The following is a 222,363-nucleotide window of genomic DNA, read 5'->3' as shown; positions in this document are numbered from 1 at the left end:
CAGTTTGCCGTAGCTGATGGCGGTGAACAGCACGCCGGCCAGCGCCAGCAGGTAGGAGGTCGGCACATGGCCGTCGGTGAGGCCGGAGACGATGCCGAAGGTGTCGAACACCGTCATCGGCGTCAGATAGGCCAGGCCCATCATCACCACCTGCCACAGCTTGAGGGATTTGCGCAGCTGCGGTTTGCCCGCCAGGCCGCCGTCGATGGCTTTAGTCGTCATGGCATTTCCCCTTTTGGTCCTCTGCTGTCAACCGTGCAACGTCATTCAGAGAGGCCGCGGGGAAACTGCTGCTCAGGCGGCGGGAAAAACGGGTTGGGATCGCTGTCGGGCGGCCGACGACCGGCCCGTCGGCACTGCGGCACAGGCAAACGTCTGCGCAGGGGGATGACTGAGTCATGGTTATTTCCTCGTCGGCGTCCTGTACGCCGTGATAGAAGAAATTCTGTACCGCAGCGCGCAGCCTCACCGGCCACAGGAGAGCCGATGAAATGCGCCGGACGCGCGCGGTCATGGTTGGGCGAGCGGGATCAGGCGTTTTTCAGCATCCACTCGATCTCGGTTTCGGTGATCAGGCGCTCGAACTGCACCAGCTCATCGGTTTTGCAGGCCAGGTAGACATGGCTGAAGCGTTCGCCCAGCAGCGCATTGAGCACCGGCTGGTGTTCGAACTCGTACAGGGCGTCGCTCTGGCGGATCGGGAACGGCAGCCCGTCCTGCTCCAGCCCGTTGCCGGTCACCGGCTCAGGCAGCGGCAAGGCGGTTTCCAGGCCGTAGACGATGCCGGCCAGAATGGTCGCCATCACCAGATACGGGTTGGCGTCGGCGCCCGCCACGCGATACTCCACCCGGTGGTTATCGCGATCGCCGCAGGGAATGCGCAGCGCCACGGTGCGGTTGTTATGTCCCCAGGAGGCCTGGGTCGGCACATACATGCCGGGCTGGAAGCGGCGGTAGGCGTTGACGTTCGGCGCCAGCAGCGCCATCGAGGACGGCATCAGGGCGATCATGCCCGCCAGCGCCTGTTTCAGCAGCGCCGAATCTTCGCCGTCGTCATCGGCGAACACGTTGTCGCCTTGCGCATTCAGCATGCTGATGTGCACATGCATGCCGCTGCCGGCGTGCTCTTCATACGGCTTGGCCATAAAGGTCGCCTGCATATTGTGGTTCTCGGCCACCATGCGCACCAAGCGCTTCAGTGCCAACGCATGGTCGCAGGCCTGCAGCACATCATCGGTATGGTGCAGGTTGACCTCGAACTGCCCCGGCGACGCCTCCGCCACCGCGCCGTCCGCCGGAATGCCCTGCAAGCGCGCCAGTTCGTCGATCTCGCTCAGCACGTCGGCGAAATGGTTCAGGTTATCGACGGAGTACACCTGGCTTTGGGTGTTGCGCTCCTGGGTGCCCGGCGCGCACGGCGGCTGCAGATAGCCTTCCGCATCGCGTTGACGATCGATGAGATAGAACTCCAACTCTACCGCTACCACGGGGGAGAGCCCGCGCTGACGCAAACGCTGCCACACTCGGTTCAGCACATTGCGCGGTTCAACGTCAAAGGGAGTGCCATCTTCATCCAACATGGTGAGCAGCACCTGCGCGATATATTGCGGATCCGCCGCCGACGGCGTCAGCGTGCCCGGTACCGGCACGCACACGTGATCCGGCTCGCCCAGCTCCTGCCCCAACCCGGCTTCTTCCACCACGTTGCCGAGAATATCCATCGCAAATACCGACGCCGGGAAGTAACAGCCTTTTTCCAGCTTATTCAGACCGCCGACCGGGATGCGTTTACCGCGGAAGCTGCCGTTCAGATCGGTCAACAGGACGTCGACATGTTGGGTTAACGGATAACGTTCCAGGTACTTCTTCACTTCGCGCTGGAACGCGCTACTTCGTCTCTCTTCACTGTGCTGAACAAAGTTTTCCACTTCTACGATGTTGGTCTGCATGGTTCACCCGCCGTTTGTGTTTTGCTGTCGTCGATGTTTATTGACCGTATTGTTCAATATAATGCCCACAATTGAAACGTAGATGAAACAAATTTGTTTTGCAAGTGTTACTTTTGGTTTGAATATTGGCCAATCGACTGCTAGATTTATAGAATATTGAACGAAATCGGCGGTGGAGAAGCTTATCGTTCATAATTTCGAACGTACCAAGGGGATAGCATGGACAATATATTTAACAGACCAGTCATCGGCGTCGTCATGTGCAGGTATAGGTTAAACGGGCACCTCACACAGACCTTGCAAGAAAAGTACCTGAATGCCGTTATCACCGCCGGCGGCTTGCCGATCGCCCTGCCGCACGCGCTGGCGGAGCCGGAAATGCTGGCGGAACTGTTGCCGCGCCTCGACGGCATTCTGTTGCCCGGCAGCCCCAGTAATGTGCAGCCGCACCTTTATGGTGAAAACGGCGATGAGCCTGACGCCGATCCTGGCCGAGACGCGTTGAGCCAGGCGCTGATCCGCCAGGCATTCGACAGGCGCATTCCCCTTTTCGCCATTTGCCGCGGCATGCAGGAAATGGTGGTCGCCACCCAAGGCACCCTGCATCGCCGCCTGTATGAACTGCCCGAGCTGCTGGAGCATCGTGAAGATCACGACCTGCCGCTGGAACAGCAATACGCCCCCGCCCACGAGGTCACCGTTCAGGAAGGGGGGCTGCTTTCGCAACTGATACCGGATTGCAACAGATTCTGGGTGAACTCGCTGCACGGCCAGGGCGCCAAAACCCTGGGCGCGAGCGTTCGCATCGAGGCGCACGCCGCCGACGGGCTGGTGGAGGCGATCAGCGTGCGCGATCAGCCCTTCGCGCTCGGCGTGCAGTGGCACCCGGAGTGGAACAGCGACGAGTACGCCCTGTCGCACCTGTTGTTTGATGGTTTCATTACCGCCTGTCGGAACTATCAAAAGGAAAAACGCCCATGAGCGACGTCAGCTTGGCACCGGGAAAACGTCTGTCGCAGATCCGTCAACAATTGGGGTTGTCGCAGCGCCGGGTCGCCGAACTGTCTGGGTTAACCCACAGCGCCATCAGTACTATCGAGCAGGACAAGGTCAGCCCGGCCATCAGCACGCTGCAAAAGCTGCTGACGGTATACGGTCTGTCGCTGTCGGCGTTTTTCGCCGAACCGGAAAAACCGACGGAGCCGCAGATCGTTATAGACAACGACGACCTGATCGAGATCGGCAGCCAGGGCGTATCGATGAAGCTGATCCATAACGGCGATCCGAATCGCACGCTGGCAATGATGATCGAGACCTACGAACCGGGCACCACCACCGGCGAGCGCATCAAACACCAGGGGGAAGAGATCGGCACGCTGCTGGAAGGCGAAGTGGTGCTGCAGGTCAACGGCCAGAGCTATCACCTGCAGGCCGGGCAGAGCTACGCCATCAATACCGGCATCCCCCACAGTTTCAGCAACACGTCGGCGCGCATTTGCCGGATTATCAGCGCCCATACGCCGACGACATTCTGATCAACGGAGCCAGGCATGAACTTTCACCATTTGCAGTATTGGCAACAACGGGCGCAGGCCCTGAAGATTGAGCACCAGCTGTTTATCGACGGCCGCTACCAGCCGGCCGCCGCGGGGAAACGTTTCGCCGTCGAAGATCCCGCCGGTCGCCGTGAGCTGGCGCAGGTCGCGCGCGGCGAAGCCGCCGACATCGATCGGGCGGTCAGCGCGGCGCGCACCGCCTTTGAACGCGGCGACTGGGCCCAGGCCGCGCCGGCGCAGCGCAAAGCCACGCTGCTGCGCTTCGCCGAGCTGATGGAACAGCATCACGAAGAGCTGGCGCTGCTGGAAACGCTGGACACCGGCAAACCGATTCGTCACAGCCTGCGCGACGACGTGCCGGGCGCTATCCGCTGCATCCGCTGGTACGCCGAAGCGATCGATAAGGTGTACGGCGAAATCGCCCCTACCGGTCGCGACGCGCTGGCGCTGATCGAACGCGAGCCGATCGGCGTGGTCGGCGCCATCGTGCCCTGGAACTTCCCGTTGCTGCTGGCCTGCTGGAAGCTCGGCCCGGCGCTGGCCGCCGGCAACAGCGTGGTGCTCAAACCCTCCGAAAAATCGCCGCTGAGCGCCATCCTGCTCGGCAAACTGGCGCAACAGGCCGGGCTGCCGGACGGCGTGCTGAACGTGGTGCCCGGCTACGGCCACGATGCCGGCAAGGCGCTGGCGCTGCACCGCGACGTCGACGCCCTCACCTTTACCGGCTCTACGCTGGTGGCGAAACAGCTAATGATTTACGCCGGCGAATCGAACATGAAACGCGTCTGGCTGGAGGCCGGCGGCAAAAGCGCCAACATCGTCTTCGCCGACTGCCCGGATCTGGATCAGGCCGCCCGCAGCGCCGCCGCCGGCATCTTCTACAATCAGGGGCAGGTGTGCATCGCCGGCACTCGCCTTTTGGTCGAAGCGAGCATTGAGCAAGCGTTCCTGCAGGCGCTGCGCAAACACGCGGCGGCCTTCGTGCCCGGCGACCCGCTCGATCCCGCCACGGTGATGGGCACGCTGATCGACAGCGGCCACTGCGAGAAAGTGGCCGGCTATATCGATCGGGGGCTGAGCCAGGGCGCCGCGCTGTTCCTCGACGGGCGCGACCATCCGCAGGGCGACCACGCCGGCTATCTGGGGCCGACCATCCTCACCCAGGTGGACAATGCCATGAGCGTAGCGCGCGATGAAATCTTCGGCCCGGTGCTGGCGGTGACGGCGTTCGACGACGAGCAACAGGCGCTGCAGCTGGCCAACGACAGCGACTACGGCCTCGGTGCCGCGGTCTGGACCCGCGATCTGGCGCGCGCGCACCGCATGGCGCGCCAACTGAAGGCCGGTACGGTGTTCGTCAACAACTACAACGACGGCGACATGACCGTGCCGTTCGGCGGTTACAAGCAAAGCGGCAACGGCCGCGACAAATCGCTGCATGCGCTGGACAAATTCACCGAATTGAAAACCACCTGGATCTCGCTGGAATAAGGGCTTACATCATGACTGAACACGTAAAAAGCTATTATGCGGCCACGGCCAACGCACATCAGCCCTATCCGCAACTGAATGAATCGATCGAATGCGACGTCTGCGTGATCGGCGGCGGCTATACCGGCCTCTCCTCCGCGCTGTTCCTGGTGGAAGCCGGTTACGACGTGGTGGTGTTGGAAGCGGCGCGCATCGGTTTCGGCGCCAGCGGCCGCAACGGCGGCCAGTTGGTCAACTCTTACAGCCGCGACATCGATGTGATTGAAGAGCGTTACGGCGCGGAAAGCGCCCGCCTGCTCGGCAGCATGATGTTCGAAGGCGCGGAGATCATTCGCAGCCGCATCAGCCGCTACGCCATCGACTGCGACTACCGCCCCGGCGGCATCTTCGCCGCCCTGAACAACAAGCAGTTCCATGCGCTGATCGAGCAAAAACGCAACTGGGAGCGCTACGGCAATACCCAGCTTGAGCTGCTCGACGCGGACCGGGTGCGCCAGGAGATCGCCAGCGATCGATACGTCGGCGCGCTGCTCGATCACAGCGGCGGCCACATCCATCCGCTCAATCTGGCGCTGGGCGAGGCCGAGGCGATTCGCCTGCAGGGCGGGCGCATCTTCGAGCAATCGGCGGTGACGAACATTCGCCACGGCGAACCGGCGCTCATCAGCACCGCCAATGGCCAGGTGAAGGCGCGCTTCGTCATCGTCGCCGGCAATGCCTATCTGGGCGATAAGCTGGAGCCGCGGCTGGCCAAGCGCAGCATGCCGTGCGGTACCCAGGTGGTGGCCACCGAACCGCTGGCGCCGGAGATAGCGCAGGCGCTGATCCCGCAGAACTACTGCGTGGAGGACTGCAACTACCTGCTGGATTACTACCGCATCACCGCCGATCATCGTCTGCTGTACGGCGGCGGCGTGGTGTACGGCGCGCGCGATCCGGATGACATCGATAACCTGATCCGGCCGAAGCTGCTGAAGACCTTCCCGCAATTGAAAGGCGTGCGTATCGACTATCGCTGGACCGGCAACTTCCTGCTGACGCTGTCGCGCATGCCGCAGTTCGGCCGGCTGGAGAATAACGTGTACTACATGCAGGGATACAGCGGCCACGGCGTGACCTGTACCCATCTGGCGGGCAAGCTGATCGCCGAGCTGATGCGCGGCGACGCCGAACGCTTCGACGCCTTCGCCAAGCTGCCGCACCTGCCGTTCTTCGGCGGACGCAATCTGCAGATCCCGTTCACCGCCATCGGCGCGGCCTACTACACGCTGCGCGATCGCATCGGCGTCTAAAACAACAGGCCCGGTCATAATGGCCGGGCCTGCGCATTAACGCTTAGACGATCTTCGGTTGGCCGTCCGAGGCGGTCGCCCCGCCATCGACCGGAATGTTGGCGCCATTGATAAAGCTGGCGTCGTCGCTGGCCAGAAACGCCATCACCGCCGCCACTTCTTCCGGCTCCGCCGCACGCCCCAGCGCGATGCGCTCATTGAACTTGTCGCGGATCTCCTGCGGCCAGCCGTTGGTCATGTTGGTTTTAACCAGGCTCGGGCAGACCGAGTTGATGCGCACGCCGTCACCGCCGTGATCCAGCGCCATGGCGCGCGTCAGGTTAACCACCGCGCCTTTCGCCGCGCAGTAATAGGCCGCGCCCCAGTCACCGCCCAGGCCGGACACCGATGCGGTATTGACGATGCAGCCTTTAGTTTTCAGCAAGTGCGGCAAGGCGAATTTGGAACAGAACACCACGCCGTCGATATCGACCCCGGCGATGCGACGCCAGTCGTCGATGCTGGTTTCCAGCACGCTGCCCGCCACGTGTACGCCGGCGTTGTTCAACAGGACGTCGATGCGGCCAAGTTTTTCCGCCACCTCGTTCATCATTTTTTCAACCGCCACGTGATCGGAAACGTCGATATGCACCGCCATCGCGCGGCCCTTCGGCAGCGAAGCGGCAACCTTGTCTACCGCTTCCTTGGCCCAGTCGGCCAGCACCACAATGGCGCCCTCGGCGGAGAAACGGCGCGCCGCCGCTTCCCCCATGCCATTGCCCGCACCGGTGATAACCACGACTTTATTGTCAAAACGCATGAGACCTCCTCCATGTAAACGCATTTATATAAGTCATACAAATCTCATTGCCCCGAGGATAAGACGCAGGCTCCCTGAGAGCCAGTCAAAACGTGCGGTTTATTAACCAAAAGGAGGTATGCGAGTCATTTCAATGCGCTGGGTTAATCTTTATCGGATTTTGTCCAACATATTGATGGAGATAATAAAATTGCGGCCAGTCACTATTTTCCTGGCGGATTGTCAGCCAGCGGGATTATTGCAGATAGACAGTTATGGCCGCTCAGAGATAAGCGATGCGAATGAAATAGCAGCCGCCCGCCGGCGGCCGCGACTATTTTTTCTCGATGGGGACAACCAGCAGATCGACGTTCAACTCATTGATCGCCTGACGCGCCGAAGAAACCAGCCGGCTCCAGACATCGTGGTGATGGCCGAAGATCACCAGATCGAACCCTTTTTCCTTCGCCACCCGATTCAGCTCTTCCGTCAACGCGCCACGGCTGACGATCACCTCTTCCACCGGATAGGAAGACTGCCCTTTGATTGCATTGAGCATATTCTTCACCCGCTCCGAAAACGTGCGATCGGTGTAGTTGTAATCTCCCACGCCCAGATCGACATAATAACCGGCGCGGTGAATATCGATATAAATCAGTGAAAGTTTGGCCTGGAGCGCGGCGGCCAACCTGGCGCCCTTGCCCAACAGGAGCTCGGCGTCTTCGCTGAGATCCGTGGCGACAACGATATGCTGATAAGCCATGACGGCGGCCCTCCGCGTCAAACCCATGAACAGGATGGCGTTCCTTGCCGCATGTTTCTCATGCACCTTAAGTTTAGCCCAGCGCCGGCCCCCGCGCCTGCTGCAGTGTCGTTCTATTAATGGAACGATGCATCCCGGCTTTAGGCTCTACCGGATTTCTCTCCTCTCCCTACACTGTAGGCAAGTGCTGATTTTCAGCCTTATCAATCAAAGAAGATACCCTCTGACCTCACGACGAAAAAAGGAAGACACCATGAGCACTCCAGCCAACTTCAACGGCCAGCGTCCTGTTATTGATGCTAATGACGCGGTCATGCTCCTGATCGACCACCAAAGCGGTCTGTTTCAGACCGTCGCCGATATGCCGATGACCGAACTGCGCGCTCGCGCCGCCGCCCTCGCCAGCATCGCCACCCTCAGCAAACTGCCGGTGATCACCACCCTATCAGCTGCTGATCGAGAGCTACCTCAAGGCGCAGGACGTGGTGAAAAATAACGAACTGCTGGACTCGCAGCGTTAAGATCGCGGGCATAAAAAACCCCGGCCAAGGCCGGGGCTATTAATCGTGTGCCGGTGACTTTCCCGGCTGTCATGTTATGGCGTAAGCGTCCATCCCACACTCCAACATTACGCAGCCTAAGCGCGACTTTTTCACAACAGAAAAATAGACTGAAACGCAGCGTTATTAATTCTGCGGCAATCTGTTTTTCTGTTGCCAATAATCATTAATTATTGGAACGTCATCGAGGAATCGAACCCCAGTCCGCCAACAAATAATTTCGCTGCCGCTCTTCCTGCTGAGCTAATGACGTATCGAGAAAGACTCCGGGCGAACCCGGAGTTTATTCAGGCTGAGGATTTCATTGCTTAACTGCTCCGGCTTAAACCCTCATCGCTGTCGTAAGAAATTGCACCTCGGCCAAAAATTATAACGCGACCACGTTGCCGGCAGAAGGCCCCTTCATGCCATTTTCGATAGTGAACTCAACCTGTTGGCCTTCGTCCAGCGTTTTGAAATCGTTGCTCTGGATAGCGGAGAAGTGTACGAACACGTCTTTGCCGCCGTCTGCCGGGGTGATAAAGCCAAAGCCTTTACCTGCATCAAACCATTTTACCAAACCAGTCATTTTATTGGACATAGAGATATTTCCTTTATATTTTTGCGACGCCACATGGCGATAGAGGTCTGTTTTTATTGGAAACTTATGGGGCACTAGAGAAGAGAATTCGCGGAAGAAGAGGTATCTGAGGGATATCGCTAATACTGAGAACTGCTTTACTAAAACTGCTTTCATAAGGTCTGTACTACAAACCGATGACGCTATTTACACACAGCTAAATTATTTAATCAAGATATATTTTAAATTATATTCATCTGCCTCATAAATTTATTACCGCAAAGTACCGCCTGCATCTGCCGCCAGCTCAGGGTTATCTGCGCGGCGTTCGGGGTGAAAAATAACGAACGCTTGGACTCGCCGCGCCGGGGCCGATCATGAACGCGCAAACAGCCGCCGATTCCGCGTTCTGCTCTTCCCTTCACGCGAAACCACTCCCTGCTATAACACTGAAGAAAACCGCTTAATCGTCATGAAAGAGAAATAAAAGCTTAATAAATCAATCTGTTCTCGACACTGGCGCATTATCGTTGTTAGGATAATTATTTTACTTTACAGGAAATGACCTCAAGGATGGCTATGATGGGCAAAAGAACACTGATGCTGACGGCGCTGACGCTCAGTTTGGCGGGCTGCCAGCCGGCACCGCCAAGCTATGTGGAAAACGCGAACGCCTTGATAGCCAAACAAATCAGCGCGATTGGCCCTCAAGCGGTGCAGTGCAAATTTGCCCAAGACGGCGATTATTGGATTTCGGCTTGCTCATTGGGCAACGCGCGTCACGCGCCGGTATTCGCCCTGTTCGAGCAGGAAGGCGTCATGCAGGCTAACGACAATCTGGCGATCGCCGTCGTGCCGCTCAACGAGCAAGCTCGGCACTTTGTGCGCGATCCGCGTTTCACTATCCCGGTAATGCAACGCCGCATTCCCGTGGACGCGGATCAAGCGTTCAATCGCTTATTTGCCCAACCATCGCGTTAACCCTCCCCTTCAGCCGATGATTGCGATCCCCAGCCGTTCCAGCAGTTGAGCGGCCTGGTGACTGTCCATTTTAACGCCCTGCAGATCGGTGGTGCGCAAATCCAACTCGCCCAGTTCCGCGTTGCTCAGATCGCACTGGGTGACATCGGCGGCGCGCCAGTCAAAACCGGAGAATTCGCCGCCGGACAGATCGGAGCCGCTGAAGCTGGCGCCGAGCACCTGCGCGCCGTGCCAACGGTTTTCCCACAGCTCGCATTTCTCCAACACCACTTTGGCAAAATTGGCGTAGCTCAGGTTGCTCTTGGTGATATAGGCGCTGCAAAACCAGGTGCGGCTGGTGATCATATTCATAAAGCTGGCGCCGCGAAAATCTGCTCCCTGCGCGCGACATTCGCGGATCTCCAACCCCAATGCGTCAACGTGGCGGAAATCGGCCATCGATAAATCGCAGCTTCTAAAACTCGCGTCTTTCAGGATCGCGCGGCTGAAGTTACCACCCTGTCGACTGTCGCGATCGTAAAATTGACAGCCGATGAATTCGGTGCCGGTCAGATCGGCGCCCGAAAAATCGCACAGCATAAAGTTGCCGTTTTCAATTTTTTCGCCGGTAAAGCGGTTACGGTCAATCTTTTCACCCTTCAATATCAGACTCATCGCAGCAAACCTGTTTATTTATACAGTTATCATGACATTTAACCCTATTCCGCCAGGGTTGGCAACCGGCGTCGTTCGGTCGGGAGTTCGCTGTAATAACCGCAAAAAAAACCGCCCGGGACGGGCGGTTTAGCTGACGACAAGCCGTTACTTCAGGGCTTCCTGAATAGCGTCGGCCATCGGGCCGATGTGCTTCTCCGCCGCCTTCAGCTGGAAATCAACGCCGTTGCCGTCGTTGGTGTCTGACAGCGTAGCCTTGATAAGCTCCAGCGCCGCCTGCACCGCCACCAGCCGCTTGTGCTGTTCGTCCGTGACCGGTTCGGCGCCCATGTTTGCCGGATAGTAATGCTCTAACATCGCGATCTCCTTTTGATGACGTTAAACCTTAACCTACCAGAAAACCGCGCATTTATTAAGGAAACCGCGCCCGGCACGGCCAAATGGCGATAAATTGCACTATACTGGGCAAACTGGGCAAACCCGCCCTCCTGCCACAGGATCACCGTCATGTCATTCCAGGGAAGCTGCCACTGCGGCGCCGTTACCTTCTCCGTAGACGCCGAACTGCCGACCGAAGCCCTCAGCTGCAACTGCTCAATCTGCCGCCGCAAGGGGCTGTTGCTGTCGTTCTTTCCCCTCACAGCCTTCACGCTGCACAGCGGTGAAGATCAACTCAGCGCCTATACCTTCAATCGGCACCGGATCCGCCATCAGTTCTGCCGAGTCTGCGGCGCTCAGCCCTTCGCCTACGGCACCGCGCCGGACGACGCCGCGATGTGCGCCGTTAACCTGCGCTGCGTGCCTGACGTCACGCTGGATGCGTTACAGATCCACAGCTACGACGGGGCCAGCGTCTGAGCGAATCGCGCGCTCAGTCGAAGGCGACCCAGCCGGCATCGGCTTCGGCGGATTGCACGCAGCGCGCCACCCACTTCACGCCCAGCGCGCCGGCCTGCACGTCCGGATACCAGAAGTCGGCCAGGAAGGCTGCGTCGCGCCGATCGGTGGCGTCCATCGCCAGCGCGAAGCGGCGGTAGAGATTCGACCAGGCTTCAAACAGCCCCTCCGCATGGCCGCCGCCGATGCGATCGTCCGCCAGCGCCGACGCGGCGAGATACGGCATGCCGCGCTCCAGGATCCGCACCGGCTCGCCCTGCACTTCGAAGCGCAACTGATTGGGTTGTTCATCCCACCACTCCAGGCTGGCCTTTTCACCGACAATGCGCACCTTTTGGCCGTGCATCGAACCGCAGTTGACCGCCGAAGCCCACACGGAGCCGATGGCGCCGTTGTGATACTCCATCAGCACATAGGCGTTGTCCTCCAACGGCGCGCGCGACGGCACAAAACTTTGCCGGCTGCAGAGTAGCCGCCGGATCTTCAGCTGCGGCGCCATGGTTTCCGCCAGGAACAGCGTGTGGGTCGCCAGATCGCCCAGCACATAGCTGGGGCCGACAAAGCGCGGATCGACCCGCCAGCGAGTGCTGGGATTATCCTGCTCCACCGGCGCGGCGTGAAAGCCGTGGGCGAACTGCATATTCACCAGCCGAATTTCCCCCAGCCGGCCATCGGCAATCATCTGCCGCGCCTGCAAAATCATCTGGTGCCCGGCATAGCCGTAGGTCACGCCGATGACTTTGCGCTGCCGCTCGCACAGCGCCGCCAGCGCCTGTGCCTCTTCGACGCTGAAACACAGCGGCTTCTCGCATACCACGTGCAATCCCGCCTCCAGCGCCGCCCGGCAAATGGCGTAATGGGTGTTGTTCGGCGTGGCGATCGAGACCGCTTCGATGCCGTCCGCCCGCGCGGCTTCGGCGCGGAACATTTCGGCATAATCCGCATAACAGCGCTCCGCCGCCACGCCCAGACTCCGGCCAAAATCACGCCCGCGTTCGGCGTCAATGTCGAACGCGCCGGCCAACAGAGTAAACGCGCCGTCGCGCAAGGCCGCCGAACGATGGATGTAACCGATCTGGCTGGTGCCGCCGCCGCCGACCATGCCCCAGCGCAACGATCTCGCCAAAGGTTTGCTGCCGTTGATCATCGTGTTTCTCCTGATTAAAAGCCGAGGCCGCGCAAGTAGCGCAAGCTGGCGGTGACGTCCTGCAGGCTGCCCTGCACATTGCGCGGATCGCGCTCCTGCTCGATAGTGATCCAGCCCCGGTATCCGCGCTCGGCCAACAGCGCGCGCAGCTGCGGATAATCGATCGCCCCGCTGCCTAACGGGCACATGACGCCCTCGGCGCAGGCGGTGAAAAAATCGACGCCGCGCGCCAGCACCTCTCGGAACACCTGCGGATCGACGTCTTTGAAGTGCAGATAATCGATACGTTCAAAGTGCTTGCTCAGCCAGGCAGCCGGGTCCAGCCCGGCGTAATACAGATGGCCGGTATCCAGGCACAATCCGGCGGTGTGATGCGGAATGTCCGCCGCCAACCGGTCGATTTCGTCGGCGAACTCGATGCAGCCGCCGGCGTGCGGATGCACCACCGGCCGCACACCATATTCCCGCCAGGCCAGTTCGCTGATGCGCGTAATGTGCCCGATCATCCTCTGCCACTCCCCCTGCGACAAACGCGGCGCTAAATCTGAACGCCCGGCGAACCTGGCGCGTTGCGGATTGCCGAAATCGATAATCACCAAGAATGGCGGCGCGGCGCGATCGCCCTCGGTCGGCTCCGCCCTGGGCGCCCGCGAGAGGTTGCGGCATATCCGATGCGTCAGGGCCAGCAGGCGCTCAATGTTCGCCTCGCTGACCAGATCGTCAAAAATCGTGCCGGCCACCAGCGACAGGCGATGCTGCTCCAGCGCGGCGCACAGCGCCTCGCTCTGCGTCGGCAGATAGCCCCACGGCCCCAGCTCGATGCTGCGGTAGCCGGCCGCCGACGCTTCTTGCAGAACCGTGGCGTAGGGCGGCAAATGGGGGTTGTTCGGATCATCCACGCCCCAACTGCAGGGCGCATTGGCGATAGGCAAAGTCATGGCGACGGCTCCTTTTTTGCGGGGAATGCCGTCAGTATCAAATAAAAATTCCAAAGCCATCAATAATGAAAATTTTATTTTTTGATAGAGATCGCGCTATTTTTGATAAATTATTTGATAGTTTTTTATCAAATTCAAGCGGCGCCTTGTTGCGCGCTGCTCTCGGCAAACACCACTCAGCGGCCGTCAGAGGTTTTCTTTGGTGATCACATCGAAGCGATTAATGATGTGGCGTAATCCCGGTTGTTCATCGGCGGCGAGTAACGTCTCGACGATCGTGGCGGCCAATTCGGGAATGCGGTGGCACAGCAGCAGATCCACCGTGCCGTCGAGCAGCGCCATTTCACCGCCCTGCATCGGGCCGTGGCACACCAGCGTGATGTCGCGCTGCCGGCCGCTCTCTCGCAACGCCTGAATAATGCCCTCCACACCGCCGCTCGGCGCGTAAAGCGCCGCCAGCTCCGGGTGGTTCGCCAGCAGTTCACGCGTGACCCGGCGCGCCGTTTCCGCGTCCTCAAGGCTGCGCACCGGTTCCAGCACACGCTGGCCGCTCATCTGTTCACGCAGGTAGGAGCGAAAACCGATCTCGCAGGCTTCCTGGCAAGTAAAACGGTTGTCGCCGATGATCACGCCGACGTCGCCCTGACGCCGGCACAGACGATCCACCGCCCAGCCGGCGGTGCGGCCCGCTTTTTGATTATCCAGACCGATGTAGCCGGCGCGGCTGGGCACCGATAAATCCGACAGCAGCGCGAAAACGTTGATGCCCGCCTGGGCGGCTTCTTCTACGGCATAGTGGATCAGGGGGTGATCCAGCGCCAGCACGCCGATCGCTTCCACCTGGCGGCTCAATTGGCTAATGGCGGCGGCGGTGTCGCCGATGGCATTGAGAGAGTGGAAGATGAACTGCGGCGGCTGACCCGGCTCATGATACGGCGCCGCTTGCGCCATCAGTTCATCAGCCAGTTGCGCATAGAAAGAGTGTTCGCGCCGCAGCAGGATGAACCCCATTCTCAGGCGGCGTTCCGGCCTGCCCAGCACCGCCGACAGGCAGTGGGACTTCTCCAACGCGAACCCCAACTTTTTCGCCGCCTCAATCACCCGGCGCTGGGTGGCGGGCCGCACCGACGCGCGTTGGTTGATCACCCGATCGACGGTGGCGATGCCGACCCGCGCCTCTCTGGCAATGGCCGCCATGGTGGTTTTCTTGCCGCTCATGTTCATCTCCATCAACGATTTGATGGAAAAATATCATAGCCGTTGCCGCCCCTGATGTGACGCCGTTCGCGATTAACGGTAGACGGAGAACTTCTTGGTGAGCGGCTTAAGCTGCTCAGTGTCGCCGTAGAGCGCTACCGCCACGAAGTCCAACTGCTCGTAGGGGGTATTGGCGGTGTCGGCGATCTGCTGCTCGGCGGAGTGCGACAGCATGGTGGTGGTGAAGAAGTTGGACAGCACGCCCTCCTCCTTGCATTTGAGGATCAGGTTGCTGAGCTGGCTGCTGTTCTTGGCCTGCAGGATGACGATCGGGTAATGGCTCATATTGGCGCTGACGCCGTCGAGGCTGCTCGGGTAGTGGTGAAACTCGCGCTGCTCGATTAGATCGGTGATGCCCGCCGTCAGATGGCAGGAGGCGTTAAACAGCGTGGCCGGTTCGTGGTTGCGGTTGAGGATGATGTAGAATTTTTTCTCGTTGTCGCTGTACATACTCTTCTCCTTGAATAGACAACCCTTTTTACCCAAGCCAAGGGCGGTTTTCAAGGCGAGATAAGGGCCGCGTCCGGCCCCGTGATGACGTTTCAGCCTCAGATCCCGCCTTCGCCCGGGCCCTGCGCCTGCGCCACCTGATGCAGCACGGTGATGTTCTGCAGGACAGTGCCGCCGTCGATCGGTTTCATCTGGCCGTCGCGATCTTTATAGTGCGTCGGTTTGGCCCCGTGGAAGAACAGGCCGGCGTTGACCTGCACGCCCAGATAACCGGCGCTTGGCGGCAGGCGCTGCACATCGGTCCAGGGGTTGGAAACCGGCACGAACTGGAATCCCTCGCCCGTCTTCGCATACAGCGGGCGCAGCAGCGTGACAAAGGCCATCAGCGGCGACAGCGCCTCTTTGAAGATCTGGACCGGCCGATCGACCGTCATCAGGAAGCCATGCGGCTGTTCCTCTACCGTGTCGAAGGTCAGGCTGCTGCTGATATCGTCACCCCGGCCACCGTAGCTCCACTCCATCACCGGCGCTCCGTTTTCATTCATCATCTCTGACATACACTGCTCCTTATAAATAAAATTGATCGGGCACGCTCGCGGCGTGCCGGAACAGTAAACCGCTGAACGGCCGCCCGCGTCCACGCAGGGCGGCACACTGGCGAACCAAACAACGAGGCGCGCAAAATAAAGCTCGAAATGAATAATTTCCCCGCGTGACAGCGCAGCATTTGAACGACTTCTGTCGTAGCGCAGACGCATAGTGAGGGCGTTACCGCCACTGGAGAGTGTTATGACTGCGATTAAACCGGACGCCATCGACCGCATTTCCCCCGCCGCCACGCCCTGGCTGGCCGTCATCAACGTGCTGTTCGCCGGCATCGCCGCGGCGCTGCACGTGGGCAAGGCCACCATTGCCTTGCCGGCGCTGCAGGCCGAGTTTGGCCGTTCACTGGAGACGCTAAGCTGGGTCATCTCGGCGTTTCCTTTCGTCGGGGTGTTCGGCGGCATCGCCGCCGGGCTGCTGGTGCGCCGCTGGGGCGATCGGCGCCTGCTGGCGCTGGGATTGCTGATCGTCAGCGCCGCCAGCTTTACCGGCGCCACGCTGCACGACTTCAGCGGCTTGATCGTCAGCCGCTTTGTCGAAGGCCTCGGCTTCGTCATCGTGGTGGTCGCCTCGCCGGCGGTGCTGAACCGCATCGTCGCCCCGGCGCAGCGCAGCCTGGTGTTCGGCATCTGGAGCACCTTCATGCCGGCGGGCATTGCCATTTCGCTGTTTTTCGGCCCTCACCTGGCGGGCTGGCAACAGAACTGGCAGGCCGGTGCGGCGCTGACACTGCTGGCCGCGCTGCTGCTGCCGCTGACCACGCCACGCCGCGCCGCCGACGCGCACGCTGCGCCGTTGCCGCTGCGGCAAGCGCTGGGCGCGATACTGCGGGCGCGCCAGCCGCTGTTGCTGGCGCTGATGTTCACCGCTTACAACCTGCAGTTTTTCTCGGTGATGACCTTTTTACCGATCTTTCTGATGCAGCGCATCGGTCTGACCCTGGCGACCGCCGGCGGCATCAGCGCGGCGGCGGTCGCCGTCAATATCTTCGGCAATCTCGCCGCCGGGTTCTTGCTGTCGCGCGGTCTGCGGGCCGGGAGCCTGCTCGCGGCCACCAGCCTGATTATCGGCATTTTTGGCATCGGCATATTCCTGCCGCTGACGCCCAATGGCCTGCTGATCCCGCTGTGCTTCCTGTTCTGCGCCATCGCCGGCATGCTGCCCGCCACCATTCTGGCCGCCACGCCGGCGGCGACGCCAGAGCCCACGCTGCTGCCGCTGAGCCTCGGGCTGGTGATGCAGGGAAACTACCTAGGCCAGGTGATCGGCCCGATCGCGCTGAGCGCCATCGTGGCCGCGGCCGGTTGGGCGGCGCCGGGGTGGCTGGTGCTGGCGGCAGCGGTGTCAGGGGCGGTATTGGCGCTGATTTTTCGCCGCGGGCCGCGCAATGCGGCGTAATGGCGCAATAATGAGAAAGGGGGTTCTATTTATTATTAGCAGTGCTGAATATTCCCTGGTGCGGGTGCGTGCTTATCGTGAAGGATAAGGCCAGTGATGATCCAGGCCCGACAATGACAAGGCGCCGGTCGCAACAAGATAAATCAGCAGACCGGCGAAAGCGATCAGCAATGCCTTTTCGATAACGGCAAGTCGTTTGTGTTCTGTCATTTGCATACTCCTTCGGGTATCGGGCGAACGGCCGCCCTCATCAACACTAGGAAAGCCTGGCTCAGGGGGCAAGCGCAACACACAAAATGAAACACAATCAATAAATTTTGTTAACTATTTAGCATTCTTTCTTTCCTTGCGCCGCCGCCTGAGCCTCGCGCGGCGCCCTCCTTTCCCCTTAGTAACCCTATGGAATACGCCGTTAAAAATCCCCTACCGGATAAGCAAAGGTGATGATAGTGTTGTTTTCATTCAGTTCATCTATGCTGAAAATTCATCTTTTGAGGGACGACTATGATGTCTAAAGGCATTTCCAAGGGATTCTTTATTCTGATCCTGTTTATCGTCACCGCCGCCTTTCTCGACGTGCTGGGGCCTTATTACTCCTCGGTGCTGTGGGCGGTTATTCTGGCGGTGATTTTCCATCCGGTGAAAAAGAAGTTGAAGCAGTACGTCGGCGAACGCAACGGCGTGGTGTCGCTGCTGACGGTGGCGCTGATCTGCCTGATCGTGTTCACGCCGTTAGCGATCATCGCCTCATCGCTGGCGATGGAATTCAACATGATTTACACCAAGCTGCAGACCAATAACAGCCAATTGCCGACCATGCTGGCGGACTTTATGCGGCATCTGCCCGGCTGGGCGCAGCGCTTTCTGGCGGAGCATAACCTCAACAGCGCCGCCGAGATCCAAAAACAACTTTCCGAGGTGGCGCTCAAGGGTGGGCAATACCTGGCGGGCAGCGTGTTCCTGATCGGCAAAGGCACCTTCAACTTCGTCGTCGGCTTCGGCGTGATGCTTTACCTGCTGTTCTTCCTGCTGAAAGACGGCCCGTACCTGGTGAACCTGGCGCTCGAAGCGCTGCCGCTCTCACAGCACGTGAAGCACCACCTGTTCGTGAAGTTCGCCGCCGTCTCCCGCGCCACCGTCAAGGGCACGGTAGTGGTCGCCGTGGTGCAAGGCGCGCTCGGCGGGCTGGCGTTTTACTTTACCGGCATTGACGGCAGCCTGCTGTGGGGCGCGCTGATGGCGTTCCTGTCGATCATCCCCGCCGTGGGCTCAGCCATCATCTGGGTGCCGGCGGTGATCTACTTCTTCGCCACCGGCATGCTGTGGAAAGGCATCTTCCTGGTGGTGTTCTTCGTGGTGGTGATCGGTCTGGTGGACAACATTCTGCGCCCGCTGCTGGTAGGCAAAGACACCAAAATGCCGGACTACCTGATCCTGATCTCCACCCTGGGTGGCATGGAGATTTACGGCATTAACGGCTTCGTCATCGGGCCATTGATCGCCGCCTTGTTCATCGCCTGCTGGAACATCCTGTCCGGCCGCGACAGCAAGGAAAACATCGAAGAGATCGACGAAGAATTCATCGAAGAAGGCAAGAATCATCCCGACGCGGCGGAGTAAACCTCTCGCGCCGTATCGCACCGGGGCCCGTTTGGGCCCCTTTTTTGTCTGTGGTATCCTTGCCGCGCTCACAAGGAAGAACGGGTTTCGTTATGCTTATTCTCTACGCCACGCTGGCCATCGCCTTCACCCTGCTGTGCCTGTTGGCCTTTATTTATTGCGCCTATCAGCTGTCGAAGCACGGCGACGTCAAGTTTTTGGCCTCGCTTTCCGTACTGCTCTTCGCGCTGCTGGCCTTCTCTGCCGCTTACGGCTACGTCAGCGCCTGGCTGCAACAGCAGGCGGTGGATGTCAGGCTGTATTAGCGCGCTGGGATAAAAAACACCTATAGAGTGACTGAAACACACGCCAAGAAAGGAAAGCATTTCCCGATGAGATTACCGCCAACATCCGTTATCCCCCTGCTGTTCACCCTGCTGCTGGCGGGCTGCCAGTATCACAAAACCGTGTTCCCGCCGCCGTATATCGGCACCCCGCAAGAGATCGGCACCTACGAAGTGAAAGGGCTGACGTTCGTCACCACCGTCACCTTCAGCGGCCTGTTCGCCGAAGATCTGGTGCGCGAATACGCACAGAAACACCACTATCGCTACTATGTGGTCACGATGCGCAGCAACGGTTTTAAAGACCGAAGCGAGCGCGTAAGCGCGATGATGTATCGGTAGAGAGTGGTGCCGCATGCCGTGAAATAATGCCGAAAAAACGGGCTTTAGCATGAGGAAGCGCTATACGAAATATTGCACAACCCAATATTCACAGGCCGCATGAAAATACGGCCTGTGACTTTGGTTTAATTGTCTGGCATAGCAGTTTCCGCCCTGCATTTTCACTGCGGGCGAAATTCCAATACGCTGCTTTTGACCGCTTCGTAAACCGCGGCCGTTGGCGGTTTAGGCAAACGTGCATTGACGATTGCCTTTATCGCGGCCTGGCAAAGTTCCGGATCCCCTTGCTCAGCCCGAATGCTGATCAGCAGGCCATCCGGCGCCAGCTTGATGCTTAATGTGCAACTTCTGCCTGAGTAGGTCTCGGCGTCTTTAAAATGACGTTGAATCTCAGCTTGCACCTGAGACAGGTAATGTAATTTCTCTTTCCCCGGCGCCTTTGGGTTGCCAAGGTTGGCGAAAAGATCGTCAACCTCTTTATTCACCGGGTCGGTTTGGCTGGGGGTTGTGCTCTTGGCACACCCGGTTAACGCCAGTGCGAACATTCCCGCCAATAGCGTGGCGACGCCGGTTTTATAGCCTGAATGCGTGATTTTCATATCCCTGTCCTTATGGATGATAGTCAGCCGAAATCAACGTGGTATTCGACAAGATCCCCGGCGAATACTTATACAGAATTAACGCCAAACCGCCAGAGACATTATTAGTATCAAGCATCGGCATGCGGAGAATCGTGGGCCGATGATGACATGAAGCCATAGCCCCCGGGCGGGGGGGGGGTACGCCTGCGTACCCTGACCTATCGATAACCTTGTTATCCGAACGAGCAATCACTCCATCAATAAATTAAGTTATTCTTAATTTTTTATCCCATTAGAAGCACTTTCACCCCTGGCAATCTGGAAAATCTGCCTATACTTACTTTCATGATATTAAATTTGTTTAAGTAACCAGGATGGTAGGTATGAAAAGCAAACGCCCCTTTGCCGCGCTGCTGGCGGCAACAGCATTGATGTCCCTGGTGGGCTGCGCTTCCAATCAGGCGATCAAAACGACGGACGGCAAAACCATTGTTACCGACGGCAAGCCCCAGATCGATAAAGATACCGGATTGGTCTCCTATCGAAATGCTGAAACGGGCAAAACGGAACAGATCAATCGAGACCAGATTGCAAACATGAGTGAGTTGAATAACTAAAAGGAGCTTCAAATGAAAAAAGCGCTTGTTCTTCCCGCGATCGCCTTGGTTGCCATCGCCGCACTGTCAGGCTGCACACGCACCAGCTACGCTATTCATACCCACGATGGCCGAACGATCATCAGTGACGGCAAACCGAAAGAGACTTCTGCCGGGTTGATCGGGTATACCGACGCCAATGGCGTCAAACAGCAAATCAACAAGACGGAAGTCAAAGAGGTGTCGGAAATCCCTCATTAAGAGTCCGATAATCTCAGCCAGCTAAAACCAAGGGAGCCGATGGCTCCCTTTCTATTCAAACAGTAAGCGCGCCCATTGGCGTTTAACGATAACGTCGATAAACGCCTGACATTTCAGCAGACAACGTTGCCAGGTTTGCCATACGGATCTCCCCTTTCCCGGCGTCGAACGGCTATAATCCGATAAGTGGAGTTTTTTAAAACGATAAGGAGGGAGTATGTACAAAACTATTTTGGTTCCCGTGGATATTACCGAGCCGGAATTAACACAGCAGGTCATCCCGCATGTCAACGCGCTCGCCAGGCTCGAAGACTCCCACGTCCATTTCCTGGCGGTGATCCCGTCGCGCGCCACCTACGCGGCCTTCGGCTTTGCCGCCACGGCGGCGGTGGAAACCAAAGATGAAACCATTGCGATAGCGACCGAGGGGCTGGCGAAAGCGGCAAAACAATTCAGCGTGCCTGAAGATAGAGTGACCACGCATGTCGCTGTCGGCGATCCCAAAGATCAGATCCTGGAACTCGCCGATGTGCTTAACGCGGAGATTATTGTGATGGGTTCCAACCGCCCTTCTGCAATGACTTACCTCCTCGGCTCGAATGCCACCGCGGTAGTGCGCCACGCCAATTGCCCGGTGTTGGTGGTGCGTGAATCGGCTAACGCTTAAAATCTCTTGCTCATTTGAACAATAAAAAAACGGGAGCCCTTAGGCTCCCGCTCTTATTCAAGCGCTGAACACACTTACATGTGCTTAACGATAGCGTCGCCAAACTCTGAACATTTCAGCAGCTTAGCGCCTTCCATCAGGCGTTCGAAGTCATAGGTCACGGTCTTGGCGGCGATGGCGCCTTCCATGCCCTTAACAATCAGGTCAGCCGCTTCGAACCAGCCCATGTGACGCAGCAGCACATACCATGTCAAAATTAACACACTGAATTATATATATAAATATCACAATTACCGATTGTGGTATTTCAAACGAATCGTGTTTAACGAACCTTTATTCATGGTGGTTTCAGTTGAGTTTTGCAGAAAGAACCGCCCCAGCGTCAAAGTAGGCAATCGGCACAAAATGGTGACCGGTCATTTTTATTTTTCGCGGACTAATGCAGCTGCATCCCGCAATACGCCCTTGTAAAGCGTGTTGCCGACAGTCTTGCGCCTGATCTCTATTAGTATGGTGACTCCCGATTGCCACAGAATAGACAACTAAATTTCCTCTCGTTCATGCATGGTGATAGAATGATGCAGATAAAAATTTATTTACGTGGTTCATTAATGAAATCAATTACCATAGAGCAGTTTATAAAAAGAGATAATAACAACCTAGATTTAATAAGAATAATGTGCGCTTATTTTGTTATTTATGCACACGCATTTGCACTATCCCCAGCTGATGGAAGTAATGATATTTTATATAAAATGACATTATTAGGATACGTCTCATTTGGTGGGGTAGCAGTAAAAACTTTTTTCCTAATTAGTGGACTGCTCGTTACAAACAGTTTATTGTCAAATGGGAATATATTAAATTATATATCATCGCGTTTCTTCAGGGTCTTTCCTGCTTACGCCGCAACCATCATAATAACAGCGATAATATTTGGACCTTGGTTAAGTAATTTTAGCCTTAGAGATTACTTTTCGTACGATGATGTTTGGTCTTACATTTTTAAAACCTTAAGGTTGGATGTCCAATATAATCTCCCAGGTGTATTTGTCGATAACACATTAAGTGCCGTTAATGGTTCGCTTTGGACGATACCAATGGAGATAAAATCATACTTTTACCTGTTATTAATATATTTAACCAGCATTATATTCAGGTCATACAAGAAAACATTTATTGCCATTATATCGATAGCTATACTCATTGAGCCGTTTACTCCATTAAAAGGCCATTTGATAGCAAAATCGGAAGATCCAAGTATCTATTTGCTTTACCCATTTTTCTCTGCTGGGTGTCTTCTGGCAATACTAAAAAACCGAATCACTACCAGTATGTTATTTACTTTGGCGATAGCTGCTATCATTGCATTTTTCTTGTCTGACAGTGATAAGGCAAAAACAGCATTATTTTATATTTTTGCGTCCATGTCATTACTATATGCATCCTCTCTTTCGCTTATCAGAAGATTAAAAATCAAAAATGACATATCGTATGGTGTTTATTTATGGGCCTTTCCCGTTCAGCAAACCATAGCATCATTATTTGTAGCATCACCATACGTTAATATACTACTATCGGTTGTAATATCGAGTGTTTTTGCATACTTTAGCTTTAAGCTAATCGAGAGCCCAGCAATGAGATTAAACAAAAGAATGCTACAGAGTAATTTCTTCATTCAAAGACAACGTTCATAAAAGAAAGCCCGGAGTCCGGGCTTTCTTTTCCTACGGTTTTTCAGGCCATTCGATGTTAGGAGCCATCGACGCATCAATGCCTTGTACGAAATCAATGTAATCCAGCATTACGTTTAGCCTAGCCGTCTCTCCAATAGTCAGTTTCCTCCCTGCCTGCAACTTTAGTTGGATAGTGTTGATTGATTGTATGGCATCATCAATCAATGTCTGCTTATGCTGCTCCGCCGACGCTACTAACTGTTCCTGCGTTGGTTCTGGTGGAGCTGCAAGGTAAGGTTTTCCATCGTCACCAGCAACAATGACTCTCCCAATGGCCTGCCAGTCAAATAACAATTTATATTCATCATTAGTTATCGCGACAGCATCCGCTGGCCAGCCTTTGATAGAGTTCTCATAGACACTCTTTTCTGATGCATCGTAAAACCCACCTGTTTTAGCACTGTAGTAATATCTATTCTCTTTCATAAGAGACCTCAGAAGCCAATTGCCAGATATTTTCCACCGCGAGCATCAGTGTCCCCTTTACCTTTTGTGAAAGTAACAGTCGTATTTGTTCTTCCGCCAACCCCAACTTGTTCAGTTGCAGCGGCGGTCGATAGAGAAGAATCTGGCACTGGAATAGCAAAAATACAATAGTTAGGAAATGCCTTTGGAAACGAGACTGTAACGGATGAACCTGGGGCTGCACCTATTGACCAGGTACCAACTTGTATACGCAACTGCGAACTAAATGCATCCCACCACATGCTCGTGCCATCAGTAGAGAAACCATCATTAAGCGCCACAGCGCCACTACGGCCATTAACGCTGGTTACCGGGTAAGGTGGTTGGCTATTGGTATTGTATAGCAAAATGCAGTTTTCTGACGTATGGGACGGCCACCTACACGTTGAACAGATAAAAACCGGGGCTAAGGTCGCGATCCCCCTATCCCTTCGCTGTGATGCCATTGGCATGACCCTGGAACAGATAATCACTCAGTGCCGGGATCATATCGTCAGCCCTTACCTCGTCCACTACACGCACAATACGGCGATGGCCAGACGGGGAGGAATGGTTAAGCCCAACACTATCAGCACAAGTTTTAAAAAAATTCGTGAGCTATCGGGATTGTCTTGGAGCAAAGGAACTCCGCCCAGCTTTCACGAAATCCGTTCGCTGGCCGAACGCTTATACCGGGAACAAAAAATCAATACTCGGGATTTACTTGGGCATAAAAGCCAGCGTCAAACCGATCGATACAACGATGATCGAGGAAAAGAATGGAGAGTTGTTGGGGCGTGAAATTCGGTCATTTTTCATACCATTTTGCAGAAGAGTTTTGCAGAAGATTTTTTAGGCGGGAAAAAATACGGGAGCATTATGCCCCCGTTAACATTCGCTACAATGGAGTAACTTACATGTGTTTAACGATAGCGTCGCCAAACTCTGAACATTTCAGCAGCTTAGCGCCTTCCATCAGGCGTTCGAAGTCATAGGTCACGGTCTTGGCGGCGATTGCACCTTCCATGCCCTTAACGATCAGGTCAGCCGCTTCGAACCAGCCCATGTGACGCAGCATCATCTCTGCAGACAGGATGATGGAGCCTGGGTTCACTTTGTCCTGGCCGGCGTACTTCGGCGCAGTGCCGTGAGTCGCTTCGAACAGCGCGCAGTCAGAGCCGATGTTGGCGCCCGGCGCGATGCCGATGCCGCCTACCTGGGCCGCCAGGGCGTCGGAGATGTAGTCGCCGTTCAGGTTCATACAGGCGATCACGTCGTATTCCGCCGGGCGCAGCAGGATTTGCTGCAGGAAGGCGTCGGCGATCACGTCTTTAACCACGATCTCTTTGCCGGTGTTCGGGTTCTTGATCTTCAGCCATGGGCCGCCGTCGATCAGCTCGCCGCCAAACTCTTCACGCGCCAGCTCATAGCCCCAATCCTTGAAGGCACCTTCGGTGAACTTCATGATGTTGCCTTTATGAACCAGGGTCACGGAGTCGCGGTCGTTGGTGATGGCGTATTCGATCGCCGCGCGCACCAGACGCTTGGTCCCTTCTTCGGAGCATGGCTTCACGCCGATACCGCACTGCTCTGGGAAGCGGATTTTCTTCACGCCCATTTCGTCGCGCAGGAATTTGATCACTTTGTCCGCTTCGGCGGAGCCGGCTTTCCACTCGATGCCGGCGTAGATGTCTTCGGCGTTTTCGCGGAAGATCACCATGTCGGTCAGCTCAGGCTGTTTCACCGGGCTTGGAGTGCCCTGGTAGTAACGCACCGGGCGCAGGCACACGTACAGATCCAGCTGCTGGCGCAGGGCCACGTTCAAAGAACGGATGCCGCCGCCGACCGGGGTGGTCAGGGGGCCTTTGATGGCGACACGGTAGTCGCGGATCAGGTCCAGAGTTTCGTCCGGCAGCCACACGTCTTTACCGTAAACGTGGGTAGATTTTTCGCCGGTGTAGATTTCCATCCAGGAGATTTTACGTTCGCCGTGGTAAGCCTTTTTAACGGCCGCATCAACCACGTGGATCATGGCAGGAGTCACGTCAACGCCGATGCCGTCGCCTTCGATGAACGGGATGATCGGGTTATGAGGAACAACCAGTTTACCCTGGGCGTCAACCGTGATTTTTTTACCTTCTGCCGGAACAACTACTTTGCTTTCCATCAACCTCTCCTTCAAGCGCAATTTTGTTAATGCTTTGTAAGATGCGTGTAGATACTACTTGAATATTCGGTCCGCGCCAATCCGAAACGGATTCGGTTATAATGCGCTTATCATCCGTAATCTCAACTGTTATGAAAAAATTCTCTGTTAGAAATCACAACGTTAAACGATTCAGCAAGCCGAATGCCGCCAAACCCGCCGCGCCGAAGGGGCCGCGCCGAATTGTGTTATTCAACAAGCCCTTCGACGTGCTGCCGCAGTTCACCGATGAAGCTGGCCGCGCCACGCTGAAAGAGTACATCCCCTTCCCCGACGTTTACGCCGCCGGGCGCCTGGATCGCGACAGCGAGGGGCTGCTGGTGCTGACCAACGACGGTCACCTGCAGGCGCAGCTCACCCAGCCGGGCAAACGCACCGGCAAAATCTATTATGTGCAGGTCGAGGGCGCGCCGCAGGAGAGCGATCTGGCGCCGCTGCGCAGCGGCGTCACGCTGAAAGACGGCCCGACGCTGCCCGCCGGGGTGGAGTTGGTGGCCGAGCCTCAGTGGCTATGGCCGCGCAACCCGCCGATCCGCGAGCGTAAATCCATCCCCACCAGTTGGCTGAAAATCACCCTGTTCGAAGGGCGAAACCGCCAGGTACGTCGCATGACGGCGCATATCGGGTTCCCTACCCTGCGCCTGATTCGCTACAGTATGGGTAATCTTTCGCTGGGCTCACTGCAGCCTGGTGAATGGAAAACCATCGATTCCCTGTAGACCGACAATTGAAGGAGGCGCAATGAAACCCTCTCTGATCGCGCTGCTGTTTACCGCCCTGGCGGCCCCGCTCGCCGCCCAGGCCGCCAGCTTCGACTGCGCCAAGGCGGCAGGCAGCGATGAACGCGCCATCTGCGCCGACCGCACGCTGAACGATCTGGACGTGCAAATGGCCACCCAATACCAATTCCTGCGCGGCCTGTTCGCCATGGGCGCGCGCGGCGCGATGCAGGACAGCCAGCAGGCCTGGCTGGCAAAACGCCAGCGGTGCGGCGGTGACACCGCCTGTCTGTTCAAAAGCTACCGCACTCGCATCGCCGAGCTGGACGATATCTATCGGCGCATCGACAAACCGCTGTAAGGAGACCGCATGTTCAAACCGCACGTCACCGTGGCCTGCGTAGTGCACGCCGCCGGCAAATTTTTGGTCGTCGAAGAGACCATCAACGGCAAAGCGCTGTGGAATCAGCCGGCCGGCCATCTGGAGGCCGACGAGACGCTGGTGCAGGCCGCCGAGCGCGAGCTGTGGGAAGAGACCGGCATCCGCGCCACGCCGCAGGCGTTTTTACGTCTGCACCAATGGATTGCGCCGGATCGCACGCCGTTCCTGCGCTTCTGCTTTGTCATCGAGCTGGAACAGCCGCTGCCGACCGAGCCGCACGACAGCGACATCGATCGCTGCCTGTGGCTGAGCGCCGACGAGATTTTGCAGGCGCCCAACCTGCGCTCCGCACTGGTGGCGGAGAGCATCCGCAGCTATCAGCAGCCGGAGCGTTACCCGCTGTCGCTGGTCGGCAGCTTCGCCTGGCCGCATTAAGCGCGCTGGGCAGCACAAGATGAACAGTGCGCCGGCGCGGCCAACGTGGTAAAATCCTGCGCTTGTTTTTATCAGCACGGTTCGTGTTCAAGTTCGTGAGATCCCCATGTCAGACAACAGCCAGAAAAAAGTAATCGTCGGTATGTCCGGCGGCGTCGACTCTTCCGTTACCGCCTATCTGTTACAGCAACAGGGCTATCAGGTCGCTGGGCTGTTCATGAAAAACTGGGAAGAAGACGACGACGAAGAGTACTGCTCCGCCGCGACCGATCTGGCCGACGCGCAAGCGGTCTGCGACAAGCTGGGCATCGAACTGCACACGGTGAACTTTGCGGCGGAATACTGGGACAACGTGTTTGAACTGTTCCTGGAAGAGTACAAGGCCGGCCGCACGCCGAACCCGGACATCCTGTGCAATAAAGAGATCAAATTCAAAGCCTTCCTGGAGTTCGCCGCCGAAGACCTGGGGGCCGATTTCATCGCCACCGGTCACTACGTGCGCCGCCAGGACGTGGACGGCAAAAGCCGCCTGCTGCGCGGCGTCGACGGCAACAAAGATCAGAGCTACTTCCTCTATACCCTGAGCCATGAGCAGGTAGCGCAAAGCCTGTTCCCGGTTGGGGAACTGGAGAAGCCGGAGGTGCGCCGCATCGCCGAGCAACTGGAGCTGGTCACCGCCAAGAAGAAAGACTCCACCGGCATCTGCTTTATCGGCGAGCGCAAATTCCGCGACTTCCTCGGCCGCTACCTGCCGGCGCAGCCGGGCCCGATCGTCAGCGTCGACGGCCAGACCGTCGGCGAACACCAGGGCCTGATGTATCACACCCTGGGCCAGCGCAAAGGGTTAGGCATCGGCGGCCTGAAAGACAGCAGCGAAGATCCGTGGTACGTGGTGGATAAAGACGTGGCCAATAACGTGCTGGTGGTCGCGCAAGGGCACGATCACCCGCGCCTGATGTCCGTCGGCCTGATCGCGCAGCAGCTGCACTGGGTTGATCGCCTGCCGCTGACCGGCCCGTTCCGCTGTACGGTGAAGACCCGCTATCGCCAGCAGGACATCCCTTGCACCGTGACCCCACTCGACGACGAACGCATCGAAGTGCGTTTCGACGAGCCGGTCTCCGCCGTCACCCCCGGCCAGTCAGCGGTGTTCTACCAGGGCGAAATCTGCCTCGGCGGCGGCATCATCGAACAGCGCCTGGCGTAGTTCGCCTGCCGCCCAAGAAAAACGCTGCGTTATCGCAGCGTTTTTTTATTCAAAATTCCACCTGCGCCCCCAGTTCGATCACCCGGTTCGGCGGGATTTCGAACAGATCCGGCGCCCGCAGCGCGTTGCGCTGCAACAGCTGGAACACCTTGCCGCGAATGCGCAGATACCAGGGCCGTTTGCCCAGCACCAGCGTATCGCGCGACATGAAGAACGAGGTCTCGTTCATGGTGAAACTCATCCCCTCCAGGCCGCAGCGATAAAGGATGTCGGTCACGTTGGGCGTTTCGCGCCAGCCGTAGCTCGCCACCACCCGCCAAAAGCTCGTCGACAGCTGTTCGATCGTCACCCGCTGCACGTTATGCACATACGGCATGTCGGTGGTGACGATGGTCAACAACACCACGCGCTCATGCAGCACCTTGTTGTGCTTCAGGTTATGCAACAGCACCAGCGGCACCGCATGCGGCGTGCGCTCCATAAATACGGCGGTGCCCGGCACCCGCTTCGGCGGCGCCTTCTCCAGCGACTCGATCAGCGCGGTCAACCCCTCCTGATTGTCGCGCAGCCGGCGGATCAGGCGCGAACGCTCGGTCTTCCAGGTCAGCATGATCAGCAGAATGGTCAATCCCAGCGCCACCGGCAGCCAGCCGCCGGTCGCCAGCTTGATCAGGTTGGCGCCGAACAGCGGCACGTCGATGCACAGCATGACCAGCAGCATCAGTCCGCCCAGATAGCGCGGCCAGCCCCAGTTTTTCACCGCCACGATGCTCAGCAGAATCGATGACAGCAGCATGGTGCCGGTCACCACGATGCCGTAAGCCGAGGCCAGGTTGCTGGAGTGTTTGAAGCTGATAATCACGATCAACACCGCCGCGAACAGCAGCCAGTTCACCACCGGAATGTAGATCTGCCCGGACTCCTGATCGGAGGTATAGATGATGCGCATCGGCGGCAGGTAGCCCAGCCGCACCGCCTGGCGCGTCAGCGAGAAGACGCCGGAGATCACCGCCTGCGAGGCGATCACCGTCGCCAACGTGGCGATCACCAGCAGCGGGATCAGCGCCCAGGTGGGCGCCAGCAGGAAGAACGGGTTATTGATCGCCGCCGGGTTGGCCAACAGCAGCGCCCCCTGGCCGAAGTAGTTCAGCACCAGCGCCGGCGCCACCAGCGTAAACCACGCCAGGCGGATCGGTTTTTTGCCGAAGTGGCCCATGTCGGCGTACAGCGCTTCGGCGCCGGTGACCGACAGCACCACCATGCCCAGCGCGAAGAACGACACTGCCTTGTACTCGAGGAAGAAATTCACCGCCCAGTAAGGGTTCAGCGCCCGCAGCACGCCGGGGTGATGCAAAATGCCGCCGATGCCCAGCAGCGCCAGCGTCAGGAACCAGATGACCATCGCCGGGGCGAACAGTTTGCCGACGCTGCCGGTGCCGTGTTTCTGGATCGCGAACAGCGCGGTCAACACCAGCAGCGACAGCGGCACGATAAAGCTGTCCAGCTCGGGTGCGATAATCTGCAGGCCTTCGATAGCCGAGAGCACCGAAATGGCCGGGGTAATCACCCCATCGCCATAAAAGAAGCTGCCGCCCACCAGCCCGACCAGCACCGCCGCCGGCACCCAGCGCGCATCCAGCTTGCGGATCGCCAGCGACATCAGCGTCAGAATCCCCCCTTCACCGTCGTTGTCGGCGCGCATCACGAAACAAATGTATTTAATCGACACCACCAGCGTCAGCAGCCAGAAAATCAGCGATAAAAAGCCGTAAATCGAGGCCGGCGTCAGGGTGATGCCCTCCTCCGCCGTCAGGCATTCGCGCAGGGTATACAGCGGGCTGGTGCCGATATCGCCGTACACCACGCCGATGGCCGCCAGCGTCACCGCCGGCAGTGGCTGCTTGTTTTTTACGTGCATATAAAGGTCTTTATTTGAGGGTTCACGTTGGCAGTATAGATGCAGCCGCCGCACTTTATTTGCCGCAGCAACAATAAGTTCGCGCCGCCGCGCCGGCGATTTTCGTCGCCTATTTGCGCAGTTCTGCGCCGCACGGCGCCTCCGCCTCACCGCAGACGTATTAGACGCTGGGTTTACCCTCGATTTTGTGGCATGATCCGCGGCATTCGTTGTCATCGTTGTTACAGCCACGCCCGATCGTTACCGTTCGCGGCCGCCGCCGTTACCCCTGCGATACACACAACCTTATGCAGTAAGCCATGTACCGTTCACCGCGTTTACAGGAGTCATCGTGGCGAAGAATTATTATGACATCACGCTGGCCATGGCGGGTATCAGCCAGTCGGCGCGTTTGGTTCAGCAATTGGCCCATGAAGGGCAATGCAACCGCGAAGCGTTTCAGACCTCGCTGAAAAGCCTGCTGCAGATGGACCCACCCTCTACGCTGGCGGTGTTCGGCGGCGAGGAACGCAATTTGATGGTCGGCCTCGAAACCCTGATGGGCGTGCTGAATGCCAACAACAAAGGGCCGGGCGCGGAACTGACCCGCTACACCATCAGCCTGATGGTGCTGGAGCGCAAGCTGAACGCCAACAAACAGGCGATGAACACGCTCGGCGAACGCCTCGGCCAGCTCGAACGCCAGCTGGCGCACTTCGATCTTGAATCGGACACCATCATCAGCGCGCTGGCCGGCATTTACGTCGACGTGGTCAGCCCGCTCGGGCCGCGCATCCAGGTGACCGGCTCGCCGGCCATCCTGCAGAACCCGCAGGTGCAGGCCAAAGTTCGCGCCACGCTGCTGGCCGGCATTCGCGCCGCCGTGCTGTGGCAACAGGTCGGCGGCAGCCGCCTGCAGTTAATGTTTTCCCGTAATCGTCTGTTCAAGCAGGCGCAAAATATCGTTGCTCATTGTTAATCGATCCCAGGAGTTGCTACCGATGGAATTATCCTCACTGACCGCCGTTTCCCCCGTTGATGGACGCTACGGTGATAAAGTCAGCGCACTGCGCCCCATTTTCAGCGAATACGGTCTGCTGAAATTCCGCGTACAGGTTGAAGTACGTTGGCTGCAAAAACTGGCCGCCTGCGCAGAAATCAAGGAAGTTCCCGCTTTTGACGCCGACGCAAACGCTTTCCTCGACAAAATCGTCGCGGAATTCAATGAAGAAGACGCTCAGCGCATCAAAACCATCGAGCGCACCACCAACCACGACGTGAAAGCGGTCGAGTATTTCCTGAAGGAAAAAGTGGCGGCGGTGCCTGCGCTGCACGCGGTGTCCGAGTTTATCCACTTCGCCTGCACCTCCGAAGACATCAACAACCTGTCGCACGCGCTGATGCTGCAAAGCGCTCGTCAGGACGTGGTGCTGCCTTACTGGCGTAAAATCATCGATGCGCTGAAAGGGCTGGCGCTGGAATACCGCGATATCCCGCTGCTGTCGCGCACCCACGGCCAGCCGGCTACGCCGTCGACCGTCGGCAAAGAGTTCGCCAACGTGGCTTACCGCATGGAGCGCCAGTACCGCCAGCTGGAGCGCGTGGAGATCATGGGTAAAATCAACGGCGCGGTCGGCAACTACAACGCCCACATCGTCGCCTACCCGGAAGTGGACTGGCATCAGTTCAGCGAAGCGTTCGTGACCTCGCTCGGCATCACCTGGAACCCGTACACCACCCAGATCGAACCGCATGACTACATCGCCGAGCTGTTCGACTGCGTAGCGCGTTTCAACACCATTCTGATCGACTTCGACCGCGACATCTGGGGCTACATCGCCCTGAACCACTTCAAGCAGAAGACCATCGCCGGCGAAATCGGCTCCTCCACCATGCCGCACAAGGTCAACCCGATCGACTTCGAAAACTCCGAAGGCAACCTGGGCCTGGCCAACGCCGTGCTGGGCCACCTGGCGGGCAAACTGCCGGTCTCTCGCTGGCAGCGCGACCTGACCGACTCCACCGTGCTGCGTAACCTGGGCGTGGGCCTGGGCTATGCGCTGATCGCCTATCAGGCCACCCTGAAGGGCATCAGCAAGCTGGAAGTGAACCAGGCGCACCTGCTGGACGAACTGGATCACAACTGGGAAGTGCTGGCCGAACCGATCCAGACCGTGATGCGCCGTTACGGCATCGAGAAGCCTTACGAGAAGCTGAAAGAGCTGACCCGCGGCAAGCGCGTGGACGCCGCCGGCATGCAGGCGTTCATCGACGGTCTGGCGCTGCCGGAAGAAGAGAAAACCCGTCTGAAGGCGATGACCCCGGCCAACTACATCGGCCGCGCCACTACCCTGGTCGACGAGCTGAAGTAAGCGCGTTAGACCCACAACGACAAGGCGGCCCGCGGGCCGCCTTGTTGCTTATTATTCGCCGCGCAACACCTGCAGCCGGGCGATCTGCCGCCCCTGCGCATCGAAGTTCTCGGCACTCAGCCAACGCGCCAGCGCCTGCCGCACCGTCGGCCAACGGTCGGCGGTGATGGCGAACCAGTCGGTATCCCGGCTGCGCCCCTTGACGATCACCGCAAAGCGGAAGTTGCCCTCGTAACGGAAACCAAAGCGCAGCGCGGCCTGGCGCGACGGCGCGTTGTGGCTGTCGCACTTCCATTCGCAGCGGCGATAGCCCAGCGTATCAAAGGCGTAGCGCAGCAGCAGCGCGATGGCTTCGGTGGCGCTGGAGCGCTGTTTCATCAACGGCGACCAACTGACGTGGCCGATCTCCAGCACGCCGTTGGCCTCGTCGATGCGCATCAGCGCCACCGTCCCCACCGGCGCGTCGCTGGCGGCGTCGAACACCGTCAGATTGACCAGCCCCGGGTTGGCCTGCAGCGTCTCCAGATGCTGCAGCATCGCCGCCGGCGTATCGGGCCGTTCGATAGACAGATAGGTCCAGTCGCGGCCGTCCGGCGCCAGCTGGAAAGCATCGTACAGCGCGGCGTAATCCCGCTGCGGCTCGAGCGGCGCCAGTGAACAGAAACGCCCGCCGAGCGTTGCGCCGCCCGGGCGGCGAGCCGGCTGCCAATCCGGCATCGGTTCGCCAATCGGCTGACCATAACGATTCATTGCCATACGCGCCTCCTGCGGTTAACGGGTATAAACGATAAACGAGCTTCTTCTGCCGATTTTGTCGTACAGCGAACGCGCCGGCGCGTTGTACTCCTGAGTCATCCAATAGACCCGATCGCTGCCGCGCGCCTCCGCCAGCCGATACGCCTGTTCGAACAGTTTTTCCGACACTTTATGGCCGCGCGCCTGCGGCGACACATAAAGATCTTCGATATAACAATAGCCCACCGCGCTCCAGGTGGACGGATGGAATACCAGGTTCATCAGCCCCAGCAGCCGGCCGTCGGCATCCTCCGCCACCAGCCCGTACACCTGTTCATCCTGCCCCAACCGTTCGAAGGTGCGATCGGTCACCTGCGGCGCCACGTCGGCGCGGTAGAAGTCGAGATAGCCCTGCCACAACGCCAGCCATTGCGCTCTGTCGTCGCCATTGATTCTGCGGATAGTCACTTCACGATTTGATGGGTTCATAGCGCCTCACGGGGTTAAGATATTATTTCCATTAGGGAAATAACCGAATAGCGGCAGAATACACCGCGCAGCGACGGTGTAATACGGACCAATTCAAAACGCCGAGCAGACCAATTTTAACCGCCGTTTTCCCGCGGCAGCGCGCTGAACACCTGAGCCAGCGTGGCGATAAAGCGAACGATCTCGTCCGGCGCATAGGCCGAGAAACCGAGCACCAGCGCCCCGCGCTGTGGCGCGCCGGTGTAGAAATCCGCCAGGCCGTACAATCGTATTCCCCGCTCGGCCGCCGCCGCCACCAGCCGCCGCTCCGTCGCCGCATCCGCCAGCGGGCAAACCAGCTGCAGGCCGCCCTGCGGCAAGGCCGGGCGCGTCCAGGGCGCGAGATGCCGATGCACCGCGTCGTACAGGACGTCCAACCTCGCCTTGTACAGCGTGCGCATATTGCGCAGATGCTCGGCGTAGCCGCCCTCGTGCAGGCAGTGGAACAGCGTCATCTGCGCCAACGCCGACGTGTAGCCGTCCTGAAACTGCCTGGCGGCGACCAATGGCCGCACCAGCTGCGGCGGCGCGATCATGAAACCGATGCGCAGCCCCGGAAACAGCGTCTTGCTGAAGGTGCCGATGTACAGCGTGCGACCGCCGCTGTCCAGCCCCTGCAGCGCCGCCTTGGTTTGTCGATCGTAGTTGAACTCGGCGTCGTAATCGTCTTCGATGATCCAGGCCCGCCGGCGCTGGGCCCACTGCAACAGCGCCAAGCGCCGCTCGAGACTCAGCGAGTATCCCAGCGGGTAATGATGGGACGGCGTGATGTAAACGCCCCGCCCGCCGCACGAAGCCTGCATCAGTTGCCCGACGTCCAGCCCCTGCTCATCGATGCCGATCGGCCGCGCCTGCAGCCCCGCCGACTGCACCAGTTTTTTCGCCCCCTGGTAACCCGGCTCTTCGACAAATACCGCATCGCCGGGATCGAACAGCACCTGCGTGCACAGCGCCAACGCCTGCTGAGAGCTGGTGACCACGATCACCTGCTCCGCCGTCGCCTTGACGCCCCGCTCCCGCTGCAAATAGTGCGCGATCTCCGCACGCAGCTCCGGCAAGCCCTGCGGATCGGCATAGCCCAACAGCCGCTCGCCGTGCCGCCGCAGCGCCTGCTTTTCCCACTGCAGCCACGAATCGATGGGAAACGCCCGCAGATCCGCCAGCGAGGGCGTCAGCGACGCCTGACGGCTGGTGTGCGGCGTATGGCTGACCGCCAGCAGCGCCCGGCCGCGATCGCTTAGCTCGCGCTCCGCCAACTGCGCCTCCTGGCCTGCCTGCGTCGCCAGCAGTTCACGGCCGAGCAGCGTATCGCAGCGATAGCGAACATAGCTGCCGCGCCCCACCGCCCGGCTGATGTATCCCTCCGCCTCCAGCCGCGCGTAGGTCTGCTCCACCGTATCGCGCGCCACCCCCAGCCGGGGTGCCAAGGCGCGGCTGGGCGGCAGCTTCGCCCGCCACGGCAGTTCCCCGGCGGTGATGAGCCGCAACAGGGCCTGATGCAGCGCCGAACGTCGGGTCAGCCCCTGCTGACGCTGCTGGGTGAAGGCCGTCAGGATTGCCGCGTCGTCCGCGCAGGATGGGTGGTCACTCATGGGCTGTCTGTTTCTCCAAACTCGGGGCGATTGCACACTACTCTACCTTATTTCATCCCCTCGGCGGCGGCAGTTGCGCTGCCCGGCGAAATCCCCTTAAATAAGCCATTGCATTGAGGCTACAGGATTTCCGTCGGCTATGAGCAAGGAGACCAACCAGCGTCTGCTGGAAAAACTGCTGCAGGATCTGGCCAGCGCGGGCGCGATGCCGCTGTATCTGCGCTTTAACGCCTCGGTGCGCCAGGCCATCGAGCAAGGATTGCTGAACGCGGGGGATTTCCTGCCCAGCGAGCGTCTGTTTACCGAACGGCTCGGCATCTCGCGCATCACGGTGCGCAAAGCGCTGGCCTGTCTTGAGCAAGACGGCATCATCGGCCGTTCACGCGGTTACGGCACTTTCATCCAGGCGCAACGGCCCGCGCCGAAGCTGCACTATTCATTAGCGGACGTCAAAGGGTTCTCGCGCGAGGTGATGCAACAAGGGCGCCGGCCGGACACGCAATGGCTCAGCCGCGAACGGGTGCCGGCCAGCGCCGAACTGGCGGAAAAGCTCCAGCTGGCGACCGGAACGCCGATCTATCAACTCAAACGCATTCACTTGATCGATCGGCAACCGATGTCGGTGGCGGTGTCCTACGTGGTGGCGGCGGCGATTGCCAACGTCGACGAGATTGGCATCTCGCTCTATGACTACTTCCGCCGAAATAACGTGGAGATGGGATCGCTGCGCAGCCAGGTCAGCGCGGCCATGGCCGATGACGACATCCGCCGGGCGCTGCAATTATCAGAACCGATGCCGCTGCTGATCGTGCGCCAGACGCTGTTCGACCACCGCAAGAAGCCTATCGAATACAGCGAAAGCTTCTGCCGCAGCGACATGTACGAGTTTACCAGCGAAAGCTGATCCGTTACGCCTCGCCCTGCCGACGGCGGCGAAAACGCACGAACGCCTGGGCATACGCCTCGACGTCCAGTGGATTCACCCGCTGCAACTGCGCCAGCAGCGCAGGATCCATCGCTTCGGCGCCGTGCAGCGCGCCGCAGACAGCGGTGGCCATCGCGCCGATGGTGTCGGTATCGCCCCCCAGGTTGGCGCACAGCACGGCGCAACGGGTAGGATCGGTTTGCGCCAGCTGCACCATCGCCAGCGCCGCCGGCACCGACTCGATGGTGCTCACCCCGGCGCCAATCAGTTGATATATCCGCTCGGATGCCTGTTCGGGATCGACCGCCTCATCCACCACCTGAAACGCCAACTCGATGCGCGCCGCCAGCGAAGGGCTGAACGTCGTCACCTGACGACGCTGGGCATACTCCGCCACGCCCGGCAATGCCAGGCGAATCGAGGCCCAGTCCGCCCCTTCCACCGCCCGCGAAACCGCCCAGGCGATCGCCACGGCACCGGCGACGGCGATGTCGGATTTGTGCGTCGGGCTGGAGGCCAGCCACACCTGCTGACAGAATCCCTCCAGCGGCGCAGACGGCAGCACGCAGCCCAAAGGCGAAATGCGCATCGCCGCGCCGTTGGTGATGCCGTTGTTTTCCAACGCGGCGATCGGCGTGCCCGCTTTCTGCTCGCTCAACGCCAGTTTGGAACTGGGGCCGAGAATGTTCTTGTTGAAGGCGTCAAAACTGTCCACCCAGCGGATCACGTTGCGGGCGATCAGTTCTGGCACCACCTCGCCTTCCGCTTCCAGCAGCGCATCGGCCAGCGCCAACGCCATCGAGGTATCGTCGGTATATTGCCCGGCCTTGAAGTAACAGGCGGCCGAGTTCTCCGCCGGCCCATCGAGGAAGCCGTCTATCCAGCCGAAGTGGCGCTTAACCCGCTCGCGCGGCCACAGCTCGGAAGGCATGCCGAGCGCGTCGCCCAGCATCTGTCCGTAAAATGCGCCCGCTATGCGTTCTGCCTGGGTTAATTGCTTCATCCATCGCTCCTGAGAAAATATGCCGATACCTCAATAATACCTTATTAGTACCTTTAAAGCTTATCAAGCTCCCCGGTTCACACTTTCCTTTCGCGGCAATGCCCGACGCGTTTAAGTTGCGTTTAACGTTGCCCCGCCGCTGTTTATCCGACGTTTATCAGAGCTTGTCGATAATGTCGGCGAACAAATTGATAACGCTTATTTTAATACATTGCTTCGGCTCTCTTGCGGGCCGGGCGGGTTATACCTACCATAACCTCAGCATTTTTTGCCAAAATGGTTCAGGTGGCCGCGTTATCCCCTGACACGCCGCAGAGCGTGTTCCCTTTTATCGCGTGGGTGACAGGACATTCACCCGCACAGTCACAGGAGTTCGCCATGCGAGTACTGGTTGTTGAAGATAATGGTTTGCTGCGCCACCACCTTTCCGTTCAGATGCGCGAGATGGGCCATCAGGTCGATGCGGCTGAAGACGCCAAGGAAGCCGATTATTTCCTGCAGGAGCATGCGCCGGATATCGCCATCGTCGATCTCGGCCTGCCGGGCGAAGACGGCCTGAGCCTGATCCGCCGTTGGCGCGCGCACCAGACCAAGCTGCCGATCCTGGTGCTGACCGCCCGCGAAAGCTGGCAGGACAAAGTGGCGGTGCTGGAAGCCGGCGCCGACGACTATGTCACCAAGCCGTTCCACCTGGAAGAAGTGATCGCCCGCATGCAGGCTTTGATGCGCCGCAACAGCGGCCTGGCATCGCAGGTGATCGTGCTGCCGCCGTTCCAGATCGATCTGTCGCGCCGCGAACTGAGCGTCAACGATCAACAGATCAAGTTGACCGCCTTTGAATACACCATCATCGAGACCCTGATCCGCAACGCCGGCAAGGTGGTGAGCAAGGATTCGTTGATGCTGCAGCTTTACCCGGATGCCGAACTGCGCGAAAGCCACACCATCGACGTGCTGATGGGCCGCTTGCGCAAGAAGGTGCAGGCGGAATACCCGCATGAAGTGATCACCACGGTACGTGGCCAGGGCTATCGTTTTGACGCGAAGTGAACATGATGTTCAACAAGAATAAAAAACCGTTTTCGCTGCGCGCCCGCTTCCTGATGGCGACCGCCGGGGTGATCCTGGCGCTGTCGCTCTCTTACGGTTTGGTGGCGGTCGTCGGCTACATCGTCAGCTTCGACAAGACCGCCTTCCGTCTGCTGCGCGGCGAAAGCAACCTGTTCTTCAGCCTGGCGCAGTGGAAAGACAACAAGCTCACCATCGCCATTCCTCCCGATATCGATCTCAATTTTCCCACGCTGGTGTTTATCTACGACGATAAAGGCAACCTGCTGTGGAGCCAGCGCAAGGTGCCGGAGCTGGAGAAGCTGATCAACAAGGAATGGCTGGAGGAGTCCGGCTTCTACGAAATTGACACCGATACCCGCATCAGTAGCGAAGTGCTGGGGGACAACCCCAAAGCGCAGGATCAGCTGAAGAATTATGACGATACCGATCAGAACGCGCTGACGCACTCGGTGGCGGTCAATACCTATGCCGCCACGGCGCGGCTGCCGGCGTTGACCATCGTGGTGGTCGACAGCATTCCGCAGGAGCTGCAGCGCTCAGACGTGGTGTGGGAGTGGTTCAGCTACGTGCTGCTGGCCAACCTGCTGCTGGTGGTGCCGCTGCTGTGGCTGGCGGCCTACTGGAGCCTGCGGCCGATCAAGGCGCTGGTCAATCAGGTGGGCGAGCTGGAGAACGGCGAACGCGATCAACTGGATGAGAACCCGCCCAGCGAACTGCGCGGCCTGGTGCGCAATTTGAACATTCTGGTGCGCAACGAACGCCAGCGCTACACCAAATACCGCACCACCCTGTCGGATCTGACCCACAGCCTGAAAACGCCGCTGGCGGTGCTGCAAAGCACCCTGCGCTCGCTGCGCAGCGGCAAGCAGACCACCATCGAAGAAGCCGAGCCGATCATGCTGGATCAGATCGGGCGCATCTCTCAGCAAATCGGTTACTACCTGCATCGGGCCAGCATCAACTCCGGCCAGACGGTGTTGACGCGCGAGATCCACTCGGTGCCGGCGCTGCTCGACAGCCTGGTGGTGGCGCTGAACAAGGTTTACCAGCGCAAAGGGGTGGTGATCACGCTGGACATCTCGCCGGAAGTGACCTTTATGGGCGAGAAGAACGACTTTATGGAAGTGATGGGCAATGTGTTGGAAAACGCCTGCAAATACTGCCTCGAGTTCGTGGAAATCACCTCGCTGCACTCCGAGAAAAACCTCATCCTCGTCATCGACGACGACGGCCCGGGCATCCCGGAAAGCAAGCGCCAGCTGATCTTCCAGCGCGGCCAGCGGGTGGATACCCTGCGTCCCGGCCAGGGCCTTGGCCTGTCGGTGGCGGCGGAGATCATCGAGCAATACGACGGCGAAATCGTCATCAGCGACAGCCCGCTCGGCGGCGCGCGCATGCAGGTCACCTTCGCCCGCCAGCACGATACCCACCACAACGAGTAAATTATGCCTCTGCGGCCCCGATCCACGGGGCCAAACTTCCGTTATAATCGCACTCAGGCTCACTCCTCTATCCTGGAATAGAACATGGATTATCAATTAGACCTGGACTGGAACGATTTTTTGCAACGTTATTGGCAAAAGCGTCCGGTGATTCTGAAGCGCGGCTTCAAAAACTTTATCGATCCGATCTCCCCGGATGAGCTGGCCGGGCTGGCGATGGAAAACGAAGTGGACAGCCGCCTGGTCAGCCACCAGGATGGACGTTGGCAGGTCGCGCACGGCCCCTTCGAGAGCTTCGATCACCTGAGCGAGAACAACTGGTCGCTGCTGGTGCAGGCGGTGGACCACTGGCATGAGCCTTCCGCCGCGCTGATGCGCCCGTTCCGCCAACTGCCGGACTGGCGGATGGATGACCTGATGATCTCCTTCTCGGTGCCGGGCGGCGGCGTCGGCCCGCACCTCGATCAGTACGACGTGTTCATCATTCAGGGCACTGGCCGCCGCCGCTGGCGCGTTGGGGAAAAAACGCCGCTGAAACAGCACTGCCCGCACCCGGATCTGCTGCAGGTAGAGCCGTTCGACGCCATCATCGACGAAGAGATGGAGCCGGGCGACATTCTCTACATTCCGCCGGGCTTCCCGCATGAAGGTTACGCGCTGGAAAACGCGCTCAACTACTCGGTGGGCTTCCGCGCGCCGAACGGCCGCGAGCTGGTGAGCGGCTTCGCCGATTACGTGCTGGCGCGCGAGCTGGGCAGCAAACGCTACGGCGATCCGGACGTTACACTGCGCGAACACCCGGCGGAGATCCTGCCGCAGGAAGTGGACGCCTTACGGCAGATGATGCTGGATCTGGTGCAACAGCCGGAACACTTCCAGCACTGGTTCGGCGAGTTTATCTCCCAATCGCGCCACGAGCTGGATCTGGCGCCGCCGGAGCCGCCGTATCAGGCCGGGGAAATCTACGAACTGCTGCAACAGGGTGAAGCGCTGCAGCGCCTGGGCGGGTTGCGCGTGCTGCGCATCGGCGATCGCTGCTTCGTCAACGGCGAACTGATCGACACCGACCAGCTGCAGGCCGCAGACGCCCTGTGCCAGCACTTCAGCGTTGACGCCGCCCTGCTCGGCGACGCGGTGGACGATCCGTCATTCCTGGCGCTGCTGACCGCGCTGGTCAACAGCGGCTATTGGTACTTTAACGACTGATTGCGAGTACGCGAACAAGCCACCCCATCGGGTGGCTTTTTTATGCTTGCCGCGCCTGCGCGCGAAAACCGGCCAGCGCTTCATTCGCCATGCCCGCCTGCTCCGCCGCCGCGCAAATCTGCCGCCAGGTATTGGCGTCTATCGGTATGCCCTGATCCAGCCGCGCCGCGCGGTTGGCCTCTTCCCATTCTCCCGGCACCGCGATCGGCTGTTCGCCGCTCGGCGGCGACGCCTTCACCCAGCCGATAAACGCTTCGGCCTCGGCCTGCATTTGCGGGGCGTCGAAGGCCTGAGGATCGAGGATCAGGGTCGTCATGCAGTTGAAGATGGCGTCGCTGTCGGCTTTCAGCGTGGCGTCGTGGGTGGTGCGGCCGCCGGAGAGCGCGCCGCCGAAGATCTCGCACATCGCCGCCAGCGCATAGCCTTTGTGCAAGCCGAACGGCAGCAGCGAACCGAACGGCGCTTCATGCATCACCTTCGGTTCGGCAGTTGGCCGCCCCTGTTCGTCGATCAGATAGCCCGGCGCCACCGACAAGCCTTTGTTATAAGCCACCCGGGTCTTGCCGAAGGCGATGCCGCTGGTGGCGAAATCCAACAGCAGCGGCGTGCGGCCCGGCCGCGGGAAAATGGCGCAGAACGGGTTGGTGCCGAAGCGGCGATCGCTGCCGCCGAACGGCGCCACCATCGGATCGCCTACCACGTTGACGAAGTGAATCGAGATAAAACCGGCGCGGGCGCACTGTTCCGCCCAATGGCCGATGCGGCCGATATGGTGCGCGTTGTGCAGCGCCACCGCCGCCAGGCCCAGCTTGCCGGCGCGTTCAATGCCCAGCGCCATCGCTTCGCTGGCCACCACCTGGCCGAAGCCGCGCGCGCCGTCGAGCGTCAGCACCGCGCCGGCGTCGCGCACCACCTCGGCATGCTGATTGAGCTGCAATTGCCCCTGCGCCAACGACGCCATGTAGCTGGGGATCATGCCGACGCCGTGCGAGTCGTGCCCGGCCAGATTGGCCTGCACCAGATGGTCGGCCACCAGCTCGGCTTCACGCGCCGTGCTGCCGGCCTGGCGCCAAATCGCCTGAACGAACTGCGCCAAATGCGGGCTGGCGATACGGTATTCGGTGCTCATCATGCGGTCCTTATGCGTGGGGAATAGGCTTCAACACTATGAGCAACGCCTTGTTACGGCAAGCGATTATGCCGATCGCAAGCGTCCCGTTTTAACTATGGTATCCGCACGTTAGCCCAGGCGACGAAAAGAGCGGGCGCCGCTACTTTAGCCACCCGGCATAAAGGCTCGCGTTATGGCGCCCCACCAGCCAAAAAAGAAACCCCCAACAAAATTTCGTTTGCCGGGGGTTAAAGATGCACTAATCAGACCATAACTATGGCTATTCGATACCGTATTTTTTCTCAGTTACGAATTTCGGCTCTTTCCAATTGGGGCCTTTAACTACTTTTCCATTTTGATCTTGAAGCACCCCTTTTTGGAATAATGCATCGTAAGTAGAAGAGAGTTCCCCGCTGGAAATTGCATCAAAGCGATTATAGGTATATAGACGATCCAATTTACGGTAATCAGAGGTCGGCCCCAAAAAAGTTAGCACATCTTCTACACTTTCATTTTTAACGATATCTTTTAAAGGCATTATTTCTTCCCTCCCATAGCATCTTTCAGCTCCTGTTCATATGCGGCTTGTAGGGCCCCATCTGTATAAAGTGCCTGTTCTTTTTCATTTATTCTATAGTCTTCAAGCGTAGCAGTATGTGTATTATTCCATACGGCCTTCTGTTCTTGAACACTGTGCGGAACCTCACCATCTTTTATGCCAAGATTCCTGTACCTTTCCAACTCTCTGATTTCATGAGTATAAAATCGCCTATCAGTGTCAGTTGGTTGTAGCTCCCCTTTCAAGATTTTATCCAAACGGTCAATCATCACTTGGTTTTCCGGAGTCTGTTCAAAACGCCCAGTATGCAGCTTCACCTTATCCACGCCGGCACGGTCGATGCTGGCCCCTTTCCAATCCAGATTCTGAATGGGGCCTCCGGCTTTATTGGTGTTGTATTCACGACCGCTGTATTTGCCCCTGGCGTTGGTTTCACCATAGGGCTTGCTCACCATCACATAGATGGCCTCTACACCAATCTCCGTCGCATCCGGCTGCCACAGGATAAAATCTTGCAGATCCTGCACCACATCCGCCGGGAAGGTGGTGACCACGATGCTGTCCGCCTGCCTGATGCCGGTGCCGGTATGCACTGGCGACTTAGGCCCCGGTGAGCCGTTGCCGGTATGCGCCGGCGCTGCCGGCCCGGTCGGTACCGGGTTGATCAGTATCGTTCTGGCCGGTGCGCCTGCCACCGCCGGCAGCGTGATTTTGTCCAGCCCCGTCAGCTCATCGCGAACGGGTCTGAATACCGGCACGCTCGGCGATACGCCGCCAACGCCCGTCCTGACAAAGTTGACGCTCTGTCTCCCGTCGTCGTCGGTGGTGATAAACCCGCGCACCGGCAAATCGACCGAGGTCATGCCGGGCTGGATAGTCGCCCGGCCCGCCGCCGCCAGGCTCGCCTGGAGGGCAAACAGATTGACATCCCGCCCGGGCACCTGGGCACTCCCGGCTCCGGCCTCCGTCGGGTAGAAGCCGAGGGCAAAAGCCCCCAGCACCGATCCGGCGGCGACCGCGGTGCCGGCGCGTATACTGCCGACTTCGGAGGCCGCCCGCCACGACGCGCTCGCTGCCCAGCCGGCCAGTTCGCTCGTGGTCGTCATCACACCTTGCCCGACCATCGACGTCTGCAACATCGCGGGCGCACGGTTGAGCACCATGGCACCTGCTGCCGCCAGCGCCGCATTGGCCGCTTTTAGCTTTTCTGGGGAATAGGCCGGTGCATCCAGAATCCCCGCTTTGGCGAATAGCGCTTTTCTTGCTGCTTCCGCCTTGCGGGTCTCTTCAGCCTTACGGGCTTCCTCGGCTTTGCGAGCCTCTTCGGCTTTGCGAGCTTCTTCGGCTTTGCGGGCCTCCTCAGCTTTGCGTTGTTCCTCAGCGACATCTCTGAGCATCTGTTGCCACTGTTGGTAAGCACGGGTGAGCGAAGGAACTTCTACTGTGGTTTTCCGGTATCCCGTCCGACTGTCTCCTTTCCCCCCACCGTTAATCTCATACTCAATCACAACCTCGGTCATGACTTTATTGTTATTCAGCCAATAGCCCGGTGGTATCTTCCCTTGCAGAACAGATGAATAGGCACTAAACGTGACGTTGTTTTCCGCCACCGTATTGGCATCACCATTGTTACCACTGGGCCCTCGCTCGTAATCACCGAGTCGGTAACCGGTTTCAACCTTTCCTGAGTAAAACGTCTTTTCATTTACTGTGCCCGCGTCGGCGGTAATTGAAAATATTGAATCTCTTTCTATTTGCGGTCGCACTGACTGAAAAGCCATCTCTACGGCGAGAGACTGCTCACGACGCATACCCGAAAGTCTTATACTCAACAGACCGCGCGCATCTACACTGACTAACTCGACTTTCGCCGATGGACTAATGCGCAGAGCCCGCTTTTGCAAATCCGCCAGCATGTTTTTAATCGCCGGATCATTCAGCACTGCGGTCATCTGGCGTTGGAAAGCACCCGCCTGAGAGTTGTCGTTGCCACTGTCTCGACCGCCATTGCCATTGGAGCCGCCACCGGGTTCGGGAGTATCTCCTTTTTCAGAACTCCAGTCAGTCCCATCCCCTTTTCCGCCGCCATAGTTAAATCCGCCCATATCTTTCTCCTTGTTCGAGACAGGCGGAGCAAATATTGCTTTATTCAGCCGCAATAATTACTCCGTTGAAAATCCCGTCAGTTGGCCGTGACTCAAGCATTTTGAGACGTTGAAATCATGCCTTCCAACGCCGCCAACCGCGCTTCCAGCCTTTCTCGAGCCGATCGCTCTTCCTTAAGCGCCTCAACCAGCAGCGCCACCACGCCGTTGATATTGATGCCCCGGGCATCTTTCAGCACGCTGCCGTCGTTGAGCTTCAATTCGGTTTGGGTTACCGACTGCGGCAATACGCTCTCCACTTCCTGAGCGATCACCCCGGCCTCCGGCACGCCCTGTTTGAGGTAGGTGTAGCCGCCGATATTGGCCAGCTTGTCCAATGCGCCGGCAATTTGGGTGATGTCCGTTTTCATGCGGGCGTCGGAGCTGCTGTGCCAGGCGCCGTTGGCAAATGCGTTGCCATCATGACGAAATTCGTACCAGCCATTGGCACCACCATTACCAACATGGACCCCCATAAAATGGTGCTGACCGATACGTTCATAGTGGTAGAGATTGGTGAACAGATCGCCGGCGCCCTGCAGATGTAGCCCGTTGGTCACCCGCTCGGCATTGTTATTATTTTTGTTTCCGCTAATCCAAATCCATCCATCGGGGTTACGTTTAGTCAGTTGGCCCACAGACAGTTCCGCATTCGGCCTGACCTGGAGTTCGTTCCAGTTTCCCTGCCAATCGCGGTAAGAGAGCAGGCCATAATCCTCTTTGCCGGCGACCACGCGTGACCCCATCAGCATGGTCGTGGTGACGTTACCGCTGGTGAAATTGGTATGTACGGCGGCCGCATCATAGACTTGCCCATTAATAAGTGGTGCTGGACCGGTGGTCACGGTGGAGATGCCAGCATTATGCGATACCATCGCCCCACCGGAAATATCAACGCCGTTACCGAGTGCAACCCTGCCGGAAGCCAGGCTGAAAGCGAAAGGACGCAAGGTGTTCCATTGTCCGTTTTGAGCTTGTCCAGCCTGGGTTGTCAGTAGGTAAAAAGCTTCGCCGTCGTTGCGCAGCATCACGCCGGTATTGCCATTTGCCAGCCGAAAACCGTTGGCCGATTTGGAGACGATTTCACCGTCGCTGACCACGCGCTGGCGCAGCGTAGACAGCGATTTCAGTTCGGCAATATCGTCGTTAACGCCGTTAATCACCTGAGCATTTTTCTTTTCTTCTGCCATGATTGTTACCCTCTTACGTCCTGTTTTATGGCGGTTAACAGCGCTCATTCCCCCAACATTCCCTGGCCACTGGGCTCACCGCACCGAAGCTGTAAAACCGGTTAAGCACACAGAAAACTGTATGCATAGCCAGCACTCTATATCGAAGGATAACGGGATTCCCTCACCGCGGGTTGTATGGTGAAGGGGACAACAATGAGGCAGGGAACGACAAGAAAACGGCGGGCGCGCTGAGCCCGCCGGGCGTATCAGAAAAGGGAATGCGGGCCGACGCAAGCCGGCCGGGGAACGAAGGGGTTTACCGCGCCCGCTCGGCGGCCAGCGCCGCGATGCGCATGATTACCGCCACCGCTTGCTCCATGCCCTCCAGCGTCACGAATTCGTGCTTGCCGTGGTAGTTGTAGCCGCCGGTGAACAGGTTCGGGCACGGCAGGCCGCGGAACGACAGCTGCGCGCCGTCGGTGCCGCCGCGGATCGGTTTCATCACAGGTATAATGTCGCAGTCGCGCATCGCCTGCTGCGCCAGCGCGATCACGTGCGGATGCTCCGCCACCTGTTCGCGCATGTTGTAATAACTGTCTTCGATGCTGACTTCAATATAGCAATCGCGCGGCAGGCCTTTGCCGACCTCGCGAGCGATATCCACCATCTTGCGTTTGCGCGCCTCGAATCCCTCGCGCTCGAAGTCGCGCAGGATGTAGTGCATTTCGGCGCGTTCCACGCTGCCCTTGATGCTGCTGAGGTGGTAAAAGCCCTGGTAACCCTCGGTGGTCTCCGGCGTTTCGTCCGCCGGCAGCGCCTGATGAATGCGGGTAGCCAGCGACAGCGCGTTGACCATCACGCCCTTGGCGCTGCCGGGGTGCACGCTGTTGCCGAGGATTTTGATCGTCACCGAGGCGGCATTGAAGTTCTCGCACTCCAGCTCACCGACGCCGCCGCCGTCCACCGTGTAAGCCCATTCAGCATTGAAGGCCGCCACGTCGAACAGCTGCGCCCCCTTGCCCACCTCTTCATCCGGGGTGAAGGCCACGCGGATGTCGCCGTGCGGGATTTTGCGCGCGCGCAGGCGCACCATGGCGGTGAGGATCTCGGCGATGCCGGCCTTGTCGTCGGCGCCCAGCAGCGTTTTGCCGTCGGTGGTGATCAGGGTCTGCCCCAACATCTGGTGCAGGATCGGGAACATCACCGGCGAGAGAACTTCATCACCAATGCCGAGCGCAATGTCGCCGCCGCGATAGTTCTCGACGATCTGCGGATTGACGTGTTTGCCGCTGAAATCCGGCGAAGTATCCAGATGGGCGATAAAACCGACCGCCGGCACCGGCCAGGCGACGTTACCCGGCCAGGTGCCCATCACGCAGCCGTGCTCGCTGAGCGACACCCGCTCGAAGCCGAGCGCGATCATTTCCTGCTGCAACGCGCGCGCCAGCTTCAACTGCCCGTCGGTGCTCGGCACATGCTTTACGTTCGCTTTGGACTGGGTGTCGAAAGAGACGTAGTTGAAAAAGCGGTCAAGTAATTTATCCATGGTAGCGGCCCCTCAGAATATCGCGTTTCATTATGCTGAACCGATCAGGATCAAATATTGCGTCAGGTCATTTTTAACCAGAATTCGCCAATATCATTAATCTTTGTGATGATTTCAGAGGGAAATAACGCTGTCATCACAGGGTCATTTGTCGCTATCATGATGAAAAACGCGGCATCTGGGCCGGATCGGCTTTCAATTCCGGCATTCAGCGTCTATCATGCGCGCTCGAAAAATTTCCATTGGCGCAACTGGTTTGAGCTTCTTTTGAATCGCGGGCATACCCGCAAGCTCCGGCAGTCTTTTCCAGTTGCGGTTCTATCTGCATTAGCCCACGGGATAGAGTAAGACGATAAATGACTGAGACATCCTCTCGAGCACCCCTTGTTGAACTGCATGCCCTGAGCAAAGCGTTCGATGGCAAAACCATCATTGCCGATCTGGATCTGACGATTAATCACGGCGAATTTCTCACCATTCTAGGCCCCTCCGGCTGTGGCAAAACCACGGTGCTGCGCCTGATTGCCGGTCTGGAAGACGCCGATCGGGGCCGCATCGCGCTCGACGGCCAGGACATCACCGCAATCCCGGCCGAGCATCGCCACGTCAACACCGTGTTTCAGAGCTATGCCCTGTTTCCGCACATGTCGGTGTTCGACAACGTCGCCTTCGGCCTGCGCATGCAAAAGGTGCCGGCGGCCGAACTGACGCCGCGCGTCGAAGAGGCGCTGCGCATGGTGCAGCTGGATGCGTTCGCCAAGCGGCGGCCGGGCCAGCTCTCCGGCGGCCAACAGCAACGAGTGGCCATCGCCCGCGCGGTGGTCAACAAGCCGAAAGTGCTGCTGCTGGACGAATCGCTGTCGGCGCTGGACTACAAGCTGCGCAAGCAGATGCAGAACGAACTGAAAGCGCTGCAGCGCAAGCTGGGCATCACCTTCGTGTTCGTCACCCACGATCAGGAAGAAGCGTTGACCATGTCGGATCGCATCGTGGTGATGCGCGAAGGCCGCATCGAGCAAGACGGCACGCCGCGTGAGATCTACGAAGAGCCGAAAAACCTGTTCGTCGCCAGCTTCATCGGCGAGATCAACATCTTCGACGCGGTGGTCTTGCAACGCCTCGATCCGCAGCGGGTGCGCGCCAACGTGGAAGGCCGCGAGTGCGACATCTACGCCGATCTGCCGGTAGAACCGGGCCAAAAGCTGAAGGTACTGCTGCGCCCGGAGGATCTGCGGGTGGAAGAAGTGAACGACAGCGCGCAGCACGACGGGCTGATCGGTTACGTGCGTGAGCGCAACTACAAAGGCATGACGCTGGAGTCGGTGGTCGAGCTGGAGAACGGCAAAACGGTGATGGTCAGCGAGTTCTTCAACGAAGACGATCCGGACGTCGATCACTCGCTCAATCAGAAGATGGCGGTGACCTGGGTCGAAAGCTGGGAGGTGGTGCTGGCCGATGAAGAAATCGCGTAAAGTCTTCCAGAATGTGGTGATCGTCGGCGTCGTCGCCTGGCTGTTGCTGTTCGTGTTCATGCCGAACCTGATGATCATCGGCGCCAGCTTCCTGACCCGTGATGACGCCAACCTGGTGCAGATGGTGTTCACGCTGGATAACTACCGGCGCTTGTTCGATCCGCTGTATGCCCAGGTGCTGCTGCACTCACTGAACATGGCGCTGATCGCCACCCTGTGCTGCCTGGTGATCGGCTATCCGTTCGCCTTTATTCTGGCGCGCTTGCCGCAGAAGGTGCGGCCGCTGCTGCTGTTTCTGCTGATCGTGCCCTTCTGGACCAACTCGCTGATCCGCATCTACGGCCTGAAGCTGTTTCTCAGCACCCGCGGCTATCTCAACGACGCGCTGCTGTGGATCGGCGTCATCGACAAGCCGCTGCGCATCATGTACACCTCGGAAGCGGTGATCCTCGGCCTCGTGTATATCCTGCTGCCGTTTATGGTGATGCCGCTCTACTCCAGCATCGAAAAGCTCGATAAATCCTGCCTGGAGGCGGCGCGCGATCTCGGCGCCAGCAAGCTGCAAACCTTTATCCGCATCATTGTGCCGCTGACCATGCCGGGCATTATCGCCGGCTGCCTGCTGGTGGTGCTGCCGGCGATGGGGCTGTTCTTCGTCGCCGATCTGATGGGCGGCGCCAAGAATCTGCTGATCGGCAACGTGATTAAAAGCCAGTTCCTCAACATCCGCGACTGGCCGTTCGGCGCGGCCACCAGCATCTGCCTGACGCTGGTGATGGGGCTGTTGCTGCTGGTCTATTACCGAGCCGCCCGCCTGCTGAACAAGAAGGAGGATCTGGCATGATCGGACGTCTGCTGCGCGGCGGCTTTATGACGCTGGTATACGCCTATCTGTATATCCCGATCGTCATTCTGATCGTCAACTCCTTCAACGCCTCGCGCTTTGGCATCAACTGGCAAGGGTTCACCACCAAGTGGTACAGCACGCTGCTGAATAACGACAGCCTGCTGCAGGCCGCGGGCCACTCGCTGACCATGGCGGTGCTCTCCGCCACCTTCGCCACGCTGATCGGCTCGCTGACCGCGGTGGCGCTGTACCGCTACCGCTTCCGCGGCAAACCGTTCGTCGGCGGCATGCTGTTTGTGGTGATGATGTCGCCGGACATCGTGATGGCCATCTCGCTGCTGGTGCTGTTCATGTTGCTGGGCATTTCACTCGGCTTCTGGTCGCTGCTGTTCTCGCACATCACCTTCTGCCTGCCGTTTGTGGTGGTGACCGTCTACGCGCGCCTGAAAGGCTTCGACGTGAAGATGCTGGAAGCCGCGCGCGATCTCGGCGCAAGCGAGTTCACCATTCTGCGCAAGATCATCCTGCCGCTGGCATTGCCGGCGGTAGCGGCCGGCTGGTTGCTGAGCTTCACCCTGTCGATGGACGACGTGGTGGTCTCCTCCTTCGTCACCGGACCGAGCTACGAGATTTTGCCGCTGAAGATCTATTCGATGGTGAAAGTCGGCGTCTCGCCGGAGGTTAACGCGCTGGCCACCATTTTGCTGCTGCTGTCGCTGACGCTGGTGATCGCCAGCCAGTGGGTGATGCGCGATCGCTCGCCCAAGGCCGAGTAATCCTTCCCGCCGGGCGCTGCGGCGCCCGTCTCTTTCATTGACCACAATGATATGAAAGCGGCCTTTGGTGATGGCCCTGACTCGGTTAACCCGCTGATTTGCCGCTGGGATAACCGCCTTTACCCACCCCGCCCCGGCCCCTATAATGGCCCCTTTCTGGGGTATGGCGCGGCCGAAAACGGCGGCTCATACGGGTTCGGCTCACTACTGCTGAAGGATACGCTGCATGAAAAAGTGGTCACATCTGCTCGCAGCCGGGATGATGGCGCTGAGTTTCTGCTCTGCAAACGCCTCTGACGGCAAAACGCTGTATTTCTATAACTGGACTGAATATGTCCCACCGGGGCTGCTGGAGCAGTTCACCAAAGAAACCGGCATCAAGGTGATTTATTCCACCTATGAATCCAACGAAAGCATGTACGCCAAGCTGAAGACCTACAAGGACGGCGCGTACGATCTGGTGGTGCCTTCCACTTACTTCATCGCCAAGATGAGCAAGGAAGGCATGCTGCAAAAAATCGACAAGAGCAAGCTCAGCCACTTCAAGGATCTTGATCCTACCCTGCTGAACAAGCCGTTTGATCCCAACAACGACTACTCCATTCCTTACATCTGGGGCGCCACCGCCATCGGCGTTAACAGCGACGCGCAGGATCCGTCCACCGTCACCTCCTGGGCCGATCTGTGGCAACCGCAGTACAAAGGCCGCCTGCTGCTGACCGACGATGCGCGCGAAGTGTTCCAGATGGCACTGCTCAAGCTGGGTTATTCCGGCAACACCACCGATCCGAAAGAGATCGAAGCCGCCTACCGCGAACTGCAAAAATTGATGCCGAACGTGCTGGCCTTCAACTCCGACAACCCGGGCAACCCGTTTATGGAAGGGGAAGTCAACGTCGGCATGGTGTGGAACGGTTCGGCCTTCGTGGCGCGCCAGGCCGGCACGCCGCTGGAGATCGTCTGGCCGAAGGAAGGCGGGATCTTCTGGATGGACAGCCTGGCCATTCCGGCCAACGCACGCAACGTCGAGGGGGCGCTGAAGCTGATCGACTTCCTGCTGCGGCCGGAAATCGCGGTGCAGGTGGCGGAAACCATCGGTTACCCGACGCCGAACCTGGCGGCGAAAAAGCTGCTGTCGCCGGAGATCGCCAACGACCCGTCACTCTACCCGGATAAGGCGGTGATTGAGCACGGCGAGTGGCAAAACGACGTCGGCGACGCCAGCACGCTGTACGAAAGCTACTTCCAAAAGTTGAAAGCCGGGCGCTAACACGCCCCGCCATCCCATCAGGGCGCGCATTGCGCCCTGATGTCTTTAGGGCTTATCGGCCCGCGCCACCTTGCCCACCAGGAATTTGTGCACAAAACGCGGCACCACTTCGCTGGCCAGGCCGTAGTGTTTCTCGTCGAACTGGCTTTCCACCTGACTCGGCTCCAGGTTCAGCTCCATCGCATAGGCGCCGCCTAGCCGCGCCTCATGCACGAACCCGGCCGCCGGATAGACATGGCCGGAGGTGCCGATGGCGACGAAGAAATCGGCTTTGCTCAGCGCCTGGTAGATGTCGTCCATGCCCAGCGGCATCTCTCCGAACCACACCACGTGTGGCCGCAGCGGCGCCGGGAACTGGCAGCAGTGGCAACGCTCGTCGACGCTGAGATCGCCGGGCCATTCGAACACCTGCCCCGACTGGGTGCAGCGCACCTTCAGCAACTCGCCGTGCATGTGCAGCACCCGCTTGCTGCCGGCGCGCTCATGCAGGTTATCGATGTTTTGCGTGACCAGCAGGAAGTTGTCCCCCAGCCACTCTTCCAGATCCGCCAGCGCGCGGTGCGCGGCGTTCGGGGCAATGTCCTCCGTCTGCAGCTGGCGGCGGCGTTCGTTGTAAAACGCCTGCACCAGCGCCGGATCGCGCTGAAAACCTTCCGGCGTGGCGACGTCCTCCACCCGGTGCTCTTCCCACAGCCCATCCGCGGCGCGGAAGGTGCGAATACCCGACTCGGCCGAAATGCCGGCCCCGGTCAACACCACCACAAACGGCTTTTTCAGCTCGGCCGCCGCCATGGTGTCACGGTGAAAAATGCGTGAACGAAAGCGCTGATGCAGCACATGCTTACTCTTGCGAAACTGACACAGCCGATGGCGAGTGTGCATTAACTCTCTCCTTACTTTTCCCTGTTTACCAAATTGAGGAACGCTGCGCCGCGCACGCCGCCGGCGTCGCCATAGCGCGCCTTCTCGATGCGCGGCAGCCGAGCCACCCGCAGCAGGTGCGCCGGCAGCCGCTGCGGCAACGCCTGGTAAATGGCGTCGAAGTTCGACAGCCCGCCGCCGATCACCACCAGGTGCGGATCCAGCACCGTCAGCAGGTTACCCAGGCAGATCGCCAGCACGTCCATAAAGCGATCGACATGCGCCACGGCCTGCGGCTCACCCGCCTGATAATGCGCAATGATCTCGGTGGCGGGCAAGCGCCGGCCATAAAAATGGGCGTACATCCATTCGAAACCGCGGCCCGATATGTAATTTTCAATGCAACCCTGATGCCCGCACCCGCAGGCAACGCGAGGCACATCACGCCCCAGCACCTCGAGCGCGTCCACCGGCAGACGCAAATGGCCGAACTCGCCGGCGATATAGTTGCGCCCGGGCATCGTCTTGCCGTCGACGATCAGGCCGCCACCTACGCCGGTGCCGAGGATGATGCCCAGCACCGTCGGGTAGCGGCGGAACTCGTCGTCCCAGGCCTCCGACAGCGCAAAGCAGTTGGCGTCGTTATCGACCCGCACCTCGCGCCCGATCAGCGCCGCCAGGTCGCGCGGCAGCGGCCGCCCCATCGCCGCCGGCACATTGGCGGTAAACAGCGTGCCATCATCGTCGTTGGGCAGGCCCGGAATGCCGATGCCGACGCTGCCGCGCCGGCCGCAAAACGCATCCGCCTCCAGGGTCAGATCGCACAACGTGGCCAGCAGTTGCCGATAATCGTCGCGCGGCGTCGGCACCCGTTTTTGCCAAATGCGCTGCAGGTTGTCGTCGAACACCCCCAGCTCAATTTTGGTGCCGCCCATATCGAAACCGTAGTACATAACCCATCCCCAGGCTAAAAAAACGGGGCGGCATCGCTGCCTCCCCGTCGGTGTCATTGTCCGCTCAGCACCCGCGCCGGATCGATGCGGCTGGCGCGCCTCGCCGGATACCAACTGGCCAACAGGCTCAGCACGATGGCGGTCGCCAGCACGATCAGCACATCCAGCCAGTGCAGCTCGGAAGGCAGGAAGTCGATGAAGTAGATATCGCCCGACAGGAAGGAGTGACCGACCAGTTTCTCGATGCCCCGGATGATGTTGGTCAGCTGCAGTGAAGCGATCACCCCGATCACCACGCCGCTCAGGCTGCCCAGCAGCCCGGCCAGCAGCCCATACCAGATGAAAATGGCGCGGATAAAGCCGTCTTTGGCGCCCAGGGTGCGCAGCACCGCGATGTCGGCGCTTTTGTCTTTCACCGCCATCACCAGCGTGGAGACGATGTTGAAGCAGGCTACGCCGATCACCAGCACCATCGCCAGATACATGATGGCGCGGATCATCTGGATGTCGCGGTACATATAGCCGTACTTGCCGATCCAGCTCTTGATGTAGATGTAAGCGTTGGTGACTTCGCCGGCGTCGCGCACCAGCTTGTTGGCGGCGAACACGTCGTTCATCTTGAGCGCGATGCCCGTGACGCTGTCACCCATGTCGAGGTACTGCTGCGCATCGGCCAGCGGCACCAGCGCCAGGCTGTGATCGAGCTGGCCGCTGAGCTGCAAAATGCCGGTCACGTGCAGGCGAATGCGCTTCGGCTGCAGCAGCTTCATCTCAGGGTCGCTGTTGGGGATCATCACCGTGACATAGGCGCCCTGCTTGACGCCCAGCGCGTCGGCCACGCCCTTGCCGAGGATCACCTGCTGCTCGCCAGGCTTGAAGTTGGCCCAGGCGTCGCCCTGCACATACTGCGGCAGCGCGCTCAGTCGGCTCTCCTGCTGCGGATCCACGCCTTTGACTTCCACCGCGCGCAGCTGCGCGCCGTTCTCCATCAGGCCGGTAAAGTTGATGTACGGCGCGGCAGCCACAATGCCCGGCACCTTTTCCACCCGCTGCAGAATCGACGGCCAGCCGCTGAACGGCTGATTGACAGGCTCGAGTTCGCCGTGCGGCACCACCGCCAGAATGCGGTTCTTCAGCTCGCGCTCAAAGCCGTTCATCGCGCTCAGACCGACGATCAGCACCGCCACTCCCAGCGCGATGCCAATGGTGGAGATGACCGAGATCAGCGACACCATGCCGCCGCGTTTACGGCCGCGGCTGAAACGCAGGGCCGTCAGGAAGGACAGTGAGGCTCCCGCCATTACTCGGCCCCCATCAGGGTCAGCTGCGCCTGCAGGTGGCCGTCGGCCATTTCCAACTGGCGGCTCAGGCGCTTGGCCAGCTGCAGATCGTGTGTCACCACCAGGAAAGCGGTGCCCTGACGCACGTTCAGCTCGCCGAGCAGATCGAAGATACTGTCCGCGGTGCGCTTGTCGAGGTTGCCGGTCGGTTCATCCGCCAGCACCAGCGCCGGGTTATTGACCAGCGCACGCGCGATCGCCACGCGCTGACGCTCGCCGCCGGAAAGCTCGGACGGACGGTGTTTGCTGCGCTTTTCCAGCCCGACCGCCGTCAGCATCTCCCGCGCTTTCTCCTGTGCCTGCGCCGGTTTGGCGCCGCCGATCAAGAGCGGCATGGCGGCGTTTTCCAGCGCGGTGAAGTCCGGCAACAGATGGTGGAACTGATAGATGAAGCCCAGCTGGCGGTTGCGCAGCTCGGCCTTGGCCGCCGAAGACATGGCGTTCAGCGATTCGCCCTTGAAGATCACCTCGCCGGAGGTCGGCGAGTCCAGCCCGCCCAACAGGTGCAACAGGGTGCTCTTGCCGGAACCCGAGCTGCCGACGATCGCCATCATCTCGCCCTGCTGCATGGCAAAGCTGACGTTGCGCAGCACGTCGGTGTGCAGGTTGCCTTCCTGATAGGTCTTGCACAGGTTGTCACACTGCAGCAAAAGATGGTTACTCATAACGTAAAGCCTCAGCGGGTTGTACGGCGGCAGCGCGCCATGAAGGATAGAGCGTGGACAACAGGGAAACCGCCATCGCCACCACGGCGATGATCGTCACCTGCAGCGGATCGACCGCCACCGGCAGCGAAGCGCCGTCGATCAAGGCGCCGAGGATCGGCATCAGGTTGTTCAGGTTGGTGGCCAGCAGCACGCCGAGCAGCGTGCCGAGCAGCGAACCGATGATGCCGGCGCTGGCGCCCTGCACCATAAATACCGACATGATCTGGCGGCGGGTCAGCCCTTGAGTCTGCAGAATGGCGACCTCGCCCTGCTTCTCCATCACCAGCAGGCCGAGCGAGGTAATGATGTTAAACGCCGCCACCGCCACGATCAGGCTGAGCAGCAGCCCCATCATGTTCTTCTCCATGCGTACCGCCTGGAACAGCTCGCCCTTGCGATCGCGCCAGTCTTTCCAGACGGTGCCCGCCGGCAGCGCCTGCTGGCTGAGGGTATCGACCGTCAGCGGCTGTTGCAGGAACAGGCGCCAGCCGGTGATGTTGCCGGCCGGGTAGCGCATCAGGCGCGAAGCATCCTGTTGGTTGACCAACAGCTGATAACCGTCCACCTCGCTGTTGGCGTGGAAGGTGCCGATGAGGGTGAACAAACGCTGGCTGGGAATGCGGCCCATCGGCGTGAACTGGCTGGCGCTCGGCACCATCACGCGCAGCGAATCGCCGCGCTTGACGCCGAGTTGCCCCGCCAGCTGTTCGCCGATGATGATGTTGTATTGGCCCGGCTGCAGCTGTTGCTGCTTGACGTTGACCAGATACGGGGTCAGCGGGTCGGCCTCGTCGGGATTCACGCCGAGCATCACCCCGACCGCCACGCTGCGAGCGCTTTGCAGCACCACGTCACCGGTGGTCAGCGGCGCAACGCGCGTGACGCCCTGCAGCTTCTGCACCTCGGAGGCCGGCAGCTGCTGCGGGTTGACCGATCCTTGCGGACTGGTGACCAACGCCTGCGGCATCAGGCCGAGAATGTTGTTCTCCAGATCCTTTTCGAAACCGTTCATCACCGACAGCACGGTGACCAACGCCATCACCCCCAGCGTAATGCCGATGGTGGAAAGCCAGGAAACAAACCGCCCGAAGCGGTCTGAGGCTCGCCCGCGCATGTAGCGCAGGCCAATGAATAACGCGACAGGTTGATACATGAAATCCGTTTGATAGCCGTGGCTTAAGCAAAGTGATCATGGATAATAAAGGCTCTCCCTCGTTTAGGGAACACCCGAGGGCCTTTTATTGCGTGGCGGCGAAGAGGGAGACGGCGGCAGCTTCGCGCGTTATTTATCCTCAGCCGCAAAAAACAGACGGCATTAACCGGTTAAATAACCGGCAGAAAATTGATGAGCAGCGCTTTTTGCTGTGTCAGTTTGCCGGCCGCTGGGCTACTATAAACAGCATAAAGGCGCTGGGTTATCCGTGCCGGGACGCCATCCAACACATTGATTAAAGATACCTGAATGAGCACTTCCGATAGCCGTAACCGTTCCTCATCCCCCCGTTATTCTCTGCCCGATCGCGCGGGCGATCTGCGCCAGCTGGGGCAACTGACCGGCGCGGCCTGCGCCGTGGAGTGCGCCGAGATCGTCGAACGTCACCCTGGCCCGGTGATGCTGATCGCGCCGGACATGCAAAACGCCCTGCGGCTGCGCGACGAGATCCAACAGTTCACCGATCAGATGGTGACCACCCTGTCCGACTGGGAAACCCTGCCGTACGACAGCTTCTCGCCGCACCAGGAAATCATCTCCGACCGTTTGTCGAGCCTGTATCACCTGCCGACCATGGCGCGCGGCGTGATCATTCTGCCGGTCAATACCCTGATGCAACGCGTCTGCCCGCACGAATTCCTGCACGGCCATGCGCTGGTGATGAAAAAAGGCCAGCGCCTGTCGCGCGACAAGCTGCGCGCGCAGCTGGAACAGGCCGGCTACCGCAGCGTCGATCAGGTAATGGAGCACGGCGAATTCGCCACCCGCGGCGCGCTGCTCGACCTGTATCCAATGGGCAGCGATGAGCCTTACCGCATCGACTTCTTCGATGACGAGATAGACAGCCTGCGCATCTTCGACGTCGACACCCAGCGCACGCTGAGCGAAGTCGAGGCCATCAACCTGTTGCCGGCCCACGAGTTCCCTACCGACAAAAACGCCATCGAGCTATTCCGCAGCCAGTGGCGCGAGCAGTTTGAGGTGCGTCGCGACGCCGAGCACATCTATCAGCAGGTCAGCAAGAGCGCCTGGCCCGCCGGCATCGAATACTGGCAGCCGCTGTTCTTCAGCCAGCCGCTGCCGTCGCTGTTCAGCTACCTGCCGGCCAATACGCTGATCGTCAACACCGGCGATCTGGAGAGCGCCGCCGAGCGCTTCTGGCAGGACGTCAACCAGCGTTTCGAAAGCCGCCGCGTCGATCCGATGCGCCCGCTGCTGGCGCCGGATACGCTGTGGCTGCGCGTTGACGCGCTGTTCGGCGAGCTGAAAGCCTGGCCGCGCATCGCGCTGAAAACCGATGAGCTGCCGGCCAAAGCGGGCAATACCAATCTGGATTATCATGCCCTGCCCGATCTGGCGGTGCAGGCGCAGCATAAATCCCCGCTGGATAATCTGCGCCGCTTTATTGAAAGTTTTGACGGCAGCGTGATCTTCTCCGTCGAGAGCGAGGGGCGGCGTGAAACGCTGCAGGATCTGCTCGGCCGCATCAAGCTGGCGCCTGCCTTGATCCAACGACTCGATCAGGCGGAAACCGCGGGCCGTTACATGATGGTCGGCGCCGCCGAACACGGCTTCCTCGACGGCCTGCGCCGGCGGGCGCTGATCTGTGAAAGCGATCTGCTCGGCGAGCGCGTCAGCCGTCGCCGGCAGGACAACCGGCGCACCATCAACACCGATACCCTGATCCGCAACCTGGCGGAGCTGCATCCCGGCCAGCCGGTGGTGCATCTGGAGCACGGCGTGGGCCGCTACGTCGGCCTGACCACGCTGGAGGCCGGCGGCATCAAGGCCGAGTACCTGATCCTGTCTTATGCCGGTGAAGACAAACTGTACGTGCCGGTGTCATCGCTGCATCTGATCAGCCGCTACGCCGGCGGCGCGGACGAAAACGCCCCGCTGCACAAACTGGGCGGCGACGCCTGGACGCGTGCGCGGCAGAAAGCCGCCGAGCGGGTGCGCGACGTGGCGGCCGAGCTGCTGGATATTTACGCCCAACGCGCCGCCAAGGCCGGTTTCGCCTTCAAACATAACCGCGAGCAGTACCAGCTGTTCTGCCAGAGCTTCCCGTTCGAAACCACGCCGGATCAGGAACAGGCGATCAACGCGGTGCTGAGCGACATGTGCCAGCCGCTGGCGATGGACCGCCTGGTGTGCGGCGACGTCGGCTTCGGCAAAACCGAAGTGGCGATGCGCGCCGCTTTTCTGGCGGTGGAAAACGGCAAGCAGGTGGCGGTGCTGGTGCCGACGACGCTGCTTGCGCAGCAGCACTTCGACAACTTCCGCGATCGCTTCGCCACCTGGCCGATCCGCATCGAGATGATGTCGCGCTTCCGCAGCGCCAAAGAGCAGCAGCAGGTGCTGGACGACGCGGCCGAAGGTAAGGTGGACATCATCATCGGCACCCACAAACTGCTGCAGAGCGATCTGCGTTGGAAGGATTTGGGGCTGCTGATCGTCGATGAAGAGCACCGCTTTGGCGTGCGCCACAAGGAGCGCATCAAGGCGATGCGCGCCGATGTCGATATCCTGACGCTGACCGCCACGCCGATCCCGCGGACGCTGAACATGGCGATGAGCGGCATGCGCGATCTGTCGATCATCGCCACTCCGCCGGCGCGCCGGCTGGCGGTGAAGACCTTCGTGCGCGAATACGACAGCCTGGTGGTGCGCGAGGCGATCCTGCGCGAGGTGCTGCGCGGCGGCCAGGTTTACTACCTCTATAACGACGTGGAAAACATCGAGAAAGCGGCGCAGCGCCTGGCTGAGCTGGTGCCGGAAGCGCGCATCGCCATCGGCCACGGCCAAATGCGCGAACGCGATCTGGAACGGGTGATGAACGATTTCCATCACCAGCGCTTCAACGTGCTGGTGTGCACCACCATCATCGAAACCGGCATCGATATCCCCAGCGCCAACACCATCATCATCGAGCGGGCCGATCGCTTCGGCCTGGCGCAGCTGCATCAATTGCGCGGCCGCGTCGGGCGTTCGCACCACCAGGCTTACGCCTATCTGCTGACGCCAAACCCGAAAGCCATGGGCACCGACGCCCATAAACGGCTCGAGGCCATCGCCTCGCTGGAAGACCTCGGCGCCGGTTTTGCGCTGGCGACCCACGATCTGGAGATCCGCGGCGCCGGCGAACTGCTGGGCGAAGACCAGAGCGGCCAGATGACCACCGTCGGCTTCTCGCTCTACATGGAGCTGCTGGAAAGCGCCGTCGACGCGTTGAAAAACGGCCGCGAACCGTCGCTGGAAGATCTCACCAACAGCCAGACCGAAGTGGAGCTGCGCATGCCGGCGCTGCTGCCGGAAGATTTCATTCCCGACGTCAATACCCGCCTGTCGCTGTACAAGCGCATCGCCAGCGCGAAGAACGACGGTGAATTGGATGAGCTGAAGGTCGAGCTGATCGACCGCTTCGGCCAGCTGCCGGACGCGGCGCGTAACCTGTTGCAGTGCGCAGCGCTGCGGCTGCATGCGCAGAAGCTGGGGATCAAACGCATCGAGAGCAACGAGCGCGGCGGCTTTATCGAGTTCGGCGACAATAACCGCGTCGACCCGGGTTATCTGATCGGCCTGTTGCAGGGCAATCCGCAGGTTTACCGCCTGGATGGCCCGAGCAAGCTGAAGTTCACGCTCGATCTGGCCGATCGCCAGAAACGCCTGACGTTCACCGAAGAGCTGCTGAACGCCTTCCGCGAACACACGCTGGCGGCCTGAACCAACGCCCCCGCCGTGGCGGCGGGGGTGCTTATTCGCGCGGGAATCCGGCGCCCAGCGGCGCCAGCTGCATCACGCGGCTGGTCACCACCCGGTTCTTGCCGCTGCGCTTCGCCTCATACAAGGCCTCGTCGGTCATGGCGATCGCCTTGTCCAGCCTCATGCCTGGCAGATACAGCGACACGCCGATGGACATTGTGATGTGCGCTTCGTCGTGCGCATTCAGCAAGAACGTCGAGCTTTCCACCGCGCTGCGAATGCGCTCGGCCACCCCGCCGATCACCTGCGGATCGTAGCTGGCGGTGATCACCATAAACTCTTCACCGCCGTAGCGCCCGACGAAGTCCTCATTACGCACGCTGTTTTGCAGCAGCCGTCCGACGCTCGCCAGCAGCACGTCGCCGGCCGGGTGACCGTAAGTGTCGTTGATGTTTTTGAAGTTATCCAAATCGAGGATCATCAACCCGCACGGGCGACGTTCGGCGCGCTGCAGCATCAGGTGATAATCGACGCTGGCGCGGTTGTTGATGTGGGTCAGGCTGTCGGTCGTGGCGCGCGCGCGCATCGCGAAATAGGCGTAGATGTGGCGCTCTTTGAAATTCAGCGCATGATAGCAAATCGCCAGACAGAGCGCCGAAGCCGCCTGGTACAGCAACACATCCGGCCACAGCCCGCTCAGGTCCACCAACAGCCACACCACAACGATGCGATACAGCGCGATGACGCCGATCGTCAGGTAAAACACCCGATGGGATTTCTTCAGCCACACCCGCGACAGCAGCAGCGGCGCGACGATCGAAGCGATGAACAGGTTATCGACGGTGAAGCCGCCGGTCAGCGCCATAGCGAACAGAAAGCTCACCAGCCCGCTGACGCCGCCGCCGAAGAACGTCACCAAAATCATCGGGATCATCGCAAAGCTGTAGTGAACCTTATCGCTCAGCTCCAGGCGGTCCTGGCTTAAGTACAGCACCGCCACACCGGCCAGCAGGCCGAAAACGACGCGCTTCCACCGTGCGGATTGATAAGAAAAAGGGGCATTCTTGCTGAGCAGGAAATAGCTTATCGACAGCGTGGCGTAGGTGATGCAGGCGTCGCTGTAAAGGGTGGAAATGGACGCAATGTAAGTCATAAATAGTCAGCGCGCTCCTCGGTGTCGCCAGGGGGTAATATGCAGACGTTGAATAACGCATCCCTGTCGTCTCCGCTTCGGCGGCGGCCATTTTACACGGTCTATTAATAGAGTAGCAGTTCTATCTTATCGCTAAGCCGTCTATCTCATCGCGAACGCTTCAGGCTACTCTGTGCTTTGGGTTATCTTGGGAGAACCGCATGAATATCGACGATGAACTGCACGCACTCAGCGAGCAGGAAGCGACGCTGGCGTTTGCGCATTTTGACGCCGCGACCGCCTGGGAACTGGGCGCGGCGCTGAAAATCGCCGCCGAGCGGCGCGGCCTGAGCATCGCCATCGAGATCCAGCTGGCCGGGCAAACGCTGTTTTATTACGCCATGCCGGGCGCCACGCCGGATATCGCCGACTGGGTGCGGCGCAAGCGCAATCTGGTGAACCATTTTCACAAAAGCTCTTACGCCATCGGCCTGCGCCTGCAGCAGCGCCAAACGTCGCTGGAGGAGCGTTACGGGCTCGGCGTGCGCGACTATTCGGTACACGGCGGCGCCTTCCCGCTCAATCTCGCCGGCCTCGGCTGCGTCGGCAGCATCAGCATTTCCGGCGCGCCGCAGAAAGAAGACCACCAGCTGCTGGTGAGCACTTTAGCCCATTTTCTCGGCTTATCCCTGCCCACCCCGCGTTAACCGTCAAAATCTTGATTATTCACTTCCTTTCCAGCCGCAGATTCTGCGGCTGACTTACTCATCAGCGGCATTTAGCGCCGGATAAAACGGCGACTCTCTGATTTCCTGCGCCAAATTGATACAGGTCTGGTAATCCGCTGAACAAAAGGCGTATGGTATCTGTCACGTGACAAGACGGACCTCATCGGGCCCGCCATTCCTTTCACTTTTGAAGATTTGGTACGCACCGTAGATGAAAACCCATGAAATAAACAAAATTCGCCCCTTCAGCGCGCTGATAGACGCCTGCTGGCGGGAACCTTATAGCCTGGCGCGGTTGCTGAAAGACGCCATCGCCGGGGTGACGGTCGGCATTATCGCCATTCCGCTGGCGATGGCGCTGGCGATCGCCAGCGGCGTGCCGCCGCAGTACGGCCTGTATACCGCCGCCATCGCCGGCATCGTCATCGCCGTCAGCGGCGGTTCGCGCTACAGCGTCTCCGGCCCCACCGCCGCCTTCGTGGTGATCCTCTATCCGGTCTCGCAGCAATTCGGCCTGGCCGGCCTGCTGGTCGCCACGTTGATCTCCGGGGTATTCCTGCTGCTGATGGGGCTGGCGCGCTTTGGCCGGCTGATCGAGTACATTCCGCTGCCGGTGACGCTCGGTTTTACCTCCGGTATCGCCATCACCATCGCCACCATGCAGATTAAGGACTTTTTCGGTCTGCAGCTGGCGCACACGCCGGAAAACTACGTCGGCAAGCTGTACGCCCTGCTGCAGGCGCTGCCGACGCTGGATCTCGGCGATACCCTGATCGGCGCGGTGACGCTCTTGATCCTGATCTTCTGGCCCAAACTCGGCCTGCGCGTGCCCGGCCACCTGCCGGCGCTGCTGGCGGGCACGGCGCTGATGGGGCTGCTGACGCTGTTTGACCACCCGGTGGCGACCATCGGCTCCCGTTTCAGCTACCTGCTGGCCGACGGCAGCAGCGGCCAGGGCATCCCGCCTATCTTGCCGCAGCTGCTGCTGCCCTGGGATCTGCCGGGCGGCGGCGAGCAGCCGTTCACCCTCAGCTGGCAAACCGTTTCCGCCCTGCTGCCGGCGGCGTTTTCGATGGCGATGCTCGGGGCGATCGAATCGCTGCTGTGCGCGGTGGTGCTCGACGGCATGACCGGCAAGAAGCATAACTCGAACAGCGAACTGATCGGCCAGGGCGCGGGCAACATCATCGCGCCGTTCTTCGGCGGCATCACCGCGACCGCCGCGATTGCCCGTTCGGCCGCCAACGTGCGCGCCGGCGCCACCTCGCCGGTATCCGCCATTATCCACGCGCTGCTGGTGCTGCTGGCGCTGCTGGTCCTGGCGCCGTGGCTCTCTTATCTGCCGCTGGCGGCGATGGCGGCGCTGCTGTTGATGGTCGCCTGGAACATGAGTGAGGCCCACAAGGTGGTTTACCTGCTGCGCCGGGCGCCGAAGGACGATATTTTGGTGCTGCTGCTGTGCATGTCGCTGACGGTGCTGTTCGACATGGTGATCGCCATTACCGTGGGCATCGTGCTGGCGTCGCTGCTGTTTATGCGCCGTATCGCCCGCATGACGCGGCTGAGCGAACTGAGCGCCAACGATGGCCGCCTGGTGCTGCGAGTGAACGGCCCGCTGTTCTTCGCCGCCGCCGAGCGCATCTTTACCGAACTGCTGGCGCGCAGCGAGGGCTATCGGACTATCGTGTTGCAATGGGATGCGGTGCCGGTGCTCGACGCCGGTGGCCTGAGCGCCCTGCGTCGCTTTATCGACGTGCTGCCGGCGGATAAAAAGCTGGTGATCACCGACGTGCCGTTCCAGCCGCTGAAAACCCTGGCGCGCGCGCGGGTGCAGCCGATCGAGGGCCGGCTGCAGTTCTACCCGACGCTGCCGGAAGCGCTGGCGGACACCGGCGCCTAAACGTAAAAAAGCCCGACGAGTCGGGCTTTTTTTTGGCGATGAACGCTTAGTTGCTGGTATCCAGCTCCGGGAAGCTCTTCACCAGGTCGTCGATGGCTTTCATCTGCGCCAGGAACGGCTCCAGCTTGTCCAGCGGCAGTGCGGACGGGCCGTCGCACTTGGCGTTGTTCGGATCCGGGTGCGCTTCGAGGAACAGCCCCGCCAGGCCAACCGCCATGCCGGCACGCGCCAGCTCGGCCACCTGAGCGCGACGGCCGCCGGACGCGGCGCCGAACGGATCGCGGGTCTGCAGCGCGTGGGTCACGTCGAAGATCACCGGATGGCCGCCGGTCACGTTCTTCATCACGTTGATGCCCAGCATGTCGACCACCAGGTTGTCATAACCAAAGTTGCTGCCGCGATCGCACAGGATCACCTGGTCGTTGCCGCCTTCTTTGAATTTGTCGACGATGTTGCCCATCTGCCCCGGGCTGACGAACTGCGGCTTCTTGACGTTGATTACCGCGCCGGTTTTCGCCATCGCTTCCACCAGATCGGTCTGACGCGCCAGGAAGGCCGGCAGTTGGATCACGTCAACCACTTCGGAAACCGGCTGCGCCTGCGCCGCTTCGTGAACGTCGGTGATGATTTTCACGCCGAAGGTTTTCTTCAGCTCTTCGAAGATCTTCATCCCTTCTTCCAGGCCCGGACCGCGGTACGAGTGGATGGAAGAACGGTTGGCTTTGTCGAAAGAGGCTTTGAAAACGTAAGGAATGCCCAGTTTTTGCGTCACGGTGACGTAGTGCTCGCAGATGCTCATCGCCAGATCGCGCGATTCCAGCACGTTCATACCGCCAAACAGCACAAACGGCAGGTCGTTTGCTACGTCGATGTCGCCAATGCTAACCACTTTCTGTTTCATGCTTTCGCCTTTGTTAAGGTTGTAACCGTCGCCTTGCAAACTGCACGGAGTCATTGAATTAATGCAGCGTCACCTGTTTCGGCTCAATCGAATGGATCTGCACTTTGATCACTTCGCTGACCGGGTCTTCAGGACACTGCTCGACAAAATAGTTGAGATCGGAAATCGCGATATGGTTGCACTCCAGCTGGGCGTAAATCAGCCCGCGATCGCGGATCTCGTACGGATCTTCCGGATCGAAGCACAGCACCGTTTCGCTGGTGCGCAGCGCCATTTCCAGCTGCTTTTCTTCCATCAGGGCGGCCTTCAGCGTATCCAGCATCTTGCGCACCACCATGATGTTCTCGGATTCGTCGAGATCGTCGTCTTCCAGCTCGGCGCCCAGCCCCAGGTTGCCCTTGATCCACACTTCCAGCTGGTGTTCGCTCAGGGTTTCGCCGTTCAGCGGGTTGATCAGCCACAGCTCTTCATCCAGCCAATCGGCGCGCAGGATCAGCTGAGTGGGGAAAATCACCGGCAACAGCGGCAGATCCAGCGCGTTGGCGATATGCAGGAAGATGGTGCCGAGCGAAACCGGCGTGCCCTGCCGCCCCTCCAGCACCTTGTCCAACCAGATGGCGTCCGACAGGCGATAGACGCCGCTGGCGCCGCCGAATCCCCAGGTTTTATAGAACAGTTCGATGAGCGCATCCAGTTGCTGCTCCTGTGTGATGTCGGCCGGCACCGCCGCGCGCGCTTCGTCCACCAGCTGTTGCAGCTTGCGCTCCACGTCGGCGACGGGGAAATCACGCCTTACCGACTGCGACACCAGGATCACCCCTTCGCTCAGCGGCGAGGTGTTAAATTCAAAATCAGCAATGCTACTCATAGGTATCCCATCAGAAACGGTATTTTCGTCGTGGCAAGTTTAATTATCAGATACAGACAGCCCAACGCCAGCACGAACGCCACGGTTCGCAGCCGCTGACTTTTGGTCTTCTTGCCCAATGCGACGTAGCCAAGCAGGATATAGATAATAACGCCAAACAGCTTCTCGGTCAGCCATGAGTCCATACCCAGCAGCGGATAAAACCCGAACGTCACCACCAGCGCGATGCCGCTGACGAACAGCAGCGTGTCGTTCAGGTGCGGCGCTATCTTGACCCAGCGGCGCCCCACGATCGGCGAGCGGCGCCACTGCCAGTAAAAACGCAGCACAAACAAGGTAATACTGATGGCGACCGTCAGCAAATGGAAATGTTTCAACGCGGTGTATGCAGTCATGATGCTCCCTTAGATGGCCCGGGCGTCGTTATTATCAGGGGCGCTTATCCCGGCCATTGGCCGAGCGTCACACGATCGTTGTCGCCGTAATCACGGTGGGTGGCGACAGCGGAAAATCCGGCGGCCTGCAGCAGCGCGCGCACGCTCTCACCCTGCTGCCAGCCATGTTCCAACAGCAGCCAGCCCTGTGGCTGCAGATAGTGCGGCGCCTGGCGCACGATGGCGGCCAGATCGGCCAGCCCTTGCTCGGCGGCCACCAGCGCGCTGCCCGGCTCGAAGCGCACGTCGCCCTGCGACAAATGCGGATCGGCGGCGTCGATATAGGGTGGATTGCTGGCGATCAGCGCGAAGCGTTGCCCGGCCACGGGCGCAAACCAGCTGCCCTGTAAAAATCGAACGTTGTCGATCTTCAGCTTGTGCGCATTGTGCTGCGCCAGCGCGACCGCGTCCGGCTGCACATCGACGCCGATTGCCGAACAATCCGGGCGCTCGCTGGCCAGTGCCAGCGCGATGGCGCCGGTGCCGGTGCCGAGATCGAGGAAGTGGCAGGGTTGCGGCGGCAGGCGCGCCAGCGCCAGTTCCACCAGGCATTCGGTATCCGGGCGCGGGATCAGCGTCACGGGCGAGACCGACAGCGGCAGCGACCAAAACTCGCGCTCGCCCACCAGATAGGCCACCGGCTCACCGCGTTCGCGGCGCGCCAGCAGCGTCTCCAACTGCTGTTGCTGCAGCGGCGTCAGCAGGGTTTCCCCGAACGCCATCAGGAAGGTTCTGGCCTTGCCGGTCACGAAACCCAACAGGATTTCCGCGTCGCGCCGGGCGCTGTCGCTGTGGGTCAAACGCGCGGCGGCGGCTTTCAGCCAGTGTTGATAATCCATCACTCTTGCTCGGCGGACAGCGCAGCCAGTTGATCGGCCTGATACTCCTGCACGATCGGCTGGATCAGCATGTCCAGTTTGCCTTCCATCACTTCGTCCAGGCGGTAAAGCGTCAGGTTGATGCGGTGGTCGGTCACCCGCCCCTGCGGGAAGTTGTAGGTGCGGTTGCGATCGGAACGATCGCCGCTGCCCAGCAGGTTGCGGCGAGTGGACGCCTCGGCTTGCTGGCGCTTGGCCATCTCGGCGGCGCGAATGCGCGCGCCCAGCACCGACATCGCCTTGGCTTTGTTTTTGTGCTGAGATCGTTCGTCCTGGCACTCCACCACGATGCCGGTCGGCAGGTGGGTAATGCGGATCGCCGAGTCGGTGGTGTTAACGTGCTGGCCGCCGGCGCCGGAGGAGCGGAAGGTGTCGATTTTCAGATCGCCCGGGTTGATGTCCGGCAGCTCGGCTTCCGGCACTTCCGGCATCACCGCCACGGTGCAGGCGGAGGTGTGGATGCGCCCCTGGGATTCGGTTTCCGGCACGCGCTGCACGCGATGGCCGCCGGATTCAAACTTCAGCTGGCCGTACACGCCGTCGCCGGAAACTTTGGCGATCACTTCTTTGAAGCCGCCGTGCTCGCCTTCGTTGGCGCTCATCACCTCGACGCGCCAGCGGCGGCCTTCGGCGTAACGGCTATACATGCGGAACAGATCGCCGGCGAAGATCGCCGCCTCATCGCCGCCGGTGCCGGCGCGCACTTCGAGGAAGCAGCTGCGCTCATCATCCGGATCTTTCGGCAGCAGCAACACCTGCAGCTGCTGTTCCAGCTCTTCGCTGCTCGCCCGCGCCTGTTTCAGCTCTTCCTGCGCCATCTCGCGCATCTCCGGATCGTCCAGCATCATTTCCGCCGTCTCCAGATCCTCCTGCACCTGACGCCATTCCAGGAAGCAGCGGCTGACGTCGGTCAGCTGCGCGTATTCTCGCGACAGCGCGCGGAACCGGTCTTGGTCGGCGATGACGCCGGCATCGCCGAGCAGCGCCTGCACTTCTTCATGGCGCTCTTGTAACGCTTCCAGTTTGGCAACAATAGAAGGCTTCATGCGTGGTAATAAACCCTGTTAATAGAGAAAACTAATGCTGATCCAGCCCGAGGCTGTCGCGTAATAACTGCAACCGCTCCACGTCGCCGTCGCCGGCGGCCTGCTGGAGGGATTTGGTGGGGGCATGAATAAGACGGTTGGTCAGTTTATGGGCCAGCTCGTGAATAACCTGCTCCACGTTGGCGCCCTGCGCGATGGCGGCCAGCGCTTTGGCCTCCATTTCTGCGCGGATCTGGTCGGCCTGCGAACGGTAGTCGCGGATGGTTTCCACCGCGCCCTGCGAACGCAGCCAGGCCATGAAGTTGGTACTTTCCTGCTGCACGATCGACTCCGCCTGCACCGCCGCCGCTTTGCGCTGCGCCAGGTTGCTTTGAATGATGGCGTGCAGATCGTCCACGCTGTACAGATAAGCGTTGGCCAGTTTGCCGACCTCCGGCTCGATATCGCGCGGTACGGCGATATCCACCAGCAGCATCGGCTGGTTGCGGCGCGCCTTCAGCGCGCGCTCCACCATCCCCTTGCCGATGATCGGCAGCGGGCTGGCGGTGGAACTGATGATGATGTCGGCGTCCGCCAGGCGTTCGTCGATCTCCGGCAGGGTGATCACTTCCGCGCCGACTTCGTCCGCCAGCAGCTGCGCGCGCTCGCGGGTGCGGTTGGCGATGATCATGTGCCGCACTTTGTGTTCGCGCAGGTGGCGCGCCACCAGCTCGATGGTTTCACCGGCGCCCACCAGCAAGACGTTGAGATCGGCCAGCGATTCGAAGATCTGCCGCGCCAGCGTACAGGCGGCAAACGCCACGGAGACCGCGCTGGCGCCGATTTCGGTTTCGGTGCGCACGCGCTTGGCGACGGAGAAGGATTTCTGGAACAGGCGCTCCAGTTCGCCGGACAGCGACTGGCCGCGTTGCGACTCGGCGAAGGCCTTTTTCACCTGGCCGAGGATCTGCGGTTCGCCCAGCACCAGTGAGTCCAACCCGCTGGCCACCCGCATCAGATGACTGACCGCGTCGTTGCCTTGATGCCAGTACAGGCTTTTCTTCACCTCTTCCGGGCGCAGGTTGTGATACGCGCACAGCCAGGCGACCAGCTGCTCGTGCATGTGTTCCTGCTGCTCTACGCTGAGGTACAGCTCGGTGCGGTTGCAGGTGGACAACACGACGCCGCCCTGCACCAACGGTTGTTGGAGCAAGCTGGTCAGCGCCTCATCGATGGACTCTGGCGAGAAGGTCACCCTTTCACGCAGAGAAACCGGAGCGGTTTTGTGATTTATACCTAACGCCAGCAGGGTCATTGCTTCGAGTAATACTTATGTTGGTACGGGTTCTCGTTGAACGGCATTCTACTTGATGCGCGGGATCAATAAAAGTAACAACCGCATCTTCCGTTCAATCGCTGTCATAGATGACATCAATTAATGAATAAGCAATAAATACAGCAGGATAAATAGTCATAGGGTAGGTTGATTGCTTAAATTTTAGCGCAGTCTGCGATAACGCGCACGCTATTCGGCGTACGCAACGGCGGCGTTTGCGCAACTCCGGCGCCGCTTATCGGGCGCGCCTCCCCCGCCTTCAGCCGATTGTGTTAATCTTAATGGCGACCCCGACGCGCGCGCCGGGTTGGCATTGCGCCGGCAAAAGCGGCAAGATTCAACGCGATGCAGCAAAAAATTGACGCGTCGCCGCCGCCCCGTTAGCGTGAGCGCTGAATCCGGGTTTCGTCGCGCATGCCCGCAAGGACAAAAGGACAAGAGAAAGTTATGCCAATACGCAAAGTTAGTTTGCTCCGTCTGATCCCGCTGGCCAGCCTGGTGCTGGCCGCCTGTACCACCACCAAGCCGACCGGCCCGGCCACCAGCCCAACCTCACCGCAGTGGCGCGCCCATGAGCAGGCGGTGCAACAGCTCAGCACCTATCAGACCCGCGGCTCCTTCGCCTACTTGTCTGATCAGAAAAAAGTTTACGCCCGCTTCTTCTGGCAGCAGTTCTCGCCGGAGCGCTACCGCCTGCTGCTGACCAACCCGCTGGGCAGCACGGAAATGGATCTCAACGTGCAGAAAAACGTGGTGCAGCTGACCGACAACCAGGGCAAACGCTACGTCAGCGACAACCCGGAAGAGATGATCCGCAAGCTGACCGGCATGGCGATCCCGCTGAACAACCTGCGCCAATGGATGCTCGGCCTGCCGGGCGAAGCCAGCGATTTTGCGCTGGATGACCAATATCGCCTGAGCAAACTGACCTACCAGCAAGGCGGCCAGACCTGGAAAGTGGATTACCAGGGCTACAGCAACGAGGTGCAGCCGACGCTGCCGAACCGCCTGGAGCTGCAGCAGGGCGACCAGCGCATCAAGCTGAAGATGGATAACTGGACGCTCAAATGATCCGCCAGTGGCCCTCCCCCGCGAAACTCAACCTGTTTCTGTACATCACCGGCCGTCGTGAAGACGGCTATCACCTGCTGCAGACGCTGTTCCAGTTTTTGGACTACGGCGACACCCTGACCATTGATCCTCGCCAGGACGGCTGCATTCACCTGCTGACGCCGGTCGAGGGCGTGCCGGATGAGCAGAACCTGATCGTGCGCGCCGCCCGCCTGCTGCAGCGCTATTGCGATGAACGCGGCCTGCAAACTGCGCCGCGCGGCGCCGACATCAGCATCGACAAACGCCTGCCGATGGGCGGTGGCTTGGGCGGCGGCTCCTCCAACGCCGCCACCGTGCTGGTGGCGCTGAACGAATTGTGGCGCTGCGGTCTTGGCGACGACCAACTGGCAGAGCTGGGGCTCAGCCTCGGCGCCGACGTGCCGGTGTTCGTGCGCGGCCACGCCGCCTTCGCCGAAGGCATCGGCGAGCGCCTGCAGCCGGCCGAGCCGCAGGAAAAATGGTATCTGGTGGCGCATCCCGGCGTCGGCATCCCGACGCCGGTTATCTTCGGCGACGCCGAATTGAAAAGGGACACCCCGGTTCGCTCCTTAAGTGAGCTGTTGCAGGCGCCGTACGCAAATGATTGCGAACCGATCGCAAGAAAACGTTTTCGCGAGGTTGAACAGCTTCTTTCATGGCTGTTAGAATACGCCCCGTCACGCCTGACTGGCACAGGTGCTTGTGTGTTTGCTGAATTCGACACAGAAATCGCCGCCCGTCAGGTGTTAAATCAAGCCCCGGAGTGGTTGTGTGGTTTTGTAGCGCGCGGCGTTAACGTCTCCCCACTACATCGCATCCGTTCCGGGCGGTTTGAGTCGTAGCTCAACGTTTCGCTGCGCAGGGTCATGCACACCTGGCCCTGTTATCCCTGCGCTGCCTGCGGTCTCAATTTTAGTTTTACATACCCGTATGTATATTGCGCCGGCGTCGCCGACTGCCCCTTGGCGATGTCGCATGACAATATCTTCTCTGGACGCAAGCCTGAGGTTCTTCTCGTGCCTGATATGAAGCTTTTTGCTGGTAACGCCACCCCGGAACTAGCACAACGTATTGCCAACCGTTTGTACACCAGCCTTGGTGACGCCGCTGTAGGTCGTTTTAGCGACGGCGAAGTGAGCGTGCAAATCAACGAAAATGTACGCGGCGGTGATATTTTCATCATCCAGTCCACCTGTGCCCCGACCAACGACAACCTGATGGAACTGGTTGTGATGGTCGACGCCCTGCGTCGCGCCTCCGCAGGTCGTATTACCGCCGTTATCCCTTACTTCGGCTATGCCCGCCAGGATCGCCGCGTGCGTTCCGCGCGTGTGCCAATCACCGCCAAGGTTGTCGCCGATTTCCTCTCCAGCGTAGGGGTTGACCGCGTTCTGACGGTGGATCTGCATGCTGAGCAGATTCAAGGCTTCTTCGACGTACCGGTAGACAACGTGTTCGGCAGCCCGATCCTGCTGGAAGACATGCTGCAGCAAAATCTGGAAAACCCGATCGTGGTTTCTCCGGATATCGGCGGCGTGGTGCGTGCCCGCGCTATCGCCAAACTGCTGAACGACACCGACATGGCCATCATCGACAAACGTCGCCCGCGCGCGAACGTTTCTCAGGTGATGCACATCATCGGTGATGTGGCAGGCCGCGATTGCGTGCTGGTCGACGACATGATCGACACCGGCGGTACCTTGTGTAAAGCGGCTGAAGCGTTGAAAGAACGCGGTGCCAAGCGCGTATTCGCCTACGCGACGCACCCGATCTTCTCCGGCAACGCCGTGGACAACATCAAGAACTCGGTGATTGATGAAGTGATCGTCTGCGACACCATTCCACTGTCGCCGGAAATCAAGGCACTGAAAAACGTTCGCACTCTGACCCTGTCCGGCATGCTGGCTGAAGCCATCCGCCGCATCAGCAACGAAGAGTCGATCTCTGCGATGTTCGAGCATTGATTCGTCGTCTTTCCGGTGCGGCGCCCACTGCGCCGGAAAGATAGCGAGCCCGAATGCAGAAAAAGAAAAACCCGTTGGTGCGCGAGCAACAACGGGTTTTCTACTTGTAGTCCGACATGACCTCAAACCTTAATGCACGGCAGATGTTCCCTTGCCCTGCTCTTGCTTCCCTTCTGCTTTTTTAATCAATGCGACGAACGATGTTGATCGTTGCGGCACCGTTTATCAAAGTGTTTTACCCACCAGTAGCGATCCGCTACCTGCTCGCGGCCGCCGATACGCGCGCCCACCAGCCACAACAGCGCGCCGACGAAGATGCTCATGATGGCGCCGTGGGCGAAAAATTGCGGTAAATTGAACTGCGATACTTCAGCAAGAATGGAGTATCCGACGCCGCCGATCATCACGACCAGGCCCAGCCCCATAAAAAAGTTGCCCATTCTGTCCGCGTTTCTACGTTTCATATGCCACCTCCATGATTGCCATGTGCCAACCGGGATAACGCTGCAACTTGTTAACCCACTTTGATAAGTTAAGTATAGCCCTTGCTGCGGCAAGGGGATTGCGGAGGCGATCACAAATGGTAAAGAATTATTGACACTTCTTAACACACGGCTGAAAATTAGCGGACAAATTGAATTATTTAGCTAATGAATCATTCATCTTTCTTACCTGCGACGACGGCGGAGATCGGATTTTGTCATTCGCCGCCCCGACAGGTAGACTAAGGCCCTTTCCATTACCCTGATCATAGCGAATCACTCAGTGAGCAGTATTAAATTGATAGTCGGCCTGGCAAACCCGGGCGCGGAATACGCCCAGACGCGCCACAACGCCGGCGCCTGGTACGTCGATCTGCTGGCCCAGCGCCACAATCAGCAGCTGAAAGAAGAGAGCAAGTTCTTCGGTTATACCGCCCGTTTGAACCTGGCGGGCAACGACGTGCGCCTGCTGGTGCCGACCACCTTCATGAACCTGAGCGGCAAAGCGGTGCTGGCGATGGCCAACTTCTACCGCATCGAACCAAGCGAAATCCTGGTGGCGCACGACGAGCTGGACCTGCCGCCCGGCGTGGCCAAAATCAAGCTCGGCGGCGGCAACGGCGGCCACAACGGCCTGAAAGACATCCAAAACAAGTTCGGTAACAACCCGAACTTCTATCGTCTGCGCATCGGCATCGGCCATCCTGGCGACAAGAACAAGGTGGTGGGCTTCGTGCTCGGCAAGCCGCCGGCCGGCGAGCAGAAGATGATCGACGAAGCGATCGACGAATCGCTGCGCTGCACCGAGATGCTGATGAAGGACGGACTGGAAAAAACCGTTCAGCGCCTGCACAGCTTCAAGGCGCAAGCCTGAACCTTGCCGCAGCGGGCGCACTGCCCGCTGCCGGCTTTTAGCCACGCGGGTGGAAGGTCTCCTCGCCCACGCGGCGTCTCCTCTCCTGCTGCGGTTCGCCCCGCCAATCAAGTCTGATCGAGATAAACGCCCATTACGTGTATAATGGCGGCATTATTTTGCCCTTTATGCAGTCGGTTAAATCTAACCGGCTGATAGTTAAGATATTTAAGGTGATTACAACATGGGATTCAAATGCGGTATCGTCGGCCTGCCTAACGTAGGCAAATCCACCCTGTTCAACGCGTTGACCAAAGCGGGCATTGAAGCAGCCAACTTCCCGTTCTGCACCATTGAACCGAACACCGGTGTGGTGCCGATGCCCGATCCGCGTCTGGATAAGCTGGCCGAGATCGTCAAGCCGCAGCGCATTCTGCCGACCACCATGGAATTCGTCGACATCGCCGGCCTGGTGAAAGGCGCGTCCAAAGGTGAAGGCCTGGGCAACCAGTTCCTGACCAACATCCGCGAAACCGAAGCCATCGGCCACGTAGTGCGCTGCTTCGAAAACGACAACATCATCCACGTCAACAACAAGGTCGATCCGGCCGAAGACATCGACGTGATCAACACCGAGCTGGCGCTGTCTGACCTGGACACCTGCGAGCGCGCCATCCACCGCGTGCAGAAGAAAGCCAAAGGCGGCGACAAAGACGCTAAAGCCGAGCTGGCGGCGCTGGAGAAATGCCTGCCGCACCTGGAAAACGCCGGCATGCTGCGCGCGCTGGATCTGACCGCGGAAGACAAGGCGGCGATCAAATACCTGAGCTTCCTGACGCTGAAGCCGACCATGTACATCGCCAACGTGAACGAAGACGGCTTCGAGAACAACCCGTACCTGGACACCGTGCGTAAAATCGCCGACGCCGAAGGCTCCGTGGTGGTCGCCGTGTGCGCCGCCGTGGAATCCGACATCGCCGAGCTGGAAGACGAAGAGCGCGACGAGTTCATGGCCGAGCTGGGCCTGGAAGAGCCGGGTCTGAACCGCGTGATCCGCGCCGGTTATGAACTGCTGAACCTGCAAACCTACTTCACCGCCGGCGTGAAAGAAGTGCGCGCCTGGACCATCCCGGTAGGCGCCACTGCCCCGCAGGCGGCCGGCAAGATCCACACCGACTTCGAGAAAGGCTTTATCCGCGCCCAAACCATCTCCTATGACGACTTCATCACCTACAAGGGTGAGCAAGGCGCCAAAGAAGCCGGCAAAATGCGCTCAGAAGGTAAAGACTACATCGTCAAAGACGGCGACGTAATGAACTTCTTGTTCAACGTCTAAGCCTCTCTCCGCAGCGCTTTTTTCCGCTGCCGGAAACGGAAAAATCCACGCTTCGGCGTGGATTTTTTTGTCCTGATATCCCCAGACTCAACCCATCCCCCCCTTCCACACCGAAGGCCGGTTATCCTTGCGCCACTTCTCTCCTGCCGCCGTCCCCGGCGCCGGCGGTTTTAAACCTTCGATAGTCCACAGCGAGAACGGCGTTTCGTCCACGTGCAGCTCCCAACGCAGCCCGCGGGCGGCGATGTAGGGTTGCAGGATGCGGGTGCAGGCCGCCAGAAATTGCTGCCGCTCCGCGTCGTTGTCCATGGCGCGCGCGATATGGTCGATGGTCACCCGCACGAAGTCATCGGCCGGTTCGCCGCCGAGATAAGCCGTGCCGGGCGGCAACGCATGGAAGAAGACGTTGACGTAGAAACGTGGCAAAAAGTCCTGGTACAGGGCGGTGACCTTCTGCGCAATCGCGCGTTTATCGGCAGCGCTGAAGGCCGGTTCGGGGTGGTAGATCTGCCACAGTGGCATCGCATTGTCTCCTAGGGTTTCCGGCCGGCGTTCAGGCCATCAGCCGCTGTTAATGATAAACTCCAATAATAAGAGTAATAACTCCAATTATTGAAGTTATCAAGCCGAGGCGATAACATTCTCGGCAATCAGGCGGCAAGCGGAGGTAAAGCAACGTGAAAGCAAAAGGGTTTGAAGGCATGACGTGTTCGGTGGCCCACGTGCTGTCGGCGTTGGGCGATCGCTGGGGCGCTATCCTCATGCGCGATCTGCTGCTGGGGCTCTCGCGTTATGACGATCTGCGCCAGTCGACCGGCATCACCAACAGTACGCTGGCCAATCGGCTCAAAGCGCTGGAAAGCGAAGGCCTTATCGAAAAGCGGCAATACCAGACCCGCCCCGATCGCTATGAGTATCTGCCGACGGAGAAGGGAAAAGATCTCGGGCTGCTGGTGATGGCGATGATTCAGATTGGCGACAAATGGAATCTGTCCGAGCTGCCCGGGCCGCCGCTGCGCGTGGTTGACCGCGTAACCGGCCACCCTGCCACCCTGCGCGCGGTGGATGCCGTGACCGGCGAATCGCTGCCGGCGCAAAACCTGGCGCTGACGGCCGGGCCGGGCGCCGACGAAATGACGCAATGGCGGCTGGCCGTCGGCCAGGCCCGATAACGGCGCTACAGCAGCGCAATCATTTTCAACAGTTCCACCCGATTGCGAATGCCGAACTTCTTGCCGGCATTGTTGAGGTGCGAATAAACGGTTTTCGGGTGCAAATTCAGCCGCCGCGCGGTCAGGCGGATATCTTCCGTACGGGCCGTTTCACACAGTACCGCCGCCTCGCCGGGCGTGATCGCCGCCGCTCGATGCCTGTTCAGCGCGCGCCGTTCACCCGCCTTTTCCCGGCGGCTCAACGCCGCGCAGGTCTCCCGCACCACCTGTAGCGCTTCCCGTTTGTGCAAAATCGCATCCGGCTGCGCCGCCGCGATAAACGCCAGGATCAGCGGCGAAGTCTTATCGACGAAGAACAGTATCCGGACGCCTTCATATTCAGCACGTGAAGCGTGAATAAATCGCAAATACGCTTCGAACCGATAAATTTCATGGGGAAAATCCATGATAATTAAATCAGGCGCAGGGCTTATATTTTTAATAATATTAATATTGGGCGAGGATAAGGTTATCACTCCTTCTCCCAATAATGTTTTCACCCCCAAACGGCACAGCGGCGAACCGTCGATATAAATCACTCTCACTTTAATTCTCCTTATCAGCGTGAAAGTATGCTTCCACACCTCAGTCGGCTTGTCGCTGCTCTTTTTTGGGGTAATTCGCCTGCAAAGCACACCGATATAAAACATCTTGATAACATGTTTTTCAAATAATCACGCAACAGCCAGTGCTTTGATTAATACGCAAAAAAGGCATGAATGTTTCAAATTATTTCATTCACAAAAACTGACAATTCAATAAAAACGCAACGCAATGATATAGATCTATTTTCTATTTTGTATGATATAAGCGAAAATGAAAGTAAATGTAACAACAGGAGCCATCACCTTATTGCCTTATTCAAAATATCTATAGGGAAAATTCTTAGTTTGTTAGGATGAAAATCCATGTTTGCCGACGCGTTTAAAAAACAATTGCGCAACATGATTAATCAACAACCGCACGTCAGTAAATTATTACTGTCAGGAAAGCTTTTCTCTAAAGTAAATTAAAGGGCATTTCACATGAATGTTAAATTAGTCGCATTATCCATGCTGACTCTCTCCGGCGCCTGTGCGGCCGCCTCGTCCAATACGGTGCAATTTAAAGGCGAAGTCAGCACGCAAACCTGTTCGGTGAATATTAACGGCAACCAATCCAACCCGGTTGTTCTGCTGCCGACCGTCGCCGCCAGCCAGCTCGCCACCAAAGGCGCCACCGCCGGCGACACCACCTTTACCGTTAACGTCACGGGCTGTGCGGCGGCAACCAGCGATACGGCGATCAAAACCGTGCTGGCGGGCAACAACCCGACAGTTAACGGCAACCTGGGCAACGCGGGCGATGCGGCCAAGGTTTCCATTCAACTGCTGGACAGCGACGCCACTACGCCGTTGTCATTCGCCAGCGGCTCTACCGTCACCACGTCGGCGATGACGCTGGCGAAAGACGCCACGTCCACCTCGCAGAACCTGGTGGCTCGCTACTACGCGGAAGATACCGGCGTAGCGGCCGGTTCGGTGATCGCCACCGCACAGTTCGCCATTACCTATAGATAAGCCGGCGTCAGGCGCCATACCTGTTGATGACAGCGCCGTTCCTTAGCGGACGGCGCTGAATGACTCGCTCCCTTTATCGGTTCACGTTTATGCAGCAGATAACCCGTTACGCCCGCCGTTGGGCCGCCCTATCGTTTTGCCTGATGAGTTTTGCCGCCAGCTACGCGTCGGCCAGCGTCACGCTGCTCGGCAATCGCGTGATCTACCCCGCCGAGGCGCGGGAAAAAACGCTGCAATTCACCAATGACGACGGCGCCCCGGCGCTGATGCAGATCTGGCTCGATATTAATAACCCCAAGTCCACGCCGGAAAACGCCGACGCGCCTTTTGTCGCCTCGCCGCAAATCTTCCGCATGAATCCGCACAGCGGGCAGATGGTGCGGCTGTCGTTCGTCGGCCAGCCGCTGCCGCGCGATCGCGAATCGCTGTTCTACCTCAACTTCCTGCAGGTGCCCGCCGTGCGTCAGACGGACAGCGACAAGAACAAACTGCTGCTGGTGGTCACCAATCGCCTGAAAGTGTTCTATCGCCCGGCCGGGCTGGCCGGCGACGCCAACCACGTCATCGATAAGCTCAGCCTGCGCCAGGTCGGCAACGCGCTGCGCGTCGATAACCCGACCGGCTACTACGCCAACGTCAGCCAGGCCGCGATACTCAGCGGCGCAAAACGCACCCTGATCCCGCAGGCGGACCTGATCCCGCCGTTTTCGCAGGCCAGCTGGCCGGTGAACGGTGAGGTGCGGCAGATCGCGCTGCGCGTCATCAATGACTATGGGGTGGAAATCACACGCACCCTGAACGTCGCGCGCTGAAACCAGACAGGGAGGTTTTCATGTTCGATGCTCGCAAGGCGACGCCGCTTCCCGCACGCTGGTGTTGCGCGCTGCTGGCGCTGCCGCTGGGCTGCGCCGCCGCCGATGGCTACACCTTCGATCCCGCGCTGCTGCGCGGCAGCGTGCTGAGCAACAGCGCCCTGAGTCAATTCAACCAACAGGACGCCGTCGCCCCCGGCAGCTATCAGATCGATCTGTACCTCAACGGCCAGTTTCTCGAGCGAGATCAAATTCGTTTCGTGCGCGAAGGCAAGCAGGTGCTGCCCTGTTTCGATCGCGCACAGCTGACGCGCTTCGGGCTGAAAAATCCGCCGGCGGCCGAAACGGCATGCCTGCTGCCCGGCCGGGATCTGAAGGACATCACGGTGAACGCCGATATCTCGCGGCTGCGCCTGGATCTGAGCATTCCGCAGGCGCTGTTGAACGGCCAGCCGCGCGGCAGCGTCAATCCCGCCAGCCTGGACGGCGGCGAATCGATGGTCTTCGTCAATTATAACCTCAACCAATACCACGTCAGCTACCGACAGGGGCAAACCCGCGACCTCGACTCGACCTACGCCAACCTGAACGGCGGGTTCAACCTCGGGCTCTGGCGCTACCGCCAGCAATCCAGCTACCGCTACGATCGGGAATTCGGCGGCCACCTGGACACCAGCCGCCGCTACGTGCAGCGCGCGATCTTGCCCTGGCGCAGCGAAATGCTGCTGGGCGAAGGCTTTACCGACGGGCACTTCTTTTCTGGCCTGGGCTTTCGCGGCATTCAGCTCAGCTCGGACGATCGCATGCTGCCGGATTCACAGCGCGGCTATGCGCCGGTGGTGCGCGGCGTGGCGAAAAGCAACGCGCGCGTGACGGTGCTGCAGGGTAAAAGCACGCTGTACGAAACCACCGTGGCGCCGGGGTCGTTCGCCATCAACGATCTGTACGCCACCAACTACGCCGGCGATCTGACCGTGGTGGTGACCGAAGCCGACGGCAGCGTCAGCACCTTCACCGTGCCGTTCGCCGCGGTGCCGGAATCCATCCGCCCCGGCCAGTCGCGCTACTCCGCCATCGTCGGCCGTTCCCGCTACGTCGGCGATAACGATCTGTTCAGCGAACTGACCTGGCAACACGGCCTGACCAACGCCCTGACCTTCAACGTCGGCAACCAGCTGGCGGACGGCTATCAGGCGATGATGCTGGGCGGCGTGTACAGCAGCGAACTGGGCGCCTTCGGCATGGACACCACCTATTCCCACGCCAGCCTGCCGGACGGCGGCGCCTCAGGCTGGATGCTGCATCTCTCTTACAGCCGAACCTTCAGCCCGACGGACACCACCTTATCCATCGCCGGCTACCGTTATTCCACCGAAGGCTTCCGCGATCTCAGCGACGTGCTCGGCGTGCGGCGCGCCGCCGTCACCGGCCAACGCTGGCAGTCCGATTCCTACCGCCAGCGTTCGCGTTTCGAGGTGGCCGTCAATCAGGGCATGGGCGCGTTCGGCAGCCTGACGATGTCCGGCTCGACCCAGGACTACCGCGATCAGCGCGGCCGCGACAATCAGCTCCAGCTGGGCTGGGGGAAAACCTTCGGCAACGGCGTGGCGCTTAACCTCTCCGTCACCCGCACCCGCACCCGCAGCCTGGGCTACAGCAACGACGACTATCGCGGCTACGGGCCGTTGGATAACGTCTACAGCGCGCCGTTGGCGCAGAACACGCAAACCGTCACCGCCCTGTCGCTGAGCTTCCCGCTCGGGCGTTCGTCATCCGCCCCCAGCGTCTCGCTGCTAGCCAACCACAGCCAGGGTCAGGGGGGCAACTATCAGGCTGCGCTATCGGGCAGCGTCGGCGACGAACAGCCGGTCAGCTACGGCCTGAACTTCACCACCGACGACGATCGCCAACAAAGCATCTGGGGCGGCAACCTGCAAACCCGCCTGCCTTACGCCAACGTCACCGGCTCGTTCTCCACCGCGCGCCAGTATCGACAAGGCTCACTGTCGCTGCAGGGCGCGGTGGTGGCGCACCGCGGCGGCGTGACATTAGGGCCGTATGTCGGTGACACCTTCGCCCTGATAGAGGCGCCCGGCGCCAACGGCGCGCAGGTGATGGGCGGCCAAGGCGCGCGCGTCGATCGCTTCGGCTATGCGCTGGCGCCGGCGCTGGTGCCCTATCACTACAACACCGTCGCGCTGAACCCCGAGGGCATGAATGATAAAGCGGAACTGGAGGACGGCCAACAACGCGTCGCCCCGTACGCCGGCGCCACGGTGCGCCTGCGCTTCAACACCGTGCGCGGCCAGGCGCTGCTGATTACCGCACAGCGTCCCGACAACGCGCCGATCCCGATGGGCGCCAACGTGTTGGACAAAGCGGGTAACAGCGTAGGCATGGTTGGCCAAGCTAATCAGGTGTATCTGCGCAGCGACCGGAATGCCGGCACGCTGACGCTGAACTGGGGCGACGCGCCCGGCCAGCAGTGCACGCTGCATTATCGCCTGCCCGCCGCGGAAGACAGCCCGATTCAGCGGCTCAGCGCCCCGTGCCGCTAGCCCGTTTAACTTATCTCAGGAGAGACGATGAAACGCATTTCTTATTTGGTCGCCGCCCCGGCGCTGTTCGCCCTGTCGCTGTTCGGCGCGCCCGCGGCGCTGGCGCAATGCTCGCGCGTCGCCCCCTGGATCGACTCCGGCTGCGATCCTTGCGGGGTGGGCACGGCGCTGGGTCGGGTCAACCTGACCAGCACCTATCTGCAGCCCGTCGGCACGCCGCTCGGCACCAGCGTGTTCGATCTGACCTCCGGCACCCGCTATCCCGACCCAAACAAAGTGCTGTATGAATGCGATGCCGGCGATGTCGGACAGATCTATGAAGTCTTCGCCACCAACGGCGACGATCGCGTCGGCGGCTATTACGATCTGGGCGCCAGGGACGGCAACCCCAACTATTACGCCACCTACTTCCCTTACGTCGGCATTCGTTTGACCCATCTGGATTCCGGCAAGGTTTTTACCCGTTACTGGCAGTCGGCGCCGATTACCCGCTACGCCACCGTCGGCAACAAAATCCAGATCCGGGTGAAAGACTTCAGCGCCATCCGCGCCGATCTGATCCGCATCAGCTCGCTGCCGGGCGCGGGCGCCAGCAACTACTGCGGCTACAGCGCCGGCAACCCGCTGGTGGGCATGGCGTCGACCACCGGCAATTCGAACTATACCTGCACGCAGCCGAACGGCTATGTCACCTTTCAGGGGCCCGGCATCGCCTCGGATCCTATCGGCAGCGACTCCGCCACCAACTACGCCACCTGGGGCACCGGGCGCTGGAACGCGATGGGCATGGGCACTGCACCGATCTCTTCGCTGACCTATACCGCCACCTGCGTGGCGCGCAACGTCACGCCGCTGGTGATCCTGCCGACCCTCTCCGTCAGCCAACTGACCGCCGGGCAAACCTCGCAGGCGCAGTTCACCCTCAATATCGAATGCGACAACGCCGCCGTGTCCGGCGTCAGCAGCAACAATACCGCTCTAGGCCTGCAGGTGCCGTATGAAAGCTATGTCGCGGCGCAGCGGCTCGGGTTGGTCAGCGCCAACGGCGGCGTAAGTTACCTGCTCTCCAGCGGCTACGGCACCGACAGCAGCGTCGCCACCGGCGTGGGCATCGCGCTCGCCAACGCCGGCAACGGCGCGCCGATGAACTTTGTCGGCTGGGCGCGCTGCAGCGCCGGGCAATGCCCGCAGGGCAGCGACGCCGGCTGGTATCCGGTGCTCAACGGCGCCAGCGGCGGCGGCAGCACTGCAGCGGGGTTTACCCACTACACCACCCAGCTCACCGCCACGCTCGCCCGGCTGCCTGGCCAAACCGTCACCGCCGGCAAGGTGGACGCCAGAGCCTACGTCTGGGTTAAGGTGCAATGATGAGAAAGAAATACCTGATTATGGGATGCGCCCTGCTGATGGCGCTGGCCTCCATCGGCGCGCAGGCGGGCATCATCGCCTCCGCCACGCGGGTGATCTTTCACGAGGGCGAGACGGAAAAAACCCTGATGCTGCTCAACACCAACGGCTACCCGATCGTGGCGCAAACCTGGGTCGATAACGGTGACGTCAACGCAGCCCCCGAACTGTCCCGCGCGCCGTTTGTCGCCCTGCCCAGCGTGTTCGCCCTGCAGCCTTCGGCGCTGAAAGGGCTGCGGATCCTGTTTGCCGGCGCGAACCTGCCCGCCGACAGAGAGTCGGTGTTCTGGCTTAACCTGTATGAGATCCCGCCCACCCGGCCGACCACGCCGCCGCTGGCGTCGCGCGTGACGCTGGCGATGAACACCCAGATGAAAATCTTCTACCGGCCCAGGGCGCTGAAGGGGAAAGCCGAAAACGCGGCCGAGGCCGTCTCATTCACGCTGCAAAAATCGCCGGACGGTTATCTGCTGCGCTGTCAAAACCGATCGGCGTTTTATCTCTCGTTCGCGCGCATCGCCGTGCACGCCGACAGGCGCGATTACCCGGTGCGGCAAGAAAGCGACATGATGACCGCGCCATTCAGCTCGCGGGATTATCACCTCGACGGCGTTTCGGCATCCGCGCTCCCCTCTCGGGCCACCGTTCAGGCCACCCTCATCAACGACCAGGGCCAGCAGATCGTCAAGCCATACACAGCAAACCCATAACGATAAAAAGCAGCGCATTTTTTTAAGTACAGGAAATAGGGAAAATGAGTCTAAGCAGATTCCAGCTACAGTTTCATCTGGAGAAACAGGCCAACAACATCAGGCAGTCAGCGGCGTTTCACACCGCCATCGTCAAACACGGGGAATTATTGAGGGAGACCTACAAGAAGCATCCGCTGTTTTACAAAATCATTTTCAGGAACAGCCGGTTCATCATCTGCTCCACCATCCTGTCCATTTATTACCACCAGCCCGCCGCCGCGCTGAAAGACATCAAAGCCTTTTTTAAAGGGAAGAATATGATCAGCGAGAACTCCCTGGATTCCTTTCTGTTCTTTTTACGGGTCGGGCGCCGGCTGGAGGTCAAACCCTGCGAGCATGACAAACGCCAGTTGCGCTATAAGCCTACGCCGCACGCGCTGGCGGAAACCCAGGCGCTGATCGCCTCAATGGCGCGGCCTTATCAGGCGCTGGCGCCGCAGATGCCCATCGCGGCGCTGCTGGCAGCGCCCGACTTTCTGCCGGCCTTTTTCGCCGCCTACGGGCAGCTGATGCTCAAGGAGATCTACCTGATCGATCTGGTGCCGCAATCCGCACTGTTTATCAGCAAAGACGCCGGCCACATGGTGTTGTTGATGCTGTTTATCGAAAGCATCCGACAGGACTCCCCCTTTCTGCTGCTCTCCTCGGCGAAAATCGCCAAGTCGTGTTCCGTCTCTCGCGCTCACGTGAACCGCATTCTGCAGGCGGCGGAAAAATCCGGCCTGCTGACCACCACCAATAATGTGGTAATCGAACTCAACAGTTCGTTTTTCATCATGGCGGAGCGCTATTTCAGTCTCTATTTCGCGATGGTTGAATTCGGGCTTGAACACATTTGGCAAACGCAACAATCCGCCACGCACTCCTGAGCCCTTTACCGGGCCCGCAATACCCGATCGATCAGCCCCCAGGCCGCCGCTTCGTCGGCGGTCATAAAGCGATCGCGATCCAATGCCCGCTCCACCGCTTCATCGCTCAGGCCGCAATGTTGGGCGTACAGCCGGATCACCCGATCTTTGGTGCGCTTCATCTCTTCGGCGTGGATCAGGATATCGGACGCCTGCCCCTGAAAGCCGCCCAACGGCTGGTGCACGTGCAGGCTGGCGTTAGGCAGCGCCATACGCTGCCCCGGCTCACCGGCCATCAGCAGGAACGAGCCCATCGAGCGCGCGGTGCCCATGCACAGCGTATGCACCGGCGCGCGGATGTACTGCATGGTGTCGTAAATCGCCAGCCCGCTGGTGATCGCCCCACCCGGCGAGTTGATGTACAAGTGGATCGGTTTTTCCGGGTTTTCCGCCTCCAGAAACAGCAGCTGGGCGCACAGCATTTCGGCCACGTCGTCGTTGACTTCGCCGTTGAGGAACACGATCCGATCGCGCAGCAGGCGCGAGTAAATGTCAAAGGAACGTTCTCCCCGGCTGGTCTGCTCCACCACCATCGGGACGAGCATCATCTTCTCACGCATCGGTGAACTCCTGGGTTGGCAACAAAGAGAAAGGTGTTTAACGCGTCAGGCGGCGCGCATTACCGTCGTCGGGCCATCGTTGGCGGCGTCGAGCTGCTGGATAATCCGCAGCAGGCTGCCGCCGCCGGCGTCCGGCACTATCTGCAGGGTGACGACGCTTTCGAGAAACGGCGGTTGGTCGTCGCGCAGGCGATAGCTCACCGCCTCGCCCGGCGTGGCGGTCAGCGGCTCGGCCTGCGCCAGATCTCCCGTCGGCAGCCACTGCTCGCGCAATTCGGGCACGCTGAGCGCTCGCCACACTTTTTCCGGCGGCGCATCAAGCGAGTATTCCAACACCAGCCGTTCCTGCGGCGGCAGCTCGGCCTGTTTGTTCATTGATCCATGTCCTTCAGCAAGGTTTGCAGCGCGTCGATGCGCGCCGGCCAATAAGCGCGGTACTTCGCCAGCCACTGCGCGATCTGCGCCAGCCCGTCCGAGTCGACCTGGTAATTGACGCAGCGCCCCTGTTTCGCCTCGCGCACCAGTCCGGCATTGCGCAGCACCGCCAGGTGTTGCGACATCGCCGACTGGCTGATGGTCAGCCCTTCGCGCAGCGCGCTGGCGTTCATGCTGCCGGCGGCGAGTTTGTCGAAGATGCGGCGGCGGGTCGGATCGGCCAGCGCCTTGAAGATGTCATTTTCGTTCATATAAACACATTAGTATTCACTTATGTATCATGCAACCGAGCAAGGCATTTTTTGCTGCAAAAGAAACTCCGCGCCGCAGCGCGGAGTGAATGGACGAGGCATGATCGCGCTTATGAACGGATCGGGATCACCAGCACGTCGATATTCAGCTGGTTGATGGCGTTGCGGGTGGAGGAAAACAGGTTGCTCCACAGATCGTGGTGATGGCCGAACACCAGCAGATCGATGTTCTTGTCCACGACCGCCGTGCGCAGTTCGTCAACGAAGCCGCCGCGCCCGATAATCACTTCCGCGATCGGGTAATTGACGTTTTGCGTGGTGGGCTCCAGCTCTTTGCGGATCTTCTCTTCGAACGGTACGCCGTCATAGCTGCGCTCCGAAAAGCCGATCGCCGCGTGGTAGGTGTCGTAGTGAACGTCCACATAGATCAGCGAGAGTTTGGCCTTCAGCGCTTCCGCCAGCAGCGCCCCCTTTTCGACCAGCCGTTTGCCGTCATCGCTCAGATCGGTGGCGATGACAATATGGTGGTAACACATAGCGCCTCCTGTCATGGACTCGGTAGAGCCGAGGCTCCGATATCACGCCGGGGTCATATCGTTATGGTTAATTTTAGTTCAGAAATGGCGCTCGTGGCGGGTGGTGATGCGGTGGGAAAGCCCCGTTGCCGGGGCTGAAGGCAGAAATTACTTCTCGCGCTGCACCTCAAACCAGACGTTGCACAACGACAGGATCAGCGTGTTGGCATTTTTCACCAGCACGTTGTCGCCGGGCACCCCTTCGGTGCCTTGATCGGTGATGCCTTTGATGGCGGTATCGGCATGCTGAATGGTCACACGCTCGACCGACGGCGTGCTGATGCCCAGCATCGGGAAATCGATGTAGGAACTGCTGCCGGCGTTGTCCTCAACAAACTCCTGCGCCTCTACGGTGCTGACGGTAGCCCCCTCGCTTTTCAGCGCCGTGCCGTTCCAGCTGAACGCATCCGCTTTATAGCTGATCTTGCCGCCAATCAGGCTCTGCGCCTGCTGCTGATCCCAGCAGCCGGTGGTTTGGGTCGGCACGATTTTGCTGACGCGCCAGTTGCCCAGCAGCTGTTTAGGGATCGGTCCGGTATCGCTCTCCGCCGCCCGAACCTGAGTCGCCGAGACGCAGGCCAACACCACCAGCGGCAGCAGCGCCTTGCTCCAAGTGTTCAATCGCATTGTCTTTTCCTTCGTTTCAGTACCCAGTCTGCCCTCGCGGGCCAGCGGCTATCATAATAAGCCCGCCGATTCGCCGTCAAAGCAATCCGCATCGCGCCGGGCGGCGGCTACTCATAGCCAATCGCTATTAGTCATAGTGAATCAGTATTTTGTTTTAGCTCAGCGATTATCTACAGTCACTGCCACTATTCTGCCCGCCTAAATTAGCAGGCAATGTTGACAAGGACTCTGGGAAAATGACATTTACGCTGAAAAACCTCACGCTGGCGCTGGCCGCCGCCGGCACGCTGTTGCTGACCGCCTGCGGCCCGACCGCACAGGACGATCACCACATCAAGGTCGGCATCAGCGCCGGCATCGATCAGTCGCTGTGGGCAGTGGTGCAGAAAGTGGCCAAGCAGAAATACGATCTGGACGTGGAAGTGGTGACCTTCAACGATTACGTGCTGCCGAACGAAGCGCTGAACAACGGCGATCTGGACGTCAACGCCTTCCAACACAAACCCTATCTGGACAAACAGATGCAGGAGCGCGGCTACAAGCTGGCGGCGGTAGGCAACACCTTCGTCTACCCGATCGCCGGCTATTCGAAGAAAATCACCGCGCTCAGCCAACTGCCGGACGGCGCGCAGGTGGCGGTGCCGAACGATCCAACCAACCTGGGCCGCTCGCTGCTGCTGTTGCAAAAACAGGGGCTGATTGCTCTGAAAGACGGCGTCGGCCTGCTGCCGACCGCGCTGGACATCGTCAGCAACCCGAAAAAGCTGAAAATCGTCGAGATTGAAGCGCCGCAGCTGCCGCGCGCGCTGGACGACCAGCAGGTAACGCTGGCGATCATCAACACCAACTATTCCAGCCAGATCGGTCTGTCGCCGGCGAAGGACGGGCTGTTTGTCGAGGACAAAAACTCGCCTTACGTCAACATCTTCGCCAGCCGCATCGACAACAAAGACAGCGAGAAAGTGAAGGATCTGGTCAAGGCCTATCAGACCGATGAAGTGGCGGCCAGCGCCGCCGAAATCTACAAGGGCGACGCCGTCAAAGGCTGGTAACCCTCTCCCGTATGCCCGTGGCGCCAGGCCACGGGTTTTGCATTTCCCCTCCGCCGCACCGTTCACTTTTCACCCACCCAGATCACAAATCAAACACTGCGCTTTAGGTGAATAAAGCTGCCATGTTGTATACAAGTTTGCGTAAATGTTTTCTATTTGTTTCAAAAAACCGCTGGGGAAAATAATGAAAAATAGAAAAATCAAAACGTTGCTTGTTACCTGTGCCGTGGTCGGCGCCGCGTTGCTGGCCATCGCCGGTAAAGCGGAAAACGCCGATAAAACCTTTCTCTCCGTCGCCACCGCCTCCACCGGCGGCACCTACTACCCGATGGGCGTCGGGCTGGCCAACGTCTGGAGCAACCGGCTGAAACATCAGGGGATCCAGGTGACCGGTCAGTCCTCCGCCGGTTCGATCGAGAATATCGACCTGCTGCAAAAAGACGAGGCGCAGCTGGCGATTTTACAGAGCCTGATCGCCGTTGAAGCCTATCAGGGCGTGCGCAACTTCAACGGCCGCGCCGACGGCGAGCTGCGATCCATCTCCATGCTGTGGCCCAACGTCGAACACTTCGTGATGCTGGAAAGCCGGGTGAAAGACGGCACGCTGAACGATATTGCCGGCACGCGCTTTTCCGTCGGGCCGCAGGCCAGCGGCACCGAGCAGTCGACGATGATCATCCTGCAGGGCGTCAAGCTGAGCAAAAAATCGCTGTCGGCGGAATACCTCGGCTACGGCGATACGGTGTCCGCAATGCGCGACGGGCGCCTGGACGGCGGCGCCCTGCCCGCCGGGGTGCCGGCGGCCGCCGTCACCGACATGTACGCGAGCGGCGTGCCAGCGCGCCTCCTGGAAGTCACCGACGAGCAGTTGGCCAGCATCAACGCCATCGCCAACTCCTGGTTTCGGTTCGACATCAAAGCGGATACCTACCCGCGCCAGCCCAAAGCGGTCGCCACCATCGCGCAGCCCAACATTCTGGTGGCCCTCAGCCGGCTCGACGAAAAGCTGGTGTACGACCTGACCAAAACGATGTTCGAGAACCTGCCGGAAGTGCACCAGGTGCACAGCTCGGCCAAATACATCTCGCTGGAAAACGCGCTGAAAGGCGTTTCGGTGCCGCTGCACCTCGGCGCCTATCGCTACTATCGCGAAGCCGGCGTCGAGATACCCGATTATCTGATCCCACCGGAAGCCGCCGCGCTGGCCGCCAACCCATAATCCAGGAGGTCGTATGAGCACTCACTCTTCTTCACCGCAGCCCGCCGTCGATCTGGACAAGGAAGCCGGCGCCGGCAGCCGGCCGCTGAGCGGCGTCTATCTGCAGCTGGCGACCGTCCTGGCGATCGCCATTTCCGCCTACGCCATCTACGCCAATGCGCTGTCCAACACTCAAGAGTTCTATCGCAACACCACCTTCCTGAGCGGCATTCTGATCCTGGGCTTTATCCTGTTCCCGTTTTCAGCTCGCCACGCCACCCGCGGCTTCAATCGTTGGGACTATCTGTTCATCATCCTGACGCTGGTCAGCTACGGCTATTTCTACGTTAACTATGTCGATCTGCACGTGGTGCGCAAGAGCATGCCCAACACCACCGATTACGTCATGGCGGCGATCGGCATCGGCGTCCTGTTTGAAGCCGCGCGCCGCACCACCGGCTATTTCATTCCCGGCCTGGCGACTTTCGCCATCGTTTATGCGCTGTTCGGCCAGTACTTCATGGGCATTTTCGGCCACGGCGGTTTCTCGGTGGAGCGCCTGCTGTACCGGCTGTTTATGACCAGCGAAGGGATTTTCGGCATCACCCTGTCCACCGCCTCCACCGCCATCGTGGTGTTTATTCTGTTCGGCGCCTTTCTCAGCGTCAGCGGCGCGACCGCGCTGTTCAACGATCTGGCGCTGGCCGCTGCCGGACGCCGCCGCGGCGGCCCGGCCCAGGTGGCGGTGATCTCGTCGGCGCTCACCGGCTCGTTGAGCGGCAGCGCGGTGGCCAACGTCGCCACCACCGGCACCTTCACCATTCCGCTGATGAAAAGCATCGGCCTGTCGCCTCGCTTCGCCGGCGCCGTTGAGGCCACCGCCTCCACCGGCGGCATGATCATGCCCCCCATCATGGGCGCGGCGGCATTTATCATGGCCGGCTTCCTCGGCATCTCATACACCACCATCGTCATCGCCGCCATCGTGCCGGCGCTGCTCTATTACGCCGCACTGATCATGGCCATCGATCTGGAAGCCAAGAAACAGGGCCTGAAGGGCATCAGCAAAGAGAACATTCCCCAGGTGCGCGCGGTGCTGAAGGCGCGCGGGCTGTTGCTGCTGCCGCTCGTCATCGTCATCGGCACGCTGCTGCTGGGCAAAACGCCGATCTACGCCGGCTTTCTCGGCATCATTTCGATTATCGTCGCCAGCTGGCTCACCCCCGACAGCTCGGTGCGCATGACGCCGAAAAAAATCGCATTGGCCCTGAACGACGCGGCGCGCGGCTCGATTCAGGTCACCATCGCCTGCGCCGCCATCGGCGTGATCATCTGCGTGGTGACCATGACCGGCATCGGCTCGACGCTGGCGTTCAACATCGTCGCCATGACCGACAACACCCTGTGGATGATCCTGCTGGTGGTGATGCTGGTGTGCATCGTGCTCAGCATGGGGCTGCCTTCCACCGCGCTCTACATCGTGGTGGCGGTCACCGTGTCGCCAATCCTGATCAAGGCCGGCGTGCTGCCGCTGGCGGCGCACTTCTTCGTGTTCTGGTTCGGCGCACTGTCCAACATCACGCCGCCGGTGGCGCTGGCCAGCTACACCGCCGCCAGCATCGCCCGCGCCGATCCGATGCAAACCTCGTGGGATGCGGTGCGTCTGGCGCTGCCGGGCTTTATCATTCCGTTCATTCTGGTCTACAACCCGATGCTGCTGATGCAGGGGGACGATCTCAATCCGCTGTCGGTGCTGCATATGGTGATCAGCGCGCTGGTGGGGATCTACGCGCTGTCGATCGCCAGCGCCAATTTCTGGCTGATGAAAACCCATTGGCTGGAGCGAGTGCTGTTTACCGCGGCGGCGATTTTGCTGATCAAACCGGGCCTGATGACCGATCTGGGCGGCGCGACCCTGATCGCCGGCGCCGCCGCCATGCACCTGCTGCGCTATAAGCAGCGAGCCGCGCTGCCGGGTGGCGCGTCATGATCCGCAAGGTCACGCGCCAGAAAGCCTCTCATCAAGTGCTGGCGCAGCTGAAAGCCGGCATCAGCGACGGCACCTTTCCGATCGGCGAGAAGCTGCCATCGGAAAATGTGTTGGCGGACGCGTTCGGCGTCAGCCGGGTGCCGGTGCGCGAGGCGCTCGGCGTGCTGGAGGTCAGCGGCATCATCTCCTCACGCCAGGGCGGCGGTCATCGGGTGGAACAGCATTCGCTGCTGAGCAAATACGAGCCGCTGGTGATGGAAATCGCCGACCGCCGTGAGGTGGAGGCGCTGTTGGAAATGCGCGAAGTCATGGAGCAACAGGCGGCGCGCATGGCCGCCGAGCGCCGCACCGAACAGGAATTGCAGGCGATCGAACAGGCGCACCTCGCCTTTCGTGACTGCACGCTGAACGACGGCCAGATCGGCTATCGGCAGGACTACCTGTTTCACCGCGCCATCATGCAGGCTTCGCATAACCCATTTTTCGTGCAGATCCTCGATAACATGCACGAGCTGTACCTGGGGGTGCTGGTGTACTCGCTCAGAAAAAATCTGGGGCGTCAGGCCGAGCGCCAGCGGGTGATCGACGAGCATGAACGAGTGTTTATCGCCATTCGCGACGGCGATGCGGCGGCGGCCACCGCCGCCATGCAAAATCATTTGAACAACGTGCGCGGCAAATTACGCCGCCTGGAAAACGAGGAGCAAAAGCCGTGATGTACGACGCGATCGTGATCGGCGCCGGCCTGGTGGGGCTTGGCGTGGTGAATGCGCTGCAGGAGGCGGATCCGCAGCGGCGCATTCTGGTGTTGGAAAAAGAGCGCGGCCCGGCGGCGCACCAAAGCGGCCACAACAGCAACGTGGTGCACTCCGGCATTTACTACGCGCCCGGCAGCCTGAAAGCGCAGTTGGCAAAACAGGGCAACCGCAGCATGTTCGCCTTTTGCCGCGAACACGACCTGTATCACGACCAGTGCGGCAAGGTGATCGTCGCCACCCAACTGAACGAGCTGGAGCGGCTGGAGAATATCTATCAGCGCGGCCTGCAAAACGGCCTGCAGGTCACCCGGCTGTCGCAGGCGCAACTGCGGGAGCGTGAACCGCACGTCAACGGCCTCGAGGCATTGCTGGTGCCCGACGCCGGTATCGTCAACTACGCGGAGGTGGCCGCCAAGCTGGCGGAGATCATTGTGCGGCGCGGCGGCGAAATCGCTTACGGCCATCAGGCCGAGGCCATTCGCGAGCACGCCGGCGGCGTCACTGTCACCGCCGCCGGCGACACCTTCGAAGGGCGGGTGCTGGTCAACTGCGCGGGGCTGTTCAGCGATCGCATCGCCAAACTGGCCGGTTACGAAACCGGCATGAAGATCGTGCCGTTCCGCGGCGAATACTATGTGCTGGACGAGGCGAAAAACCACCTGGTCAACCATCTTATCTATCCGGTGCCCAACCCGGACTTCCCGTTCCTCGGCGTGCATTTCACCCGCATGTACAACGGCAAGCGCGACGTCGGCCCCAATGCGGTGCTGGCCTTCAAACGCGAAGGCTACCGCAAATGCGACTTCAGCCTGCGCGATCTGAGCGAGGTGCTCGGCTATCGCGGCTTTTGGAAAATCGCCGGCAACTACCTCGGCGAAGGGCTGGCGGAAATGCGCCGTTCGCTGTCGCGCCGCCGTTTCGCCGACAACGCCCGCCGGCTGATCCCGGCGCTGCAGGAGCAGGATATCCGGCCCGGGCCGGCCGGGGTGCGCGCCCAGGCGTTGACCGCCGACGGCAAGCTGGTGGACGATTTCCACTTCGTGCAGGGAAAACGCTCGCTGCACGTGTGCAATGCTCCCTCTCCGGCGGCGACCGCCTCGCTGGAGATCGGCAAAGAGATCGTGCGCCGCCACCTGTCCACTTTCTGACGCCCGCTGAAGCCGCGGGCGCCCGTGGCCTCAGCCGCGCTGGATGGAAACGCCGCCGTCCACCAGCATTGCGGTACCGGTGACGAACGAGGAAGCGTCAGACGCCAAATACAGCGCCGCCTGCGCGATCTCCTCCGGCATCGCCAATCGCTTCAGCGCGTGCAGCTGGGCCACCTGCGCCAATGCTTCCGGGGTATTGCTCATCTGCCGCCCCATCGCCGTGTCAGTGCCCCCCGGCAGCAGCGCGTTCACCCGAATGCCGTGTCCGCCAAACTCCACCGCCAGCGCCTGCGTCAGGCCGATCAGCCCCGATTTGCTGGCCGCATAGGCCGCCGTACCGGGAAACGCCGCGGTGTGGCCGACGAATGTAGAGGTGAAGATCACCGAGCCCGCGCCGCGCGCCTGCATGGCGGGAATTTGATATTTGGCGCTGTAGTAAGCACTGGACAGGTTGGTTTCCAGCACGTCACGCCATTCTGACGCGCTGAGCGCCAGCGACGGCCCCAGCGGCCCCAACGTGCCGGCGTTGTTGAAGGCGATATCCAGCCCGCCGAATTCATCGACGGCCGTCGCCGTTAACCGTTCGGCGAAGGCTTCGTCGCACACGTCACCGGCTACCGCCAACGCCCGGCCGCCCTCGCGCCGAATGTCCCCCACCAGTTCAGCCAGCAGCCGCTCGCGCCGGGCGCCCAACACCAGCGCCGCCCCCTGCCGGGCGAACAACAGCGCCGCCGCCCGCCCGATCCCCGAACTGGCGCCGCCAATCAACGCTACCTTACCGTTCAATGCGTTCATCTCTTATCCTCACACCGTAAAAGAGCCTCAGTGTGACGCAACATCCGGCGCAGCGCTGGCCGCAAGCGGACATGCAATTGGCGCCATGAAAAAGGCGCTGCAAGCAGCGCCCCGGCAACGCGGATCCGACGGCGAACTCACGGTTTGGCCGCGTATTTCTCCTGATTGGCCGGCGTCACCAACTCGAACGGGATCCAATAATACGGCTCAAGCTTTTCGCCGTTGATCATGCGCTGCGCCACATCGACCGACGCCTTGCCCTGGCCGACCGCATCCTGGAACACCGTGACCTGCATCTTGCCGGAGGCCAGCGCCTTGAGGCCGTCGGGCGTGGCGTCGATGCCGCCGATCAGCACGTTCTTGTCCGCTTTGCCGGCCTGCTGCAGCGCCATGATCGCGCCGATCGCCATCTCGTCATTGTTGGCGGCGACGATGTCGATCGTTTCGCCGTTGGTCAGCCAGTTCATCATCAGATCCATACCTTCACTGCGTGAATAGTTGGCGCTCTGTTTCTGCACCACCTTCATCTTCGGGTATTTGGCCACCACCTGCTCCACGTCTTGGGTACGCTGCAGCGCGCCGGCGTCGGTCAGGTTGCCGATCATCACCGCCACATTGCCCTGATAGTTGGCCAGCCGCGCCAGTTCTTCCATCTGCAGCGTGCCGGACTCCCGCTCGTCGGAGCCGACGAACACCACCCCCTGCGGCAGCCTGGCGTCGCCTGGCGTGCGGTTCACGTACACCAGCGGCACGCCGGCGGCCTGCACCATTTTGGTCATCACCGGCGTGCTGGCCGAGTTGACCGGATCGACGATAATCGCGTCCACCCCGGCGCTGATAAAGCTCTGCACCTGATCGGTCTGGCGGCCGACGTCGCCGCGCGCATCTTCGAACTGCACGGTAATGCCGCGCGCTTTGGCCTCCTTGTCGATCGCCTGGCGGATAATGGTGAGGAAGTTCTGGTCGAAATAGGCCATCGATACGCCGATGGTTTGCGCCCATGCCGGCGCGGAAGCGCACAGCGCCGCCGCCAGCCACAGCCCTTTCAGAAAGTTCATGATATGTCCCCCCGGGTAAAAAAACGCCGCCGGCCAACCCTGGCGCCGGCGGCAATTCACGGCAATCAGTGTTTTTTGCGGTTGCGACGCATGTCGATCGACACGGCGGCGACGATAATCACGCCTTTGATGATGTCCTGAATGTAAGAATCGACGCCGATAAAGGTGAAGCCGCTTTTGATAAGGCCAAGGATCACCGCGCCGATCAGCGTGCCGGTAATGCGCCCGACGCCGCCCATCAGGCTGCTGCCGCCGATCACCGCCGCGGCGATGGCGTCCAGCTCATAGGACATGCCCATGCTCGACTGGCCGCTGCTGACGCGCGCCGCCAGCACCACGCCTGCCAGTCCCGCCAACCCGCCGGCGATGGTATAAACCGTCACCAGGTACTTATTGACGTTGATGCCGGAAACCCGCGCCGAGGTCATGTTGCCGCCGATGGCGTAGATGTATTTGCCATAACGGGTGTGCTTCAGCGCGATGTGGAAGATCACCGCGATCACCAGGAAGATGATCACCGGCATCGCCCCCTGGCCGATCGCCGTGAAGCCATCCGACAGGAAGCTGACCGGGTTGCCCTTGGTGTAGTACTGCGCCAGACCGCGCGCCGATACCATCATCCCCAGCGTGGCGATGAACGGCGGAATGCCGGTGCGGGTGATCAGGAAGCCGTTGATAAAGCCGCAGACGATGCCCACCCCAATCCCCGCGCCGATCGGGATCGCCGCCGGCAGATCGAGCAGCCCCGGATACATCGGCGAAATGCTGTCCGAGGTCTGCGCCAGGCTGGCCGCCACCACCGCGGTCAACGCAATCAGCGAACCGGATGAGAGATCGATGCCGGTGGTGATGATGACCTGGGTGACGCCCACCGCGATGATGCCGATGATCGCCACCTGCAGCACGATCAGCAGCAGGCGGTTCGGGTTAAGCAGGAACGACTGATCGCGCATGTACCAGCCGAGGATTTCGAAGATCAGCGCAATGCCGAGCATCACGATGAAAATACCGGTGTCTTTCGGCATTTTGCCGCTCAGCCCGGAGAACAGCGATCCCTTGCCCGTTGAATCGGCGGAGAGCGGCTTCTCAATCTTTACGTTACTCATGATGTTCATCCTTCGTTATTCTGAGGCCAGCGCCAGGATCTTTTCCTGGTCCGCGTCGTCTTTGTCCAAAATGCCGGTGATGCGGCCGCCGTGCATCACCATCACCCGATCGCTCATGCCGAGGATCTCCGGCAGCTCGGAAGACACCAGAATGATGGCGACGCCGCGGTTGGCCAGCTCGCTGATCAGGCGGTAGATTTCCGCTTTGGCCCCCACGTCGATGCCGCGCGTCGGTTCGTCGAGTATCAGGATTTTCGGCTGCGCCAGCAGCCAGCGCGCGATCAGCACCTTCTGCTGGTTGCCGCCGCTGAGGTTATTGATGATCTGATCCATGGTCGGCGTTTTGATGTTGAGCTTCTTGATCTGCGCCATGCAGTCTTTGGCCATCTGCACATGGCTGACGAAGCCGTTCTTGCCGATGTATTCCGACAGGTTGACGATGCTCATGTTCTCGACCACCGACAGCACCAGAAACAGGCCGGACTTCTTGCGATCTTCGGTGAGAAACGCCAACCCGCTCTCGATCGCCTTCGCCGGGGAATCCACCTTCACCGCCTGGCCTTCGATAAAGATCTCGCCGCCGTCCGCCGGGTGCATGCCGAACAGGCTTTCCATCACTTCGCTGCGTCCGGCGCCCACCAGCCCGGCGACGCCGAGGATCTCGCCGCGTTTGACGCTGAACGAGACGTCGTGGAACCAGCCGCTGCGGCGCAACCCGGCCACCCGCAGCACTTCCTCGCCGATGTTGTTGTTGAATTTGGGGAACATCTGCGTCAGCTCGCGCCCCACCATCATGGTGATCAGCGACTGTTTGGTCAGATTTTCGGTTTTGTCGCAGGCGATGAAGGTGCCGTCGCGGAAAATGCTCACTTCGTCGGTGATGGCGAAGATTTCGTCCATCTTGTGGCTGATGTAAATGATGCCCTTGCCCTGCTCGCGCAATTCGCGAATGATGGCGAACAGATGCACCACTTCACCTTCGGTCAGCGCCGAGGTCGGCTCATCCATGATCAGCACGTCGGCGTTGTAGGATACGGCCTTGGCGATCTCCACCATCTGCTGGCTGGCGATGCTCAGTTCGCCCACCAGCGTTTCCGGCCGCAGTTTGATGTTCAGCCGCGCCAGCAGCTCGCGGGTTTGTTCATTCAGCTGTTCGTGGTTGACGAACCCCAGCCGCGCCGGCTCACGCCCCAGCCAGATGTTTTCCGCCACCGTCATGTAGGGCACCAGGTTCAGCTCCTGGTGAATCATGGAAATGCCCGAATGCAGCGCCTGCAGCGTGTCGCTGAAGGTCACCGGCCGGCCTTTGATTTTGATCGAACCCTCATCCGGGTGATAGATGCCGATCAGGCATTTCATCAGCGTCGACTTGCCCGCGCCGTTTTCGCCCATCAGCGCATGCACGCTGCCGGGTTTGATTTTAATCGAGACCTTATCCAGCGCTTTGACGCCGGGGAACTGCTTGCTGATGCCTTCGGCCTCAAGAACATAAGGGTACATACCGCTTACCTCCGCACTGACCCACGTTTTCTGCCGCAGGCGCTGCACCTGAGCGCCCGCGGCAGGCTTCAAGGCTTATTTTTTGTTTTTATCGGCGAATTGCTGGTAATTGGCCTGGGTGATCAACTGATAAGGGATCAGCACGTTGCTCTCCACCTTCTCGCCTTTCACCAACTGAACGGCGGTTTGCACCGCGCCTTCGCCCTGGCCTTTGGCGTCCTGGAACACGCTCAGCGCCAGATCGCCTTTTCTGATGAATTCCAGCGCATCGGGCGTGCCATCCACGCCGGCCACCCGCACGCCGGACTTTTTAGCCTGCTTGAGCGCCAGGATGGCGCCGATGGCCATTTCATCGTTGTTGGAGGCGATGGCGTCGATCTGCTGGCCGGTCAGCACCCAGTCAGTGGTGATATCCACCGCATCTTTACGCGTCCACTTGGCGGTTTGCTTATCGACAATCTTGATGCCGGGATAGTTGGCCGCCACCTCTTCCACGCCGCGGGTGCGGTCGCGGGTCGATTCATTCGACAGTTCCCCCATCAGGATCATCACGTTGCCCTTGCCATTCATCAGCTTGGCCAACGCTTCCATCTGCAGTTTGCCGGCCAGCTTGGAATCGGAGCCGACGTAGGCCATGCCGGCCGGGAGCGTCACTTCCGGCTTGCGGTTGACGAACACCAGCGGGATCTTGGCGTTCTCGGCCAATTTGATCATCGGTTTGACGCCCTGGGTATCCACCGGGTTGAGGATAATGGCGTCGACGCCCTGGCTGACGAAGTTTTCGATTTGTTGAATTTGCTGCGCGATGTCGCCCTTGGCGTCTTCGAACTGGCCGCTGACGTTGCCGTCGGCTTTCATTTTGTTTTGCATCGACTGGCGCAGAATGGTGAGGAAGTTGTCATCGAAGTAAGCCATGGAAACGCCGATCTTGATGTCTTTCGCCAACACGCTGGCCGGCAGCATGCACATCAGTACGGAGGCGGCGATCAGTTTCTTCAGCTTCATGTTCGTTACCCTTTAATCGTTAGAATGAAGTGGTCTGTTGATTGACAGCTAATGAAAGATATTTTTTACATTCAAACAACATTACGGTCGGTGTTATCCCTTTGATACGGCGAAATTACCGCGTTATCGTCGTATTAAGGCCGTGAACAAAATGGTGATCGGTATCTCAAAACAGATTAAAAACAATCAATTGAAATAAACCTCTGGTAGAGCAAGCCGCGTCCTCGCCGCTTTTTTAAATGTTTATTTCATAATTGAGATTATTGAAACTTTTTAACCCAAACAAGCGAAACATGCGTTTTGGAATGGCTTATTAACAAAAACATGACACGGATCTAACAAATGCAGTGAAAACCATCGGGTAACGCGCCCCGTGCGTGCGCCACGCCGGGCGCTGGCAAAAACTGCGAGCGGGCGCGCAGTTTGCGGTTTCCGCGTTTCCCGACCATCCTTACTCGGCAATAATGGACATATCCCTATCTCAGGAGGACCTGACATGCAGCTCAGCAGTAAGGTGCGGATGAACCGCCTGTTCAATAACGGCAAGTGCCTGGATGTGGCGATCGATCACGGCATCGCCAACGAACCGGATTTCTTAATCGGTCTGGAAGATATCGAACGGGTGATGGGCAACCTGATCGCCGCGCGCCCCGACGCCATTCAGGTCAACTACGGCCAGGCGGAGCTGCTGCAGCGCGCGCCGCAGCGTGAAAAGCCGGCGCTGGTGATGCGCACCGACGTCGGCAACGCCTATAACGCCGCGCGCCACCGTGAGATGTGGGCGGTGTTGCACAACCCGGAAGCGCCGATCCTCGCCGCGCTGCAAATGGACGCCGCCGCGGTGGTGGTCAATCTGTATATGATCCCGGATGAACCCGGCATTTTCCGCCAGTGCGTGGAGAACATCGGCCGCCTGCGCCACGCCTGCGATCGCTACGCCATGCCGCTGATGATCGAACCGCTGGTGATGGCCCCGGCCGGCCAGGGCGCCGCCTACGGGTCGCTCGGCGACGTGGAAAAGATCGTGCCGCTGGTGCGGCTGGCGCGCGAACTGGGCGCCGACATCATCAAGGCCGACCCGACCGAACGGGTGGAAGATTTCCACCGCGTGGTGGAAGCGGCGCGCTGCCCGACGCTGGTGCGCGGCGGCGGCAAGGGGGAGCTGGGCCCGGTGCTGGAGAAATCCGCGGCGCTGATGGCCCAGGGCGCCTCCGGCATGGTCTATGGCCGCAACGTGTATCAACACAGCAATCCGTCGCAGGTGGTGCGCGCCCTGATGGCGATCATCCATCAAGGCGCCAGCGGCCAACAGGCGCTGGAGATCTACCACCAACAGTGACCCGCTTTTGTAACTAAAATAACCCCTTCGCGACCCGGCAGCATGCTATAACCTGCTGCCGGTAACTGCAGCTTGCCTCATTCCTCGCTAGAATACGCCGTGATATCGCCATTCGGAGAACCGCCATGCCAAAACAACGGGTGCCGCTCAAGCTGAGCACCTCCATCACGCTGATGGTGTCCGCCATCATCGCTTCGGTGCTGCTGGTGGTGTTTGCGCTGTTTTTCGTGCAGATGAGCCGCGAAGGGCAAGATCAGCTGCAGCAAAAAGCCATCGCTATCGCCAACACGCTGGCGCTCTCGAGTACCGTGATAGACGGCCTGCAGCGACGCGATCAAAGCGGCGCCGTGCAGCGCTTCGCCGAGCAGGTGCGCCATCAAAACGAGCTGCTGTTCGTGGTGGTGGTGAATATGCAGGGCGTCCGCTATTCGCATCCCAAACCCTGGCTGATCGGCAAACATTTCATCGGCGAAGATCTGGCGCCGGCGCTGCAGGGCAACGTCAACAGCGCCATCAACCGCGGCACGCTGGCCCCGGCGCTGCGGGTGTTCGTGCCGGTGTATGACGAGCAGCGGCGGCAAATCGGCGTGGTGGCGCTCGGCATCGCGCTGGACACCGTGCAGCGGGTGGTGGCGGAAAGCCGCTGGATCATCTATTGGACCATCGCCTTCGCCGCGCTGGTCGGCAGCCTGGGCACCTTCTTCCTGGTCTCCGCGCTCAAACGCATCATGCTGGGTTTCGAGCCTTACGAAATCTCCAACCTGTTCGAGCAGCGCAACGCCATGCTGCAGTCGATTAAAGAAGGCGTGATCGCGGTCGATAATGATTCCCGCATCACCATCGTCAACGACGAGGCCAAGCGCCTGCTGCGCCAGAGCGGCCCGGTGGAAAACCTGCTGCTGGACGCCGCCAGCAAGCATTGGCCGGCGCAGCTGCATCTGGCGGAAGTGCTGGCCAGCGGCAAACCGCTGCGCGATCGACAGATCAGCTTCAACGGCAGCGAACTGCTGACCAATACCGTGCCGGTGATCGTCAACGGCCAGGTGACCGGCGCCATCGCCACCTTCCGCGACAAGACCGAGGTCAGCCGGCTGCTGCAGCGCCTGAGCGGCATGGCGCACTACGCCGATGCCCTGCGGGTGCAGTCGCACGAATTTATGAACAAGCTGCACGTGATACTCGGCATGCTGCACATGAAGGCTTATCAGCAGTTGGAAAACTACATCATCAATACCGCCAGCAACTACCAGGAAGAGATCGGCGCGCTGCTGCGCAAGATCCACTCGCCGGAAGTGGCGGGCTTCTTCATCGGCAAGATCAGCCGCGCCCACGAAGCCGGCATCGAACTGACCATCGAGGAAACCAGCCTGCTGCCGGAAACCGACGACGCGGAAACCACGCACGTGCTGATCAGCGTGCTCGGCAACCTGATCGAAAACGCCATCGACGCCATCGACGGCGTTGAAGGCCACGAGATCGGCCTGAGCTTCCATCACCACGACGATCAATTACACTGTATCGTCAGCGACGACGGCCCCGGCATCGATCCGGCGATCGCCGCGCACATCTTTGAACACGGATTTTCCACCAAGGGAACGGGACGCGGCATCGGCCTGGCGCTGATCCGCAGCCATCTGGAAAAACTGGGCGGCGGCATCGATTTCGAGTCCGAACCGGGCGAGCTGACCCAATTTTTCGTGCACCTTCCCTATCAGGCCAAGAGCGGAACCCATGATTAACGTACTGATTGTCGACGACGACCCGATGGTGGCGGAGCTGAACAAATACTACCTGAGCCAGATCGGCGGTTTTCACTGCCAGGCGACGGTCGCCACCCTGGGCCAGGCGCGCGCCCTGCTGGCCGACGCCAGCGTCAGCATCGATCTGGTGCTGCTGGATATCTACATGCAGCAGGAGAACGGGCTGGATCTGCTGCCCGGCCTGCGCGAGCTCGGCGAGAAGACCGATGTGATCATCATCTCTTCCGCCAGCGATGTGAACACGGTGCAAAAGGCGCTGCACTACGGCGTGGTGGATTACCTGATCAAACCGTTCCAGTTCAGCCGCTTCAAGGAGGCGCTCAGCCACTATCGGCAACAGTCGCAGCTGCTGGCGCAGCGCGAGTTTTCGCAGGCCGACGTCGACAGCCTGTTGCGCCGCCAGCCCGGCGGCCAGGAGAGCAAAAAGCTGCCGAAGGGCCTGACCAGCATCACCCTGAGCACGGTCTGCGAGTGGATCGAACAGCAGCACGACAGCGAATTCTCCACCGACAACCTGGCCAACGCCATCGGCATTTCGCGGGTGTCCTGCCGCAAGTACCTCATCTACCTGGCGGAAAGCGGCATTCTCGGCACCCGCATTCTGTACGGCGCGACGGGCCGCCCGGTTTATCTGTATCAGCTGAAGCCGGACGCGATCGCCATGCTGAAAGAGTATTGCCGCCCGGCATAAACGACGCCGGGCGCTGCAAGCGCCCGGACGTTGAAAGCTAGAAGTTGTACATGTAACACCTCGCCTCGCGGTGAGGATCTTTCGAGTGTATCCGCAGGCAGCGCTGCTTTTTCTGCTGTTGCTCCAGCTGACGCTGCTGCCGCTTGGCGGCCTCTGCGGCCTCGCGCTGCTGCTCACGCGCGATCGCCTGTTCATTGGCCTGCGTCAGGCTGTCGACATTCCACACCTTGTGGCGCAGCGCGCTGCGTTTTTTCTGGTACTCCTCGGGGACTTTATTGTCCTTCGGCGGCGGCGCGTGGTATTCCAAATCCACCCGCGCCTGCGCAAAGCAGGCGCAACACAGGGCCACGCCGGCCAACACTAGCCTTTTCATCGATAAACTCCTGACAAATCCCTGTTCTCATCTTTAGCAATTCAGCGGCCGGCCATTCAGCCAGGCGCGGCAATAAACGCCGACAAACGGCCGATGCGGCCCCGTCAGAGACGTCCGCCGCAGACGCAGCGACAGGCAGCGGACGATATCGGCACCCTGCTCACAGGCCGTTCGGGCGCTCTGATGCCCCTGCGCGGAAGGTCTCGCCGCTTCCTGCGTTTGCAACCGGACTTCCAACGCTTCCCGCTCCGCACGCAGCCGCGCCAGCTGCATGCGCTCCGCCTGAATCTGTTCAGCCAACCAAATATGCTGCAACAAGCCATCCAGCCGCGCCGGACACCCCGCCGCAGAGGGACTTTCCGTCGAGGCGCCGGGCGAGGAATGGCGATCGATGAACGCCTGACTGCAAAATGAGGCCAGCAGCGCCAGCGCCGCAGTGATTAACGAAGGTAGTTTCAATACACAAGCTCCATGAATAAGCCGACTGGGCGCGCCGCGAAAAACGACGCAGAGAACCTTTCAACAGCCGTTGAGTGAAGACACCTGAGGCTCCGCGGGATCGGGCGCATGTTGCCCTCCCGTCGCCGGCGCTTTCGCGTTTTCGGCATCGCATTCCGCCAGACGCGCCAAGGTTTCGGCCTCATTCTCCGTGGGCGGGGTCGGCTCAGCCATCTCTTGTCGCAGGCCATGCGCCAGCTCTTTCAATTTCTTCTGAAACAGCACGGGAGAAATTCCCTCGCATTGCCGATCGTAACGGGCCGCATTTGCTTGCAGACTCAACAACGACATTATCAACATGACGACAATACGCTTTGCCATTGAAAACTCCTGTAAGGATGTCTGGGTATGTTGATATATATTCAACAAGCAGAGATTCATCGTTTAAAGATAAATAACGCATCGGAAAAACAGAGTAGCGAATTAATAATAAACCGTTCCACAATATCTTTGAGATAACGTCTGCCGCCCCGCCGAATAAAGAGCGGTGGTTAGCGCCCCCCTATTTTCGACCAGTCCAGCGTACCGCCGATACCGACGCGGCCTTCATTCAGCACGGCAGCGGCGGATTCGCCGGCGATAATGCGCTGTTTTTGTTCTCGCGTTGCGGGCTGCGGTGTTCCCCAATTCCCCCAGTGAGTGGAGGAGGATGAGGATGAAACAGTGGGGTGAATGGCACTGCATCCGTTTAATACAAGACACAATGCCAGAAGAGAATTACGCCATGTCATACTATTTCCCTTAAAATAACGCTATTGGTAGTGACGGTAAATGAAAAACGAGTTTATTTAGTTTAATAACTTTCACCGCATGCAATCGCCTGCGACAAAAAGAATACGCAAGTGTTAATCACCCGTTATTTTAATTAACCTGAATCAAACAAATATCGTTCAATAAGACAACGCTAATCGCAGAAATGGGCCAGCAGGCTCAGCGCACTTCCGAGTGCGCTGGGATCTTACTCTTCGCCGTCCGGCTGCCAGGCCAGCAGATCGCCAGGCTGGCAGTCGAGAATACGGCAGATCTTGTCCAGCGTTTCCAGCCTGACTCCCTTGACCTTGCCGTTTTTCAACAGAGACAGGTTTTGCTCGGTGATCCCCACCTGCTCCGCCAGCTCCTTTGAACGCATCTTCCTTTTGGCCAACATGACATCAAGACTTACGATTATTGCCACTCTATTCTCACACGAAAGAAAGCTGTTCTTCATTCAGCCGCAACGCTTCCAGAAATACCCGGCTAAATACCAGGATTGCGCAGCCTACGATCAGCGAGCGCACCGACTCGCTATTGACGCCATAATAAAGGATAAACAGCATTTTTTCATCGGCGGTCAATACCATCACCTGCAGCAGACCGGCTAACGACGGGAACAACACATCGACGATCAGCAAGATGCCAATGATCTGCAACAGCACCATATTGTTGCGATGCCACACGTTGCCGCGGAAGAATTGATAAAACAGCCCGGCGCCGCACAGCAGCGCGCTGTAATAGGGCAAATAACCGAGCATGTCGATAACCAGCGTGGCGAACAGCGCCCAGCGTTGCTGCGGGATCGCGTAGGTGAGCAGCTCCGGGTAATATTCCCGGTAAGAGGCGACGATATCGCGATAGGCTACGCCCTGCAGCCAGTCCCGCACGATGATGAACATCTCAACGCCGGTGCTGACGATCAGCATCGCCATAATGAGCAAACACAGACAACGCACATACAGCGGCAGATGGATCCTTGGCGCAGCGCCCATAATTTTTTATCCCTTAATCAACAGCAATAAATTATCGTAAAACGATAATTTATTGCTGTCAATGATCAAGTGGACTGATGAGTCAGGCGGTGGTCGCCAACGCGCGGACAATAAAAAAGGCCGGGCTAACCCGACCTTGTTTGACCGCTCGACGCGCTTAGACCAGTTCGATCACTTCGAAGTTGGCTTCGCCGCTCAGATCGGCATCGTAATCAACGCCCTGCAGACCGAAGCCGAACAGGCGCAGGAATTCCGCCTTGTAGCCCTGGTAATCCGTCAGTTCGTTGATGTTGCTGTCGTTCAGCTGCTGCCAGATTTTACGGCAGGTTTCCTGCACTTCGTCACGCAGTTCCCAGTCATCCAGGCGCAGACGGTGTTTCTCGTCGGTATCCGGCGCCGCACCGCTGTACAGCTTGGTGGCGAACAGACGCTGGATCTGCTCGATGCAGCCTTCGTGAATGCCCTGCTCCTTCATGATTTTGAACACGATGGAGATATACAGCGGCATCACCGGAATGGCGGAAGAAGCCTGCGTCACCACCGACTTGAGCACCGCGACGTAAGCTGCGCCGCCTTTGGCCTGCAGCTTCTGGTTGATGGCGTGCGCCGCGCGATCCAGATCCTCTTTCGCCTTGCCCAGCGTACCGTGCCAATAGATTGGCCAGGTCAGATCGGTACCGATGTAGGAGTAAGCGACAGACTGCGCGTTATCCGCCAGCACGCCCGCTTCGTCCAGCGCGTCCATCCACAGCTGCCAGTCCTGGCCGCCCATCACCTTCACGGTGTCGGCGATTTCTTGCTCGTTGGCCGGCTCGACCACGGCCTCAACCAGCACGTCTTTGTTGGTGTCCAGCGCGACGGATTTGTACGGCTCGCCGATCGGCTTCAGTGCGGAACGCACCACTTCGCCGGTTTCCGGCATCTTACGCACCGGCGAAGCCAGCGAGTAAACCACCAGGTCAACCTGACCCAGGTCTTTCTTGATCAGATCGATAACGGCCTGACGGCACTCGTTGGAGAATGCGTCGCCGTTGATGCTTTTCGCGTACAGGCCTTCTTCTTTAGCTGCCTTGTCGAAACCGGCGGAGTTGTACCAACCGGCGGAACCGGTTTTGCCTTCGCTGCCAGGCTTCTCGAAAAATACGCCGATGGTGGCCGCACCGCTGCCGAAAGCGGCATTGATGCGCGAGGCCAGACCGTAACCGGTGGATGCACCAATGACCAGCACCTTTTTAGGCCCGTTTTTCAGTTCGCCGCGCGACTTAACGTAGGCGATTTGCTCACGGACATTGGCTTCACAGCCTGCCGGGTGAGCGGTGGTGCAGATAAAACCACGAATTTTAGGTTTGATAATCATAGTAATTTTTTCTTGGTAGCTAAAAACCGAAGGACAATATACCTGATTTTCTCGATATACTTAAGAAAGTGCGCAAACAAGCGCAGTGACCAGACCAGTCAACGGCCCTGCGACACAGGCAAGGGATAATGATAGCAGGCCAGGTTGCTATTGCCCGGTCTGTTGAGGGTCATGCCTTGTGCTTTTCCAACTGCTCGATCAGCGTGTAACGCAGCGATGAGGCATCGGCCGGTACGTTCTCCACCGGGGTGACGCGCACTTTCAGCCGATACTGATAGCCCGGTTCGAAGGTGAAACCCTCGATGCCGGTATAGAACAACTCCCACGGCTGCTGCGCGGAGCGGCGCACCTGCATGCACTTCATCGGGCCGACGCCCACGCAGTCCACCAGCGCGCTGTTGACCAGCAACACTTCCGTTTGGCCTTCTTTCGCGTTTACGGGTTGATTCATCGAGGTTCCTTCTTGGCTGCAGCCGGCCAGCGCGGCCAACGCAACAAATAACAACGCTTTAATTTTCAATGTACTGCACCAATAGTCATCCAGGGGCTCCATGCTAACAAATTAACCGGCTCAAGAGAACGGATAGCGATACGGATCCACACGCCCAAAATATCATTCCTCGGTGCTCTATCAGTCTGGAAAATATCGCAAAATAAACCCCCGGTTCTTATCCGAACCGGTAATTACCCCCACTATTTTTTCTGTTAAAAACAGCTGGCTTGCGCAAGCTTTACTGAATTTAACTGAATCGATAAAGAGGGAATTTTATGCAAGAGATCGATACCAAACACTTTCACCTGATCGCCGGCGCCGGTAACTTGCCGACAACCGCGGCAGCAATGGCCGCGTCAACAACAACGGCGGCAACAAGAACGGGGGCGGGTCATCCAATCAGGGATTCTACGGCAAGCACACCTCGCCGGATTGCGTTAACGGCGTGATCACCGGTTCTCTGGGCGGCCTTGGCGGCCTGGCGGTGGGCGCGCTCAACGGCGGCTAGGCGGCGGCAACGTCGGCATGGGGAAAGGCGGCAACAAAAACAGCGGCAGCAACTGCAATAGCAATAAAGGCGGCAATACCTGTTCGCGCTAAGCGGTTTTAATTAATCAAAGCCCCGGCTGAGCCTCTCCATTCGGTCGGTGCTTTCCGTATTTTTGGTGATAACCATGTTTAAACTGTTTCGTACCTTATGCCTGCTGCTCGGCTTCTGGATCGCCACCCTGCTGCTCAGCGGCGCGGGGGTCTCCTTTACCCACGGCTACGCCGCGCCTAAAAATCTGTCGCATTTCCTCGTCTCGCTGGTGGTGGTCGGCGCCATCCTGCTGTGGATCCATAAATTGCTGCGGTTCTTTTTTGCCGAGAAATTTGAGAAGAAATCGCGTTAAGCCGTATTCTCGTTGGGGGCGCAGCCCGCAACGATAAAACCGGCATCGCGAATCGCCGCCTTAACCTGCCTGGCGTCCAGCACGGCCGTTTTCACATAGCCAAAAAAGCCACACGTGCGCTGGGCAAACGGATTGGCGTCGCCAGTTGGGCCATCAGCTCACGATTGCGCTGCGCCATCAGCTCGGCGCGCGCATGCCAAAAAGCGGTGGCATCGGCGCGTGTTTCGGTGGCGGTGTCGAACCGGGACGCCAACTCGCTTAGCGCCTCCCACTCAGCCAACAGGGCGGCAACCACTTCAGGATTAGCCACCTGCTCCCAGTCAGAGGGTAAGGCCCCCTCACGCCACGCATTGAGATAGCCGGGCAACATCATCTTTAATTGACTCAGTTGCTCGTTCACTGCGGGTTACCTTTTATAGCGCCTGATGCCGGGATATTTCCCATAATGACACTCTCGTTAAACCGTTGATGGGAGCAATGGCCGAAGCTTATCAGCGCCATAGATGACGTAATGACTTTTGGTGCGGCCAAATTAGCGATAGGTGCGGTTGGGGAGTGAGACAGGAGCTCGGGCTGATAGCTATTGACGCGAAAAGAGAAACGGGGATTGTTGCTGGCGTCTTAGGTGAAATTTACTTATAAATCAATCACACAAAAAAAGACCGAATACGATTCCTTTATACGAAGAAGAATGAAAATATCCTTTTTTAACAATGCCTTATCAACCTTTCAGTCTTTGCAATCCCTTGCTATACCTTGCATTCCATGCTTTTAATTTCAGATAGTTACCAGAACCCTCGGAGCAATTCGGAATAATTTAGGTACTAAAACTCTCAATCACAAACGCTAATATACTCGCGCACGCGGCAGATCACTCAGCCGTGTCGTGTATGCCGGCGACAGTAGCTCACGCTTCATTGACCACACCTGATGCGCCCCTTGTCCTGCGAACCACAGTTTTGCCTTCCCCGAGTTATTGATCCGATCAAGCACCCCCATCAGTTGTTCGCTGTTATGCCGTGGTTTGTACTCATCGAACAACCCCAACTGAGCCACGCCCTGACTGTAAAAATCCTGCAGCATCACCCCGCCTTTTTGATACCGATGACCGGGTTGCCAAATCGCATCAAGGCAACGCATAGCCGCGGCAATAATATCGCGAGTATCCTGTGTGGGTACGCTCAGTTTTATGCTTGCAGTATTGCCGTAGTATTCCTCATTGATGGCAAATGGGCTGGTTTTGAGCCACGCGCTGACATGCCGGCAATACTGATGCTCCTCCCTCAACTTCTCCGCTGCACGCGTCGCGTACATGCAAATAGCCTGATGCATCTGGTCATACTCGGTGATCCGATCTCCGAAGCTGCGGCTGCAGATGATCTGTTGTTTTGTCGGCGCAAACTCCTCCAGCTCGAGACAAGGCTGACCACGTAGCTCGCGGACGGTTCGCTCTATCACAACGCTGAAATGCTTGCGGATCATCGTAGTGCTTGCATCGGCCAGTTGTAGTGCCGTTTCTATACCCATCATGATGAGCTTTTTCGATATCCGGCGTCCGATACCCCAGACCTCATCGACAGGCACGAGGCCCATCAATTTGCGCTGGCGCCCTTCATTGGACAGATCCACTACTCCGCCAGTCTTGTCCCACTTCTTCGCCGCGAAGTTTGCCAGCTTGGCTAACGTCTTGGTTTGGGCAATGCCAACGCCTACAGTTAGCCCAGTGTTGCGCAGTACCTTGGCCCTCACCTGGCGGCCGAAAGTATCCAGATCAATGCAGTTACGAACTCCAGTCAGATCAAGAAAACTTTCGTCAATTGAATACACCTCTACGCGTGGCGCCATCTCTTCTAAAACAGCCATCACACGCTGAGACATGTCGGCGTATAGCTCATAGTTGCTGCTGAACGCGATGCCCCCTGCGCGCTCAAATTCCCGCTTAATTTTGAAATAGGGTTCTCCCATCTTTAACCCTAACGCCTTCGCTTCCTTGCTCCTGGCTACGACGCATCCGTCATTATTCGACAGAACGACGACAGGACGCCCTCGCAGATCTGGGCGCCACAACGTTTCGCAGCTCGCGTAGAAGCTGTTCACATCAGCAAGCGCGTACATCACTTGAGCCTCGTTATCGAAGACACAACAACGCCCATCACCTCCAGATCGTCACCGCCATCATGAAGCAGGATCGGCGCATACTTCGGGTTCATGGGTTCCAATTGCGCGCGAGGATGCAAACAGAGACGCTTCACGGTGAACTCGCCGGCTATGCTGGCAATAACAATATCTCCATGGGCCGGACTGATGCTGCGGTCAACAACAAGCATAGAGCCCTCAGTGATCCCGGCCTCAAGCATGGAATCACCTGTCGCATAGAGAAAATAGGTCGCATTGGGATGGCTGATGCAGTACTCGTTCAGATCGATGCGCGAACTGACGTAATCTGCTGCAGGACTGGGAAACCCCGCCGGCACCTTGTCGGCGAAAAGCGGGATTTTGAGCTTGGTTGGGTTTGGTGTTGGATAAAAGAAAGTCATAATGTTGCCTTGTTACTGTGTTTTTATACAGTATATGCGCAAAATTTTGACGGGGGAAAGTTCGGAATTTTGTTAGAACGGTAGGATATTGATCGGTAAAGAAAGATAGTTTCGATGAATGGCCGAGTTCCCTCCAGGCTACAACTCACGATCGAAGTTCGACCTTCAGCGCGTTTTCGCATCCACAAGTAGAACACTGTGCTGATGTTTATCGCGACATTATCCCTTGAGATATCAGTCTGAGAGGAGCGCCAGAACCCAACTATCAGGTGGCGTGAGGCAACGCTGACGGACGGCGTGCTGGGAGTCATACGTTGTTACTACAGTACGTCACCATGCCCCAACGATAGTGATTGTGCTTACTTATCATCTTGATGGGCTAGAAAATTTTGCCATCAATATCATGCGATGGCAGAATATAGCAAACCAACATTTAAGAATTTTACGCATTGAATACTTTTATACGTTATGCATCTGTAGGGGTAATGAATACCCTGGCTCACTGGGCTGTTTTTGGGCTCATGCTCTTTAGCGGTTTCTCACAATCAGTTTCAAATGTTGTCGCTTTTGGCATCGCTGTAACCGTTTCGTTCTTTGCTAACGCCAAGTGGACGTTCAAGGCACAAGCTACAACTTACCGCTATATGGTGTATGTGTTGTTTATGGGAGGTATGGCATTCTCTGTCGGTTGGGCAGCAGATACGCTACATGCAAACCCAATTGTAACTCTCGTTACTTTTTCAGTGATCAGCCTAATCTGTGGCTTCATTTATTCTAAGTTAGTTGTCTTCAGGGAAGATAAATGAAAATTTCACTTGTAGTTCCCGTATTCAACGAGGAAGAAGCAATTCCTCTATTCTACCAATCTGTGCGTCAGTTTAAACCTTTTCAGCATATAGATGTAGAGATCGTTTTCGTCAACGATGGTAGCTCAGATAGAACGGAAGAAATACTGTCTTCCTTATCTAATGATGATCAAAATGTTAAATCGATAAATTTTTCCAGGAATTTCGGGAAAGAACCTGCATTATTTGCTGGTTTGGAAGCCGCTACCGGTGATGCTATTATCCCAATTGACGTTGACCTTCAAGATCCAATTGATGTTATCCCACTATTATTGAATAAGTGGCAAGATGGTGCAGACGTGGTGTTGGCTAAACGTATGGATAGGCAATGCGATGGCCGAATGAAGAGAAAAACAGCAGAATGGTTTTATCGAGTACACAATAAAATAAGTAAACCGGCCATAGAAGAGAATGTAGGTGATTTTAGGCTGATGACCAGGGAAGTGGTAGAAAGCATTAAATTACTTCCAGAGAGAAACCTATTTATGAAAGGTATCCTTAGCTGGGTTGGCGGAAATGTTGAAATTGTTGAATACTCTAGAGCCGAGCGAGTCGCAGGAACCAGCAAATTTAATGGCTGGAAGCTTTGGAATTTGGCAATAGAGGGAATTACAAGTTTTTCCACCTTCCCTCTTCGTGTTTGGGCTTACATTGGATTTTTTGTTGCTGCAATTTCCTTCATGTATGGTGCATGGATGATCATAGATAAGGTTATTTGGGGAAACCCGGTAGCTGGCTACCCTTCAATTATTGTCTCCATTCTTTTCCTTGGCGGTGTACAGCTTATAGGAATCGGAGTGCTTGGGGAATATATTGGTAGAATATACATTGAAACCAAACGTCGCCCACGCTATATAATAAAGAAGTGAGATGAGAATTAAAATGTTTTGTAAAATCGACAAAAAAGCACTGCTCCTTTACTCAGGGATTGCTCTTCTTTTTATTTATCCATTAATCCAAGCTGGTATTTTTTATAGGGATGATCTAGATAGAGCCATAACTGGTCAGTATGGATGGAGAGGATTAGGTCGGCCTGTTGCAGATATTCTCATGAAAGTTTTATCCGCCAGTGGCCACTATAACCTTGATCTATACCCCTATACTATGATTGCTTCCTGCTTGTTTATCGGTGGGGCATCGCTTTTACTTAGCGATCATTTATGGAGGTTAGAAGTTCCTTCACACAAATTAGTTGCGGCTCTTCTAATTTTTAATCCATTCATGCTGCAAAATATCGCTTACAGATATGACTCTTTAGGCATGTCCATCGCTTTTTTCCTAGCGGTTATGGCTTATACCTATACAGCCAGTAATCCTACAAGACAAACTTTAGTAAAACTGTTCGCTGGCGTACTATCTTTAACCATATACCAACCATGTGCAAATGTATTTATTGGTTTACTTGCTGTAGACGTAATGATCGCAGCAGTAAAAAATGACTGTAAAGCTACTGATATTATAAAAAGAATACTTAACAAAACGGCTTTATTCGTCTCTTTTTACATGGTTTACATGTTATTCTTTGCTGCAAAAAGTAATTCACGCGCAGAGATCATATCAGCTAATACTGAAGGGCTAGAGCATTTAGCCTCTACGCTTAGTTCATTAAAAAACATGGCGCTATTATATTTCCATGGCCCAGTTTATATTTATTTTTTGATTCCAGTTATTGCTGGCTTGATTTTCATGTTGTTTGCAAATCGCCATAAGAAAAAATCTATATTATCATTCAGTCTTTATTGGGTTATTTCCCTATTTATATTTTTAGTTTCACTGATGGGGCCAACCATATTTCTTAAAGATGCTCCGGTATTCCCCAGGACTTTGGTTTCCTTCTCAGCGTGTCTTGTTTTAATTTCGATTCCCATTGTTTATTTTTTACCAAAAATGAAATATTTATCACTAATTCCTGTTATTACAGCAATTGCATTCAGCGCACAATTAGGCAGTGCCATTAAATCACAGCGCGAGTATGAAGATTTTATTTTTAACATGATCAGTCGTGACTTGCTCACTCACAATGAAATTACCACCATCGGAACAGTTGGCCAGGTCAATATAAATGAAAGGGCTAAATTGTTAGTGGACAACAAACCATTAATAGGCTATTTCCTTAGCCCTGCATCTGAGTTTTTAGCTTCTTTTCAACTAATTAACAAAGGGTTCCCGCAGACTCTGCATGGTTATGGAGATGAACAAAACAATAAAAATGTGCTTTCTCGTATGATTAGCAGTGGGATTAAACCAATCTCAACTAATAAGGAATATTCTCTGTTCATTTCAGGTAATACAGCCATTGTATCATTGGGAACGGATAATAATTGATCTATTCAGCCCTCTACCATGAGGGCTTTATTTTCGGTTCCGGCCACACGATTTTTTCAAGATCTGTGTTATCGCTGATCTTCTCGATCTCGTTAACGTAGTCCATCCATACCCGCAATTTGGCTTTCTCTTCATCGGTAGCCATACCCAATAGCAACTTGCTATTGAGGGTTTGCGTAACCTGGTTAACACGTGCGATACGACGTTCTTTCTCCCCCTGTAACATCTTGCGCTTTTCAGCAGAGCTGTAGGTGCGCTTAATCACCCTTCCGTCACGATATACCCACGTCATATCGTTGCACGCTTCAGGTGGGGTTTCGCTAATCGCCACCTCTGCTACTGAGTAACCAGGAGGGAAAATTGCTGTGACGTCTTTTGATATACAGACGATAATACCATTCTCGTCATACATGACCTTCAGCGTGTCTGGACTAAAATCCGCCTGACAGGCGTACCAGTCTCGCCCATTTTTATCTCTGGCGTAAAGAATATCAGGTCTATATGCTGGCTCATTCTCTTCGGTGGATTTAAAATCAGGCTTGTAAATAGCAAAGTTTTCAAATTTAACCATGATTAAGAAGTCCCTATATTTCGCCAAGAGCCATTAATTAAAACTTGGATATATGAATAAGAAGCCCAAATAGATGGGTTATAGTTGGCCCCAGACATACCAGTAAACACGCAACCGTCAGGAGCTCTAACTTGCCCCCCGGTATCAGGCTGGTTAATTCGTCCAGTGAGCCTGACGTTTTGGACAAGATTTTGATAAGCCCAGTTTTGTGCGTTATTTTGCGCGTTCGATATATTTTGATTCAGCCAGTTGCTAAGGTAGCCTCCCCATTGAGGGCCTTCGACATTGCCGTCTGGGTGCCATGTAGTCCCGGCGGAGTTGCTTATAGCTGGCCAGCCCCCATTAAGAGAAAGCGAACCATTATTGTTAAATGCCGGATAGGCATCCAATCCCCCTCCGTGGATATGGAATGATAATGATCCATATTTCCCTACAGTCTCAAGATAATAAATATCTCCATATTGGTCACCAGCACCTTGGATATGCAGTCCGTTTGTTTGGTTAAAACTTTGCCCGTTACTTGTATAGGGGTTAACCCCTAACTTATTAATATATCCAGTATAATTAACCGAAAAACTTGTACCTACATTTATGGAGCCGTCACTGGTGGAGACAGCAAGCGGTCGCAGGTTATTAAATGTCCCCCACTGGTCACCAGCATTGGTGAGCATGAGATAGAGGGCATTGCCGTCATTACGCCAGAATGTACCGTATTGACCTGCAACGATCCTATAGGTGTCGGTATAAGTCGAACCTAGCGCACCACTCATTCTATCGCCAGTCTTAGCAACAGCGTTTACATCGGCAGCAGTAGGTTTAAACCTATCGGTATAAATTCTCGCCCAGGTAATCCCGCCAGCCTCTGCTTGTGAAATGCCGACATACGCCGCCAAATTACCGCCAACAACAGCAACGTAGCCTGAGGATGGTGCCGCATCCATAGGCAAGCATACAACGCCAGCTGATACGTTTCCGGACACTGCAGGAGGCTTATTGGCTGACGAAGCATTTACGCGGAAAAACTGCGCGATGTTACTGTAAGCGTCGCTTTTGGCTATTGGCCCGACACCCAAACCCGCCGTGCCCATTTCCATTACATTACCACTGCCAGTGCCGACGTTTTTCGTCGCAGCAGTACCGAGCTCAAGATTTTTCCGGCCCTCCGCTTTATTTTGTAAATCCGCCAGGTTTTGAGACTTTTGAAGAAACAGCCCATTGGGATCCGCCAACAGATTTTTCCAGCCCGCTGCACTGGCGCCATCCGGATCCGTTGTGTTCGCTTCAACTGTATTCCACCAGATTTTCGAGCCGTCAGCGCTTAATACCGTTGCGCCTTTTGCATATCCGCCGATAGCCTGAGCAAAAGCAGAATCAAAGGTATAATGGCCGCCGGCTTGAGAAAAACGAATTGCCGCAGTGATGTCGTTCAGCAGTCCGTTAAAATCCTTCCCGTGCGGTGGGATACCGCCGGCCGCGATTGCTGTCATTGTGAGTGGCGGAAAGCCAGAGTCATAGGCAGCTTTGCCCTTTTCCTTGGTTTCCTGCGTGGCATTATTGGGGATCGTGTTTTTGTCAGCTGTACCGCTGGCGAACGGCACTGCAATCTGACGCGGTTTATCTGTCAGTTTCATTTTATGCCTTCTGAATTATTGAAACGTTAATACCTGGCGGCGCCGGCAGCGCGCCGGAGGACTGGACGATAGCCAGCTCTGCGGTCGACAGTTCAAACTCGAACACATAGCTCATCTTCATTCCGCCATCGTTCTGGATATAGGCGCGCCCCCGATCGCCGAACATGTAACGCAACATCCGATTGATATTCGGTATTGAACAATCGGTGATATTGCTCATGGCTTTCATCATGATCAGACGGCGATAGATCGGGTCCGCAAGTTCAATGGTCTGCGTTGTGCTCTCACCGCTATAGAACGGCGCCTGGTCAAATGGGCGGGGATCTGTCCGCGTTGGCGTATCCAGCCGCGCCTCACTGAACCCCAAATAATTAAAGTCGTCGTCGACCGTTAGCCGCCGGCTTACGTCCACAATTTTTCCCCACATATCGAGGCCATAGGTCTCTGCGGTTTCGATGTTCCAGATCAGATCGTAAAAATCATCGACGAACTTGTCGGGGGAAACGGCTTCGTTGAAGCTGCCTATCAGGGCGTTAAGGCGGGGGCTGGCGGCGTACTGTGCGAGCACAGTGGCGGCCACATTCTGCAATTTAGACCTCCTGCAGCTTTACGCTGATATTGTTCGGATCCAGCGTCGGAATTTCGTCGATTCCAAACTGGAGGGATGAGGAAAAGGCGTTACCATCCCTGCTCAGCGCCAGGCTGAGAATATCGATGTTTGAAGGGTCAATGCTGTAAATGCCCGCATAGAATCGCCCGGCGGCCAGCGCAGCCGCTGCACGCGCACGATTGCCCCCATCAGCGCCATTGAATGCCGCGATCACTTTACCCTTTACCTGATCGGTAATGTCCGATGGTAAATATTCGCTTTTTTTCAGGATAACCCTCACTGACACGCTCACCGGCTTCAACCCTTGCCAGGTGATCACATACTCCGGGTATGGCGGCTCATAGCCGTCGGTATCTGCAATCGTGTATGAAGAATCACCGTTCATGTCGACACCGGGCGGCGCCTTGCGCCAGATAGCATCCGCGATATCCTCAGCCTTTCCGCCATATACGCCAACGTAGAACGAGTTTTTCTTCAATGTATATTTGGATGAGCCGACTTGTCTGTCTACCGGGGTCGGGTTATGCGTAACGTATACATCCACTACGTTGGGAACTTTTGCGAGGATCTCGCCGCGGATCGCGTTCAATGTATTCCGGGCATTGTTGGCAACGGAATTGCGTCGGCGGTGCTCAAAGTCGGCTCTGCTCTCCTCATTGTTGCCCGGCACCCCGGCGGCGCGGTTCGTCACACCAGACCAGCCAGGGATCGCTTTGTAGACCTTGCTGAGCGCACCAATGGGGCAACCGATCGGGCCTGCCGTGAGGTTCTGGAAAACCACATCTACGCTACCGGCGGCACCGATCGTGGCGTCGGATAGGCTGGCGTAGAGATACCCCGTATCATCCTGCGCCAGGCTTCCGGCAGGGATCAGCGTATCCACCAGCCCTGAGCACGTCCCGGTTACTGTCGTGCCGGTGGCACCGATGCGATCGAGGAAATAAACCCGGCCAATCGCATCCTGAAACCTGCCGCTGCTGTAGTCCGCGTTCACCTGGTTCGCGATCGCCAGCAACTGATCGTTCTTATCGGCGATGATGGCCGAATCGCTCATCGCCAGCTGTCCCTGTGGGCTCGTCAGGCTGGTCCCCATCGAGCTCCCCAGCGCGGTGGAGAAATCGGTTAGCCGGCCGTTTAATATGTCCGCTTCATCCGGCACCAGCAGCCCCGTTTTTGAAAACGTAACCGCCGGTACCGCAGTTGTGTAATTGGTGTTTTCATCCGTCATAACAGCACCGTGTAATCGTTGAAATTGGTATCGGTGATCGTCATTACGCCACCAATGCGGCGATCTCCATCAGAGACTGCCGTACACAGCGCGCTGGAGACCGTCTGCAGTTTCATCGCCTCCTGCTGCATTTTGGTGTTAATCAGCTGCGTGCCGGGCCAATGGCCGAGGATCCGCGGGTAATAAGGAATTCCGAGCGTGTTGTCATACCAACACTCGCCAAGGAAAGTGCTGCAGGCGCACGCCACATCCTGCGCCACCGCATAAGGATTGTCTGTGACCGCCAGGTTGCCTTTGTCGTCCAGCATCAGATCCCAGGTATTCGTATCGAGAAGAAGTGAGCGAGTTTGCATCATGCCCCCTATTGCGGTTTATTCGTCTGCGCGCTGCCTGATTGCACGCCACCATGCACGTGGTCACCAAACTCGATACCACTAATCATGGCGCCGGCGGACAGGTCCGCTTTGCCTTTGGCTGTAAACTTCTGGCTCACCTCGGTCGCGCCGTTCAGTGCGATTTCCGGCGAGTTAACGGCAAAGCGCTTCGATGCATTGGTTTCAACATCCGGCGCATTCAGCGTGATTTTCCAGGGTGAAGTTACATTGATCTGCTGATCGGCAAACTCGACAAATTGCACCGGGTCGCCATTCAGCACACCACCCAGATAGATCGCGTCTGACAGGCTGTGCGTGCGCCTTGATCCCGGCATAGCGGGCTGGCGCGTGGCTTTAATCCCGCTGATATCCCGATCGCAAATCGCTATGAACCCAATATCACCGGCTTTCGGTGGCATGATCACCGCACTTTGACCACCCTGTAGACGCCACACCGGCACGTTGTAAATTACCTCATGCGGGATAGGTGAGCCGTCGCCAGCGACGGCCATCACCATAGGGCGAATGTCCACGTGCTCCCCGTTGGCATTGATCACCCTACCCAACGTGATAAACGCATGACGCCCCAGAAACTGGCGCATAACGAAGTCCTGCGCGTTGATATCACCATTCAGATCGGAGCCGTTTACATGAAAATTTTCCATATCAGCCCCCGGGTTGCCGCAACAATTCGCAGGATGTTGAACATTGGCCGCCCTCAATCCATGAGGTTAACGTGTGCATTGCACCGAGCACCGCATAGCGGCCGCTGGCGTTCGGGAGTGAGGTCACCAACGACAATTTGCGACCAATAAAAATATCAGGACAGAACAGACACGAAATGCTCAGCCCAACATTGGTAAAAATGGGATACCCGATTAATCCGTGGTCGGGAGAAACGAGCAATACCGACTCTTTTCGGGATACTCCCTTTGGCCAGATCGTCACCTTCTCCACGTTGATATCGATTTCGGCATCAACAGCCCGTGCCGCCTCGATCATCTGCTGCGTGATATCTCCCTGGAAATACGGATCGGGCAGCGTGCGTTTAACGCCCTGATTCTCATATTTCAGCCCCACTGATGATGCCATTGGCATCAAAATGTCATCGATCGAGACGGGGCCTTTCGCGCTGAATGGCGACACCTTTTTCGCCCGCAGATAAAACATCATGTTCGCCGTAATAATCAGCGGCACATCCGGAGCCTGGTTGTAATCCGCATATGCATCGCTGATAAACCCTTCGAAAATCAGACGGTCAGCAGCCCATACGCGGATCCGATTAGGCTTGGCCCCATCAATCCAAATCCCTTTGTAGCTCAGCGCCGCCATCTGCTGGGCCACGAGCCCCCACAGATAAAGGGTAATTTGCGTGCCGGCAATCCCGCCATACGCCGCCAGGCTTATATAGCAGCGCGCATTCTTGACGGTAAGCACGTTACCCCGATCGTCAAACGTTCGCCCCTCTGCCAGGGTAAACTCCACCCTGATATCCCGTTGTTGATAGCTCACGGCATTTCCTCCGGCGCAAGGTAGTAAAGTTTGAAACGCTCACCCAGGCCGGACCATTCAGGATCCGCGTTTCCCGCCAGGTCAGCGAAAAATAATTCGCCGGCGAATGGCAGATAGACGTAACGCACGATCTTGTTGCCGTTCAGGCACAACACCCCCTGCAGGCAGGGAGTGCCGTTAACGGTCAGATCGATATATAGCCCCGTGGTACGCTGTGCCAGACGAATTTCACAGGCCTGATTATTCAGGGAGACGGTGAATCGTTGAGACTTGAGGGGCTTGAGTACAATTTCCAGCATCAGGTTAAACTCCGCGCCAATTGCTTAACCGCCGCATCCAACTTTTGCGTCGCGCTGACGGTGACCTCTCCGAGAGGTTTGGTCACATCCTCGACCGCTGACGAAACCTTATCGGCAATGTTCCCAACCAATTCCGACGCCGAGCGCTGCACGCCGGAGATCGCTTTCTTCACATCAGAAAGGGTGGAACCACTCGTTGAAGAGGTAACGAGCTCCGTTTTGGCGCTCGCTCCCTGGGTGATTTGATTATTGGTAGTGTCGGCCTGCGATGTCTCGCTGCTGACGGTCACCTCGGCCACGTCCTGCACGTCCTGAAAAACCGCCGTTACCGTAAGCAACGTCGGGCCGCCGTCGCTTCGGATCCGATAATCGTATTTGGTCAGGTCATAGGACGAATAGGTTTTGTCGGGGGTTTCGATGTCATAAACCTCCGCCGTTGTGCGCATCGTCTCCAGGGTGGCCAGCACGTCCGAGCGGGATGTCAGCGTGAGATTGGTCAGGTTCGGAAGCCCGCCTGAAAACCCTGTCCAGCCTTCCACGGTAAACGTAATGTGTAATTCTGCCGGCCGCTGCACCTTGTTGAATGAGGTGTAACCACCTCGCTCGATCGGCGCCGTGGTGATCGACGCTTCGCCCCCCACTTCGATAACGACAAATGACGTTGGCGAAAAGGGCTTCGTGCCGACACTGGCGCCGGAGGCATAATAAACTCCGTATCCCGGTGCCAACACGCTGTTAACGACAGACAGCAGGCCACCGCCCCGCACAGCATTCAGTACAGTGGCCTGATTCAGGGAAAACCTCATGTCGACACTCCCGATGCATACGCGCCCACAAAGCTGGAGCGATTAATTTTTTGCCTTGCGTCGTCGATGATCCCTTTCGTGCTGTCCGCCGGCGAATTCACCTGCAGAGTGCCGATATGGGTTGTTTCGGTGATCGTGGATTGCGAACCGCCGACCGGCTGGCGCGCCTGCGCCGCCATGCCTGCGCCCGGCTGAGGCAAATTCGACAACACCTTCGGCACGTATTCCCGCGTTTCCTGCGGGGCCGCGCCGAGCCCTTTGCGCTCAACATTACCCTGGCCCCAGTTATACGCCGCCAGCGCCTTACCCAGATCACCATCGAACATTTTCAGCAGCTGCGACATGTAGCGCGCTGCGGCATAGGCTGATTTCTCCGGATCAAAAACGTCATCGCCGACCAGCCCAAAGTCCTTCGCCGTGCCTGGCATGAACTGAAACGGCCCTTTGGCGCCCGCTTTCGATATAGCCTGAGTATCGCCGCCTGACTCCGTGATCACCATGCTGCGCAGCAGCCCGGCAGGGAGCCCGAACGTTTCCTCCAGCTTGCTGAGTTTCGGCTGCAGCCACGCCAGCATTTCCTCACCGGCCTTTGTTGGCTGTGGCCGGCGTACAGATTGAGCAAACTGCGTCGGAGCCTGGTCTTGCCCGTAACCATCACCACGCGGAAGATTGATCCCGAATGTATCCTTAACCCAATCGTGAGCGGATTTTCCCCACCCCTCTACCTTGTCAATGAATGGCAGATTGTTCAGGGCATCCGCAACGGGGTTATTTTTCAGCGCAGGGTATTTTTCCTCGAGGGGTTTAATGACAAACTCCTCAAGCGCCACCAGAGCTGCAATAAGGCCGGCAGGCCCCATCAGCGCCCCGCTGAGCCCTTTAAACAGGGAAAGCAGCTTGCCACCCACCGATGCGCTAACCAGCAGCAGAATGGCGTTCTGCCAGCCTCCTACCGCATTGGCGGCTTCACCGGCGATACCGACAATGCTCGACAGAACATCGAACACGCCCTGCACTGCGGCTTTGATTTCATCCGGGTGCTGTGCCATCCAGCTCGCCAGATCGTTCAGCCACGCGTTGAACTGTTTGATGTAAGGCAGCAGCGCGTTAAAGAGGATGTATCCCGTTTTCTCAAAGGCCTGGCTGATCTCTGCCCACTGCTGGCGAAACTTTCGCGCCGCCGCGATTGACTGATCGTCAACGCCTGAGTGCGCTGTAAATCGGTCAACATCGCGCAACGCATGGCCAGAGCCGAACCATTGCTGCGCGGCGTAGCCATACCCCAGCTCACTGCCATAGGCCTGCTGCTGATCCTTATTCAGGTTTGGAAACGCGGCTGCCAATTTGCGGACAATATCTTCAGTCCCATCCCGGCCCAGATCGATATTGGCGCCCGCCTGGTTGGCGGCCAGTAGCAGGCTTTGAAGTTGTGGATCCAGCCCAAGGCCAGATTTTAAGCGTGCCTTTGCATCGTTGATGCGGGAGAACGCGCCAACAATCTCATTGGCACTGACACCGAACGCCTCGCCCGCCTTGGTCCAGCCATCCAGCGATTTGGCCGACATGCCAAAAGCATCGGCCGCCGTCGCCAACTGGTTCAGGTTACTGGTGAACCCGGTAACAAAGCTTTTGAGGCCGCCCAGCGACAACGTGACGCCGGCCAGCGCCAGCACCTGGGCGCGAATACTGGAAAAGAACGACGCCGCCTTTTTGCCGCTGGCTTCCATGTCTTTGGCGGTTTTGTCGGCTTTTTTCCCGGTTTTATCCAGCGCCTCGCTGCTTTTCTTCTCGCCGGTGTCGAACGCCTGCGCAACGTTCTCCATGACCGCTGTCAGGCGGTCAAGCCCTGCCACTACCGCCTGCTCGCCAGCGCTGAAGTTTTTGTCGTCAATACCCAGGGCGAGGACGAGCTCGTCAAGTACCATTGCCACTATTTCCCCTCCTGCATTACGCGTGCGTTATGGGCGTCCACCTGGATGATTTCCAACAAATCCCACAAGTCCTGCACACCAAGCACCGCATCCAGCTCGGCCTTGGAGGCTTTGCTGGCGGAAATCACGGTAGCGATGGTGTGCGGAACGTTGGTGTAATCGACAAGCCCAAACGGCCTGTCAGGATTGGCAAAACGAGGCGGTATATCTAGCGGCCGGCGGTAGCGAAAAAATCCACGTGCAGTTTGAACACCTCCGCGCGCAGGTTAAGGCGTGTGGCCACTTCATCGATATCGGCTTCAATCAAAGGGCGAACCACGGTTTTATCCGCTGGATTCGGCACGGCCTGAACACAGGTCATCAACTCATCAAGCAGCGGCTTGGCCTCATCCGGGGGGATCTTCGAAATCGCCTTTAAGCCCTCAACAGCCATCGCCGCGATCCCCATGCTGCGTAAATTATCGGGGATCTCGACGCCGCCGCGCCCCATCGCCATGAGCGCCCGCAAAGCCCACCATTCAGCCTGTGACGCCGACATTTCCTTGATATAGAAAACCTTGCCCTGATCGCGCCCGGCGGCGTCGATAGTGATAAACGTCTCTTTACGTGCCATCAGTTAAACGCCTCCGGAGTGATGGATTCCCATTCGATGATCGCCTGGCTGGCCTGCAGAATGCGGCCGGCATCCGGTAGCGCCTTCCACTGCTTCAGCACGCCGTTCACGCATTTATATTTGCGCTTGAGCGCCGGCAAGATAACCGTTGCATTGCAGCGGAACACCGCCACGCTGGCGCGCGATGTGGTCGCCCAGGTATCGAACACGTCCCGGCTTTCCGAATCCGGCATAATGTAGATCGTCTGGTTGATGTTGCCGTAAATGAAGCCGGCCGATAACTTGCCGTCGGCGCCGCGCACCGTTTCCGCCAGGCTCAGCGCGTCGGTCCCGTAGATATTATCCGCAGCGAAGCCCTGCAGCTGCACGCCTGACGGGTACAGGTTCATTACCGACAGCGTAATAATGGCGTCGGCAGAAGTGATGGTGTTGGACATTATTGAACCTCCGTCGATGCAATATTCAATTTCTGGATGCTGCCGCCGTCGCTGTACCACAACGCGCAGTTCGGGCTGGTGCGACCTGGTCGAAGGGCCGGCAGCATTTCACCGACATAGAGGTAGTACCCCGTCGCGAAAATTGTCGCCGACACGTCTTCCCCTACTGCGTTGCTGATCTCCAGTTTTTGCGCCGCGGACAGTGTCACCCCGGCACGAATGCCGCCCCATGCTTTAAACTGCTCGATCACATCGGTCATCGAGGTTGCAACCAGCGCGCGCCCGGCGTTGTTGTAGGGGATAGTCTTGTTGGATTTGAACAGCGCCAGCACCGCGCCCTGCAGGTTGGCGTTCAGCCAAATTTGCCCGGCGAAGCTGTCCAGCCATTTGAAATCGCCGGTGATCGAGCCATCTGCCCAATAATCCTCGACGATGTTATTGGCGGCGTACTTGCCGTAGAAGTTATAGCCATTGGCGATCAGCACGTCGTACTCATCCCCGCTGGTCACATCGGCCGCCAGCCCGTTGTATTCGCGGAATTTGAACGGCACGCGCCCTTCTGTGCGGGTAAAGTCCAGCGCAGCGGCATATCCCAATACGGATGCAGGTTTTTTCACGTCAGTGCAGAACACCGGCACGACACTCCCGTAATTGTTCACGGTGATGATCTTGTACGCGATGTGATCCTGATTGCCCGTAATTCGGGCTTTTTCGTTGGTGGTCCACGCCACATAGAAAAAGCGCTCCTCCTGCGCGCTGGCCCATGCGGACAACGCCAGGTGTTCATCATCCTTGCACTCGAAAACGGTCGAGAATGAGGCCCACTGCTGCGACTTGGCGATGATTGCCGTGAACAGCGCGGGAACCACTGCCGCCGGCGCCCCCTGGGAGATCTTGGCGCCGAGATCGCTGGTCATCTTCATGGGTGCCGCTGCGGTGCCGGTCGCATACGCGATAGTCGTCGCTTCCGGCTTGGTGCCTGCAGCAGTGATGATGAAGGCATTGTGCGTGGTGTCATATACCACCGTCGCCACGGCGGCCGTCAATGAGGTTTGCAACGCGGCGGCCGCCTCCGCAAAACTGGTTACCGCGCTGAAATTGACTTCCGCACTGGCATTCTTCCCGCTGATGCTGATCGTGAGCGTACCGGAGATTTTTTTCAGCTCCTCGACCGTCACCCCTTTAAACGATCCGCTGCGCAACCATGCGGCCGCCGGCGCGCGGTTGAATCGGGCGAACAGCAACGCCCCCGGAGATTTTGTCGCGTTGTTGTAGCCCTGAAAATACATGGATGCCATAACGTATTCGTCAGAGTCACCACCGAAATAATCGGCCACGCTCGAGGGTGACGAAAACGAAGGGACGTCGCCGATCGGTACGTAAGGGCTGTCGGTTAAAAGCAGGCCGTTGAGGTCGACCGCATTACCCACGGCGGATAGCACGCCCGGTTTGATTTTTACGTCTTTACTGATTGGAATTGCCATCGATGGACTCCGTTGTGGTCGTTTTGATGGTCACGTTGTCGAAGAACGCCAGAGGCGCACTGACCACCGGTTTGATTTGCGCGATGAATTCCAGCGTCCAGCGCGGCTCGTATTGCCACTCGCCGTTAATCATCGTGGTCTGACGGGGATCGCTACAGTAGAGCGGCGTTAAGACGCCCCCGGAGCAGCGAAAAGCGGAGGTGCCAAACTCCGAGCGGATCAGCGTGGCGAACATCAGGGAATTTCGCTCCGCGCTGTCGCCAAAGAAATCAAGCTGACATTCCCAGCGCGTGGTGCGCGTAATGTGTTGCGTACCCAGTCCGGCCTCCAGTGGCGGCGAATACTTCACCACCGCCGTAGACAAACCGGCGGAATTCAGCGAAGTCATCGCGATAAATTCGCCCTGTGGCATCGGCACCCCGTTTTGCTGAGTGCGCTCGATCTGCGCATCAACAAAAAGCCCCTGGAGAAAATCGCCAAGGGCTTTATAGAGATCGCTTTCAGTGATCGAGAGCGTTACGTTTGCAGACATGCAACAACCCTCGTCCAATCCGGCCAGTTCTCCGGCACCGCCACCACAAGCCACGTTTCGCCCGCGATGACGAATTTGTCACCGCCGACCTGCTTCGGTCGGCTCACACCGCACCAGTTCCCGTTCGTATAGATGGACGTGAACACCCCCTGAATATTCAGGTTGTCCAGGTGGCGGATATCGCCCTGGGTAACAGCCTGTTTTTGTACCATCATCGGAATAGGCGCGTCATAGGCCGGCGCCCGGGAATAATCCTCACGTTTTTCGGCACCTAGCGATCGATAAATCTGCGCCTCAACGAAGGGATTAACTGCGCCGACGGCGCGCGAAACAATACCGTGCAAATTCACTCATCACCTCCATCAACGGCATAGTCGACGCTGTTCTGCATGTGGCCAGTGTCGACCAGCGGCTTATCGAACCCTTTGCGCTTAATGGTCGACTCCGCCAACGGCGGAGAATTGAGCTCCCGGATAGAATCCTGCAGCTGGCTTTTTATCCGCTCCCCCATCAATCCAAGCGCTAACCGCGCGTCATAATTTGATGAACAGATAAGCTGCGAAAACTCACCGGGCCACTGCGTACTGTTGGCTGAAATCATGTTGCGGAAAAAAGGCCGCGGCAGCTGAAAATAGGACTCCCCGGCCTTGGTCATCACCATTTTTCCGAACTCGTTCGCGGCGGCCACCAGCGCAACCGGGGTCCCGTCCTCATAGGTCGCATCGGCCAAAAAACCCACCTTGAGGCGCTTGCCCGAAGACAGCCCTTCGGCAATTTGCGCCAGGCGCGCTTTAAACGCGGCACCGCCGCGAACACTGGCACCCATTTAGCGCCCCCGCCTGACCGGCCGATAGTAGTGGTCTGGATAGCGCGATGGCGATGAGCCCGGGTGATAAACCATCGTCCTGTAGGGCGCGGTCGCTTGCCAATAATCCGCGCCATAGGGAGTCTGCAGATACCACCACGACTGATCGTTACTGCCGGCGCTGTCCACCGATACAGAAACCGATCCCTCTGAGGCACTGGTAATGCGGCCAACAAGGCCGCTTCCCTGACCGCCCGACTGTCCTGAACCAAATCCGCGCAACGCACAGAGATGAGCAACAAGCAGGAAAAATAACTGCTCGCGCTCTTTCAGATCCTGCACTTTGCTTTCATCGGTATTATCGAGGTAGAGGGTCGAGGCCTGATTGAACAGCGCCTCGAGCAGGTCATCACTTGGCGCCGATCCGCATCCCGTTGCAAACGCCGGGTAAAGCACCCGAAATGCCTTGATGTTGAAAACCACGGCGCCCATGCATTACTCCTTTTTATTCATCGCTTCATCATCACGCTTGATCCCCGGTGCCGGGTTGTTTTGCGGCAATGGGTCAAGGCCTGACTTCAACTTTTCCTGCTCTTTGGCCTGCGCACGGGCGCTGTTGCCATTGTCCTGCGCGAAGATCACACCGTTTTTTACATACGGCTGATCTTTGTGGATCTTCAGCCAGGCGTCCCACAGTTCCTTATCGACCGGTGTGAGGCCATAGCCGCCGATAATTCGCACATCTTCGCCGCGGTAACCCGCGACCGCCTGCCGATGGCCGTCGACTTCCAACACCAAACCGTTCGGCAATTTGCAGCCAACTGTTACTTGCTCTGCCATCTTTTAAACCCCCAACATTTGTGCGTAAGCCAGCGGTTGGCGAATGATCGCCCCCCAGGTACCGGCGGATTTTTTCTGGTGCCAGGCTGAAGACTCCGTCACCACTGCATGCGCGCGCATTTTCTCGGTGAACGCACAGTAACCGGTGTCGTTCTCCCCGAGACGCTCGGCGATCAGCTGAACCACTTCACCCGCGTCGCTGGAATATTCCACCGCCGTTTCGATGGTCATATTCGGGAAGTTTTTCTGCAGAAGATCTGAAACGTTGACCTTGTATTGGTTGGTCTTCGTCAGGTTGGCTTCTGATGTCGGGGACATATTCAGCTTCATCTTGTCGGTTCGCTCGACATGCCCTTTGGTCTGACTGACGAGCTGCTTGTACAGCTTGACGATGTCGTTATAAATCGCCTCGGCGTCCTTATCGTCCCATTTCAACTTGCCGCCAACGTCAATCGGGGTAATCGGCGCCGACAGCGATGGATCGTTCAGCAGGCCGTAGTTCTGCAAGCCCTCGATGCCGTAGAAGTAGGATTTATTCTGGAACTTGTTCAGCACCAGGGCAGACGCGACATTCAACTCCGCCGCCCAGCCAATGCGCGCCGCGCCGTACATGTCCAGTTCGCGTTCACCCCAGCGGGTGTGCGTCTGGTAGTGGTAGCTCTGGCGCTGCACCCAGTTTGCGTTCGCGGTTACCATGCCGTTGTTGTTGTAGTCGCCGTAAGAGCTGGTGTCACCGGCTGATTCCACGATCGGGAATTGAGTGGTCAGCGTCGTCCAGTCGCCCTTTTTGGTTTCGCCCAGGATTTGGGCCGCTTTCATCGGTGTCACCAGCACGCGAATTAATTCTGGATCAACGTAGTTGGTGAAATAGGCCGGCACGCCGGAGTTTGAGACCGTTACCAGATTAGGCTGCGCATCCATCGCCAGCGCGAAATCGCTCGCATACTCCGGCGGCAGGTAAGCCTGCGCGCCCGGCAGGATGATGCCGTAATCGCGGCTGGCGGTAGCGTAATGCTGCTTAAATTTATTCATCACTTGCTCCAGATGCTGATTTTGATACGTTCTTTGGCCGCCGCGGCGCTGGCCACCGAGAATGCCGTTTCCGCAAAGCCTTCAATGGTCGCGCCGGCGGCACCGGTAGCAATCTCGCCGGTGGTCAGTGACGCAAACACTTTTTGGCCGACAGTGGCCGCTGTCGTGGTAACCGCCCAGTAATCACCGCCGGTGTGCAGCGTGCACTCTCGCCCCGGCTGGATCACGTTAGACGCCGCGCCCAGCCATTCAACGATTGACGCCTGGCCATCGCGAGGAACAAACCCCGACGGTGCGCCAGTGCCTTTGTTCGATGCCACGCCCTTCACCACCCAGGCAAATCGCCCAATGGTTAACCCGTCGGCGCCGGTGACCAGTGCCCCCTCACCGGCCACATAGCTGGTGTACGGGTTGTTACTGGCAAAAGCCCCCTCAATACCCGGAGCCGGGTATTGGTTAATGCTCGTCTGAAATCCTGACATGTTAATAACCTTTTTTAAGTTTGCTGGCGGTAGGGAAATCGGCAGCGAAAGACGATGCAGCCGCGGAGTCATGCGCCAGTTTCGGCGCCTTGACGGCCTGTTTTTGCTCAACGGCATACTTCACCATGCTGCGGTAAGCGCTTGGGTGTACGTCGGTGATATCGATCCCGGCCTGTTCGAGAGCAGTGCGGTAAACCTCCTCGGCGGAGTCCATCGCCACCACGTCACCAATCAGAGGACGCACCTCACTTTCAGCGGTGCGAACCGCCTGGAAGTTTTTCGCCGCCACCTTGGTGGCGTTGTCAGCCGCCAGCCTGATAGCAGCGTCCATCGCCGGTTTGCTGACCATATCGGGATTCGGTTTTACCGGGTCTTTTGCTGGATCGTCCGGGGTGTCATCCGCCGCCGGCATCAGTACCGCTTTGATTTTTTCCAGCACTTCCTCCGGCACTTTGTCGGACAACAGCGCCAGGATGCTTTCCAGTGAGTTTTCCGTATCAAACGCTGGCCCGTTCTCTTCCGGCTCGACCACTTCTTCGGCGGCCTCCATCAGTTCGGCAAGCTCGGCCGGCTCGATTTCCATATCCTGCGCCAGGCGGCCGGAAAACGCGGATTTGACCGCATTCGCGATCGCGTTGGGGCGTTTATGCTGGCCCACCAATTGCGTGAGGTCTTTCGGCGAGGCGTCTTGCGCCAGGCGAGGTTTGAGATAGGCGCCCAGCGCTGCGCGCATGGCGACACCCTTACGATTTAATTTCATGTTTTGTAACTCCTTCGGGAGGCAATCAAATACCAGCACATCGGATCCGGCCCGGCCGTCGCCGACCAGCGCCACGTGGTTACCGACGATATCCCGCATCACGCCGTCAAATTTGACGCCATCCGGGGTAACGCCTGGGGTCATGTCAGCGACGTACGCATACGACGATGACAGTTCTCGTTGCTCGTCGGTCTCGATACCGGCGATGGCGGAGTTGTCCCAAATCGACAATCCGTTTGTTAGGTAGGTGCCATCAAAATCACTGTTGGCGTGCGTTGTCCCCACCCGAAGCTCACGCGCGGGCGCGCCTGGGTAATCAGGCTTGTGTCGGCAAAGGATGGGGATGTTATTGAAGGTTTTCGCTGCCTTGCGCAGCTCGTCGGGGTCGCGGTACAGCATGTACAGCCGGTCGGGCTCAAGTCCCAGCGCCTCGGAATTCGGGATTTCTCGCCCGTAATAGCCGCACACGTTGGCCTTGCTGATGTTGCTGCGTTCTACCTGCAGCCGTCCGACCTTATCAATTTGCCGTACCGAACCCCGGTCAAATGCCAGTCGTTCAGTCGTCATTCATTACTCCAGTCCCGGTAAAATCGCCTCCCATCCACACCTGCAACGAATTTTTTCCCCTGGCATGATCCATTCGCCATCGATAAACATGCCTTTGTCCAGATCGAATTCTTTGCCGTCGGCTTTCACATGGGAGATGCGCGGTTCTTTCCCTGCGTGGGAATGGCGCCAGCGCCCTCGGCGGATGCCAAGCGCACGCTGGCGCGCCGACTGCATGGCAGACGTTGCCTTGTTGTTCTGATCCAGCGCGATAAAAGCCGCCCGGCGCCGGGTGACGCCATAGCGCTGTTGCAGCTCTTTGGTCAGGGTGCCGAGATCACGCCCACGGGATACCGATTGCATTACCAGCGTTTCGACCTGCGTGAGGTACTGCTGCGGAATGGAGCGGATCAGGTTGACGTTCTCGGTGATGGTCGCCTGCAGCGCGTTGTTCATTTCCGCCGTCATTTTGAATGGCACCGTGAAACCTGCCTGCTGCAATGCAGTGGAAAGCGACGCATCGCTATTCTTCATCACATCAGAAGCGAAACGCTCAGCCAGTTTTCCGGCCAACACATCGAATTTTTTTCGCCAGCGCCGCGACAATTTGCGCATGGCATCGCGCATCATGATCGCCGGTGAGGCATCCTGCGCCAGCCCGGTCTGCCGGTATTCGGCGCGCAGCCAATAGAGCGTGCTGTTGTGTAGCTCCTGCACCGCCTTATCCAGCTGCCGCCGGTACCAGGCCTCAATCCCCGCGTTGGGTCGGATCTGACGGAGGGTCTTTTTCCGACGCGCTTTCCTCGAGGTTGAAGTTTTCGTCGTCTTCGTCGTCAATCTCAATCTCCCCGCTTAAATCCAGACCGCTGTAGGGGCTGTTCGGATCAGAGGCCAGTTTTTCGCGCACCTCGTTATTCGTCACTGAGCCAATGGCCTCGTAAATCTGGTCCGTCTCCGCTTCTGTTTTGCGGATGGCGGCCTGCTGTTCACGCGTCATTTCGTGCAGGGATTCGAATTCAAAGGTGATGTCCGGATCGATGTCGCCAAACTCCGACAACTGGATAATGTCCATCACGCGCTTTATCGGGTGCTTGAGTAACCTGGACGCGCTGGCCGCTATCGTGTCGTAGAACACCTTGATCTCGCCCTCGCTCGAGGCATTCAACCCCGCGGGGCTCAGGCCGGCGAACTTCACCGACGGGATCGCGCTGACAAAGAACATGTGCTCTTGTGCCTGCGCCTGCAGCGTATCCAGCCCACTCAGTGGTGTGTTGAACTGGAAGAACTCCTCCTGTTGCTTGTCCAGAATCAACAAGCCGCGCGTGTCCCGCGTGCGGTTATACAGCTCCGCGCGCTTGGCATAGTTGGGATCGTTCTTTCCGCTTAACGCATTCGTCATGTTCGTGCTGATGCCGCTCAGGGAAAAGGAATGAAGCACATCCCCCACGCTATCGCGGGTACGCAGCCAGTTATTGACGTAAGGCTCGGCGATTTGTGTCAGCGACAAGCCGCCGAAGTTATAGGCCGGCTTCAACATGTCAGGCACCGGCCTGGAAATCAGATCCAACATGCGGCTGGCGTGTACGGTCTTACCCATCACGAACCACTCCGCCGGCTTGTAGAAATCATCGCTCAGCGGGTTATCGGCGTTGTAGATGCCTGGGTAGGTCCATACCGGCTCAATCACGCGAAAGCCCACCAGCGAGCCGGGTGTGATTTTTTTGTTGGACAGGAACAGCCGGGATTGCAGCTCCTCCGGATCCGTCCATGCGGACAAACCGCGCGGGGAACGCACATCGATGTATATCTGGCCGCGGCCGAAAAATCCGTCGTGCTCAATAGCCAGGCGGAAAACATCCTGCACCTTGTAGCGCTCCATCGCCTTAACGAGTAGCGCGATGCGGTCAGCCTTGCTTTCATCCCCGTCACTGGCCGCTTTAACCTTGATCCATTTGCGGGTCATTTCCTCGGCGATCACGCTCACCATCCGGCGATATTCCGGCAGCTGGGCGAGTTGCGCCAAATAGGGATAGCCAGGGAAGCCACCGAAAACGTAATCGGGGTAGCTGCCGTTCAGTGAATCGTATGGCGTTGCATCCATCGCAAGAATCGCACTGCGGATACCGTCAGGGATAACCCCGGCCGGCGGTTCGTACTTCTCGAACTCACGCCGCTTTTTGTGTCCGACCTCTGCGAGCATCTCGTCGCTGATCGTAATCCCTGGCGATTTTGGCGCCTCCTGCACTGGCGGCGCCTCGCCACTCGTTTTTTTTCGCTTAAAGGGCCACATCAAATACTCTCCAAAAAGTCGTCGGAAATGAGCATTGGCATTTCCATTGGGGCGTAGGCGATCATTGCCGAGTCGGCGAGGTTTGGTGATTTGGTGCCGTCAGGCTTTTTATCAACCACGATTTTCCCCACACCATTCACCGTGTAAGTGGGCTGGGATAATTCAATAACCAGCTTGTCCTTTTTTTTCATCGTCCCAGAGATGGAAATAATTTCGTCAGGATCAAACTCCATCCCTTCAGTCACTGCGCGATAGGTTTTTTGGAACCGGGTACGCAGTGACCACCACCCCTGTGCTTTGGCATTGGCAAAAAAGTCCTTGTTAAGGCGGGCTGGCCGTCCGTTATCGCCACGAACGGCCTCGCCTTCGGGATCGAATACCGCTCCGCTACCGCGGAATGGCACAGCGACAATTGTCGGTATGTCCTCAGCTTCACGGTTTTCATTTATTACCCGCGCGTCGCCGCGTGCCCCGGCCCCCAGACCGTCTGAGTCAAACCGGAAGTGATCAAGCAGTTGCTGATCGCAAATGTTAAAAGCTTTCTGAACGGTTCCAAAAATGTCGTCGCCCTTCCCCGACCACTCGTCGATATCCTCCAGGAGGAAGCCGTGACGGGACGTAAAAGCGTTGGTGTCCTTGCCCTCATCGGCAACATCCAGCGCCCCCATGCGCACGCCCGTTGGCTCGATGCCAAGCACGATGTGAGCGTCGATAGCCGCCTGCACCCATGCAGACGGGATCAGCACACCCTCAACGGATGCGCTGTAGTTGATGTCGATTTCCTGTGCCACGGTGACAGCGTCGAGCTCCTCTACCTGCTTGTCGTACCAAGCCTGGTCTTTGCGAGGGTCATCACGCCAGTGGAACGTAAACACGTCAATCTTGCCGCTATGACGGCGCTCAGCGAAGGAATTGGCCATGCCGTTCGGCGTTGAAATGTCCTGCCGGCAGTTGGTGGTGGCAGACAGCGACGCATCAACCAGATAAGGCCGCTCCAGGAACGCGGATTCGTCCACGATGTAGAAACTGGTGCGGTCACCACGCCCGATGCCGTCGCCGGCCTCACCGGTCATTGCTGATTGGGTTTCCGGGAACAGGATGCGCATGTGCGGCGCGTGCTGTTTGGCACTCCAGCCGCCGCGAAACTCTACCGGCAACAGGCTAATGAAGTTACGGGCTTTGTCGAACAGCGACTTCGGTGAGCCGATTTTATCGACGTATTCTTCTTTGCGAGAGCCGAAGCCGGCGAAGACGCCCCGGTTGAACAGGCAGAGCGACGAAGCCATCCCCACCGTCAGCCACGACATGCCCATGTCGCGGGTTTTCTCCGTGATGCCGGGTTTTGATGCCCGCCAGTGCTCAACAAACCACTGGATCCACTCCTCCTGCTTTGGGAACAGCAGAAATGGGATGCGCGCCGGTAAGCCGCGCTCGACGTTGCGCGGGTCAACCGTCATTCCCCAATCAATGATGAACTGAGCCGGGTTGTCCTTATAAAAGGCCTTCATGATTGGGAGCGATTCAGGATTAGCCCTGATGCGCTGTAGGCGCTCCATCCTCCATTCAAAAACTTGTGTATAATCAGGACGCTTAAAATCAAATGGAAATGGTATAGGCATTTCTGATTTACCAAATTTAAGTCAGGCCAGCACAGCATGAGGAGCTTATGAACATAAATAATTTGTTGAATCATCTAGTTGTGATAAAAGAAACGTCCATCGGTAAAACCACCTTCAGATTGGTAGTAAACAGAGCTGATCCTAACGGCAATAATAGATTTGTTCTCATCGACTTATCTCATCAAATACGCACCCAAGCCAACTACCTTTCCAGCCTTACTTCGGTAATGCAGGAATGGCAGTGTTGGAAGGTCATGCTATATCTCAAGACTGCGACTCCAGGTCTCACCAGTAATATCCCAGCACAACGTTGGCAGTTAGTTAGCGCAAATCATTCTCCTTTGAGGATTGGGCAATATGAGCTTTTCCCGCTACTCTGGCAAACTGATAGCAGCAATCTAGAATGCTGGGTTCCACAGTTGAGAAAAAACTATACGGAACAACAGGTTTGGGACATTATTAATAACAATTAAATTAGATAGGGCAGTTACCTGCCCTTTTAACATAATGATGTTTCGGGTCGTTTCCGGCAGTTTTACCCCATCAGCTTGCGATAGGCTTCGGCCGCTTCTTCCGGCGTCATATTGACACTTTCAGTTTTCACCGGGCCACCATCCGGACCACTTAGTTCCGTCTTGTTTCTCACCATGCCCAAGTGCTGCGCCACCATCTTCAGCGCGTCATCCTGATTGCGGGTGATCACTTCAATTCCGAACTTGCCCTCTTTAATTCCAGCGAACAGCCGCCGGGCGGCGCCGGTCAAATCTCGGGAGTCGTGGAAGTGCGCGCGGCCAACGCCTGCGCCATTGCAGCGAGGGCATTCAGGATTGGGATCCAACATCGCATCAAAGCCGTAACCACCTCTATCGGATGGCTCAGGCTTATTCGCAGCTTTAGCCTTCACCGCCGCCTCCTCGTGCTCCACCGCATCCATCCACTGATACTGGTGGCCGAAGCCCCAACAATAACGGCAACATAACCGGCGGTACTCAGTGATCTGGTTGACGTCGGCCGTGGCGATGTCCCACCACATTTTCAGGACTGCATCTTGGGTGATCTGGGTGCGGCGTTCGCGAGCAGCCAGCGCGTCGCTGATTGCCCTGTTCACCTTAGCGTTTCTATACATGCGGCTGGCGCTGACGTAGGCCGTGTTGGCCTCGCCTTTGCCTCCCGCACGTTTGTATGCTGCCGTCCTGTTTAGGTCGATGAGATATTCATTGACGAAACGCCACTGCATATCGCTGAGCCCGTACTTACGCGAGTCTATGGAAAATTCTTCCTCTCCTTCTACAGCATCACGATGCAGTTCCTCTATCACCTTTTCAGGTGTTGAGTTCTGCATTTTTTCCTCGGTACGCACCTTAGCTTTTTGCGTACCTTTTTTGCGTACCTGCGTACCGGGTTGCGTACCTGTTTTCTCACTGCGTACCCAACCATGCTTTTTGGCCCGCTTTCTAATGGCTGCTTCACTGATGCCGTAAATCTTTGCCATCTCACGGAGAGAAAGCTGACCGGCACAGTAATCGCGCTCAAGGCCGCTTTCTTCCGGTTGTGACATAACGTTCTCCGAGAATAAAAAAAGCCACGGGCAACCATGATCTGAGTGATCGGTGGGTGTCGCCTGTGGCTTTGCTTGCGCATTACGCAGCACCTGGATAGATGCTCTGTGATGGGCAATAAAAAAACCCGCCGAAGCGGGCTCACTCATTGGGAGATTGGGCTGCTCATTTTAAAACGAACGGTAATCTCCAGGTTCTTATATGGTTTATTTTTTTCGAACCGCCACTTTGACATTGCCATAACAAGCGCATTATCGAACAAACCCCGAGGGCTTGACTCTATGATTCTTATCTCACTAATTTTTCCATCTTTATCAACGTCATATTTTACTTTTGCATATCCCTCTATCTTATTGTCATAAGCATAAATTGGGTATACAGGATTAACTCTGGATACAGGCTTCGGTTTAGGCTCTTCAGCTACACAAGCGTTGAGGGAGAAGACCGTTAGTATGGTTAATAAAAACTTGAGCATGACAAAATCCTTTTGACAAAATGTATAGTAGTCGCCCCTCACAAATGATAATGATTTTCAATAACCACGCAATTGTTATTCAATCACTTTAATCTAGTGGTAGCTCGCCGCCAGGCGTTGAGCGTATCCACCTGGCCGGTGCAGATTAATAAAGCCGTTTGCAGCGCCAGCGCATGGCTGCCAATGTCGCCCCATGTGTCACCCTGCAATGTTGGCACCTCGCAGGGGGTGAACACCGATTCAGGGGGAAACAGCACGAGCGGCGCCGGCGGCGGCGGTGTCCGTTCCGCGCAGGAGGCCAAGAACAGCACCAGGAGCAGTGCGGCGGGCGCACACGTCATTTTTAATGGCATCCTGATATTTCCTCTGGTAGTTTTCGCCCTGCTGGCGCAGCTGCTGCTCTCTCCGTTGCTGTTCGGCCATCATTGCGCGATTACGGGCGTCATCCGCGCGCAGTGTGGTGATCAGTCCTGTCTGCTGCGCCAGCGTCTTTTTCTGCTCTGCAACCTGCTGACGTGCCAGCTCCAACCGGTGCGACAACAGCGAGCTGTAACCGCCAAGAAAGATAGCCACCAGCAACAGAAGCACCAGGCTGCCGCCGGCGATCTTGCTCATCCAGCCGTTCATGATTGGCCCCAGGTGCAGACGGTGTTTTCGACCTCACGCCGGGTGATCAGCCCTTTCCACTCTTTGCCGCCGGCATACTTCCAACACTTCAGTTCACCGCACGCGCCAGCCGGGTCGCCGGCATTCAATTTTTTCAGCATCGTGGAACCGATAAACGCATACGGGCCGACGTTGTACGAAAACGAGTAAATAGCGGCGCGCTGGGTTTCCGTGGTTTTCACCTTGATCTCGGGATCGACAATCCGTGCGACTTTCTGCAGGTCAGATTTCAACAGCGCATCGCATTCTGCGTCGCTGTATCGCTTGCCGAGGATAATATCGGTGCCGGTATGTCCATCGCAGACCGTCAGAACGCCGACAACGTCGCGATAGGCCACATACCGCCGCCCCTCTAACCCATCGTGGCCGCCGAGCATTGCAGTGGCGATCGCAATCGCCCCGCCGCCACCGGTTATGGCAACAATGATTTTATTTCTCAATTGTGGGTTCATGGCATCACTCGCTCATCGCTTTATAGGCTGCTTTCGCGCGCTCTTTGTCATAACCGACAGCAGTGAGCTTATTGACCAATTTGCGTTTGTAGTACCAGTTCACTCCCGCGGTAAAAACGGCAACGAGGATCCCCACTAATACGGCCCAATCTTGCAATGTCATGGCGCCAGCAGCGGCCAGAAGTGATGCAACCCAGTACGAAAGCTGAGAGCTATATTTGTCCATTCTCATAACCTCCCCCTGCCGGGGCTAGCCCGAACATCGGGTGGTAGAAACAAAAAACCCCGCTGAAGCGAGGTTTCTGCTTAATTTAGTGACGTCCAGCAAAACTACTTCTTATCACGATACAATAGATTTTGCGTACGCGTTAGAACTCCGTTAAAATAAAAGAATCAAGCAAACATCATTAATAGTTTCATTTGTATATATTAGAAGGTTAGGTATGTTAACTAGTATCGGTGTTAAAAACCTTAGGAGCTTTTCAGAGCATACGTCGATAGAGCTCAAACCCATAACCGTATTAATAGGTAGAAATAGCAGTGGGAAAAGTTCTTTAATTCGATTGTTTCCTCTTTTACGCCAATCATTTGAAACAACAACAACTGGCCCCATACTATGGTATGGAAGGTTCGTCGATTATGGTGACTTCAATCAAGCCATTTCAAAATCCAGCCAAGACAATGAGCAAATAGAATTAAGTTTTGGTCTTACGTGTGACACTGCACCAAGGATGAGAAGATTTAAAGAAGGTATTGGAAAAAAATTTCCATCTTTAAACTTTAACTTGAACCTTGCAATCACCGAAATCAATCAAAAGACAATAACCGAGTCAATTAGTTATACTATTGATAATACAAAAGTCACCGTCATACCTAATTTCTCTGATAGTAGCGCCACTATAATAAGCGAAAATGATAGCATCTATTTAGAGACAGAGCATATGCTAGACGCTATCGTAGATGATAAATTTTTTCCCTCACTTTTTTGGCCTGCAAATGTAGACAACAAGAGACAACAAAAGGATATTGAGTGGAGTGATGTAGATTCATTTATCTCATATGCTGATTTTGGTTTTAGACGCCGTCAAAGATTTGCCGAAAGACAGCACAAGTTAAATATTAGTCAACTGGCAGCAGAGGCAGTTAAAGAATACTTTCATCACAATGCCAGCAAAGATAACATCGCAAAAGAGTTGTCATTCATTGGTTCTCATTCAAAAGATAGACTAGAACACGGGTTGAGAGCTGTGTTTAGTAAACATAATAGATTCATTAGCAACCTCAACAACCCAGATCTCAAACAAGAAATAATAGATACTTTGCATGCATACATACTTTTGAAAAATTACAATTCGACTGCATCTATGCTAAACGAAAACCTAAAATCATCATTCTCATCTATAAAATACTTGGCACCAATTCGAGCAAATACTGAAAGATATTATAGATTTCAAGACTTCCAAGTTGAAGAGATGGACCATACTGGTTCTAACTTAGCCATGATATTAAACTCATTTCCAGAACATGAAAAGCAAAATTTCCAATCATGGACTCTTGATAACTTTGGATTTGTAGTTTCAGTAAGTGTGGTAGGTTCACATTATGCTATAAAAATAAAAACAGTTAATGATAGTGATGAGCATAACATTAGTGATATGGGATTCGGATATTCCCAGGTCCTTCCTATCATCATGTCAATTTGGCTCGAGATGCAAAATATTGAAAGTAACGACGAAGAGGTCATATTTGTTATAGAGCAACCAGAGCTCCATCTTCATCCAGCATATCAAGCTAATGTAGCAAAACTTTTTGCCAAGGTAATATTTTCCGCAAAAGAGAATAGCAAAAATATAAAGATAATTTTTGAAACACATAGTCAATCAATGATTGATGCTTTAGGCGAGTCAATAGAAAACAAAATCATTGATAAAGAAGATGTTTCAGTCATAATCTTTGACAAAACAAAGGAAAGTGGCACTTCAGCCACACAGACATTTTTTGATGATGACGGTTATTTTGTAAACTGGCCTGTTGGTTTCTTCTCTGGTAATCAATAATGATAATAGAAATTATAAACACCGAGCGAATTGATCTTCATAATGAACCAGTTCACTCAGCGATTTTAAACCTATTTAATTCATTTAAAGAAGGAAAACACATATTAATTGCCCCTCCCGACTTCCTCAAGGAATTATCTAACGACGTTAGGTTTGGCACTGCCATAAGAAATTCCGCATATTCAGCGTTAGGTAAGTTAAGAGAAAATAAAAGCCTTCTTAATATAGTGAACTATTATTGCAAAGTGGATCTTTTTCTGCCTAACTCACAACCTCAAAAAAGGGAAGGCGATAACTTTTTCACAGTTGGATGTCATTTCTTTCACGATAGTTCATCTACTCAATGCACAAGACTACTTTGTGAAGATATTCGTGACAATAAATTATATTCTATAATCGCAAGTTATTTCAAAAAAATGCAAGGATTAGAATACATGAACATCTCCTTGGATGTAATTAATGGTGGTGGTGCCAATACAAAACTAAACTTTGACGAAATCACATCCAAAGGTTTATTCTGCTTATGCATACTAGATAGCGATAAAAAACACCCCAATGCAGGTTACGGAGGAACATCGAAAAAATTCATTGGAATCACCCCCCCAGCCTTTGCAAAACATATAATTTTAGAGTCTCATGAAATTGAGTCACTTATTCCCATGGATACAATTAAGATAGCACTAGAAAGGAAAGAACTTGATAGTAAATACAATGATTCTTTTGAAGCTTTAAACTCAATAGTCAAATACAATCCTTTGACAAAGAAATACTTTGACCATAAAGATGGATTAAAAATCAATGATGCAGTAAATCTTGACGAAAAGTATCAACATAAATTCTGGACTGACTGCATCAAAAACTCACCTGGTTTAAAGCGAAAAAAGTGCCTAACAAAACTAGAATGCACATGTAAAAAACCTTGTTATGCTATAAATGGTTTCAGCAATGGTTTTTTAGGTTCGGTATTATCTGTAATTGAAAAAACTTCTTTTCATAATCTTGACCTTCAACTTAGCGAGCAAATAAAAAAGGAGTGGGCTACTATCGGCGTTAACTTATTTAGCTGGGGATGTTCCCCAAGTAAACGAGTTCGGTCTTCCTGATCATAACCTCACTACCAAAAGCTATGAGGTTTTGAATTTAACATTGCAGAGAGATGCCAAGTACTTGCATAACTCCTTCTACAAATCCCTCTGCAATTTTCATTTCCTTTCGAATGGTTCCATCCGAGCACTTACGCCTTTTGGCAATCTTACGCAAAGAAATTCCGTAAACATGGTGCGCAATCACCAGGTCGTACTCGTCCGGCTTGTACTGCTTCAGCCTTGCCACACATCCGTCTATCACCAACCCATCATCATCGCAGCAGGACAGCTTACCATTGGACGGGTGAGGCAATAGCCCCTTGAAGCCTGCAGCGATTGGCGAATAATCAATGCCACTACTTTCTCGTGCCCACACTCCCCAACGGGACAGCACTTCGTACATGTCCAATTTCATAGCTTTCCTTCCTTTCTCAAAATTTCTTGCGTGCGCATGACGCCTTCGGCGTGCATCAGTCGGGCGTCGTTCGCGTCGATAAAGCGCGTGCGACGGTCTACTTCATCGTGGCATGCACTGCATGCCCAGGCAGCCTGCGTGTCATCTGGCTTTATTGCCGTGCCGCAGGTTCCGGCCAACCGGTAATGCGCCAACACAGTGGTTTCTGGGTTGAAATTGCATACGCCAGGGATCCGCACCTGACACTCTCGGCCGCGAGCCTCTTTGGTTAATTTGCTCATGACGTGTACCCCCTCAGCTGGGCGGCAGCGTTTTCTGCAGACTGTTGATCGGGGAAAGTGCGAAACAGGATGTAGTTCCAGAGCACATCAAGGACGGCTTTATAGAATTCGCCGAATTCGATGTCGTCCATTTTTGCGAACGAGATCGACTTTGGCTCATTACGAGTGGTTCCGTCAGGCATGATGAATTTGGTGTAGAAGCCCGCCTGAATAGTTACCCATGCTCGGAAAGCTTCGAATGATTTTGCGACGCTGATATTCCCGGCTCGCTTTTCTGCTATATCCGCAAGATATTCATCGGCGGCGGCCTGCAACACATCTTCACCGCCGGCGTAATATGCGAGGAATTTTACATACCCATTCACAAGCGCTTTGTCTGCGGGGGATATGGCGCCACCGGTCGGCTGCCAATAGTCGAAGCCGAGATTCAGCAACGAGAACAACTTGCGATGAAATGCCGGGTTTCTGGCCTGTTTGAAATCGGCGTATAAAACAGAACCGACTTTTTTGGATCGCAGAAAATCCTTGGCATCCCTGGTTGCGGGTACCAGCAAATCACCTGCTGCTTTGATATACGAATACTGCGCCATAGAATGTTCTCCAGTAGCGCAGCAGTTGCTCAGAATATGAATGGGCTGGGTGTTCAGTCCAGCCTATTAATTATAGCGCGTTCTTATCAGGTCTTACAACTGAATAACCTGCGGACTTTGCCAAATCAATCAACGCGTTAATTGAGGCTATATACTCGTCTTTCTTGACGATACGAGTTCCGATTATAGTACCGTTATCACAGGTGATAACTATCCTACCGGTGCTTGGCAATAGATAATGAAAATCTTTAATATCAATCAATTAACTATCTCTTATTGTGTATTGCAGTGATATTGCATCAAATAACTGTACAAATAAACAGTATTTGTTTTTGTGCCAAGCATTAAACAAAAAACCGCCTTACGGCGGTTACGTTATAGGTGAGAGGCAGACCAAGCTTGATGCGGATTACCCTTCTTCAGCACCCGTGTGCCAATTCAGATGTTACCTGAGCCTCTTGGCTTTTCACGCATTGACCATACCCCACAACAGGCATGGCGAGAGTCTCTCAGGTCACAAACCCAAGATAACAGCCCCAATACGGCCTAACCGTACCAGGCAACCCTCTTCTCGCTATCCACTCTTTTTCAGTTTACCCCTGGCTCAGGCACCTAGATGTTGTGCTCCTCGGAAGCATAAGGGGGAGTTCAAAAACTGGGTCAAAAAAACCTCCAGAACTCCGATGGGTTAACTGAGCGATGATAACATTAAATATTAAAAGAAAACAATGGGGACATGTGAAAGCGAAGATATCATTCAACAAAAAATAATTATAAATTGAATTTTTTACTGTATTTTTAAACATATAACACTCACAGTAAGTTACTGGTATTATATAAAAAAACTCAAGGTTATAAACATGCCTATTACTAACCAAAAACTCCACTCAGCAACCTTTAAAAAATTAAAGAATCTTACTAACACCGAAGAAATTAATTTTGACAATACACTAATGACTGCAATTATGGGGCCAAATGGCTGCGGGAAGTCAACTATAATTCATGCGTTAGCTTGCTCTTTCAAACCATTGGAACAACCTGAATTAAACAGAGATAACTATAAATTTAGCACTCATTTCTTTTTATCTACTTCAGACTACAACTGGAGTGGGAGTGCCTTTACGCTAAAAATTTCATATAGAAATGAAAGAGCCGTTCACAATAGGGTTGATGTTGAATATGCAAAGGTAGACCGATGGACACCAATTTATGATCGACGTCCAGAAAGACATGTTGAGTACATAGGAATATCTTCCTGCGCCCCTAGGATAGAAAACGAATCAAGCATTAGCATTGTGCTATTTGAGAGAGAAGAAACAGATGTCGATTTAAAAAACTGGATAGTCGCAAAAGCTGGTTTTGTTTTCAACAAAGCGTACACTGATTACTCCAAGAGACTCAAAACAAGAAAGCAATATATAGGTGTTAGATCTGGAGATATTGAATATTCTTCTTTGGCAATGGGTGCGGGAGAGCAAAGAGTATTCTTCATGCTAGAAAAATTATATTTATCTCCTAAAGGCACACTCTTTTTGGTTGATGAAATTGATCTTTTGTTACATACTGATGCTCTCAACCGATTATTAGACGTGATCTATGAACGTGCATTAAGCAAAGATATACAGGTGATTTTCACAAGCCACCGCGAGTCTATATTAGATTATCGCAAAGATCGTTTATCTATAATTCATTTATATCAGTCGCAAAATAGAACCCTTTATTTTGATAGGACAACGCCGGCTGCAATCCAGAGATTAACTGGGCAAGTTCCTAGAGATATATCTGTTTATGTCGAAGATGATCTTTCAAAATTCATCATAGAGAAAATTGCAAGTGAGTTTGGGATAAGAAGATATTTGAAGGTTAGTTTGTATGGCTGCGCATCTAATTCTTTCACTATCGCAGCGGCCTTAATTATGCAAAATAAAAACATTGAAAACACATTAATAGTGCTGGATGGGGATGAATACCCAAACATTGAAGAAAAACAAAGGCAGATTAAATCAAAGCTAAGTGGAACTGAAGTTGATAATCCACAAAAAAGAGAAAGCGCGTTGGGTATAATCCGTCAATACAATCTGCAAGAAAATGAAAAACCCGAGCAAAGAATAAGCAAATTGATATTATCTCTAAATGAAAATGACCATGAGACCTCTGAAATTCAAAATACAGTAAGGGGTATAGTTAATCCTAGAGATACTCATGATTTTGTTGATCAGGCAATAGAGCAACTAGGATACGGCAGGGAGCCTGGTTTAACAAAAATTATTGACAAAGCTGCTATAGCAGATGATTGGCCTGAGTTTACAGCACAAATAAGAGAATGGATGGAAGATATAGCGCCACGATTTAGAGAGTAAACTTAACAAAATCTCGCAGTAAAAAAACGTAAACTAAACGCAATTAAACACGTTTAGTTTACGTAATTATCTCACACCCTACTCTTCTTTTGCGCCAGTAATTCAGGCGTGTTCTGAAATGTTCCCGGTATTTCTCCGGCGCCTCTTCAATCGCCACCAGCACCTTTGTGCGGGTGATCTTCCGTGCGTACAAGTCACGGATCAGGCCGCTGGCGCGCAGGTCGTACTGCTCTAAATCGCGGTATTCCTGCGGCCACTGACCTCGATTGAATGGCAGGCCGGGTGGAAGATAATCCGATTGCCCGGCCATGGTTTATGCCCTCGATTCAGCCGCCAGACGGCGCATGACGTCTTTTTCGCGTGGAGGTAACCCACTCGCCACGCTTTTCTGTATCTCGCGGCGTACGGCCGTTAGAGGCTTCAGGATGTGCAGTACCCGATCGAGAGGCATGCGGAGCATCGCGCTGATGCTTTCGGGAGAGCGCCCCAGGCGCTGCAGCTCGTATATACCGGTCATCACCCGGCGGCCGTAGCTGATACGGTCACCGATTTTGACGATCGGGGCGGATTCGGCTGCCGGCCGGGCGACGCGCTGGGGTTTCGGAGGTGGGCAGTATGGCGCGCGGGAACGGGCGCGGGCCGCCTGGTTGATGCGGTCGAGAATCGCCGGCGCGTGGTCGCATCCGTCGTCCATCACAAACCGCTTATCGCGGATCATTTCGTTGATAGTACTCATGGTCTTTCCTCGTTTTGGTCGTTCAAGCGCTGGTCAGGCGCCGGTTAAAATGGCTTTGTCGCGTAACGTCGTTCTTTCGGTTTTGGTTGCTGCGCCTCCTTCTGAATGCGGGTTGCTTCCTGTGCCACTACTTGATCGCAGGCGACGAAGTGGCCGTTTTTAAACTCCTGGTAAACCGTACCGCCGGGGCCGAATCGGTTTTTACCAACGATTATTTCTGCGTAGCGTGCCGCCGGGCCGTCCGGGTTATAAACCCCGTCGCGGTACAGCAACACGATGCTGTCGGCGTCCTGCTCAACCTTGCCGGATTCGCTGAGGTCGGACATTGTCGGCCGCCGGGCAGTGACCGGGCGATCATCGACTTTTCGCGATAACTGGCTCAGCGCCAGCACCGGTGTTTTACTCCGCATAGCCATAGTTTTCAGGCTGCGGGAAATATGGCCCATGGCCAGATCATTGCGCTCTGCTTTGGGCTTGGCGATCAGGCCGAGATAATCGACCATGGCGACGGCCAAATGCGGGTAGCGGCGTTTGTGGGTTTCGGTGATTGCGCGGATCTGGTCAACGTTCAGATCGGTTGCGTCAACGATCCAGATATCGCGGTTATTCAGCACTTCAAGCGCCGTGTGTATCCGGCCCCAATCCTCGTCGCAAAGCGATTCCGGCTTGCGCAGCTTCGACACTGACAGGTTTCCGGCCCCGGCGACGGAGCGCTCAACCATCTGCAGCGCCGCCATTTCCATGCTGAAAATCAGCGCCCCGCCACCGTCGCACGTGGCCCCTTCGATCACTTTCAGGGCGAATTCGGTTTTACCCATCCCGGGGCGGCCGGCGACCACGATCAGATCCTGCGGGTTCCAGCCGCCTGTTATCGCGTCCAGCTCAGCAATACCGCTGTACAGGTTGCGCATTTCGGCGTCGCCCTTCATGCGGCGATCCATCAAATCCATGTAACCGCCCAGCAGCTCACCCAGGTGAACCGGCACCACGCCGCCGGTATCGGCAGACATTTCGATCAGCTTGGTTACGGACGACTGGATCGCTGCGTCGCGCTGTTCTTGGTTTCTGGCGTTGCGGATGCTATCGGCGCCATCCTGCAGCAACGTGGCCATTTGGCGGCTGCGCCAGCCCTTGGTTGCCAGCGTCGCGAAGCCTTTCAGGTTGGCCAGCGTGCCGGGCATGCGACTGATTTGCACCAGCGACGCCAGGCTATCGCCGCCGAGTGACTCGCTGATCAGCACCACGTCGATCACGCCATGCGTCAGCGCCTGTTTTTTAATTTCCCGGTAAGCCTCGCGGTAAAACCGGATGCTGAATGCGTCCTCGGGCATGGTCGCAATTACGTCCAGCGCGTCAGGCGTGGCGCCGCCAACCAGCAGGCCGCTCAGCACGGTCGCTTCCATCTCCTGTGGCGTCATAGCGAACCCTCGCGGGTTTTAACCAGCACTTCGGAGCGGAGCAGGTAATCGAACCCAGCGCGCCAGCCGCGGTTGTTATCGCCGAAGTAAAACGGCCCAGCAGTGTCGGCAAACGTCTCGAGGTAGGCTTTCACTGCGTCAAGGGTCGGTTCATGCAGCTCACCCAGCAGGCGCTTGATTTGGCGTTTGCGCTTGTCGTTGAGCTCCTGCACCTTCGGCAGCCGATCACCCAGGATTTCGTTGTAGGCGTCAGCCACGTCCTGATATTTAATTTTTGACTTATCCGGCGCGCCAGCGTCGTCCCCCTCCTGGGGGTTAGGGGGTATTGGTTCAATGACTGGTTCTAAACTGACTGATTCTGGGTGCAGCTCCTGCACCCTCCCCCCTGCAGCAGATGCACCCATGGGTGCAGGATTTGCACCATAGGGTGCAGCATCTGCACCATAGTTATTCAGCACTAAGTGGTAGATGTTTGAGCGATTCAGGCCGTTCTCGGCTTTGCGCTCTTCGATACGCACCAGACCGTCTTTGACCAGCTGCTGAATGTGATTTTGGGCAGAGCGCTTGGAGATTTCGCACTGCTCAGCGATGTACTGAACCGCTGGCCAGCACTCCCCCTGATCGTTGGCGTTGTCGGCCAATTTCAGCAGCACCAATTTGCGCAGCGGGTTGCCGACTTTGATTTTCATGGCCCGCACCATCAGTTCCATGCTCATGATCAGATCCCCAGCGAGTCTGCAAGCTGGCGGCACGCGTCCTGGTACTGCTCCGGCGATAAGTTTTCTTCACGCAGCGCGGCCTTGCCCTGCTCGTATTGTTCCCAGACAGCATGCGCGGCAGCCTGTCGATCTTCAAAGATCGGTCTGATTTCTGCGGCGTCGGCAGGCATGCCATTCAGGCGCCAGCCGTTCCGGTATGTGATGTGGTTGGCTTGCATTGGTCTTTCCTCGGTACAAAGTTTTACGCGGCGCTGGTCAGGCGCTGGGTTTCCTGCAGGGCGACAAGTGCGCCGGCAATGCGCTGCGGCGAGTCACAGGCGCCGAGCAGGATTGCGATAATCGCGGCGGCAAATTCACGGATGGCCACCGAAAGCAAATACTGTTGAGTCGGGCCGGCCAGCCTGGCGCGCCGTTCCGCCGGCAGCGCGGCAAGCATAGCGTCGGCCAGTTCCCGCACCTTCTCACGCGCGGCTTTCGACTCGCTGCGCATATGGCGAAATATCGCCTGCCGGTTGGTGTTGATCGCTCGCCAGTCGGCGGCACCGGTTTCATCCTCAATCGGATACAGCCGAACCCGATCACCGTCGGCGCCGAGCTGGAACCATGCGCGGGTGATCTCGATGGCAACGTGTTCCTGCCCCTGCTCCGCCGCCCAGCCCACGATCTCGTTTTTCAGTTTCTCGATGTTTTCCACTTCGCGTCTCCTGTCGCTCGAAAACCCATTTTGCTTAATCGGATTTCGGTGGGGTTGGTTGTTAAGCTGCATCCGTTGATTTCGGGTGCTGGTATGCCGCGGGGTCGTAAGACAGCTCACCATCAGTTAAGCGATCTAAACGAGCAGCGCGTCGTTCGGGAATTTGCTTCCCCCAGCGCGATACTGAAGCCTGCGAAACGCCCGCGGCTTCAGCGAGTTTGGTTTTATTTCCGAAGAATTTAACTGCGTCTTCAGTAAGCATTCTTGCCTCCTGTGATTAACATTTGTTTGAAAATTACAACTTAACAAAAGCTAAGTCAAATTAATTTATAGTAACTGGATGAAAATGACCTCATTAAGCGACCGCATGAAGATGCGCAGGACAGAACTGGACATTTCACAGCAGCGGCTAGCTGACGCTGTGAAGGTTTCTCACGTCACAGTTTTTAAATGGGAGAACGGAGACACTGAACCGAAAGGCAAAAACCTTTTTCTGTTGTCTAAGGCTCTACGCTGTACTCCTACCTGGTTGCTTTACGGTGATGAAGATCAAACCCCACTCCCTGCCGATCAGCTGCCTGTAGAGCTTGACGAACGACAAGCCAAGCTCATCGAACTATTTGATTCTCTTCCTGAATCAGAGAAAGATCGTCACTTGGCTGATCTAGAGGCCAAGGTCAACGACTTCAATGCTCTTTTTGAAGAGCTTTTGACTGCAAGAAAAAACTCAAAGAAAAAATAATATAAATATCAGTAAATTACTCAATTCGATGCAGAGACTTAACTTTTTGCAAGTAATTTTTATTGACCATTAACTTACCTTTAGTTAAGCTAATTTCATCAACAGCGCACTAACCCTGCAGCGGTTGTTCAGAAATGTTCCGCCAGCCGGGCGATACGCGGCAAAGAATTTAAACGTGGTGGTCGTAACTTCGGGGCGTTGTTCTCGGCCACCACAACCCGAAAGACATTGCTGTGTGTAGTCTTTCGCCCCGCGCGCCGGGGCAATTTTTTCACCCAGCAAATAGAGGAAAGACCAGCGGCCTGACCAGCCTGACAGCCGGGAAAGACCGGCAACCACCAGACGTAAAAAAACCCGCCGAAGCGGGTTCTTTTACCCCGGCGCCGACCAAAGCAACCGGGAATGATACAGGGGACCAACCCTGTATCGAGGAAAGACCAATAACCCATGGAGCTACTGATCAGCTCCGATTATATCAGGAGTCGCTATGAAAGCACTACAGATACCCGTCACGCTGTTTATCCACGCGAACGTTAGCCAGTACACGCAAGAGAAAATCTCTGTGTTCACCATGGACATGTCTCAGTACCCGGAATACGTGCTGCTGGAAACCCGCACAATTCACATCGACGTTAACCAGCCTGAACCGATCGACATCATCGGGAAACAGGTTGAAGCGTTGAAGCTGGAAAAAGCCCGTCTGGCCGACGCCACTTACAAACGCATTGCCGAGATCGACGATCAGGTGCAGCAGCTGCTTTGCATTGAGCACTGCCCTGTCGACGCCGACGAACTCCCGTACTGAGGGCGTGGCCATGGATATCGAAATGGATAACCTGAAATCAGAGCTGGTGCTGTGGTATGGAGTCGATCCAGCAAGCCAACGCGATCAGTTCGAAGCCGCGGCGACGCACGGCTATTCCGACGAGGCGATCGAGGTTTTCACCTACATCGACGGCAACGCCGCCGACACCCGCGACCGCTTGCTAATGGCCGTAATGATGGCGACGTCTGACACCCTGCAGCAGCGCCAACGTGAGCTTTACAGCTGGTATTGCGACAACGTGAAAGCCGTAGCGCGCGAGAAGTTTTAACCCACCCCGGCGCCTGACCAGCGCCGTTTTTAAACAGAGGAAAGACCAAAAATGCCTATCTACATTTCACTTTTTGAGCCGAAGAAAAAGGCCCAGGTTAACGGCGCCGTACCGCTGGTGATCGCGTTGGAAGCTCCAAACAAGCGCGCGGCCGAAAGCATCGCCACCGGCAAACTGTACGAATCCTACCCGGAGGGCGGCGACAACTTCTTCAATCCGAAAACCGTCGAAGATCAAACTGGACACCCTCGCCCGGCTGTCGGTCAGTTCGATGAAAAATTTGCCGCTGATAACGTGTTCGACGGCAACGCGTGGACGCCAAAAGAGCCAGATCCAGAATTGCCGGCCGGGCCTATCGACCTGATGGCGCAGCCTGCGGATATTCGGATCGCCGCCGTCGTCATGTACTGCAACACCGAGATCGATAACCATCAACTGTCGATGGCTGCGGATTTCATCAACGACGAAGAAACCCCGGACGATACCGGCATGCGCGACCTAATCACTGGTCTGCAGTCGGTAAAAGCGGTCGGTGCAATGTCACCAGAGGCGATTTTGCGGCTGGCGCAGGCTGTCATTCAGAGCTTTGGGGATGATATGCCGTCGCATGACGATGTTGTCGAGTTTGCTCAGGCCTGGGTGGATAATCCGCGCGATCGCGAAAACTTTACTCAAACCAGCACCAGCACCAGCACCAGCACCAGCACCGACAATACCGGCGGTGCGGCCGACTACAACACCCTGAGCATGCACACCGCACTGTCGATCATGGGCGTTAATCCTGCGGATGCGAAAGCGGCTGACGTGAAGAACGCCAAAGAGATTATCGCAAACCGCGATAACGCTTGGCGCGCGTGGGACAAAACGCTGCGTGTGATCGTCGGCATTCTCAACGTCGAAACGGACGTGCGCCACGGCATCATTTCCGACGGCCTGAAAAACCTCAAGCTGATCAGCGACGACGCAGAACGCCTGCACTTTGTGAAATCCCGTCTTGCTGGTCACCCTGCATGCGCCGAACTGGCGAACTATGGCAAGGGCGACGAGAAGCCGGTCGAGGTGGCCAACCTTGGCGGCGGCCGCTTCTCTATCGAAGGTCTGATCGGAAGCGGTGAGCAGCAGCATACGGATCCAGACACGGCGCAACCTGCCGCCTCAAATCAGGGTGAAAAAACGGAAGTGGCGCAGCAGCAGGTTACCGACGCCGCGGCTGCGCAGGCCAAGCAGCAACTGGATCAGATGGGCTATGGCGTTTACGCCAACGCGCCAGCGGAGAAATCCCCGCAACTGCAGCAGGCGGAAGAAAACGCCGACCGCGCCGAAGCGCTGGCGCAGCAGCTGAAAGCCGACGATTTCCAGCAGCGTGCCGCGCAGGTTGCGCAGGTGATCGCCGAGCAGCCAGCGGAGGCCCAGCAGAATCTCGATATCTGGAAGCGCGTTATGCGCACAGATCCTCGATATACGAAGCCGATCGAGGGGGCTGGCTATGTAGGTACAAGCATCAACAGCGAATACATGTTTATGCGCGCAACCGAAATTTTTGGCCCTATCGGTACGGGCTGGGGCTTTGACATTGTAGAGGAGAAGATGATCGCCGGCGCACCAATGAGCGAGGCCGTATTCGAGGGCGGGAAAATTATTGGTAACCGCATTCTTCGCGATGCCGACGGCTCTATCTTGTTCGAGCAGAACCACAGCCTGCTGATCGAGTTTTGGTATGTCCTGAACGGTACCAAAGGCCGAGTTACGGCATATGGCGCCACGCCATATATGTACAAAACGAAACGCGGTTTTATGGCTGACGGTGAGGTGATGAAAAAGAGCCTCACCGACGCGATCAAAAAGTCGCTGTCCATGCTGGGCTTCTCCGCCGACGTGTTCCTGGGTTGGCATGACCTGCCGGAATATCGCGAAGAAAACGCCACCGAGTTCGCGATCAGAAATGCCAGTGACAAGGCCGAAGACGTAACGCGCCTGCGTGAAGAACTGGACGAGAAGCTGGCAAAAGTCGCCGACACCATCACATCTGCTGTAACAGTCAACGAGGCCAGTAAGGTTCACGCCTCCATCGCTCGCGAGGTCGAAACGCATCGCAAGGCCGCTGAGGAAAAAGGCGATGCCGATCACGCCAAGTACCTGACCGGCCGCCTGCGCCGCCTGACAACCCTGAAAGATGAACGTATCGCCGCGCTGACCGAGGAGAAAGCATAATGAGTATTAACGCCATTGCATTAGCAGCTGATTACGCCAAGTTTCAGGAGCTGATCGAAACCTCCGACGATCTGACGCCGGAGATGATCGCCGACACGCTGGAAGGTATCGAGGGGGCGCTGGGCGACAAACTGGACGCGGCTTTTATCCACGTTCGTAATATCGAGGGGCAAGCCGACACGCTGGCGGCTGAAATCAAACGCCTGACAGACCGTAAAAAATCATTCGAGAACCGCGCCAAGTCGATCCGCAAGTATGTGCTGGCGTGCCTGCTGGCCAGCGGCCAGGGCTCCATTAAAACCACCGCAAATACCTTCACGGCGCGCAAAGGATCCGCCGGTGTGGTGGTCGACAATGCCGACCTGTTGCCGGATGAACTGGTGACGGTGCAAACGGTGGTAGCGCCGGACAAGAAAGCCATCAAAGAGGCAATCGAGAACGGCGTGGAAGTCAAAGGCGCGCATATCGAAATCGGCGAACCGTCGCTGCAGGTGCGTTAATCATCCGGCCCCGGCGACGGGGCCAATACTGAGGATCTCACATGCTGAGAATGTACCTGGCCAAAGGCGATGCGGTGCACGTGACCTTCCCTGACGGTACCACCGGAATCATTGAGGCCGAGAGCCGCGGCGAACTGGCTTTCCACTTCCCGCAATCTGTACGCCTGACACGCGAGAAAGAAGCCTTTAAAAAACCGATTACGCCTAATCAGAAATAACCACCCCCGCCATGTTTGCATTGTTGGAAACCACACAACGGGGAACAGCAATGCAACCATGGCAACCAGGCGCCCGCCTACTCTCTGATTTCGATATCAAGATCGGCCGGCTATCTGCCAGCGTCAGAAAAGCGACGCTGAGCGATGACGATATCGCCCGGGCGTGTCGTGTGACCGACGACGCAATCGCCCAATCACTGAAGCTGAAACTGAGGAAAGACCATGTCCAACAAATTGATCCAGGGGAGTTGCAATAGTCATCTTCCAAACACAATCAACAACACTAGCCACGCCGTATTTTTGACCTTAGAGGAATGGTGCAATAGCACTTATCCTGGGAAAAAACCGTCATTGCAAACTCTTCAGCGCTGGGCTCGAAACGGCAATTTTTACCCGGCGGCTGAAAAACACGGTAAGCAATACAGGCTTGTACCTGGTGCCATATACATAGACCCAAGCGATCCTCGCTTAGGCAAAAAAATAAAAGAAGCTCGCAGCATCGAGCCAGCAAGAACAGCGTTTATGGAGAAAGTGATTAATGACTCGGCAAAGGGGGGAGTATGACATGAGACTGCCTAAAAACCTGACATTCCGCCGAAACCGGAACGCGTTCTACTGGCGCAATCCAGTCACCAAAAAGGAGATCTCTCTCGGTCAGATTTCGCGACGCGAGGCTATCGCCCAGGCGATTGAAGCCAACCACTATATCGAACAAAATTACTCTCCCGTTCTGCTCCTGGAGAAAATCAAGGGCAGCCACGAATACACGCTAAACGCCTGGCTCGATCGGTACGATGTCCTATTCAAGCGGCGAGAACTTGCCGAGAACACATACAAAGTGCGCGCCGGCCAAATTGCCATTATCCGGGAGCGCCTGGGCGACATGGTGCTGACAAAAATCACGACACGCCACATCGCCGAATTTCTCGAGTTTTGGATCGCCCAGAACAAAAAGACAATGGCCGCAACCATGCGATCGGTGCTGTCTGATATTTTCCGCGAGGCGATCGTGGAAGGTCACATAGAAAATAACCCTGTGACCCCTACCCGCGCGGCGAAAGCTGTCGTGATGCGCGAACGTCTGGAACTGAAGCAATACGGGCCGATTCGAGAGGCCGCGGAAACAATGCCGCCTTGGTTCTGCCTGGCGATGGATCTCGCTCTGGTCTCCGGCCAGCGCCGCGAGGATCTGACACAAATGCGCTTTAGCCATATCGTTGACGGACGCCTGCAGGTTGAACAAGGCAAGACAGGGGCTTTGCTCTCCCTCCCCCTTGATCTTGAACTGAAATGCATGGGCCTGCGGCTTGGCGCCGTTATCGACCGATGCCGATTGGTCAGCACGACGGACTTCATGATCAGCGCCGGCATCAGGAAAAATAGCCCAGATGGTTCGATCCATCCCGACGGGTTAACGAAAAAATTTGTCGCCGCGCGGAAAGCATCGGGTTTGGAGTTTCAGGAAAGCCCACCGACGTTCCACGAGATCCGAAGCCTGTCCGGCCGCCTGTACGAAAAGCAGAACGACAAGGCATTTGCTCAAAAGCTGCTGGGGCATACAACGGAAATGATGACGCTGAAATATCTCAAAACGAGGGGGAAAGAGTACGTGATGCTGTAAAAGACCGAATATCAAAATTCGGACATATTTCGGACATTTTCGGACAAGCGAAAATAAACCCTTTAAAATCAACAACTCAAAAAAAGACCGAATACGATTCCTATATTCGGTCTAGGGAAATGGCTCTTGGGAGAGAGCCGTGCGCTAAAAGTTGGCATTTAATGCAGGGCTTGTTCAGCCGTGCACTTTAAGAGTAGCCTACCGCGCCAGTTTTGCCAGCCGCCCGGCGGCCGCGTGATAGTTTCGTGACGAAATAACTATGCGGCAAATGCGCATCAATCTGCGCGCGCTGGGCAAGGCGTTGGCAAACAAGCGGTTAGTCAGCGCACAGCTTCTCGGCGCGTTCGATAAACGGCGCCATGCTCATTTTCTTCCCCGGTTCAGCGGGATCGTCCAGCAGGATCACGTCCAGCGGCTGCGCGCGCTGATGGCCCTTCTTCACCTGCTGCTCCGCCGCGTCGTTGAGCGGGTATTGCATCAGGGTGCTGTTATTCAGCACGAACAGCGCGCCGCCGCTGCGGCACTGCAGCGTCACCTCTTCCTTGGTGAACGCCCACTGTTTGCCGTACTCCAGTTTGGTGATGTTAACCAGTTTGTCTGCCGCCAGCGCGCCGGTCGCGGTTGCCAGCAGCGTAATGCCGAGTAATACCGATTTCATGTGATGGCCTTAAGGTTGCTATTCGCGTCGATTTTCCCGCAGCTTGCCGGCCTGCGGCAAGCTGAAATGTCAAACCGGCGCATAGGTTGCAAATAAACTGACCAGCAGCAGCACCGCCATCCCCAGCCCGACTTCGAGCCAGCAGGCCAGCACCACGCCGCGCTGCGCCAGCGCCAGCGCCGGTACGCGGCTCATCGCCGGCACGATGGCGTAGCGATTGGCCAGCGCCACCATCACCATCAGCGCCACCAGCGCGGTTTTGATCAGCAGCAGGCGCTGATAAGGCGAGCTGAGATTAAGCGGCCAACCGCCGAGTATGATCAGGCTGTTGACGATGCCGGTTACGATCACCGCCGCCACCGCCAGATGCCCCCAGCGCGAGAAACGGATCAGCGTGGTGATGGCGTCGCTGCGCCATTGCGGCGGCTGCAGATAGCGCAGGCAAACCAGCAGCGGCGCCAGGCTGCCGAACCAGTAACCGGCGGCCAGCAGGTGCACCGCATGATTGGCGCGGTGCAGCGCGCCCAGCGCGCCTTCGTGCATCGCCGCATGGCCGATGAACGCCAGGCTCACCAGCAGCAGCGCCGAGCACAGCGCCAACGCCTGCGCGCGCGGCCGTTCAGGCAGCAGCAGGCTCAGGATCGCCAGCAGCGACAAGCCCAGATGCCAGCGCCACACTTCGCCGAAGGTGGTGCCGAGCACCGCCCACCAAACCTCCAGCCGCCAGGCGTCATGCCAACCGTCGCCCATCTGCCCGGCCTGAATGGCCAGCAGCGCCACGGCGGAAAGCCCGGCAGCCCAGGTGCCGGCAAGCAGCAGCGAACGCACATCGCGGGAAAGGATCGGGGAAAGGCGCTGCGGTGCCAATAAGGCGGTGAACAGACTGATGCCAAACATCAGCATCACCGCCGCAAAGTGCACCAAGCGACACAGAACGAACAGAGTCGCCAGACTCACGATCAGTTTACGGTGAAGCTGTACTGGCCTTTGGTTTTATGCCCGTCGACCGAGACCACATGCCAGCTGACGTTGTATTTGCCCGCGCTCAGCTCGCCGTCGATCGGCACGTTGACCTGGGTGTTGTTGTTCGGATCGAGCTGCAGCTTGCCGGTTTTCACCACGGCGTTGTCCGGGCCGGTGATTTTCACGCCGCTGAAGTTCGGCTCGATGCCTTCGGAGAAGCTGAGGGTCAGCGCCTTCGGCGCCGGGCTGACGCTGGCGTCGGCCTTCGGCGTTTCCACTTTCAGGTGGGCGTGCGCCAGCGCTTGCTGAGAAGACAGGCCAACGAACAGAACGAAAACGGTGGAAAGCAGGCGACAGGAGGAACGAATTTTACCGATCACAGTGGTATCCCTTAACAGTATAAAGAGGGTCATAAGGGTTAGGGCCACAGCCAAGGCGATGTATCAGCGGCCCCAACCCACCGCAAATGATTGCGCCACGGGTAAACAGAAAAACGGGTTGTATCGGCTAACCCGCTGTTTTGACTCTACCATCCCTGTAGCGTATCGCGGTAAATCATAGCGAGCACGCCTCAGCAAGTCGAGCGCATCACTGGCATTTTGCGATCCGGCAGCACGTATCGCCGCATAACCGCGATAAACGCAGGGTAAAAAAAACCGCGCGTCAGGCTCGCCCGCGCGCGGTTTTTCAATGCTCAGTCAGGGATCAGGCCTGGCCGTTGCCGCCCTGGCCCATCGCGCCCATTTTCTTCAGGTCTTTATCGATGAAGAACAGGCCTTTGCCGCTGGTGCCCACCAGCGCCAGCTTATCCAGCACGGATTTGAACAGTTTCTCTTCTTCATGCTGCTCCGCCACATACCATTGCAGGAAGTTGAAGGTGGAGTAATCGTGAGAGGACATTGCCGCGTGCGCCAGCTCGTTGATCTGACGGGTGATCAGCTTCTCGTGTTCGTAGGTCTGCTCGAACACGTCCGCCAGCGACTCAAACGCCACCGGCGGGGCCGCGATGGTGCCCAGCAGCGGCAGAGAGCCGGTGTCGCTGAGGTAGTCGAACAGACGTTGCATATGCTGCATCTCTTCCTGAGAGTGCTCTTTAAGAAATGCGGCGGCGCCTTCAAAGCCTTTGTCGCTGCACCATGCGCTCATCTGCAGATACAGGTTGGCGGAGTAGAACTCCAGATTCAGTTGCTCATTCAGCTTTTGAGTCATTTCTTGCGTCAGCATAATCATTCCTTTTATTTTGCAGGTCATGAATTTAATTTTCGCGCATTATGCCCTGTCGCCGTAAAAATAAAAACACCTTATTTACATTCAAACCAAATCAATTACAAAAACAAATTATATCAATAAGTTAAAATATCATAAAATCATTGGTAATTAACATGAGAATTATTTAGATCTTTTATTTTAATCAAAAAGCGAATCATTCTTATTTAAAAGAATAAATAGATTACATTACTCTTGGATAAATATCGCCCGCCGCCGCGGCGCAACGGGCTTGCCAAGCGCCGCCGGGTGGATTACCTTCTGCGCAGATTCAATGCGGCAAAGTAAGGAGCATAAGGTGGGTTACAATCTGGCCGAGTTGTCCAAAGAAGAAATGGACAGGGTGAATGTGGATCTCGCCGCCTCAGGCGTGGCGTACAAAGAGCGTTACAACATGCCGGTGATCCCGGAAGTGGTGGAGCGCGAGCAGCCGGAGCCGCTGCGCGACTATTTTCGCGAGCGCGTGGCGCACTACCGCGCGGAATCCCACAAGTTTTCGCGTCTGCCTTACGAACCGAAGACCAAATAACAAAACCCGCCGTTACGGCGGGTTTTTCGTGTCACTTGCCGGCGAACCGGTCGGTGGCGATCATCAGCTGGTGCAAAATGCCCGGTTCATCAAACGAATGCCCCGCCCCTTCCACGATATGCAGCTCCGCCTCCGGCCAAGCCTTGGCCAGATCCCAGGCGTTCTGCACCTGGCAGGCCATGTCATAGCGGCCGTGGACGATCACCGCCGGGATATGGCGGATCAGCGACACGTTGCGCAGCAGTTGGTCATCGCTCTCCAGGAACCCCAAATGCGTGAAGTAGTGGTTTTCAATCCGGGCAAACGCCAGCGCGAAATCATCCTCGCCAAACGAAGCGGATTCACGGCTTGGCAACAGCGTCACCGTTTCCCCTTCCCACACGCTCCACAGTTTGGCCGCTTCGAGCTGCACCTGCGGATCGGCTGAAGTCAGCCGCTGCCGATAGGCGGCAATCACGTCTTTGCGCTCGTCATCCGACAGAATGGACAGCACGCGCTCCCACTTGTCCGGGAAGAAGCGCGAAGCGCCGTCCTGGTAATACCAATGCAGCTCCTGCTTGCGCAGGGTAAAGATGCCGCGCAGCACCATTTCACTGACGCGCTCCGGGTGGGTCTGTGCATAGGCGAGCGCCAGCGTAGATCCCCAGGAGCCGCCGAACACCAGCCACTGCTCGACGCCGGCCATTTCGCGCAGCCGCTCGATATCGGCCACCAAATGCCAGGTGGTGTTGTTGTCCAGACTGCCGTGCGGACGGGAGCGGCCACAGCCGCGCTGATCGAACAGCAACACCTTGTAGCGCTCGGGATCGAACAGCTGGCGATGATGCGCAGAGATGCCGCCGCCCGGCCCGCCATGAATGAAGACCGCCGGTTTCCCGTTCGGGTTGCCGCTCAGCTCCCAGTAGATCCGGTGGCCATCCCCAGTGTCCAGCCAACCGCTGTCGTATGCCGCTAACGGCGGGTACAAACCTCGTAATTGTTCCATGGCGCTTTCCGTCTCTCTGTGAGTCATGCTTTCATCAAAGCGGAAGCCGCCCGGCAGGTCAACGGTAAAACCTGAAAACTCGAACGCGCGCCGGGAACTCGGCGCGCGTTTGCTCAAAATCGCAACGACCCGCCTGCAAAACACCCACAGGCCCGATCAGTTCACGCCTTGTTACGCCTACACGCCTTTACGCATATGCGGCTCGCGCATCTCCTGTGCGGTTTTCGCCTCGATGCTCAGTTCCGCCGTCGGGCGCAACATCAGGCGCGCCAGCCCGATAGGTTCGCCGGTTTCCCGGCAGTAGCCGTATTCGCCGTTCTGCAACCGCGCCAGCGCCGCATCGATTTTCGGCAGCAGGCGGCTTTCGCGATCCAACTGGCGGAACAACAGGCGCAGCTCTTCTTCGCGCGCCGCCTTGTCGGCTTCATCGCCCGTCGCTTCGCCGCTGTCGATCGCCTTCTTCAGCTCATCGATGTGCAGCAGCAGTTTTTGCCGCTCATCCTGCAGCAGCTGGCGGAAAAAAGCCCGTTGAACCGAGTTCATGTAATCAGAATCCGGCATGGCCAGCAGTTGCTGCGCATCCGGTAATGTCATCACTGTCATAGCGTTCTCCGAACCTTAAAAGTGTAACATTATAACATAATAATTATTTTAAGCACCCGGTCATCCAAAAACAAAATTTCACGTGCAAACAGCCGGTTACATACTACTTGCACTTTGTCGCTTGCATCCTGTCGGCTTTAGGCGGTTAATGGCTGAGCAAGCCACCCAATCATAGGTAACGAGAGGCCATCATGAGTAAGGGAATGGATAGCAAAAAAAATGCGAAGAAGAAGCCGTTGAAAACCCCAGCAGAGAAACGTGCGGAGAAACGCGCCAAAAAAGCGCATCCGTCTGGTGAGTAAGCGTCCTTCCAGCCGTCATTAAACCCGCCAAGGCGGGTTTTTTATTGCCTTACCGGAGAGATGGCCAATGCCCTGCTTCACCCTCGCCGCAGCCCAATACCCCGCCGCTGCGGCCAATATCGCCTGCAACCTTGAACGTCACCTTGAATTTGTCGCGCAGGCAGCCGAACGGCAGGTGCAACTGCTGGTTTTTCCCGAACTGTCGCTAAGCGGCTATGAGCTGGCCGATGCCGCCGAATTGGCGCTGACGCTGGGCGATCCGCGTCTGCAACCGCTCGCTGCGGCGGCGCAATCGCATCAGATGACGATCATCGTCGGCGCGCCCTTGCGCAGCGGCCAGGCGCTGCATATCGCCGCCTTGATCTTTCCCCCCAACGGCGCGGTGGCCGCCTATACCAAGCAACATCTGCACGGCGCGGAACAGCAACGGTTCTTGCCCGGTAATGGCGGCACGCTGCTGGAAATACATCGGCAACGCATCGCGCTGGCTATCTGCGCCGACACCTCGCAACCCGGCCACGCAAGCGCCGCCGCGCTGGCGGGCGCGCAGATTTATGCCGCCGGCGTGCTGATCTCTGAAGCCGGTTACGCGAAAGACAGCGCCGCGCTGGCAGGCTATGCCCGTCGTTATGGCATGGTCACGCTGATGGCCAACCATGCGGCGCCGACCGGCGGCTGGATCCCGGCGGGCCGCAGCGCCATCTGGGATGACACGGGAGCGCTTTTGGTTGCCGCGCCGGATGATGCCCCTGGTCTTATCATCGCCGACAAGGCCCGCGACGGTTGGCACGGCCGCCTGTGCCGGTTAAGCTGAAGCCTGACGGCAACGCGGAGGAAAGCATGACGTTACGCGTAATAGATACCGAGACCTGCGGGCTGGACGGCGGCGTGGTGGAAGTGGCCTCCCTCGATCTGCTCGACGGCCAATTGACCAACCCGATGAGCGACCTGATCAGCCCGGACCGCCCCATCAGCCTCGACGCGATGGCGATTCATCACATCACTGAACAGATGGTGGAAGGCAAACCGCGCATTGCGGTGGCGATCGGCCGCTATCAGGGTAGCCCCTACTATGTGGCGCACAACGCCGCCTTTGATCGCGGGGTATTGCCGGAGATGAACGGCGCCTGGATCTGCACCCTCAAGCTGGCGCGCACGCTGTATCCGGACATCAAGTACGGCAACCAGTATTTGCGCTACGCGCTGAATCTGGACGTGCAGTTGCCGGCAGACGCCACGCTGTACCCGCACCGCGCGCTGTATGACTGCTACGTCACCGCCGCGCTGCTGCAACGCATCATCAAGGATTCGGGCTGGACGCCGGAGCAAATGGTGCAGATCACCGAACAGCCGGTGCTGCTGAAGAAGTTCAAGTTCGGCAAGTATCGCGGGCAGGAGATCGACCGCATCGCCCAAGAGGACCCCGGCTATCTGCGCTGGATGCTGAAATCCATCGACGATCTGAGCCCGGACATGAAGCACACGCTGAAATACTATCTGATTGGCTAACACAGCGGGCGGCGCAGGCCGCCCGCCGCACGCTATTATTCCGCCAGCGCCAGAATGAAGGCGTACTCCAACGCAATATCCTCATAGGCCTTGAAGCGGCCGGATTTGCCGCCGTGGCCGGCATCCATGTCGGTATACAGCAGCAGCTGCCGATCGTCGGTTTTCAGCTCGCGTAGCTTGGCCACCCACTTGGCCGGCTCCCAATACTGCACCTGCGAATCGTGCAGGCCGGTGGTCACCAGCAGATGCGGGTACTCCTGCGCTTTCACCTGATCGTACGGGCTGTACTGCTTGATGTAGTCGTAATAGGCCTGCTCGTTCGGGTTGCCCCACTCGTCGTATTCGCCGGTGGTCAGCGGAATGGACTCATCCAGCATGGTGGTCACCACGTCGACGAACGGCACCTGCGCCACCACGCCGTGGAACAGCTGCGGCGCCTGGTTGATCACCGCGCCCATCAGCAGGCCGCCCGCGCTGCCACCCATCGCGAACACCCGCTTGCCGTCGCCGTACCCCTGGGCGACCAGCGTTTCGGTCACGTCGATAAAGTCGTTGAAGGTGTTCTGCTTGTTGAACAACTTGCCGTCTTCATACCACAGCTGCCCCAGCTCGCCGCCGCCGCGAATGTGCGCCAGCGCGAACACGACACCGCGATCCAGCAGGCTCAGGCGGCTGGCGCTGAACGCCGGATCCATGCTGCTGCCGTAAGAGCCGTAGCCATACACCATCAGCGGGTTGGCGCCGCGCTGGAAGCTGTCCTGGCGATACACCAGCGAAACCGGCACCTCGACGCCGTCGCGCGCCTTCACCCACACCCGCTCGCTGCGGTAGTTTTCCGGCGTGAAATTCTTCACTTCCTGCTGTTTGAGCATCGTCCGCTCGCCGCTGTCCATGTTCAGCTCGTACAGCGTGGTCGGGGTGGTCATCGACGAATAGCCGTAGCGCAACAGCGCGGTTTCCGGATCCGGGTTGTACGCCAGCCAGGTAGTGTAGGTCGGATCGTCGAAGGCGATGCGCTTCTCTTCGCCGCTTTGCCAGTGGATCTGGCGCAGCAGCGTCAGGCCAGCATTGCGCTCTTCCACCACCAGCCAATCGCGGAACAGGCTGAAGCCCTCCAGCATCACGTCGGCGCGCGGGGCGATCAGCGTCTGCCACTGCGCTTCGTCCGCCTGCTCGCTCTGGTACAGGCCGAAGTTCTTGCCGTCCTTATTGGAGCGAATATAGAAATGCTGGTGATAGTGATCGATGGCGTACTCGTGATCCTTGCGGCGCGGCACGAACAGCTGCGGTTTGGCGTCCGCCCGATCGGCGTCCAGCAGCAGGATCTCCGAGGTGGTGGTGCTGCTCAGGTGGATCAGAATAAAGCGCTCGGAGGTGGTCTTCTCCAGCCCAACGTAGAAGGTATCGTCCTGCTCTTCGTAAATCAGCTCGTCCTGCTGCGGATCGCTGCCGACTACGTGGCGATAAACCTGATACGGCAACAGCGTCTTGGCGTGCTTGCGCACGTAGTACACCGTCGAGGAATCGTTGGCCCACTCGAAGCTGCCGGAGGTGTTTTCCAGCACTTCGTCGGCCCAGCTGCCGTCAGCCAGGTTCTTGAAGCGAATGTCATACTGGCGGCGCGACAGGAAATCCTCCGCCACCCCCAGCCGCTGATTGTCGGGGCTGACATCCAGCCCGCCCAGGGTGTAAAACTCGTGGTTCTCGGCGCGTTGGTTGCCGTCGATAAGCACATCCCACTGCTCGCTCTCGGCCTGCGGCTGGCGCACATAAATCGCGTATTCGTTACCCGACTCGTAGCGCGTCTGATAGCGATAGCCGTGGCGCACGTAAGGCACCGAATGTTCCTGCTGCGGGATGCGCGCCACCATCTCTTCGTACAGGGTTTCGCGCAGCGCCTGCTGCGGCTTCAGCATCGCATCGGTGTAGGCGTTCTCCGCCTGCAGGTAGTCCAGCACCTGACGGTCTGCGCGCTCATCGTCGCGCAGCCAGTAGTACTCATCCACGCGCGTATCGCCGTGGATAGTGATGGGATAAGGCCGTTTTTCCGCTTTCGGTGGGGTCATCATTGCTAAATCATCCGCTTACATAGATTGCGGCAAGAGTGACACGATTCCCCCCGGCTTGCCAAGCGGCGCTATGCCAGCTCGCGCTTTTTCTCGTTGACGTCGCTCTCGATGCCCTGCTTAACGTCCGCCGGGATCTTCAGCGCCTGCGCCAGCGCATCAAGATAGCCGCGCTCCATAAAGTGATCGACGTCGATCACCAGGCAACTCAGGTAATAAACCTCCAGCGCCTCGTCTTCGTTTTGCACGCTGCGGGCGATTAACTCCGGGTTGAGCGGTTGGTCGAGCGCTTCCTGCACCCAGCCCTGCGCTTCTTCCCCCACCTGCAGTTGCGCCAGGCTGTGATCGATGGCGCGCTGCTCTTCGGCATCGATATGGCCGTCGCTTTTGGCGGCGAACACCAGCGCCTGCACCAAACGCTTGGCGCGCAGATCCACCGGCGTGGTTTGCAAACCGAACTGCGGTTCGTCCTGATGGGTCTCTTTCACCCTCTGCTTGTACTTGTTCCACAGCACCGCACCCACCGCCGCGCTGCCGCCGATAATCAGCGCATTCTTGCCGAACTTGCCCACCAGCTTGCGCGAAGATTTGTTGGCCAACAGCACGCCGACCAGGCCGCCCAGCGCCGTGGGCGCCAGCAGCTTGCCGATGCCTTCTGCCCCGCCCATCGCGCCGGCCTTCTGCCCGATCAACGTTTGAATCTGCTGCATCCAGTTACTTTTCATCATCTACCCCTTGCGTGAGAAAACGCGGCGCGCAAGCGCGGCCGAACCGACGTTAAACCGCCAGATTAGGGGATCTTTTGTCAATTTACGTCCGGGGGATGCAAACCTGTGTTTAGCGGGCCGGGTGGCCCGCCAGGATGGCTGCGGCGTTACGCGTCTTCGTCGCCCGCTTCATCGTCCTGCTCGTACTCGGCCAGCTCGTCGCGCATCGCCTGGATGGCGTCGCGGGTCATCAGCGCCAGCGTGCGGTAGAAACCGGTGGTGGCGTGCGCTTCCACTTTGCCGAGGAAGCGGCCGCACCACGGCAGCAGGAACTCGTCGAACAGCGCGATCTGCGCCTGCGCTTCATCTTCCTGCGACTGATCTTCCAGCCAGGACGCCGCCAGCAGCAGCTGGCCGAAATGGTCGGCCGGCGCCTCAGCCAGCGGCATGCCGCGCTGCTGCAGGAAGGCGCGCACTTCAGCCTCGCTTGCGCCTTCGACATAGTCGGAGCGGAACGGCGGCACGCTGCATTCGCTGCCGACGAACATCGCATTGAAGTCGGTCGCCAGTTGGTTGACGTCGCCGCCCTGCTGCAGGCGCTTGAGCAGGTCATCCTGCTCCAGCGGCCAGTGCTGCTGCAGCTTGCCCTCTTTAATCAGCGCGAACAGCGGCACCAACAGCGGATCCTGCGGCTGGCGGTAGAACAGCGTACCCAGCACGCGGCAGACAATCGAAAACTCATTCATGATAAAGCCTTATTCAATACGGAAAATTTTGCCGGGACGATGTCACAAATCGGCCAATTCCGCAATCGCCGGCTTGCCGCGCCGCTCGAGAAAATCCAGCAGCCGGCGCGGGCTGACGTTGAGAATGCGCGCCTGCGGGAAGCCCACCTCTTCGATAATGCGCTCGCAGTGCTCAAAGTTACCCAGCGAAAAGGCGACGTGCGAATCCGAGCCCAGCGCCAGCCAGCCGCCGGCGTCGCGCACCGCGGCGGCGATCGCCCGGCAGTTGGCCTCGCTGCCCTTGCGGGAGTGGGTGAACGACGAGTTATTCAGCTCCAGCGCCACCTCGTATTTGGCCGCCGCCGCCGCGACGGCGGGAATGTCGATCGGATAACGCGGGTTGCCGGGGTGGCTGATGATATGCACGTCCCCCTGCGCCATCGCGGCGATCATCGCTTCAGTATTGGACGCTTTATCCTGCGGCGCAAACACCGGCTCATGGAAACCGGCGATGATCACGTCGGTGGCGGTCAGCATCGGGCCGGTGCAGTCGATGTCGCCCTGCAGGTTTTTGATGTTGGCTTCGATACCGCGCAAAATGCCCACGCCGTTCACCTGGCGCGGCCACACGTGCATGTTCATGAAGTGCCAATAGTGTGGCGCATCGGCCATGTCCGGGCCGTGATCGGTGATGGCGAACAGCTTGATGCCCTTCTGCTGGGCTTCGGCGATGTAATCGTGCAGCGTGCTGTAGGCGTGGGTGCTGGCGACGGTGTGCATATGCAAATCAACGGGGTACATTGTTTCTCCTTCCAGAGGGCCCGCCCGCAAAGGTACGGGCAGGCGCGATGACGATAACAGCTTATCAGTTACCGAACGGCGGCTGAAGGATCAGTAACCCCGTTGCCTGTCGACCACACCGGCCGGGGCATGCCCCGCCTCCAGCGCGCGAATGTTGGCGGCGATCTGATCCATCGCCTGCTGCGGCAACGTGATGGCAGCAATATGCGGGGTAATGGTGACACGCGGATGACGCCAGAATGGGTGATCCTGCGGCAGCGGCTCGCGGGCGAACACGTCCAGCGTGGCGGCGGCCAGTTGCCCCTGCTCGAGCGCCGCCAGCAGATCGGCTTCCACCAGGTGCGCGCCGCGCGCGATGTTGATGAGGTAGGCGCCCGCGCTCAACTGTGCGAATAGCTCGCGGTTGAGGATGCCAACGGTCTCCGGCGTATTGGGCAGTAGATTGATGAGCAGTTTGACGCCGTCGAGGAAGGCCGCGCGCTGCGCCTCTCCGGCGAAGCTTTGCACGCCGTCAATCTGTTTGGCGCTGCGGCTCCAGCAACGCACGCTAAAGCCAAACTCGGTCAGCTTGCGCGCCACGCTCTGCCCCAGCACGCCGGCGCCGAGGATGCCGATGGTGAAATCATCCAGCGAGTGCGGATCGAGCGGCTGCCATTCCTGCCGCTGCTGCAACGCCTGATACTCGTCGAAACGGCGGAAATAGCGCAGCATATAGCTCAGCGCATATTCCTGCATCTGCTGCGCCATGCCGGTATCCTCCAGCCGCAGCAGCGGAACGCCGGCGGGCAGCGTGCCGGGGTGTTTGCGCTCCTGATCGAGAATGGCGTCGACGCCGGCACCGAGGGCGAACACCGCTTTCAGATCGCGGCGGTTGGCTAACATCTCGTGCGGCGGGCGCCATACCAGCGCGTAATCCGCCGGCCGCTCGTCGCCGCGCTGCCATTCGCGGATCTCGGCCTGCGGCAGGCGTTGCTTGATGCCGGTCAGCCATTCCTGGGCGTTAAATAAGGGATGGTAATAGATGATGTTCATACTGCGGGCTCCCGTTTGTTTTTATTGGTTTTCCTTCAGCCTTCCGCGATTCATCGCCGGATGCAAGCGTTAAAGCCCAAAATAAAAACAGCCCCGACCAGTGGGGCTGTTGTGCATGTGCGCAAAATCAGGCGGCAGACGCGCCGTCGCGCCGGATAAGACGCCGCAGCAGCGGAATTAAAATCAGCATCGCCACGCCGACGCCCGTCGCCCCCCAGCCCAACGCGCTGAAGATTTCGCTGTAGCCGGGATTGGTTTGCAGCGGCGTACTGCCGCTGTTTTCCGGCATCAGGCCGGATACGTAGCCCGCCAACACCGAAGCGACGCCGGTCACCATCATCCAGCAGCCCATCATCACGCCCTGATAGCGCGGCGGCGCCAGCTTGCCGATCATCGCGTAACCGATCGGTGAGATCATCAATTCGCCGACGCTTTGCAGCACATAGCTGATGACGATCCATTTAAACGCCACCAGCCCGTCGCCGCCCGCCATGCTGATGCCCAGCGGCAATACCAGCATGCCGAGCCCGATGCAAAACAGCGATCCGGAGAACTGCAGCGGAATGTCGATGTTGCAACCGCGGGCGCGCAGGCGGTTGAACCACCAGGCCAGCAGCGGGCCGCCCACCACGATCACCAGCGTGTTGATGTTCTGGATCCACTGCGGCGCCACCTGAATGCCGTAAACGTTCAGATTGATGTTGTGCTCGGAGAACAACATCAGCCCCATCGGCGCCAGCTGATACAGCGCCCAGAACACCAGCGACCCCAGCGCCAGGATCAGATAGGCCGCCATTCTGCGGCGCTCATCGCGCGGATGGTGGCGCAGCGTCACGACGCACAGCATCAGGAAGATCAGCGCGCCGAGCACGATCACGAAATGGCCGCTGAACTCGGCGTGGGTCAGCATCACGCGGATAATCGGCACCAGCGCCACCAGCACCGCCAGCCCGACCAGCATGCGCCAACGGTATTGACTGCGACTGGCATCGTGCAGCGGCGTATTGAGATCCGCCAGAATCCGCCAGCGGCAGACGGCGACGATGATCGCCGCCGCATTGCCCAGCGTGGCGAACAGGAACAGCGCGCGATAATTTTCCGTCAGTTGGAAATACCCGGCGACGGTAAAGCCAACGAAGAACCCGAGGTTCATGCCGGCGTAATTCCACAGGAACGCCGATTCGCGCCGATCATCGTCCGGTTTGAAACGCTGGGTGAGCATCATATTGATGCAGGTCACGTTGAGACCGCTGCCGGTCAGGAACATCGCCAGCCCCCAGTACAGCCCCCACACGCCCGCGACGGCAATCAGCGCGCAGCCGAACACCTGCAGCACCATACCAAGCACGAACAGGTTGCGGTTGCTGAGGAAACGGCCGCCGAGGTAGCCGCCGAACATGTGCAGGCCATAGTTGAAGGCGCCGAACACGCCCATCATGGCGTTGGCGCTGCTTTCGTTGAAGCCCAGCCGCTTGGTGGCGTACAGCACCAGCGTAGAGTAAAGCACGGCGAAGCCCAGCGTGGCGAAGATCTGGATGAAGAACAGCGCTCCCGCACCGGGCGGAATGGCATGGCGCGCTTGCGGCGCCGGCATGGCTTCTGAAGGAGTCAAAACGAACCTCTACTGCATTATTATGTAATGAGTCTGTCCCTGTCTGCGGTATCGCCGGCCTGTCACCCGGCAATCTGCGCGGCGACGTGATGTTCCTTGCCAAAAACGCCGCGCCGACATGATTCCATTTAGCGACACATCTGACTAATAATCCAGTATTAATGCATATAACATCAAATAGATCGTTATCACTGGCGATATATTGAGCTACTCGCACAAAAAAAGGTCAAACAATCATCTTTCACGCGTTTTGAACGTAGTCCGCCCTGCCCGCCGGTGACCAAGAGAGGGAATATCGTTCGGTAAATCAGCAAATTGCTGCAAGTTTGGCTAAACAGTCATGAGAATGAAATAAGAGGGTTGACGCTGAGATCAGATTCTCCTACATTAGCGCCGGTCGACAGCGCAAGGCGTTATCGGCAACAAAACGGTGAGGTGTCTGAGTGGCTGAAGGAGCACGCCTGGAAAGTGTGTATACGCGAAAGTGTATCGAGGGTTCGAACCCCTCTCTCACCGCCAAATTCAAAGAAAAAGCCTGGATTCGCGTCCAGGCTTTTTCTTTTGCATGGCGCACCGCCGAGAGGGGTGAGAAGCCTCGACAGGGTTCGACAAAACGCCCGCGTTTTGGACCGCCAACGGCGGCCCGCAGGGTGAGCGCAGCGAATCAACCCCTCTCTCACCGCCAAATTCAAAGAGAAAGCCTGGATTCGCGTCCAGGCTTTTTTTTGCATGGCGCACCGCCGAGAGGGGCTTTCGCAGCGCATCTCCCACCCTCTGTGACCGTGATTCCCATTTACGCCGGTTATCCACGAACCTTACCGCTGATGTTCTCGCTCTTTCATGGCTTCCGCCGTGCCGTTCGCCGCAGTTTTCAGCAAAGTGCGCACAGCTTGAGCGGACAAACAAAAACACAGAAATTATTCTTGACCGGATCGGCCCCACTCCCTATAGTAGCGCCCCGTTGCAGCGATGATTTCGCAACAAAAAAATATGGTGAGGTGTCCGAGTGGCTGAAGGAGCACGCCTGGAAAGTGTGTATACGCGAAAGTGTATCGAGGGTTCGAATCCCTCCCTCACCGCCATATTCTACGAAGAAGCCTGAACTCACGTTCAGGCTTTTTTGTTTGTATAGCGCACCGACCGGGAGGGTGAGAACCCTCGACAGGGTTCGACAAAACGCCCGCGTTTTGGACCGCCAACGGCGGCCCGCAGGGTGAGCGCAGCGAATCTATCCCTCCCTCACCGCCATATTCTACGAAGAAGCCTGAACTCACGTTCAGGCTTTTTTGTTTGTATAGCGCACCGACCGGGAGGGTAAGAACCCTCGACAGGGTTCGACAAAACGCCCGCGTTTTGGACCGCCAACGGCGGCCCGCAGGGTGAGCGCAGCGAATCTATCCCTCCCTCACCGCCATATTCTACGAAGAAGCCTGAATTCACGTTCAGGCTTTTTTGTATGCATAGCGCACCGACCGGGAGGGTGAGAATCCTCGACAGGGTTCGACAAAACGCCCGCGTTTTGGACCGCCAACGGCGGCCCGCAGGGTGAGCGCAGCGAATCTATCCCGCCCTCACCGCCATAAAAAAGCCCGAACGCAAATTCAGGCTTTTTTATTCCCACTGCCAAACCGCTCAGTGGTGCGTGCATCTCACCGCCGTCGGCTGCGCCAGCGCGCGGCGCCAATCGCCCGGCGTTTGGCCGAATTGGCGTTTGAAGCTGCGGTTGAACGACTGCTGTGAGTCGAAGCCGAGCGAGATCGCCACGCTGACGATCGGTTCGCCGCTGTTGGCCAGGCGCTCCGCCGACACCTTCAGTTTTTGCATGCGGATATACTCCCCGAGCGCATAGCCGGTCTGGCGCTTGAACATGCGCTGCAGATGCCATTTGGAGTAGCCCGCGCGGTCCGCTACGGTGTTGATATCCAGTTTTTCTTCCAGATTGTTGTCGATCCACGTCTTCAAATCGGTAATGAAACCCGTCGTGTTCATGCTGATGCTCCCATCATGTCGGCAGGGTCAATCACTGCCCAGTGCGCATACGTTGCAACAGTTTCGCTTTAAATGCAATTTTTATTATTGCATTTACCAGAAGGCCGCCTCTATACTCCACCCAATTAATGTAACCGATATTGATACATTAATGTGACACCAATATGTTTCAAAACCTAACGTTGCGCCATGACAAGGCGCGGCGCCCCTTCCGCCGAACGCCGGCATGAAGGGAAAAGCCCGGAAAACAGGGCTGGGTATGGGGCCAGACAGCGCTTACTTATCGGAATAAAAATAATGCCAAATCAACCAAACTCATCGTTCAACGCCGGCGGCCGCACGCGCGCCTTCGCTCTGGGCCAGCGGCTCTCCGGGGTGGCGCTGCTGGCCGCCCTGCTCGCCGGGTGTGACAACAGCGTCGCGCACAACGCCCCGCCACCGCCGCCGGTGGTCAGCGCCGCCAGCGTGGTGGTCAAACCGATCAGCCAGTGGGATGCGTTCAATGGTCGGGTCGAAGCGGTGCAAAGCGTACAGCTGCGCCCGCGGGTTTCCGGCTACATCGAGCGGGTCAACTACACCGAAGGCGACGAGGTGAAGAAAGGCCAGGTGCTGTTCACCATTGACGATCGCACCTACCGCGCCGCGCGCGAACAGGCACAGGCGGAGCTGGTGCGGGCGCGCAATCAGGCGGCGCTGGCGCGCAGCGAATCCTCGCGCACCGAGAAGCTGATCGGCACTCAGGCCATCTCGCAGGAAGTGTGGGAACAGCGGCGTTCGTCCGCCGCGCAGGCGCAAAGCAACGTGCTGGCGGCGCAGGCCCAGCTCGATATGGCGCAGCTTAATCTCGACTTTACCCGCGTCACCGCCCCGATCGACGGACGCGCCAGCCGCGCGATGATCACCGCCGGCAATCTGGTCACCGCCGGCGACAGCGCCAGCGTGCTGACGACGCTGGTATCGCTCGATAAGGTTTACGTCTATTTCGACGTGGATGAGGCGACGTTCCTGCGCTATCAGCAGCAGGGCCGACACGACGCGCGCCTGCCGGTGAAGGTGGGCCTGGTGGGCGAAGACGGCACTCCGCATCAGGGGCTGGTGGACTTCACCGACAACCAGTTGAACGCCGGTACCGGCACCATCCGCATGCGCGCCCTGCTCGACAACCGCGATCGCCGCTTCACGCCGGGGCTGTTCGCCCGCGTGCAGATGCCCGGCAGCGCCGAGTTCAACGCCATGCTGATCGACGACAAAGCGGTGATGACCGATCAGAACCGCAAGTTCGTTTACATCGTCGATAAAGACGGCAAGGCGCAGCGCCGCGACATCGACGTGGGCCGGATGGCCGAAGGTATGCGCATCGTGCAAAAAGGCCTGGCGAGCGGCGATCGGGTGATCGTCGACGGCATGCAGAAAGTGTTTATGCCGGGCATGCCGGTCGACGCGAAAAGCGTCGCCATGACCACCACCGCCTCCGCCCTTAACTAAGCTCCCAGCAGAGAATTCTGACCCATGGACTTTTCCCGTTTTTTCATCGACCGGCCGATCTTCGCCGCGGTGCTGTCGATACTGATTTTTGTCGCCGGGGTGATCGCCATTCCGCTGCTGCCGATCAGCGAGTACCCGGACGTGGTGCCGCCCAGCGTGCAGGTGCGCGCCGAATACCCGGGCGCCAACCCGAAAGAGATTGCTGAAACGGTGGCGACGCCGCTGGAAGAAGCGATCAATGGCGTCGAAAACATGATGTACATGAAATCGGTCGCCGGTTCCGACGGCGTGCTGGTGACCACCGTCACCTTCCGCCCGGGCACCGATCCCGATCAGGCGCAGGTGCAGGTGCAAAACCGCGTGGCGCAGGCCGAAGCGCGCCTGCCGGAGGACGTGCGCCGCCAGGGCATCACTACCCAGAAACAGTCTCCGGCGCTGACGCTGGTGGTGCATCTGGTATCGCCTTCCGGCAAGTACGACTCGCTGTACCTGCGCAACTACGCCACCCTGAAGGTCAAGGATGAACTGGCTCGCCTGCCGGGCGTCGGCCAGGTGCAGATCTTCGGCGCCGGCGAATACGCAATGCGCATCTGGCTCGATCCGAACAAAGTCGCCGCGCGCGGGCTGACCGCCTCCGACGTGGTGAGCGCCATGCAGGAGCAGAACGTGCAGGTCTCCGCCGGCCAGCTTGGCGCGGAGCCGATGCCGACGCGCAGCGACTATCTGCTGTCGATCAACGCACAGGGCCGCCTGCAAACCGAAGAAGAGTTCGGCAACATCATTCTTAAGAGCGGCGATAACGGCGAGATCGTGCGGCTGCGCGACGTGGCGCGCATCGAAATGGGTTCCGGAAGCTACGCGCTGCGCGCCCAGCTCAATAACAAGGATGCGGTCGGCATCGGCATCTTCCAGTCGCCGGGCGCCAACGCCATCGAGCTGTCGGACGCGGTGCGCGGCAAGATGGCCGAGCTGGCGACCCGCTTCCCGGACGGCATGAGCTGGAAATCGCCGTACGATCCGACGGTGTTCGTGCGCGATTCGATCCGCGCGGTGGTGGACACCCTGCTGGAAGCGGTGATCCTGGTAGTGCTGGTGGTCATTCTGTTCCTGCAGACCTGGCGCGCCTCGATCATTCCCCTGTTGGCGGTGCCGATCTCCGTGGTCGGCACCTTCGCCGCGCTGTATCTGCTCGGCTTCTCGCTCAACACCCTCAGCCTGTTCGGGCTGGTGCTGGCGATCGGCATCGTGGTGGATGACGCCATCGTGGTGGTGGAGAACGTCGAGCGCAACATCGAAGAGGGGCTGTCGCCGCTGGCGGCGGCGCACCAGGCGATGCGCGAGGTCTCCGGCCCGATCATCGCCATCGCCGTGGTGCTGTGCGCGGTGTTTGTGCCGATGGCGTTCCTCTCCGGCGTTACCGGCCAGTTCTACAAACAGTTCGCCGTCACCATCGCCATCTCGACGGTGATCTCCGCCATCAACTCGCTGACCCTGTCACCGGCGCTGGCGGCGCGCTTGCTGAAGCCGCACGGCGCGCCGAAAGATCTGCCGTCGCGCCTGATCGACCGGCTGTTCGGCTGGCTGTTCCGGCCGTTCAACCGCTTCTTCGCCAGCGGCTCGCAGCGTTATCAGCACGGGGTATCCCGCGTGCTGGGTCGACGCGGCGCAGTGTTCGTCGTCTACCTGCTGCTGCTGGTCGCCGCCGGGGTGATGTTCAAGACCGTGCCCGGCGGCTTTATCCCGACGCAGGACAAGCTGTATCTGATTGGCGGCGTGAAGATGCCGGAAGGCGCCTCGCTGGAGCGCACCGATGCGGTGATCCGCAAGATGAGCGCCATCGGCCTGAGCGTGGACGGCGTCACCGATGCGGTGGCCTTCCCCGGCCTGAACGCGCTGCAGTTCACCAATACGCCGAATACCGGCACGGTGTTCTTCGCGCTGGAGTCATTGAGCACCCGAACCCGCACCGCGGCGCAGATCAACGCCGAGATCAACGCGCGCATTTCGCAGATCCAGGAAGGGTTCGCCTTCTCGATCATGCCGCCGCCGATCCTCGGCATCGGCCAGGGTTCCGGCTATTCGCTGTACGTGCAGGATCGCGGCGGGCTGGGTTACGGCGCGCTGCAGACCGCGATCAACACGATGTCCGGCGCCATTATGCAAACGCCGGGCATGGGCTTCCCGATCTCCTCTTATCAGGCCAATGTGCCGCAGCTGGACGCCAAAATCGATCGCGACAAGGCCAAGGCCCAGGGGGTGCCGCTCAATGCGCTGTTCAGCACGCTGCAGACCTACCTCGGTTCGTCTTACATCAACGACTTTAACCGTTACGGCCGCACCTGGAAGGTGATGGCGCAGGCCGACGGCCAGTTCCGCGACAGCGTGGAAGACATCGCCAACCTGCGTACCCGCAACGACAAAGGCGAAATGGTGCCGATCGGCAGTATGGTCAGCATCGGCACGACCTACGGCCCGGATCCGGTGATCCGCTACAACGGTTTCCCGGCGGCGGACCTGATCGGCGACGCCGATCCGCGCGTCCTCTCCTCTACCCAGGCGATGAGCGCGCTGACGCAAATGGCCGGCAAGCTGTTGCCGAACGGCATGAACATCCAGTGGACCGATCTGAGCTACCAGCAATCGACCCAGGGCAACGCCGCGCTGGTGGTGTTCCCGGTCGCGGTACTGCTGGCGTTCCTCGCGCTGGCGGCGCTGTATGAAAGCTGGACGCTGCCGCTGGCGGTGATCCTGATCGTGCCGATGACCATGCTGTCGGCGCTGTTCGGCGTGTGGTTGACCGGCGGCGACAACAACGTGTTCGTGCAGGTCGGGTTGGTCGTTCTGATGGGGCTGGCCTGCAAGAACGCCATTCTGATCGTCGAGTTCGCCCGCGAGCTGGAAATGCAAGGCAAAGGCATCGTCGAGGCGGCGCTGGAAGCCTGTCGCCTGCGGTTGCGACCGATCGTGATGACCTCCATCGCCTTCATCGCCGGCACCATCCCGCTGATCCTCGGCCACGGCGCCGGCGCCGAAGTGCGCGGCGTCACCGGCATCACGGTGTTCTCCGGCATGCTGGGGGTCACGCTGTTCGGGCTGTTCCTGACGCCGGTGTTCTACGTCACCCTGCGCCGCCTGGTGGCGCGCAAAACGCAGACGCAGACGGCGTAATCCTCGTCTTAACATGCAAAAAGGTCGGGCATTGCCCGACCTTTTTTTATGCATCAGAACCGCGATTATTTATCGGCGGTTTCGGCCTCTTGCGCGGCGACGTATTCCGCACAGGCGCGCTTGTCGCCCCGCTCCAGTTCGGCCAGCGAGTCAGCCACGGTGTGGCGCGCCAGCACCGCGAGCGAAGCCTGCTCGGCCTCGTTCACCACCGATTTGAAATACCAACAGGCGTTGGCGCTCACCAGGCAGCGGGCCGGCACTTCAGGGCGTGAGGCCCAGATGCGCTTGTCGTCGATCACCGCCAGGTAGATATCCCGCAGGGTAATCTCTTCCGCCGGGCGGCCAAGGTGGATAGAGCCGTTTCGGCCCAGGGTGGAAACGATGATGCCGTCTTTGGTCAGCGGCACCATCAGTTTGCGGATAAAGCTCGGGTTAGCTTCCAGAGTGGCGGCGAGCGTGGCGCTCGTCGAACGCATGCCCTGCTTCTCAGCTACGGCGACGCTAAGGACCATTTGCAACGCTGTCGGAAAGCGAAAATCTAACATGTCGTTATCTCTGCGAGACGAAATACTCGGGTTTGGCCGGTGCGGCGATTAGCGCCGAACACACCGCTTAATCGCACAATAATATAACAAACGCGGGGGCTTTTTTGAAGTTTTGTCCAGTGATATCGCACGCAGACATTAGAACGATCGTCGAATTCGCGGGCAGACAAAAAGCAGAAACCCGCGTCAATGTTAACGCCGCTCGCTTAACCGAGTTAAACGATCAGAACTAACACTGCCCGCGGGTTTAATTCGAATGCGTCGATCAGGCTCTGTTCAGCACCAGTTGGCCGTTTTTATCCAATGGGATTTGGGTGCCCGGATCGTGATCCATGCGGATCTTGCCCTGCTGATTGCCGATCTTGTAGGTCACGTCATAGCCCAGCATTTTCTGAGACTTGTCGTAGACCGTTTTGCAACGCTGCTGAACGCTGGTGGTGACGTCGTTGTTCTGCATCGCCCCTTGCACCTGGTTACCGGCGTAGCCGCCGCCCAATGCGCCCACCACGGTCGCCACGTCGCGTCCGCGACCGCCGCCGAACTGGTGGCCGATCACGCCGCCCGCCACTGCGCCCAGCACAGAACCGGCGATGCGGTTTTCATCCTGCACCGGTGCACGGTGCGTGACGGTGACGTTGCGGCATTCCTGACGCGGCGTTTTGATGGTTTCTTTAATCGGCGTTGCGGCGAGCACCTGCGCATATTGCGGACCGGCAGAAAAGACGTCCAGGCTGGCTACCGCGGCAATCCCCAGAGCGGCAGCGATGCCAATCCCAACACCGGCTAACATTGACTTGTTCACAGGAAACCTCCTGAAAGTGTTACCACGCATTTTTTCCGGGTCTGTTACCGGCATGGCACCGCGCTTATTATTTTGCGCATGGGCGGCTTGCGGTATCCCGGTTTACGGCGTGCGCGACGCGCCGTCTGTAAACGAGGTAAAGTCTGCACAATGATTTGAGGGCTCGCAATAAGACAAGGGGACCAAAAATGCGGGAAAACGGCCGTTTTGCCGTTGTTTAGGAGGAATCTTAAGAATTTTACCCATGTCGGCGACAACTTATGCTGAAGAATCAAGCAACCGCCGCCGTTAGCCTCGCGCCGCCATAAAAAAACCCGCGCGGGCGAACCGGCGCGGGTTGATCGACAACGGCGGGATCAGTGCATCTTCAGGCGCGGGCGGATCACCCGGTTAATGCCGCCCACCAGCATCATCAGGCCGGTTTTGATGTAGCCGTGCAGCGCCACCTGGTGCATGCGATACAGCGAGATGTAGACGAAACGCGCAATGCGCCCTTCCACCATCATCGAGCCGCGCATCAGGTTGCCCATCAGGCTGCCGACGGTGCTGAAGCGCGACAGCGACACCAGCGAACCGTGGTCTTTGTACACGTAAGGCTTCAGCGTCTGGCCGTTCATCAGCGCCAGAATATTGGTGGCGCAGCGTGAGGCCATCTGGTGCGCCGACTGGGCGCGCGGCGGCACGAAACCGCCGCCCTCTTTCGGGCAAGAGGCGCAGTCGCCGATGGCGAAGATGTTCGGATCGCGCGTGGTCTGCAGCGTCGGCTCCACCACCAACTGGTTGATGCGGTTGGTTTCCAGGCCGCCGATGTCCTTCATAAAGTCCGGCGCTTTGATGCCTGCCGCCCACACCATCAGATCGGCGTCGATGAACTCGCCGCCCTTGGTATTCAGGCCTTTGGCGTCCGCGCTGGTCACCATGGTGTTGGTCAGCACGCGCACGCCCAGCTTGATCAGCTCCTGGTGCGCCGCAGCGGAAATGCGCGGCGGCAGCGCCGGCAGAATGCGCTCGCCGGCTTCGACCAGCGTCACGTTGAGCGCGCTGTTGTCCAGGCCTTCAAAACCGTAGCTGTGCAGCTGTTTCACCGCGTTGTGCAGTTCGGCGGACAGTTCAACGCCGGTGGCGCCGCCGCCGACGATGGCGATGTTGACCCGCTCTTTTTGCCCCGGCTGCGCCGAGAACTTCAGGAACAGGTTAAGCATTTCGTTGTGGAAACGACGTGCCTGATGCGGGTTATCCAGGAAGATGCAGTGCTCTTTCACGCCCGGCGTACCGAAATCGTTTGAGGTGCTGCCCAGCGCCATCACCAGGATGTCGTACGGCAGTTCGCGCGCCGGCACCAGCTCGCCGCCCTGCTCGTCGCAGATCTGCGCCAGCTGCAGCGTTTGCGTCTCGCGGTTGATGTTGGTCAACGACCCCAGCTGGAAGCTGAAATGGTGATTGCGCGCGTGCGCCAGGTAGCTGAGCGCATCCACGCCGTCATCGAGGGAGCCGGTCGCCACTTCGTGCAACAGCGGTTTCCACAAATGGCTGTGGTTGCGATCCACCAGCGTGATCTCGGCTTTGTTCTTGCGGCCAAGTTTATGGCCCAGGCTGGTCGCCAGCTCCAGACCACCGGCGCCGCCGCCGACAATAACGATTTTCTTCTTTGGCGTTGTCAAAATAACCCCCTAAATGTGAACCATTTGTTATCTCAGGGTAAATAAATAATATCCTTAGAATACATAGGGTTCGCGTAAAATAAATCGGCTCTCTGCAGCCAGAATAGCATGTGAGGTTATTTGGTCATACCAAAATTGACGTACATCAATTTTATTTGGTTAAAGGCTGGACGAGGGCATTTTTTGGGGATTGCGATTCAAATAGTTAGCGCTGAGTCACAGTTTTAAATTTTGCCGATTGCCACGCAAAATCTGGCTTTGGCGCACAAAAAAGCCGCACTTTCCGTCGGTGAAAAACGGGGAGCGCGGCTCGCGGCAGCGTTATGAAACTGTTAACCCAGCGCCTTGAACGCCTTGAGCCGCTGCAGATGCGGCGAGATGTTTTTGAACTTGTGCGTCTGCTGTTCATCCCACACGATCTCGTAGTAGTGATGCAGCAATTCGGCGCTGCGCCGGTTATCCAGCACCTCGTCGTGGCGCGACAGCACCACCAGACAGCGATCGCGGTTTTTCTCGCGGAAATCCTCCACGCACTTGGTGGCGATATCGCGATACTCTTCCGGCCGGTCTATCTTGCCGTGCATGTGCTCTTCCGGGTACAGGTTGGGATTGAACATCGCCTGGCGAATGCCGCACAGGAAGCCGATGCGCTCCGCCCAGAAGCCGCCGAGGCCGACCCCGCAGATCAACGGGTGCGCATCGCCGCCCTGCTGCACCGCCTTGTCCACCTCTTTCAACAGATGCTGCATGTCGTGACGCGGGTGCAGCGTGCTGTAGCTGATAAAGCGCACATCCGGATCGATAAACTGCAGCTGTAACACCTTTTCATGATTGCCGGGACTGGTGGAATCGAAGCCGTGCAAATAGATAATCATGTGGATCCTCGCAACAAGCCAAGGGCCGCGGGCGCGGCCCTCATCATTTCCGCTCCGCGCCGCGATGCGGCGCCTGGGTTCACCCTTGCGAACGCTGCTTGTGCTCCTCCCAGCGTTCGCTCAGCGCGCTGAGCGCCTTGTGCGCCTGCTGCCAGCGCTCGGAGTCGCGCAGTTCCTGACGGGTGAACTGACCGCGATGATATAACCGCTTCACCTTCTCTGCTTTGACCGGGGACAGGTTATCCAGCACGCTGACCGCACCTTCGCGGTGGTTGCACACCAGGATCATGTCGCAACCGGCATCCAGCGCCGCCTGGCCGCGCTCGGCGTAGCTGCCCATGATGGCGGCGCCTTCCATCGACAGATCGTCGGAGAAAATCACGCCGTCGAAGCCCAGCTCCTGACGCAGGATCTGCTGCAGCCAGTACGGCGAGCCGCTGGCCGGACGCGGGTCCGCTTCAGTATAGATGACGTGAGCCGGCATGACGGCGTCCAGCAATTGACGATTGATCAGCTCGCGGAAGATCGCCATGTCATGCTCGCGGATCTGCGCCAGCGGCCGCGGATCGCGCGGGGTTTCCTTGTGCGAATCGGCGCTGACGGCGCCGTGCCCCGGGAAGTGCTTACCGGTGGTTTTCATGCCGGCGCTGCGCATGCCGAGGATAAAGCGTTCCGCCATCGCCAACGCCTGCTGCGGATCGCTGTGGAACGAACGCTCGCCGATCGCCGCGCTGGCATGGCCGATGTCCAGCACCGGCGCAAAGCTGATGTCGATATCCTGCGCGATCATCTCCGCCGCCATCAGCCAGCCGGCCTCCTGCGCCAGGCGGCCGCCTTCTTGCGCATCGTTCAAGGCGGCGAACGATTGCGCCGCCGGCAAGCGGGTGAAGCCTTCGCGGAAGCGCTGCACGCGCCCGCCCTCCTGATCCACGGCCACCACCAGCCGATCGTGCGATTCGGCGCGGATCTGGCGCACCAGCTCACGCAGCTGCTCCGCATCGTGGAAATTACGGGTAAACAGGATCAATCCGCCAACCAGCGGGTGTTTCAGAATCTCGCGTTCTTCTGCATCCAGCTCGTAGCCGGCGACATCTAGCATTACTGGGCCCACGGGCACCTCACTTCATATTGTTCGTTCAGAATTCGGATGATGATAAACAGAATTGCCGGCGCAGCGCCGCGCCCCAGCGCAAAAATTCAACGTCGCCGCTCTGCTGCCAGCGCACTTCAAACCACAGCAGCATCAGATAATCCACCCACGGCAGCCAGCGCTGCACCTGGGCCTGCAGCCGGGCGACGTCGTGATAGCCCTGACGCGCGTAGTGCTGCAAAAAGCGCTGCTGCGGCTCAGCCGCCCAGCCGTTGCCGCGAAACAGCGCGGCGATATCCAGCGCCACATCGCCGTCGGCGGCATACTCCCAGTCGATCAGCCGCAGCCCCTCGCCGGTCGCGAGCAAATTGCCCGGGTGGATGTCCATGTGCAGCGGTGCCAGGCGTAATGGCCGCGGCGGCGCGCAGCGTAAGAAATGACGCTGCCAACGCAGCCAGGCGGGGGTTAGACGCCGCCCATCCAGCTGCTGCCAGTAACGAATGAACTGCCGCCGCAGATCCAGCCGGTAACCGCTGAGCGGCCGCCGATGCAACGTCGTCGCCATCGCCGCCAGCTCGCCGCGTTGATTCAGCGCGTCAAACTCAGCTTCTGTGACGATGTCACCTTCAAGCCATTCAAGGACAAGCCACTGATTATTCTGCGCGAAAACCCGTGGCCCCAGCCCCGACGCGCAGCGACGCAAGACCCGTGCTTCCCGCCGTCTGCTCACGCCCAGCGCGCGTTTCTCCGCGCTGTTTTGCCGCGCCAGCAGCGTGATGTCCGATCCGTCGATGCGCCAGCTCTCGCCGGTCAGCCCCTGCACCGGGCTGAAATGACAACCGGCGGTATTCACCGCCGGCAGTCTGGTTTCCATCAGTTGTCGCAGCGCGGCCTCAGCGTTTAACGGCGCCATTGCCCGACCAGACGATCTCGCCGGTTTGCACCAGCATCAACTGCATATCCAGCGCCGGCGACTTCACGTCGCCGCTGACGTCGCTGTACAGCACGTACTGCGCGCCGACTATGCGCGCCAGGCCAATCGCCTTGCTGCGCGAACCGAAGCTGTCATCCGCCGACAGGCCCAGCGTTTGTCTGGCGCTGGTCAGCTTCACTTCCGGCACCACGCTGAAGGTGGAGTTCGACGCCAGCGCCTTATACAGCGCCGCGGTGGCTTTGCCCATCTGCAGCGAGCCGTTGGTGTTGTTCTTGACGCTATCCAGCAGCAGCACGCTGCCGGCCGTGACGCCATCGGCCTTGAGCATCTGATTCACCAGCGGCTGAACGCTGCCCAGCCAGTCAAGCTGCTGGATTTTCGGCGGCTGCGGCACCGGCTCGGTGGTTGGCGGCTGCGGCTGCTCGACCGGCGGCGTCGGCTGTTCCGGTTCGACGGTGACCGGTGGCAACGGCTGATCCGGCTCAGGCGGGCGCGACAGACAGCCGCTCAGGGTGAATGCGGCCAGCGCCACTAAGACGTACTTTTTCATGCTTTTTCTCCAAACCTGGCAAGCGCTTACAGGTACAGATACAGACGCGCGCTTTTAGCTTCCAGATTACCGTTAATCGAGTAGATTTTGGCGTCCGAGTTAGGCGCCACGACGATCTCACGCGGTTTCTCGAAGGGGCGAATATCCAGCCCCTGCGCGTCGTACCAATAGAAACGATAATGCACGGTGACCGGCGTCGGTTGGCTGTTATTGAGCACCGAAGTCGCCATCACCCGCCCGGAAGCGTTCGAGACAGAGGGCGTATCGGCAAAAATGCCGGCGGTCAGCACCGAAGGATCCATCACCACCGTTTGCCCCCGGTTAACCGCGATGCCGGATGGCGAACTGCACCCCATCAGCAACGCGGCGGGCAGCGCCAACGCCATCAGACAACGCAGAGTTTTTTTACCGCGCATGATTTCCTCGCTTAACGTGACAGCAGCGGCCCCAGCGAGCGGCCACCGACCAGGTGCATATGAATATGATAGACCTCCTGACCGGCGTGGCGGTTGCAGTTGACGATCAGGCGGTAGCCGTCCTCGGCGATGCCTTCCTGTTCGGCGATTTTCGCCGCGGCGGTGATCATGCGGCCCAATGCGGCCTCATGCTCCACGGTCACGTCGTTGACGGTTGGGATCAGCACGTTGGGAACGATCAGCACATGGGTGGGCGCCTGGGGGGAGATGTCACGGAAAGCGGTGACCAGTTCATCCTGGTAAACCACATCAGCAGGGATTTCGCGGCGGATAATTTTACTGAAAATCGTTTCTTCGGCCATCTGGCGTTCCTTGTTTTACACAATTAGCTGTACGCAGTATGAGTGACAAATTCTACTGCTTTCAACCTGATTGCGCACTTTCCACGTCGAGTGCTGCAGATTCGCGCAGCCCGGCCCCCCGCTTGTGCATCTTTTCACTTTGGTTATTCACTAATGTTGCTTTACTTGCCCCGCGCCGCCGCCAATAGTAACCCCATGATTAACAAAGGATCTAGGGCGTTATGTTACCGAGAATTTCGGCGCTGTGCGCGCTGTTGCTGAGCGCCGCCGTGCAGGCGGCTCCGTCGGGCGGTATCGACCTGCAGGCTAACCGAGAGCCGATACACACGGAGAAAAACCCCGCCGCTATCGCGCTGATCCCGGCGGACTTTCACTTCGCGGTGCCCGGCAAGCTGACGGTGGCGGTAGCATTCGAGAACTCGCCGCCGCTGGCGCTGTTCGCCGAAGACAATAAAACGCTGATCGGCAGCGATCCGGACATCGCCCGCCTGGTGGCCGACAGCCTCGGGCTGGAGCTGAATCTGGTGCCCACCTCCTGGGAAGATTGGCCGCTGGGCATCAGCGCGGGCAAATACGATGCGGCGATCTTCAACATCGCCGTCACCAAACAGCGCAAAACCAAATTCGACTTCGCCACCTACCGGGTGGATACGCTGGGCTTTTACGTCAAATCCACCAGCCACATCACCGCGATCAATCGCCCGCAGGACGTGGCCGGGCTGCGGATCATCGTCGGATCCGGCACCAATCAGGAAAACATTCTGCTGGGATGGGATAAGCAGAACCGCGCCGCCGGGCTGCCGCCGGTACAGCCGATCTACGTGACCGACGACGCCGCCACCAACCTCAGCATTCAGTCCGGGCGCGCCGATGCGTTCTTCGGCCCCCACTCCACCGGCGCCTACAAGGCGGCGCTGACCGGCAAAACCAAAATGGTCGGCATCGGCCCCAACGTGGCCTACGTCGCGGTCACCACCAAAAAAGGCAACGGATTGGTGAACGCCGTCAACGCCGCGATCAATGGTGCGATCGTCAGCGGCGAATATGCGCAGGTGCTGGAACGCTGGGGCGAAGGCGACGAAAAGGTCGAGCGTTCAACCATCAACCCGCCGGGCATCGGCGACTAACCGCCGATCAGCTGCGGGGCATGCCGACGCATCCACTCGGCCAGCGAGTCCAGCGTCGGCCGCAGCGATTTGCCCAGCGCGGTGACCTGATACTCCACCCGCGGCGGCACTTCGGGATACACCTGCCGCGTCACCAGACCGCGTTGTTCGAACAGCCGCAGCTGGCGCGTCAGCTCTTTTTGCGCGATGGGTGCCACCGCCCGCTGCAGCTCGCTGAATCGCACCGGGCCATCGATTATGATCAGCCGGTACAGGATGGGTATCGCCCATTTGCCCGACACCAGATTGACGAAGTCCACCATCGGGCAGGGTTCCCCCGCCGTCGGCAACGTCGCCAAATTATTTTCCGCCGTTAAGGGCGCTTGCGTCGTCATTTCATCCCACCTCGCCCTTTAGTATCCAAAAGGTGCCTACTATGCAAAAGGAACTATAGCGCAAATAATGCCGCAACAGACGCTAAAGAGGAATCGGTTATGTCACGACTGCAAGGCAAATACGCATTGATTACCGGCGGCACCAGCGGCATCGGGCTGGAAACCGCCCGCCAGTTCATCGCCGAGGGCGCAACAGTGGCGATCACCGGCCGCAGCCAACGCGCCCTGGACGCTGCAGGCCAGGCATTGGCGGGCAACGCGCTGCTGCTGCTGAGCGACGCCGGCGACATCCCACAGCAGCGCGCGCTGGCGCAGCAGTTGGAGCAACGGTGGCCGCGGCTGGACGTGCTGTACGTTAACGCCGGCGACGTCACGCATCGCCCGCTGCAGGAGTGGGATGAGCAGAGCTATCAGCGGCTGATGGACATCAACCTGAAGGGGCCGTTCTTTTTGATCCAGGCGCTGCTGCCGCTGCTGGCCAACCCTTCTTCGGTGATCCTGTGCGGTTCGATCAGCGCCCATATCGGCCTGCCGCAGAGCAGCGCCTACGCCGCCAGCAAAGCCGGTTTGTTATCTTTGGCCAGAACGCTCTCCGGCGAGCTGCACGCGCGCGGCATTCGCGTCAACGGCCTCAGCCCCGGCCCGACCGAAACCCCGGCGCTGGGTAAGCTGGGGCTGGCGGAAGCGGATGAGCGGGCCTTGCGCGACGATATCCGCGCGCTGGTGCCGATCGGCCGCATGGGCAGCGCGTTGGAGCTGGCCAAAGCGGCGGTGTTTCTGGCGGCGGATGAGTCGGCCTTTATGGTCGGCGCCGAGCTGCAGATGGACGGCGGCGTGGGGAATCTTTAACTATCGCGCAGCACAATAAGGCCGCTTATGCGGCCTTTATCAGGTGCCACTCAGCTCACCCCTTGAATCGGGTTGGTATTAAAGGTGTAGACTACGATCTTCCACTGCCCCTGCTGTTTCTCCAATACAAATACTTCACGATTTAAATCGATCAGGGTGGCACCGTCGCTTATTCGGGTGACCGTTGCGCCGCGATGATGGTGCGTGCGTACATAGGCCATATTACCGTTCACGCTAACGCTGTCATACACGAACTCGGTTTCAAATTTCTCTTTCTTAAATAGGTCGTCATATTGTTGGCGGCGCTTTTCATTGCTGTCCGCCGTCGGCCTTTCGTTCCACTGCGAATAACTTTGTGGTGCAAAAAGTGACAAAATAGTTTGAGTATCGCCGGCATTAAGCGCTGTCTGATATCGGTTTATCAGCTGATAAACCGCCTTCTGCTCAGCCGCAACGCCCGCATCAGCGGAAACCCTGTAACTTTGTGGCGCGGCCTCGCTGCCTACGGCATACGTTTGGCCGCACAAGCCTGCTCCCGCCAATAACAATACGGCAGTTAACTTTCTCATATAAATATCCTCTTCGGCGTTATTTCATTATGGCAATACAGGATGCGATTTCAGATGAATAAAAACGCTGAAAATAAACTATCCAATGCCGCGTTAAATTGACAGCCGGCATATTTAAAAATACTCTTTTAATAATTTAAATAATTGAAGCCGTTAACATGAATGAACTGCATGCGCTACGCGTGTTCTGCCAGGTGGTAGAAATGGAGGGGTTCAGCCAGGCGGCAACCAAAATGGGGCTCTCCCCGGCCAGCGTCACGTACAGCATCAATCAGCTTGAAAAACAGTTCGGGCAGCCCCTCTTCAAACGCTCAACCCGGCGCTTCTCCCTGACCAGCGCCGGGGAGCGTTGCTACCGCACCGCGCAGGCGATACTGCAGCAGTTTGACCGGCTGAAAAACGACCTGTCGGGCGACTTTGAACAACCGCGCGGACCGCTGCGGGTCGAGATAGCCTCGATGCTCAGCAGCATGCATATCGCCCCGGCGCTGCCGGCTTTTTTGGCACAATACCCGGAATTGCAGCTCAGCGTGTCGGTCAGCGATCGCTTGGTCAATCCGGCGGAAGATCGCGCCGACGTATTTATTCGCATCGGCGCCGGCGACATCCCCGAGATGGTCAGCCGTCAATTGCTGCAACCACGCTATCTGTGCTGTGCGTCTCCCGATTATTTTACGCGCCACGGCCGGCCGGAACACCCAAAACAACTGCAACAGCACCAGCGGCTGGGATTTATCCGTTCAGGCGCGGCGGCGGCGGATGACTGGCAGTTCATTCGCGGCGACGAACGCTACTCTCTGGCGCCCAGCCCGCTGTTGAGCTTTAACCATTCCCAATCGCTGTGCGAGGTTGCCAGGAATCACCTCGGCCTGGTTTACTTGCTGGATTGCACGCTGGAAAATTATCTGAAGACGGGGGAATTGGAGCCGATACTGCAGGAGTGGGCGCCCACCGGGGCGCCGATCAATATTCTCTATCCGCGCCTGCGGGATCGCAGCCACAAAATTCGGGTCTTCGTCGACTTCATCAGCGAGCTGTTCGCCGAAAAATTCGCCAGGCCCTGATCGCGCAGCTCACCCCAATCCAGGGATATCGACGCCGAAAGTCTGCAGCAACAACACCGCGTTGAGCAGCACGATCACCACCGTGCCGACCACCGCCGCCAGACTGGTCCAGCGGCCGTTGGCGAACTCGCCCATGATGTCGCGGCGGCGGGTGAACATCACCAGCGCGATCATCGGCGCCGGCAGCGCCAAACTCAGCACCACCTGGCTGTAAACCAGCGCGTCGGTGGCGTTGACGCCCATCGCCACCACGATAAACGCCGGCACCATGGTCACCAGGCGGCGCACCCACACCGGAATGCGGAAACCGACGAAGCCCTGCATGATCATTTGCCCGGCCATGGTGCCCACCACCGAACTGGAAATGCCGGAGGCGATCAGCGACGCCAGGAAGATACCGGCCGCCGCCGCGCCGAACAGTGGCGTCAGCGTATGGTAGGCGGTGCCGATTTCGGCCACGTCGCTGTTACCGGCGTGGAAGGCGCTCGAGGCCATGATCACCATCGCAATATTCACCAGCCCGGCCAGCGCCAGCGCGATCACCACTTCAATATTGGAAAAGCGCAGCAGCTTGCGCCGCTCGCCGTTGTCGCTGGCCGGGCTGCGGTGCTGGGTCAACCCCGAGTGCAGGAAAATGGCGTGCGGCATCACGGTGGCGCCGATAATGCCGACGGCAATGGTCAGCGCCTGCGCGTCGGGCAACTGCGGCGTCACCATGCCGATGCCGGCCGCCTGCCAATCCACCGGTACGATGAACATCTCCACCAGGTAGCACAGCGCGATGATGCCCACCAGGCCGCCGATCATCAGTTCAACCGGACGAAAACCTTTTTTCTCCACCATCAGCAGCGCATAGGTGATCACCGCCGTCACCCCCATGCCCGCCAGCAGCGGCATGTGGAACAGCAGCGCCAGCGCGATCGCCCCGCCGAGAAACTCCGCCAGATCGGTGGCCATCGCCGCCACTTCGCTGAGCAGCCACATGCCGATCACCACCGGCCGTGAAAACTGGTCGCGGCACATCTCCGCCAGATTGCGGTTGGTGACGATGCCGAGCTTGGCCGACAGCGCCTGGAACAGCATGGCGATCAGGTTGGCCATCACCACCACCCACAGCAGGCTGTAGCCGTATTTCGCCCCGGCCTGGATGTTGGTGGCGAAGTTACCGGGATCCATATAGGCGATAGAGGCAATCACCGCCGGGCCGGCGAACAGCAGCGGCGTGAAGGCGCCGCGCTTGCGCCCGGCAAGGGCGGCGCCAATCGCGATGTTTGTCCGTTCGGTTAACGATGAGGGGGTTGCCGCGTCTCGCATGAAGTACCCTTAATCTTTTACTGGTTATTTTTCCACCGTTCATGCTGACAATGTAGCATCGGCTACACTTTATGCAACAGGCGAAATTAATGGGCTTTGTGTAGAGATATTTCTAACTACCACAATGCATGGCATCGAATTGATAATGTGTGCTATTTGGACTAACTTAGGGCAACCCTCCCCGCATTGCCGGGAGACGCCATTTTTATGCTTACAGGACGCCCCACGCTATGGTTACCCGCGCGCCAGATAACGCCGACCGCCACGCCCAGACCGACATGCCGGACGAGGCCGAGCACGCCCTGCGTTTTAGCCGCGCCCGCGAAGCGCAGTCCAATGCGCTGATCGAAGATTACGTTGAGCTGATCGCCGATTTGCTGCAAAGCACCCGTGAAGCCAGAACCACCGATATCGCGCGCCGCTTCGGCGTCTCTCACCCGACGGCGATCAAAAATATCGCGCGGCTCAAAAGCGCCGGGCTGGTGGAATCGCGCCCTTATCGCGGGGTGTTTTTAACGGAGGAAGGCGAGCAACTGGCGCAGAAGGTGCGCCGCCGTCACCGCATCGTGGTCGATCTGCTGATGTGCCTCGGGGTGCCGAGCGAAACCGCCGAGCTGGACAGCGAAGGGATTGAACACCATATTTCGGACGAAACGCTGGCGGTGTTCGAGCATTACCTGCAAAAACATGCCAAACCCTGACTCCCGGAGCACCGATGAGCTACGCCGTGCAGCAAGTCTACGATCAGCGCCTGGTGGTATTCGCCGAAGCCGGGCCGATGTTGAAAAGCGAAAACGACGTCAGCCTGTTTATCGCGCCCGCCTTTGAACACGAGGCCGGGATGATTGCCCTCCCCGTCAGCCGCCTCGACGCCGCCTTCTTCCAGCTGAGGAGCGGCATGGCCGGCGCCGTATTGCAGAAATTCATCAACTACCGCCTGCGTGTGGCCCTGCTGGGCGATATCACCCCTTGGTTAGCGCAAAGCAACGCGCTGCAAGACTTTGTGCGCGAAGCCAATCGCGGCGAACAGGTCTGGTTCCTCCCTTCTCTCGCCGAACTCGAACAGCGCCTTGGCGCCTGACGAAAGGCAATAAAAAAGGGAGGCTTTCGCCTCCCTTGGTAACTCCCCTGCCTGAATCAGTGATTACGGATATATTCGTCCATATCGGTTTTCAGGTTGTCAGACTTGGTGCCGAAGATGGCCTGCACGCCAGAGCCAGCGACGACTACGCCAGCTGCGCCCAGTTTCTTCAGGCCCGCCTGGTCAACTTTGGACACGTCGGCCACGCTGACGCGCAGACGGGTGATGCAAGCATCCAGGTTAGTGATGTTTTCTTTACCGCCGAAGGCCTGAACCAGCGCTGCGGACATTTCGGAACCGCCCTGCGCAGTCTGCTCGGCAGCGGTGTCTTCACGGCCCGGGGTTTTCAGATCCAGCTTGGCGATCAGCACGCGGAAGATGGTGTAGTACACCAGACCGTAGATGATGCCGACGATTGGGAACAGCCAGATTTTGCTGCTGTTGCCGCTCAGTACGATAAAGTCGATCAGGCCGTGCGAGAAGCTGGTGCCGTCACGCATGCCCAACAGAATGCAGATTGGGAACGCCAGACCGGCCAGGATAGCGTGGATCACGTACAGGATCGGCGCAACGAACATGAAGGAGAACTCGATCGGCTCGGTGATACCGGTCAGGAACGAGGTCAGCGCGGCGGAGATCATGATGCCGCCGACTTTCGCGCGGTTTTCCGGCTTGGCCGAGTGCCAGATGGCGATGGCCGCAGCAGGCAGACCGTACATTTTGAACAGGAAGCCGCCGGACAGTTTGCCCGCGGTCGGGTCGCCCGCCATGTAGCGAGGGATATCACCGTGGAATACCTGGCCCGCCGCGTTGGTGAATTCACCAATTTGCATTTGGAACGGTACGTTCCAGATGTGGTGCAGACCGAACGGCACCAGAGCACGCTCAACCACGCCGTAAATGCCGAAGGCTACAACCGGGTTCTGATAAGCCGCCCACTGCGAGAAGGTCTGGATAGCCGTACCGATCGGTGGCCAGATGAAGGACAGCACTACGCCCAGAACGATCGCCGCCAGACCGGAAATGATCGGCACGAAACGCTTACCGGCAAAGAAGCCAAGGTATTCCGGCAGTTGAATGCGGAAGAAGCGGTTGAACATATAGGCCGCGATGGCGCCGGAGATAATCCCCCCGAGCACACCGGTATCCGCCAGGTGTTTGGCCGCAATCTCTTCAGCCGGCAGGTGCAGCACCAGCGGCGCAACCACCGCCATGGTTTTCACCATGATGCCGTAAGCCACCACCGCCGCCAGCGCGGAAACGCCGTCGTTGTTGGTGAAGCCCAAGGCGACGCCGATAGCGAAAATCAAAGGCATGTTGGCGAAGACCGAACCGCCCGCTTCCGCCATCACGTGGGAGACTACCGCAGGTAGCCAGCTAAAGTTGGCGGAGCCGACGCCCAGCAGGATACCTGCGATAGGCAACACGGACACCGGCAGCATTAGCGATTTACCTACTTTTTGCAGGTTTGCAAATGCGTTCTTGAACATAGTTGAGTGTGCTCCTGAGTAATAATGCTTTGCTACTTCTTGTCGCGATTGGTCGCGCTGCAAGGGGGGGAGAAAAACCCCTGCAATTCAGGGTGTCTGAGCACCCCTTGAATTTATTACGCAGAGTAAAATAAATAGCCTGCGCAATGTTTGATGACAATCACGTTTCGATGATCGAGCCGCAGCAACTTTGCATAAACCGGCTGTTTTTTGGCAAAAAAGGCCAAAAAATACGCACCGAACAACCTGAAACGGGAGGGAACCTTACCCGTTTCAGTGATTAATTACGAGCTCAAAAAAAATTATGCAGACAATGACCTACAGCTATAGCCTAGGTCAAAGATCACAGATCGAGGTGAAATAAGCGTGAAAAGTTGGCGGTGGTCGCTTCGGCCAGTTGTTCCAGGCTAACGCCCTTCAATATCGCCATGTATTCAGCCACATCACGCACATAGGCGGGTTGGTTTTCTTTGCCGCGATGCGGCACCGGCGCCAGATAAGGCGAGTCGGTTTCCACCAGAATGCGGTCCAGCGGCACATAGCGGGCTACTTCACGCAGCTGTTCGGCATTGCGGAAGGTCACGATGCCGGAGAAAGAGATGTAAAAGCCCAGATCCAGCAAAGCTTCGGCGGTGGCCAGATCTTCGGTGAAGCAGTGCAGTACGCCGCCGCAGTCCTGTGCGTTCTCTTCACGCAGGATCGCCAGCGTATCCGCGCGCGCATCGCGGGTGTGGACGATCACCGGCTTGTTCAAATCCCGGCCGATGCGGATATGCTCGCGGAAAGAGTCCTGCTGCAGCTCAAGGTTGTCTTTCTGGTAGAAGTAATCGAGCCCGGTCTCCCCCAGCGCCACCACCTGCTCCGCCGCCGCCAGGCGACGCAGCTCGGCATAATCATAGCCTTCTTCCAGGTTGAGCGGATGCACCCCGCAGGAGAAGGCCACATCGTCGCGCTGGCCGATCAGTTCGGTCATGGAACGGTAGCCCGGCAGCGTGGTGGCGACCGCCAGCACATAGCCGACGTCGCGCGCTTTGGCCTTGGCCAGCGCATCGTCCACATTCTGGTGCAGCGTTTGATAATCCAGGCCGTCAAGGTGGCAATGAGAATCGACTAACAACATAATTTTTAACTCTTTTACTTTACAGCGAATGAGGTTGGGAATAGCCGGCGGCGCCGAGCATCTGTTCCCAGCGAAGTAACTGTTCGGTCAGCAGCAGCTCGCGATTGACGCCCACCACGCTGAGCAGCTGGTGACGGCAGTTCAGCCACTGCTGCACGATCTGCTGCAGCGAGGCGCTGCTCAGCAGGCTGGCCAACTGGTGCACCAGCGGCTGCTGATCCTGATTCAACACATAGTGATGCGCGCCCTGTTGCCACTTCATCGCGTCCACCAGCAGCGCGCACAGCCAGTGCAGGCGCTCGGCGACGTCTTCGTGGTTTAACGTCGGCAGCAGCGACAGCATATCGCGCTGCGGTAGCGCGGCGCTCAATGCGGCGCACAGGGCGCCGCGCTGTTGCCACTGCTGCGGCTGCAACAGCTGTTCGGCGGCCAGCGGCGCGCCATCGTGCAGGCGCAGCGCCGTGAGGCGGTCCGTCTGAGAGCCCGCCGCCTGTCGGCCCAGCCACTGCAGGCTGAGCTGCTCCTCCGGGCTGGCCAAATGCCAGTACAGGCAGCGGCTGCGCAGCGTCGCCATCAGCCGCGACGGCTCACGGCACCCCAGCAGGAAATAGGTTTTCTCCGGCGGCTCCTCCAGCGTTTTCAACAGCGCGTTGGCCGCCGCCTCGGTCAGCTGTTCCGCCTGCGGCAGCCAAATCACCTTGGCGCCGCCCTGCTGCGCGTGGGCGTACAGCTTCTCAATCACCTGGCGAATCGGTTCGATCCCCAGGCTGCTCTTGCCCTTTTCCGGCGCCAGCACGTGATAATCCGGGTGGTTACCCGCCAGCATCAGCCGGCAGCTATGGCACTCACCGCAGCTTTTTTCACCGTTGCGCTGCTGACAGATCAACCGACGGCTCAGGCCGTAGGCCAGCGCATCGTCACCGTTGCCCGCCGCAGCGTGCAGCAGCAGCGCATGATGGCCGCGGCCCTCGGCGTACTGCCCAACCAGCTGGCGATAAGGGCCATTCAGCCACGGATACCAGTTCATTATGCGCCTTCCTGCTGCCGCAGCCACTGGCTGACGCAGTCGCGGATCGCCGCCGTCACCTGTTCCAGCGGCTGGGCCGCGTCGACGGTGACGATGGTTTCATCCTGCGCCGCCAGCTCGAGATAACGCGCGCGGGTGCGTTCGAAGAACGGCAGCGCCTCCTGTTCGATGCGATCCAGCTGGCCGCGCGCCTGCGCGCGTTGCAGGCCGACCAGCGGCGGCAGATCGAGATAGACCGTCAGGTCCGGCCGGAAATCCCCCAGCACGGTGTCGCGCAGCGAGGTCATCAGCTGCGGATCCACGCCACGGCCGCCGCCCTGATAGGCTTGTGAAGAGAGATCGTGGCGATCGCCCACCACCCAGGCGCCGCGCGCCAGGGCGGGTTTGATCACGGTTTCCACCAACTGCACGCGCGCAGCGTACAGCATCAAGACTTCGGCCTTGATGGTCGGCAATTCGCCGTCTATGCCGCGCTTGAACAGGTCGCGCAGCTTCTCCGCCAACGGCGTGCCGCCAGGTTCACGGGTGAAGACGATGTCATTGATGCCATGTTCACGCAGCACATTGACTACCGTGTCGCGCGCGGTGGTTTTGCCCGCGCCTTCCAGCCCTTCGATAACAACGAATTTACTTTTCATTCTTTTCCTTTAACGCCTGACGGTACACGCGCACCGCCTGGTTATGGCTCGCCAGATTGGTGGTGAAGGTATGCCCACCCTTGCCGTCGGCGACAAAATAGAGATAAGGCGTTTTAGCCGGATTGGCGGCCGCTTGCAGCGAGGCCTCGCCCGGCATGGCGATCGGCGTTGGCGGCAGGCCGGCGATCACATAGGTGTTGTAAGGCGTCGGCGTCTCCAGATCCTTGCGCGTGATGTTGCCATTATAGCTTTCGCCCATGCCATAGATCACCGTCGGATCGGTCTGCAGACGCATGCCGATGCGCAAGCGGTTGACGAACACCGACGCCACCTTGCTGCGCTCTTCCGGCACCGCGGTCTCTTTCTCGACGATCGATGCCATGGTCAGCAGCTCTTCCGGCGTTTTGTACGGCAGACTGGTGTCGCGGCCGTCCCAGGCGGCCTGCAGCGCTTTATTCATGCGGGCGTGGGCGCGCTTGAGCAGCGCGATGTCGCTCATGCCGGCGGTATACTGGTAGGTATCCGGGTACAGCCGCCCTTCCGGGGTTTCTCCTGCAGCAATGCCGAGCGCGGCGGCGATCTCCGCGTCGCTTTTGCCCGCCAGAGTGTGTTTCAGGTATTTGGACTGCTGCAGCACCTGCTGCCAGTCACGCAGACGTGAGCCTTCGATAAAGCGCGCGGTGAACTGCGCCTCTTTGCCGCTGGCCAACAGTTTCAGCATCTGGCGCACCGTCATGCCCGGCGTAAACCGGTAGGTACCGGCCTTGAACTCCGCCAGCTCCGGTTCAAGTTTCAGCAGCCACTGGAACCAGCGGCCGCTGCGCACCAGTTTATCGCGCACCAGTAACCCTTCCAGCGCCACCCGGCCGGTGCCGGCAGGCAGTTTGAATATAGTCTCTTGCTGGATAGCCAGCGGCGTATCGGCAAAGCGTTCGATCTTCTGGTAGCCCCAAAACAGCAGCGCCAATGCCAGAACAACAATAACAGACAGGACCTTCAGCTTTCTTTTCTTCATCAATCAGCCATGGTTAACAGTGTGGACGCAAAAAATCATACAGCTGGCGCGAGTGATAACGCCATGATTGAGCAACGTTTACCGGCAGCAGCGGCATCAGCGCGTTGCTCACCATGACTTCGTCGGCATCGGCCAGCGTCTCCAGCGGCTCGCTGACGCAGTACAGACGGTATTCCGATCCCGCCAGCAGCGCGATCACTCGTCGCCGCATCAGCCCGGCGACGCCCGCCTGGCTCAGGTCAGGGGTAAACACCGCTTTTCCCTTACGCCAGAACAAATTAGCCGCACAGCATTCCACCAGCATACCGGCAGTGTCAAGCACCAGCGCCTCGTCGGCGGCCATCTGGTCAAGATGCGCGCGGATCAGCACCTGCTCCAGGCGGTTCAAATGCTTCAACCCCGCCAGCAGCGGATTGCGCGCCAGCGCCACCGGGCTGAGCGCAAGCGTGATGCCCTGCTCGCGCCACTGCAAATAGTGCGCAGGGTAGCTGCTGCGGGCGACGATGCGCGTCGGGTTTTCGCACCCCGTCGGGCTGTAGCCTCGTCCACCGCTGCCGCGCGTCAGTATCGCTTTGACCACGCCGAGCGAAATTGATTCTGCCGCCTGCGCCATCTCGCGCTCGAAAGCCGGCCAATCGGTGGCGGGCAGCATCAGCCGTTGGGCCGCCTGCTGCAGCCGCTCCAGATGCCAGGGCAGCAGCTCGATTTTACCGTCGATAACCCGGGCGGTAGTAAAGCAGCCGTCGCCGAACTGCAGACCACGATCGCTCGGCGCCAGCGCATCGTGGCGTTGTCCGTTAATCCAGTACATGCTTCCTCCTGTTGCCGGGTGATTTCATTACGTCCGCAGAATAGCAGGCGGCGAGGCAATACGCAGCCCTGCTGACGGCCGGACGCCAGGCGTAAAAAAGCCCGGTTAAAAAACCGGGCTTTTCATCAGCGAATAACCGCGCGAGTTACACTCGGCGGAAGATCAGCGAGCCATTGGTGCCGCCGAAGCCGAAGGAGTTACACAGGGTGTACTCCATATCGCTCACCTGACGCGCTTCGTGAGGCACGAAGTCCAGATCGCAACCTTCATCCGGGTTATCCAGGTTGATGGTCGGCGGTACCGCCTGATCGCGCAGCGCCAGCACGGTGAAGATGGACTCGATCGCGCCCGCCGCGCCCAACAGGTGGCCGGTCATCGATTTGGTCGAGCTCACCAGCACGCGCTGGGCATCAGCGCCGAACACAGATTTCACCGCCTGCGCTTCCGCCTGGTCGCCCGCCGGCGTAGAGGTGCCGTGTGCGTTGATGTAACCGATTTGTGACGGAGTCACACCGGCGTCAAGCAGGGCATTTTCCATCGCCAACGCAGCGCCAGCGCCGTTTTCTGGTGGTGACGTCATGTGATAAGCATCGCTGCTCATCCCAAAGCCAACCACTTCGGCGTAAATTTTCGCGCCGCGTTTTTTCGCGTGTTCGTACTCTTCCAGCACCATCATGCCGGCGCCGTCGCCCAGCACGAAGCCGTCGCGGTCTTTATCCCACGGACGGCTCGCCGCCTGCGGGTTGTCATTACGGGTGGACAGGGCGCGCGCTGCGCCAAAGCCGCCGACGCCCAATGGGGTGCTGGCTTTCTCTGCCCCACCGGCCAGCATCACATCCGCATCATTGTAAGCAATGATACGCGCGGCATGGCCGATGTTGTGTACACCTGAAGTACAGGCGGTGGCGATAGAAATGCTTGGGCCACGCATGCCGTACATGATTGTCAGGTGACCTGCAATCATATTCACAATGGTGGAAGGCACGAAGAACGGACTGATTTTCCGTGGGCCACCGTTAACCAGTGAACTGTGGTTTTCTTCAATCAAACCCAGGCCGCCGATGCCAGAACCGATCGCGGCTCCAATGCGGCTGGCGTTAGCCTCGGTGATGTCCAGACCTGCATCCTGCATGGCTTGCATGCCGGCAGCGATACCGTACTGGATAAAGGCGTCCATCTTGCGCGCATCTTTGCGAGAGATGAAATCCTCAGAATTAAAATTCTTTACCAGGCCAGCAAACTTGGTCGCATAGGCAGTGGTATCGAAATGGTCGATCAGGCTGATGCCACTCTGACCGGCAAGAAGAGCGTTCCACGTGGACTCTACCGTATTGCCGACAGGAGACAACATGCCCAGTCCGGTCACAACTACTCGACGCTTAGACACGTTTGTCCTCCAGGGAGGGAAAAATATGACACTAGGGATAGAAAAAACTTAGGCGGTCGAACGACCGCCTAGATATGTTCTCTTACTGCTGGCTAGCGTTGATGAAATCAATAGCTGCCTGAACAGTAGTGATCTTCTCAGCTTCTTCGTCTGGAATCTCGGTGTCGAATTCTTCTTCCAGTGCCATTACCAGCTCAACGGTGTCAAGAGAATCAGCGCCCAGATCTTCAACGAAAGAAGCGTTGTTCAAAACTTCTTCCTGTTTAACACCCAGTTGCTCAACAATGATTTTCTTAACGCGTTCTTCGATAGTGCTCATACTCTTAAATTTCCTATCAAAACTCGCTTTCGCGATGGTTTTCGTAGTGTATAAAATGCTGAAAAAGATGCAACTAAATCCCGGCTGGTCAAACCACGATTTTACGCTATTTTGCGGTTTTTGCCTCAAATAACGCAAATGGTTTTCACATTTTTTAAATCATGTACATGCCGCCATTGACATGTAACGTTTCACCGGTGATATAGCCGGCCTCATCAGAGGCCAAAAATGCAACAGCGCTGGCGATTTCTTTAGCATCGCCCAGCCGGTTGGCTGGAACTGATGACAAAATGCCTGCGCGTTGATCATCTGTCAACGCCCGTGTCATGTCCGTCTCAATAAAGCCAGGTGCCACGACGTTGACCGTAATGCCACGAGAAGCAACTTCACGTGCCAAAGATTTGCTAAAACCAATCAGACCGGCTTTAGCCGCCGCGTAGTTCGCCTGCCCTGCGTTCCCCATGGTGCCGACAACGGAACCGATGGTGATGATACGGCCAAACCGCTTTTTCATCATAGCGCGCATTACCGCTTTTGACAGGCGGAATACGGAAGTCAGGTTAGTGTCGAGGATATCCTCCCACTCATCATCCTTCATACGCATCAGCAGGTTATCACGCGTAATGCCGGCATTATTCACTAAAATGTCGATTTCGCCAAATTCGGCGCGAATCGATGCCAGCACGCTGTCGATAGATTGCGCATCAACAACGTTCAACATAAACCCTTTGCCGTTTGCGCCCAGGTAGCCGCTGATCGCTTCAGCGCCGCTCTCGCTGGTCGCGGTGCCGATAACTTTGGCGCCGCGGGCCACAAACGTTTCTGCAATAGCTCGGCCAATACCGCGGCTCGCGCCGGTGACCAGAACGATTTTACCTTCGAAGCTCATCATTTTCCTCTTTATTGTTCAAGCGCCGCCGACAGGCTGGCGGTGTCGTTCACCGCCGCAGCCGTCAGGGTGTCAACAATACGTTTAGTGAGACCGGTCAGCACTTTGCCCGGCCCCACTTCCAGCAGCGACGTCACTCCCTGTGCTGCGATAAATTCTACGCTCTCGGTCCAACGCACCGGGCTGTACAGCTGACGCACCAGCGCGCTGCGGATCGCTTCAGGATCGTTTTCGGTGCGTACGTCGACGTTGTTCACCACCGGCACCTGAGGCGCGTTGAAGGTGATATCCTGCAGCGCCACGGCCAACTTGTCGGCGGCCGGTTTCATCAGCGCGCAGTGCGAAGGTACGCTCACCGGCAGCGGCAGCGCACGTTTGGCGCCCGCCGCTTTACAGGCGGCGCCTGCACGTTCAACCGCTTCTTTATTGCCGGCAATAACCACCTGGCCCGGCGAGTTGAAGTTGACCGGAGAAACCACCTGACCCTGCGCGGACTCTTCGCACGCCTTGGCGATCGCGTCGTTGTCCAGGCCGATGATGGCGTACATAGCGCCGGTGCCTTCCGGCACCGCTTCCTGCATCAGCTTGCCGCGCAGCTCGACCAGGCGGATCGCCGCCTTGAAGTCCAGCACACCGGCGCAGACCAGCGCCGAGTATTCGCCCAGGCTGTGGCCCGCCATCAATGCGGGCGCTTTACCGCCCTGCTGCTGCCACACGCGGAAAATCGCCACGGAAGCCGCCAGCAGAGCCGGTTGGGTCTGCCAGGTCTTGTTCAACTCTTCCGCCGGGCCTTGCTGCACCAGCTGCCACAGGTCGTAACCCAGCGCGGAAGAGGCCTCACCGAAAGTCTCTTCGACGATCGGGAACTGCGCGGCCAATTCGGCCAGCATGCCAACGGCCTGCGACCCCTGGCCCGGGAAAACAAAAGCAAATTGCGTCATTTTTTATTCCTGTTCAAATCAGAAACGAACCAGCGCCGAGCCCCAGGTAAAGCCGCCGCCGAAGGCTTCCAGCAGCACCAGCTGGCCACGCTGAATTCGCCCGTCTCGCACGGCTTCGTCCAGTGCGGAAGGCACCGAGGCGGCAGAGGTGTTGCCGTGACGATCGAGCGTCACCACCACTTTGTCCATCCCCATGCCCAGTTTTTTCGCCGTTGCGCTGATGATGCGCAGGTTGGCCTGGTGCGGCACCAGCCAATCCAGCTCGCTGCGGTCCATGTTGTTGGCCTGCAACGTCTCATCGACGATGCGCGCCAGTTCGGTGACCGCAACCTTGAAGACTTCATTGCCCGCCATGGTGACATAGGCCGGCTTGTCTTGATTCTGACGATCCTTGTAAGGCAGCGTCAGCAGGCTGCCGTAGCTGCCGTCGGCATGCAGGTGGGTAGACAGAATGCCCTGCTCTTCAGAAGCCCCCAGCACCACCGCCCCTGCGCCATCGCCAAACAGAATGATGGTGCCGCGATCTTCAGGATCCAGCGTGCGCGACAAGACGTCCGCGCCGATAACCAGCGCATGTTTGACCGCGCCGTTTTTCACGTACTGATCGGCCACGCTGAGCGCATAAGTAAAGCCGGCGCAGGCCGCAGCCAGATCGAACGCCGCGCAGTCTTTTATGCCGAGCATTTGCTGCACCAGGCACGCCGCACTCGGGAACGCGTGAGTCGTCGTGGTGGTCGCCACGACGATAAGCCCGATGTCTTCTTTAGCCACACCTGCCATTTCCAGCGCTTTCTCAGCGGCCTGGAAGCTCATCGTCGCGACGGTTTCATCCGCAGCGGCGATGCGACGTTCGCGAATACCGGTACGCGTGACGATCCACTCGTCAGAGGTATCCACCATTTTTTCCAAATCAGCATTGGTGCGCACTTGTACGGGCAAATAACTCCCCGTACCGAGAATCTTTGTATACATGTACGATCAGTCACTCTTAGGTAATACAGCCTCAAGGCGCGCAGCAATCCTTTCCGGGACTTGCCGCTGCACCGCCTGCACAGCCTGTTCGATTGCGACTGCAAACGCGTGAGGGTTCGCAGCGCCGTGGCTCTTGACTACGGTGCTGCGCAATCCTAACAGACATGCGCCATTATACTGGTCGGGGTTCAGGTGGCCGAACCGCTTGACCACCCGTTTTTGCAACCAACGGCCCAACAATTTCAGCCACCAGGCTCGCTTGTTTCCATCGCCGGACGATTTCAGCAGCGATAAGAACACCCTGACCACCCCTTCCATGGTTTTCAGCGTGACGTTGCCCACGAAGCCGTCGCAGACCAACACATCGGTCTTGCCGGTGAGCAGTTCGTTTCCTTCCAGGTAACCAATATAGTTGATTGCCGGAGTATTTTTTAGCACAGCGGCCGCTTCGCGGATATTATCCAGGCCTTTGGTCTCTTCTTCGCCGATATTCAGCAGCGCCACCCGCGGTTGCGCAATGCCGATCACCTCTTCCGCCATCACCGCGCCCATCACGGCAAACTGCACCAGCATGGTGCTGTCGCACTCGACGTTGGCGCCCAGATCCAGCACCACGGTTTTGCTGCGCTGCTGGTTCGGGATCACCGTCATCAGCGCCGGGCGCTCAATGCCCTCCAACGGCTTGACCAACAGCTTCGCCAATCCCATCAGCGCGCCGGTATTGCCGGCGCTGACGCAGCCCTGCGCGTTGCCGCTGCTGAGCTGTTCGAGCGCAATGCGCATCGACGTGCCGCGGCTGGCGCGTATCGCTTGTGAGGGTTTGGCGTCGCCGGCGATCACAGACTCGGCGGGCACGACTTGCAAACGCTCCAGAAGAACCGGATCGGCGTGGGCAAGCAAAGGGGAGATGGCGTCGGGATTACCGACCAGCAAGAGATGAAGCTGTAAATTAGAGGCCAGTGCCTGCAACGAAGCAGGCACTGTGACGCAGGGACCGAAGTCCCCGCCCATTGCATCTAACGCCAGGGTTAGACGAGTCAAGGTATCGCTACTTAGCCGATAACCTTGCGACCGCGGTAGAAACCGTCGGCAGTGATGTGGTGACGACGGTGAGTTTCACCGGATACTTTGTCTACAGACAGAGTAGTCGTGGTCAGAGCATCGTGAGAACGACGCATGCCACGCTTGGAACGGGTTGGTTTATTCTGTTGTACGGCCATGGACCTTACTCCTCAATTACTTACGCTTTAAACTGGCTAATACGGCAAACGGATTCGGCTTCTCCGCCTCGGGAGGCAGTTGGCCAAATACCATGTCCGCTTCGGACACTTCACAGTGTTCAGATTCATGTACCGGAACGACAGGCAGTGAAAGAATAATTTCGTCTTCAATCATTGCCAACAGATCGACTTCGCCAAACTCGTCAACTTCGATCGGTTCGTACGCTTCCGGTAATGCCTCAGCCTGCTCATCATTGACGACCGGGCTAAAACAATATGTTGTGTGAACCTGATGTTCGAACGGGACTCCACAGCGTTGGCACATCAACGTTACCGTGACGTCCGCATGCCCTGTTATCACCGCGAGGCGTTGATTGTCGATATTAAACGACAACGATACCTCGACATCACTGTCCACACTGACCACGGAGTCGGCAACACGAGTAACCTGCTCAGGCGCATAGACACCAGCATAGTCCAGGCGTTTCTGAGCGGTACGTACCGCATCAATGGTCAAGGGTAATTTTACCTTTTGCATAGGGCGCGCATATTAACTTTGTAACGACATAGAGTCAAAGAAAAAGGCCGTAAAACGGCTCCTTTCACCAATATTCGCTTCCACAGCGGCCGACAGTTTAAAATGCCGTACCCATTTACGCTACGGTTTGCGAAAAAAATTATGCAGAGATTGCTTTTAGCCTCCACCTCCCCCTATCGAAAAATGCTGCTGGAGAAACTGCAGCTGCCGTTCGACTGCGCCGCGCCGGAGGTGGATGAAACCCCGCTGCCGGGCGAAGGCGCCGAAGCGCTGGTGCTGCGCCTGGCGGCAGCGAAGGCTCAGGCGCTGGCCCTCGCCTACCCCGAGCATCTGATCATCGGTTCCGATCAGGTCTGCGTGATCGATGGCAGCATCACCGGCAAGCCCCATACCGAGGAAAACGCCCGCGCGCAGCTGCGCCAGGCAAGCGGCCAGGCCGTGACCTTCTATACCGGCCTGGCGCTGTACAACGGCCGCAGCAAGCAGCTGCAGGCCCTGTGCGAGCCTTTCCACGTGCATTTTCGCGCGCTGAGCGAAGCGGAGATCGCCGCCTATGTGCGTCTGGAGCAACCGCTGAACTGCGCGGGCAGTTTCAAGAGTGAGGGGTTGGGGATCGCGTTGTTCGACAGGCTTGAAGGCCGGGATCCGAACGCCCTGATCGGCCTGCCGTTGATCGCGCTGTTGGAGATGTTGCGGGCTGAAGGCATCAACCCGCTGGTGTGACGCGGATTATTTGGCGGCCTGCCGGCGCAGCACTTGCAGGCAGTGACGCAGTTCTTCGTCCATCGGCGCTTCGATACGCATCGTTTCGCCGGTGGCCGGATGCTCGAAGCGCAGCGCCGCGGCGTGCAGGAACAGACGCTTCAGGCCGGTACCCGCCAGTTGACGATCGAACTCGCGGTCGCCATAGCGATCGTCAAAGGCGATCGGATGCCCGGCATGCAGGGTGTGCACGCGGATCTGGTGGGTACGCCCGGTAATTGGGCTGGCCTTCACCAGGGTGGCGAATTCGTAACGCTCCTCCACCTTGAAGCGGGTTTCCGAAGGCTTGCCTTCGCTGTTGACGCGCACGATACGTTCGCCGCTTTGCAGAATGTTTTTCAGCAGCGGCGCCTGTACGGCCTTGCAGTGGGACTGCCACTGGCCGCGCACCAGCGCCAGATAATCCTTCTGCATGCCCTTCAGCCGCAGTTGCTCATGCAGCGAACGCAGCGCGGAACGCTTCTTGGCAACCAACAGCACGCCGGAGGTATCGCGATCGAGCCGATGCACCAGCTCCAGGAAACGGGCCTCAGGGCGCAGCGCCCGCAGCCCTTCAATCACGCCGAAGCTCAGGCCGCTGCCGCCGTGCACCGCGGTGCCGGAAGGCTTGTTGAGGATCAGCAGGTGGTCATCTTCATACAGAATGCAGTCGGCCAGCGCTGCCACCTTATCCAGCTTCGCCGACACCGGCGCCTCTTCGCGCTCGGCCACGCGCACCGGCGGCACGCGCACCACGTCGCCGGCCGCCAATTTGTATTCGACCTTGATGCGCCCTTTATTAACCCGCACCTCGCCTTTGCGCACGATGCGATAAATCATGCTCTTCGGCACGCCTTTCAGGCGAGCGAGCAGAAAGTTGTCGATTCGCTGACCGGCTTCGTCGTCGGAAATCGTGATGAATTGTACTGCTGGATTGTTCGTTTTCATGGTGCGGGATTCTAAATAGAGCGCGTGAATAGCGCCACATCTTTTTCTGTGCTTAACTGTCTCTCTGACGACGGGCGAAACCCCAGCGGACAATAAGGCAGCAAGCCGATTTGAACGTTTGCGATTTCTTCCGCAGTTAAGGAAAAGTCACCTTGCTATAACGGCATCAGCAGTGGAATAATGCAGTCACTTTCCGCGTTGATTCTCGTTAAACAGGGAAAACGGTGGAATTATAAAATTTGTCTGATCGCGCAAAAACGCAGCAATGGCGTAAGACGTAATGCGAAATCAAACAATTAGCGGGCTGCGGGTTGCAGCTTGGCCGGCAAATGGAATCAGATCTGTCGACGTAAATCAGAGGCTATTCCCCTAGTAAAAGTGCTGTCTTTCACAAAGAAAAGCAGGCTTACCGAGATAATGCGCCCCTATGCAGGCGACAACCGTGAGGTTGACGGCTTTGCGAGAAGACACGGGGCTTTCGGTTTAACTCCGGCCATGAGGTTATTTTGCCCGCAGCTTTGTCGATAATGTAAAAATAACGAGTAAGTTAAGATGAAAAGAATGTTGATTAACGCAACTCAGCAGGAAGAGTTGCGTGTTGCCCTCGTAGATGGACAGCGGCTGTATGATTTGGATATCGAAAGTCCGGGTCATGAGCAGAAAAAAGCGAATATTTACAAAGGCAAAATCACCCGCATTGAACCAAGTCTTGAAGCAGCGTTCGTAGACTACGGCGCAGAACGACATGGTTTCCTCCCTCTTAAAGAAATCGCCCGCGAATACTTCCCTAGCAATTACTCTTCCCATGGCCGCCCGAACATCAAAGATGTGCTGCGCGAAGGCCAGGAAGTCATCGTTCAGGTAGACAAAGAAGAACGTGGCAACAAAGGCGCCGCCTTGACCACCTTCATCAGCCTGGCGGGCAGCTATCTGGTGCTGATGCCGAACAACCCGCGCGCCGGCGGTATTTCTCGCCGCATCGAGGGTGACGATCGCACCGAGCTGAAAGAAGCGCTCTCTTCGCTGCAACTGCCGGACGGCATGGGCCTGATCGTTCGCACCGCGGGCGTAGGCAAATCCGCCGACGCGCTGCAGTGGGATCTCTCCTTCCGTCTGAAGCACTGGGAAGCGATCAAAAAAGCCGCCGAAGGCCGCCCTGCGCCGTTCCTGATCCACCAGGAAAGCAACGTTATCGTGCGCGCCTTCCGCGATTATCTGCGCCCAGACATCGGCGAAATCCTGATCGACAACCCGAAAATTCTCGATCTGGCCAAAGAGCACATCGCCGCGCTGGGCCGCCCGGATTTCAGCAGCAAAATCAAACTGTACAGCGGTGAAATTCCTCTGTTCAGCCACTATCAGATCGAATCGCAGATCGAATCCGCCTTCCAGCGCGAAGTGCGCCTGCCGTCCGGCGGCTCGATCGTCATCGACAGCACCGAAGCGCTGACCGCCATCGACATCAACTCCGCGCGTGCAACCCGCGGCGGCGACATCGAAGAGACGGCGTTCAACACCAACCTGGAAGCGGCGGACGAAATCGCTCGCCAGCTGCGCCTGCGCGACCTCGGCGGCCTGATCGTCATCGACTTCATCGACATGACGCCGGTACGCCACCAGCGCGAAGTGGAAAACCGCTTGCGCGACGCCGTGCGTCAAGACCGCGCGCGCATCCAAATCGGCCGCATCTCCCGCTTCGGCCTGCTGGAAATGTCGCGTCAGCGCCTCAGCCCGTCGCTGGGTGAATCCAGCCACCACGTGTGCCCACGCTGTAACGGCACCGGCACCATCCGCGACAACGAATCGCTGGCGCTGTCCATCCTGCGCCTGATCGAAGAAGAAGCGCTGAAGGAAAACACCAAAGAAGTTCACGCTATCGTACCGGTTCAGGTCGCTTCGTACCTGCTGAACGAAAAGCGTGAATCCGTCAGCGCGATCGAAAAACGTCAGGGTGGCGTGAAAGCCGTCATCGTGCCGAACGATGAAATGCAAACCCCGCACTACTCAGTGCTGCGCGTACGCAAGGGCGAGGAAACCTCTACCCTCAGCTACCTGCTGCCGAAACTGCACGAAGAAGACATGGAGCGTCCGCTGGAAGATGCGCCGATGGAACGCAAGCGTCCGGAGCAACCGGCCCTGGCTTCCTTCTCCCTGTCCGCCGATGTGCCGCCGCCGGCTGAAGAACCCGTCGCCGTTGCCAAACCTGTTGCGGCAGCCGCCAAGGCTAAAGCCGCAGCGCCGGTCGCCGCCAAGCCGGGCTTCCTGGGCCGCCTGTTCGGTGGTCTGAAGAGCCTGTTCGCCGGTGAAGAACAACCTGCCGTCGAAGAAGCCAAACCGGCCGAAACGCCGAAGGCGGAAGGCAACGGTGAAAACCGTCGTCAGGATCGTCGCGGTCAGCGCCGTCAAGGCACCGGCCGTAAAGATCGCGGTGAGCGTAGCGACCGTGGCGATCGTCCGGAACGCGGCGAACGTAAAGAGCGCGGTGAAGGCCGTGACAATCGCGAACGCGATAACCGTGAACCGCGTGAGAACCGTGAAAGCCGTGAATCGCGTGAATCCCGCGATGAGCAGCGCCGTAACCGCCGCAACCAGCAGCAGAACGCGCCGGTAGCGGAGGAAACCGCCTCGGAAGCAAACGCTAAAGCACCGCGCGAAGATCAACAGCAGCGCCGTGAACAGCGTGCTGAACGCCAGCGTCGTCGCCAGGAAGAGAAACGTCAGGCTCAGCAGGAAGTGAAAGCGCTGGAAAGCGTTGACGCCCTCGAGAGCACCGACGAAGAGCAGGAAGAACGCCAGCAGCAGAACATGCAGCGCCGTCAGCGCCGCCCTCTGACGCAGAAAGTGCGTATCCTGTCCGCAGAAGAAGAGCTGCAGCGCGCAGCGGAAGAGCTGTTGGCGCCGAAAGCGCCGGTAGCGAAAGCCGAAGATGCGCAGCCAACCGCCGACGACAGCGTGAAGCTGCTGCCGGAAACCGTTGCCGCTCAGGCGGAAGACGATGCCCAGGGCGAAAACCGCGGCAACGGCGAAGGCATGCCACGTCGTTCCCGTCGTTCACCGCGTCACCTGCGCGTCAGCGGCCAGCGTCGCCGTCGTTACCGCGACGAGCGTTACCCGCTGCAATCCCCAATGCCGTTGGTGGGCGCGTTCGCTTCCCCGGAAATGGCATCAGGCAAAGTCTGGGTAAGCTACCCGGTCGCTCAGGTTGAAGAAGCCGAAGTGCAAACCGAAGCCGTAGAGCAGGCGCCGGTTGTCGCCGCAGCGGCTGAACAGCACAGCGTTGCCGTGGAAGAAACTCAGGCCGCGGCCAGCGTCAACGAACCGGCACCAGAAGCCGCCATTGAAACTGCCGCCGTCACCGTAACGGAAGAAGCGGCAGTCGTAGCGCCGGTTGCCACCACCCCGGCCGAGGAAACCCCGGCGCCGGTGGAAACCGCCCCGGCAACGGTTGCGGTTGAAGAACCGAAAGCGGAAGAGACTGCCCCTGCAGTGGAAGCTGAGCCGGTAGCTGAAACCGTAGCGGCAGAGCCAGTGGTTGAACCTGCACCTGCGGAAGACGAGCCGGTGGAGGAAGCTGCACCGGTAGAAGCCGCGCCGGCGGAAGAAGCGCCAGTAGTAGAAGCCGCACCTGCAGCGGCAGCCGCTCCGGTAGAAAAAGCGCCGGAACCAACGGCCGCCAAGCCTGCGCCTGCGGTTGCTCAGCAGCCGGCGCCGGTGAAAGCCGTGCAGGACGCGCTGTACAAACACATCGCCACTGCGCCGATGACCAAAGCGCCTGCGCCGGCCTACGTGCCGGAAGAACGCAAGCACAGCGACTGGCAGCGCCCTTCCTTCAACTTTGAAGGCAAAGGTTCAGCCGGTGGTCACTCGGCAGTGAGCCAGGCCACCGCGCCGGCCACCAAGCCGCAGCCGGTTAACGAATAAGTTAATCTGCACCCCTAAAAAACCCGCCGACGGCGGGTTTTTTCTTGCCTGCAAAAAGCTCAGGCGATCTTTTTCAGTTTTTTGATGTCCAGAACATCCAACTTGCCGTCAAGCCGACTGACGAACTGCTGAAAATGCGCCGTCTCATTATGCTTATCCAGCGCTTCGCTGCTGGCCCAACGCTCAAAGAACACGAAGGTGCCCGGTTTTTCCAGATCGCGATGCAAATCATATTGCAGGTTGCCCAGCTCCTGGCGGCTCGGCTCGATAATGTCGTGCACCGCTTCACTGACTGCGGCCTCAAATCCCGCTTTCGCTTGCAGGGTGGCGATAACGCGTACTTCCATTGTTTTCTCCCTTTCCACTTGATGAAAGTCGACGGTATTGGCGTCGGCATCGTTGAAATCCTTGTCACTATGCGCCTGCTGCGCCGTTGATTTCAACTTGTCGCCAACAAACAGATGCATCTGCGGCACTTTCCGCTTATCCTTACACCCCGGCGTGAATAAACCCATTATTCGCTTTTCATTAGACGTATTTGACCGCCGGAGCCTAGCTAGATGACCGCACAACCTCAAGTTCTGAAAATCCGCCGCCCAGACGACTGGCATATCCACCTGCGTGACGATGAGATGCTGAAAACGGTGGTGCCCTATACCAGCCAGGTATTTGGCCGGGCGATCGTGATGCCGAACCTGGTTCCGCCCGTGACGACCGTGGCCGCCGCGCGCGCCTACCGCGATCGCATTCTGGCGGCGGTGCCGCAGGGTCACAACTTCACTCCGCTGATGACCTGTTACCTGACCAACTCTTTGGCGGCCAGTGAACTGGTCAGCGGTTTCGAGCAAGGGGTGTTTACCGCCGCCAAGCTGTATCCGGCCAACGCCACCACCAACTCCAGCCACGGCGTCAGCGACGTGACCGGCATTTACCCGCTGTTCGAGCAAATGCAAAAAATCGGCATGCCGCTGCTGATCCACGGTGAAGTGACCGATCCTGCCGTCGATATTTTCGACCGCGAGGCGCGCTTTATCGAACAGGTGATGGAGCCTATCCGCCGTCACTTCCCGGAACTGAAAATCGTCTTCGAACACATCACCACCAAAGAAGCGGCGCAGTACGTGCAGGCAGGCAACCGTTTCCTCGGAGCCACCATCACCCCGCAGCACCTGATGTTCAACCGCAACCACATGCTGGTCGGCGGCATTCGCCCACACCTGTTCTGCCTGCCGATCCTCAAGCGCAATGTCCATCAGGAAGCGCTGCGTCAGGCGGTGGCCAGCGGCTCGGACCGTTTCTTCCTCGGCACCGACTCCGCGCCGCACCTCAAGCATCGCAAAGAGTCCAGCTGCGGCTGCGCCGGCTGCTTCAATGCGCCGAATGCGATCCCGGCTTACGCTGCCGTCTTCGAACAGCTCGGCGCACTGGATCACTTCGAGGCCTTCTGCTCGCTCAACGGCCCACTCTTCTATGGCCTGCCGCTCAACGAAGATTTCATCGAACTGCAGCGCGTGCCGACCACCCAGCCGGAAGAGATCGCCCTGGGCAATGAATCCGTCATTCCATTCCTGGCCGGCGAAACCCTGAACTGGTCTCTGAAAGGGTGATATTTTTGCTTCGCCCTCTTGCCCTCGCTTATGGTTAACTGTATAAATAAACAGTAAATCGCTTCGGGGGCAATTATGCGTGTTGAAGTCACTATAGATAAAACCCGGCCGCTGCCGTCAGGCGCTATTGAGGCGCTGACCGGCGAGCTGGGCAAACGGGTCAATCGCCAGTTTCCAGGCGCCGTCGTGCACGTCCGTTATGCCGGCGCCAACGGGCTCTCCGTGCTGGGGGGTGCCAAAACCGACCGGGATCTGATTGAGGAAATCCTTCAGGAAACCTGGGAAAGCGCGGACGAATGGTTCAGCGCAGAATAACACTGCAATGCTGTTTTTGCCGGGGGTCGCTCTCCGGCTTTTTTGTTTCTGGCGCCCTGCCCATTCATCGCTTACCCTTACTCTGGAACCAAATCCGCCTCAGCGCTGTATTTAACGCAAAGGAGTAAGCATGGCCCCGGACAAGGTGAAATCCGAAGACGCAATGACGTTTGGCGAATTGCTGGCGCTGATTGCCGATCAGAAAAGACGCTTGAACGTACTGGAAGTGGCCTTCTCTTACTTGGCCTTCAGCCTGGATGACAAAGCCAACCAACGGCTGATCCACAGCCTGAGGCTGGAATCGCAAAGCCAGAATCGCGACGCCGAAACGCAGAAACATTTCGCGCACTTGGCTGAAGAACTGGAAAAATGTCTGCACGGCTCCGCCCCACCCACCGGCGGCGCGGAATAACGCCACAGGCTTTACTCATCGCGCGTTCGCACTCGATTTTGTAGAATAATTGTTCAAATAAATATTTATTTTGCAATTTTAGGTGACAACCCCTCCACCGATGAAAGCGGATGCGTATACTGTAATTGCTCTCATGATGATGAGCCGCATTGATCCTCGTTAGTCACTCACGGTAGTTACTACTCAATAAGGGGTCTTTATGGACAGAAATGATGAAGTAATTCAGACGCACCCGCTTGTCGGTTGGGATATCAGTACTGTCGACGTTTATGACGCCATGATGATACGCCTTCATTACCTGTCTTCACTAGACCAAACGCCCGAAGAAGCCCAAGTAGACCGAACGCTTTGGCTGACCACAGATGTCGCCCGTCAATTAATCAATATCTTAGAGGCCGGCATCGCCAAGATTGAAGCTACGGATTACCAGGATCTTGATCACAGAAAACATTGATTCATCGTCTCCTACCCCCTAAGGCGCCGCGACCTTTCCCGGCGCCTTTTCTTCGCCTTTCGCCGTTCAATCAGTGCATTGCGTCCGCCAACCTTTTATCATGGGGGCATAAGAAATCGCTATCAGAGAGGGTTGGCACGTGGAATATGATTTGATTGTGGTGGGCAGCGGTTCCGTCGGCGCGGCGGCAGGCTATTATGCCACGCGGGCCGGCTTGAAAGTGCTGATGATCGACAGCGCTATCCCTCCGCACCGAAACGGCAGCCATCACGGCGATACCCGCATTATCCGTCACGCTTACGGCGAAGGCGAAAAGTACGTGCCGCTGGTGCTGCGCGCGCAGGCGCTGTGGAATGCGCTGATTCAACAATCCGGCGAGGAACTGTTCCAGTCGTGCGGCGTGCTCAACCTGGGGCCACAGCACTCCGAATTCATTCGCAATGCGCAGCTCAGCGCGCAAAAATTCCGCCTGAACGCGCAAACCCTCAGCGCCGCACAGATCAATCAGCGCTGGCCGGAATTCCGAGCACCGGAAGGTTATGTCGGCGTATTCGAGCCAGACGCGGGGTTCCTGCGTGCCGAGCTGGCGATAACCAGCCTTATCAAGCTGGCGAAAGAAGCCGGCTGCAGCCAGCTGTTCAACTGCCCGGTCAACGCGGTAGAACCCATCGATGGCGGCGTTGAGGTCATCACCGGCGAAGGGCGTTTCACGGCGCGAAAAGCGGTGATCACCGCCGGCACCTGGGTCAAAGCGCTGTTGCCGCAACTGCCGATCGCGCCACTGCGCAAAGTCTTCTCCTGGCATCAGGCGGATGGCCGCTACAGCGTGAACAATCGTTTCCCGGCCTTTACCGTCGAAGCGCAAGACGGCACGCACTATTACGGTTTTCCGGCGGATAACGACGGTCTGAAAGTGGGCAAACACGACGGCGGCCAGCCGATGGATGCCCCCGAGCAGCGTAAACCCTTCGGCAGCTACGCCAGCGACGGCACGGAAGTTTTCTCCTTCCTGCGGCAATTTTTGCCGGGTGTAGGTGTATGTTTACACGGTGAAGCCTGCAGCTATGATATGAGCCCCGACGAAGACTTTATTATCGATACCCTGCCGGATTGTGATCGCCTGATGGTCATCAGCGGATTGAGCGGCCACGGCTTCAAGTTCGCCAGCGCTCTGGGCGAGATCGCCGCGCTGTTCGCGCAGGACAAAGCGCCGCCGGTTGACGTCTCAAGCTTTGGTCTGAAACGATTTAGCTGAGCGAAGGATTTCGCTGTCCAAGTCCCCCTCAGGCACTGGACAGCGAAATTTGGCGGTTACAATTTATTAACCTGCTAACTCTTTTAAATACCAAGTAAAAATCCTGATAACGGAAATTTCTTATATTCAGCAGTTGAATTTCCGAATTGAACACTTGCAGTGTAAGTCCTATTTTACAGAAGATATGCTCCATCGGCTTTCAACAAGGACGTCACCATGAAACTACTTGTCGTGGACGAATGCTGCTTCACCCGGGTCGGTATAGCCAGCTACTTTGCTGATAGTGGGATCACGACGATCAAGTGCTGCCACAGCATTGAATACGCTACATCGCTGTTGGCCAGCTTCCAGCCGAGCCACATTCTGGTGAACCTCAGCAATCAATGCCGCTATAACGAAGCGGACGCGCAACTGCAGGCCTTTATGGAAGCCAGCCAGTCCGCCTTGCTGTTTATTTATCTCGATACACCTTACCCTTACAGCGAAGCGCCAATGCGCATCGCCGATAACGCCTTTCTGTTCAATAAAAGCATTCTGCCGCTCACCTTACGCACGCTGCGCGAGGATCCGCTGGCGCTGGCCGATGACGGCGAAGAGCGTTCCCTGTTCAGCCCGCAGGAGCTGACGGTAATGAAGTATTGGATGGCAGAGATGCCTAACTACCGCATTGCGAAAAAACTGCAGATCAGCTCCCATACGGTCTATGTGCACAAGCGTCACATCACAGAAAAGATCAACGCGCGCAACCGGCTGGAGTTTTACTCGCTGTATAACGTGCTGCGCTATTTCTACCCGCCGAGCACGCCGGCGAATTCAACGCCGCTGGCGCTGTTGGCCGTGTAACCTCAAGCCTGCGATAACGCAGGCTTTTTTATCACCACTTTCCCGCCACTCACGCGCGGCGCGCTATAAATGACGCCGAGAAAAGGACTATAATCAAAGGTCCTTCTCTTCAGGCGGCTGAAATGTTAAACCGAATACTGGCGGCTATCGTCAACAATGTGCGTGAGCATCTGGTGCTGTACCTTTGTCTGTGGCTGGTGCTGCTGGCGTTGGATGTCTATTTCTTCTTCGTCATGTAATCCATGCCGCCGTTATTTCCCCGATTGAGCTTCAGCCGCTTCGGCGAACCCGCCCAGGTGTTGGAATTGCAGCAGACGAGCAGACCGCTGCTGCGCCACGGACAGCGGTTATTGCAGATGCGCTATGCCCCGATCAACCCTTCCGATCTGATCCCGATCCACGGCCAATACGCGCACCGTATCGCCCTTCCTCAGGTGCCGGGATATGAAGGCGTGGGCGTCATCGTCAATCCGCAGAATGGGCATTCAGCGGGCCGACGCGCGCTGGCGGTAGCGGGTAACGGCAGTTGGCAAACGTTCGTCACGCTGCCTGAAGATCGGGTGGTCTGGGTGCCGGACGACATCGACGACGCCTGCGCAGCGCAAATCTATATCAACCCGCTCACCTGCTGGGTGCTGTTGACCCAATGGCTGCCACTCAACGCCGGCGACGTACTGCTGCTCAACGGCGGCGGCTCCGCTGTCAGCCTGCTGCTGGCGCAGCTGACGGCGCTGCGCGGCATTCGTCTGGCGGTCGTGGCGCGCAACGCCGCTCATCGCCAGGCGTTGCTGGCCGCCGGCGCCTGGCGCGTTATCGAAGCGCCGCAGCTGGCGGAAATGACGAATTTTGGCGCCCGTGCGGCCATCGACTGCATCGGTGGTGAAGACGGATTGCAGTTGGCGCGGGCGGTCCGCACCGGCGGCGATTTTGTGGCGCTGGGCCTGCTTAGCGGCCGCCAGGTAGACTGGCGGCGCGTGGTGGACGAGTTAAAGCTGCGCGCTTCGCTGTTCCACTTGCGCAAATGGAACGCACAGGCAGCGCCGGCGCAATGGCAGACGGCGTTTTATCAGTTATTCCAGCTGCTGCGACGCGGCCAGCTGGCGCTGCGCCCACCCGCCGCGATTTATCCTTTGTGTCAGTACGCAGCGGCGCTGCACCACGCCGCCCAGCCCGGCGTGAATGGCAAAATCTTCCTCACTCCGGTGCCGCCGGAGGCTGGCGCGGCGGGCGGCCGTCCCCCAGGATAACCGCCAGCCGATAGCCGCCCTCGGTGGTCTCCAGCGCGATGCGCGCCACGATCGTCAGCGGCACCGACAGCAACATGCCCACCGGGCCGAGCAGCCAGCCCCAGAAGATCAGCGACAGGAACACCACCAGCGTCGACAGCCCCAGCCCGCGTCCCATCACGCGCGGCTCGAGGATATTGCCGATCACCATGTTGACAGCGATAAAGCCGCCCGCCACCACCAGCGCATCACCCAATCCGTTGAACAACAGCGCCTGAATCAGCGGCGGAATGGCGGCCAATACCGAGCCAATGTTGGGAATATAGTTAAGCAGAAATGCCAGCAGCCCCCAGATAAAGGCAAAACGCACGCCGACCGCCGCCAGGAAGATCCAGACGATTACCCCGGTGGCCAGGCTGATGATGGTTTTAATCACCAGATAGCGCGTCACGCCATCCAGCGCCCGCCGCATCGCGGCGAGCCCCTCGTTCGGCTTATCCAGCGCCTGCTGCAGTTTGTAAGGCAGCAACTGCACTTCGAACAGCATAAACACCACGGTCATCAGCAGCAGGAAGACGTTGGTCATGGCGCCAGACAGGTGCCCCAGCATGCGGGTGACCAGATTCATCGCCGCGCTGGGATCGACATACTGCAGCATCGCTTCGCTGGAAAGGCTGATATTGAAACGGTCGGCGTAATGCTGCAGCTCGCGCAGCTTCTCGATCATCATGCCGCGGTACTGCGGCAGCGAACGAGCAAACTCGTTCAGCGAAGCCCCCAGCATGCCGATAAACAGCATCACGACCACGATCACCGCCGTCACCAGCAGCGTCACCCCGACGATACGCGGCACCCGTTTACGCTCCAGCATCGCCACCAGCGGATTCAGCACCATGGCGAGAAATACCGCCAGCAAAAACGGCACCACAATGTCGGCGGCGGCTTTCACCCCGGCCAAAATGATCACCAACATCGCCAGCAGGACGGCCAGACGCAGGCTGCTGTCGGTCACACGGGTTCGGCCCATGACGTTTCCTTGTTATTTCACTGGGTTAACCGGCGCCAGGGCGCCGGCTCTTGGCGCTAATGGTAGCAAAATCCGCCGTTGCACCGCAGGGGATTTAGCGCAACCGTTCGACAAAGTTAATATTTCCGCCCTGCTCTGCGCCGCAATAAATAGGCATAACCTTTGCCAACAAATAATCTCGCTGGGCAACTCACGAGGGGTTTACGTAAAATGACAAAAGCTGACATTAATAGATAATAGCCCCATTTTTCAATGACTAGCATAAACCTCTGGTGAGCGAAATAATATTATCTCCAACGATTTATCTGATTAACTCCGAACATCTCGAACAAATTCACTGACTAATATTTCAAAGTAGTAACATAGTTAAATTTATTATTGATTTTATGTTTCCTAAAGTTTAATTATTGCAGCCAGCCAATCGGTAATCGAAGGAAACAGGATGCTCTGGAAAAATACCGCCGATCGTTTCGGCCATGTGTCAGTGTTGATCCACTGGCTGGTGGCGCTGACGGTGTACGGCATGTTCGCACTCGGCCTGTGGATGGTCACGCTGGGCTATTACGACGTCTGGTACCATCAGGCGCCGGAGATCCACAAAAGCATCGGCACGCTGCTGTTCATCGTGATGGTGATCCGCGTGGTCTGGCGCTTTGTCTCACCGCCGCCCAAACCGCTGGCCAGCTATGGCCGTTTCACTCGCGTCAGCGCCATCCTCGCGCATCTGGCGCTGTACGCCGTGTTGTTCGGCATTCTGATCAGCGGTTATCTGATCTCTACCGCAGACGGCCAACCGATCAGCGTGTTCGGCTGGTTCAACGTGCCCGCCACCGTGACCGGCATGGCGGAACAGGCCGACACCGCCGGCACCATACACCTTTACCTGGCCTGGGCCGTGGTAGTGCTCTCGGTACTGCACGGGCTGGCCGCGCTTAAACATCACTTTATCGATCGTGATGTCACTTTGAAACGGATGCTGGGTAGCAGCGCCGATTAACCTTTGGATTTATGGAGATTGCTATGTTGAAAAAGACCGTATTGGGCCTGACCGCAGGCGCCCTGCTGCTGAGCGCCGGTTCCGCACTGGCGGCAGACTACAAGATCGATAAACAAGGCCAACACGCCTTTATCGAATTCCGCATCCAGCACCTGGGCTACAGCTGGCTGTACGGCAGCTTTAAAGACTTCGACGGCGGCTTCACCTTCGACGAGAAAGATCCGTCCAAGGACAAGGTCAACGTGACCATCAATACCGCCAGCGTCGACACCAACCACGCCGAGCGCGACAAGCACCTGCGCAGCGCAGAGTTCCTCAACGTGGAGAAGAACAAGCAAGCCAAGTTTGAATCCACCGAAGTGAAGAAAAGCGGCGACGGTTACGCGGTGGTCGGCAACCTGACGCTGAACGGCGTCACCAAACCGGTTACGCTCGATGCCAAACTGATTGGCCAGGGCAACGATCCGTGGGGCGGCTACCGCGCCGGCTTTGAAGCCAACGGCAAGATCAAGCTGAAAGATTTCGGCATCACCACCGATCTGGGCCCGGCGTCGCAAGACGTTGAGCTGATCATCTCCGTAGAAGGCGTGCGCGAGAAATAAAAAAAAGCCCGGCTTGGCGGCCGGGCTTGTCGGTTCCTCAGGCTCAGCGGGCTGGGCCTTCTTCTTCCGGTGCCGGAATGTGCATCGTGGTCTGCAACAATCCTTTCGATTTATTGAAAATCTTGACGCCGTTTTCGCGGCCGGCACGGCGCGCGCGCTGCTCTTCGCGCGGCAGCTTCAGCTCTTCGCGGCAAATCTCACTGCAGCATCCTTCAAACTTGGCGGCGCAGCTCGGGCACTGAATGAACAGCAGATGGCAGCCGTCGTTCTTGCAGTTGGTATGGGTATCGCACGGCGCGCCGCACTGGTGGCAGTTGGCGATCACATCGTCGGAGATGCGCTCCCCCATACGCTCATCGAACACGAAGTTTTTGCCGATAAACTTCAGCGGCAACCCCTGTTCTTTCGCTTTGCGGGTGTACTCGATAATCCCGCCTTCCACGTGGTAGATATTTTTAAAGCCGTTGTGCAGCATATAGGCGCTGGCTTTTTCACAGCGAATGCCGCCGGTGCAGTACATGACGATATTCTTGTCTTTGCTGTCCTGCAACATCTCCACCGCCATCGGCAGCTGATCGCGGAAGGTATCCGACGGCACCTCGATGGCGTTTTCGAAATGACCGACTTCGTACTCATAGTGGTTGCGCATATCGACGAATACCGTATTCGGATCGTCGATCATCTGATTGACGCGATCGGCCTGCAGATACTCACCGACGTTGCTCGGATCGAAGCTCTCGTCATCGATGCCGTCAGCCACGATGCGCTCGCGCACCTTGAGGCGCAGCACCCAGAAGGATTTGCCGTCGTCTTCCAGCGCGATATTCAGGCGGACCTGATCCAACGCCGGGTGCGAGGCAAATAGCGCGGCTTTGAACACGTCGAAGTTATGCTGCGGCACGCTGATCTGCGCGTTGATGCCCTCTTTCGCCACGTAGATGCGGCCGAACACCTTCAGTTTTTCGAACTGAACGTACAGGCTGTCGCGAAACGCCTTGGGATCGTCGATGGAGAAGTATTTGTAAAAAGAAACTGTGGTGCGCGGCTCGGTTTCCGCCAGCATGCGCGCCTTCAGTTCCTCATTAGAAATTCGGTTATGTAACACTGGCATGGTGTACTTTCCTGTCTTTCGGGAGGTGACTGAGTTACCGCGCGCAGCCAGCCGGCCCGCGCGCGGCGCACATCATACCCGAAAAACCGCCGCCGCGCAGCCCTGGCGCTCGCGTGCGCATACCTGCATCGCGCGCTCATCCCGGATGCCACCGTAATTTACCTTCCTGATAATGATATCGCCATGGGCTCTTGGCAGGAAATATTGTGGAAAAATTCGGCGCTCGATGCATATTTAACGCCCAAAAAGGGATTTTAATGCGTTGTGTTTTCCCGGATCGCCAGAAAAATGCCACAATAGTCGCAAACAATCGGCAGAAACGAACCTAGCGACCGAGCCCACCCGGCCGTCAGACCATGCTATGACTCTGTCATTACACTTAAACAACCGTATTAAAACAGAGAACCAATGACTCAAGTCCCTACTTTCAATCGCTCCTTATTGCACCCGCGCTACTGGCTGACCTGGGTAGGCATCGGCTTGCTGTATCTGCTGGTGTTGCTGCCTTATCCCGTCATCTACTGGCTCGGCACCTCGATCGGGCGATTTTCCATGCGCTTTCTCAAGCGGCGCGTCGTTATCGCCCAACGTAACCTCGAACTCTGTTTTCCCGACATGCCGCAGGCTGAACGCGATGCGCTGGTGGTAAAGAATTTCGAATCGGTCGGCATGGGGTTGTTTGAAACCGGCATGGCGTGGTTCTGGCCGAACTGGCGCATCGAGCGCTGGTTCAAGGTCAGCGGCCTGGAGCACATTCAAAAAGCGCGCGACAACCATCAGGGCGTGTTGCTGATTGGCCTGCACTTTTTGACGCTGGAGTTGGGCGCGCGCATCTTCGGTATTCACAATCCGGGCATCGGCGTTTACCGCCCGCACGACAACAAGCTGATGGACTGGCTGCAAACCTGGGGCCGGATGCGTTCCAACAAATCGATGCTGGATCGTAAAGACGTCAAAGGCATGATCCGCGCCCTGAAACAGGGCGATATCATCTGGTATGCGCCGGATCACGACTACGGCCCGCGCAGCAGCGTTTTCGTGCCGCTGTTCGCGGTGGATAAAGCCGCCACCACCACCGGCAGCTACGTGCTGGTGCGGATGGGCAAACCGGCGATCATTCCGTTCACCCCGCGTCGCCTGCCGGACGGCAAAGGCTATGAGCTGATCATGCAGCCGGCGGTGGAAAACTTCCCGCTGGACAACGAACTCGACGCCGCCGCCTTTATGAATAAAGTGGTGGAAAAAGAGATCCTGATGGCGCCGGACCAATACATGTGGCTGCACCGCCGCTTCAAGACCCGCCCAGAAGGCGAGCCTTCGCTGTACTGATCACGCAAACCCGCCGCCGGCGGGTTTTTTATTGCGCGCCCCTTGAGAATCGCCGGCGAGGGTGGGATGGTAATGCTTTTGCCGCCACCCTTGGAGCCGCCATGTACATTGTCAGCCTGACCTACCATCGCCCAATCGCCGACGTCGACAGCCACCTTGACGGGCACATCGCCTGGCTTAAGAAATATTTTCAGGACGGCACCTTCGTCGCCTCCGGCCGCAAGAATCCCCGCACCGGCGGCGTGATCCTGGCCAAAGGCATTGAGCGTGCTCGGCTGGACGCCATCCTGGCCGAAGATCCGTTCAACGCCGTGGCCCACTACGAGGTCACCGACTTTAGCGCCACCACCACCGCCGCCGGTTTCGAGGCGCTGGCCGGACTATAAAACGCTGTAAATTCCGCGCGCCAAGCGCGGAATACGGTTTAAACTCTATTTTTAAAACTTTATTTCATTTTTCGCCCTATCTGCGCCCCCTCGTTTGCCGTCGCCGCGCCTGCGGCGCATACTTACCACGCTAACTTTCACGTTTTGCCCATCAGCTCGCCACCGGCAAAACGCGTCACCTTTCGGCAGTGGACATTTATGGCTTCGGCAGCAGAACCCGTTAACTGGAAACGCAATCTTTTCGTCGCCTGGCTGGGATGTTTTCTCACCGGCGCCGCCTTCAGCCTGGTGATGCCGTTTCTGCCGCTGTACGTAGAGACGCTGGGCGTTACCGGCCATCAGGCGCTCAACATGTGGTCCGGTCTGCTGTTCAGCATCACCTTTCTGTTTTCCGCTATCGCCGCCCCGTTCTGGGGCGCCCTGGCCGATCGACGCGGCCGCAAACTGATGCTGCTGCGTTCGGCGCTCGGTATGGCGATCGTCATGGCGCTGATGGGCATGGCGCAAACGGTCTGGCAGTTTCTCGCGCTGCGTGCGGTGCTGGGGCTGCTCGGCGGATTCATTCCCAACGCCAACGCGCTGATCGCCACCCAGGTGCCGCGCAACCGCAGCGGCTGGGCGCTCGGTACCCTGTCCACCGGCGGCGTCGGCGGTGCGCTGGTCGGCCCGCTGATCGGGGGGCTGCTGGCCGATTTATACGGCCTGCGCCCGGTGTTTTATATCACCGCCGCGGTGCTGTTCGTCTGCTTCGTGCTGACGCTGCTGTATGTCAAAGAACAATTCACCCCGGTACAAAAGCGCGACATGTTGCACGTAAAACAGGTGTTCGCTTCGCTGAAAAATCCGAAGCTGGTGCTCAGCCTGTTCGTCACCACCATGATCATCCAGATCGCCACCGGCTCGATCGCGCCGATCCTGACGCTGTATGTGCGCGATTTGGCCGGCGTCACCCACAATCTGGCGTTTATCAGCGGGCTGATCGCCTCGGTGCCCGGCGTCGCGGCATTGATGAGCGCCCCGCGGTTGGGCAAGCTGGGCGATCGCATCGGCCCGGAACGCATACTGGTGTTCATGCTGATCGTCTCGGTGCTGCTGCTGATCCCGATGGCGTTCGTGCAAACGCCGTGGCAACTCGGGGTGCTGCGTTTTCTGCTGGGGGCGGCCGACGGCGCGTTGCTGCCGGCGGTACAGACGCTGTTGATTTATAACTGCACCAATCAGGTGGCCGGCCGTATTTTCAGCTATAACCAGTCGTTCCGCGACGTCGGCAACGTTAGCGGCCCGCTGCTCGGTGCCGCTGTCTCCGCCGGTTACGGTTTTCGCGCAGTCTTCGGCGTCACCGCGCTGGTGGTGCTGTTCAACGCCGGCTATTCCTGGTGGTGTCTGCGACGACGGCCGGGCTATATGCGGGAAGATACGCTGCAGGAAGAGCAATAGCTGCATTTATCGCCAGTTTCCGCCGTTGGCCGGATCAACGGCGCGTTTCCCCTATTTTTAATAATGCTTTCTCGCCGCCGGTGAATTTTCGCCTCACCCAGAACATTATTAATACAACATCTTGTTTATCAACAAATAATTAACTTTCAGCGCATAAAACCCGCTGTCAATCATATTCCTGTCACAACCAACAGAAAAACCAGAAAAGGAGATGCTTGTCGACTTTTCGTCTAAAAAATGGGATACAGGTACTAGACAAAACCAACGACCAGTTATCAAATGGTTAAATAATATCACGCCAGATGTGAACCATCGGCCAAGTGAAGAAAAGGTCAGCACGCTTTCCACGGTTTATCAGCGTTGCAGCCGCGGTTTTGTCGGGTAATCCGCATTGGGCGGATCGCCTTCATTAAATACACATACATACCACAGTACGGGCTGCAGCCTTGCAGCGCCTTTTATTGGGAAATCGTTATGCAATCCTCTGTCAATGAGTCAGAAAGCCGGACCTTCTTCGGCCATCCCTATCCGCTGGGTTCTCTGTTCTTCACCGAAATGTGGGAGCGCTTCTCGTTCTACGGCATTCGTCCGCTGCTGATCCTGTTTATGGCCGCCACGGTGTACGACGGCGGCCTGGGCCTGGCGCGCGAGAACGCGTCGGCGATCGTCGGCATCTTCGCCGGCAGCATGTACCTGGCGGCGCTGCCCGGCGGCTGGCTGGCGGACAACTGGCTCGGCCAACGCAAGGCCGTCTGGTACGGTTCGATTCTGATCGCGCTCGGCCACCTGTCGATCGCGCTGTCCGCAGTGATGGGCACCAACCTGTTCTTCATCGGTCTGATGTTCATCGTGCTCGGTTCCGGCCTGTTCAAGACCTGTATCTCGGTGATGGTCGGCACGCTGTACAAGAAAGGCGATGCGCGTCGCGACGGCGGTTTCTCGCTGTTCTACATGGGCATCAACATCGGTTCGTTCATCGCCCCGCTGATCTCCGGCTGGCTGATCAAGTCACACGGCTGGCACTGGGGCTTCGGCATCGGCGGTATCGGGATGCTGGTGGCGCTGGTGATCTTCCGGGTATTCGCCGTCCCGGCGATGAAACGCTATGACCGCGAAGTGGGCCTGGACTCCACCTGGAACAGCCCGGTCGCGAAGAAAAAAGGCGTCGGCACCTGGTTGCTGGCGTTGACGGCCATCCTGGTAGCGGTCATCGTGCTGATCGCCCAAGGCACTATCGTCATCAATCCGGTCGAGGTGGCCAGCGTGCTGGTGTACGTGATCGCCGCGTCGGTCACGTTGTACTTCATCTATCTGTTCGCCTTTGCCGGCCTGAGCCGCAAAGAGCGCGCACGCCTGCTGGTGTGCTTCATCCTGCTGATCTCCGCCGCCTTCTTCTGGTCAGCGTTTGAACAGAAACCGACCTCGTTTAACCTGTTCGCCAACGATTATACCAATCGCATGATCGGCGACTTCGAGATCCCGGCGGTATGGTTCCAGTCGATCAACGCCCTGTTCATCATCCTGCTGGCGCCGGTCTTCAGCTGGGCCTGGCCTGCGCTGGCGCGCAATAACGTGCGTCCGAGCAGCATCACCAAGTTCGTGATCGGCATCCTGTGCGCCGCCGGCGGTTTTGGCCTGATGATGCTGGCCGCGCAGAATGTGCTGAGCAACGGCGGCGCCGGCGTATCGCCGATGTGGCTGGTGGGCAGCATTCTGATGCTGACGCTGGGTGAACTGTGCCTGAGCCCGATCGGGCTGGCCACCATGACGCTGCTGGCGCCGGAGAGAATGCGCGGTCAGATGATGGGGCTGTGGTTCTGCGCCAGCGCGTTGGGCAACCTGGCGGCCGGTCTGATCGGCGGTCACGTCAAGGCCGACCAACTGGATATGCTGCCGAATCTGTTCGCCCGCTGCTCCGTCGCGTTGCTGATCTGCGCTGCCGTACTTATCGTGCTGATCGTGCCGATTCGCCGCATGCTGGAAAATACCCAGTCCAAGAACGCGCAAAAACCGGCGACTAACGCCTGACGGATAGCCCGTTTTATCTCGCAAACCGGCGCTCGATGCGCCGGTTTTTTTTATGCTTGCCAGGCCTGATGTTGCAATACCACCCGGTAGCCATCAGGATCTTCAAAGGTTTGCCCCGCCCGATCCCAATAAGGATTATAGGCGGCGACCGCTAAGAACCCCGCCGCCCGCATCCGCTCACACGCGGCCCGCCATGCGTTCTCATCCGGCAGATAAAATACCAGCAGATGATCCTGCGTCGGCGCCTGTCCAACCCGCACCCCGCGATGCTGCGTGAACTCCAGATGGTAGGCATGCTGCGGATGCCCGATCATTATGCCGTCGAACCCCTGATGATCGACAAACTCGCCCAGCTTTTCGAAACCCAGCCCGCGGCAATACAGCGTCGCAATCTCTTGCAACCGATCGGTCGGGCGCGCGATGCGCAACACCGCTTTGGCTATCGACATGTACTCTTCCTCCTCATGATAACGTCATACAGCGCCATGCCCGCCAGCATCGCCAGCAGGAACGGCCATACCCGGCTTATCTCCGCCCCGGCCAACACCCAGGCTGGGCCGGGGCAAATACCCGCGATGCCCCAGCCGATGCCGAACAGCGCGCTGCCCGCCAGCAAACGACGATCCAGACGCCCGGCGGCCGGGATCTGCAGCGTTTCCCCCAACAGGCTACGCTCTCGTCGCCTCGCCCACAGGAAGGCCGGCGCCGCCACCGCGATCGCTCCAGCCATCACCAACGCCAGCGAGGGATCCCACGTGCCGGT

The 222,363-nt window shown here is 58.0% G+C and carries 245 protein-coding genes, 2 tRNA genes, 4 other RNA genes and 3 pseudogenes (2 of these 254 running past the window's edge); 104 read left to right on the top strand and 150 right to left on the bottom strand.

What is annotated here, in order from left to right; translation table 11 throughout:
* Positions 1-222: the beginning of an APC family permease gene (locus J9788_RS02670; protein WP_046898560.1), read on the bottom strand. The gene continues 1,149 nt to the left of window position 1, outside the view; 222 of the gene's 1,371 nt are visible here — the first part of the coding sequence; its start codon is at positions 220-222; its stop codon lies off the left edge, out of view.
* A gap of 308 nt (positions 223-530) precedes the next feature.
* A complete protein-coding gene (locus tag J9788_RS02665; protein WP_015377637.1) occupies positions 531-1,949 on the bottom strand; it encodes a glutamine synthetase family protein in 1,419 nt (472 codons plus the stop codon).
* 219 nt (positions 1,950-2,168) lie between these two features.
* Here J9788_RS02665 and puuD point away from each other — a divergent pair, with 219 nt between their 5' ends.
* From puuD to J9788_RS02645, 4 genes are read left to right on the top strand one after another with little or no spacing between them, the layout of a single operon-like run.
* Entirely contained in the window at positions 2,169-2,930 is a 762-nt protein-coding gene (puuD, locus tag J9788_RS02660; RefSeq protein WP_182264610.1) for a gamma-glutamyl-gamma-aminobutyrate hydrolase, read from the top strand.
* Positions 2,927-3,484, top strand: coding sequence for an HTH-type transcriptional regulator PuuR (gene puuR, locus J9788_RS02655; RefSeq protein WP_046898562.1), 558 nt, complete (start codon positions 2,927-2,929; stop codon positions 3,482-3,484). Before puuD ends, puuR begins: the two co-directional genes overlap by 4 nt.
* Before the next feature lie 15 nt (positions 3,485-3,499).
* Positions 3,500-4,996 (top strand): aldehyde dehydrogenase PuuC, encoded by a 1,497-nt coding sequence (gene puuC / locus J9788_RS02650; RefSeq protein ID WP_182264611.1) that lies wholly within the window; start codon positions 3,500-3,502, stop codon positions 4,994-4,996.
* Between the two features lie 11 nt (positions 4,997-5,007).
* Positions 5,008-6,288 carry an FAD-binding oxidoreductase gene (locus J9788_RS02645; protein ID WP_046898564.1) on the top strand — a complete coding sequence of 427 codons (1,281 nt, stop codon included), beginning with the start codon at positions 5,008-5,010 and terminating at the stop codon, positions 6,286-6,288.
* 43 nt (positions 6,289-6,331) lie between these two features.
* On the opposite strand, the gene J9788_RS02640 is transcribed toward J9788_RS02645, so the two are convergent.
* Together J9788_RS02640 and J9788_RS02635 are read right to left on the bottom strand one after the other, a co-directional pair.
* On the bottom strand, positions 6,332-7,087 hold the full coding sequence (locus J9788_RS02640) for an SDR family NAD(P)-dependent oxidoreductase (protein ID WP_016928044.1): 756 nt from the start codon (positions 7,085-7,087) through the stop codon (positions 6,332-6,334).
* A gap of 313 nt (positions 7,088-7,400) precedes the next feature.
* Positions 7,401-7,829 carry a universal stress protein gene (locus tag J9788_RS02635; protein ID WP_182264612.1) on the bottom strand — a complete coding sequence of 143 codons (429 nt, stop codon included), beginning with the start codon at positions 7,827-7,829 and terminating at the stop codon, positions 7,401-7,403.
* Between the two features lie 253 nt (positions 7,830-8,082).
* On the opposite strand from J9788_RS02635, the pseudogene J9788_RS02630 reads away from it, so the two are divergent.
* A pseudogene (locus J9788_RS02630) lies at positions 8,083-8,304 on the top strand (hydrolase); the annotation flags it as partial.
* 259 nt (positions 8,305-8,563) lie between these two features.
* Here J9788_RS02630 and J9788_RS02625 read toward each other — a convergent pair.
* Both J9788_RS02625 and cspA read right to left on the bottom strand, forming a co-directional pair.
* Positions 8,564-8,642, bottom strand: a pseudogene (locus J9788_RS02625).
* Between the two features lie 114 nt (positions 8,643-8,756).
* A complete protein-coding gene (cspA, locus tag J9788_RS02620) occupies positions 8,757-8,969 on the bottom strand; it encodes an RNA chaperone/antiterminator CspA (RefSeq protein WP_004941268.1) in 213 nt (70 codons plus the stop codon).
* 579 nt (positions 8,970-9,548) lie between these two features.
* On the opposite strand from cspA, the gene J9788_RS02615 reads away from it, so the two are divergent.
* The gene (locus tag J9788_RS02615; RefSeq protein ID WP_227414476.1) at positions 9,549-9,929 is read left to right on the top strand and encodes a hypothetical protein; all 381 of its coding nucleotides are present in this window, start codon (positions 9,549-9,551) and stop codon (positions 9,927-9,929) included.
* A gap of 9 nt (positions 9,930-9,938) precedes the next feature.
* Here the strand turns inward: J9788_RS02615 and J9788_RS02610 are convergent, their stop codons facing one another.
* On the bottom strand, positions 9,939-10,583 hold the full coding sequence (locus J9788_RS02610; RefSeq protein WP_046898567.1) for a Qnr family pentapeptide repeat protein: 645 nt from the start codon (positions 10,581-10,583) through the stop codon (positions 9,939-9,941).
* A gap of 147 nt (positions 10,584-10,730) precedes the next feature.
* Positions 10,731-10,940, bottom strand: coding sequence for a hypothetical protein (locus tag J9788_RS02605; RefSeq protein ID WP_004941260.1), 210 nt, complete (start codon positions 10,938-10,940; stop codon positions 10,731-10,733).
* A gap of 150 nt (positions 10,941-11,090) precedes the next feature.
* Between J9788_RS02605 and J9788_RS02600 the strand changes: the two genes are divergently transcribed.
* Positions 11,091-11,441, top strand: coding sequence for a GFA family protein (locus tag J9788_RS02600; protein WP_182264613.1), 351 nt, complete (start codon positions 11,091-11,093; stop codon positions 11,439-11,441).
* Between the two features lie 13 nt (positions 11,442-11,454).
* On the opposite strand, the gene J9788_RS02595 is transcribed toward J9788_RS02600, so the two are convergent.
* From J9788_RS02595 to J9788_RS02575, 5 genes are all read right to left on the bottom strand, one after another.
* Positions 11,455-12,627: a Gfo/Idh/MocA family protein gene (locus J9788_RS02595; protein WP_182264614.1), complete on the bottom strand. Its 1,173-nt coding sequence runs from the start codon at positions 12,625-12,627 to the stop codon at positions 11,455-11,457.
* 14 nt (positions 12,628-12,641) lie between these two features.
* Complete coding sequence (locus J9788_RS02590; RefSeq protein WP_046898569.1) at positions 12,642-13,565, bottom strand: TIM barrel protein; 924 nt, start codon at positions 13,563-13,565, stop codon at positions 12,642-12,644.
* A gap of 186 nt (positions 13,566-13,751) precedes the next feature.
* Positions 13,752-14,783, bottom strand: coding sequence for a LacI family DNA-binding transcriptional regulator (locus tag J9788_RS02585; RefSeq protein WP_182264615.1), 1,032 nt, complete (start codon positions 14,781-14,783; stop codon positions 13,752-13,754).
* A gap of 72 nt (positions 14,784-14,855) precedes the next feature.
* The gene (locus J9788_RS02580; RefSeq protein WP_004941246.1) at positions 14,856-15,272 is read right to left on the bottom strand and encodes a DUF2000 domain-containing protein; all 417 of its coding nucleotides are present in this window, start codon (positions 15,270-15,272) and stop codon (positions 14,856-14,858) included.
* Between the two features lie 98 nt (positions 15,273-15,370).
* Positions 15,371-15,829 (bottom strand): hypothetical protein, encoded by a 459-nt coding sequence (locus tag J9788_RS02575; protein ID WP_046898571.1) that lies wholly within the window; start codon positions 15,827-15,829, stop codon positions 15,371-15,373.
* 232 nt (positions 15,830-16,061) lie between these two features.
* Between J9788_RS02575 and J9788_RS02570 the strand changes: the two genes are divergently transcribed.
* A complete protein-coding gene (locus J9788_RS02570) occupies positions 16,062-17,273 on the top strand; it encodes a CynX/NimT family MFS transporter (protein ID WP_182264616.1) in 1,212 nt (403 codons plus the stop codon).
* 72 nt (positions 17,274-17,345) lie between these two features.
* Here the strand turns inward: J9788_RS02570 and J9788_RS02565 are convergent, their stop codons facing one another.
* The gene (locus J9788_RS02565; protein ID WP_016928056.1) at positions 17,346-17,483 is read right to left on the bottom strand and encodes a hypothetical protein; all 138 of its coding nucleotides are present in this window, start codon (positions 17,481-17,483) and stop codon (positions 17,346-17,348) included.
* A gap of 294 nt (positions 17,484-17,777) precedes the next feature.
* On the opposite strand from J9788_RS02565, the gene J9788_RS02560 reads away from it, so the two are divergent.
* The 3 genes from J9788_RS02560 (at position 17,778) to J9788_RS02550 (ending at position 19,558) form a co-directional block, all read left to right on the top strand.
* Positions 17,778-18,893: an AI-2E family transporter gene (locus J9788_RS02560; protein WP_033652078.1), complete on the top strand. Its 1,116-nt coding sequence runs from the start codon at positions 17,778-17,780 to the stop codon at positions 18,891-18,893.
* Positions 18,894-18,985: 92 nt separating this feature from the next.
* On the top strand, positions 18,986-19,198 hold the full coding sequence (locus J9788_RS02555; protein WP_046898573.1) for a hypothetical protein: 213 nt from the start codon (positions 18,986-18,988) through the stop codon (positions 19,196-19,198).
* A gap of 66 nt (positions 19,199-19,264) precedes the next feature.
* Positions 19,265-19,558 (top strand): hypothetical protein, encoded by a 294-nt coding sequence (locus J9788_RS02550; protein WP_046898574.1) that lies wholly within the window; start codon positions 19,265-19,267, stop codon positions 19,556-19,558.
* A gap of 161 nt (positions 19,559-19,719) precedes the next feature.
* Here J9788_RS02550 and tolA read toward each other — a convergent pair whose 3' ends face one another.
* A complete protein-coding gene (gene tolA, locus J9788_RS02545) occupies positions 19,720-20,157 on the bottom strand; it encodes a cell envelope integrity protein TolA (RefSeq protein ID WP_046898576.1) in 438 nt (145 codons plus the stop codon).
* Positions 20,158-20,522: 365 nt separating this feature from the next.
* Here tolA and J9788_RS02540 point away from each other — a divergent pair, with 365 nt between their 5' ends.
* The 3 genes from J9788_RS02540 to uspF all read left to right on the top strand — a co-directional run bounded on the left by J9788_RS02540 (position 20,523) and on the right by uspF (position 21,663).
* A complete protein-coding gene (locus tag J9788_RS02540) occupies positions 20,523-20,756 on the top strand; it encodes a YgdI/YgdR family lipoprotein (RefSeq protein ID WP_033642785.1) in 234 nt (77 codons plus the stop codon).
* Between the two features lie 12 nt (positions 20,757-20,768).
* Positions 20,769-20,996 carry a YgdI/YgdR family lipoprotein gene (locus J9788_RS02535; RefSeq protein ID WP_019454813.1) on the top strand — a complete coding sequence of 76 codons (228 nt, stop codon included), beginning with the start codon at positions 20,769-20,771 and terminating at the stop codon, positions 20,994-20,996.
* Between the two features lie 217 nt (positions 20,997-21,213).
* Positions 21,214-21,663 (top strand): universal stress protein UspF, encoded by a 450-nt coding sequence (gene uspF, locus J9788_RS02530; RefSeq protein ID WP_182264617.1) that lies wholly within the window; start codon positions 21,214-21,216, stop codon positions 21,661-21,663.
* Positions 21,664-21,737: 74 nt separating this feature from the next.
* Here uspF and J9788_RS02525 read toward each other — a convergent pair whose 3' ends face one another.
* Entirely contained in the window at positions 21,738-21,926 is a 189-nt protein-coding gene (locus J9788_RS02525; protein WP_182264618.1) for an isocitrate/isopropylmalate family dehydrogenase, read from the bottom strand.
* 312 nt (positions 21,927-22,238) lie between these two features.
* Here J9788_RS02525 and J9788_RS02520 point away from each other — a divergent pair, with 312 nt between their 5' ends.
* Positions 22,239-23,360, top strand: coding sequence for an acyltransferase (locus J9788_RS02520; protein ID WP_182264619.1), 1,122 nt, complete (start codon positions 22,239-22,241; stop codon positions 23,358-23,360).
* Between the two features lie 30 nt (positions 23,361-23,390).
* On the opposite strand, the gene J9788_RS02515 is transcribed toward J9788_RS02520, so the two are convergent.
* Together J9788_RS02515 and J9788_RS02510 are read right to left on the bottom strand one after the other, a co-directional pair.
* Complete coding sequence (locus tag J9788_RS02515) at positions 23,391-23,825, bottom strand: tail fiber assembly protein (protein WP_182264620.1); 435 nt, start codon at positions 23,823-23,825, stop codon at positions 23,391-23,393.
* An 8-nt stretch (positions 23,826-23,833) separates the two neighbouring features.
* Positions 23,834-24,211, bottom strand: a complete 378-nt coding sequence (locus tag J9788_RS02510) for a hypothetical protein (RefSeq protein WP_182264621.1) — start codon at positions 24,209-24,211, stop codon at positions 23,834-23,836.
* Between J9788_RS02510 and J9788_RS02505 the strand changes: the two are divergent.
* Positions 24,207-24,644, top strand: a pseudogene (locus J9788_RS02505) (tyrosine-type recombinase/integrase); the annotation flags it as partial. The gene J9788_RS02510 and the pseudogene J9788_RS02505 overlap by 5 nt on opposite strands.
* 112 nt (positions 24,645-24,756) lie before the next feature.
* Here the strand turns inward: J9788_RS02505 and icd are convergent.
* Positions 24,757-26,010 carry an NADP-dependent isocitrate dehydrogenase gene (icd, locus tag J9788_RS02500; protein WP_015377612.1) on the bottom strand — a complete coding sequence of 418 codons (1,254 nt, stop codon included), beginning with the start codon at positions 26,008-26,010 and terminating at the stop codon, positions 24,757-24,759.
* 131 nt (positions 26,011-26,141) lie between these two features.
* On the opposite strand from icd, the gene rluE reads away from it, so the two are divergent.
* The 4 genes from rluE to mnmA all read left to right on the top strand — a co-directional run bounded on the left by rluE (position 26,142) and on the right by mnmA (position 28,792).
* Entirely contained in the window at positions 26,142-26,768 is a 627-nt protein-coding gene (gene rluE / locus J9788_RS02495; protein ID WP_046899344.1) for a 23S rRNA pseudouridine(2457) synthase RluE, read from the top strand.
* A gap of 22 nt (positions 26,769-26,790) precedes the next feature.
* Complete coding sequence (locus J9788_RS02490; protein ID WP_182264623.1) at positions 26,791-27,129, top strand: lysozyme inhibitor LprI family protein; 339 nt, start codon at positions 26,791-26,793, stop codon at positions 27,127-27,129.
* Between the two features lie 9 nt (positions 27,130-27,138).
* Positions 27,139-27,585: an NUDIX hydrolase gene (locus tag J9788_RS02485; RefSeq protein WP_015377609.1), complete on the top strand. Its 447-nt coding sequence runs from the start codon at positions 27,139-27,141 to the stop codon at positions 27,583-27,585.
* A 106-nt stretch (positions 27,586-27,691) separates the two neighbouring features.
* A complete protein-coding gene (gene mnmA, locus J9788_RS02480) occupies positions 27,692-28,792 on the top strand; it encodes a tRNA 2-thiouridine(34) synthase MnmA (protein ID WP_016928066.1) in 1,101 nt (366 codons plus the stop codon).
* A 49-nt stretch (positions 28,793-28,841) separates the two neighbouring features.
* Here mnmA and kup read toward each other — a convergent pair whose 3' ends face one another.
* Complete coding sequence (gene kup, locus J9788_RS02475; protein WP_182264624.1) at positions 28,842-30,710, bottom strand: low affinity potassium transporter Kup; 1,869 nt, start codon at positions 30,708-30,710, stop codon at positions 28,842-28,844.
* 331 nt (positions 30,711-31,041) lie between these two features.
* Between kup and hflD the strand changes: the two genes are divergently transcribed.
* Together hflD and purB are read left to right on the top strand one after the other, a co-directional pair.
* Positions 31,042-31,668: a high frequency lysogenization protein HflD gene (gene hflD / locus J9788_RS02470; RefSeq protein WP_004941196.1), complete on the top strand. Its 627-nt coding sequence runs from the start codon at positions 31,042-31,044 to the stop codon at positions 31,666-31,668.
* 22 nt (positions 31,669-31,690) lie between these two features.
* Positions 31,691-33,061 (top strand): adenylosuccinate lyase, encoded by a 1,371-nt coding sequence (gene purB, locus J9788_RS02465; RefSeq protein ID WP_033652066.1) that lies wholly within the window; start codon positions 31,691-31,693, stop codon positions 33,059-33,061.
* Positions 33,062-33,112: 51 nt separating this feature from the next.
* Here purB and J9788_RS02460 read toward each other — a convergent pair whose 3' ends face one another.
* From J9788_RS02460 to J9788_RS02450, 3 genes are all read right to left on the bottom strand, one after another.
* On the bottom strand, positions 33,113-33,817 hold the full coding sequence (locus tag J9788_RS02460; protein WP_046899339.1) for a GNAT family N-acetyltransferase: 705 nt from the start codon (positions 33,815-33,817) through the stop codon (positions 33,113-33,115).
* Between the two features lie 15 nt (positions 33,818-33,832).
* The gene (locus J9788_RS02455; protein WP_033652064.1) at positions 33,833-34,285 is read right to left on the bottom strand and encodes a GNAT family N-acetyltransferase; all 453 of its coding nucleotides are present in this window, start codon (positions 34,283-34,285) and stop codon (positions 33,833-33,835) included.
* A 116-nt stretch (positions 34,286-34,401) separates the two neighbouring features.
* Entirely contained in the window at positions 34,402-35,916 is a 1,515-nt protein-coding gene (locus J9788_RS02450) for a PLP-dependent aminotransferase family protein (RefSeq protein WP_182264625.1), read from the bottom strand.
* Positions 35,917-36,055: 139 nt separating this feature from the next.
* Here J9788_RS02450 and J9788_RS02445 point away from each other — a divergent pair, with 139 nt between their 5' ends.
* Positions 36,056-36,820 carry a GntR family transcriptional regulator gene (locus tag J9788_RS02445; protein WP_046899337.1) on the top strand — a complete coding sequence of 255 codons (765 nt, stop codon included), beginning with the start codon at positions 36,056-36,058 and terminating at the stop codon, positions 36,818-36,820.
* A 4-nt stretch (positions 36,821-36,824) separates the two neighbouring features.
* On the opposite strand, the gene J9788_RS02440 is transcribed toward J9788_RS02445, so the two are convergent.
* On the bottom strand, positions 36,825-37,844 hold the full coding sequence (locus J9788_RS02440) for an ADP-ribosylglycohydrolase family protein (RefSeq protein WP_182264626.1): 1,020 nt from the start codon (positions 37,842-37,844) through the stop codon (positions 36,825-36,827).
* Positions 37,845-38,222: 378 nt separating this feature from the next.
* Between J9788_RS02440 and phoP the strand changes: the two genes are divergently transcribed.
* The 3 genes from phoP to J9788_RS02425 all read left to right on the top strand — a co-directional run bounded on the left by phoP (position 38,223) and on the right by J9788_RS02425 (position 41,563).
* Positions 38,223-38,894, top strand: coding sequence for a two-component system response regulator PhoP (gene phoP / locus J9788_RS02435; protein WP_004941169.1), 672 nt, complete (start codon positions 38,223-38,225; stop codon positions 38,892-38,894).
* A gap of 5 nt (positions 38,895-38,899) precedes the next feature.
* A complete protein-coding gene (phoQ, locus tag J9788_RS02430; RefSeq protein ID WP_033652118.1) occupies positions 38,900-40,357 on the top strand; it encodes a two-component system sensor histidine kinase PhoQ in 1,458 nt (485 codons plus the stop codon).
* Positions 40,358-40,441: 84 nt separating this feature from the next.
* Positions 40,442-41,563 carry a cupin domain-containing protein gene (locus J9788_RS02425; RefSeq protein ID WP_046899336.1) on the top strand — a complete coding sequence of 374 codons (1,122 nt, stop codon included), beginning with the start codon at positions 40,442-40,444 and terminating at the stop codon, positions 41,561-41,563.
* A gap of 40 nt (positions 41,564-41,603) precedes the next feature.
* Here J9788_RS02425 and J9788_RS02420 read toward each other — a convergent pair whose 3' ends face one another.
* The 5 genes from J9788_RS02420 to pepT form a co-directional block, all read right to left on the bottom strand.
* Positions 41,604-42,692, bottom strand: a complete 1,089-nt coding sequence (locus J9788_RS02420) for a malate/lactate/ureidoglycolate dehydrogenase (RefSeq protein ID WP_182265105.1) — start codon at positions 42,690-42,692, stop codon at positions 41,604-41,606.
* 262 nt (positions 42,693-42,954) lie between these two features.
* Positions 42,955-43,212 carry a hypothetical protein gene (locus J9788_RS02415; RefSeq protein WP_015377593.1) on the bottom strand — a complete coding sequence of 86 codons (258 nt, stop codon included), beginning with the start codon at positions 43,210-43,212 and terminating at the stop codon, positions 42,955-42,957.
* A complete protein-coding gene (locus J9788_RS02410; protein ID WP_182264627.1) occupies positions 43,212-45,338 on the bottom strand; it encodes an S-type pyocin domain-containing protein in 2,127 nt (708 codons plus the stop codon). The genes J9788_RS02415 and J9788_RS02410 overlap by 1 nt, the downstream gene beginning before the upstream one ends.
* A 92-nt stretch (positions 45,339-45,430) precedes the next feature.
* Positions 45,431-46,567, bottom strand: a complete 1,137-nt coding sequence (locus J9788_RS02405; protein WP_182264628.1) for a tail fiber domain-containing protein — start codon at positions 46,565-46,567, stop codon at positions 45,431-45,433.
* A gap of 298 nt (positions 46,568-46,865) precedes the next feature.
* Positions 46,866-48,095, bottom strand: a complete 1,230-nt coding sequence (gene pepT, locus J9788_RS02400; protein WP_046899334.1) for a peptidase T — start codon at positions 48,093-48,095, stop codon at positions 46,866-46,868.
* Between the two features lie 57 nt (positions 48,096-48,152).
* Between pepT and J9788_RS02395 the strand changes: the two genes are divergently transcribed.
* The 5 genes from J9788_RS02395 (at position 48,153) to potD (ending at position 52,460) form a co-directional block, all read left to right on the top strand.
* On the top strand, positions 48,153-48,443 hold the full coding sequence (locus J9788_RS02395; RefSeq protein WP_182264629.1) for a hypothetical protein: 291 nt from the start codon (positions 48,153-48,155) through the stop codon (positions 48,441-48,443).
* 8 nt (positions 48,444-48,451) lie between these two features.
* Positions 48,452-49,567, top strand: a complete 1,116-nt coding sequence (potA, locus tag J9788_RS02390; protein ID WP_046899333.1) for a spermidine/putrescine ABC transporter ATP-binding protein PotA — start codon at positions 48,452-48,454, stop codon at positions 49,565-49,567.
* Positions 49,551-50,411, top strand: a complete 861-nt coding sequence (gene potB, locus J9788_RS02385; RefSeq protein ID WP_033642771.1) for a spermidine/putrescine ABC transporter permease PotB — start codon at positions 49,551-49,553, stop codon at positions 50,409-50,411. The genes potA and potB overlap by 17 nt, the downstream gene beginning before the upstream one ends.
* Positions 50,408-51,190, top strand: coding sequence for a spermidine/putrescine ABC transporter permease PotC (potC, locus tag J9788_RS02380; RefSeq protein ID WP_046899331.1), 783 nt, complete (start codon positions 50,408-50,410; stop codon positions 51,188-51,190). The genes potB and potC overlap by 4 nt, the downstream gene beginning before the upstream one ends.
* 226 nt (positions 51,191-51,416) lie before the next feature.
* Positions 51,417-52,460: a spermidine/putrescine ABC transporter substrate-binding protein PotD gene (potD, locus tag J9788_RS02375; protein ID WP_046899330.1), complete on the top strand. Its 1,044-nt coding sequence runs from the start codon at positions 51,417-51,419 to the stop codon at positions 52,458-52,460.
* 45 nt (positions 52,461-52,505) lie between these two features.
* On the opposite strand, the gene cobB is transcribed toward potD, so the two are convergent.
* Genes cobB through lolC form a run of 5 tightly spaced genes read right to left on the bottom strand, consistent with a single transcriptional unit; the run spans position 52,506 to position 57,474 of the window.
* Positions 52,506-53,342 carry a Sir2 family NAD+-dependent deacetylase gene (gene cobB, locus J9788_RS02370; RefSeq protein ID WP_046899329.1) on the bottom strand — a complete coding sequence of 279 codons (837 nt, stop codon included), beginning with the start codon at positions 53,340-53,342 and terminating at the stop codon, positions 52,506-52,508.
* Positions 53,343-53,353: 11 nt separating this feature from the next.
* Positions 53,354-54,274 carry an N-acetylglucosamine kinase gene (gene nagK / locus J9788_RS02365; protein WP_182264630.1) on the bottom strand — a complete coding sequence of 307 codons (921 nt, stop codon included), beginning with the start codon at positions 54,272-54,274 and terminating at the stop codon, positions 53,354-53,356.
* Between the two features lie 53 nt (positions 54,275-54,327).
* Positions 54,328-55,575: a lipoprotein-releasing ABC transporter permease subunit LolE gene (gene lolE / locus J9788_RS02360; protein WP_033642765.1), complete on the bottom strand. Its 1,248-nt coding sequence runs from the start codon at positions 55,573-55,575 to the stop codon at positions 54,328-54,330.
* Positions 55,575-56,279: a lipoprotein-releasing ABC transporter ATP-binding protein LolD gene (lolD, locus tag J9788_RS02355; protein ID WP_046899326.1), complete on the bottom strand. Its 705-nt coding sequence runs from the start codon at positions 56,277-56,279 to the stop codon at positions 55,575-55,577. The genes lolE and lolD overlap by 1 nt, the downstream gene beginning before the upstream one ends.
* On the bottom strand, positions 56,272-57,474 hold the full coding sequence (lolC, locus tag J9788_RS02350) for a lipoprotein-releasing ABC transporter permease subunit LolC (RefSeq protein WP_004941116.1): 1,203 nt from the start codon (positions 57,472-57,474) through the stop codon (positions 56,272-56,274). Before lolC ends, lolD begins: the two co-directional genes overlap by 8 nt.
* Positions 57,475-57,512: 38 nt before the next feature.
* Between lolC and J9788_RS02345 the strand changes: the two genes are divergently transcribed.
* Both J9788_RS02345 and mfd read left to right on the top strand, forming a co-directional pair.
* Positions 57,513-57,773: a hypothetical protein gene (locus J9788_RS02345; protein ID WP_046899325.1), complete on the top strand. Its 261-nt coding sequence runs from the start codon at positions 57,513-57,515 to the stop codon at positions 57,771-57,773.
* A gap of 10 nt (positions 57,774-57,783) precedes the next feature.
* The gene (gene mfd, locus J9788_RS02340) at positions 57,784-61,257 is read left to right on the top strand and encodes a transcription-repair coupling factor (RefSeq protein ID WP_042784264.1); all 3,474 of its coding nucleotides are present in this window, start codon (positions 57,784-57,786) and stop codon (positions 61,255-61,257) included.
* Positions 61,258-61,288: 31 nt separating this feature from the next.
* On the opposite strand, the gene J9788_RS02335 is transcribed toward mfd, so the two are convergent.
* Entirely contained in the window at positions 61,289-62,389 is a 1,101-nt protein-coding gene (locus J9788_RS02335; protein ID WP_182264631.1) for a GGDEF domain-containing protein, read from the bottom strand.
* Between the two features lie 200 nt (positions 62,390-62,589).
* Here J9788_RS02335 and J9788_RS02330 point away from each other — a divergent pair, with 200 nt between their 5' ends.
* On the top strand, positions 62,590-63,075 hold the full coding sequence (locus J9788_RS02330; RefSeq protein ID WP_182264632.1) for a heme-degrading domain-containing protein: 486 nt from the start codon (positions 62,590-62,592) through the stop codon (positions 63,073-63,075).
* Between the two features lie 232 nt (positions 63,076-63,307).
* Positions 63,308-64,996 carry a C4-dicarboxylic acid transporter DauA gene (gene dauA, locus J9788_RS02325; protein ID WP_182264633.1) on the top strand — a complete coding sequence of 563 codons (1,689 nt, stop codon included), beginning with the start codon at positions 63,308-63,310 and terminating at the stop codon, positions 64,994-64,996.
* Positions 64,997-65,042: 46 nt separating this feature from the next.
* On the opposite strand, the gene kdsA is transcribed toward dauA, so the two are convergent.
* Genes kdsA through hemA form a run of 6 tightly spaced genes read right to left on the bottom strand, consistent with a single transcriptional unit; the run spans position 65,043 to position 70,417 of the window.
* Positions 65,043-65,897, bottom strand: coding sequence for a 3-deoxy-8-phosphooctulonate synthase (gene kdsA / locus J9788_RS02320; protein WP_004941087.1), 855 nt, complete (start codon positions 65,895-65,897; stop codon positions 65,043-65,045).
* A 58-nt stretch (positions 65,898-65,955) separates the two neighbouring features.
* The gene (gene sirB1 / locus J9788_RS02315; RefSeq protein ID WP_182264634.1) at positions 65,956-66,765 is read right to left on the bottom strand and encodes an invasion regulator SirB1; all 810 of its coding nucleotides are present in this window, start codon (positions 66,763-66,765) and stop codon (positions 65,956-65,958) included.
* Positions 66,762-67,160, bottom strand: a complete 399-nt coding sequence (locus J9788_RS02310) for a SirB2 family protein (protein WP_033642758.1) — start codon at positions 67,158-67,160, stop codon at positions 66,762-66,764. The genes sirB1 and J9788_RS02310 overlap by 4 nt, the downstream gene beginning before the upstream one ends.
* Before the next feature lie 44 nt (positions 67,161-67,204).
* Positions 67,205-68,038, bottom strand: coding sequence for a peptide chain release factor N(5)-glutamine methyltransferase (gene prmC / locus J9788_RS02305; protein ID WP_182264635.1), 834 nt, complete (start codon positions 68,036-68,038; stop codon positions 67,205-67,207).
* A complete protein-coding gene (gene prfA / locus J9788_RS02300) occupies positions 68,038-69,123 on the bottom strand; it encodes a peptide chain release factor 1 (protein ID WP_033652048.1) in 1,086 nt (361 codons plus the stop codon). The genes prmC and prfA overlap by 1 nt, the downstream gene beginning before the upstream one ends.
* Positions 69,124-69,154: 31 nt before the next feature.
* Positions 69,155-70,417, bottom strand: a complete 1,263-nt coding sequence (gene hemA, locus J9788_RS02295; RefSeq protein ID WP_019454778.1) for a glutamyl-tRNA reductase — start codon at positions 70,415-70,417, stop codon at positions 69,155-69,157.
* Between the two features lie 468 nt (positions 70,418-70,885).
* On the opposite strand from hemA, the gene lolB reads away from it, so the two are divergent.
* From lolB to prs, 3 genes are all read left to right on the top strand, one after another.
* Positions 70,886-71,509, top strand: coding sequence for a lipoprotein insertase outer membrane protein LolB (gene lolB / locus J9788_RS02290; RefSeq protein ID WP_025302493.1), 624 nt, complete (start codon positions 70,886-70,888; stop codon positions 71,507-71,509).
* Entirely contained in the window at positions 71,506-72,372 is an 867-nt protein-coding gene (ispE, locus tag J9788_RS02285; protein WP_182264636.1) for a 4-(cytidine 5'-diphospho)-2-C-methyl-D-erythritol kinase, read from the top strand. The genes lolB and ispE overlap by 4 nt, the downstream gene beginning before the upstream one ends.
* Before the next feature lie 174 nt (positions 72,373-72,546).
* On the top strand, positions 72,547-73,494 hold the full coding sequence (prs, locus tag J9788_RS02280; protein ID WP_004941061.1) for a ribose-phosphate diphosphokinase: 948 nt from the start codon (positions 72,547-72,549) through the stop codon (positions 73,492-73,494).
* Between the two features lie 185 nt (positions 73,495-73,679).
* Here the strand turns inward: prs and ychH are convergent, their stop codons facing one another.
* A complete protein-coding gene (gene ychH / locus J9788_RS02275) occupies positions 73,680-73,958 on the bottom strand; it encodes a stress-induced protein YchH (RefSeq protein ID WP_033642754.1) in 279 nt (92 codons plus the stop codon).
* 301 nt (positions 73,959-74,259) lie between these two features.
* Between ychH and pth the strand changes: the two genes are divergently transcribed.
* Positions 74,260-74,850, top strand: a complete 591-nt coding sequence (gene pth / locus J9788_RS02270; RefSeq protein ID WP_033652046.1) for an aminoacyl-tRNA hydrolase — start codon at positions 74,260-74,262, stop codon at positions 74,848-74,850.
* A 223-nt stretch (positions 74,851-75,073) separates the two neighbouring features.
* On the top strand, positions 75,074-76,165 hold the full coding sequence (ychF, locus tag J9788_RS02265) for a redox-regulated ATPase YchF (RefSeq protein WP_033633304.1): 1,092 nt from the start codon (positions 75,074-75,076) through the stop codon (positions 76,163-76,165).
* Between the two features lie 87 nt (positions 76,166-76,252).
* Here the strand turns inward: ychF and J9788_RS02260 are convergent, their stop codons facing one another.
* Positions 76,253-76,687: a tautomerase family protein gene (locus J9788_RS02260; RefSeq protein ID WP_182264637.1), complete on the bottom strand. Its 435-nt coding sequence runs from the start codon at positions 76,685-76,687 to the stop codon at positions 76,253-76,255.
* A gap of 155 nt (positions 76,688-76,842) precedes the next feature.
* Here J9788_RS02260 and J9788_RS02255 point away from each other — a divergent pair, with 155 nt between their 5' ends.
* Positions 76,843-77,337: a helix-turn-helix domain-containing protein gene (locus J9788_RS02255; protein ID WP_182264638.1), complete on the top strand. Its 495-nt coding sequence runs from the start codon at positions 76,843-76,845 to the stop codon at positions 77,335-77,337.
* A gap of 5 nt (positions 77,338-77,342) precedes the next feature.
* Here the strand turns inward: J9788_RS02255 and J9788_RS02250 are convergent, their stop codons facing one another.
* Complete coding sequence (locus J9788_RS02250) at positions 77,343-78,026, bottom strand: helix-turn-helix transcriptional regulator (protein WP_227414477.1); 684 nt, start codon at positions 78,024-78,026, stop codon at positions 77,343-77,345.
* Positions 78,027-78,401: 375 nt separating this feature from the next.
* Between J9788_RS02250 and J9788_RS02245 the strand changes: the two genes are divergently transcribed.
* From J9788_RS02245 to J9788_RS02220, 6 genes are all read left to right on the top strand, one after another.
* Entirely contained in the window at positions 78,402-78,935 is a 534-nt protein-coding gene (locus J9788_RS02245) for a fimbrial protein (protein ID WP_046686889.1), read from the top strand.
* Positions 78,936-79,024: 89 nt separating this feature from the next.
* On the top strand, positions 79,025-79,747 hold the full coding sequence (locus J9788_RS02240) for a molecular chaperone (RefSeq protein WP_182264639.1): 723 nt from the start codon (positions 79,025-79,027) through the stop codon (positions 79,745-79,747).
* A gap of 20 nt (positions 79,748-79,767) precedes the next feature.
* Positions 79,768-82,305 carry a fimbria/pilus outer membrane usher protein gene (locus J9788_RS02235; RefSeq protein ID WP_182264640.1) on the top strand — a complete coding sequence of 846 codons (2,538 nt, stop codon included), beginning with the start codon at positions 79,768-79,770 and terminating at the stop codon, positions 82,303-82,305.
* A 27-nt stretch (positions 82,306-82,332) separates the two neighbouring features.
* Positions 82,333-83,673: a fimbrial protein gene (locus J9788_RS02230; RefSeq protein WP_182264641.1), complete on the top strand. Its 1,341-nt coding sequence runs from the start codon at positions 82,333-82,335 to the stop codon at positions 83,671-83,673.
* Entirely contained in the window at positions 83,670-84,422 is a 753-nt protein-coding gene (locus J9788_RS02225; protein WP_241427807.1) for a molecular chaperone, read from the top strand. The genes J9788_RS02230 and J9788_RS02225 overlap by 4 nt, the downstream gene beginning before the upstream one ends.
* 44 nt (positions 84,423-84,466) lie before the next feature.
* Positions 84,467-85,333, top strand: coding sequence for a hypothetical protein (locus J9788_RS02220; protein ID WP_046899311.1), 867 nt, complete (start codon positions 84,467-84,469; stop codon positions 85,331-85,333).
* Between the two features lie 5 nt (positions 85,334-85,338).
* Here J9788_RS02220 and J9788_RS02215 read toward each other — a convergent pair whose 3' ends face one another.
* The 5 genes from J9788_RS02215 to J9788_RS02195 form a co-directional block, all read right to left on the bottom strand.
* Positions 85,339-85,932 (bottom strand): ATP-dependent Clp protease proteolytic subunit, encoded by a 594-nt coding sequence (locus tag J9788_RS02215; RefSeq protein ID WP_046899310.1) that lies wholly within the window; start codon positions 85,930-85,932, stop codon positions 85,339-85,341.
* A gap of 45 nt (positions 85,933-85,977) precedes the next feature.
* Positions 85,978-86,307: an SRPBCC domain-containing protein gene (locus tag J9788_RS02210; protein WP_182264642.1), complete on the bottom strand. Its 330-nt coding sequence runs from the start codon at positions 86,305-86,307 to the stop codon at positions 85,978-85,980.
* Positions 86,304-86,618, bottom strand: coding sequence for a helix-turn-helix transcriptional regulator (locus J9788_RS02205; protein ID WP_046899308.1), 315 nt, complete (start codon positions 86,616-86,618; stop codon positions 86,304-86,306). Before J9788_RS02205 ends, J9788_RS02210 begins: the two co-directional genes overlap by 4 nt.
* 110 nt (positions 86,619-86,728) lie before the next feature.
* Positions 86,729-87,154 (bottom strand): universal stress protein, encoded by a 426-nt coding sequence (locus tag J9788_RS02200; RefSeq protein ID WP_046899307.1) that lies wholly within the window; start codon positions 87,152-87,154, stop codon positions 86,729-86,731.
* A 147-nt stretch (positions 87,155-87,301) separates the two neighbouring features.
* On the bottom strand, positions 87,302-87,820 hold the full coding sequence (locus J9788_RS02195; RefSeq protein WP_046899306.1) for a hypothetical protein: 519 nt from the start codon (positions 87,818-87,820) through the stop codon (positions 87,302-87,304).
* Between the two features lie 236 nt (positions 87,821-88,056).
* On the opposite strand from J9788_RS02195, the gene metQ reads away from it, so the two are divergent.
* The 5 genes from metQ (at position 88,057) to lhgO (ending at position 93,966) form a co-directional block, all read left to right on the top strand.
* A complete protein-coding gene (gene metQ / locus J9788_RS02190) occupies positions 88,057-88,872 on the top strand; it encodes a methionine ABC transporter substrate-binding lipoprotein MetQ (protein WP_046899305.1) in 816 nt (271 codons plus the stop codon).
* Positions 88,873-89,056: 184 nt separating this feature from the next.
* Positions 89,057-90,091, top strand: a complete 1,035-nt coding sequence (locus J9788_RS02185) for a TAXI family TRAP transporter solute-binding subunit (protein ID WP_182264643.1) — start codon at positions 89,057-89,059, stop codon at positions 90,089-90,091.
* Positions 90,092-90,104: 13 nt separating this feature from the next.
* A complete protein-coding gene (locus J9788_RS02180; RefSeq protein ID WP_182264644.1) occupies positions 90,105-92,060 on the top strand; it encodes a TRAP transporter permease in 1,956 nt (651 codons plus the stop codon).
* Positions 92,057-92,776, top strand: a complete 720-nt coding sequence (locus tag J9788_RS02175) for a FadR/GntR family transcriptional regulator (protein WP_182264645.1) — start codon at positions 92,057-92,059, stop codon at positions 92,774-92,776. The genes J9788_RS02180 and J9788_RS02175 overlap by 4 nt, the downstream gene beginning before the upstream one ends.
* Positions 92,776-93,966, top strand: a complete 1,191-nt coding sequence (lhgO, locus tag J9788_RS02170; protein WP_046899301.1) for an L-2-hydroxyglutarate oxidase — start codon at positions 92,776-92,778, stop codon at positions 93,964-93,966. Before J9788_RS02175 ends, lhgO begins: the two co-directional genes overlap by 1 nt.
* 30 nt (positions 93,967-93,996) lie before the next feature.
* Here lhgO and J9788_RS02165 read toward each other — a convergent pair whose 3' ends face one another.
* The 5 genes from J9788_RS02165 to J9788_RS02145 all read right to left on the bottom strand — a co-directional run bounded on the left by J9788_RS02165 (position 93,997) and on the right by J9788_RS02145 (position 99,430).
* The gene (locus tag J9788_RS02165) at positions 93,997-94,761 is read right to left on the bottom strand and encodes an SDR family oxidoreductase (protein WP_046899300.1); all 765 of its coding nucleotides are present in this window, start codon (positions 94,759-94,761) and stop codon (positions 93,997-93,999) included.
* Positions 94,762-94,898: 137 nt separating this feature from the next.
* Positions 94,899-95,819, bottom strand: coding sequence for a sugar ABC transporter substrate-binding protein (locus J9788_RS02160; RefSeq protein WP_182264646.1), 921 nt, complete (start codon positions 95,817-95,819; stop codon positions 94,899-94,901).
* 65 nt (positions 95,820-95,884) lie between these two features.
* On the bottom strand, positions 95,885-96,925 hold the full coding sequence (locus J9788_RS02155; RefSeq protein ID WP_033652114.1) for an ABC transporter permease: 1,041 nt from the start codon (positions 96,923-96,925) through the stop codon (positions 95,885-95,887).
* Positions 96,926-96,940: 15 nt separating this feature from the next.
* Positions 96,941-98,425: a sugar ABC transporter ATP-binding protein gene (locus J9788_RS02150; protein WP_033642731.1), complete on the bottom strand. Its 1,485-nt coding sequence runs from the start codon at positions 98,423-98,425 to the stop codon at positions 96,941-96,943.
* 75 nt (positions 98,426-98,500) lie between these two features.
* Positions 98,501-99,430, bottom strand: coding sequence for a sugar ABC transporter substrate-binding protein (locus tag J9788_RS02145; protein WP_033652022.1), 930 nt, complete (start codon positions 99,428-99,430; stop codon positions 98,501-98,503).
* 496 nt (positions 99,431-99,926) lie between these two features.
* Between J9788_RS02145 and J9788_RS02140 the strand changes: the two genes are divergently transcribed.
* From J9788_RS02140 to dcuR, 3 genes are all read left to right on the top strand, one after another.
* Positions 99,927-100,769 carry a class I fructose-bisphosphate aldolase gene (locus J9788_RS02140; RefSeq protein WP_033642729.1) on the top strand — a complete coding sequence of 281 codons (843 nt, stop codon included), beginning with the start codon at positions 99,927-99,929 and terminating at the stop codon, positions 100,767-100,769.
* A 125-nt stretch (positions 100,770-100,894) separates the two neighbouring features.
* On the top strand, positions 100,895-102,508 hold the full coding sequence (locus J9788_RS02135; protein ID WP_182264647.1) for a sensor histidine kinase: 1,614 nt from the start codon (positions 100,895-100,897) through the stop codon (positions 102,506-102,508).
* Entirely contained in the window at positions 102,501-103,220 is a 720-nt protein-coding gene (gene dcuR, locus J9788_RS02130) for a two-component system response regulator DcuR (protein ID WP_182264648.1), read from the top strand. The genes J9788_RS02135 and dcuR overlap by 8 nt, the downstream gene beginning before the upstream one ends.
* Before the next feature lie 37 nt (positions 103,221-103,257).
* Here the strand turns inward: dcuR and J9788_RS02125 are convergent, their stop codons facing one another.
* The 8 genes from J9788_RS02125 to J9788_RS02090 all read right to left on the bottom strand — a co-directional run bounded on the left by J9788_RS02125 (position 103,258) and on the right by J9788_RS02090 (position 107,713).
* Positions 103,258-103,593: a hypothetical protein gene (locus tag J9788_RS02125; RefSeq protein WP_182264649.1), complete on the bottom strand. Its 336-nt coding sequence runs from the start codon at positions 103,591-103,593 to the stop codon at positions 103,258-103,260.
* A gap of 33 nt (positions 103,594-103,626) precedes the next feature.
* Positions 103,627-104,052, bottom strand: coding sequence for a hypothetical protein (locus J9788_RS02120; protein WP_052759987.1), 426 nt, complete (start codon positions 104,050-104,052; stop codon positions 103,627-103,629).
* A 60-nt stretch (positions 104,053-104,112) separates the two neighbouring features.
* Positions 104,113-104,412, bottom strand: a complete 300-nt coding sequence (locus tag J9788_RS02115) for a hypothetical protein (protein WP_046899294.1) — start codon at positions 104,410-104,412, stop codon at positions 104,113-104,115.
* Between the two features lie 170 nt (positions 104,413-104,582).
* A complete protein-coding gene (locus tag J9788_RS02110; protein WP_071605351.1) occupies positions 104,583-104,822 on the bottom strand; it encodes a hypothetical protein in 240 nt (79 codons plus the stop codon).
* Positions 104,823-105,049: 227 nt separating this feature from the next.
* The gene (locus J9788_RS02105) at positions 105,050-105,265 is read right to left on the bottom strand and encodes a helix-turn-helix transcriptional regulator (RefSeq protein WP_025302459.1); all 216 of its coding nucleotides are present in this window, start codon (positions 105,263-105,265) and stop codon (positions 105,050-105,052) included.
* Positions 105,266-105,272: 7 nt separating this feature from the next.
* Positions 105,273-105,836 (bottom strand): DUF2975 domain-containing protein, encoded by a 564-nt coding sequence (locus J9788_RS02100; RefSeq protein WP_046899293.1) that lies wholly within the window; start codon positions 105,834-105,836, stop codon positions 105,273-105,275.
* Positions 105,837-105,993: 157 nt separating this feature from the next.
* Positions 105,994-107,193: an enoyl-ACP reductase FabV gene (fabV, locus tag J9788_RS02095; RefSeq protein WP_046899292.1), complete on the bottom strand. Its 1,200-nt coding sequence runs from the start codon at positions 107,191-107,193 to the stop codon at positions 105,994-105,996.
* Positions 107,194-107,362: 169 nt separating this feature from the next.
* Positions 107,363-107,713, bottom strand: a complete 351-nt coding sequence (locus tag J9788_RS02090; protein ID WP_043141612.1) for a DUF4377 domain-containing protein — start codon at positions 107,711-107,713, stop codon at positions 107,363-107,365.
* A gap of 647 nt (positions 107,714-108,360) precedes the next feature.
* On the opposite strand from J9788_RS02090, the gene J9788_RS02085 reads away from it, so the two are divergent.
* The gene (locus J9788_RS02085; protein WP_182264650.1) at positions 108,361-108,579 is read left to right on the top strand and encodes a hypothetical protein; all 219 of its coding nucleotides are present in this window, start codon (positions 108,361-108,363) and stop codon (positions 108,577-108,579) included.
* 91 nt (positions 108,580-108,670) lie between these two features.
* On the opposite strand, the gene J9788_RS02080 is transcribed toward J9788_RS02085, so the two are convergent.
* From J9788_RS02080 to umuD, 3 genes are all read right to left on the bottom strand, one after another.
* A complete protein-coding gene (locus J9788_RS02080) occupies positions 108,671-108,979 on the bottom strand; it encodes a hypothetical protein (protein ID WP_241427806.1) in 309 nt (102 codons plus the stop codon).
* Positions 108,980-109,425: 446 nt separating this feature from the next.
* Positions 109,426-110,694 carry a translesion error-prone DNA polymerase V subunit UmuC gene (gene umuC / locus J9788_RS02075; protein WP_182264651.1) on the bottom strand — a complete coding sequence of 423 codons (1,269 nt, stop codon included), beginning with the start codon at positions 110,692-110,694 and terminating at the stop codon, positions 109,426-109,428.
* Positions 110,694-111,116 (bottom strand): translesion error-prone DNA polymerase V autoproteolytic subunit, encoded by a 423-nt coding sequence (umuD, locus tag J9788_RS02070; protein WP_182264652.1) that lies wholly within the window; start codon positions 111,114-111,116, stop codon positions 110,694-110,696. Before umuD ends, umuC begins: the two co-directional genes overlap by 1 nt.
* 449 nt (positions 111,117-111,565) lie before the next feature.
* Between umuD and J9788_RS02065 the strand changes: the two genes are divergently transcribed.
* Genes J9788_RS02065 through J9788_RS02055 form a run of 3 tightly spaced genes read left to right on the top strand, consistent with a single transcriptional unit; the run spans position 111,566 to position 114,286 of the window.
* Entirely contained in the window at positions 111,566-111,922 is a 357-nt protein-coding gene (locus tag J9788_RS02065; RefSeq protein ID WP_072271515.1) for a GtrA family protein, read from the top strand.
* Positions 111,919-112,830 carry a glycosyltransferase family 2 protein gene (locus J9788_RS02060; RefSeq protein ID WP_060447306.1) on the top strand — a complete coding sequence of 304 codons (912 nt, stop codon included), beginning with the start codon at positions 111,919-111,921 and terminating at the stop codon, positions 112,828-112,830. Before J9788_RS02065 ends, J9788_RS02060 begins: the two co-directional genes overlap by 4 nt.
* Position 112,831: 1 nt before the next feature.
* On the top strand, positions 112,832-114,286 hold the full coding sequence (locus J9788_RS02055) for a glucosyltransferase domain-containing protein (RefSeq protein ID WP_241427805.1): 1,455 nt from the start codon (positions 112,832-112,834) through the stop codon (positions 114,284-114,286).
* A 13-nt stretch (positions 114,287-114,299) separates the two neighbouring features.
* Here J9788_RS02055 and J9788_RS02050 read toward each other — a convergent pair whose 3' ends face one another.
* From J9788_RS02050 to J9788_RS01935, 24 genes are all read right to left on the bottom strand, one after another.
* Complete coding sequence (locus J9788_RS02050; protein ID WP_182264653.1) at positions 114,300-114,857, bottom strand: tail fiber assembly protein; 558 nt, start codon at positions 114,855-114,857, stop codon at positions 114,300-114,302.
* 2 nt (positions 114,858-114,859) lie between these two features.
* Positions 114,860-116,488 (bottom strand): hypothetical protein, encoded by a 1,629-nt coding sequence (locus J9788_RS02045; protein WP_182264654.1) that lies wholly within the window; start codon positions 116,486-116,488, stop codon positions 114,860-114,862.
* 1 nt (position 116,489) lies between these two features.
* Positions 116,490-117,077 carry a DUF2612 domain-containing protein gene (locus J9788_RS02040; RefSeq protein ID WP_182264655.1) on the bottom strand — a complete coding sequence of 196 codons (588 nt, stop codon included), beginning with the start codon at positions 117,075-117,077 and terminating at the stop codon, positions 116,490-116,492.
* A 1-nt stretch (position 117,078) separates the two neighbouring features.
* Entirely contained in the window at positions 117,079-118,326 is a 1,248-nt protein-coding gene (locus J9788_RS02035) for a baseplate J/gp47 family protein (RefSeq protein ID WP_182264656.1), read from the bottom strand.
* Positions 118,323-118,679, bottom strand: coding sequence for a hypothetical protein (locus J9788_RS02030; protein WP_182264657.1), 357 nt, complete (start codon positions 118,677-118,679; stop codon positions 118,323-118,325). Before J9788_RS02030 ends, J9788_RS02035 begins: the two co-directional genes overlap by 4 nt.
* An 8-nt stretch (positions 118,680-118,687) precedes the next feature.
* Positions 118,688-119,365: a Gp138 family membrane-puncturing spike protein gene (locus J9788_RS02025; protein ID WP_182264658.1), complete on the bottom strand. Its 678-nt coding sequence runs from the start codon at positions 119,363-119,365 to the stop codon at positions 118,688-118,690.
* Position 119,366: 1 nt separating this feature from the next.
* Positions 119,367-120,212 carry a hypothetical protein gene (locus tag J9788_RS02020; protein WP_182264659.1) on the bottom strand — a complete coding sequence of 282 codons (846 nt, stop codon included), beginning with the start codon at positions 120,210-120,212 and terminating at the stop codon, positions 119,367-119,369.
* On the bottom strand, positions 120,209-120,511 hold the full coding sequence (locus J9788_RS02015; protein WP_182264660.1) for a hypothetical protein: 303 nt from the start codon (positions 120,509-120,511) through the stop codon (positions 120,209-120,211). The genes J9788_RS02020 and J9788_RS02015 overlap by 4 nt, the downstream gene beginning before the upstream one ends.
* Entirely contained in the window at positions 120,511-121,317 is an 807-nt protein-coding gene (locus J9788_RS02010; RefSeq protein WP_182264661.1) for a phage baseplate protein, read from the bottom strand. The genes J9788_RS02015 and J9788_RS02010 overlap by 1 nt, the downstream gene beginning before the upstream one ends.
* Positions 121,314-123,248 carry a transglycosylase SLT domain-containing protein gene (locus J9788_RS25005; protein ID WP_370576303.1) on the bottom strand — a complete coding sequence of 645 codons (1,935 nt, stop codon included), beginning with the start codon at positions 123,246-123,248 and terminating at the stop codon, positions 121,314-121,316. Before J9788_RS25005 ends, J9788_RS02010 begins: the two co-directional genes overlap by 4 nt.
* Before the next feature lie 208 nt (positions 123,249-123,456).
* The gene (locus tag J9788_RS02000) at positions 123,457-123,861 is read right to left on the bottom strand and encodes a hypothetical protein (RefSeq protein ID WP_049194151.1); all 405 of its coding nucleotides are present in this window, start codon (positions 123,859-123,861) and stop codon (positions 123,457-123,459) included.
* Positions 123,861-124,298 (bottom strand): hypothetical protein, encoded by a 438-nt coding sequence (locus tag J9788_RS01995; protein WP_038875737.1) that lies wholly within the window; start codon positions 124,296-124,298, stop codon positions 123,861-123,863. The genes J9788_RS02000 and J9788_RS01995 overlap by 1 nt, the downstream gene beginning before the upstream one ends.
* Positions 124,298-125,782 (bottom strand): DUF3383 domain-containing protein, encoded by a 1,485-nt coding sequence (locus tag J9788_RS01990; RefSeq protein ID WP_182264662.1) that lies wholly within the window; start codon positions 125,780-125,782, stop codon positions 124,298-124,300. The genes J9788_RS01995 and J9788_RS01990 overlap by 1 nt, the downstream gene beginning before the upstream one ends.
* Positions 125,763-126,314, bottom strand: coding sequence for a hypothetical protein (locus J9788_RS01985; protein WP_038875743.1), 552 nt, complete (start codon positions 126,312-126,314; stop codon positions 125,763-125,765). The genes J9788_RS01990 and J9788_RS01985 overlap by 20 nt, the downstream gene beginning before the upstream one ends.
* Positions 126,299-126,664: a hypothetical protein gene (locus tag J9788_RS01980; protein ID WP_049194153.1), complete on the bottom strand. Its 366-nt coding sequence runs from the start codon at positions 126,662-126,664 to the stop codon at positions 126,299-126,301. Before J9788_RS01980 ends, J9788_RS01985 begins: the two co-directional genes overlap by 16 nt.
* Positions 126,661-127,140 carry a hypothetical protein gene (locus J9788_RS01975; RefSeq protein WP_182264663.1) on the bottom strand — a complete coding sequence of 160 codons (480 nt, stop codon included), beginning with the start codon at positions 127,138-127,140 and terminating at the stop codon, positions 126,661-126,663. The genes J9788_RS01980 and J9788_RS01975 overlap by 4 nt, the downstream gene beginning before the upstream one ends.
* Entirely contained in the window at positions 127,141-127,611 is a 471-nt protein-coding gene (locus J9788_RS01970) for a DUF4054 domain-containing protein (protein ID WP_182264664.1), read from the bottom strand.
* 3 nt (positions 127,612-127,614) lie between these two features.
* Positions 127,615-127,959 (bottom strand): hypothetical protein, encoded by a 345-nt coding sequence (locus J9788_RS01965; RefSeq protein WP_110157892.1) that lies wholly within the window; start codon positions 127,957-127,959, stop codon positions 127,615-127,617.
* Between the two features lie 3 nt (positions 127,960-127,962).
* Positions 127,963-128,991 (bottom strand): major capsid family protein, encoded by a 1,029-nt coding sequence (locus J9788_RS01960; RefSeq protein WP_182264665.1) that lies wholly within the window; start codon positions 128,989-128,991, stop codon positions 127,963-127,965.
* Entirely contained in the window at positions 128,991-129,473 is a 483-nt protein-coding gene (locus tag J9788_RS01955; protein WP_182264666.1) for a hypothetical protein, read from the bottom strand. The genes J9788_RS01960 and J9788_RS01955 overlap by 1 nt, the downstream gene beginning before the upstream one ends.
* A 1-nt stretch (position 129,474) precedes the next feature.
* The gene (locus tag J9788_RS01950; protein WP_182264667.1) at positions 129,475-130,800 is read right to left on the bottom strand and encodes a DUF2213 domain-containing protein; all 1,326 of its coding nucleotides are present in this window, start codon (positions 130,798-130,800) and stop codon (positions 129,475-129,477) included.
* A gap of 3 nt (positions 130,801-130,803) precedes the next feature.
* Positions 130,804-131,496, bottom strand: a complete 693-nt coding sequence (locus tag J9788_RS01945; protein WP_197752091.1) for a phage minor head protein — start codon at positions 131,494-131,496, stop codon at positions 130,804-130,806.
* A gap of 31 nt (positions 131,497-131,527) precedes the next feature.
* On the bottom strand, positions 131,528-133,069 hold the full coding sequence (locus J9788_RS01940; protein ID WP_182264669.1) for a DUF1073 domain-containing protein: 1,542 nt from the start codon (positions 133,067-133,069) through the stop codon (positions 131,528-131,530).
* The gene (locus J9788_RS01935; protein ID WP_182264670.1) at positions 133,069-134,688 is read right to left on the bottom strand and encodes a TerL protein; all 1,620 of its coding nucleotides are present in this window, start codon (positions 134,686-134,688) and stop codon (positions 133,069-133,071) included. Before J9788_RS01935 ends, J9788_RS01940 begins: the two co-directional genes overlap by 1 nt.
* Before the next feature lie 47 nt (positions 134,689-134,735).
* Between J9788_RS01935 and J9788_RS01930 the strand changes: the two genes are divergently transcribed.
* Entirely contained in the window at positions 134,736-135,161 is a 426-nt protein-coding gene (locus J9788_RS01930) for a hypothetical protein (protein ID WP_182264671.1), read from the top strand.
* A 62-nt stretch (positions 135,162-135,223) separates the two neighbouring features.
* Here the strand turns inward: J9788_RS01930 and J9788_RS01925 are convergent, their stop codons facing one another.
* The 6 genes from J9788_RS01925 to J9788_RS01900 form a co-directional block, all read right to left on the bottom strand.
* A complete protein-coding gene (locus J9788_RS01925) occupies positions 135,224-136,246 on the bottom strand; it encodes a terminase small subunit (RefSeq protein WP_182264672.1) in 1,023 nt (340 codons plus the stop codon).
* A gap of 146 nt (positions 136,247-136,392) precedes the next feature.
* The gene (locus J9788_RS01920; RefSeq protein WP_182264673.1) at positions 136,393-136,722 is read right to left on the bottom strand and encodes a TonB family protein; all 330 of its coding nucleotides are present in this window, start codon (positions 136,720-136,722) and stop codon (positions 136,393-136,395) included.
* A gap of 83 nt (positions 136,723-136,805) precedes the next feature.
* Positions 136,806-136,979, bottom strand: a complete 174-nt coding sequence (locus J9788_RS01915; RefSeq protein ID WP_209333047.1) for a hypothetical protein — start codon at positions 136,977-136,979, stop codon at positions 136,806-136,808.
* Positions 136,963-137,349 (bottom strand): DUF2570 family protein, encoded by a 387-nt coding sequence (locus tag J9788_RS01910; RefSeq protein ID WP_182264674.1) that lies wholly within the window; start codon positions 137,347-137,349, stop codon positions 136,963-136,965. The genes J9788_RS01915 and J9788_RS01910 overlap by 17 nt, the downstream gene beginning before the upstream one ends.
* On the bottom strand, positions 137,346-137,840 hold the full coding sequence (locus tag J9788_RS01905; RefSeq protein ID WP_182264675.1) for a lysozyme: 495 nt from the start codon (positions 137,838-137,840) through the stop codon (positions 137,346-137,348). The genes J9788_RS01910 and J9788_RS01905 overlap by 4 nt, the downstream gene beginning before the upstream one ends.
* A gap of 4 nt (positions 137,841-137,844) precedes the next feature.
* On the bottom strand, positions 137,845-138,072 hold the full coding sequence (locus J9788_RS01900; protein WP_016928147.1) for a holin: 228 nt from the start codon (positions 138,070-138,072) through the stop codon (positions 137,845-137,847).
* 211 nt (positions 138,073-138,283) lie between these two features.
* Between J9788_RS01900 and J9788_RS01895 the strand changes: the two genes are divergently transcribed.
* Positions 138,284-139,897, top strand: a complete 1,614-nt coding sequence (locus J9788_RS01895) for an AAA family ATPase (RefSeq protein ID WP_182264676.1) — start codon at positions 138,284-138,286, stop codon at positions 139,895-139,897.
* On the top strand, positions 139,897-141,000 hold the full coding sequence (locus tag J9788_RS01890) for a hypothetical protein (RefSeq protein WP_182264677.1): 1,104 nt from the start codon (positions 139,897-139,899) through the stop codon (positions 140,998-141,000). Before J9788_RS01895 ends, J9788_RS01890 begins: the two co-directional genes overlap by 1 nt.
* Positions 141,001-141,037: 37 nt before the next feature.
* Here the strand turns inward: J9788_RS01890 and J9788_RS01885 are convergent, their stop codons facing one another.
* Genes J9788_RS01885 through J9788_RS01875 form a run of 3 tightly spaced genes read right to left on the bottom strand, consistent with a single transcriptional unit; the run spans position 141,038 to position 142,268 of the window.
* Positions 141,038-141,397 (bottom strand): antiterminator Q family protein, encoded by a 360-nt coding sequence (locus J9788_RS01885; protein ID WP_182264678.1) that lies wholly within the window; start codon positions 141,395-141,397, stop codon positions 141,038-141,040.
* Positions 141,394-141,678 (bottom strand): DUF1364 domain-containing protein, encoded by a 285-nt coding sequence (locus J9788_RS01880; RefSeq protein ID WP_182264679.1) that lies wholly within the window; start codon positions 141,676-141,678, stop codon positions 141,394-141,396. The genes J9788_RS01885 and J9788_RS01880 overlap by 4 nt, the downstream gene beginning before the upstream one ends.
* A complete protein-coding gene (locus J9788_RS01875; RefSeq protein ID WP_182264680.1) occupies positions 141,675-142,268 on the bottom strand; it encodes a DUF1367 family protein in 594 nt (197 codons plus the stop codon). The genes J9788_RS01880 and J9788_RS01875 overlap by 4 nt, the downstream gene beginning before the upstream one ends.
* 860 nt (positions 142,269-143,128) lie before the next feature.
* Between J9788_RS01875 and J9788_RS01870 the strand changes: the two genes are divergently transcribed.
* Entirely contained in the window at positions 143,129-144,628 is a 1,500-nt protein-coding gene (locus J9788_RS01870; RefSeq protein ID WP_182264681.1) for an AAA family ATPase, read from the top strand.
* A gap of 58 nt (positions 144,629-144,686) precedes the next feature.
* Here J9788_RS01870 and J9788_RS01865 read toward each other — a convergent pair whose 3' ends face one another.
* The 7 genes from J9788_RS01865 to J9788_RS01835 form a co-directional block, all read right to left on the bottom strand.
* A complete protein-coding gene (locus tag J9788_RS01865; RefSeq protein ID WP_182264682.1) occupies positions 144,687-144,938 on the bottom strand; it encodes a hypothetical protein in 252 nt (83 codons plus the stop codon).
* Between the two features lie 3 nt (positions 144,939-144,941).
* Positions 144,942-145,364: a hypothetical protein gene (locus J9788_RS01860; RefSeq protein WP_182264683.1), complete on the bottom strand. Its 423-nt coding sequence runs from the start codon at positions 145,362-145,364 to the stop codon at positions 144,942-144,944.
* A 44-nt stretch (positions 145,365-145,408) separates the two neighbouring features.
* The gene (locus J9788_RS01855) at positions 145,409-146,782 is read right to left on the bottom strand and encodes a replicative DNA helicase (RefSeq protein WP_182264684.1); all 1,374 of its coding nucleotides are present in this window, start codon (positions 146,780-146,782) and stop codon (positions 145,409-145,411) included.
* A complete protein-coding gene (locus tag J9788_RS01850) occupies positions 146,779-147,498 on the bottom strand; it encodes a helix-turn-helix domain-containing protein (protein WP_079451886.1) in 720 nt (239 codons plus the stop codon). Before J9788_RS01850 ends, J9788_RS01855 begins: the two co-directional genes overlap by 4 nt.
* 2 nt (positions 147,499-147,500) lie before the next feature.
* Positions 147,501-147,719, bottom strand: coding sequence for a hypothetical protein (locus tag J9788_RS01845; RefSeq protein WP_047568246.1), 219 nt, complete (start codon positions 147,717-147,719; stop codon positions 147,501-147,503).
* Between the two features lie 23 nt (positions 147,720-147,742).
* Entirely contained in the window at positions 147,743-148,195 is a 453-nt protein-coding gene (locus J9788_RS01840) for a toxin YdaT family protein (RefSeq protein ID WP_099032782.1), read from the bottom strand.
* Positions 148,196-148,256: 61 nt separating this feature from the next.
* Positions 148,257-148,457 carry a Cro/CI family transcriptional regulator gene (locus J9788_RS01835; protein WP_072269387.1) on the bottom strand — a complete coding sequence of 67 codons (201 nt, stop codon included), beginning with the start codon at positions 148,455-148,457 and terminating at the stop codon, positions 148,257-148,259.
* A gap of 78 nt (positions 148,458-148,535) precedes the next feature.
* On the opposite strand from J9788_RS01835, the gene J9788_RS01830 reads away from it, so the two are divergent.
* From J9788_RS01830 to J9788_RS01790, 9 genes are all read left to right on the top strand, one after another.
* Positions 148,536-148,937: a helix-turn-helix domain-containing protein gene (locus J9788_RS01830; protein ID WP_080335416.1), complete on the top strand. Its 402-nt coding sequence runs from the start codon at positions 148,536-148,538 to the stop codon at positions 148,935-148,937.
* Between the two features lie 487 nt (positions 148,938-149,424).
* Positions 149,425-149,742 carry a hypothetical protein gene (locus J9788_RS01825; protein ID WP_099032783.1) on the top strand — a complete coding sequence of 106 codons (318 nt, stop codon included), beginning with the start codon at positions 149,425-149,427 and terminating at the stop codon, positions 149,740-149,742.
* A gap of 10 nt (positions 149,743-149,752) precedes the next feature.
* Positions 149,753-150,031, top strand: coding sequence for a hypothetical protein (locus J9788_RS01820; protein WP_089194571.1), 279 nt, complete (start codon positions 149,753-149,755; stop codon positions 150,029-150,031).
* Positions 150,032-150,082: 51 nt separating this feature from the next.
* Positions 150,083-152,242, top strand: coding sequence for a hypothetical protein (locus J9788_RS01815; protein ID WP_182264685.1), 2,160 nt, complete (start codon positions 150,083-150,085; stop codon positions 152,240-152,242).
* Entirely contained in the window at positions 152,242-152,742 is a 501-nt protein-coding gene (locus J9788_RS01810) for a siphovirus Gp157 family protein (RefSeq protein ID WP_077038959.1), read from the top strand. Before J9788_RS01815 ends, J9788_RS01810 begins: the two co-directional genes overlap by 1 nt.
* A gap of 41 nt (positions 152,743-152,783) precedes the next feature.
* A complete protein-coding gene (locus J9788_RS01805; RefSeq protein WP_168166355.1) occupies positions 152,784-152,960 on the top strand; it encodes a hypothetical protein in 177 nt (58 codons plus the stop codon).
* Positions 152,961-153,010: 50 nt separating this feature from the next.
* Positions 153,011-153,217: a hypothetical protein gene (locus J9788_RS01800; RefSeq protein WP_182264686.1), complete on the top strand. Its 207-nt coding sequence runs from the start codon at positions 153,011-153,013 to the stop codon at positions 153,215-153,217.
* Positions 153,183-153,524 (top strand): excisionase, encoded by a 342-nt coding sequence (locus J9788_RS01795; protein ID WP_080437611.1) that lies wholly within the window; start codon positions 153,183-153,185, stop codon positions 153,522-153,524. The genes J9788_RS01800 and J9788_RS01795 overlap by 35 nt, the downstream gene beginning before the upstream one ends.
* Positions 153,499-154,581, top strand: a complete 1,083-nt coding sequence (locus J9788_RS01790) for a tyrosine-type recombinase/integrase (protein WP_060450651.1) — start codon at positions 153,499-153,501, stop codon at positions 154,579-154,581. Before J9788_RS01795 ends, J9788_RS01790 begins: the two co-directional genes overlap by 26 nt.
* 316 nt (positions 154,582-154,897) lie before the next feature.
* Here the strand turns inward: J9788_RS01790 and J9788_RS01785 are convergent, their stop codons facing one another.
* From J9788_RS01785 to ftnA, 4 genes are all read right to left on the bottom strand, one after another.
* Complete coding sequence (locus J9788_RS01785; RefSeq protein WP_016928154.1) at positions 154,898-155,239, bottom strand: YebY family protein; 342 nt, start codon at positions 155,237-155,239, stop codon at positions 154,898-154,900.
* A gap of 69 nt (positions 155,240-155,308) precedes the next feature.
* Complete coding sequence (copD, locus tag J9788_RS01780) at positions 155,309-156,196, bottom strand: copper homeostasis membrane protein CopD (protein ID WP_182264687.1); 888 nt, start codon at positions 156,194-156,196, stop codon at positions 155,309-155,311.
* 2 nt (positions 156,197-156,198) lie between these two features.
* Positions 156,199-156,615 (bottom strand): CopC domain-containing protein YobA, encoded by a 417-nt coding sequence (yobA, locus tag J9788_RS01775; protein WP_046899289.1) that lies wholly within the window; start codon positions 156,613-156,615, stop codon positions 156,199-156,201.
* 292 nt (positions 156,616-156,907) lie between these two features.
* Complete coding sequence (gene ftnA / locus J9788_RS01770) at positions 156,908-157,426, bottom strand: non-heme ferritin (protein ID WP_033642716.1); 519 nt, start codon at positions 157,424-157,426, stop codon at positions 156,908-156,910.
* 340 nt (positions 157,427-157,766) lie between these two features.
* Here ftnA and J9788_RS01765 point away from each other — a divergent pair, with 340 nt between their 5' ends.
* Complete coding sequence (locus J9788_RS01765) at positions 157,767-157,997, top strand: DNA polymerase III subunit theta (RefSeq protein ID WP_046899288.1); 231 nt, start codon at positions 157,767-157,769, stop codon at positions 157,995-157,997.
* Between the two features lie 31 nt (positions 157,998-158,028).
* Here J9788_RS01765 and pip read toward each other — a convergent pair whose 3' ends face one another.
* The gene (pip, locus tag J9788_RS01760; protein ID WP_182264688.1) at positions 158,029-158,982 is read right to left on the bottom strand and encodes a prolyl aminopeptidase; all 954 of its coding nucleotides are present in this window, start codon (positions 158,980-158,982) and stop codon (positions 158,029-158,031) included.
* 177 nt (positions 158,983-159,159) lie between these two features.
* Complete coding sequence (gene dksA / locus J9788_RS01755; RefSeq protein ID WP_033652008.1) at positions 159,160-159,585, bottom strand: RNA polymerase-binding protein DksA; 426 nt, start codon at positions 159,583-159,585, stop codon at positions 159,160-159,162.
* A 369-nt stretch (positions 159,586-159,954) separates the two neighbouring features.
* Between dksA and J9788_RS01750 the strand changes: the two genes are divergently transcribed.
* Both J9788_RS01750 and exoX read left to right on the top strand, forming a co-directional pair.
* Positions 159,955-160,701: a carbon-nitrogen hydrolase family protein gene (locus J9788_RS01750; RefSeq protein WP_182264689.1), complete on the top strand. Its 747-nt coding sequence runs from the start codon at positions 159,955-159,957 to the stop codon at positions 160,699-160,701.
* A gap of 26 nt (positions 160,702-160,727) precedes the next feature.
* Positions 160,728-161,396 carry an exodeoxyribonuclease X gene (gene exoX / locus J9788_RS01745; RefSeq protein WP_033644251.1) on the top strand — a complete coding sequence of 223 codons (669 nt, stop codon included), beginning with the start codon at positions 160,728-160,730 and terminating at the stop codon, positions 161,394-161,396.
* Between the two features lie 35 nt (positions 161,397-161,431).
* On the opposite strand, the gene J9788_RS01740 is transcribed toward exoX, so the two are convergent.
* The 6 genes from J9788_RS01740 to J9788_RS01715 form a co-directional block, all read right to left on the bottom strand.
* A complete protein-coding gene (locus J9788_RS01740; RefSeq protein WP_182264690.1) occupies positions 161,432-163,465 on the bottom strand; it encodes a S9 family peptidase in 2,034 nt (677 codons plus the stop codon).
* A 68-nt stretch (positions 163,466-163,533) separates the two neighbouring features.
* Complete coding sequence (locus J9788_RS01735) at positions 163,534-164,187, bottom strand: tellurite resistance TerB family protein (RefSeq protein ID WP_046899353.1); 654 nt, start codon at positions 164,185-164,187, stop codon at positions 163,534-163,536.
* A 149-nt stretch (positions 164,188-164,336) separates the two neighbouring features.
* Positions 164,337-164,915 (bottom strand): molecular chaperone, encoded by a 579-nt coding sequence (locus J9788_RS01730; protein ID WP_046899285.1) that lies wholly within the window; start codon positions 164,913-164,915, stop codon positions 164,337-164,339.
* A gap of 42 nt (positions 164,916-164,957) precedes the next feature.
* Complete coding sequence (locus J9788_RS01725) at positions 164,958-165,695, bottom strand: phosphatase (RefSeq protein ID WP_046899284.1); 738 nt, start codon at positions 165,693-165,695, stop codon at positions 164,958-164,960.
* A gap of 90 nt (positions 165,696-165,785) precedes the next feature.
* Positions 165,786-166,727, bottom strand: a complete 942-nt coding sequence (gene ghrA / locus J9788_RS01720) for a glyoxylate/hydroxypyruvate reductase GhrA (protein WP_182264691.1) — start codon at positions 166,725-166,727, stop codon at positions 165,786-165,788.
* Positions 166,728-166,854: 127 nt separating this feature from the next.
* Positions 166,855-168,321, bottom strand: a complete 1,467-nt coding sequence (locus J9788_RS01715; protein ID WP_046686867.1) for a peptide MFS transporter — start codon at positions 168,319-168,321, stop codon at positions 166,855-166,857.
* A gap of 447 nt (positions 168,322-168,768) precedes the next feature.
* Between J9788_RS01715 and J9788_RS01710 the strand changes: the two genes are divergently transcribed.
* The 6 genes from J9788_RS01710 (at position 168,769) to J9788_RS01685 (ending at position 169,919) form a co-directional block, all read left to right on the top strand.
* Positions 168,769-168,858, top strand: a tRNA-Ser gene (locus J9788_RS01710).
* A gap of 45 nt (positions 168,859-168,903) precedes the next feature.
* A non-coding RNA gene (locus J9788_RS01705) (RtT sRNA) lies at positions 168,904-169,024 on the top strand.
* A gap of 307 nt (positions 169,025-169,331) precedes the next feature.
* Positions 169,332-169,421: transfer RNA gene (locus tag J9788_RS01700), tRNA-Ser, on the top strand.
* A gap of 46 nt (positions 169,422-169,467) precedes the next feature.
* Positions 169,468-169,587: non-coding RNA, RtT sRNA (locus tag J9788_RS01695), on the top strand.
* 46 nt (positions 169,588-169,633) lie between these two features.
* A non-coding RNA gene (locus J9788_RS01690) (RtT sRNA) lies at positions 169,634-169,753 on the top strand.
* Positions 169,754-169,799: 46 nt separating this feature from the next.
* Positions 169,800-169,919: non-coding RNA, RtT sRNA (locus tag J9788_RS01685), on the top strand.
* 52 nt (positions 169,920-169,971) lie between these two features.
* On the opposite strand, the gene J9788_RS01680 is transcribed toward J9788_RS01685, so the two are convergent.
* On the bottom strand, positions 169,972-170,328 hold the full coding sequence (locus J9788_RS01680) for a helix-turn-helix domain-containing protein (protein ID WP_033642706.1): 357 nt from the start codon (positions 170,326-170,328) through the stop codon (positions 169,972-169,974).
* Between the two features lie 297 nt (positions 170,329-170,625).
* Here J9788_RS01680 and sdeA point away from each other — a divergent pair, with 297 nt between their 5' ends.
* Positions 170,626-171,813 carry a multidrug efflux RND transporter periplasmic adaptor subunit SdeA gene (gene sdeA / locus J9788_RS01675; protein ID WP_182264692.1) on the top strand — a complete coding sequence of 396 codons (1,188 nt, stop codon included), beginning with the start codon at positions 170,626-170,628 and terminating at the stop codon, positions 171,811-171,813.
* A 24-nt stretch (positions 171,814-171,837) separates the two neighbouring features.
* Positions 171,838-174,981: a multidrug efflux RND transporter permease subunit SdeB gene (gene sdeB / locus J9788_RS01670; protein WP_042784219.1), complete on the top strand. Its 3,144-nt coding sequence runs from the start codon at positions 171,838-171,840 to the stop codon at positions 174,979-174,981.
* A gap of 65 nt (positions 174,982-175,046) precedes the next feature.
* Here the strand turns inward: sdeB and J9788_RS01665 are convergent, their stop codons facing one another.
* From J9788_RS01665 to hinT, 9 genes are all read right to left on the bottom strand, one after another.
* Positions 175,047-175,526: an Rrf2 family transcriptional regulator gene (locus J9788_RS01665; protein WP_046899281.1), complete on the bottom strand. Its 480-nt coding sequence runs from the start codon at positions 175,524-175,526 to the stop codon at positions 175,047-175,049.
* 265 nt (positions 175,527-175,791) lie between these two features.
* Positions 175,792-176,328: a glycine zipper 2TM domain-containing protein gene (locus J9788_RS01660; protein WP_004928798.1), complete on the bottom strand. Its 537-nt coding sequence runs from the start codon at positions 176,326-176,328 to the stop codon at positions 175,792-175,794.
* A 356-nt stretch (positions 176,329-176,684) separates the two neighbouring features.
* Positions 176,685-177,989: an NAD(P)/FAD-dependent oxidoreductase gene (locus J9788_RS01655; RefSeq protein WP_004928794.1), complete on the bottom strand. Its 1,305-nt coding sequence runs from the start codon at positions 177,987-177,989 to the stop codon at positions 176,685-176,687.
* Positions 177,990-178,321: 332 nt separating this feature from the next.
* Positions 178,322-178,864: an alpha/beta hydrolase YcfP gene (gene ycfP, locus J9788_RS01650; protein WP_015377468.1), complete on the bottom strand. Its 543-nt coding sequence runs from the start codon at positions 178,862-178,864 to the stop codon at positions 178,322-178,324.
* A 79-nt stretch (positions 178,865-178,943) separates the two neighbouring features.
* Complete coding sequence (nagZ, locus tag J9788_RS01645; protein WP_182264693.1) at positions 178,944-179,963, bottom strand: beta-N-acetylhexosaminidase; 1,020 nt, start codon at positions 179,961-179,963, stop codon at positions 178,944-178,946.
* Between the two features lie 37 nt (positions 179,964-180,000).
* Entirely contained in the window at positions 180,001-180,867 is an 867-nt protein-coding gene (gene thiK, locus J9788_RS01640; RefSeq protein ID WP_182264694.1) for a thiamine kinase, read from the bottom strand.
* Positions 180,848-181,438, bottom strand: a complete 591-nt coding sequence (gene lpoB / locus J9788_RS01635; RefSeq protein ID WP_182264695.1) for a penicillin-binding protein activator LpoB — start codon at positions 181,436-181,438, stop codon at positions 180,848-180,850. The genes thiK and lpoB overlap by 20 nt, the downstream gene beginning before the upstream one ends.
* A gap of 26 nt (positions 181,439-181,464) precedes the next feature.
* The gene (locus J9788_RS01630) at positions 181,465-181,854 is read right to left on the bottom strand and encodes a YcfL family protein (RefSeq protein WP_025302428.1); all 390 of its coding nucleotides are present in this window, start codon (positions 181,852-181,854) and stop codon (positions 181,465-181,467) included.
* Between the two features lie 11 nt (positions 181,855-181,865).
* Positions 181,866-182,216, bottom strand: a complete 351-nt coding sequence (gene hinT / locus J9788_RS01625) for a purine nucleoside phosphoramidase (protein ID WP_004928776.1) — start codon at positions 182,214-182,216, stop codon at positions 181,866-181,868.
* A 221-nt stretch (positions 182,217-182,437) separates the two neighbouring features.
* Between hinT and J9788_RS01620 the strand changes: the two genes are divergently transcribed.
* Positions 182,438-183,343 (top strand): transporter substrate-binding domain-containing protein, encoded by a 906-nt coding sequence (locus J9788_RS01620; RefSeq protein WP_182264696.1) that lies wholly within the window; start codon positions 182,438-182,440, stop codon positions 183,341-183,343.
* Here the strand turns inward: J9788_RS01620 and J9788_RS01615 are convergent.
* On the bottom strand, positions 183,340-183,717 hold the full coding sequence (locus tag J9788_RS01615; RefSeq protein WP_080350253.1) for a helix-turn-helix domain-containing protein: 378 nt from the start codon (positions 183,715-183,717) through the stop codon (positions 183,340-183,342). The two genes, J9788_RS01620 and J9788_RS01615, sit on opposite strands and share 4 nt — an antisense overlap.
* 99 nt (positions 183,718-183,816) lie before the next feature.
* Here J9788_RS01615 and J9788_RS01610 point away from each other — a divergent pair, with 99 nt between their 5' ends.
* Positions 183,817-184,566, top strand: a complete 750-nt coding sequence (locus J9788_RS01610) for an SDR family oxidoreductase (RefSeq protein WP_182264697.1) — start codon at positions 183,817-183,819, stop codon at positions 184,564-184,566.
* Between the two features lie 50 nt (positions 184,567-184,616).
* Here the strand turns inward: J9788_RS01610 and J9788_RS01605 are convergent, their stop codons facing one another.
* Positions 184,617-185,135, bottom strand: a complete 519-nt coding sequence (locus J9788_RS01605) for a DUF4440 domain-containing protein (RefSeq protein WP_046899273.1) — start codon at positions 185,133-185,135, stop codon at positions 184,617-184,619.
* Between the two features lie 158 nt (positions 185,136-185,293).
* Here J9788_RS01605 and J9788_RS01600 point away from each other — a divergent pair, with 158 nt between their 5' ends.
* Positions 185,294-186,199 (top strand): LysR family transcriptional regulator, encoded by a 906-nt coding sequence (locus J9788_RS01600; RefSeq protein WP_046899272.1) that lies wholly within the window; start codon positions 185,294-185,296, stop codon positions 186,197-186,199.
* A 9-nt stretch (positions 186,200-186,208) separates the two neighbouring features.
* Here J9788_RS01600 and J9788_RS01595 read toward each other — a convergent pair whose 3' ends face one another.
* Positions 186,209-187,513, bottom strand: a complete 1,305-nt coding sequence (locus tag J9788_RS01595) for an Nramp family divalent metal transporter (protein ID WP_046899271.1) — start codon at positions 187,511-187,513, stop codon at positions 186,209-186,211.
* 230 nt (positions 187,514-187,743) lie between these two features.
* Here J9788_RS01595 and mntR point away from each other — a divergent pair, with 230 nt between their 5' ends.
* Together mntR and J9788_RS01585 are read left to right on the top strand one after the other, a co-directional pair.
* Entirely contained in the window at positions 187,744-188,214 is a 471-nt protein-coding gene (gene mntR / locus J9788_RS01590; protein ID WP_016928182.1) for a manganese-binding transcriptional regulator MntR, read from the top strand.
* A 14-nt stretch (positions 188,215-188,228) separates the two neighbouring features.
* On the top strand, positions 188,229-188,594 hold the full coding sequence (locus J9788_RS01585; RefSeq protein WP_046899270.1) for a DUF4180 domain-containing protein: 366 nt from the start codon (positions 188,229-188,231) through the stop codon (positions 188,592-188,594).
* A 56-nt stretch (positions 188,595-188,650) separates the two neighbouring features.
* On the opposite strand, the gene ptsG is transcribed toward J9788_RS01585, so the two are convergent.
* The 14 genes from ptsG to yceD all read right to left on the bottom strand — a co-directional run bounded on the left by ptsG (position 188,651) and on the right by yceD (position 200,961).
* Positions 188,651-190,084 (bottom strand): PTS glucose transporter subunit IIBC, encoded by a 1,434-nt coding sequence (gene ptsG, locus J9788_RS01580; protein WP_019455831.1) that lies wholly within the window; start codon positions 190,082-190,084, stop codon positions 188,651-188,653.
* A gap of 343 nt (positions 190,085-190,427) precedes the next feature.
* Positions 190,428-191,204 (bottom strand): metal-dependent hydrolase, encoded by a 777-nt coding sequence (locus J9788_RS01575; RefSeq protein WP_182264698.1) that lies wholly within the window; start codon positions 191,202-191,204, stop codon positions 190,428-190,430.
* A 19-nt stretch (positions 191,205-191,223) separates the two neighbouring features.
* Positions 191,224-192,231, bottom strand: a complete 1,008-nt coding sequence (holB, locus tag J9788_RS01570) for a DNA polymerase III subunit delta' (RefSeq protein ID WP_182264699.1) — start codon at positions 192,229-192,231, stop codon at positions 191,224-191,226.
* Positions 192,231-192,869: a dTMP kinase gene (tmk, locus tag J9788_RS01565; protein WP_182264700.1), complete on the bottom strand. Its 639-nt coding sequence runs from the start codon at positions 192,867-192,869 to the stop codon at positions 192,231-192,233. Before tmk ends, holB begins: the two co-directional genes overlap by 1 nt.
* On the bottom strand, positions 192,859-193,884 hold the full coding sequence (gene mltG / locus J9788_RS01560; protein ID WP_182264701.1) for an endolytic transglycosylase MltG: 1,026 nt from the start codon (positions 193,882-193,884) through the stop codon (positions 192,859-192,861). The genes tmk and mltG overlap by 11 nt, the downstream gene beginning before the upstream one ends.
* A 13-nt stretch (positions 193,885-193,897) precedes the next feature.
* A complete protein-coding gene (gene pabC / locus J9788_RS01555; RefSeq protein WP_182264702.1) occupies positions 193,898-194,695 on the bottom strand; it encodes an aminodeoxychorismate lyase in 798 nt (265 codons plus the stop codon).
* A 145-nt stretch (positions 194,696-194,840) separates the two neighbouring features.
* Positions 194,841-196,082: a beta-ketoacyl-ACP synthase II gene (gene fabF / locus J9788_RS01550; protein WP_033642685.1), complete on the bottom strand. Its 1,242-nt coding sequence runs from the start codon at positions 196,080-196,082 to the stop codon at positions 194,841-194,843.
* 82 nt (positions 196,083-196,164) lie between these two features.
* Entirely contained in the window at positions 196,165-196,401 is a 237-nt protein-coding gene (acpP, locus tag J9788_RS01545; protein WP_004719003.1) for an acyl carrier protein, read from the bottom strand.
* A gap of 154 nt (positions 196,402-196,555) precedes the next feature.
* Entirely contained in the window at positions 196,556-197,290 is a 735-nt protein-coding gene (gene fabG, locus J9788_RS01540; RefSeq protein ID WP_004928729.1) for a 3-oxoacyl-ACP reductase FabG, read from the bottom strand.
* Positions 197,291-197,301: 11 nt separating this feature from the next.
* Entirely contained in the window at positions 197,302-198,231 is a 930-nt protein-coding gene (gene fabD, locus J9788_RS01535) for an ACP S-malonyltransferase (protein WP_033650742.1), read from the bottom strand.
* Positions 198,232-198,249: 18 nt separating this feature from the next.
* The gene (locus J9788_RS01530) at positions 198,250-199,203 is read right to left on the bottom strand and encodes a beta-ketoacyl-ACP synthase III (protein WP_033642683.1); all 954 of its coding nucleotides are present in this window, start codon (positions 199,201-199,203) and stop codon (positions 198,250-198,252) included.
* Between the two features lie 6 nt (positions 199,204-199,209).
* Positions 199,210-200,244 carry a phosphate acyltransferase PlsX gene (plsX, locus tag J9788_RS01525; RefSeq protein ID WP_071841648.1) on the bottom strand — a complete coding sequence of 345 codons (1,035 nt, stop codon included), beginning with the start codon at positions 200,242-200,244 and terminating at the stop codon, positions 199,210-199,212.
* An 11-nt stretch (positions 200,245-200,255) separates the two neighbouring features.
* A complete protein-coding gene (gene rpmF, locus J9788_RS01520) occupies positions 200,256-200,423 on the bottom strand; it encodes a 50S ribosomal protein L32 (RefSeq protein WP_004927778.1) in 168 nt (55 codons plus the stop codon).
* A 16-nt stretch (positions 200,424-200,439) separates the two neighbouring features.
* Entirely contained in the window at positions 200,440-200,961 is a 522-nt protein-coding gene (gene yceD / locus J9788_RS01515; protein ID WP_004927780.1) for a 23S rRNA accumulation protein YceD, read from the bottom strand.
* A 141-nt stretch (positions 200,962-201,102) separates the two neighbouring features.
* On the opposite strand from yceD, the gene J9788_RS01510 reads away from it, so the two are divergent.
* The gene (locus J9788_RS01510) at positions 201,103-201,684 is read left to right on the top strand and encodes a nucleoside triphosphate pyrophosphatase (RefSeq protein ID WP_033642681.1); all 582 of its coding nucleotides are present in this window, start codon (positions 201,103-201,105) and stop codon (positions 201,682-201,684) included.
* Positions 201,685-201,690: 6 nt separating this feature from the next.
* Here J9788_RS01510 and rluC read toward each other — a convergent pair whose 3' ends face one another.
* Positions 201,691-202,650, bottom strand: a complete 960-nt coding sequence (gene rluC / locus J9788_RS01505; protein WP_004927787.1) for a 23S rRNA pseudouridine(955/2504/2580) synthase RluC — start codon at positions 202,648-202,650, stop codon at positions 201,691-201,693.
* A gap of 552 nt (positions 202,651-203,202) precedes the next feature.
* Here rluC and rne point away from each other — a divergent pair.
* Positions 203,203-206,571, top strand: a complete 3,369-nt coding sequence (gene rne, locus J9788_RS01500) for a ribonuclease E (protein ID WP_182264703.1) — start codon at positions 203,203-203,205, stop codon at positions 206,569-206,571.
* A gap of 59 nt (positions 206,572-206,630) precedes the next feature.
* Here the strand turns inward: rne and J9788_RS01495 are convergent, their stop codons facing one another.
* Positions 206,631-206,918 carry a putative quinol monooxygenase gene (locus tag J9788_RS01495; RefSeq protein WP_046899352.1) on the bottom strand — a complete coding sequence of 96 codons (288 nt, stop codon included), beginning with the start codon at positions 206,916-206,918 and terminating at the stop codon, positions 206,631-206,633.
* A gap of 213 nt (positions 206,919-207,131) precedes the next feature.
* Between J9788_RS01495 and pyrC the strand changes: the two genes are divergently transcribed.
* The 8 genes from pyrC to J9788_RS01455 all read left to right on the top strand — a co-directional run bounded on the left by pyrC (position 207,132) and on the right by J9788_RS01455 (position 212,704).
* On the top strand, positions 207,132-208,178 hold the full coding sequence (pyrC, locus tag J9788_RS01490) for a dihydroorotase (protein ID WP_182264704.1): 1,047 nt from the start codon (positions 207,132-207,134) through the stop codon (positions 208,176-208,178).
* A 75-nt stretch (positions 208,179-208,253) separates the two neighbouring features.
* Positions 208,254-208,493, top strand: a complete 240-nt coding sequence (gene dinI / locus J9788_RS01485; RefSeq protein ID WP_033650738.1) for a DNA damage-inducible protein I — start codon at positions 208,254-208,256, stop codon at positions 208,491-208,493.
* A 130-nt stretch (positions 208,494-208,623) separates the two neighbouring features.
* Positions 208,624-208,905, top strand: coding sequence for a hypothetical protein (locus J9788_RS01480; protein WP_046686854.1), 282 nt, complete (start codon positions 208,624-208,626; stop codon positions 208,903-208,905).
* A gap of 199 nt (positions 208,906-209,104) precedes the next feature.
* A complete protein-coding gene (gene bssS / locus J9788_RS01475) occupies positions 209,105-209,359 on the top strand; it encodes a biofilm formation regulator BssS (protein WP_182264705.1) in 255 nt (84 codons plus the stop codon).
* Between the two features lie 139 nt (positions 209,360-209,498).
* Entirely contained in the window at positions 209,499-210,614 is a 1,116-nt protein-coding gene (gene solA / locus J9788_RS01470) for an N-methyl-L-tryptophan oxidase (RefSeq protein ID WP_182264706.1), read from the top strand.
* A 216-nt stretch (positions 210,615-210,830) separates the two neighbouring features.
* Positions 210,831-211,457 carry a LuxR C-terminal-related transcriptional regulator gene (locus J9788_RS01465; RefSeq protein WP_089191509.1) on the top strand — a complete coding sequence of 209 codons (627 nt, stop codon included), beginning with the start codon at positions 210,831-210,833 and terminating at the stop codon, positions 211,455-211,457.
* 122 nt (positions 211,458-211,579) lie between these two features.
* Positions 211,580-211,696: a DUF2770 family protein gene (locus tag J9788_RS01460; RefSeq protein WP_004927822.1), complete on the top strand. Its 117-nt coding sequence runs from the start codon at positions 211,580-211,582 to the stop codon at positions 211,694-211,696.
* Positions 211,697-211,699: 3 nt separating this feature from the next.
* Entirely contained in the window at positions 211,700-212,704 is a 1,005-nt protein-coding gene (locus J9788_RS01455; protein WP_182264707.1) for a zinc-dependent alcohol dehydrogenase family protein, read from the top strand.
* Here the strand turns inward: J9788_RS01455 and J9788_RS01450 are convergent.
* On the bottom strand, positions 212,652-213,710 hold the full coding sequence (locus tag J9788_RS01450) for an AI-2E family transporter (RefSeq protein WP_089191506.1): 1,059 nt from the start codon (positions 213,708-213,710) through the stop codon (positions 212,652-212,654). The two genes, J9788_RS01455 and J9788_RS01450, sit on opposite strands and share 53 nt — an antisense overlap.
* 442 nt (positions 213,711-214,152) lie before the next feature.
* Here J9788_RS01450 and J9788_RS01445 point away from each other — a divergent pair, with 442 nt between their 5' ends.
* Together J9788_RS01445 and J9788_RS01440 are read left to right on the top strand one after the other, a co-directional pair.
* Entirely contained in the window at positions 214,153-214,707 is a 555-nt protein-coding gene (locus tag J9788_RS01445) for a cytochrome b (RefSeq protein ID WP_046899255.1), read from the top strand.
* Between the two features lie 23 nt (positions 214,708-214,730).
* The gene (locus J9788_RS01440) at positions 214,731-215,309 is read left to right on the top strand and encodes a YceI family protein (RefSeq protein WP_016928208.1); all 579 of its coding nucleotides are present in this window, start codon (positions 214,731-214,733) and stop codon (positions 215,307-215,309) included.
* A gap of 43 nt (positions 215,310-215,352) precedes the next feature.
* On the opposite strand, the gene J9788_RS01435 is transcribed toward J9788_RS01440, so the two are convergent.
* On the bottom strand, positions 215,353-216,420 hold the full coding sequence (locus J9788_RS01435) for a rhodanese-related sulfurtransferase (protein ID WP_182264708.1): 1,068 nt from the start codon (positions 216,418-216,420) through the stop codon (positions 215,353-215,355).
* Between the two features lie 408 nt (positions 216,421-216,828).
* Between J9788_RS01435 and J9788_RS01430 the strand changes: the two genes are divergently transcribed.
* The 4 genes from J9788_RS01430 (at position 216,829) to J9788_RS01415 (ending at position 221,600) form a co-directional block, all read left to right on the top strand.
* On the top strand, positions 216,829-217,749 hold the full coding sequence (locus tag J9788_RS01430) for a Kdo(2)-lipid IV(A) acyltransferase (protein ID WP_025159951.1): 921 nt from the start codon (positions 216,829-216,831) through the stop codon (positions 217,747-217,749).
* A 101-nt stretch (positions 217,750-217,850) separates the two neighbouring features.
* Positions 217,851-218,135, top strand: a complete 285-nt coding sequence (locus J9788_RS01425; RefSeq protein WP_033642669.1) for a YciI family protein — start codon at positions 217,851-217,853, stop codon at positions 218,133-218,135.
* 198 nt (positions 218,136-218,333) lie between these two features.
* A complete protein-coding gene (mdtG, locus tag J9788_RS01420; RefSeq protein ID WP_182264709.1) occupies positions 218,334-219,572 on the top strand; it encodes a multidrug efflux MFS transporter MdtG in 1,239 nt (412 codons plus the stop codon).
* Positions 219,573-220,046: 474 nt separating this feature from the next.
* Complete coding sequence (locus J9788_RS01415) at positions 220,047-221,600, top strand: peptide MFS transporter (protein ID WP_182264710.1); 1,554 nt, start codon at positions 220,047-220,049, stop codon at positions 221,598-221,600.
* Positions 221,601-221,650: 50 nt separating this feature from the next.
* Here the strand turns inward: J9788_RS01415 and J9788_RS01410 are convergent, their stop codons facing one another.
* Positions 221,651-222,049 (bottom strand): VOC family protein, encoded by a 399-nt coding sequence (locus J9788_RS01410; protein ID WP_182264711.1) that lies wholly within the window; start codon positions 222,047-222,049, stop codon positions 221,651-221,653.
* A protein-coding gene (locus J9788_RS01405) for a YeeE/YedE family protein (protein WP_182264712.1) crosses the window boundary here: on the bottom strand, positions 222,040-222,363 show its 3' portion. Its footprint extends 105 nt past the window's final position; only the last 324 of its 429 coding nucleotides appear in the window; its start codon lies off the right edge, out of view; its stop codon occupies positions 222,040-222,042. The genes J9788_RS01410 and J9788_RS01405 overlap by 10 nt, the downstream gene beginning before the upstream one ends.

Source organism: Serratia sp. X10, assembly GCF_017811775.1.
GTDB lineage: Bacteria > Pseudomonadota > Gammaproteobacteria > Enterobacterales > Enterobacteriaceae > Serratia > Serratia ureilytica.
Note: the sequence above shows the minus strand (reverse complement) of the source record. Positions and strands in the feature narration are given on the sequence as shown.

Coding starts and splice junctions, on each gene's coding strand:
- J9788_RS01865 (WP_182264682.1), bottom strand. CDS start 144,938: ATGGCCGGGCAATCGGATTATCTTCCACCCGGCCTGCCATTCAATCGA.
- prmC (WP_182264635.1), bottom strand. CDS start 68,038: ATGGATTATCAACACTGGCTGAAAGCCGCCGCCGCGCGTTTGACCCAC.
- mntR (WP_016928182.1), top strand. CDS start 187,744: ATGGTTACCCGCGCGCCAGATAACGCCGACCGCCACGCCCAGACCGAC.
- yceD (WP_004927780.1), bottom strand. CDS start 200,961: ATGCAAAAGGTAAAATTACCCTTGACCATTGATGCGGTACGTACCGCT.
- umuD (WP_182264652.1), bottom strand. CDS start 111,116: ATGACTTTCTTTTATCCAACACCAAACCCAACCAAGCTCAAAATCCCG.
- J9788_RS02220 (WP_046899311.1), top strand. CDS start 84,467: ATGAGTCTAAGCAGATTCCAGCTACAGTTTCATCTGGAGAAACAGGCC.
- phoQ (WP_033652118.1), top strand. CDS start 38,900: ATGTTCAACAAGAATAAAAAACCGTTTTCGCTGCGCGCCCGCTTCCTG.
- nagK (WP_182264630.1), bottom strand. CDS start 54,274: ATGTACTACGGTTTCGATATGGGCGGCACCAAAATTGAGCTGGGGGTG.
- J9788_RS02240 (WP_182264639.1), top strand. CDS start 79,025: ATGCAGCAGATAACCCGTTACGCCCGCCGTTGGGCCGCCCTATCGTTT.
- pepT (WP_046899334.1), bottom strand. CDS start 48,095: ATGGATAAATTACTTGACCGCTTTTTCAACTACGTCTCTTTCGACACC.
- J9788_RS01815 (WP_182264685.1), top strand. CDS start 150,083: ATGCCTATCTACATTTCACTTTTTGAGCCGAAGAAAAAGGCCCAGGTT.
- J9788_RS02610 (WP_046898567.1), bottom strand. CDS start 10,583: ATGAGTCTGATATTGAAGGGTGAAAAGATTGACCGTAACCGCTTTACC.
- acpP (WP_004719003.1), bottom strand. CDS start 196,401: ATGAGCACTATCGAAGAACGCGTTAAGAAAATCATTGTTGAGCAACTG.
- J9788_RS01530 (WP_033642683.1), bottom strand. CDS start 199,203: ATGTATACAAAGATTCTCGGTACGGGGAGTTATTTGCCCGTACAAGTG.
- J9788_RS01860 (WP_182264683.1), bottom strand. CDS start 145,364: ATGAGTACTATCAACGAAATGATCCGCGATAAGCGGTTTGTGATGGAC.
- J9788_RS01440 (WP_016928208.1), top strand. CDS start 214,731: ATGTTGAAAAAGACCGTATTGGGCCTGACCGCAGGCGCCCTGCTGCTG.
- J9788_RS02000 (WP_049194151.1), bottom strand. CDS start 123,861: ATGGCACGTAAAGAGACGTTTATCACTATCGACGCCGCCGGGCGCGAT.
- J9788_RS02540 (WP_033642785.1), top strand. CDS start 20,523: ATGAAAAGCAAACGCCCCTTTGCCGCGCTGCTGGCGGCAACAGCATTG.
- lolE (WP_033642765.1), bottom strand. CDS start 55,575: ATGGCGGGAGCCTCACTGTCCTTCCTGACGGCCCTGCGTTTCAGCCGC.
- holB (WP_182264699.1), bottom strand. CDS start 192,231: ATGAACTGGTATCCGTGGCTGAATGGCCCTTATCGCCAGCTGGTTGGG.
- rne (WP_182264703.1), top strand. CDS start 203,203: ATGAAAAGAATGTTGATTAACGCAACTCAGCAGGAAGAGTTGCGTGTT.
- J9788_RS02225 (WP_241427807.1), top strand. CDS start 83,670: ATGATGAGAAAGAAATACCTGATTATGGGATGCGCCCTGCTGATGGCG.
- J9788_RS02165 (WP_046899300.1), bottom strand. CDS start 94,761: ATGAACGCATTGAACGGTAAGGTAGCGTTGATTGGCGGCGCCAGTTCG.
- J9788_RS02085 (WP_182264650.1), top strand. CDS start 108,361: ATGTTTAAACTGTTTCGTACCTTATGCCTGCTGCTCGGCTTCTGGATC.
- dksA (WP_033652008.1), bottom strand. CDS start 159,585: ATGACAGTGATGACATTACCGGATGCGCAGCAACTGCTGGCCATGCCG.
- hinT (WP_004928776.1), bottom strand. CDS start 182,216: ATGGCCGAAGAAACGATTTTCAGTAAAATTATCCGCCGCGAAATCCCT.
- lolD (WP_046899326.1), bottom strand. CDS start 56,279: ATGAGTAACCATCTTTTGCTGCAGTGTGACAACCTGTGCAAGACCTAT.
- J9788_RS02250 (WP_227414477.1), bottom strand. CDS start 78,026: ATGTTTTATATCGGTGTGCTTTGCAGGCGAATTACCCCAAAAAAGAGC.
- kdsA (WP_004941087.1), bottom strand. CDS start 65,897: ATGAAACAGAAAGTGGTTAGCATTGGCGACATCGACGTAGCAAACGAC.
- J9788_RS01830 (WP_080335416.1), top strand. CDS start 148,536: ATGAAAATGACCTCATTAAGCGACCGCATGAAGATGCGCAGGACAGAA.
- J9788_RS02560 (WP_033652078.1), top strand. CDS start 17,778: ATGATGTCTAAAGGCATTTCCAAGGGATTCTTTATTCTGATCCTGTTT.
- potA (WP_046899333.1), top strand. CDS start 48,452: ATGACTGAGACATCCTCTCGAGCACCCCTTGTTGAACTGCATGCCCTG.
- J9788_RS01460 (WP_004927822.1), top strand. CDS start 211,580: ATGTTAAACCGAATACTGGCGGCTATCGTCAACAATGTGCGTGAGCAT.
- J9788_RS02155 (WP_033652114.1), bottom strand. CDS start 96,925: ATGAGTAACGTAAAGATTGAGAAGCCGCTCTCCGCCGATTCAACGGGC.
- J9788_RS02550 (WP_046898574.1), top strand. CDS start 19,265: ATGAGATTACCGCCAACATCCGTTATCCCCCTGCTGTTCACCCTGCTG.
- mltG (WP_182264701.1), bottom strand. CDS start 193,884: ATGAAGAAAAGAAAGCTGAAGGTCCTGTCTGTTATTGTTGTTCTGGCA.
- J9788_RS01920 (WP_182264673.1), bottom strand. CDS start 136,722: ATGCTCAAGTTTTTATTAACCATACTAACGGTCTTCTCCCTCAACGCT.
- J9788_RS02210 (WP_182264642.1), bottom strand. CDS start 86,307: ATGAACAAACAGGCCGAGCTGCCGCCGCAGGAACGGCTGGTGTTGGAA.
- J9788_RS01885 (WP_182264678.1), bottom strand. CDS start 141,397: ATGAAATTGGACATGTACGAAGTGCTGTCCCGTTGGGGAGTGTGGGCA.
- ptsG (WP_019455831.1), bottom strand. CDS start 190,084: ATGTTCAAGAACGCATTTGCAAACCTGCAAAAAGTAGGTAAATCGCTA.
- icd (WP_015377612.1), bottom strand. CDS start 26,010: ATGGAAAGCAAAGTAGTTGTTCCGGCAGAAGGTAAAAAAATCACGGTT.
- J9788_RS02145 (WP_033652022.1), bottom strand. CDS start 99,430: ATGAAGCTGAAGAAACTGATCGCCGCCTCCGTACTGATGTGCATGCTG.
- J9788_RS02030 (WP_182264657.1), bottom strand. CDS start 118,679: ATGCAAACTCGCTCACTTCTTCTCGATACGAATACCTGGGATCTGATG.
- pip (WP_182264688.1), bottom strand. CDS start 158,982: ATGGAACAATTACGAGGTTTGTACCCGCCGTTAGCGGCATACGACAGC.
- ispE (WP_182264636.1), top strand. CDS start 71,506: ATGATCCGCCAGTGGCCCTCCCCCGCGAAACTCAACCTGTTTCTGTAC.
- J9788_RS01680 (WP_033642706.1), bottom strand. CDS start 170,328: ATGAACACGACGGGTTTCATTACCGATTTGAAGACGTGGATCGACAAC.
- J9788_RS02555 (WP_046898573.1), top strand. CDS start 18,986: ATGCTTATTCTCTACGCCACGCTGGCCATCGCCTTCACCCTGCTGTGC.
- J9788_RS02595 (WP_182264614.1), bottom strand. CDS start 12,627: ATGATCAACGGCAGCAAACCTTTGGCGAGATCGTTGCGCTGGGGCATG.
- J9788_RS01610 (WP_182264697.1), top strand. CDS start 183,817: ATGTCACGACTGCAAGGCAAATACGCATTGATTACCGGCGGCACCAGC.
- ychF (WP_033633304.1), top strand. CDS start 75,074: ATGGGATTCAAATGCGGTATCGTCGGCCTGCCTAACGTAGGCAAATCC.
- J9788_RS02060 (WP_060447306.1), top strand. CDS start 111,919: ATGAAAATTTCACTTGTAGTTCCCGTATTCAACGAGGAAGAAGCAATT.
- J9788_RS01930 (WP_182264671.1), top strand. CDS start 134,736: ATGAACATAAATAATTTGTTGAATCATCTAGTTGTGATAAAAGAAACG.
- pyrC (WP_182264704.1), top strand. CDS start 207,132: ATGACCGCACAACCTCAAGTTCTGAAAATCCGCCGCCCAGACGACTGG.
- J9788_RS01925 (WP_182264672.1), bottom strand. CDS start 136,246: ATGTCACAACCGGAAGAAAGCGGCCTTGAGCGCGATTACTGTGCCGGT.
- J9788_RS02140 (WP_033642729.1), top strand. CDS start 99,927: ATGCAGCTCAGCAGTAAGGTGCGGATGAACCGCCTGTTCAATAACGGC.
- J9788_RS02235 (WP_182264640.1), top strand. CDS start 79,768: ATGTTCGATGCTCGCAAGGCGACGCCGCTTCCCGCACGCTGGTGTTGC.
- cspA (WP_004941268.1), bottom strand. CDS start 8,969: ATGTCCAATAAAATGACTGGTTTGGTAAAATGGTTTGATGCAGGTAAA.
- J9788_RS02635 (WP_182264612.1), bottom strand. CDS start 7,829: ATGGCTTATCAGCATATCGTTGTCGCCACGGATCTCAGCGAAGACGCC.
- J9788_RS01510 (WP_033642681.1), top strand. CDS start 201,103: ATGCAGAGATTGCTTTTAGCCTCCACCTCCCCCTATCGAAAAATGCTG.
- J9788_RS02640 (WP_016928044.1), bottom strand. CDS start 7,087: ATGCGTTTTGACAATAAAGTCGTGGTTATCACCGGTGCGGGCAATGGC.
- lolB (WP_025302493.1), top strand. CDS start 70,886: ATGCCAATACGCAAAGTTAGTTTGCTCCGTCTGATCCCGCTGGCCAGC.
- J9788_RS01415 (WP_182264710.1), top strand. CDS start 220,047: ATGCAATCCTCTGTCAATGAGTCAGAAAGCCGGACCTTCTTCGGCCAT.
- J9788_RS01735 (WP_046899353.1), bottom strand. CDS start 164,187: ATGAAAAGTAACTGGATGCAGCAGATTCAAACGTTGATCGGGCAGAAG.
- J9788_RS02490 (WP_182264623.1), top strand. CDS start 26,791: ATGAAACCCTCTCTGATCGCGCTGCTGTTTACCGCCCTGGCGGCCCCG.
- J9788_RS02245 (WP_046686889.1), top strand. CDS start 78,402: ATGAATGTTAAATTAGTCGCATTATCCATGCTGACTCTCTCCGGCGCC.
- J9788_RS01585 (WP_046899270.1), top strand. CDS start 188,229: ATGAGCTACGCCGTGCAGCAAGTCTACGATCAGCGCCTGGTGGTATTC.
- potB (WP_033642771.1), top strand. CDS start 49,551: ATGAAGAAATCGCGTAAAGTCTTCCAGAATGTGGTGATCGTCGGCGTC.
- J9788_RS01665 (WP_046899281.1), bottom strand. CDS start 175,526: ATGTTAGATTTTCGCTTTCCGACAGCGTTGCAAATGGTCCTTAGCGTC.
- bssS (WP_182264705.1), top strand. CDS start 209,105: ATGGACAGAAATGATGAAGTAATTCAGACGCACCCGCTTGTCGGTTGG.
- J9788_RS02440 (WP_182264626.1), bottom strand. CDS start 37,844: ATGAAGCAATTAACCCAGGCAGAACGCATAGCGGGCGCATTTTACGGA.
- J9788_RS02125 (WP_182264649.1), bottom strand. CDS start 103,593: ATGAAAAGGCTAGTGTTGGCCGGCGTGGCCCTGTGTTGCGCCTGCTTT.
- potD (WP_046899330.1), top strand. CDS start 51,417: ATGAAAAAGTGGTCACATCTGCTCGCAGCCGGGATGATGGCGCTGAGT.
- purB (WP_033652066.1), top strand. CDS start 31,691: ATGGAATTATCCTCACTGACCGCCGTTTCCCCCGTTGATGGACGCTAC.
- J9788_RS02025 (WP_182264658.1), bottom strand. CDS start 119,365: ATGGAAAATTTTCATGTAAACGGCTCCGATCTGAATGGTGATATCAAC.
- J9788_RS01950 (WP_182264667.1), bottom strand. CDS start 130,800: ATGACGACTGAACGACTGGCATTTGACCGGGGTTCGGTACGGCAAATT.
- J9788_RS02010 (WP_182264661.1), bottom strand. CDS start 121,317: ATGAGGTTTTCCCTGAATCAGGCCACTGTACTGAATGCTGTGCGGGGC.
- dinI (WP_033650738.1), top strand. CDS start 208,254: ATGCGTGTTGAAGTCACTATAGATAAAACCCGGCCGCTGCCGTCAGGC.
- J9788_RS01425 (WP_033642669.1), top strand. CDS start 217,851: ATGTACATTGTCAGCCTGACCTACCATCGCCCAATCGCCGACGTCGAC.
- thiK (WP_182264694.1), bottom strand. CDS start 180,867: ATGGCGCCGTTAAACGCTGAGGCCGCGCTGCGACAACTGATGGAAACC.
- J9788_RS02410 (WP_182264627.1), bottom strand. CDS start 45,338: ATGGGCGGATTTAACTATGGCGGCGGAAAAGGGGATGGGACTGACTGG.
- ghrA (WP_182264691.1), bottom strand. CDS start 166,727: ATGAACATCATCTATTACCATCCCTTATTTAACGCCCAGGAATGGCTG.
- J9788_RS02160 (WP_182264646.1), bottom strand. CDS start 95,819: ATGAACTTTCTGAAAGGGCTGTGGCTGGCGGCGGCGCTGTGCGCTTCC.
- J9788_RS01430 (WP_025159951.1), top strand. CDS start 216,829: ATGACTCAAGTCCCTACTTTCAATCGCTCCTTATTGCACCCGCGCTAC.
- J9788_RS01940 (WP_182264669.1), bottom strand. CDS start 133,069: ATGTGGCCCTTTAAGCGAAAAAAAACGAGTGGCGAGGCGCCGCCAGTG.
- mdtG (WP_182264709.1), top strand. CDS start 218,334: ATGGCTTCGGCAGCAGAACCCGTTAACTGGAAACGCAATCTTTTCGTC.
- J9788_RS02485 (WP_015377609.1), top strand. CDS start 27,139: ATGTTCAAACCGCACGTCACCGTGGCCTGCGTAGTGCACGCCGCCGGC.
- J9788_RS01965 (WP_110157892.1), bottom strand. CDS start 127,959: ATGGCAGAGCAAGTAACAGTTGGCTGCAAATTGCCGAACGGTTTGGTG.
- J9788_RS01875 (WP_182264680.1), bottom strand. CDS start 142,268: ATGGCGCAGTATTCGTATATCAAAGCAGCAGGTGATTTGCTGGTACCC.
- J9788_RS02345 (WP_046899325.1), top strand. CDS start 57,513: ATGGATAATAAAGGCTCTCCCTCGTTTAGGGAACACCCGAGGGCCTTT.
- J9788_RS02520 (WP_182264619.1), top strand. CDS start 22,239: ATGATGCAGATAAAAATTTATTTACGTGGTTCATTAATGAAATCAATT.
- J9788_RS01820 (WP_089194571.1), top strand. CDS start 149,753: ATGGATATCGAAATGGATAACCTGAAATCAGAGCTGGTGCTGTGGTAT.
- J9788_RS02310 (WP_033642758.1), bottom strand. CDS start 67,160: ATGACTGCATACACCGCGTTGAAACATTTCCATTTGCTGACGGTCGCC.
- umuC (WP_182264651.1), bottom strand. CDS start 110,694: ATGTACGCGCTTGCTGATGTGAACAGCTTCTACGCGAGCTGCGAAACG.
- J9788_RS02590 (WP_046898569.1), bottom strand. CDS start 13,565: ATGACTTTGCCTATCGCCAATGCGCCCTGCAGTTGGGGCGTGGATGAT.
- J9788_RS01605 (WP_046899273.1), bottom strand. CDS start 185,135: ATGAGAAAGTTAACTGCCGTATTGTTATTGGCGGGAGCAGGCTTGTGC.
- fabG (WP_004928729.1), bottom strand. CDS start 197,290: ATGAGCTTCGAAGGTAAAATCGTTCTGGTCACCGGCGCGAGCCGCGGT.
- J9788_RS01575 (WP_182264698.1), bottom strand. CDS start 191,204: ATGTTGTTAGTCGATTCTCATTGCCACCTTGACGGCCTGGATTATCAA.
- J9788_RS02535 (WP_019454813.1), top strand. CDS start 20,769: ATGAAAAAAGCGCTTGTTCTTCCCGCGATCGCCTTGGTTGCCATCGCC.
- J9788_RS01750 (WP_182264689.1), top strand. CDS start 159,955: ATGCCCTGCTTCACCCTCGCCGCAGCCCAATACCCCGCCGCTGCGGCC.
- J9788_RS01905 (WP_182264675.1), bottom strand. CDS start 137,840: ATGAACCCACAATTGAGAAATAAAATCATTGTTGCCATAACCGGTGGC.
- J9788_RS02150 (WP_033642731.1), bottom strand. CDS start 98,425: ATGTACCCTTATGTTCTTGAGGCCGAAGGCATCAGCAAGCAGTTCCCC.
- fabV (WP_046899292.1), bottom strand. CDS start 107,193: ATGATTATCAAACCTAAAATTCGTGGTTTTATCTGCACCACCGCTCAC.
- ychH (WP_033642754.1), bottom strand. CDS start 73,958: ATGAAACGTAGAAACGCGGACAGAATGGGCAACTTTTTTATGGGGCTG.
- metQ (WP_046899305.1), top strand. CDS start 88,057: ATGACATTTACGCTGAAAAACCTCACGCTGGCGCTGGCCGCCGCCGGC.
- J9788_RS02575 (WP_046898571.1), bottom strand. CDS start 15,829: ATGTCAGAGATGATGAATGAAAACGGAGCGCCGGTGATGGAGTGGAGC.
- J9788_RS01910 (WP_182264674.1), bottom strand. CDS start 137,349: ATGAACGGCTGGATGAGCAAGATCGCCGGCGGCAGCCTGGTGCTTCTG.
- J9788_RS02335 (WP_182264631.1), bottom strand. CDS start 62,389: ATGACTTACATTGCGTCCATTTCCACCCTTTACAGCGACGCCTGCATC.
- J9788_RS02115 (WP_046899294.1), bottom strand. CDS start 104,412: ATGGCAAAGCGTATTGTCGTCATGTTGATAATGTCGTTGTTGAGTCTG.
- J9788_RS01995 (WP_038875737.1), bottom strand. CDS start 124,298: ATGTCCAACACCATCACTTCTGCCGACGCCATTATTACGCTGTCGGTA.
- J9788_RS01960 (WP_182264665.1), bottom strand. CDS start 128,991: ATGAATAAATTTAAGCAGCATTACGCTACCGCCAGCCGCGATTACGGC.
- J9788_RS02110 (WP_071605351.1), bottom strand. CDS start 104,822: ATGACATGGCGTAATTCTCTTCTGGCATTGTGTCTTGTATTAAACGGA.
- dcuR (WP_182264648.1), top strand. CDS start 102,501: ATGATTAACGTACTGATTGTCGACGACGACCCGATGGTGGCGGAGCTG.
- puuC (WP_182264611.1), top strand. CDS start 3,500: ATGAACTTTCACCATTTGCAGTATTGGCAACAACGGGCGCAGGCCCTG.
- J9788_RS02580 (WP_004941246.1), bottom strand. CDS start 15,272: ATGTACAGCGACAACGAGAAAAAATTCTACATCATCCTCAACCGCAAC.
- sdeB (WP_042784219.1), top strand. CDS start 171,838: ATGGACTTTTCCCGTTTTTTCATCGACCGGCCGATCTTCGCCGCGGTG.
- J9788_RS01990 (WP_182264662.1), bottom strand. CDS start 125,782: ATGGCAATTCCAATCAGTAAAGACGTAAAAATCAAACCGGGCGTGCTA.
- J9788_RS01725 (WP_046899284.1), bottom strand. CDS start 165,695: ATGTACCCCGTTGATTTGCATATGCACACCGTCGCCAGCACCCACGCC.
- J9788_RS02175 (WP_182264645.1), top strand. CDS start 92,057: ATGATCCGCAAGGTCACGCGCCAGAAAGCCTCTCATCAAGTGCTGGCG.
- J9788_RS01890 (WP_182264677.1), top strand. CDS start 139,897: ATGATAATAGAAATTATAAACACCGAGCGAATTGATCTTCATAATGAA.
- J9788_RS01805 (WP_168166355.1), top strand. CDS start 152,784: ATGCTGAGAATGTACCTGGCCAAAGGCGATGCGGTGCACGTGACCTTC.
- J9788_RS02450 (WP_182264625.1), bottom strand. CDS start 35,916: ATGAGTGACCACCCATCCTGCGCGGACGACGCGGCAATCCTGACGGCC.
- J9788_RS02230 (WP_182264641.1), top strand. CDS start 82,333: ATGAAACGCATTTCTTATTTGGTCGCCGCCCCGGCGCTGTTCGCCCTG.
- J9788_RS02515 (WP_182264620.1), bottom strand. CDS start 23,825: ATGAAAGAGAATAGATATTACTACAGTGCTAAAACAGGTGGGTTTTAC.
- yobA (WP_046899289.1), bottom strand. CDS start 156,615: ATGACCCTCTTTATACTGTTAAGGGATACCACTGTGATCGGTAAAATT.
- J9788_RS01855 (WP_182264684.1), bottom strand. CDS start 146,782: ATGACGCCACAGGAGATGGAAGCGACCGTGCTGAGCGGCCTGCTGGTT.
- J9788_RS01445 (WP_046899255.1), top strand. CDS start 214,153: ATGCTCTGGAAAAATACCGCCGATCGTTTCGGCCATGTGTCAGTGTTG.
- tmk (WP_182264700.1), bottom strand. CDS start 192,869: ATGAAAAGTAAATTCGTTGTTATCGAAGGGCTGGAAGGCGCGGGCAAA.
- J9788_RS01835 (WP_072269387.1), bottom strand. CDS start 148,457: ATGCTTACTGAAGACGCAGTTAAATTCTTCGGAAATAAAACCAAACTC.
- J9788_RS01880 (WP_182264679.1), bottom strand. CDS start 141,678: ATGAGCAAATTAACCAAAGAGGCTCGCGGCCGAGAGTGTCAGGTGCGG.
- ycfP (WP_015377468.1), bottom strand. CDS start 178,864: ATGATTATCTATTTGCACGGCTTCGATTCCACCAGTCCCGGCAATCAT.
- mfd (WP_042784264.1), top strand. CDS start 57,784: ATGAGCACTTCCGATAGCCGTAACCGTTCCTCATCCCCCCGTTATTCT.
- sirB1 (WP_182264634.1), bottom strand. CDS start 66,765: ATGAGTAGCATTGCTGATTTTGAATTTAACACCTCGCCGCTGAGCGAA.
- J9788_RS01620 (WP_182264696.1), top strand. CDS start 182,438: ATGTTACCGAGAATTTCGGCGCTGTGCGCGCTGTTGCTGAGCGCCGCC.
- J9788_RS02615 (WP_227414476.1), top strand. CDS start 9,549: ATGCTGACGGCGCTGACGCTCAGTTTGGCGGGCTGCCAGCCGGCACCG.
- lhgO (WP_046899301.1), top strand. CDS start 92,776: ATGTACGACGCGATCGTGATCGGCGCCGGCCTGGTGGGGCTTGGCGTG.
- J9788_RS02185 (WP_182264643.1), top strand. CDS start 89,057: ATGAAAAATAGAAAAATCAAAACGTTGCTTGTTACCTGTGCCGTGGTC.
- potC (WP_046899331.1), top strand. CDS start 50,408: ATGATCGGACGTCTGCTGCGCGGCGGCTTTATGACGCTGGTATACGCC.
- J9788_RS02460 (WP_046899339.1), bottom strand. CDS start 33,817: ATGGCAATGAATCGTTATGGTCAGCCGATTGGCGAACCGATGCCGGAT.
- J9788_RS02180 (WP_182264644.1), top strand. CDS start 90,105: ATGAGCACTCACTCTTCTTCACCGCAGCCCGCCGTCGATCTGGACAAG.
- J9788_RS02420 (WP_182265105.1), bottom strand. CDS start 42,692: ATGAGCACCGAATACCGTATCGCCAGCCCGCATTTGGCGCAGTTCGTT.
- J9788_RS01795 (WP_080437611.1), top strand. CDS start 153,183: ATGTCCAACAAATTGATCCAGGGGAGTTGCAATAGTCATCTTCCAAAC.
- J9788_RS01450 (WP_089191506.1), bottom strand. CDS start 213,710: ATGGGCCGAACCCGTGTGACCGACAGCAGCCTGCGTCTGGCCGTCCTG.
- J9788_RS02135 (WP_182264647.1), top strand. CDS start 100,895: ATGCCAAAACAACGGGTGCCGCTCAAGCTGAGCACCTCCATCACGCTG.
- J9788_RS01870 (WP_182264681.1), top strand. CDS start 143,129: ATGCCTATTACTAACCAAAAACTCCACTCAGCAACCTTTAAAAAATTA.
- J9788_RS02405 (WP_182264628.1), bottom strand. CDS start 46,567: ATGGCAGAAGAAAAGAAAAATGCTCAGGTGATTAACGGCGTTAACGAC.
- J9788_RS01740 (WP_182264690.1), bottom strand. CDS start 163,465: ATGATGACCCCACCGAAAGCGGAAAAACGGCCTTATCCCATCACTATC.
- uspF (WP_182264617.1), top strand. CDS start 21,214: ATGTACAAAACTATTTTGGTTCCCGTGGATATTACCGAGCCGGAATTA.
- rpmF (WP_004927778.1), bottom strand. CDS start 200,423: ATGGCCGTACAACAGAATAAACCAACCCGTTCCAAGCGTGGCATGCGT.
- J9788_RS02055 (WP_241427805.1), top strand. CDS start 112,832: ATGAGAATTAAAATGTTTTGTAAAATCGACAAAAAAGCACTGCTCCTT.
- J9788_RS02260 (WP_182264637.1), bottom strand. CDS start 76,687: ATGCCACTGTGGCAGATCTACCACCCCGAACCGGCCTTCAGCGCTGCC.
- J9788_RS01975 (WP_182264663.1), bottom strand. CDS start 127,140: ATGGGTGCCAGTGTTCGCGGCGGTGCCGCGTTTAAAGCGCGCCTGGCG.
- J9788_RS01435 (WP_182264708.1), bottom strand. CDS start 216,420: ATGCCAGTGTTACATAACCGAATTTCTAATGAGGAACTGAAGGCGCGC.
- J9788_RS01455 (WP_182264707.1), top strand. CDS start 211,700: ATGCCGCCGTTATTTCCCCGATTGAGCTTCAGCCGCTTCGGCGAACCC.
- J9788_RS02100 (WP_046899293.1), bottom strand. CDS start 105,836: ATGGGCGCTGCGCCAAGGATCCATCTGCCGCTGTATGTGCGTTGTCTG.
- J9788_RS01845 (WP_047568246.1), bottom strand. CDS start 147,719: ATGCAAGCCAACCACATCACATACCGGAACGGCTGGCGCCTGAATGGC.
- dauA (WP_182264633.1), top strand. CDS start 63,308: ATGAAAACCCATGAAATAAACAAAATTCGCCCCTTCAGCGCGCTGATA.
- rluC (WP_004927787.1), bottom strand. CDS start 202,650: ATGAAAACGAACAATCCAGCAGTACAATTCATCACGATTTCCGACGAC.
- J9788_RS02570 (WP_182264616.1), top strand. CDS start 16,062: ATGACTGCGATTAAACCGGACGCCATCGACCGCATTTCCCCCGCCGCC.
- J9788_RS02665 (WP_015377637.1), bottom strand. CDS start 1,949: ATGCAGACCAACATCGTAGAAGTGGAAAACTTTGTTCAGCACAGTGAA.
- J9788_RS02015 (WP_182264660.1), bottom strand. CDS start 120,511: ATGCTGGAAATTGTACTCAAGCCCCTCAAGTCTCAACGATTCACCGTC.
- J9788_RS01630 (WP_025302428.1), bottom strand. CDS start 181,854: ATGCGCGGTAAAAAAACTCTGCGTTGTCTGATGGCGTTGGCGCTGCCC.
- J9788_RS01480 (WP_046686854.1), top strand. CDS start 208,624: ATGGCCCCGGACAAGGTGAAATCCGAAGACGCAATGACGTTTGGCGAA.
- J9788_RS02205 (WP_046899308.1), bottom strand. CDS start 86,618: ATGAACGAAAATGACATCTTCAAGGCGCTGGCCGATCCGACCCGCCGC.
- pabC (WP_182264702.1), bottom strand. CDS start 194,695: ATGTACTGGATTAACGGACAACGCCACGATGCGCTGGCGCCGAGCGAT.
- J9788_RS02050 (WP_182264653.1), bottom strand. CDS start 114,857: ATGGTTAAATTTGAAAACTTTGCTATTTACAAGCCTGATTTTAAATCC.
- J9788_RS02565 (WP_016928056.1), bottom strand. CDS start 17,483: ATGACAGAACACAAACGACTTGCCGTTATCGAAAAGGCATTGCTGATC.
- puuR (WP_046898562.1), top strand. CDS start 2,927: ATGAGCGACGTCAGCTTGGCACCGGGAAAACGTCTGTCGCAGATCCGT.
- J9788_RS02445 (WP_046899337.1), top strand. CDS start 36,056: ATGAGCAAGGAGACCAACCAGCGTCTGCTGGAAAAACTGCTGCAGGAT.
- J9788_RS02600 (WP_182264613.1), top strand. CDS start 11,091: ATGTCATTCCAGGGAAGCTGCCACTGCGGCGCCGTTACCTTCTCCGTA.
- J9788_RS02455 (WP_033652064.1), bottom strand. CDS start 34,285: ATGAACCCATCAAATCGTGAAGTGACTATCCGCAGAATCAATGGCGAC.
- J9788_RS02415 (WP_015377593.1), bottom strand. CDS start 43,212: ATGCCTTTAAAAGATATCGTTAAAAATGAAAGTGTAGAAGATGTGCTA.
- lpoB (WP_182264695.1), bottom strand. CDS start 181,438: ATGAAAAAGTACGTCTTAGTGGCGCTGGCCGCATTCACCCTGAGCGGC.
- J9788_RS01790 (WP_060450651.1), top strand. CDS start 153,499: ATGACTCGGCAAAGGGGGGAGTATGACATGAGACTGCCTAAAAACCTG.
- J9788_RS02645 (WP_046898564.1), top strand. CDS start 5,008: ATGACTGAACACGTAAAAAGCTATTATGCGGCCACGGCCAACGCACAT.
- J9788_RS02200 (WP_046899307.1), bottom strand. CDS start 87,154: ATGTGTTACCACCATATTGTCATCGCCACCGATCTGAGCGATGACGGC.
- J9788_RS01985 (WP_038875743.1), bottom strand. CDS start 126,314: ATGTCTGCAAACGTAACGCTCTCGATCACTGAAAGCGATCTCTATAAA.
- J9788_RS01410 (WP_182264711.1), bottom strand. CDS start 222,049: ATGTCGATAGCCAAAGCGGTGTTGCGCATCGCGCGCCCGACCGATCGG.
- J9788_RS01600 (WP_046899272.1), top strand. CDS start 185,294: ATGAATGAACTGCATGCGCTACGCGTGTTCTGCCAGGTGGTAGAAATG.
- J9788_RS02585 (WP_182264615.1), bottom strand. CDS start 14,783: ATGAGCGGCAAGAAAACCACCATGGCGGCCATTGCCAGAGAGGCGCGG.
- rluE (WP_046899344.1), top strand. CDS start 26,142: ATGAAAAAATTCTCTGTTAGAAATCACAACGTTAAACGATTCAGCAAG.
- J9788_RS01495 (WP_046899352.1), bottom strand. CDS start 206,918: ATGGAAGTACGCGTTATCGCCACCCTGCAAGCGAAAGCGGGATTTGAG.
- J9788_RS01900 (WP_016928147.1), bottom strand. CDS start 138,072: ATGAGAATGGACAAATATAGCTCTCAGCTTTCGTACTGGGTTGCATCA.
- J9788_RS02195 (WP_046899306.1), bottom strand. CDS start 87,820: ATGCGATTGAACACTTGGAGCAAGGCGCTGCTGCCGCTGGTGGTGTTG.
- kup (WP_182264624.1), bottom strand. CDS start 30,710: ATGCACGTAAAAAACAAGCAGCCACTGCCGGCGGTGACGCTGGCGGCC.
- puuD (WP_182264610.1), top strand. CDS start 2,169: ATGGACAATATATTTAACAGACCAGTCATCGGCGTCGTCATGTGCAGG.
- hemA (WP_019454778.1), bottom strand. CDS start 70,417: ATGACCCTGCTGGCGTTAGGTATAAATCACAAAACCGCTCCGGTTTCT.
- J9788_RS01810 (WP_077038959.1), top strand. CDS start 152,242: ATGAGTATTAACGCCATTGCATTAGCAGCTGATTACGCCAAGTTTCAG.
- sdeA (WP_182264692.1), top strand. CDS start 170,626: ATGCCAAATCAACCAAACTCATCGTTCAACGCCGGCGGCCGCACGCGC.
- J9788_RS01465 (WP_089191509.1), top strand. CDS start 210,831: ATGAAACTACTTGTCGTGGACGAATGCTGCTTCACCCGGGTCGGTATA.
- mnmA (WP_016928066.1), top strand. CDS start 27,692: ATGTCAGACAACAGCCAGAAAAAAGTAATCGTCGGTATGTCCGGCGGC.
- tolA (WP_046898576.1), bottom strand. CDS start 20,157: ATGAAAATCACGCATTCAGGCTATAAAACCGGCGTCGCCACGCTATTG.
- lolC (WP_004941116.1), bottom strand. CDS start 57,474: ATGTATCAACCTGTCGCGTTATTCATTGGCCTGCGCTACATGCGCGGG.
- J9788_RS01825 (WP_099032783.1), top strand. CDS start 149,425: ATGAAAGCACTACAGATACCCGTCACGCTGTTTATCCACGCGAACGTT.
- J9788_RS01595 (WP_046899271.1), bottom strand. CDS start 187,513: ATGCGAGACGCGGCAACCCCCTCATCGTTAACCGAACGGACAAACATC.
- ftnA (WP_033642716.1), bottom strand. CDS start 157,426: ATGCTGACGCAAGAAATGACTCAAAAGCTGAATGAGCAACTGAATCTG.
- J9788_RS02035 (WP_182264656.1), bottom strand. CDS start 118,326: ATGACGGATGAAAACACCAATTACACAACTGCGGTACCGGCGGTTACG.
- J9788_RS01785 (WP_016928154.1), bottom strand. CDS start 155,239: ATGAAATCGGTATTACTCGGCATTACGCTGCTGGCAACCGCGACCGGC.
- nagZ (WP_182264693.1), bottom strand. CDS start 179,963: ATGCTAGATGTCGCCGGCTACGAGCTGGATGCAGAAGAACGCGAGATT.
- J9788_RS02215 (WP_046899310.1), bottom strand. CDS start 85,932: ATGCGTGAGAAGATGATGCTCGTCCCGATGGTGGTGGAGCAGACCAGC.
- J9788_RS01715 (WP_046686867.1), bottom strand. CDS start 168,321: ATGCCGGCGCCGCAAGCGCGCCATGCCATTCCGCCCGGTGCGGGAGCG.
- J9788_RS02045 (WP_182264654.1), bottom strand. CDS start 116,488: ATGAAACTGACAGATAAACCGCGTCAGATTGCAGTGCCGTTCGCCAGC.
- cobB (WP_046899329.1), bottom strand. CDS start 53,342: ATGCACACTCGCCATCGGCTGTGTCAGTTTCGCAAGAGTAAGCATGTG.
- J9788_RS01800 (WP_182264686.1), top strand. CDS start 153,011: ATGCAACCATGGCAACCAGGCGCCCGCCTACTCTCTGATTTCGATATC.
- fabD (WP_033650742.1), bottom strand. CDS start 198,231: ATGACGCAATTTGCTTTTGTTTTCCCGGGCCAGGGGTCGCAGGCCGTT.
- J9788_RS02425 (WP_046899336.1), top strand. CDS start 40,442: ATGGATTATCAATTAGACCTGGACTGGAACGATTTTTTGCAACGTTAT.
- J9788_RS02330 (WP_182264632.1), top strand. CDS start 62,590: ATGAATATCGACGATGAACTGCACGCACTCAGCGAGCAGGAAGCGACG.
- J9788_RS02605 (WP_004941260.1), bottom strand. CDS start 10,940: ATGTTAGAGCATTACTATCCGGCAAACATGGGCGCCGAACCGGTCACG.
- J9788_RS01895 (WP_182264676.1), top strand. CDS start 138,284: ATGTTAACTAGTATCGGTGTTAAAAACCTTAGGAGCTTTTCAGAGCAT.
- phoP (WP_004941169.1), top strand. CDS start 38,223: ATGCGAGTACTGGTTGTTGAAGATAATGGTTTGCTGCGCCACCACCTT.
- J9788_RS01935 (WP_182264670.1), bottom strand. CDS start 134,688: ATGCCTATACCATTTCCATTTGATTTTAAGCGTCCTGATTATACACAA.
- J9788_RS01730 (WP_046899285.1), bottom strand. CDS start 164,915: ATGAATGAGTTTTCGATTGTCTGCCGCGTGCTGGGTACGCTGTTCTAC.
- prfA (WP_033652048.1), bottom strand. CDS start 69,123: ATGAAGCCTTCTATTGTTGCCAAACTGGAAGCGTTACAAGAGCGCCAT.
- J9788_RS01850 (WP_079451886.1), bottom strand. CDS start 147,498: ATGAGCATGGAACTGATGGTGCGGGCCATGAAAATCAAAGTCGGCAAC.
- J9788_RS01615 (WP_080350253.1), bottom strand. CDS start 183,717: ATGACGACGCAAGCGCCCTTAACGGCGGAAAATAATTTGGCGACGTTG.
- J9788_RS01955 (WP_182264666.1), bottom strand. CDS start 129,473: ATGTCAGGATTTCAGACGAGCATTAACCAATACCCGGCTCCGGGTATT.
- J9788_RS01970 (WP_182264664.1), bottom strand. CDS start 127,611: ATGGGCGCCGTGGTTTTCAACATCAAGGCATTTCGGGTGCTTTACCCG.
- exoX (WP_033644251.1), top strand. CDS start 160,728: ATGACGTTACGCGTAATAGATACCGAGACCTGCGGGCTGGACGGCGGC.